We start from the raw sequence: 169,765 nt of genomic DNA on the forward strand, positions 1-169,765 counted from the left end.
GTGAATTATGAAAAAAAAATTACTTGCAGCCATAGTGCTACTCTCGGCATTTGGCTATGCGCAAAAAAAACCTAACATTGTTGTAATAATGGTAGACGACGTTGCGCCAAATTCCCTTAGTGCATATTCATTGGGTATGCAATATCCTACACCTAACATAGACCGGATTGCAAAAGAAGGAGCTCTGTTTACAGACCATTACTCTCAGCCCAGCTGTACCGCAGGCCGTGCCGCATTTATAACCGGACAGGTACCTGCCCGCACCGGGCTTACTACTGTAGGCCAGCCGGGTAACCCACTGGGACTAAAACCGGAAGACCCTACAATAGCCGAGCTATTGAAACCACTGGGGTACATGACTGCCCAGTATGGTAAAAACCACCTGGGCGACCGCAACGAACACTTGCCTACTGTGCATGGTTTTGATGAGTTTTACGGTAACCTGTACCACTTAAACGTATCTGAAGAGCCATATCAGCCGGATTACCCGAAAACAAAAGAATTTGCAGAAAAATACGGACCAAGGGGTGTTATAGAAGCGTATGCGTCTGATAAAGATGACCCTACGGTAGATCCTCGTTTTGGTAAAGTGGGCAAACAACGTATTAAAGATACCGGCCCGCTTACCATAGAACGTATGACTACATTTGACGACGATCTTGTAGCCCGTTCTAAAGATTTCATGGGCAGGGCAAAAAAAGCTGATAAGCCATTCTTCTTATGGTTTGCTTCAAGCCGTATGCACGTATATACCCACCTTAAAAAAGAGCATGAAAACCTTGCCGGCAATATAAGTTCAGATGTGGATAAATTTGGTAGTGGATTTATGGAACACGATATGCAGGTAGGCGAACTGCTTAAATACCTGGATGAGAGCGGACTTGCCGAAAATACTATTGTTATCTATACTACAGATAACGGCCCTGAACAAAGCACCTGGCCCGATGCCGGTACTACCATGTTCCGTGGCGAAAAAATGACTACCTGGGAAGGTGGCCTTCGTTCTCCATTCCTGGTAAGATGGCCGGGTAAAATTCCTGCCGGTACGTACCTTAACGGAATTTCATCTCACGAAGACGTACTGCCTACGCTAATGGCTGCAGTGGGTAACCCTAACATTACCGAAGAACTTAAAAAAGGCAAGAAAATAGGAAATATGACATACAAGGTTCATATTGATGGTTTTAACAACCTGGATTACTGGACAGGAAAATCTAAAGAATCTGCCCGTAACCACTTCTTTTATTACTACGAAACCAAGCTTACAGCCATAAGGGTGGGTCCATGGAAAATGCACTTTGCTACTAAAGAGCGTTATTTTGATGACATGGTTTCGCATACCATGCCAAAGCTATTCAACCTGAGAAAAGACCCTTTTGAGCATTATGACGACGTAACCGGTTTTGAACTTATGATGAAGAAATCGTGGGTTATGCAGCCTGCTATAGGTATCCTTACAGAGCACTTAAATACCTTTAAAGAGTTCCCTCCAAGGCAGGCCTCGGCATCACTGGATATTAATAATGCTATACAGCAAATATTAAGTGCTAACGCAAAACAGTAGCACAGCCTAATATTTATAGCGTTCATTTATAGTATTAAAAGTCCTGAAAGGCTGCCGGATTTTTTGTGCGGTAGCCTTTTAGGTTATTAACCCAAAGTCAGGCTTATGAAAAAAATTACTACAATACTTATCATTTTTATTAGTGGTGTTTTTAATCTTAGAGCCCAGGATGATGCTGCCGAGCTGGCTAAAAAGCTCTCTAATCCTATAGCGTCGTTAATAAGCGTCCCTTTTCAAAACAATACTGATTACGGTATAGGTCCGCACAACGGCACCCGTAATACCATGAACATACAACCGGTAGTTCCTATAAGCATTAGTGAAAACTGGAATCTTATAGGCAGGGTAATATTGCCGGTAATAACCCAGTACAACGTATATGGCGAAGGCAGTAAACAAAACGGCCTTAGCGATGCCGTGGTAAGCGGATTTTTTAGCCCCAAAGCGTCTAAAAATGGCCTTACATGGGGTGCAGGCCCGGTGCTGCTTATACCTACCGGTACTGAAGAATTGCTTACTACAAAAAAGTTTGGCGTAGGCCCCACTGCCGTAGTGCTGAAGCAAATGAACGGCTGGACAATGGGCGCGCTGGCAAACCAGATATGGAGTGTGGCCGGCAGTAGCGACAGGGCCGATGTAAGCCAAATGTTCCTGCAACCGTTTGTAACCTATAACTGGAAAAGCGGAGCCGGGCTTGGCGCTAATATGGAACTGACCCAAAACTGGCAAAGCAGCGATACTACAATTTGGCTAAACCCCACCGTAAGTGGCCTAACCAGCCTAGGTACCCAAAAGGTATCGTTAGCCATAGGCCCCAGGTTTAACCTTGCCGCGCCCGATGGCGCTAAGGCAGACTGGGGATGGAGGGCTGTGGTAATATTCCTGTTTCCTAAATAAAAGGTAAAGCACTAATAATGAAAAAAGCTGTATACATAATCGGTTTTTTGCTATCTTGTATGGGCGTGCATGCCCAGGGGGAAGCCAAAGAAAACCACCATAAAATAGGCGTGGCACTTACCCACGTTAACATTTCCAGCGGCATAGACGGTTCGGGTAACAAGTGGCTTACCCTGCCGGGATTTAGCTTAGACTATGATTACAGGATTTGTGAAAAGTGGAGCCTGGGATTGCATACTGACATTATCATTGAAAAATTTGCGGTAGAAGAAAACCTGAGCTCTGAAGGTAAAACCCTTGAAAGGAGTTACCCTATAGCGCCTGCCATAATGGGCAGCAGAAGGTTTGGCCACCATACCGTAATGTTTGGTGCCGGAGCCGAATTTGCAAAAGAGGAAAACCTTTTTTTAAACCGCATCGGCTACGAATACGGCATTGAAATAGGTGAAAAATGGGAAGTAGCAGCAGGACTGAATTATGATTTTCGCTGGAACGCCTATGACAGTTATATTTTAGGTATTGTTATAGGTCGCAGTTTTTAAAACCAATAAACGGGTACGTCCCGAAGCTAACTATGAAATACTTTTGCCTTGCACTATTACTATCGTTATCTGCCTGTAAAAAGAAGGAAGAAACAGTAACAGCTAATAAAAGCTGTTGCGAAAAAGTCAATAAGGCTGATGCCATCATTGCTGCGAATTGTGAAAATTCCAGCAGCAGGTCGGCACAGATTATGGCGGCTTCGGGCGCATTGGCAGATGCTAAAGGCGATAATAAGCTGATACTTATTCCTGCCGGAACGTACATGCAGGGATCTAACGGCGACAAGTGGGCACTGCCGCGCGAACTGCCGCAACATGAGGTAAGCGTAAACAGTTTTTATATGCAGGAGCACGAGGTAACCAATGCCGAGTTTGCAAAGTTTGTAAAGGAAACAGGCTACATTACTACCGCCGAAAAACCGGTAGACTGGGAACAGCTGAAAAAAGAATTGCCGCCGGGCACACCTAAGCCGAGCGACGAAATGCTGAAAGCCGGATCGATGGTATTTGTAGCACCACCCGCTGTAAAAGGCCTCGACGATTATTCGCAATGGTGGCAATGGGTAAAAGGAGCTGACTGGAAACATCCGCAAGGGCCTAAAAGTGATTTAAAAGGGCTGGAAAACCACCCGGTAGTGCATATTTCATATTACGATGCCTTGGCTTATGCCAAGTGGGCGGGTATGCGCCTGCCTACCGAAGCAGAGTGGGAGTGGGCAGCACGTGGCGGACTTAAAAATGCCACCTACCCCTGGGGCAACGAATATGTGGAAAAAGGAGCCGCGAAGTGTAATTACTGGACAGGTAACTTCCCTACAGAGAATACCAAGAAAGACGGCTACTACTATACTGCACCCGTAAAGAGCTATAAGGCTAACGGTTATGGCCTGTATGATATGGCCGGAAATGTATGGGAAATGTGCCTGGATAAAATGGATGTGGATTATTATAAAACGCTTGTAGCAAATGGCGTAAAAAACAATCCGCAGGGGCCTAAGAATTATAATTACCCACAAGACCCTTCTGCATCAAAAAGGGTAGTAAGGGGCGGCAGCTTTTTATGTAACGATAGTTACTGTAGCAGTTACAGGGTTTCGGCCAGGATGGCAAACTCTGAAGATACGGGCATGAACCATACAGGATTCAGGTTGGTTAAAAGCGTTAAATAACACATGAAAAAGATTGTTTGGATTATAGCCATGGTTGTTTTTTCTGTAGCTACTATGTATGGGCAAGATGACTTTTTTACAAACGTTACCGTGGGTAAAAACTTTAAGAAAGAACAATGGACCTACACCACATCGGGTATATGGAAACATATTTATGACGAGGTGGGGTGGAGCCGCATAGGTGTAAATGGCGGAGCCAACTATGCCTACAAAAACTGGACGCTGCTTACGGGGTTTACAGCCCAGTATACTTTTGATAAAGAGATTGTAAACAGTGTAGAATTACGCCCGTGGGTGGGGGTAAGGCTCAGGACAGACATTATAGAAGGACTAAATATAGAACAGGAAGTACACGTGGAATGGAGGAACTTCCTGTATCATGATGCGCCGGACGAAAACTACATACGTACCACTTTTGATGTAGGTGCAAATTATAACCTGAAGGAAATAAATCTTGATTCCTGGGCGGTACAAAGCGGTTATGTATGGTACTTTTTAAAAGACCCCGCCTTGGGCGAACGCTATGCAGATTCGCGCGAGTTTAGGTTTTTAGTAAGCAAAACCTTTACTGCGGGTAAGCTTACCGTAGGCTACAAGCGCGAGAAATTTAAAATACTACCCGACAGGCCACCCGCAAAAGCCCACACGCTGGATATTATGTATGTTTTTAATTAATTCAGGAGATTCTATTTAAAATTGCGTAAAAAATCTTCCTTGTAGGTAGGCGAAATTTCTATTTCGGTGTTGTCTTGAAGGGTTATGTAGCCTCCTTTGTTGTACAGCTTTACAAAGTTGAGGTTTACTATATGCGACTTGTGTACGCGTATAAACGGCAGGGGCAGCATTTCGTCAAAGTGCTTTAAAAAGCGGCATGCCATTTTTTTGGTGCCGTTTGTAAGGTACAGGTCGGTAAAGTTGCCATTGCCTTTAAGGCGCATTATTTCTTCCATTTTTACCACCTCAAAGCCCTCCATAGTGGGGAGTATCACTTGTTGTTTTTCGGGCTTAGGCTCACGGAAGTTTTCTACAATAACACGATTGCGGTTAAACAGTTCCTTATTCATTACCTGCTGGTGAACCTTGTTTACTGCTACTATTAAATCCTCTATACTTATGGGTTTTAGTAGGTAGTAAGCCGCACTCATGTTCAGCGCCTTTAATGAATATTCTGAGAATGCCGTAACAAAAATCGTTTGGAAATCGAGCCCGGCGCAGGCCTCCAGCACGTCAAACGCATTACCAAACGGCATTTCCACATCCAGGAATACCAGCTGTGGTTTCAGTTCGTGCAGTAGTGGCACGGCTTCACGGCTGTTTTGCGCTTCGCCCACCACCTCTACCTGCGGGCAGTATTTGGTAAGGTAGCTTTTCAGCACCTCGCGTGCTGCCGCTTCATCTTCTACTATTACGCTTCTTATCTTGGTTATATTCATTGCGGTTTGTGTATTAGGGGAATGGTTACGGTAACTACAGTACCGCTTTCGGGAGGCAGTTTTTCGTCTACGCTAAACGTCATGTTCATCTTGTACAGTTCGTTTAGTAACGTCATACGTTCGCCGGTATTGTTCATCCCGCGCGACTGGTGCGCCTTTTGGTTATGCGTTTTCAGTTCGTTGCTTTTGGTTATACCTATGCCGTTATCATCTATGGTTATGCGTACATTTTTTCCTTCCAATGAAAAAGCCAGTTTCAGTAACCCCTTGGTTTCGCGGTAACGCAGCCCATGCCAAATGGCGTTTTCCAGGTGCGGCTGCAATACCATGTTTGGCACCCATACGGCATCGGGGTCCAGTTTTTCATCTACATGGATTTCAAAGGCAAATTTATCTTTAAAACGCAGGTACTCCAACTCCAGGTATTTGGTAAGGTTCTCTGTTTCATTGGCCAGGGTAATAAAATCCTTATTGGAATTTTCCATCGTATTCCGCATCAGGTTAGAGTAGGAGGTAAGGTACTTATTGGCGGCCAACTCATTGTTTTGTGCTATAAACTGGTTTACGCTGTTAAGGCTGTTAAACAGGAAATGCGGGTTCATTTCCAGGCGCAACGATTGCAGCGCGATTTCCTTGTTCTTGGTTTTTATAGAGCGCAATGCCTTTACAATGAATCCTAAAAGGAACAGCAGTACTACTGTGGCAACCAGCAGGAAGTAACTAAACAGGTTTTTGCGGCTTATCAGCTCGTCCTTTAGTTTCTTTTCGTTTTCCAGGGTACGTATACGTTCTTCGGTAACCTTAAAGGTTTTGGCATCGGTAAGCGATTTATCCGAGAGGATAATACGGTCCAGGTTCTTCAGGAAGCCTTCATACAGTGCCAGGCTTGTGGTGTCGGCCCCGTTTGATTTGTAGTAATCGGCCAGTTTCAGCAGACTCTCTCGCGCGTCAAATGTTTTACCGTTTGCCTCTGCTAATCTATAGGCTTCTTTCAGCGTGCTTACTGCATTATCGGTATCGCCCGTTTCAAAGTAAATGCCCGCAAGGTATTGTTGCTGGGCTACCTGGGTATCTGTGTCGTTAACTGCTGCGGCTTTTGCTAATAGCCGCTTTACAATTTGCACCGCTTCATCATACCGCTTACCTGAAACATACAACTTGGCAATTTCGCCATAAATTTTAAACTCCCTGCCCGGCAGGTTTGCGGCATAAGGCAGTGCCCTGCGGTACTGTTCCAGCGCATTAGAACTATCGGCCTGTTTCAGGTTCAGTAGTGCCAGTTGTACATAGGCATCGGTAACCTCTCTTTTATTATTGCCTTTTTTAAGCAGCTGTATGTTGTGGTCCAGGTACCGCGCCTCGATGACTAAATTACCCCGGCTGCGCAGGCGATTATAGTCGTTGTTGTTTAGCGTTTTCAGGGCATTTCCGGTAGCACTCTCCGCCGCAGACTTATAACTCTGCAACGCTGGTCCCCACTGTTTTTGCCGTTCCTGTATTTTGGCTATGCTGCGCAATACCCGTGCGCGCCTGTCGGCATCTTTAGCACGAGTGTATATGTCAAGGGCTTTTAGCAGGTTTTTGCCTGCCTGGGGTAAATCGTCTTTATCGGCAAATTCCTGCGCCAACAGCTCGTAGTTGTGGGCTATTTTATAATCGTCGTTTTCTATCAGCGCTTTTTCCAGGTTACCGGCCGCTTTTTTTATTTCGGCGGGTGTTTCCTTTTTAGCCTCCTGTGCCTGTAACAGCGGGGCTGCCAGCAGTGCTGTAAGCAGTAAAAACAGTCGTAAAATAGGGCGATACATGCGGCTAAGGTTTGCTGTTAGTGTTAGTACTGTAAAGGTAATCCATTTTTACATGCTTTTCCTATTGCTTTTACCAAGTGAAAACCCCATTTCACCCTTTCTCCAAAAAACGGCGGTATAAGCGTGATACATTTGTACAAGAATTAACCGAAATAATAATTTTTAAAACTTATAATCATGAAAAAGCAATTTGTATTAGCCGCTGTAGTTCTTGCAACTGCATTTAGCTTTGTAAGCTGTGGAGACAAAAAACCAGAAACAACTGAGCCAGAAACAACTGAAGTTGCTGCAGATACTACTGCTGCTACTGTAGATACTACTGCTGCTCCTGCTGCTGACACTACAGCTGCTGCTGCTGACACTACAGCAACAAAACAATAAAAAGTATAGCACCAACCCAACCCTTAAAAACCTTCAGCATAACGCTGGAGGTTTTTTTGTTTTATGAAAATTTGGGTACAGCTACAAGGTTTTAAAAATTGATATGTAGTTTAATTCATTTAACCACCCCGCCCGCCGCGGCGGGCACCCCTCCGGTGGAGGGGAATGCTTACTCATATCTAAAAAAAACTGTGTAAGTCCGCCCAATCTGTCCCGATAGCTATCGGGATTAGTGTTCCCCAACCACCTCAATCCTTCCTGCATTTTCCACATTTCAGGTTAAAAAGGCCTCCTATACCGGATATTGGCACAATTTGAACAGATTCCGGAATGAATCGGTTGCAACGTTTCGGGTTTTAATCGGCTATTTTGCGAAAACGAAATAGACACTACAATCTGTTAAAACCAAATCCATGAAACTATTTGCAAAAGTAATACTGTGCCTGCTGGCGTTGCCTGCCCTGGTAATGTGCAGTGCTGACGATAAAAAAGGGCAGGTTACCACTACCAAGCTTAACCCTTATCTGGCCGACCCGACCATATTTGCCCAAAACGGCACTTATTATTTATACGGTACCAAAGGCGACCCGAACATACCGGGCGAAGGGTTTTTGGTATATACCTCTACGGATCTTGAAATCTGGAGCGGCCCTGCCGGACTCCATGACGGCTTTGCCTTTAAAAAAGGTGACGGTTATGGCGATACCGGCTTTTGGGCCCCGCAGATTTTTCAGCATAACAACAAGTTTTACATGGCGTATACCGCTAATGAGCATATAGCTATAGCCGAAAGCAACAGCCCGCTGGGGCCGTTTACCAATGTGGGCAACCCTATACCAAGCGACGGTAAGCAGATAGACCCGTTTGTGTTTTTTGATAACGGTAAAATTTATCTGTACCACGTGCGCCTGGATGATGGAAACCGCGTTTTTGTGGCAGAGCTGGAAGACGATTTCAGCGCTGTGAAACCCGGTACACTTACCGAATGTGTGCACGCTACAGAGCAGTGGGAGAATACCCAAAACGCATCGTGGGGTGTAACCGAAGGCCCTACCGTGTTTAAAAGCGGCAGCCTGTATTACCTGGTGTATTCGGCTAACGATTTCAGGAACCCGGATTATGCCGTGGGTTACGCTACTTCAAGTAACCCTACAGGCCCATGGGTAAAACAATCCGGCAGCCCCATCATTTCGAAGGCGCTGCTGGGGTATCCCGGAACCGGCCACGGTGATATCTTTTATGATGCTGCGGGTGCTATGCAGTATGTATTCCATACACATTTTTCTACTACAACCGTAGAACCCAGAAAAACGGCTATAGTACCGCTATCGTTAAATTCAGGTGTGCTAAGTTTAGCACCGGGTGCTACTATAACCTGGCCTGGGGTAGAATAGAATTAGTTTCCTGATTACTTCCTGGTTTTTTACCACCAGGTACACAAAGTTTTTTCACAAAGTCCACGAAGTTTTACATCCCTGTTTTGTGCCCTTCCGCCGCAGGCGGGTAATCCTTGCCTTGTGTCCTCCGTGAAAAAACTTTGTGGGCTTTGTCTGAAAAACTCTGTATAGAAAGCTATAATTTGTAGAATGCTGAATTGTAGTATTTAACTGTTTTGTAGAACTAAATGCTACCCATTAAAACTCCTCCGCAGCTTCAAAGGTTACGGTTTTTCCCGTTGCCGGATGCACAAACTCCAGGTAGGCAGCGTGCAGGTGCAGCCTTTCGGCGGCAGTGCCGTAGAGGTCATCGCCTACAATAGGTGCGTTGAGTCCCGTTTCGTGGGCGGCGTGCATGCGCAGCTGGTGTGTACGCCCGGTAAGCGGCCAAAAGTGTACTTTGGTAGTGCTTTCATTTTTCTGTACGGCTTTCCATTTGGTTACCGCTTTTTTGCCAAATTCATAGCATACCATCTGCCGTGGGCGGTCGTCTATATCGCCGCGCAAGGGCAGGTGTATTTCGCCTTCGTTCTCGGTAAGTACTTTGCTCAGCAGGGCGCTATAGCGTTTGGTTACGGTGCGTTTTAAAAACTGGCGTTGTATGTCTTTATGGGCATCCTTTGTTTTGGCAACCACCAATAGTCCCGAAGTAGCCATATCCAACCTGTGAATGATAAGCGGCTCGGTATCGCCCCAGGTATATTTCAGGCGGGTGTATACTGAGTCCTGTACCAGTATACCCGGTACCGACAGCAGTTCGGCGGGCTTGTTTACCACCACAAAATGCTCATCTTCGTATACAATTTCCAGTTGCTTGCCTTCGCCGGGATTCAGCGCAAAGGGGTTGTCCTCAGTTTCTATGCCCTCCAACATGTGCTCCAGTATGGGTTTGCACTTACCGGTACAGGCCGGGTAAAACTGCCCATGCTGGCGTATCTCCGATTTTGGAGGGGCGCCCCACCAAAACTCAGCCATTGCCAAAGGCTTGTACCCGTGCAGGAATGCGTATTGAAGCAGTTTTGGCGTAGCGCATTCTCCCGCAGCGGCAGGGGGCTTGCCAAACACCGTATTGCGGAAAATATCGTACAGGCTTTTCGTGGTGCCGTATTGGTTTAAAAATGAATACTGCTCAAATAACTGCTGCTGCAACGCATTCGATTTTTCCCTGCGTTCTTTTTTCAAAGCTTCCATTTCCTCCTCGTATGGGGCTATTTCAGCAGTTAGCGCATCCAGCTTTTGCTGCCAGTTGGCACACTGCACGTTAAACTGGTGCTTGTCGTGCAGGCTGTGTTTTATCATATAGGCCTCAAATTCGGCGTAAGCTTCTTCTGAGAGTACGGCCTTTTGTTCCTGTCGTTGTTTTTTACGGAGGTTTTTATTGTCTTTCAGGTCCTTTTTGGCAGCATTGATTTCGGTTTCAGCCTGAGTGGAAAGCGTTTCAAATTCGCGCTTTAGCCCGATATAAGTTTCACCCGAAGCAATTTCCTTTACCTTATCGTTAATGCTGTTTAATATGTACTGTTCCTTTAGAAAAAAACTGTCTTCCAGAAGCATATCAAATACGGGTGGCACAAAACGCTCGTGGTCGTTACTCCCGGCAAGTTTGCCTGAGAAAGCCGACAAATACCCGACATTCCCTTCCTTATCCTGTACTACCAGAACGCCAAACATTTTGCCGATAACCAAGCCTTCCTGCCCCTCAGTCAGCCCGAAGTTATGATCCAGGGCTGCCTGCTCCTGCAGGTAATGCTGCAGTGCTTCGGCGGCAATGCGGGTAAGCGGGTGCGGGTCGTAAAAAAACGGGAAAGTGAACCGCTGCGGCAGGGTGTTGCCAGCCATTACGGCATCGGTAAAGTAGGTAAGTTTGTTATCTGTTTGTGCCAAAGTATTGAAACTGTTTTCAGGATGCGAAAGTAAGCCATATTCTGCTGAGGTGGTATAGCACGAAGTATTTTAACGCATATTTTTCAGTTGAAAATGTAACTTTGTGGTATGGACGATGAAAAATTTATTTTTTGCCTGGAGGGTGTACCCGATGTAGAAAAGGATAGGGGAACCGAAGTGTTTAATGTGCTGCAACAGCTTGCCCGCGAGCAGGGTATAGACAGCATTTATAAAACATGCGATACTATTGAGGGACTGGAGGAAAGCCTGGGTGCACTGCTGTATGACGACCATAATTTTAAGAACTACGAAATCATTTACCTGGTAATGCCCGGCGAGGCTAACAATGTACGGCTGAACGGATACTACTACAGCTTTGAGGAAATAGCTGAACTGTTTGAAGGCAAGCTGAAGGGCAAGGTGCTTCATTTTTCTAATTCAAAACCGCTGGATTTAGATGAGGAGGAGGCGCAATACTTTTTAGATATTACCGGTGCCAAGGCGGTTTCGGGGTATGGTGAGGCATCGCTGTCCATATCCAGCAGCGGACTGGACAGGGCGTTCTTCAGCCTGTTTAGCGACTCAGATGATGTGGTGGATATAGTAGAAGAACTCCACGAAAAGCACTACGCGCTTTGCAAGCTGCTTGATTTTAGATTGTATTATTAGAATGTATATGTTCTATTTATAAAGCAAAAACTCCGGTGCAAGCCGGAGTTTTTCGTTTTATAAAAGGTCAAGGGTGCGTTCCAGGGCCATGCCGCGGCTTCCCTTTATCAAAATTGTATTGTTAGTGTATGCCTTGCCGTGCAGGTATTCTTTTAGGCTGTCAAAGGTTTCAAAGAAATGGAAGTGGGGCAGGTGTACGCTGTTTGCGTAAAAGTCTTTCCCTACAAAGTAGGTTTCTACATCCGTTTCGTCTTCCAGCAGGGCTATTACCTTGCGGTGCTCTTCGGGACTTTCTGTACCCAACTCAAACATATCGCCCAAAAAGGCTACTTTATGCGCGGCATCAAGCTGAATGAAGTTGGCTATAGCCGCTGCCATACTGCTTGGGTTAGCGTTATACGCATCCAGTATTATTTTATTGCCGTTTTTCTCGGTAATCTGCGAGCGGTTGTTAGCCGGTATATAACCCTCTATAGCCTGTTTTATTAGGTTATCGGGCACACGAAAATGATAGCCTATGGCTATCGCTGCCGTAATATTAGCGGCGTTGTATATGCCTATAAGGTGCGATTGTATGTGGAAATTGTTGTAGTAAAGGCTTACCATAGGGTTTGCCTCAATGGCATCTACGGTTACATCGCTGTTGTGTTTTCCTGCCGAAAAAGTGTAGCGGGGCAGGTCTTTGGTCTTGTCGGCTTGTATAGGGTCATCCAGGTTTACAAAGGCTGTTTTTGTGTGTGCCGAAAGGTAGGCATACAGTTCACTCTTGCCTTTTATAACGCCTTCTACACCACCAAAACCTTCAAGATGTGCTTTGCCAAAATTGGTTATGTAACCAAAGTTTGGTTCGGCTATGGTGCACAAAAACTCGATTTCCTTTTGGTGGTTAGCGCCCATTTCCACAATACCTATCTCAGTATCTTTTGTAAAAGACAATAAGGTTAACGGTACGCCTATATGGTTATTCAGGTTACCTATGGTAGCTGTGGTTTTATATTTGGCGCTTAGCACAGCATTGATAAGTTCTTTGGTAGTGGTTTTACCGTTGCTGCCCGTTAGCGCTATTACCGGAAGCCCTAAGGTGTGCCTGTGGTGGCGCGCCAGTTGTTGCAGGGCAGTAAGGCTGTCTTGTACTAAAAGTGTTTTTCCGGGGACCTGGTATTCAGGATTGTCTATCAGGGCATATTTTGCTCCGGCATTCAGTGCAGCCTGTGCAAAGGTATTGGCGTCGAAGTTATCGCCTTTAAGAGCTACAAAGAAACAGCCTTCAGATATTTTACGGGTATCGGTACATACGCCGGTGCTTTCCAGGTAATGGTTGTAGAGGGTGTTTATATCCATAGGGTATATAAAAAAAATAATGCCCTAAAATTAGGGCATTATTTTTGAACTTTATGTCTTACAGAATTAGTTTCTAGGAGTTTTTTTGCTAGATTTTGGTCCTACTTTAGACATTGCACAACGGAAACCGATGTAGTCTGTAGCCATATCCTGAGGATAGTACCTCCTTTGTGCAGGATCCAGCCAGTAAGCCCTGTCTCTCCAAGAACCACCTTTAAATACCCTTACGTCATCGTTTACAAGAGTAGTCCTTTGTTTACCATCTTCTTTTGGTTGTCCTACACCTGAAGAGTCAACACCATACTCGTTTTGAGGAGCGTTGTACATCTTTTTAGTAGCACCTTCGTCGGTTAGTTTACCGTCTTCTGCACCAAATGAGTAGTAATCACGGATTGATTGCTTATCACCATCCCTGAAGTTCCTGTTATCACCCCTTGTATAGTTTTGGCGTAGGTAAGCATCATTTTTAGTGATAGGCTCCTGAGCTATTTGTCCAGGAAGGTTACGGTATTGTATACGACCGTTAGATAGTGTATCGTACTGAATAGTTTCAGCAGTTACAAGCTCAGCACGTCCGTCTTCACCGATTTTGTTTTTCATATAAACGTTACCCCTGTAGTAGTTGAAGTCGTTTCCTTCATCGTCTACGATAGGACGGTATACGTCTGCTACCCATTCTGCAACGTTTCCGGCCATGTCATAAAGACCAAAGTCGTTTGGAGGGTATGATTTAACTTTGTTTGTAATGTCTGCGTTGTCATCACTCCAGTGAGCAATTCCTCCGTAGTCACCTTTACCTTGTTTAAAGTTGGCCAGCTGGTCACCTTTTTTAGTCCTTTTACCGTTACGGGTATACATACCTTTCCAAGGATATTTTTTGTTACCCCTGTACAGGTTGTACTCGCGGTTACCTACAAGAGCTATAGCAGCGTATTCCCACTCAGCTTCAGTTGGTAGCCTGTACTCCGGAAGGATAAGGCCCGATGTCCTTTGAGCATAAACGTTTTTAGCATCTTCTTTGCCGTTTAGTTTATTGCCTGGTCCTTTATATACAAGTTCCTCGTTGCCACCATACGTTTTGTTAGGGCTTTCAAGGTAAGACTCTGTGCTAAATGTGCTTTCAGCAGTTATGTCTGTAAGCTTAGCGTCTTTTTTAAGGTATTTTTCTTTTTCAAGAACGTTCTCGTTTACACGGTCTGTTCTCCATTTGCTGAATTCTACGGCTTGTACCCAGCTAACACCTACTACAGGATAGTCGCTGTAGCCAGGGTGCCTAAGGTAGTTGTTTACCATAGTTTCATTATATCCAAGTGAACTCCTCCACACAAGTGTGTCAGGTAGAGCACCTACATAAATGTTTTTGTAGTTTTCTTCTGTTGGAGGGAAAACCCTCTTAAGCCAGTCAAGGTATTCCATGTACATTACATTGGTTACCTCAGTTTCATCCATAAAGAAAGATTGTACGTGTTGCTGGGTTGGAGTGTTGTTCCAATCATGCATTACATCGTCTTGTACCCTTCCCATTGTAAAGGTACCTCCTTCAACTTCTACCAGCCCTGGTGCCGCTTCCTGCTTTTTGTACTTGTTGTTGTGCTGGAAACCACCTTTTTTGTCATTAATTTTCCAACCGGTAGCAGAACTTACGTTACCACCACCTGAGCTTTTTTTGCTACAGCTGGTAAAACCCACCGTTACCGCCACAGCGAGCAACATGTTTAAAGCCGTGATTTTGTTAACTTTCATCTTTCTGTAGGTAAATAAATTTCGTGGCGCAATATAATAATTAACCGTTAAACTGCAACACCGTTTTAAAATTTTTGCCAAAAATATAAAATAGTGTTAAGTGTTCATTTCATTAACGGTAGTTTTAGAGTAATATTGCAACGGTAATTGTCAAATATTTTTTTTTACCCGTAATATAACCCGTTTATTTACGTTTTCAAGATGATGAAAAACCCATTACCTTACATACTATTTTTCTGTTTTAGTGCTCTTTTTGCCCAGCAAACACAGCAAGTGTCATTAAATTGGCAGTCTGTGTCGCCTGTAAAGATTGGTAACTACACCTATAATATACCACATTTTGATGCTGCGTATATGAGTTTTTACACAACGGGCGAGATGGTGTATTCCGACGGTTTTGCTACAAGTGGGCCTGTAGACCCCGAATCGCTGCAAATATCTAATATAGTATATGAGAATATTACCAAGGCCGATCTTGGTGATATAAACCCGGCATTGCTGCCTTCCGGTCATAAAGCTACGCTCCAGGCACTAAATGGGCGTGGGGTATGGAAGGGTTTGTTAAAGTTGTATCCTATAGTAAAAGAGGGGAGTGGTTATAAGCGCATAAAGTCGTTTAGTTACAGCTATGCGCTGGCTTCAAGTACGGGCAGGCAGGTAAATACGGTTAATACCGTAACTGCTGTAAGTAACTCTGTGCTGAATACAGGTAGCTGGTACCGTTTTTATGTAACCAAATCGGGCGTGTACAAGCTTAGTAAGGCTTTTTTAAGCAGCCTGGGGTTTGATACTAATGTAGATCCACGCACTATAAAGATATACGGAAACGGCGGGCATATGCTGCCTATGCTAAACGGTACGTACTATCCTATGGATCTTACCGAGAATGCTGTGCGTTTTGTAGGGGAAGATGATGGTAAGTTTGACAACACTGATTATATACTGTTTTATGCAGAAGGTGTAACAGGGTGGAATGCCGAAAGCCTTACCAATAATAACCTTTATGCTGATAATTCTTATTATTATGTTACTGCGGGTTCGGGTACCGGTAAGCGTATACAGGCTAACGTACAGCCTACGGGTACTGCTGCATTGGCTGTAAGTTCGTTTGACGATTACCAGTTTCATGAGCTTGATAAAGTAAACATAGCGCACCTGGGGCGCAAATGGCATGGTGAAACCTTTGAACTGGAAAATGAGCAGGAGTTTGAGTTTGATATAACAGATATTGATGCTTCGTCGCCGGCTAAGGTAACGGTGAGTGCCGCTGCAAATGCTATTGTGGCCACTTCTATGTCTGTAGCTGTAAATGGTAGTGTGGTGGGTACTATGAACTATGTAGCAAATACAAGCAGTGACAGGGCCGCATATGACGGATATTACTCAGGTAGCATTACGCCTTCGGGCAGTACTATAAAGGTAAAGCTTACGTATAACAATAACGGAGTGCCATCGGCTAATGCGTGGCTTGATTATATTAATGTAGAGGCAAAACGCCTGTTAAAGGGTAGTGGCAGGCAGTACGGTTTCCGTTACAATGCTGCAGCTTCACAGTTGGGTATTATTCAGTACAACTTTACCAGTGCTTCGGGCATCAGTGAAGTTTGGGATGTTACTGATATATATAATGTGTCGTCTATTACTAACGACGCCGGGTCTGCGTTTTCTTTTAATGCAAGCGGGGGCGAAGTGCGTCAGTATGTAACCGTGGTGCCAAACGATTATTACACACCATTGCGCGAAAGCAAAACCCGTGTAACCAACCAGAATCTTAAAGGAACGATCCTTAAAAACAGCCAGGGGCAGTTTCAGGATGTGGAATATTTAATTATTACCCCGAAATTCCTGAACTCAAATGCTGAGGAGCTAGCTAACCTGCATCGTAACTATTCGGGTATGGTGGTTAAGGTGGTAAACCTTGAAGACATTTATGAGGAGTTTTCGTCGGGTAAGCAGGATGTGGGAGCTATTCGAAATTTTATAAAGTATGTATACAACAATGCCTCGTCTGCAGACAAGCGGGTAAAATATGTAAACCTTTTTGGTGAGGCTTCGTTTGATTATAAAAAGCGTATATCGGGTAATACTAATATAGTGCCTACGGTGCATGGTATTCATATGACGCAGTCGGGTGCTAATGCTTACCTTAATTACAGTACTACCGAAACCTTTGTTACCGATGATTTTTACGGCACCATGGATGATAACGAGGGGCCTATGGTAGTGGGTAATAGTTTTTATGATTATGGGCTGGATATAGCTACAGGGCGTATGCTGGTTACCACCGTGGCCGATGCTGCCGATATGGTTAAGAAAGTAAAGCAGTACCTGGATAAAACATCATACGGACGCTGGAGGAACGAGTATGTAATGCTTGCCGATGACAAGGATGCCAGTTATGATACCTTTGCCGATACTATAGAGGAGATAGCTACTACGATAAGCCAGTACAAAAACTTTATAAACATACGTAAAGTGTATTTAGATTCGTATGTGCAGCAGGCTACCTCGGGTGGGCAACGCTACCCTGAAGCGCGTGAGCAGCTTATCCGTTATATAAATACCGGGGCGCTGGTGGTAAATTACCTGGGGCATGGCGGTATACAGGGTATGGCAAGCGAAAGGGTTTTTTCTATTGCCGATGCTCAGGAACTTAAAAACGATTACAAGTTTTCGTTGTTTATAACTGCCACATGCGACCTTACCCGTTTTGATAACCCGTATGAGGAGTCGGCAGGGGAGTATATTTATAAGAATGTTACCGGTGGTGCTATTGCCATGATTACTACCACCAGGTCAATCTATATTTCGGCAGCAGTGGCGCTAAATGAAAACCTTTCGGCATATTTATATTCGTATAATGGCGGTGTTAATACCTATACGTATCCTACAATGGCCGAGGCATTGAGGCTTACCAAGTTTGATTCGGATAACTCGCAGTTTGTAACCTGTGTGTCGTTTATAGGCGACCCGGCGCTAAGCCTGGCTATACCGAAGCAAAAAGTTATACTTACCAAGATAAACGATGTTCCTTTAGCCCAGTCTACAGATGTGTTGCAGTCGCTTGCTTATGTTAAGCTTACGGGGCAGGTAACCAGTGAGTCGGGTGCTGTGGAAACCGGTTTTAACGGCGAAATAGAAGTTACCGTATTTGATAAAGATGTGCAGCGTACTACACTTGTAAACGACGGACAAGGATCACCTATACCATTTAGTACACTGGGCGAAACCATTTTTAGAGGTAATGCTACCGTGGTAAATGGTGAATTCTCGGTAGGGTTTGTAGTGCCGCGCGATATTAAGATTCCGGTGGGTAATGCCCGTGTAAGTTTTTATGCCGAAAAACTATCAGCGTTAGATGACCGTACCGGTTACAGTACTGATATAAAAGTAGGTGGAGTAAATAATAATGCTGTGGCCGATAATACACCGCCTACTGTAAAGCTGTACATGAACGACGAAAACTTTGTGTCGGGGGGTATTACTAACGATTCGCCTACGCTGCTGGCATACCTTGAAGATTTGCATGGCATTAATACCTCAAGCGGTATTGGGCATGATATAATAGGTATACTGGATGGCGATGAAACCACCCAGTATGTAATGAATGATTATTATGAGGCTGCGGCCGATGATTATACCCGTGGTACGGTACGCTACCCGTTGCGAAACCTTTCGGCGGGCTTGCATACCCTTACTTTTCAGGCGTGGGATGTGTATAACAACCTTGTTACTGCCGAAATACAGTTTGTAGTAGCCGGCAGCGATGAGCTTAAACTGGATAAGGTGCTTAATTATCCTAACCCGTTTGTGAGTTATACCGAGTTTTGGTTTAATCACAATCGTCCGTTAGAACCGCTGGATGTACAGGTGCAAATATTTACGGTAACCGGAAAAATAGTAAAAACAATAAACAGCCAGGTAACCACCGAAGGTTTTTTAAGTCGCGAAATTAAGTGGGACGGTCGCGATGATTATGGTGATAAGATAGGTAAGGGAGTGTATATTTATAAACTCACTGTTAAGTCTACATCAAGTAATAAAAAGGCAGAAAAGTATGAAAAGCTTGTATTGCTGTAAAAAATAGTATATTTGTTTCCCCTAATACAATAAAAATCCTAAATGAAAAAGATTGTTTTAGCAGCGCTTTGTTTTGTAGGCGCAGGAGTGCAAGTGGCGAAAGCCCAGACCAGTAATGCGGAAAACCGTGTGATAACCACGGGTGTGCCGTTTTTGCTTATAGCGGCTGATGCCCGTGCAGCGGGCCTTGCAGACCAGGGTGTAGCCACTTCATCTGACGTGTATTCGCAGCAGTGGAACCCTTCTAAATACGCCTTTGCTACCAGTCAGCATGGCCTTTCGCTTAGCTATACCCCGTATTTAACCAGTATTGCCAATGATATTTCACTGGGCCAGCTTACTTATTTTAATAAGTTTGACGAAAGGATGGCCTTTGCGGGTAGCCTTCGTTACTTCAGCCTTGGTGATATAGAGCTTAGGCAAACTGATAACCCTGATGAAACTGTTATTACACGTTCGCCAAGCGAGTTTGCGCTGGATTTGTCGTATTCACTTAAACTAAGTGAGCGTTTCTCAATGTCGGTAGCTGGTAGGTTTATAGATTCTAACCTTAAAGTAGCAGAAGCTGTAGCCGGTAGTAGTGCCGACTCTAAAGCGGCGCTTTCATACGCGTTTGACCTTTCGGGTTTTTACCAGAGTGAGGAAGAAGCCTATGATGATTTTGACGGCCGTTACAGGATTGGTTTCAACTTCCAGAACCTTGGTCCTAAAATCAGCTACGACAGCGATACTACGCTAAGCAGCAACTTCCTGCCGTCTAACCTAAGGCTTGGTGGTGGATTCGACTTTATATTTGACGAATACAATACCATAGGTGTTAGTGCCGAATTTACCAAGCTGCTTGTGCCTACTCCTCCTGCAATAGTAGATGCTGTAGATAGCAATGGCGATGGTGAGATAGATAATAGTGAGCAGCAGACTGCTGACGATGCTTATTCGCAAAAACTACAGGATTATAAAAACATCAACTGGGTAAACGGTATCTTTAAATCATTTGGCGATGCGCCGGGTGGTTTCAGCGAAGAGCTAAAAGAAGTTACCTACTCGGTTGCTACAGAGTATACCTACAATAAGGCGTTTAATATGCGTCTTGGTTATTTCCATGAAAGTCCGCAAAAAGGAGCCCGTAAGTTTTTCTCACTGGGTGCCGGATTTAAATATACAACACTAAAAATCGACTTTTCGTACCTGTTCTCAGCTTCTACCGTAAGGAACCCGCTGGAGAATACACTGCGTTTCTCGCTAAGCTTTGCCTTTGGCGACGAGTGGGACGAATATTAGGATATGGAGAAACTGCAGCTTACCACAACCTTTGCAGTATATAGCAGTACTGCCGAATTACCGCAGCACATAGCGGCTCTTATGGAGCAGGCTGTTGCCGTGCGAAAAAGGTCGTATGCGCCGTACTCAAAATTTCATGTGGGTGCAGCGCTGTTGCTTAGTAATGGTGAGGTAGTGCTGGGTAGTAACCAGGAAAATGCAGCCTACCCCAGTGGTCTGTGTGCCGAAAGGGTGGCTATTTTTCATGCCGGTGCCGTTTATCCTGATGCTGCTGTAGTGGCTATGGCTATATCTGCGGCGGCTGAAAGTAAGGTGGTTACGCAGCCTATACCTCCGTGTGGGGCGTGCAGGCAAAGTATAGCTGAGTACGAGCTGAAACAGGAAACCCCGATAGAAATATATTTTATGGGCGAGGAGGGTAAAGTGTACTGCAGCGAATCGTTAAAAAATTTACTGCCCCTTACTTTTGGGGGAGAATATTTATAATATTAGTAAAGGGATCGTTTTCGGTCCCTTTATTTTTTGCAGGTGTTTTAAAAAATAGTAAAATACTTGGTTTAAATTTTTTAGTTATAAAAGGGATGTGTTATTTTTGCCTTTCGCAAATCAGGTGTAAAACTGGTAATTTGCATTCTCTTTATAAAAAGGATTAATTAGTACCAAGAAGCAACATTAATTGAGCAATGAAAGAAATTACAAAAGAAGTGTACCTGAAATGGTATGAAGACATGCAGTTTTGGAGGAAATTCGAGGATAAACTGGCAGCTTTATACATTCAGCAAAAAGTAAGGGGTTTCCTTCACTTATATAACGGACAGGAGGCAGTACTTGCCGGAGCACTACACGCTATGGATCTGTCTAAAGACAAAATGATCACTGCTTACCGTAACCACGTTCAGCCTATAGGTATGGGTGTAGACCCTCGCCGTGTTATGGCAGAGCTTCTTGGTAAAGCTACCGGTACCTCTATGGGTCTTGGTGGTAGTATGCACATCTTTGCTAAAGAAAAAGGATTTTATGGCGGTCACGGTATCGTAGGTGGACAAATTCCACTGGGAGCCGGTCTTGCCTTTGCAGATAAATATTTTGAAACAGGCGGTGTTACCATGACTTATTTTGGTGATGGTGCTGCACGTCAGGGCTCACTACACGAAGCGTTTAACATGGCTATGCTATGGAAACTTCCGGTGGTATTCATCGTAGAAAACAATGGTTATGCCATGGGTACCTCTGTAGAGCGTACTGCTAACCACACAGATATCTGGAAACTGGGTCTTGGCTACGAAATGCCATGTGGTCCTGTAGACGGTATGAACCCGGTAAAAGTTGCCGAAGCTATGCACGAAGCTATAGAGCGCGCACGCCGTGGTGATGGCCCTACATTCCTTGAAATGAAAACGTACCGCTACCGTGGTCACTCTATGAGTGATGCGCAGCACTACCGTACTAAAGAAGAGGTAGAAGAGTACAAAAAGATAGACCCTATTACTCAGGTTCTTGATATAATTAAAGAAAACGGTTATGCTACTGATGCTGAAATTGAAGTAATCGACCAAAGGGTAAAAGACCTTGTGGAAGAGTGCGAAAAGTTTGCAGAAGAGTCTCCGTACCCGGATCTGAACATTATGTACGATGTAGTGTACGCACAAGAAAATTATCCGTTTTTACCACATAAACTATAATTAACACGATGGCAAAGATTATAACCATGCCGCGCCTTAGCGACACAATGACTGAAGGTACTGTGGCTACGTGGCTTAAAAAAGTGGGCGACACTGTAAAAGAAGGTGATATACTTGCAGAAATTGAAACCGATAAAGCCACTATGGAATTTGAGGCTTTTGATGCAGGTACTCTACTATATATAGGAATACAAGAGGGCGATACTGCTCCTGTAGACAGCGTTTTGGCAATCATTGGTAAAGAGGGCGAAGATTTTCAGGCGCTTCTTGGCGGTGGTGCTGCACCTGCTCCGGCTGCTGAGGCTCCTAAAGCTGAAGAACCAAAAGCTGCTGAAGCTGCCCCTGCGGCTGCTCCGGCTGCTGCTGAGCTTCCTAAAGATGTAAAAATTGTAACCATGCCACGCCTTAGCGATACCATGACCGAAGGTACTGTGGCTGCATGGCTTAAAAAAGTAGGCGATACCGTAAAAGAAGGCGATATCCTTGCTGAGATTGAAACAGACAAAGCTACTATGGAGTTTGAAAGTTTCAATGCAGGTACACTACTTTACATAGGTATACAGGAAGGCGAAAGCGCTCCGGTAGACAGCGTACTTGCTATTATAGGCCCTGCGGGAACTGATGTAAGCGCGTTTACAAGTGGTGCTCCTGCACCGGCTGCTGCTCCTGCAAAAGCTGAAGCTGCTGCTCCTGCCGCTAAAGAAGAAGTTAAAGAAGAGGCTGCTACAGAAACTGTAACTACTGCCGATGGTGGTAGGGTATTTGTTTCTCCGCTTGCCCGCAAAATAGCTAAAGATAAAGGTGTAGACCTTAGCAAAGTTAAAGGTACAGGCGAAAACGGCCGTATCGTTAAAAAAGACGTAGAAGGCTACACGCCTGCTGCTGCGGCTGCTCCGGCACCTGCTGCTGCGTCTCCTGCTAAGGCTGAAGCTGCTGCTAAACCGGTATACACTCCGGTAGGTGAAGTAGCTACTGAAGAAGTGAAAAACAACCAAATGCGTAAGGTTATTGCTAAGCGCCTTGGTGAGTCTAAATTCACTGCGCCTGAGTACAGCCTTACTATAGAGCTTGATATGGACAACGCCATTGCAAGCCGTAACGTAATTAACGCTGTGCCTGATACTAAGGTGTCGTTTAACGATATGGTGATTAAGGCAAGTGCTATGGCACTGCGTAAGCACCCGCAAATAAACACCCAGTGGAAAGAGGATGTTACCATTTACAATAAGCACATCAGCATAGGTGTTGCCGTAGCGGTAGAAGATGGCCTTGTAGTGCCGGTACTTAAGTTTACCGATATGATGAGCCTTTCTCAAATCGGTACCGGTGTTAAAGACCTTGCCGGTAAAGCACGTAACAAAAAACTTACTCCTGGCGAAATGGAAGGAAGTACGTTTACCGTGTCTAACCTTGGTATGTTTGGCATCCAGGAGTTTACGTCTATCATTAACCAGCCGAACTCAGCCATCCTTTCAGTAGGTGCTATTGTTCAGAAGCCGGTAGTGAAAAACGGACAAATTGTGGTAGGAAACACTATGACTGTAACCCTAACGTGCGACCACCGTACTATAGATGGTGCTACAGGTGCTCAGTTCCTGCAAACGCTTAAACAATACATTGAAAACCCTGTAACTATGCTTGCATAAGCTACAGCGTTTATATGATAAAGAGAACCCATCCGTTACGGATGGGTTTTTTTATATCACGTTAAGCGCTTGTCTTCTCTTTTGCCTTAGCTATCCAATTTAAACTATGCTTTATAGGGCCTTTTATACCTCTCATAGGGTCATTTGGGTTATCAAGTATTACTTTTGGGTTTTTATCTAATTGCTGTAATACAATTTCTGCTTTTACTAGTAGCTCTTTTGATGGAAATGGATTAACATCGTCCCTAACACATGAAATAAGCATTTTGTGTACTGCACTTGTAAGTGTCCATATTGTGTTAAGTCTGTATCCTCCCAGATTTTCGTCTCTGGAGAGTTCATCAAGTAATGAGATTAGGTCGGGTAATAATTTTACAGGTCTTTTTTCTCGGATTCCTACTGCTGCCGCATAGAGTTCTTCAGGAGTTGCTGTAGTTTTTAGGTGTTCTTGTAAAAATAAGTCGTCGTTAAGATTTTTTGATTGGGCTTTAATCTTATGTTTAACTTCGTTTAAACTCTCTAAAGAGGCATTGGCATCGAAATTATTAATGATGCTTTGAAACTGCTTTTTATTGTTTTCAATTTCCGATTCCAATTCAGTTATTCGTTCGTGACCTTGCTGTACTTGTTCCTTTAACTCTCTCAGCTCAATTTCAAACTCTCCAACTTTAAATTTTGAAATTCGATTAATCATATCCGGTTTGAACATAAAATATAAAATTACTAATAGTAGTACTACCTCCCATAATGATACATTTTCAATTATTTTTGTGAAGATTTCCATAGATTTTGATTGAAATTAGTTTTTGGTTAAAATAGTTGTATGCTCTTGTGTTACTAATGTAATTAAAATAAGTGAGTTATGATTCTCTTGAGGTTTTGATTGTGCTAAGTTTCACGGGAATAAAAACTATAATATCTTTACACTATGCTCGACCTCTTTAACCCCGAACCCGATAGCTCACAAAACCTCCTGCCGCACGATGGAGAGGTACACTACTACGGTCATGTAATGCCGTTAGCGCAGGCGAATTATTATCTGGAAAGGCTGCTTACAACTATCGAGTGGCGAAATGATGAAGCTATTATTTTTGGTAACCTGATTGTAACCAAACGTAAGGTGGCCTGGTATGCCGATAAGCCTTTTAGTTATACCTACAGCCGTACTACAAAATATGCACTGCCGTGGACTCCGGAACTTTTGGAACTGAAACAGCTTGCGGAGGAACGCACAGGTGAAACCTACAATTCCTGCCTGCTGAATTTGTACCACAGTGGCGAGGAAGGAATGGCCTGGCACAGCGACGCCGAAATAATGCTGAAGAAAAATGGTGCTATTGCGTCGTTTAGTTTCGGGGCAGAGCGTAACTTTGGGTTTAAACACAAGGAGAGTAAAGAGGTAGTATCGGTGTTTTTAGAGCATGGCAGCCTGTTGGTTATGAAAGGCACCACACAAACGCACTGGTTGCACCGCCTGCCCCCCACAAAAAAAGTTACCAGGCCACGGGTTAACCTTACCTTTAGGACTATTGTGGAGCAATAGGTATTATTTCTTATTTTAGCCAAACAAACACAACATTATGAAAAAACTTTTCCTGTCGGCGCTACTTGCCGTTTCGTGTATAAGCGTTTCGTGCGCACAGAAAAAACAAGCTAAAGAATATAAAGTAGAGGAGGCTTCGGTTTCGGCTACGCTAAAATATTTATCTTCTGATGAGTTGCAGGGGCGCCTTGCGGGTACCCGTGGGCTAGAACAGGCGGGTGATTACCTGGAAGACATCCTGAAAAAGAACGGCATTAAGCCTTATTTTAAAACCTATAAAGACACGCTTACCAACTTTAAAAATACCACCTACAACATTGTGGGCTACCTTGAAGGAACCGACCCTGAGCTGAAAAAGGAGTTTGTGGTGTTTAGCGCCCACTACGACCATATTGGGGTAGACGCGGAAGGCGAAAATGGCGATACCGTATACAACGGTGCTAACGACGATGCCAGCGGTACTACTACCGTAGCCGAGCTTGCAAAGTATTTTGGTAAAATGAAAAACAACAAACGCAGCATACTGTTCTGTTTTTTCTCTGCTGAGGAGGCCGGACTTATGGGGTCGAAGTCGCTTGCAGCTAAGCTTAAGGAGAAAAACTTTAACCTGTATGCCATGCTGAACTTTGAAATGGTAGGTGTGCCTATGAACCGCGATATACTGGCGTATATAACAGGCTGGCACAAGAGCAATATGGGTGATAAAATGAACGAATACGCAGGCAAGAAACTGATAGGCTACCTGGATGTGGAAATGAAATACCAGCTGTTCCGCCGTAGTGATAACTACAGTTTTTACAAGGAGTTTGATAAACCTGCCCAAACGGTTTGTACCTTTGACTTCGAAAACTTTGACTATTACCACAAAGTGCAGGACGATTTTGAACACATGGATATTGCTGCCATGACAAGCTTTATACAGCAAATGGTTCCGGTAACGTATAAAATGGTAAATGCTCCGGCGGGGGATATAGTAATGAAAAAAGAATAATGAGTAAAAATATCATCATAACGGGTACCAGTCGTGGCATTGGCTATGAACTGGCACTTCAGTTTGCCAATTCAGGCCATAACGTACTTGCCATTTCCCGAAAAACACCACAAACGCTTTTAGAGCATAGTAACATTACCTGCCTTTCGGTAGACCTTAGCGATGTTACCGTGCTGGAAAGCATAGGGCTGTTTATAGACCAAACCTGGAAAAAAGCTGATGTGCTTATACACAATGCTGGGGCGCTTATCCATAAGCCTTTTGGCGAAATTACTGCCGATGAGTTTGAATACATTTATAAAGTAAACGTATTTGGCGTAGCTGCGCTAAACAGGGTAGTACTGCCGTACATGCCTGCCGGTAGCCATGTGGTTACCATAAGCAGTATGGGTGGAGTGCAAGGCACTATGAAGTTTGCCGGGCTTGCGGCCTACAGCAGCAGTAAAGGTGCTGTTATTACGCTATCTGAGCTATTGGCAGAAGAATATAAAGACAAAGGCATTGCTTTTAACGTGCTTGCCCTGGGGGCGGTAAATACCGAAATGCTGCAAGAGGCATTCCCGGGATATGAGGCGCCGCTTTCGGCTGGGCAAATGGCCGATTATATTTTCAACTTTGCCCTTACGGGGAATACATACTTTAACGGTAAGGTACTGCAGGTATCGAGCACCACACCGTAAAACCTGATTTTTATAAGTGAAAGATATTTTGCTGAAATATGTACCCGAACATGCTGCCGAACCTGTGTTTGAGCTAATAAAGCACTATGGGGTACACCTTAAAATTGTAAACGAACGGGTAACCCGCCATGGCGATTATCACCGCGACCATTCGGGTTACCATCGTATTACGGTTAATGCCAGCCTTAATAAATACCGTTTCCTTATAACGCTGGTGCACGAAATAGCACACCTTGTGGCTTTTGAAACCTTTGGGCGAAACATAAAGCCGCATGGGGAGGAGTGGAAGCGTACCTTCCAGAAACTGATGGTGCCGTTTATTCGCCCGGAAGTTTTCCCGAACCATTTGTTGCCGCTTTTGGCACGCCACTTCAAAAATCCGAAAGCCAGCAGTGATACCGATGCCACACTTTCATTGGCACTAAAACAATACGACGAGAAGGATCCTTCTAAGACCTATATGTTTGAGGTTCCGTACGGTGCACTGTTCCGTATACATAACGGAAAGCTTTTCCGTAAGGGTGCGCTGCGCCTTAAGCGTTTTGAGTGCCTGGAGGTAAACACAGGGCGTACTTTTCTTTTTGCTCCCAATGCCGAGGTGCAGTTGGTTCAATCATAAAATAACCAGGAAAATCAGTAAAAAAAGTAGGGTAAAACTGTTTTAACATGTTGTGTTAAAATTATGTATGCATAGGTGATTATGTTTTTTTTAACATATATTTACCGATACCAATCTTTTTAGATAAACCTGCTATGAAACCAATTTTACGTTCCTTGGGGAAAATCCCATTTCTCCTGTTTTTTTTATTTATTTCGTTAAGTGCGTTTGCCAGTTTACCTGATTTTACGCTTACAGTAACTCCCACAGCACAAACCTGTTTGGGTAATGGTACACTTACATTCAGTACAACCGGTACTACGCCGGGTGCTACAATGACCTTTGCAGTATACTTACTGCCAAATACCACTACGCCACTTACTACTACCAGTGCCACTACGGTAAACAGCCTTTCGGCGGGTACGTACCAGGTGGTGGCTACACAATCGCTTGGCGGCGAAACCAGTACAGCTACGGTAAACGCTACTATAGCTAACAATGTGGTAAACCTGCTGTACACGCTTACTCCCGGCAACGTTACCTGTAATAACAACGGTACCATTACGGTAAACGTATTACAAGGCGTGGCGGTGTCGTATGAAATTATTGCAGGCCCTGTAACTAAGCCTTTACAAACTTCTAATGTGTTTACTGGGCTTCCGGCGGGCTTGTTTCAGGTGCGTGTTTACAATAATTGTGGCGAGGCTACGGTAGTTTCTGTAACATTAACTGAAAGCGAACCTACTTTTGGTATCTATCAAAACAGCGTTGACGGGGGTAACCTTCCCAGCTGTACTACCATTCGTACGTATAATACAATCAGTTATTCGGGTGTAACGTTCCCGCTTTCGGTGCAGTATACTGTATACCCGCCGGGTGGAGGAACACCTACAATTGTAAATACCACGGTTAATGAGGCTGATGTTGTAGGGCCACCTCCTAACATTACTGCCATAATACCATTTTATCATAACCAGACTTACAGCTACGATGTACAGGTTACTGATTCGTGCGGACACGTATATACTAAAGTCAACAATATTACATTTGCCAAAATTGAACTTGGTATAACCCCAGATTATCCGGGTTGTAACGGCGTAATGTTTACACTGGAACCCCACACCTTTGTAGGTCCGTGGACTGTAACGTTTATAGAGGCACCGGCAGGCTTTGACCCCGAAGCTTACAATAGCCAGCAGCCTACATTTACAAGCGACAGCGCAGATTTTGGTTCGGAACTGAATCCTGTGCCGTTGGGTACGTATACCGTACAGATTACCGATGCCTGCGGGCATACGACTACTACAACCGTAGAGCTTGAGGTGCCTGATGTAGAGCCGGTTTATAATGTAATTGCCGATTGTGGTTCTACTACCGGCAGTATAAACATTAACTTGGGTAATAAGAGCTTAGTACAGGCTGTAGTACTTACCGCCCCCGACGGTTTTCCGGGTACATTGCCGTTTGATGCTTCATTTGGTATAAATGATCAGGGCGACCTAGTGCTTACCGATGTACCTTTGGGAGATTATACTTTTTATCTGGTTGATGAATGTGGAAACGAATATGATGATTTTCCGGTAACGGTAGCTCCTTCCCAATCTGAAGAAGGTGTAATAACCGGCAACCGCCCCGGATGCGATGAAGGTATAGGATCTGTACGCGTACGCAGTACAGTTACCGAAACCCAGTTTACGCAGGCCATTATTACCGATGCCCCCGACACCTATACGGCTACACTGCCACAGGATGTGTCAAACAATATAAATATAGTACCTAATAACACACTGGGTAACTTTTTTATGAATGGCCTTCCTGAGGGTGATTATACTATACAGTTTACAGACCAGTGTAACTTTGTGCAAACACAAATCATTACCGTGGAAGGATACCATGTAGGGACTAATGATTTTACTGTAATACCGCACTGTGGCTCTTTTGATTTAGCCATGCTGCATGAAAGTAACGGTACTTATGTACAGTCGTTCTGGCTGCAAAAGTATGATGATGCCACCGGAACCTGGGGTCATCCGCTTACGGGTTCTCCTTATACAAGCGGATTGCCGAATACAGCAAACTCTGTACCCTTAAGTAATGCTACTACAAACCTTAATAACCCGTATACAGGGCATTTCAGGGTGTTAAAGATACATTATATATATAGTAATGGTGTTAGTGCTAACTTTTTATGCAGCAGTGTGCTGTATGAGTTTGACTTTGACGGAGGCCCGGAGATTACCGCTGCTTATAGCTTCCCTTGTTCGGGTGGACTAACTGAGGTAGCGCTTGAGGTTACCGGGGTACCACCGTTTACCTATGCCATAACCAGTAAAAACGGTGATAACACTTTTGTGGTAAACAATGGCAGCAACAATGTCTTTAGCGGACTGGAGCCTGCGCTGTATAATTTTCAGGTAACGGATGACTGCGGTAACGTACGTAACCGTGAGTTTACCATAACCGAAGAAGACCCAATACTGATTACCGCCAATGGTTTCTGCGAAGGCCAGCTGAGTACACTGAGCGTTCCGGAATATACGTTCCTGAGCTACCAATGGTACGAGCAAAGCAACCCTACTACCATACTGAGTACGTCGGGTACGCTTACCTTCCCTTCTTATAACTCGGCTACAGATGCCGGTACCTACGTGCTGAACATCCTTGCGGTTAACCCGGAATCGTGCCTTAACCAGCAGCTGAGCTATACCATAGAGCCAAATGCCCTGCCAAATGCAGGTAACGATGCTATGCAAAGCATTTGTAATCCATTTGCTGCCATAGAACTTACCCAATACCTGGGCACTACGTATGATGCAGGTGGTACCTGGACCGATGATGATGCTACAGGTGCACTAACGGGTTCGGTATTTAATACGCAAACTATAGGGGCTGGCACGTACCATTTTACCTATACGGTAAATGGTTTCTGTGGCCTTGTAGATACGGCAACAATAGCCATAGAACTAAAAGATACACCGCTAACTCCTGTGCTTACTGCCGTACCGGGAGTGTGTGTGGGCGCGAATGTACAATTTGGTGCCAATACCGTAGCGGGTGCTACCTATGCCTGGACAGGGCCAAACGGTTTTACGTCTGCGCTGCAAAACCCGCTGTTGACCGGTGTTACCGTAGCACAATCGGGAGATTACTCGGTTACCATATCGCTAAACGGCTGTACGTCGCCACCGGCTACCGTAACCCTTACGGTGAGCCCGCTACCGTATGCCGGTACCGATGGTGCACAAACACTGTGTAATACGGGTGATATTATAGACCTTTCGGAATTTTTAGGAACAGGTTACACCACCGGTGGAACCTGGACGGATGTAGACAATTCGGGTGCGCTTACTAATGCTGATTTTGCCACCTCAGGCGTAGCAGCAGGTGTGTACCACTTTAAATACGAAGTAACTAATTTTTGTGGTATTCCAGACGATGCCACGGTAACCATAACACTAAATGATGTGCCTAATGCACCTGTTATTGCTGCTGTAGCGCCATTATGCGAAGGCAGCGATGTGCAGCTTACCACTACAACTGTACCTAATGCTGTTTACACATGGACAGGGCCAAACGGCTTTACATCTGCCCAGCAAAATCCGCTGATTGCTGCAGCTACCACGGCGGCTTCGGGTACGTATTCGCTTACGGTTACCGTAAACGGCTGTGCTTCTCCTGTGGCAACTGTAAACGTTCAGGTAAGCCCATACCCGCAGTTTACCTTTAGCGGTGAGTCGGTGCTGTGCGACGGACAAACCATACAGCTGGATGTAGTACCGGGTAACTTTACCTCGGGTTCAGTAACCTATACATGGTATTATGAAGGTAGCTTGCTTAGCGGTGTTAATACCGAATCGATAGAAATTTCTGAAACGGGAACCTATACCGTAGAGGTGTCTAACGGTACCTGTACTTCGCCAAAAGACTTCACGGTTTCGCCAAATACCAATGCCTTTGAGGTGGTGCTTGATGCCGGCTGTGAAAACGAACGCTATATAATACAGGTGTTAAACATCGATGAAATTTCTGATGTGGCTTCAATAGAATGGACAGGGCCTAACGGCTTTACTGCAGTAGGGGAGTCGGCAGATATTACCGATGGTGCTACAGGAACGTATGTGGCTACCGTAACTACACTTAATGGTTGTAGCGCTTTTGCCGAGGTGGTGGTAGATAACACCCACTGCTTTATACCACGCGGTATTTCGCCGGGCGACTCTGAATACAATAACGAGTTTGACCTGAGCAACCTGGATGTTAGGCATATCGAAATATTTAACAGGTATGGCATGCAGGTGTACAAAAAAGACAATTATATAAACGAATGGCATGGCCAGTCGGATAAAGGTGACCTGCCTACAGGTACCTATTTCTATGTTATAACCCTATCTCAAGGTAAGCAGGTTACCGGGTGGGTGTACCTTTTAAGGAAAGTGTAATTCCTTATATCAATGTCTGCAAAAAGAAGCCTCAGGAAACTGAGGCTTTTTTGTTGGCTTTCGGTTCGGTAGGGACGTATGAAATGCGTCTCTCGGGGCGTCGGCTATAAACAAAAAAAGCCACCTGTAAAAGATGGCTTATGTTTATGATAATGGAGTATGTTATTTGTTTTCTTCCTCGTCGGCAAGCAGGCTTTCGCGTACTTTTTTAAACAGGTCGCTGGAGTATACAAACTCAACAATAGACTTGTTGCGGGTTTCCAGTATTTCGTCTTTGTTACCTTCCCACTCTTTTATACCGTTTTTAAGGAACACAATTTTCTCGCCTATTTGTAGCACCGAGTTCATGTCGTGGGTGTTTATTACCGTGGTAATATTATACTCGCGGGTAATTTCCTGTACCAGCTCATCAATTACAATACTGGTTTCAGGGTCAAGGCCCGAGTTTGGTTCGTCACAAAACAGGTACTTAGGATTGTTTACAATAGCGCGGGCTATGGCTACCCTTTTTTGCATACCACCCGATATTTCGTTCGGGAACTTTTTATTGGCATCTTTCAGGTTTACCCTGTCCAGTACTTCGTTTACGCGGCTTTTTATTTCACCGGCTCTTTTATTGGTAAACATTTGTAGCGGAAACGCCACATTTTGCTCTACCGTCATACTGTCAAACAAGGCACTGCCCTGAAATACCATACCTATTTCGGTACGCAGGTTGCGTTTTTCATCGGGTGTAAGTTCGCTGTAAATACGGCCGTCAAATGCTATGGTACCGCTGTCGGGCATGTGTATGCCCAGCAGGGTTTTCAGCATTACGGTTTTACCCGATCCGCTTCGGCCGATGATAAGATTAGTTTTTCCGGATTCGAAAGTGGTAGAAATACCCTTTAGTACTTCGGCATCACCAAACGATTTTCGTATGTCTTTAATTTCTATCATTGGCTTAATAGTAAAGTAGTAATAATGTAATTAATAAGGATGATAACCACACTGCACCACACAAATGATGTGGTACTTGCCTTACCTACCTCAAGCGCGCCGCCTTTCATATAAAAACCGTGGAACGATGGTATGGTGGCCAGCACAAAACCGAACACAGCTGTTTTAAAGAAAGCGTAAAACACATGAAATGGTATAAACTCGCGCTGTATACCCTGTAAAAACTCCTCACTGCCTATAAAGCCTCCGTACACCCCGGCAAGCCAGCCGCCCAGGATACCCAGGAACATAGATATAGAAATAACAAACGGGTACAAAAGGAATGCTATAATTTTAGGGAATACAAGGTAGTTTAGCGAGTTAACCCCCATAACCTCCAGGGCATCTATTTGTTCGGTAACACGCATGGTGCCTATACTCGATGTAATGTAAGAACCCGCACGCCCCGCCATAATAATAGATATGAATGTAGGGGAGAACTCTAAGATTACCGACTGCCTTGTGGCAAACGCGATAAGCGATTTAGGGATGAGTGGGTTAGTAAGGTTAAGCGCCGTTTGTATGGCTACAACTCCGCCTATAAAGAATGAGATAAACGCCACTATGCCCATAGAGCCAATGATTAGGTCGTCTATTTCTTTGTATATTAAGGGGCGCATTACCTGCCACTTGGTAGGTTTATTAAATACCTCCTTTAGCATAAGGAAGTAACGCCCTATTTGGTGTAAAGCTTTTATCATGTAATGTGTACAGAAAATATCGGCTAAAGTACCGATTTACATCCGTTTTTTAATTGAAGTTAATAGTTTTTTAATAAAAAAGCTGCTGAGCCGCTGAGATTCTGAGCCACTTAGCCACTTAGCTTCTTAGCCACAAAGCGATTTAAATCAGTGCCATCCAAGTTCAGTCTTTTCCTGAGAACTGCGACTGCTCACTGCTACTAAAAACTGTATACTACTTAAAAACCTTCTGCTTCATTTTCTTCCAGCGGTAGGCGCGTATAAACTTAGCCTGCTCCTGGGTTACCAGCATAGGTTTCTTCTCATTCTTTGCTTGTAAAAAACCTTTAATGTAGTCTACAAACAATAGCGGCTTGCCTTTTCGCATGGCCAGTTTGGCACCCGCAATAGCCGTGATGATGAACCCGTAGCCCAGGCTGTAAAACGCCTCACCCTGTTTGTAGCGCGCCGCCTTATTGTAGTTGGCTCCCGTAGGTTTCAGGTGTTTTACCTTCAGGCGTTCTATGGTAACTACCTTCCAGTTGTAAAACTTGGCAATAAGCTCATCGGCCGTGTCCCAACCCATAGCCGTACGCAATCCGCCCATTTGGGTAAACAATGCCTTGCGGTACGCCTTAAACGCTCCGCGAATGTGGTCTTTATCGGTAAGGTTTTCCAGTATCCACTCGCCATTTTTTTCTATGTAGGCAAAACCGCCTGCCATACCTACAGTGTCGTCGGCTTTAAAGGCGTTAAGCACGGTCTCAAAGTAATCGGCAGGAAGTATCAGGTCGGCATCCAGCTTTACAATAATGTCGTAGTCTTCGTCTACGGTGGCATACCCGGCATTAAACGCCTGTATTACCTTGCTGCCCGGCAGGTGTACTGCAGCCGAGTCTTTGTTTACCAATGATATCCATGGGTATTGCGCGGCATATTGGCTCACAATTTCGCCGGTACGGTCGGTACTGTTATCGTTTACTACCACCGCTTTTGCAGGGAGTACGGTTTGCGCAGCAAGCGAATCAAGCGTTACGCCCATAAAGGCTTCCTCGTTGTGCGCGGGTATTATTACGTAGTATTTCATTTTGAAATATAAAAGAAGTGCAAATATCCTTAATTTTGCCGTAACCGAAAAGCGAAACCTTGGATAAGAACGTATTTGTAATTATTGTTACCTACAACGGCGCCCGCTGGATAGACAAGCTTATACCGTCGTTGCTGGCATCGTCTTATCCGGTGCGCATTATAGCGGTGGATAACCAGAGTACCGATAATACCGTAGCCCTGTTACAACACTACCCCGAAGTAGATATTATAGAAACCGGCAGCAACCTGGGTTTTGGCAAAGCCAATAACATAGGCATACAAAAAGCACTGGAACTGGGTGCTGATTACCTGTTTCTGCTAAACCAGGATGCGTGGGTGTTTGCCGATACAGTGCGTAGCCTGGTTACCAATATGGAAGCCAATACGCAAGTGGGTTTATTAAGTCCGATGCATTTTCAGGCGAATGAAACAGACTACGACACCTCTTTTGCAACCTACTTAAGCCGAAAAACGGACGAGTTAAACGGCCTGCCGTTAGTGCCTTTTGTAAATGCCGCCGCCTGGATGCTAAGCAGGAAGTGTGTGGAGAAGGTGGGTTATTTCGAGCCGTTGTTCGGGCATTACGGGGAGGACAGGAACTATTGCGACCGCGTAGCTTTCCATAACTTTCAAATTGCCATTGATACCAATGCCAGGATAGTGCACGACCGCGTGATTAGCCGCAACTTTAATAAAGACATTACCCAGAGCCAATACAAAATCCTTTCGGCACTCATCAACCCAAAATATAGCCTTAGCAAAGCCTATATACAAGGGGCTAAGGAAACATTGGGTTTGCCCAAGTATTTTGCCAAATTTTACGGTTGGGGCAAAGCCCTTTCCATGCTGGGCAAACTGAGCAGCTACTACCTGAACTATGTGTTTAACCCTGCGCCTGTAAAGGCTGCCCGAAAACGCGCCCTGTAATGGAAAAGAAACGTGTAGCCCCCGTAAAACAGGTGGTTTTGTTTGCCATATTTAACTATCTGGGTACTGCAATAGGGGTAATCAGTACTTTGTTTATTTACCCAAAAGACAAGGAGCTCCTGGGAACCATACGATATATAGATAACCTTTCGCAGTTGCTGTGCCCTATTATGGTTTTAGGAGCCAGCCAGGCGCTTATAAAGTTTTATCCCGCGCTGGATGAACGCCACCAGAAACAGCTGTTTAATTACAGTATTGTTTCGGTGCTTATTACAGGCCTGGTCACTTTTTTAGGGTTAACGTTATATGCAAACCTGAGTGATAACCCGTATGTAAATTTGGCTTATTATGCTTTCCCTATAGCCATAGCATTAGCCTTTGTAGAACTCTTTAAAAAACAGCTTCAGGATTTGCAGCGCATAGCGGTGCCGTCGCTGTTTGAAAAAATAATACCTAAGGTGGTACTCCCGGCAGTGTTTCTATTCGTGCTGTACCAAGGGGTAAGTTATGACAACGCCATTTGGTTGTACATCTTCGGTTTTGTGTTTATAGCGTTGTTTACCGGAGTGTATCTTTTTAAATACTACAAACCCGGGCTTAATTACAGGTTTAAAACCTTGTTTGGCGAAATTTCGCGTAAGGATTATTTCCGTTATAGTTTGTATGCCCTGGCAGGTAGTTTAGGGTCGTTGTTAGCTTTTAGGATAGACGGACTGATTATACCCAACTATATTTCGATAGCCGCTAACGGTACATTTAGTATCGGTTCTATACTCGCTAGTACTCTTCAAATTCCGGCAGTGGGTATGTTTGCGCTTTATGCACCGATTATATCAACCTACCTGAAAGACCACAACCTGAAAGAGCTCGATGTTAAATACAAGGAAATTGCCCGCCTGTTGTTTTTTATAGGTGCGGTGCTTTATGGCTGTATTTTTCTGGGGATAGAAGATCTTTTCAGGCTTATGCCCGATTACAACAAACTGAAAGATTCAATCCCTATTGTAGAAATCCTTGGTTTTAGTGTGCTTATAAACATGGCTACAGGATTTAATAGCGAAATCATCACCTATAGTAAATACTATCGTTTTAACCTGATTGCGGTGGCCTTATTGATTGTACTAACAATATCTCTTAATATTCTGTTGCTCGAAGCTGGCTACGGAATCATAGGTGTGGCATGGGCATCGTTTATCAGTATGACTGTTTTCAATATCAGCAAGCTGGTGTTTATTTATAAAAAGTTTGGCTTGTTGCCTTTTGACGGTAAGTTCTTTAAAATGGGATTCATCTTCCTGCTGGCGGGCTTTGCACTGCACATACTGCCGCAGCTGGGTTCGCACCTGTTTACGCTGGTGTATAAAACCGGGGTGTATATAGGCATAACGGTATTCGCCGTGTACAAACTAAGGCTTGTGTACCAACTGAACGTGTGGGTGGAGCAGGCTTTGAAGAAGTTTGGTTTTGTGAAGTAGTGTAAATTCTTTGTTGAAGAAATTTGGGCAAATTATTTACCCACCCCGGCTTTCAGCCACCCCTCCGGAGGAGGGGAATGCCACTCGTACTTTAAATTCGTTATGATTATTCCCCTCCTCCGGAGGGGTGCCCGTAGGGCGGGGTGGTTAAAATCTACATTTTGTATATAAACGCGTTTATGTTCATGCCGGCACCTACGCTGGCAAAGATAACCACGTCGCCTTTGTTTAGTTCCTGGTTAGGGAGCTGTCCGTTTATCAGCAGGTCATACAGGGTGGGTATGGTAGCCACGCTGCTGTTGCCCAGTTTGTGTATGCTCATTGGCATTATACCTTCGGGTGGAGTTTGTTTGTACAGCTTATAAAAACGTTCTATAATGGCCTCGTCCATTTTTTCATTCGCCTGATGGATGAGTACCTTTTTTACCTCGCTTATGTCTATGCCGCTTTTCTCCAGGCATTCTTTCATGGCCTTAGGCACATTGCTCAGTGCAAACTCATATATCTTGCGCCCGTACATTTTTATGTAGCGTACATCGGGGTCGTGGGTTTTATTAAAGGAATTGCCAAAATATAAAAAGTACGCCTCATCATACGTAAACGACGCGCTGGCGTGTGCCAGTATGCCGCCTTCCTCTTCAGTGGCTTCTATAACGGTAGCACCGGCACCATCGCTGTATATCATACTGTCGCGGTCGTGCGGGTCTACTACCCGGCTCAGGGTTTCGGCACCTACCACCAGGCATCGCTTAGCCATACCCGATTTTATAAACGCCATGGCCTGCATAACGCCTTCTATCCAGCCGGGACAGCCAAACAGTATATCGTATGCCACGCAGTTAGGGTTTTTTATGCGCAGGCTGTGCTTTACGCGGCTGGCGATGCTGGGAACCAAATCCGTTTGTATAGCGCCGTGTTTTACGTTACCAAAATTGTGTGCCAGTATAATATAGTCCAGCGTTTCCGGGTCTATACCCGAGGCCTCTATTGCCTTTTGTGCGGCATAGTACGCCATATCGCTGGTAAGCAGGTTATCATCGGCATATCTGCGCTCCTCTATACCGGTTATCTGTTTAAATTTTTTCGTAACCACCTCGTTAGAGTAGGGAAGTGGTGCGCCCTGCTCGTCTAAAAACTGGTGGCTGGCAAAATCTATATTCGGTATAACCCGGTTAGGAATGTAGCTGCCGGAGCCTGTTATTCTAATGTTCATAGTCCTCTTTCTCGTTTGTTTATGTTATGCTAAAGTAGACATTAAATCTCTGTAAACCTGACTTAAAAAATATGCATGCATAACATTTGTGAAAACGCTAACAAACGTAGGTAAATTGTATAATTGAATGAATTTATGACACCGAAACGAGATTTTAATAACGAAAACGTTTGCTGTTTGTTTAGGTTTTGAAAACTTTTTAACAGGAAAAATTACAGGTTGTGTAGCTTTACCTGCATAACCGTAGCTATAGAAAGGGCACGTGTTTTGGCCAGCTCCGCAATTTCCCCGATAAACATTTCGTCTATCGTAGCGTTAAAGTGCTCCAGCCAGGTAGCAAAATGAGCAGCGGTAAGGTGTTCCAGCGCGTTTAGGTCCAGGTGAATTTGCATTACATTTTTGCGGTAACCGTTGCGTTGCAGCAGGCTTTGTTCCCAAAAATCAGTAAGCGACGGCATGTGTTCCTCCAGGTTTATTTTGGCCACATCGGTAAAAATATAGCCTATGGAAGGGTCGGCCAGGAGGCGGGTATAAAATGCCCACAGCAGTTGTTCCAGGTCGAGGCGGGATTGTATGTCGTGCATGGAGTTTTTTGTAAAGGTAACAATAAAACCGGTGTATGGCAGGTTGTTTTAAGCGTTGTAGATAAGGCGGAGGGTACTAATAAAAAAACCTACTTATGTGTATAAGTAGGTTTTTAAACATTTCAGTCGGGATGACTGGATTCGAACCAGCGACCCCTAGCACCCCATGCTAGTACGCTACCAGGCTGCGCTACATCCCGTTGTTTATGGTAAACACAAATATAGCATTTTGCCGGTTTAGCACAATAGTATGGGCTTATTCAGTATCTATACGGTAAATGTCTACAATACCGTGAGTTATTTTTTCGAAGTCGATATTAAGGTCGATAAGCTCCCCGGTACTAATGTCAAAAATCCATCCGTGGACGGTAATGCCACGCTCGGCGGCCGCTTTTTGTACCTCGGCGGTTTTAATCACGTTAATGCACTGTTCCTGTACGTTTAGCTCTACCAGGCGGTTGTAGCGTGCCGCTTCGTCTTCTATGCTGTTCAGTTCCTTGCGGTGCAGGCGGTACACATCCCTAATGTTGCGCAGCCATGGGTTTAGTATGCCCAGGTCGCTTTGTTGCATGGCAGCCTTTACACCACCACAGTTGTAGTGCCCGCATACTACCACGTGGTTTACCTTAAGGTGGCTTACGGCGTAGTTTATTACAGACATTACGTTCAGGTCGGTATTCGGAACCATGTTAGCTATGTTACGGTGTACAAAAGCCTGCCCCGGTGCTATACCCATAAGTTCTTCGGCAGTAACACGGCTGTCGCTGCACCCTATGTACAAAATTTCGGGCGACTGTCCCTGAGCCAGGTGTTCAAAGTACTGTTCGTCTACCTTCAGTTGTTTCTCTATCCACTCGCGGTTGTTTTCAAATACCTTTTTTATGTTCATGGAAAATAAATTTTATGCTTTGGTTCTCCAAAAGTAGCAAAAACAAATTTAAAATGAGATTGTAAGATTGTTGGACGTTTGGATTTCCGGGAATTCAGACTGTAAGATAATAGATGAGAGATAATAGAAACCGCCCTGAGAGGGGGGCTAAAGTTTATTTGGTATATCCATCATCTCATGAAGTATACGTATAATTTCCATTAATCCATCATGGCCTTCACGATAAAAAATAAGGTGCGATTTTACTTTGGTCACTTTATAGCCTGCTTTTATATGGTGCATATCCCGCCCGCTGTCGGGGTGATGCGAAATGTATTCAATTTCGGCAATCATGAGGCTATAGTATCGGTCTGCCTGTTCTTTAGACCATTTGTGGTTTGTGTACTGCCAAATGTTTTCCAAATCCAGAAATGCTTTCTCTGAAATCCGATACCGTTTCATGAATGTTTTTTATGGAGGCTTTCTAAATGGGCTTTTGGGTCAAAATTTTCTATAAACCCGCTATTTTCTCCTTCTTCAAGTTCGGCGCGAAGTTTTTTTATTTTGTCTTCTTCATTTTCAAGCAGCCGCAGTGCGGTACGTATCACCTCGCTGGCCGATTTATACCTGCCCGAAGCAATTTCACTACTAATAAAATTATCAAAGTGAGGGCCTAAAAGTATAGAGGTGTTCTTTGCCATAAAATTTCATTTTATCAAAAATACCAAAAAATGGTATTTGTTGGTGTTAAAATGCATTTATTGTCTCGGCTACTTTTTCTTCTTCACTACAAAAGAATAAAATTCTAAATCTTCCCTGAGGTGTATGCTGTTAAGATGTTCCCATTTTCCGGTGCTTCCTGATTTTCGGTATATTTTAAATTCATCCGACTGGCTATGCTTGGATATGGAGTCGCCTTTCATCGGTATATCGTCATTATTGCAATAAATAGAAAAATAATCCCCGTTTGGTGCAACTTTAATTTGCTTGCCGCCCCTGCTGCTTTGGTATGTGTCTAAAATTACGGCTTCTATTTTTCTTTCGTAAAGCGCTTTAAAATTATAGTACCAGTAAACATCAAACGAAAACCACAGTACAACTATCAGTACTATAACCGATATGATTTTGAGCTTTTTCATGGTTGATTTTGTTCTAATTTAAATTTTTGAAATCTCCCTCGGTTATATGCGGCTGAACTTTTTATACTTACAAGGTCTTTAAGACCTTGCAAGATTTGCATACGACTCACCTGCAAGGTTTTTTAATCTTGTGGATGTTGGTTAATATTCAATGTAAAAAGAGTATTCAGTCCTGCACCAGTCAATAATAGTTCCTTTAGGGGTAAGCACAAAGTGATAATTTACACCTTCTGTTTCGCTATTTTGTTGCTGTATCGTAACAAAGACCTTGTCAGTATCCCGGTTAAGTAAATAAGGGCTAGTAATAAATAGTTGAGGATAACGGTTTTTTGTATGAAGCTTTTTAATCCTGAACTGATGCTTGTTTATTGTAGCAACCTCTAAATCTAATTTTCCTGAATCGAAATTACTTTGTGCTGTTTCGTATGTAAGAAAGGGCTTAAATTGTGAATTACTGTCAATTCCGGTAATACAACCTGGATTTTCTAAAGATTTAAGGTGTATTTTGAAATCAAGCCGATATGGATAAAGGGAGATCTTCTTTTTAACAGGATAAGATTTCAGTATAGTATCCTGGTAAAAATTAAAAGCAAGCTGTTCGTAAAACGGATAGTTGCTTTCCTGCGCACTTACTGTTACAGTTGTAAATACAATAATAAGTATAAGGTTCAGTATAAAATATTTCATAAGCAGTTGGTCGGTTCTTTCCCTATAAATTTACGTTTTTCATTGGTACAATGCCATCCTTATTTCTACTAACAGTTTTTCTGCATTCTTTATATCAGGTTTTTCTGGGAGCGTTGAGGTTTTTGCCAGTTGCTCAATAGCTGCAAGATGGTCTTCAGTAAATTGCAGCAATGCATCATATTCCCATTCGCCAGCTTTAATGGCAAGAAGCTCCTCCCTGTTTGAAACACGTATGTCTAACGTGCCCTCACTTAAAATTTGCAATGCCGATTGTAATAAGCGCACTGTGTGCATCATGTTTTTGGAGTCGTACTGCTTGCCGTGTTCCATATTGGTGTTGTAGCGATTGTCGTTCCGTTTTTCTACCCAGTCCCAATATTCACGGTATTCTTTACAATAATTAGAATACCCATCTTTATTAAAATACATATAGGCACTTTCGGTTTCTCCGTTCGGAACAGACGACAACGACACCTCGTTTGAATCTTCGCTTTTTATAATGCCTTTATAACCTAATAAGCCATTGGTATCAATAAACAGGGCATACATATCCTTAGAGTGTGGCATGTTTACAAGTCCGCAGTTTTCCTGAGCCACTCCTTTTTCCTGTAGCCATTTTTTTAGCGGAATAGAATTATAACCTTTAAGGATATAACAAAAATCAAGGGGTGATTTCCGTTCTTTTGGTAGCGGATTTACAATCTTCTTTTTCAGACCGCGTGCTTTTTTTATCTGGGTTGCGGCATATCCGGCAAAGGTGTCCTTGCAAAGTTTCGACAAAAAATCGGTAAGCACAATACGCTCCATAACCGGGTGCTTATATAAAATACAATCGGTAGGGGAGGCAAGCAGTTCCAGTATGTTTGGGTTGTTTTTACTCAATAGTTCTATATAACGGCCTATTTCATAATACACCACATCATTGGTTTCATTGCTTATTTGCGGAATGTACTCCATGCCATAAAACAACTCTTTCGCCATATAAAATACCCCTTTAATGTCGGTGTCAGATGTGGGAGTGTCTAACCCAAACGACTTGCTGCCCGCTATGGCTTCAAACAATATGAGGTTGTTGTCTTTTAAATCCTGTATGGTCATCAGCGTTTTATTTCTTCCCTGAAAAAGGCTTCAAGTTCGGCGTTAATTTTCTTTCCTGCACCCAAGTTTTGGGCATGTTCCTGGTTATACAGCACGGTTTGTTGCAGGTACGTTGTTATTAGTTCCTCCCGTGGGTGCAGGTAGGTTTCATCCTGCGCAGCCTTGATTTCTAAAAGTTCGGCAATAGTTTCCTGTACATTTGCCGGAGCAAGCGGCAGCAGTTCGGCAAAAGCCACAGGAGGGATACTGTTGTTGTCTATAATCCATTTCCCGGCAAGGGCTGAACGCAGCGCATAGAAATAGCTTTTTAGTTTTACCTGTTCGGCTTCGCACACTTCCATAAAGTTTTTGGTGGTGCCCAGGTAATGGTGCAACGTAGCTATGGGCGAAAAGCAATCTTTAGCAAAAGCCTGCATTTGCGCCAGGAAAGCGTCGTTGCTATGATACGTAACCGGAGGGAACAGCCACTCTATAAGCGGGGCATTAGATTTTGAGAGTAGTTTTAAGGCTTTAGCCAAATCCCAGCCCGAGCCATCGAGGTCTTCTGCTGTCATAAATTCGATAACATCGGGTTTTTCCCAAAGCGTAAGGTATTCGTCTGCCGGTTTTTTATAAATAAAGCGGATGTCGTAATCGCTGTCAGGAGAGGCAAAGCCCCATGCACGGCTGCCTGATTCTACGGCGTGCAGTATGTTTATGTTGTGCTGTTTTTCTGTTTCAGCAAGTTTGATCAATATGGTTTGTTGCATGGTTTCTGTTATTTAGTTTTTGAAAAACTTAACATGAAAGAAAATTATAGTTTATTTGATAAAGGTGGATTTACAAATGAAACCCCTTTTAATAAATTTTGATTTTCAACTTGGGTTACAATTTTATTCCAATAATTGACTATATCTGTTTGAGAACAATCCTTAGAATTTACACCTTGTGTTTGTTGATGTTCAATGAAGTCAAGATTCAATATAGGTTGCCTAAATGTATATTTAAATGGGTTATCATGTGAATAGACTTTGCAAGGCACAAACGAATACATCTTATTATGCTGTTCTCGTTGATTGAAATTTACGCCACGATAAAAAGTATACTCTTTATTGTCAGTAATTACACAAGAATCTTCATCTTCACTATTATACTTTTTATTGCCTAAAATGGGGCGGACACCAACATTATAATATTTGTCACCTTCATTTTTAAACAACCCTTCCTCAAGATTATGCTTTCTGAAATTAACTTTATAATTAGAAACAACAAAAACTGTATCAAGACGAAATTTCTTATCGATTGATGAGCCAAAAAGAATTATTGAATTGCTTTCTAAATTTGTAAGTACCTTGTGGAAAGTTCTTTGTTTACAAATTATATATCTAAAATAATCTCCAAAAACGTAAGGATCCGTATTATGAACCATTGACGTTTGCGATAAATCTAAAAAGGGTTTATTCAATAATGTTGGAGGTACGTTATTTTCTTTGTTAATTAGAGTTATTTCAGATTGAGCTTCCCATTCTCCCCAAAATGTTAGTTTATTTATTTCTTCAGTCTGAACACCATCTTTGGTGTTATTAACATATTTACCTTCTGATAGGATAAATTTTCTCGTATGGTTTTCCCCATTGTTCCATCCTATAATTTTTGCTTCTTTGGATTCAGGTTTTGCTTCTTGAGCGGTGTGTAGAAATTGAATAATCTTTGGCATTTGGTTAAGTTTAATAATTACTTCTTTCCCTCCAAATTTACATTTTTAAAATCTATTCGCTACATTTGGGCGTAATATTACAATACGAAACTTCCCATAAAAATGCGTACACATTTTATCGCTATAGGGGGCGCTGCCATGCACAACCTGGCACTTGCCCTGCACCACAAAGGATACCACGTAACCGGCAGCGACGATGCCATTTTTGAACCCAGCCGCACCCGCCTGGAAAAAGCCGGCTTACTACCCGAAACACTGGGTTGGTTCCCGGAGCGCATTACGGCCGATATAGAAGCCATAATCCTGGGCATGCACGCCAAAGCTGATAACCCTGAGCTGCTTAAAGCGCAGGAGCTTGGCCTTAAAATATACAGTTACCCCGAGTTTTTATACGAACAAAGCAAGGACAAAACCCGTGTGGTTATAGGTGGAAGCCACGGTAAAACCACCATTACCAGCATGATACTGCACGTAATGCACTACCACAACATAGAGGTAGACTACATGGTAGGCGCGCAGCTGGAAGGTTTTGATACCATGGTACACCTTACGTCAGACAACGACTTTATTGTCCTGGAGGGCGACGAGTACCTTTCATCACCTATGGACCGCAGGCCGAAGTTCCACCTGTACCAGCCCAACATTGCCCTGATAAGCGGCATTGCATGGGACCACATAAATGTATTCCCTACGTTTGATAACTATGTAGAGCAATTCGAAATCTTCATACAAAAGATAACCAACGGCGGTATTTTGGTTTACAACGAAAACGACCCTGAGGTAAAACGTATTTCGGAAGCGTCGACCAACCCGATACGCCGTATTCCTTACAGCACGCCTGAGTACTCCGTAGAAAACGGTGTTACCCTACTTGCCACGCCCGAAGGGCCTATGCCTATAGAGGTTTTTGGCGCGCATAACCTGAACAACCTTGCCGGCGCCAAGTGGATTTGCCAGTGCATGGGCGTAGACGAAGCCGAATTCTACGAGGCCATAGCTACCTTTAAGGGTGCCAGCAAGCGCCTTGAAAAAATAGCCGAAAACGGCAAGAACGTTGCTTATAAAGATTTTGCGCATTCGCCAAGCAAGGTGGCTGCAACTACCAGGGCGGTTAAGGAGCAGTACCCTGACCGTACCCTTATAGCCTGCCTGGAGCTGCATACCTATAGCAGCCTTAACGCGGAGTTCCTTAAGGAATACCGTGGTGCGCTGGATGCTGCCGATGTAGCCGTGGTATTCTACAGTCCCGATGCGGTAAAAATCAAGCAGCTGGAGGAGGTTACGTATGAGCAGATAGCTACCGCCTTTAACCGCGAAGACCTGATTATTTATACTAATCCTGCTGCGTTTAAAGAGTACCTGTACGAACTTAAATACGATACTAATGGTGCTGCACTGCTGCTGATGAGCAGTGGTAACTACGGCGGACTGAACTTTGATGAGGTTAAAAACTTGATATAAGGTAAAAGAATAGTTTGAAGAAGTTATTTGCCCGCCTTTTCGGGAAAAAGGAAGAAAAGCCTGTAACCACTAATGCCGAATTTTGGGATTGGTTTGCAAAACACCATAAGGCTTTTCACAAGATTGTTTCGAAAGGCGAAAATGTGGAGGAAGCATTTTTTACCCAATTGGGTCCCAAGCTCGACGGGCTTAGGCCGGGCTATTGGTTTCTGTGCGGCATGTACAATGAAAAAACTGCCGACCTAGTTATTACCGCAGACAGTTTTGTAAAGAACATTGTTTTTGCCGAAGAGCTTATAGCTGCGGCTCCTGCTTTGCCGGGCTGGCGTTTTACGGCCCTGAAACCCGCGCACGATATTGCCGACTGTAATGTGAGTATGGGCGGCTACACGTTTAGCAGCGATACGCTAAAGTTTTATGCGGTGGAAGACCCGTACTTTCCCGATGAGATAAACATTGTTTTGGTGCACCGGGATTACACCCCGAAAAATGCCGACGACATCATTCGTGGGTCGTACATTTTCCTGGAGCATTACCTGGGCGAACTGAACAGCGTTACCAGCATAGACAGCCTGGATTTTGCAGCGCCTACTGAGGCTGCCTGCGAGCTTATAGACATGGAACGCCTTAAAAGCTATTTGGTTTGGCGCGAAAAGGAGTTTGTGGAGAAATACGAGGACGATACCTACCACCACAACTACGAAGACGGTATCTCGGTGCTGGAAGCAGAACTGGAAGACGGCAGTGCTGCTATAGCCACCATGAATACAAGATTGCTGAGTTGGGAGGGTAAGGTAACCTACCCCTGGATGCTGCGGGTAACAATAGCTTTTGACCCAAATGGCGAGATGCCCGATTTCCTGGCCAATTCGCGTTTAAACGACCTTGAAGACCGCCTGATAGCCAAGCTAAGCCCTAACGATGGTTACCTGTGGCTGGGGCACGAAACCAGCCGTGGCGAACGCGATATTTATTTTGCCTGCAAGGAGTTTCGGAAGGTTTCTAAAGTCCTGTGGGAAGAAGAGCACGCTTTTCAGTACGGCTATAATTTTGCCTACGATATATTTAAAGATAAATACTGGCGCAGCCTGCAGCATTTTATGCAGTAGTTTTTTTTCAGGTTTAAAGAATAATGTTTGAATTCCCTGTTATGCAAAATACTAATATACAGTATAAAATATCTTTGCTACCTTTGCCGTTCAACCAAATTTATTTTAAACCAACCATGATTAACGATTTTTCAGAGTATGAAAAAATGCCCAAAGACTTCAACAAACTTGGGCAGGATACTAAAACATTCAGCGAACTGAACAAGCTGAAATGGGTAGTGACAGAGAAAGTGCACGGCGCTAATTTCAGTTTTGTATATCAGGATAAAAAACTCACTTATGCTAAGCGTAAGGAATACCTGTCGTGGAATGATGACTTTTTCGGTTTCCAGGAAGTAGCCGGTCGCTTGGAAGATACCGTTTTACAGCTTTTTGAAAAGCTGTCTATGGACCGCCAGGCAGACAAATACATAATTTACGGCGAGCTTTTTGGTGGCAGTTACCCGCATCCTGATGTTGTGGCTGATGAAAATGTACAGGCCATACAAACGGGCGTATACTATGCACCGGGTATTAATTTCTGCGCATTCGACATTGCATTTGAAACCGACGGACATAAACACTACCTGGATTATGAAGACAGTGTGGCCTATTTTGAAACGTTAGGATTGTTCTATGCCCACGTCCTTTTTACAGGGAAGCTGAACGAAGCCCTTAACTTTACTACCCGTATCAATTCTACCCTACCCGAGCTTCTGGGCCTGCCTGCTCTGGGAGCTAATCTTATAGAAGGTGTGGTGATAAAGCCGTTGCGCCACAGCAATTTTTCTGCCGAAAGGCCTGTTGTTAAACTAAAAAACAGGGAATTTGACGAGGAGAAGAAATTCCATGAAGCCGAAAAATGGTCGTACATACCGGGCGTTTCCACGCAAACCGAACAGTTGGGCTTCCTGGTAGAAGGTATGCGCAATTATGTTACTGTTAACCGCCTGAATAGTGTGCTCTCTAAAATTGGAGCACTCGATACTGCTAATACCGTAAGAATGGCTGCCATACAGGAAGAGTATGTGCACGATGTACTACAGGATTTTAATATAGATAATACGGGTATCCTTGATGAACTTACCGACGGACAAAAGCAATGGATTATAAACCGCCTGTTACCGGAGATTACTGTACTGATGGAAAAGGGCAGGTAAGCATTGTATAATTCCGTAAATTTACAATTATGAACCATCCTGTTATACAAAAAGCCCGTGCGTTTGCCATGGCAAGCCACGGTACACAGCAGTACGGCAATTACCCTTACGAAATACATTTGGGAAATGTTGTAACTGCAATGCTGCATTTTGGCATCAAGCCCGATAATAACGGCCATGCGAGCCTGCTGGCAGCTGCCTGGCTTCATGACGTGCTGGAAGATACCCCCGTAACCTATGATGAACTGCAGGTTGCCTTTACTTCAGAAATAGCAGAAATGGTATTTGCTGTTACTGATGAGCCGGGTGCTAACCGAAAAGAGCGAAAGGCAAAAACCTATGTAAAGCTGGCTCAAAACCCTGATTCTGTTATTGTGAAACTTGCCGACCGCATAGCCAATGTAGAATTTTCTGTGGTACACGGTAATGCATCACTGCTGGAAATGTACCGTAAGGAACAACCGGGGTTTGAAGCTGCCATACAACCGGCACTAATAAGTGAGTTGCATCTGGAAATGCTGCACTACCTTAATGGTTTGCTGTAAGTTAAATTAGGTAGTTTTTCGGTTTTAATTTTTGATGTATATCAAAATAATGAGTGTTCTCTTTTGGTAAGGGGCGTAGCGCTAAGACAAATGAAGGCTGATATAAAGCCTGAAGAAATAATGAATTCTGTAATCATCAATTTTGCAACAATAATGGTTTTGCTTGAAAGAATTGTGTCTGAGTATACTTACAATAACGTAGTCATTGGGGTGTTCAGAGATTTAGAAGTAGCGAAAAAAAATAGGTTACTTTATATTGAAGAATGTAAGATTGAAGATCGTTGGGGTCAACAGGCATATAGAAAGGTAAATCTTATAGAAGACGTTACCATAAAGGAAGTTCCAAAAAAGGTTTTGAATGGCAACACAGATTTTTCTGAAAAAGCATATGTCGTAAATTTCTTTTTTGAGGGTTTTGGGCAAACAACAAGGATTACAAAAAAGATATTCCCAACACATGAGGCAGCCCAAAAATATATTAAAAAGAAAGAAAGCCAGGAGCCTGAAATAGGACCGAGTTGGTACACTGTTGAGGAGATGATTATTGACGATGCAGATGCTTATTTGCACAAACTAAAAAAGGGACTTAGCCATGATTAACTAATTTATGGTTTTAGCATATTAACCTGAAATTTTTGCTATAAACTAACAACCCCGGACGTTGTCCAGGGCTATTATACGCAACCCCTTCAGGGTCATCAGTGCGGTATGAGTGAAGCTTCAACCTGAAACCTTAAACTTTAAACAAATTAAAACTTTTCTACATACGGCCAGCCGTTCTTGTCCCATTTCAGTTCGGTAACTATCAGCTTGCTGGCGCCACCATCGTGAATTGAGTAGCCGTGTGCCACAAAGTATTCTTTACCATCTATTTTGTAAACCGAGTTATGCCCCAGGGCTGCGTACTTTACGCCGTCTCCTATGGCCATATCGGTTCCGTTACCATCCAGCATATTGTATCCGGCCTTATCTACGTACGGCCCGGTAACTGATTTAGAACGCCCCACCACCACATGGTAGTTGCTGTTTACCCCACGGCAACACATGTCAAAAGACGCAAACAGGTAGTAATACTCTCCATGCTTGTACACAAATGCACCCTCTATTTGGCTGTCTTCCAGTCCGTAATTGTAAGGTTTTTGGGTACTGGGCCTGCGGGCTATGCTGTGCCATTCCTCCGGATGTGCAAACCCCATCATATCATCGGTCATTTTCACGGCTTTAATCCCATCCCAAAACGACCCAAATACAAACCACGGCGTACCGGCATCGTCTACAATAACGTTCGGATCTATAGCCTGCCAGGTATCGCGCCCCATAACGCTTTGTACTATTTTGCCCTGGTCGGTCCATTTGTATTTAGGGCTTTTCTGGTCAAGGGTAGGGCTGGTAGCGTGGCCTATGGCAGCATCGGGCTTGCCGGGTGTGGCATTGCAAGCATAAAAAATATGGTACTGCCCTTTATAGAAAATAATATCGGGTGCCCATATATCGCCTTTAAAATTAGGCAATGCCTTTAATACCCATTCGGGCAGGGTGCCAAAAATGGGTTTGCCTTCTGTCCATGTTTTCAGGTCTTTAGAATACATGGTTGTAATGCCCTTACCGGTTCCAAAAACATAATAGGTGTCGCCTTCCTTAGCCATAACAGGGTCGTGCACGCCCGGGTTTTTGGGGTTAAACGACAGTACCGGAAGCTCAGGGGGTGGCAACTCCTGACTGTATGCATTTATGGTTATTAAAGCCAGGGAGCAGAGAATGAATTTTCGAAGCATAAGTTATAAATGTTTGTATTACACTTATGCAAGATAAGAAAAATTACAACGTTATAGTTGGGTGAGATTCCAAGTTTAAGGTTTAAAGTTTCAGGTTGGAGCTTCACTCAGACTTTTATACTTTTGTTAAGTATTAACATTTGAGTAAGAACCTGAAACCTGAAACTTTAAACCTGAAACAGAAAATACTAAATGTTGTACTGAACGCAGTTCTTCAGTAAACTGCCCTGAAAAAGGGAGTGGTTGTAGCCGCAACAGGGGTGTTCATGCTTGTTTTTGTAATGTTTTGAAAATAAACGGTTTACAAAAGAATGGGTGTGACAGCTGTATACCTATTGTTGGTACTATGTTAACGGTTTGTATACGCTTTGTAAAGCTGTTCCAAATTGCGCCCGAAAAAACTTTTCAACACTATTTTTTGTATCGGTAATGACCGTTTATGGTATAACTGAAAAGGCAGTCTTCCATCACCTGACCGTAGCCAATATTGTACACCATTTTGTACCTGCCTTCGTCGCCTTTTTTGTCTACCACAATGCCTATGTGCGGCCTGCCGTTTGCCAGTCTCCAGGTTACTATATCGCCGGGTTTGTAATCAGCTGGTTTAGTAGTTGTAGGCAGGCTTGTGCCTTTGCGAGAAAAGAACACTTCCAGGTTAGGCACCCGGCGGTGGTCTATATTGGTATCGGTAGCCTTTAGTCCCCACGTTTTCGGGTATTTAGCAAAGTTGGCAGCCATATCGGTATGCACTTCTTTTTGCAGGTCGATGCCCAGTTTTCGGTACGTGCGAATAACCACGTCAGTGCAAACGCCTTGATTTTTAGGGACATCGCCGTTTGGGTAGGCTATTTTTGTATAGTCAGCAATGTACTCCACATCGGGGTTAATAATGCTTATGGCGGCATCCGATAGTTTTGCGTAGAAATCCTTTTGTTTATCCGGTGTTTGGCTGCAGCTTATTAATAGCAGTAGAGTAATTAAATGCTTCATGGTGTGGTTTTTATAACTAACGCCGGGGTAGGAAGGATAGTATTTTAACAATGCTAAAAAAAATGTATCTTCGTAAAATAACCAACCCTGAGTTTCATGGAAGACAACCAATCATCCTTTTCTATAAAGTACTGGGCAGAAGACGATAAGCCCCGAGAAAAGCTGATGCTTAAAGGGCAGGCAGCACTTAGCGATGCCGAACTCATAGCCATACTTATAGGTTCGGGTAGCCGTAACGAAAGCGCGGTAGAACTGAGCAAGCGCATCTTAAAATCAGTAGGTAACAACCTGAATGCCATGGGAAAACTCACCATAAAACAGCTTATGCAGTTTAAGGGGATAGGGGAAGCAAAGGCCGTAACCATAGCCGCCGCCATGGAACTGGGTCGCCGCCGTCGCGACGAAGATGTGCGCGAACTGGATAAGGTAACCGGCAGTAAATCAGTGTTTAATATTATGCAGCCCATAATAGGGGAGCTGCCCCATGAGGAATTTTGGGTGCTGTACCTAAACAATTCTAACAAGGTGATTTACAAGACCCAGCTGAGCAAGGGAGGCCTTACCGGTACCGTAGTAGACGCACGCCTGGTTTACAAAACGGCACTGGAACACAATGCGGTAGCTATAATTTTAGTACACAATCACCCAAGCGGGGCGCTGCAGGCCAGTGTGCCCGATAAGCAGATAACGCGCCAGCTTCAAAGTGCGGGTGTAACTCTGGATATTAAAGTGTTAGACCATGTTATTGTTACAGAACACAGCTATTTAAGCTTTGCCGATGAGGGGATTCTTTAAAGTTAATTTGTTTATTTGTGGATTTGTTAATTTGATGCTTAAGGTTGTGTCCGGTATATTTGTACAAATTGACAGATTGACACATCCACACATCCACATCTAATTAAACAATTTCCTGTATTCCAGCGGGCTTATATCAGTTTTGCTTTTAAAAAGTTTACTGAACGATTGCGGATGCTCAAACCCCAGTTGATAAGCTATTTCGCTTACGGTTAGGGGAGTGGTGCTTAGTATTTCTTTGGCTTTTTCTATAAGTTTTCCGTGTATGTGCTGCTGGGCATTTTGGCCTGTGTGGGCACGCAGCATACTGCTCAGGTAACCGGCCGATACGTTTAGGTGGGCGGCAAGGTCTTTTACGGCGGGCAGCCCTGTGATTTCGTCTTTAGCAAAATAATCTTCCAGCCAGGCTTCCATGCGGGTAAGCAGTTCGTTATTAGCTTGTTTACGGGTAATGAACTGGCGGTTGTAAAAACGATCGGAATAGTTAAGCAGCAACTCTATGTGCGATAGTATCAGGTCGTGCGTAAAACGGTCTATGTTATTGTGGTACTCCTGGGCTATGTTCTCCATAATGCCCTCTACCAGGGTTTCTTCCTTTTTGCTCAGGTACAAGGCTTCGTTAATGGCATACGAAAAAAACTCGTAGTTTTTTATTTTTCGGGCCAGGGGAGTACCCATTAAAAAATCAGGGTGAAACAGCAGCATATACCCTTTAGGAATGCGGTATTCCACCTCTTCATAACACAGTTGTCCCGGTGCAATGAACGACATTACGCCTTCATCAAAATCATAGTAGTTTTGTCCGTAGCGTATTTTACCTTTTACATCTTTTTTAATGGCTATCATATAAAAATTCATGATAAGCCCTCTTTCAAAATTAGCAGGCGAATGCAGTACGTCTTCAAACCGTACAAAGCTCACTAACGGATGCTCTGGCTCTGGCAGGTTGTTACGGCGATGCAGTTCGCTTATGGTATCTACAATTATGGGGTTGCTAAACTTTTTCATGGTAAATAACGAAAGGGCTACGGTAAAGGTAGCCCTTTTTTATGGTTTGAAATTAAAGATTTACTAACGACATTCCCCAGTCGTCATAGCGGTTTCCGGTTTCGGTACCCAGCGGTATAATGCTTTCCAGTTTGTCCATTTCGTCTGAACTTAGCACAACGCTACCTGCTGCAAGGTTTTGTTCGGCATACTTCACGCGCTTGGTTCCGGGTATTGGCACAAAGCCTTTGTTTACCGCCCACGCTATGGCAAGCTGCGATGGCGTAATGCCTTTCTGCTCGGCAAGCTGGTTTATGGCGGCTAACAGGTCCATATTCTTATAAAACTGCTCACCCTGAAATTTAGGTATCCCCCTGCGGAAGTCATTTTCAGGAAAGTCATCCGGGCTTTTTATTTCACCCGAAATAAACCCTCTGCCCAGCGGCGAGTACGGTACAAAGCCTATACCCAGTTCTTTTAACGTTTCTAATATTCCCTGTTCTTCCACGTTGCGCTCAAATAAAGAGTATTCGCTTTGCAACGCCGTAATAGGGTGTACGGCATGCGCCCGGCGAATGGTTTCCGAAGCTACTTCGCTAAGGCCTATATAGCGCACTTTTCCTTCCTTAACCAGGTCTGCCATAGCACCTACGGTTTCCTCTATAGGTGTTTCGGGGTCAAGGCGGTGCATATAATACAGGTCTATATAATCCGTACCCAGGTTTTTAAGCGAGCGTTCAGCCGACTTCTTTACGTAGTCTTTTTTGCCGTTTATGCGCCACGTTAGCTGCTCGTTATCGTCTATTTCCCAGGCAAATTTGGTAGCAATAGTATACTGGTCGCGGTTGCCGGTTATGGCTTTAGAAATAAGGCGCTCGTTAAGGTGCGGTCCATACAGGTCTGCCGTATCCAGGAAGTTGCCGCCCAGTTCAAACGAACGGTGAATGGTAGCTATGGCTTCGGCATCGTTAGCGGTACCGTAGATTTCTCGGCCGCCCATGGTGGTCATGCCCATACATCCCAGTCCTACAGCAGGTACTACAAGTCCCTGGCTGCCTAAGTTTACTTTTTTAATGCTCATTTTTTTAGTTTTTATGATTGAACACTACAAAGTTCGTAAACGGAAGCTTTTTTGGCTGTAGCCAAAATGAATGTCGTTGTAGCCAAAACGAATACCTATGAAAAACGAAGCACATTTTGTTTAAAAAATCTAAAAATCAGGGCTGGTAAGTGATAAAGTTGTGCAAAAAAACCTCATATTGTATTAGCACTTTGTTAATCCACATGGTTTAATGGATCATAAGGCTTAATTTTACATAAAATTGCATTTAAGATGGACAATTACACCATGACATTCTATTGCAAGGACTGCCTTACAATACCAGCCGACCCCAGAATGCGAATGCGTGAGGTACAACGTCAGGTAATGGATAAAATGCAGGGGCGTAAGCTGGAACTTGTAGACTTTAACCTTACCGAAAACTACCATACTTACCCGGGCTACAGCAGCAGGGGTACGGCATACAAAACACTGATAGAAATTCGCCTTGATCTTAGCCGGGCCGACTTTAAGAGCCGCGATGCCATATACAACCGCTGCCTTAGCGCCTTGCTGCAAGACGAACTGTACCTGAGCGATTTTGCTGATGAAACGCTGCAAAACGGCGATCCTTATCATATCTTTATTTTTGATATGAAAAACCAGGCGGCAGCTTCTTAGAGCCTGCTGTTAAATTTTTGGTACACCTGCAACCTTAGCGGAATTTTAGCGTCTGTAATATGGCAGTGCTAAACCGATAATGTTGCAGGTGTTTCTGTACTGGTTACGGCCATAAAATTACTTTTATAATAATTACGCTTTGCGTATCTTGCATGCTTATTAAATAAGTACATGATTTCGACCCAAAATATACGCTTTTCCTACGGGAAGGGCACTAATTTTTCCTTTCCCGATATTGTGGCGCAGGCAGGCGAAACCCTGCTGATTACAGGCGGTTCGGGTAAGGGGAAAACCACACTGCTGCACCTGCTGGGTGGATTGCTGCGCCCGCAACAGGGGCAGGTAACCATAGGCGGCACTGATATAGAAACCCTTTCCGATAAAAAGCTCGACCATTTCCGGGGGCAGCATATAGGCATAGTATTGCAGCAGGCGTACTTTGTGGCGGCGCTTTCGGTGCTGGATAACGTAATACTGGCATCGTGGCTGGGCAACGGCAAAAAAGCTACCGATAAGGCCACGGAGTTGCTTACCCAACTTGGGTTGGCCGACCATTTGCACAAACTGCCGTCGCAGCTTAGTATAGGCCAGCAGCAGCGTGTGTCCATAGCCCGTGCATTGGTAAACAGCCCACAGCTGTTACTTGCCGATGAGCCTACCAGCAGCCTGGACGATGAAAATGCCTTTATAGTGGCCGATATGCTTTCGGGACTGGCTAAGCAGTATGGCACCGCACTGGTTATCGTTACGCACGACCAAAGGCTGAAAGACCGTTTTACTAACCAGATAGCACTGTAGCCATGATTACTAAAATAGCCTGGAAAAACATTTGGAATAAGCCACTAAATACTACCCTGAGCATTGTACTGCTTACAGCAAGCGTAGCCATTATTACCCTGCTGATATTATTGCAGGAACAGTTTGAAAAGAAATTTAACGATAATATAGACGGCATCGATATGGTGCTTGGAGCGCAGGGCAGCCCGTTGCAGCTCATTCTTTCGGCGGTATACCAGGTAGATTCTCCTACCGGGAATATCAACTATGATGAGGCCAAAATGTGGATGCACAACCCTATGGTGAAGGAAGCCATTCCGCTGGCTTTTGGCGATAATTACAAGGGCTACCGCATAGTGGGCACCACGCCACAATACCTTACGCATTATGGTGCCAAGCTTCAAAAGGGTGCTGTGTTTACTAAAGACTACCAGGTGGTAGTAGGGAGCGATATTGCCCAAAAAATGAACCTTGAAGTAGGCGACAAGTTTTTTGGCGCTCATGGCGATGCTGCCGAAGGCGAGGTGCACAAAGAGCATGCTTATATAGTTACCGGCATAGCTGCACCTACCGGAAAAGTGGTAGACAACCTTATACTGTGTACCATACCTACCGTATGGGGCATGCACGACGGCCATGCCCACCATGAAGGGGAGGCACACCACGATGATGCCGATGAAGACGACCATGAACACGAAGCCCATGAGCCTGTAGACTACATGCAGGAAGACCACCATGATGAAGATCATGAGGGTGAAGGCCACGAAATAACCGCGGCACTCATTAAGTTCCGTGGGCCTAAGGCGTTTGTAATATGGCCAAATATGGTAGCCATGAACACCAAGATGCAGGCCGCTGCACCGGGAGTAGAAATAAACAGGCTGTTTACCCTGTTCGGCATTGGGCTACAGGCACTGCAATACCTGGCTTACGGTATCATGCTTATTTCGGGTATCAGCATATTCATTGCGCTTTATAATACATTGAAGGAACGTAAATACGAATTTGCCCTGCTGCGCGTTAATGGTGCAAGCCGTATGCAACTGTTGCTGCTGGTGCTTATAGAAAGTTTGCTGCTGTGCATTACCGGTTACATCTTTGGCACTATTGTTGGGCGCATAGGATTAATGCTTATTTCGGGTTCCAGCGAGTCCGAATTTAAAATGGCATTTAACCCGTACCAGTTTGTATGGGATAAGGAAGGATATTTGCTGTTGCTTACTATCTTTGTAGGCATCCTGGCAGCCGTAATACCTGCGGTAAAAGCGTATGGATTGAATATTTCAAAAACACTTGCAAATGCGTAAAACACTCATTATAGCCCTTGCGGCACTATCGGGCGTGGTACTTACTTCGGTAGGCCTGCCTTCTTCAAACCCGGCACCGGTAAAAGTTTCGGTAAAGGGCGAATCTACTTTTGCTTATGCCGATACCCTGAGCTGGAAGCTTTTAGGGCAGATAAAATACCTGAAAAAACCGAGTAAAGATTATCCGGAAGGGGTAATGTACCCGGTAATAAACACTACACTAAAAGCCAAACAAGGCAAACAGGTGGTAATGACGGGCTTTGTAATTCCTATAGATAATAAAAGCTATGCCATAAGCAAGAACATGTTTAAGGCGTGTTTCTTTTGTGGGCAGGCAGGACCGGAAACCATTATGGGCATTAAGCTGAAAAACCCGGGACAGCGTTTTAAAACCGACGAATACCTTACCCTGAAAGGCACGTTCCGCTATAACGACAGCGATGTAGACGACTGGATTTACCACATTGAAAATGCCGAAGTGGTAAAATAATATGAAATTACACAACAAGAAAGCCATCTTTTTTGACCTCGACCATACCTTGTGGGATTTCGAGAAGAACTCGGCTTTAGCTTTTGAAAACATACTTGCCGAAAATAACGTAGCGGTAAACGTAGAACAATTCGTGGCACTGCACGTACCCATAAATGCCGGTTACTGGAAGTTGTACCGCGATGGGCTTATTACACAACAACAGTTGCGCTACGGCCGCCTGAAGGATGTATTTGACGCCCTGAACTACGAGGTGAGCGATGCGCTCATCGGAACGCTGTCAGAACAATATGTGGCAAACCTGCCGCTGAACAATCACCTGTACGACGGCGCCATAGAAATACTGGAATACCTGAAGCCACGCTACAGCCTGCATATTATTACTAACGGTTTTCATACCGTGCAGGAAGGCAAGCTGAAAAACAGTGGCCTAGAAGGGTATTTTGAAACGGTGACCAACAGTGAAAATGCCGGCTGCAAAAAGCCGCACCCTGCTATTTTTGAATACGCCCTTGCCGCTGCACGCGCCGAAAAGCACCACAGCGTAATGATAGGCGACTGTATAGAAGCCGATGTACAGGGCGCTATAGACTGTGGTATAGATGCCATTTTCTTTAACGAACACCGTGCCGAAGCTCCCGTTACAATTCCGCAGGTAAATCATCTTCTCGAACTTAAAAACCTCTTATAAATGAAAAAGATTGCGCTATATATCGCATTGCTTTTCAGTGGCATTACCTTTGCCCAAAGCGAAATAGTCAACAACTATAAATATGTTATCCTTCCTAAGAAATTCGAATTTTTTAAGGAAGAAAACAAGTACAACCTGAACCAGATTACCAAGCTGGCTTTTGAAAAATACGGCTTTACAGTGCTGTTTTCAGATGAGCAGATGCCTGCTGACATTGCCCTTAACCGTTGTCGTGCGTTGTATGGTGACCTTGAAAACAACAGCGGTATGCTTACCACTAAAGTGAGTGTGCTGGTAAAAGACTGTTTTGGTAAAGTTATTTTTAAGTCGGATGAAGGAAGCAGTAAACTAAAGGATTTTGATAAAGCCTACTTCCAGGCTACCCGTGAAGCTGCCCAAACACTGAGTAAGCTAAACTATAGCTATGTAGGCGACGCTGCTGCTGCGCAATATTTTGCAGGACATGGGCAGGCTGTTGCTGTACCTCAAACTCCTGCTGCACCTGCTGCGCCGGCAGCGGTACCACAACAGGTAGTAAACCAAAATACGTTGTTTGCACAACCTATTGCAAACGGGTACCAACTGGTAGACAGTACACCAAAAGTAGTGCTGAAAATGTACAAAACATCGCAGCCTGATTCGTACACCGCTGTAGGCGAAACTAAAAACGGTGTGGTGTTTAAAAAAGGTAACGAGTGGTTCTTTGAATACTACCAAAACGACAAGCTTGTAAGCGAAAAGCTAGATATAAAATTTTAAGCTACTAAGCCGCTGAGCTACTAAGCCACTGAGCCACTTAGCTTTTAAAAGATTAGAGAATTAAATCAAATAAAAAATGCTTCATCTAAAATTAAGATGAAGCATTTTCTTTATTAGTGATGTCCAAGCTAAGAAGCTCAGTAGCTCAGCGGCTCAGTAACTTTTTAATACCCATATTTCCCCTTCCAGCGTTTCCTCAGGGCTTCACGGTCGGCATTTTCGCGGCTGTTGGCACCGGGTTCGTAGAAAGCAGTACCGCTTATAGCATCGGGTAAAAACTCCTGGTCGGCAAAGTTGTTGTCGTAGTCGTGGGCATATTTGTACTCATCGCCATAGCCCAGTTCCTTCATCAGCTTGGTAGGGGCATTGCGCAGGTGCAGCGGCACGGGCAGGTCGCCGGTTTGTTTTACCACGCTCTGGGCGTTTCCTATAGCCATATACGTAGCATTACTCTTAGGTGAATTAGCCAGGTACACCGCGCACTGGCTTAGTATAATGCGCGATTCGGGGTAGCCTATGGCACTCACCGCCTGAAAGGTGTTGTTAGCCATAATCAGCGCAGTAGGGTTGGCGTTACCTATATCCTCACTGGCCAGTATAAGCATACGGCGGGCTATAAACTTCAGGTCTTCGCCGCCTTCAATCATGCGGGCCAGCCAATATACGGCACCATTAGGGTCGCTGCCGCGCATACTTTTTATAAAAGCGGAAATAATGTCATAGTGCTGCTCTCCGGTTTTGTCATACAAAACCGTATTTTTTTGCACCAGTTGCATTACACGCTCGTTAGTTATTTCTATAGTATCGCCTTCGCTGGCATTAATTACCAGTTCAAAAATATTCAGCAGCTTGCGGCCGTCGCCACCGCTAAGGCGCAGCAGGGCTTCGGTTTCCTTTAAGTCAATATTTTTAGCTTTCAGGTAGGTGTCTACTTCCATGGCGCGGTGCAGCAGGGCTTCCAGGTCTTCGCGCGTAAAAGGGTTCAGCACGTATACCTGGCAGCGCGAAAGTAATGCGGGAATCACCTCAAAGCTGGGGTTTTCGGTAGTGGCACCTATAAGCGTTACCCATCCGCGTTCTACCGCCGCCAGCAGCGAATCCTGTTGCGACTTGCTAAAACGGTGAATCTCGTCTATAAACAAAATAGGGTTTTTGGTAGTAAACATACCGCCGCTTTGTTTGGCTTTATCTATTACCTCACGCACGTCTTTAACGCCGCTGTTTATGGCACTCAGTACATAAAACGGGCGGTTGCTTTCCTGTGCCATTATCTGCGCCAGGGTGGTCTTGCCTGTGCCGGGAGGCCCCCATAGTATTAATGATGGTATTATGCCGCGGGCTATCTGCTGGGTAAGGGAGCCGTTTGGCCCCACCAGGTGCAGCTGGCTTATGTATTCTGATAAATGTTGCGGGCGTATGCGTTCTGCCAAGGGTGCTTCCATAGCGTAAAATTACTCATTTAGCGCCAAATTGTACCTTTTAAAAATGCTAAATACTATACCGGCTGTAGGGGCGTTTTGGTACTATATCAATCGCCATTTCATGAATAAGTTTTTACTCCTTGCCTTTTTGATTGCCGTTAATGCCTTCGCTCAACCTAAGTTGTTTCGTTTCATTGAAAAAGAAACCGGTAAGCCTGTAATGGACGCCGATGTGTATACCGATTCGATTTTTGTGGGAACCACTAATTATAATGGTAATGTAAAAATCGACCTTTCCGGTAATTACAGTACAGCAATTGTAAAACACATAGCTTTTGAAAAACGAGTTATCCCGAAGGATTCGCTGGCAGTGCAACAAGTATATTTTGTGAAGAAGCATGATTATATGCTGGATGAGGTATTTGTGGATTCCCGCACCGATAAAGATACCATGGTAGGACATAGCATAAATTTTTCGTGGGGCGACAGGGTGGCTACGTATATTCCGTGGGAAAAAGACGGGACAATAACTACTTTGCGGTTTGCCGTTAAAACCCTGGGTGGTGTTAAGGGGCTAAATTTCCTGCCGTTTAAAGCAAATCTTTATCAATACGATACAAAAACTAAATTGCCGGGTAAGCCTTTGCTAAAAGAAGATATAGTAGTGACTAATCCAAATGGGGATTATTGGGCAGAAATTGATATCTCTAAACTAAACATTGCAATGCCGCCCGAAGGTATTTTTGTAGCATTTGTTATACCCGAATGGGAGGAAGGAATATACAAGACCCAGTTTATACAGGCTAGATTTGGCACTATTTCAGCGGTGCCTGCATTACACAGGAGGCTTTCCTCTAAAGATCATTTTTCGTGTTTGTATATCCGGGGCGATAATCCCCGCTGGGAAGTAGTGCGGCATATATGTTATAAAATGGAGTTGCGTGTTGTAAAGGACTAACTGCCATTTTAACAGGAAAAAAAGTTTGGTTGCTTTTTTGAGTTATCCTAAGCCTATGAAACAGGATAACGACCCTTTCCGTTTTTCGCCCTCGGTGGTATTATGGCCTCTTGTTGCCGTGCTCTCCATTTGGATTTGCTACTGGGCCGAAACAAAATACCACCTATACCTTGGCCAGTACGGTATTATGCCCCGTACCTTAAGGGGATTGCGCGGTATTATATTCAGTCCGTTTTTGCACGGCAGCCTTCAACATATATACAACAACAGCATACCGCTTTTCTTGCTCATAGCGGCACTGCGGTATTTTTACAGGAGGTATGCCTTACGGGTTATAGTGTATGGCGTATTGGTTTCGGGTTTTGTAACCTGGCTGATAGGGCGGGGGTACAGCTACCACATAGGAGCCAGCGGGCTCATTTATGCGTTAGTGAGCTTTATGTTTTTTAAAGGGATACAAACGGGTTATTACCGCCTTGTGGCAGTATCGCTTACCATAGTGCTGCTGTATGGCGGTATGGTATGGTACGTTTTTCCGGGGGTAGATAATGATATAAGTTGGGAGGGTCACCTGGGCGGATTTTTGGCGGGGATGATTTTCTCGCGCCTGTACGAAACGCCCGAATACAAGCAGCAACAAATAGTATACGACTGGCAAAAACCGGGTTTCGACCCGAATGCCGACCGTTTTATGAAACGCTTTGATGAAAACGGCGTTTTCCATAACCCACCAAAACCGGAGGATATAGAGGTGATAGATGCCGAGATACTATCGCCACCGCCGACACCAGTGCAAATTGTATATGTGTATAAAGCAGGCAATGATGCGGTATAAATAAAAAACCACATAAATACATAAGAATCCGTACCGGGACTATGTGTTTATGTGGTTTAATTTATTTGAAACTGAGCAAAAGCCCAATCTGAAATTCTAATAATCTAACCTTCTAACGATCCAATTCTCTGCCTTACCGCTTCATACAGGAATGCCCCGCAGGCCACTGATACGTTTAGTGATGATATGGTGCCGTACATAGGCAGTTTGGCTTTGTCATCTACAATTTTCAGTACCGATGGGTTAATACCACGGTCTTCGCTGCCCATAATAATGGCTACGGGCTCGCTAAACGATACATCGTATATGGTGTTTTCTGTTTTCTCAGTAGCGGCTATGGTTTTAATGCCAGACCCCTGCAGGTGGAAAATAGCATCTTTTATATGCTCTACCTTACAAATAGGCACATTAAACACGGCACCTGCCGATGTTTTTACCGTATCGCCGTTTACAGGAGCCGATCCTTGCTTTTGCACAATAATACCATCTACACCCGTACATTCGGCAGTACGTATAATTGCACCAAAGTTTCGGGCATCACTCAGCTGGTCCAGTATAAGGAATAGGGGTGTTTTGCCGCTTTCCAGCACGGTTTCTACAAGGGTTTCCATATCGTGGAACTTTACCGGCGATATGCTGGCCACAGCACCCTGGTGGTTGTTATGGGTAAGGCGGTTCAGCTTTTCTACCGGAACATAGGTGAAATTAATACTGTTTTGTTTCAGTACTTTTAGCAGCTCGCGCATCAGGTCGCCCTGTGCGTCTTTCTGTATAAAAACCTTGTCTATTTCTTTTCCTGCATTTACGGCTTCAATGATAGCGCGTATGCCAAATATCTGGTATTCTTTTTCCATGTGGCAAAGGTATAAAAAAACCACCCCGAAAACAGGGTGGTTCTTAATTCACATAATCCTAAACTGCTAATATTCGTCTTCCTCGAATCCGGTACGTTTAGTTCCGGCAAAAATAAGTACAGTTTCAGGGTCGTAGTTAAATACTCCCTTAAAGTAAATACTGTCTACAACCACGCCGGTAGCCGAGTGCCCACCGTTTTTTATGATTTTACCTTCGGTAATGGTTACCGCCGATTCGTCTGCTGCGTTATAAGCATCTGTGGCACTAAACGTAAGGTTTTTAGTGTCTACATTAACCACAGACTCCAGCCACCAACCGGTAAAGCTGCTACCAGAGCGGTCGCTTATCCACATACCACCATTGTTGTCGTCATAGGTACGGTGCATGGCATGCTGTACATAAAGATCGCCGGTGGCTGCATCACTAATATCTATCCACCATTCGCCGTTCATGGCTTCGGTAGGGGTGCTGCCGTTTTCAGCATCGGCATACCCGTCGTCGTTACACGCTACTGCTAACATTCCTGTAAGCAGTACCAGTGCTATATATTTAATATTTGCTTGTATCTTTTTCATTTGTGTTACGCTTTACAGTTGAACCTGGTCTAAGTGGATCTGGAACGTGTAGGTTGTAGTGGTAGTCCATACAACAGTAAGGTCTATACTATTAGTAGCCGGATCTACAGTCATAGCAGTAATTTCAGACGGGGCGCCAAATCCACTGTTGTATTGGGTACCCGGGAAACTAAAGTTGTTAGTAGGTATATCATTTGCTACAATAACACCACCAGGAGTAATGTAACCTACGCCATAAGCACGGCCAAGGTCGTAATACCCGCCAAATGCATCCGATATTTCGTAAGTACCGTCAGAATTCTTCCATATCAGTACATATTCCATATCTGTGTATTGGGCTGTTAGGGCACCATTACGTGTTACAGTAGACCTGTAAAGGCCTTCAATGCTTGTTACAAGGTCGCCGGTGTTTCCTACATATATAGTACGTGTAGCTACACCGTCAAAGCCATCCTCGTTTGTAGCGGCATAGCTCGCTGTATAAAGGTCGGCTACAGATGTACCCAGGGTGCTGTTATATGTTTGTCCCCTAAAACGTCCTTCGTATGTGGTTGTTACAGGTACCTCTTCATCACCTATGGTAGCTACCGCTCCAGGGTCGTTAAAAGTGCCCCCTTCTTCAACCGACATAAAATCGTCACCGTTTACAGTAATAAGCGGATAATAAGTCACTTTACTGCCTATCGGGTCTTCAGGGCTGCAGGATGCAAGGGTTAATGCTAACCCTAATCCTAAAATGCTAAGTTTAAATATATTTTTCATATAGCTATTTTTTATTCAGGTTTTTGGTCCCACCATACGTTTTGCGTAAGCGCTGTATGCTGGGTAATATTAGGGTTGCGGTTTACTTCGTCTGCAGGGTAGTACAGTATGCTTGGTACATTTACACCAGTAAGTACTGAAATATCTGAAGGGATACGGTTTCCTATAGAATAATCCTGGGTACCGGCTTCTACCACTTCAGGGAATTTAGTACGTGTAGATTCTATAAAGGCTTCAATAGTATTTACATACGGTAGTGCAGCCCATTTCTGGATGATAACCTGCCTTACAGCAGTTTCTACATCAGATGAAGCTACATACTCATAAGCACCACCTGCTCCGGTAAAATCAGTAGCAGAAGCAGTACCGTCAAGGCCAAAGTATGTTTGGTAAGTAGCAAATGAAGCTGCTACACCTGCATCGTACTTTTCTTTAGCACCTGTACCGCCTGAATAGCGTATAAGAGCCTCTGCCTGAAGGAAATCGCTTTCTGCCAATGAAATTAAGAACACCGGTGTAGTGTCGCCTATATTAGGGCGGGCATAAGCCGTAGCTGTATTGTTATACGTATTACCTGTTCCTTGTGGTATTGATGCATAAGTACCGGTAAGGCTTGCACGGAATACTGCTTGTAAACGAGGGTCGCCATTTTCAGTGTAGAAATCATGAAGCGAGTTACTTGCTACGTGGTTAACGTCTCCAAGGCCATCGCCTGCATTAGACAGGTACGAACCGTAGAATGGGTTTGTTTTATTTGTAGATGATACAAAATTATCAAACTTAGCATCTGCTGTAATAAAGTTGCCTTCAGTCAATAGCGCATTTACAGCTGTAGCATTTGCCTGAGATGTATACGCCATACGCAGGTACATTTTCAGTTTTAGTGTATTGATAAACTGAATCCATGAATCAATATCAGCACTGTAAATGATGTCCTGAGCACCTACTTCAGCTTCGGTAGGGTTAGCTTCATAAGCAGCTACGGCAGCATCAAGTTTCTCAATCAGGTCTGCATATATATCTGCACCAGAATCTGCTACAGGTGTAATATTGCCCGAGTTACCTTGTAATGCTTCGCTATAAGGAACATCACCAAAAAGGTCTACCAGTAGCTGAAAGGTATATGCCCTAAGTGCCTCCGCAATTAGTGCAGAACCTGTATCGCCTGCTGCTTCAGACTGCGTGGTTACATATTGCAAATCGGTAAGAGTACCGGCATACAATTGTGTCCATAGCGCATTGGCATAGGTTATGTTTACGTTGTATGAGTCAATGTTTTCATACTGGCTGGCCGAAGGTGCCTGTGTGTGGTACTGGGCCAGGAAGCCGCCGTAGTTAGTAAGCTCGGCACCGGTTACAGAAACAAGTGTAGCTTCGGCAGAAGTAAGTGCAAGCCCTGCGTTTATTTCGCCCGGGTAGTTAGGGTCTGTATTGATGTCGAGTTTTTCGTCGCACGATACAAAAATGCCTAACAGCAATACTATAAATATTTTATTAAGATTTTTCATAGTCCTTTATAATTAGAAGTTAGCTTTCAGGCTAAAACCAAGGTTTCTGGTTGAAGGGTTAGCACTGAATTCACCAAACTGGCCCGATAGGTCGTTACCAAAAGTAGAAACCTCAGGGTCAATATATTGGTTGCTGGCAGGAGTCCAAAGGAACAGGTTGCGGCCTATTACAGAAATTGATAGGTTGTTTATAAACGTCCTTTCAAGTAGTTTTGAAGGTAATTTATAAGTTAATACCACCTCACGCAGTTTTATAAACGATTTGTCTATTACATTGTAGCGTGCCATAGCATCTGCCCTGTAGTAGTCGTCCATATATTCGCTGGTTACAGGAGTAGTGTTTGGTGAGTAACTTCCGTCATCATTAAGTACCACAGAGTTTGGTACAATAAACGGCTGGCGGTCGTTGTACATTGTAGTTATAGAGTTACCTGTAAACCTTGTAATGTCAGCTGTCCTTGAGTACATAAGGCCACCCTGGCGGATATCAAATGTAAAATCAAGAGATAAACCTTTGTAGCTAATGCTGTTAGTAATACCCATAGTATAGTCATACTGAGAATCACCATAAATTTCCTGTGTAGAAGAAGCAATAGGAATACCGTTAGCGTCTACTACTATGTTACCGCTTGGATCCCTTTCGGCTACAGAGCCTTTGTAGATACCTACCGGTTGTCCTTCTATAGCAAGGAATTGATAAGTGCTTAGACCACCAAGAGATACGTTTTCTATCCTTGAGTCAAGCTCTTCAAGTACGGTTTCACTTTTTGTGTAGTTTACACTGGTGCTCCAGCCAAAACCATCAGGGTTTTTAGCCCAGTTAAAGGTAATCAAGCCTTCAAAACCTTTGGTGCGTAGTGTACCCACGTTTGCCTGCTGGTTTGTATAACCTGTAGAAGGTGCAACTTCAAGTCCAAGAATCTGGTTCTTGTTTTTAGAGTCGTAGTACGTAGCATCAATGGTTACAAAACTGTCAAATAGCGAAAGCTCTGTACCTACCTCAATTTCCGAACGGATTTCCGGTTTCAGGTTAGGGTTTGGCATCCTGTTTCCTACAGTGTATGCGTTAACACCGTTTATAGGGTAGTTTAGTAGCCCGAAGCCTGTATCTACAGACATAGGTGAGTAAACACTGTTAGCAAGATACGGCCTTGTGTCATTACCTGCTGTACCGTAACCTACGCGTAGCTTACCGTAGTTAATAACACTTTCTATACCCGGGAATGTCCTGCTGAATACCCAGCTGGCATTGGTACCGGCGTAAAGTTGCGACCTGTTTGAAGCGGGTAGCGTAGAGTACCAGTCGTTACGGGCGTTAACTGTTAAGAATAGCTGGTCGTCATACGATGCAGTTGCTGTACCGTATACTGCATATATTTTCCTTTGGGTGTTGTAAGTAGATACCGCAGGTATTTCTGATGTATTCGTAAGAGAATAGAAACCAGGAAGATCCTGAGAAGTTACAGATGCTGAGTGAGTTGTAGTCCTTTCGTCGTTAGTATTAAAACCTACTGATGAAAGAAGGTTAAATTTCTCTGTAAGATCAAAGTTGAAGTTAGCAAGTAAATCGTGGTTTACCTGTTTGTAGTTGTAAAACTGCTCAGCATAGCTACCAGGGCCTTCGGTAGTAGTACCGTCGTTAGGACTACCCGGCAAAGCGTCTATTTTAGCAGTCCATAATCTTGAAACATCTGAAGAGCTGTCAAGACCTAAACGGTACGTAAACGAAAGCCATTTTGTAGCCTGGTAGTTAAACTCAGTGCTGCCAAAGAACCTTTCTTTCTTGTTCCTTCCTCCGTTTTCATTAAGTGTATAATACGGGTTGGTTATACCGTAAGGAGTATAGTAATTACTTACGTTATGGAACTCACCCATATAATCAGCAAATTCACTGATAGGAATATCATTAGGAATCTGCATTAGGTTGTTGTATACTGTAACACCTTGTCCTGTTGCTACTCCTTTGTTGCTGCTGTTTACATAGTTAAAGCTTCCGCTCATGCTGAAGTTGTTCACTTTTGTAGAGCCCGATAGCGTAAGGTTGTTCCTTTCGTAAGAGTCATTATCTGTAGGATAAATACCATCCTGCGCAGTGTTAGACATTGATAGGCGTACAGTACTGTCGCCATGTCCTCCAGATATTGAAAGCGAATTTATCTTAGAAGTACCTGTAGTAAAGAAGTTCTCAAGCTGGTCTTTCTGGAAAGAGTAAGGCTTAAGCAGCTGGCTGTTGTTTACCACGTGGCCCCAAACGCGAGGCTGGTTGTCAAAACGCGGACCCCAAGAACCATTCTCAATCAGGTAGTGGGTACCGTCCCATCCTTGTCCGAATTCCGACTGGTACTTTGGTGTCCTGTTGATTTGAGAGAATGAAGTTGTGGTGGTAAAATCTACAGATAGTTTACCTTGTTTTCCTTTTTTGGTGGTAATAATAATAGCGCCGTTAGCAGCCCTTGAACCGTACAGTACAGTAGCCGATGCACCTTTTAGTACAGTCATGCTTTCTATATCCTGCGGGTTAATGTCGTTTGCTCCGTTACCGAAGTCATACGCATTACTAAGGCTTGAAGAATAGTTAGCCGGGTTACCTACCGGTATACCGTCTATAATGTACAGTGGCTGGTTTGATGAATTTAGCGATTTAATACCCCTGATCATCACGCTTTGTGATGCACCCGGGTCTGTAGAAGAAGCAGATATTACAACCCCCGCTACTTTACCTTTAAGCGCATCCGAAATGTTTGATTGTTCACCTTTTACAATCTGGTCCGATTTTAAGGTGGTTGTGGCAGCACCTATCGATGCTTTTTCACGCTTAATACCTACTGCGGTAACCACCACGCCCTCAAGCTCGGTGGCCTGGCTGGCCATCTTTACATTGAGGGAAGCCGAAGTGGCCTTAACCTCACGGGTAGCCATACCCACGTACGTAAATACTAATGTTTGGTCCGGCGAAGCGGAAATTTGGTATTTTCCGTCAAAATCCGTCTGGGTACTTGTTGTTGTGCCTTTAATAGTCACATTTACCCCTGGGATTGGAAAACCCGTGTCGTCTGTAACAGTTCCGGAAACTGTTCTTTCCTGTGCAAATGAAATTTGCATCATTAACACGCAGAGCAGTGTCAATAAAACATGAAGTCTCGTTTTCATTTAGTGAATAAATTGAGTTAGTCAACTTCAAAGTAATAAAATAAAGTTAACGAGTACAAGTTTTTTATGATAATTTTTGGATTAAATGCGCTGACTTCGTAATTAAAATGCAAATAAAATGTTAAAAACTGGTTTTGAAGCTGATGTGGACTATTGAGTTTGAGAGTTTTATGTTTTGTGAGTTTACGCTGCCATTTGCATATACAATGTTAAATAATCCGTTATTTGTAAACAGCCCCATGCCAAATCCAAGGCCTAAAAGGCGGTTTTTTGTGTCGGTTGTCTGGTCTTGGTAGTATCCGTAATCTGTAATTGTATGCACGTATAGGTTTTGTGCGGCTACATAACGGTACTCTGCCATGAGTAATGAATACATATTGGCCTGCAGGGTATTTTCGTTAAATCCGCGTATTGAGTTTATCCCCCCAAAGCGCTGTAACTCATTTGTAATATAATTCCGGCTATTGAGATAATAATTTTGGGACTTCAGGTTTATAACATTGCTTTTACTGAGGTAAAAATTGTAAAAAGCGTTCAGCTCTGTAAAATACTGGCTGCTGTTTCCTGCTTCGCTGTTGCGTTTACCGGTGCCTGCATGGATGTACAGTGCACCCCGTTGTGTAAACATCAGGTCTTGCGGGTTGTATAGTGTAAGGTCGTAAGTACCGGTGTAAAATTTACTGTTATAATCGCTAAGTGTGGCACTGCTTGTTGATTGGGTGTTTGTAGACTGTGTTTGCTGGTAGCCCAGATATACCTTCGAGTTATAGTTAAAATAATATCCCAGGTTCAGTTCGCTTACCGTATTTTGAAATGTACTGTCCTGTTTAAAAATCTTCAGGCTTGCCTTGGCGCCTACCGGGCTTTTAAAAAGATAGGGTAGTTCCAGGCTGGTGTTAAAGGTGGTTTGTTTATCGCCATTGTTTTTCCAGTACAGGTTAAAACGCTCGCCCCTGTTAAGGGTGTTTATAAGGTTTAGGTCCAGGTAGCCGTTTAGTTTAAGTTTGCTTTCCTCGTCGTTACTAAAGCCTATAAATCCGTCAAAAGTATTCGGGCGGGCTTTTTCGGCATACACATATATATTAGTAGTGTCTTGTTTAAACAAAATTTCGGGGTAGCGGGGCAGGGTTACAAACCTCAGGCTGCTAAAATCATTGTATACCCTTTGCAGGTTGTTTTTGTTAAACACCTTTTTTTTGTATTGGCGCAGTATGTTGCGGCGCACCCCTTCCGGAAATTTTGGGTAGCCTTCTATAATTATATTGCCTACGGTGCGTCTTTTCTCTATGGCCAGGTTAAGGCTTGCGGTAAGTATGCTGCCTTTTTTAGTGTAGTCTGAAAGTTGCAGGTTGCTTAGCGGGTAGCCTTGCTGTTCCAGCAGGGTGAGGCTGCGCTGCATAAAAGCTTCGGTTTCGGCTGGGTTTATATATAAGGTGTCTTTATCTATATTAAGGAGTAGTTTTTCTTTAGCCGAAAGCCTGCCGGTATATATCTTAATATTTTGAATGCGGTTTCCTGTGCGGTATTGAAATACAAAAGTAGAATCGTTAGTTTTTATATAAGTGTCGATTTGGTTTTCAAAATATCCTATTTGATATAACTTTGCCGAAAGCCTGTTTGCTTCCTCATTTATACTTTTTGCATTTTGGTGTTTTTTCTGGTAGCCTATAGAGTCGAGTACTTTGGTTTCCTTGGGCGTGTGCCCTTCGGCTTTCAGGTACAGGTTTTGTGCTGCCGATTTCAGGCAAAAAAACAGTAGTATATATATAAGGAGTGATTTTTTCAACGCGCGGTTTTCTGTGCTGTAAAAATAACGCAAATATTTACGGAAAAATATACGGGTGTTATGCTATTGATAAGGCATTTGAAAATTAATAGATTAGGATTTGTTTTATTGATTATAATTTCTACCTTTGCATGCCCGAAAAAATCGGGTTTTTAAAGAATTAGAAATTTTTAGTATTAATTATGCCAACAATTCAACAATTAGTAAGAACTGGTAGAACCCAGATAACTAAGAAGAGTAAATCGGCTGCTTTGGATTCATGTCCACAACGCAGGGGCGTTTGTACACGTGTTTACACTACAACACCTAAGAAACCAAACTCGGCAATGCGTAAAGTTGCCAGGGTACGTTTAACAAATGGTAATGAAGTGAACGCTTACATCCCAGGTGAAGGACACAACCTACAAGAGCACTCGATAGTATTAGTTAGGGGCGGAAGGGTAAAAGACTTACCTGGTGTAAGGTATCACATTGTTCGTGGTGCTTTAGATACGGCTGGTGTTGCAGGAAGAACGCAACGCAGGTCTAAATACGGAGCGAAGCGTCCTAAGCCAGGACAAGCGCCAGCAGCTCCGGCAAAAGGTAAGAAAAAGTAATCATTAAAGCTTTTAAACAAAAGACATGAGAAAAAGACAGGCTAAAAAAAGACCACTTTTACCGGATCCTAAATTTAACGACCAGTTAGTAACACGTTTCGTTAACAACCTAATGTGGGACGGTAAGAAATCTACAGCTTTTAAAGTGTTCTATGATGCTATTGAAATTATAGAAAACAAAAAGCAAGATGCGGAAAAATCTGCCCTTGAAACTTGGAAAGATGCTCTAACTAACGTTATGCCTCACGTAGAAGTACGTAGCCGTAGGGTAGGTGGTGCTACATTCCAGATACCAATGCAGATCCGTCCGGACAGAAAAATATCTATGGCCATGAAATGGCTTATACTTTATGCAAGGAGGAGAAATGAGAAATCTATGGCTCAAAGGCTAGCTAATGAAGTTCTTGCTGCTGCAAGGGAAGAAGGTGCTGCTGTTAAAAAGAGAATGGATACTCACAAAATGGCTGAGGCTAACAAGGCGTTCTCTCACTTTAAATTTTAATAACAACACAGCATAAAGATCATTTAAAATGGCAAGAGACTTAAAATTCACGCGTAATATTGGTATCGCTGCTCACATCGACGCCGGTAAGACTACGACTACAGAACGTATTCTTTTCTATACTGGTAAATCTCACAAAATTGGTGAGGTTCACGATGGTGCTGCTACCATGGACTGGATGGCTCAGGAGCAGGAAAGGGGTATTACCATTACTTCTGCTGCTACAACTTGTACTTGGAACTTTCCTACAGAACAAGGTAAATCACTTCCTGAGACTCAAGGTTACCACTTTAACATCATTGATACCCCGGGTCACGTTGACTTTACCGTAGAGGTAAACCGTTCACTAAGGGTTCTTGATGGTCTTGTATTCCTTTTCAGTGCGGTAGACGGTGTAGAACCACAGTCTGAAACTAACTGGAGGCTTGCAGACAACTACAAAGTGCCTCGTATGGGCTTCGTTAATAAAATGGACCGTCAGGGTTCTAACTTCCTTGCTGTATGTCAGCAGGTGAAAGACATGCTTAAGTCTAACGCTGTGCCATTGGTTCTTCCAATCGGTGAGGAGCAAGACTTCAAAGGTGTGGTAGACCTTATCAGGAACCAGGCTATTGTATGGCATGACGAAACTCAGGGTGCTACTTTTGACATTGTGCCTATCCCGGATGATATGAAAGAGGAAGTACACCAGTACAGGTCTCAGCTTATCGAAGAGGTAGCTGCATATGATGAAAACCTTCTTGAGAAATTCATGGAGGATGAAGACTCTATCACTGAAGACGAAATCAACGAAGCACTAAGGAAAGCTACTATAGATATGGCTATCATTCCTATGCTTTGTGGTTCATCTTTCAAAAATAAAGGTGTACAGTTCATGCTTGATGCTGTATGTAAGTTCCTTCCTTCGCCTCTTGATAAAGAAGCTATCGATGGTACTAACCCAGATACTGGAGAGGCTATCTCTCGTAAGCCATCTGCTGCTGAGCCATTCTCGGCTCTTGCATTTAAAATTGCAACTGACCCTTATGTAGGTCGTCTTGCATTCTTCAGGGCTTACTCTGGTCGTCTTGATGCTGGTTCTTATGTGTACAACACACGTAGCGAAAGCAAAGAGCGTATCTCTCGTATCTACCAGATGCACGCTAACAAACAAAACCCAATCGAGTACATCGAGGCTGGTGATATTGGAGCTGCTGTAGGTTTTAAAGATATCAAAACAGGTGATACACTTTGTGATGAGAAGAACCCTATCATCCTTGAAAGTATGAACTTCCCTGATCCGGTAATCGGTATCGCTGTTGAGCCTAAAACTAAGGCCGACGTAGATAAAATGGGTATGGCTCTTGCAAAACTTGCAGAAGAAGACCCTACGTTTACTGTAAGGACAGACCATGCTTCAGGACAAACTATTATCTCTGGTATGGGTGAGCTTCACCTTGACATCCTTGTAGACCGTCTTAAGCGTGAGTTTAAGGTAGAGGTTAACCAGGGTGAGCCTCAGGTAGAGTACAAAGAAGCTATTACACGTGCTGCTAACCACAGGGAAACATACAAGAAACAATCAGGTGGTCGTGGTAAATTCGGTGATATCGTATTCCGTCTTGAGCCAGCTGACGAAGTTGACGGTAAAGTGCCAATGGGACTTCAGTTCGTTAACGAAGTTAAGGGTGGTAACATCCCAAGGGAATTTATCCCAGCTATCGAGAAAGGTTTCAAAGAAGCTATGAAGCAAGGTCCTCTTGCCGGTTATGAAATGGACAGTATGAAAGTTACACTTATCGACGGTTCATTCCACCCGGTTGACTCGGATGCCCTTTCTTTTGAACTTGCTGCTAAAATGGGTTACAAAGAGGCTGCTAAAGCTGCCGGTGCTGTTATCCTTGAGCCTATCATGAAACTTGAAGTACTTACTCCTGAAGAAAACATGGGTGATATCGTAGGTGACCTTAACCGTCGTCGCGGTCAAATCAACAACATGGATGACAGGGCAGGTTCTAAAGTAGTTAAAGCTAGCGTGCCACTTTCAGAAATGTTTGGTTACGTTACTACGCTAAGGACGCTTTCTTCTGGTCGTGCAACTTCTACAATGGAGTTCTCTCACTATGCAGAAACACCTTCAAACATCGCTGACGATGTAATCAAAAAAGCTAAAGGCAACGCTTAATTTTTAAGAAAATGAGTCAAAAGATCAGAATAAAATTAAAATCATACGATCACAGCCTTGTAGACAAGTCTGCTGAAAAGATCGTTAAAACTGTAAAAAGCACAGGTGCAGTTGTAACTGGCCCTATTCCGCTTCCTACAAACAAAAAGATTTTCACTGTACTACGTTCTCCGCACGTAAACAAAAAATCAAGGGAGCAGTTTGAAGTTAGCTCTTACAAGAGGCTTCTTGATATTTACAGTTCTTCTTCTAAAACTATCGATGCTCTAATGAAACTGGAGCTTCCTAGTGGTGTAGAAGTTGAAATCAAAGTGTGATAATTTCACCTTATATACAAAACCCGGTCTTATGGCCGGGTTTTTTTGTTTTGTGGTTTAAATAAGTGGTTGTGTTGTGTGTGCTGTCATCATAATTTTTTGTAATATAGCCTTCAGTGCATAAAACCAAAACCAATGTTGACTATAAAACCTGTTGTAATATCCCTTTTCCTGTTTCTTGTAAATGTCCCTGCCTTCAGTCAGATGTTTGTTACCGTTGATAAAGATACGTACGAACTTGTAGAGGATGTAAACTATGCACTCTATAATAATAAAAAGGAGGTGTATAAAGGAGTAACGTTATCGGATAAGCCAACCACGATAAAACCTGATGTGGTGTTTGATTCCATAGCGTTTTCCAGGGTGGATTATGAAACCCTCGGCAAGGCAAAAAAGGATATCGATTCTATAACGTTTTTAACCAAAAAGACTTTTTACCTTGATGAGCTTGTTATAGGTTCAGAAGATAAAAAAGAAATACTGCTGGGTGAAAGTAATCGTTTTGTAAAAAGACGTTCGGCGGCAATCAGCAAAGAGCTGATTCAGGGGCTTGTTTTCTTAAACGGTACATCTCAAAACTATGTTTTGGATAAGTTGGCCTTTTATGTAGAAAAGGTTAAGGTGCGTACTGCTTATAAAGTAAACTTTATACAGGTTGACGAAGTTGTGGAAAACGAAGCCTTTTATCGTGTTGAGCCGGGTGAGGTGATTTATGCTACCGATACGCTCTACCTGAACCCGAAGGACAAGAATAAGATAGAGGTGACATTACCAATAGATTTTAACCTGCCTGCAACAAAGAAAATGTTTGTATGGATTCAGCTTATTGGATATTATGATGAAAACGGTAACGAGGTTACGCCTGAAAAGGATGAAATGACAAGGTTGAAATTCCAGATGTCTAACCAAACTAATTACTATGCCAAGATGAGTGACGGTGGGAAAAAGAAAGTTAATGGCGAGCATCCGCTGACCGATTTTTTTATAAATATTAACAGGATGTATAATTACGATTATGCTCACCTGTTTTTTACCACGCCACATAAAAGTTTTCTTGTGGCGCCTGCTATAGTACTGTATGCGCACAAGCTGGAGCCAAAACCGGTAAGGGTAGAGGGCATGCAGAATTAGGTGTTTGTGGTGAGTGTATGGGCTTTGTTTATGCAAAGTGCTTAACTTTGTGGTTCCTGTTGTGAATCTGGTATGATTCTATTTTTATTGTTACAAAAAAGTTAGCGCCATTTTGCTGATAAAATGTCGTTTTTAAATGGCTGCGGCAACCCTTAATTGCTGTAAATGAAATATTTTTCATTTATTTTTTTGTAACTGTTTGATTTTCTCAATTTAATAATTACTTTTGCACCCCTGTTTGGAGTATTCTGTTACTTCAAATTGAAGGGTTTTAATAATTAATAATAATAATCTATGTCTGGGTTAATTGGTAAAAAAATCGGCATGACCAGTATTTTCGATGAAAACGGAAAAAACATTCCGTGCACAGTAATCGAAGCTGGACCATGCGTTGTTACCCAAGTCAGAACCAATGAGGTTGACGGGTATGAAGCTGTTCAACTTGGTTTCGATGACAAAACAGAAAAACACACTGTTAAATCGGAGGCTGGCCACTTTAAAAAAGCGGGTACAGTTGCGAAGAAAAAAGTCGTTGAGTTCCAAGGGTTTGAACAATCGTTTAATTTAGGTGACACTGTTACTGTAGATCTTTTCACTGAAGGTGAATTTGTAGATGTACAAGGTGTTTCTAAAGGTAAAGGTTTCCAGGGTGTTGTAAAACGCCACGGATTTGGTGGTGTTGGCCAGTCTACACACGGTCAGCATAACCGTCTTAGAGCGCCGGGTTCGGTAGGTGCATCATCTTATCCATCAAGGGTATTTAAAGGTATGCGCATGGCCGGAAGGACCGGAGGAGAAAATGTAACAGTACAAAACCTTAGAGTTTTAAAGGTTGTAGCCGACAAAAACCTTATTGTGGTTAAAGGTGCTATACCAGGACACAAAAACTCTTATGTAATCCTTCACAAGTAATGGAAGTAAAAGTTTTAGATATCAACGGAAAAGAAACTGGCAGGACGGTAACCCTTTCTGATTCAGTATTCGCAATTGAGCCAAACAAGCATGCAGTGTACCTGGATGTAAAACAATACCTGGCTAACCAAAGGCAAGGTACGCACAAAGCAAAAGAGCGTAACGAAGTAACTGGTAGTACACGCAAAATTAAAAAGCAAAAAGGTACCGGTACAGCTCGTGCTGGTAGCGTTAAGAACCCATTGTTTAAAGGTGGTGGTACCGTTTTTGGTCCTAGGCCAAGGAGCTACTCTTTTAAACTGAACAAAGGTCTTAAGCGTCTTGCAAGGAAATCGGCTCTTTCTATCAAAGCTCAGGAATCAAATTTAGTGGTAGTTGAAAACTTCGAATTCGAAGCGCCAAGCACTAAAAATTTCATTAACGTTTTGAAAGCTTTAGGGTTAGAGAGCAAAAAATCTTTGTTTGTGTTGGGAGATACAAATAATAATGTATATTTGTCCTCACGCAATTTAAAGGCTTCAAGTGTTGTAACTACCTCAGAATTAAGTACTTACACAATACTTAACGCAGGAAGTGTAGTTCTTTTTGAGGGTTCACTTGCAGGAATTGAAGAAACTTTAAGTAAATAATAGGGAATATGAGTATCATAATTAAGCCTATCATCACTGAAAAGATAACTAAAGACGGTGAAGTTTTTAACCGTTTTGGTTTCATTGTAAACAAAAAAGCTAACAAGATTGAAATTAAGAAAGCTGTAGAGGCTGCTTATAACGTATCTGTTACTGATGTAAACACAATGATTTACAGGGCTGATAGATCGGTTAAATACACTAAGAGTGGTTTAATCTCTGGTAAAACAAGTGCTTACAAAAAAGCAGTTGTACAGGTAAAAGAGGGTGAAACAATAGATTTTTACAACAATATCTAATAGAAAATGTCAGTTAGAAAATTAAAACCTATTACCCCGGGTCAGCGTTTTAGAGTTGTTAATAGCTTTGACACATTAACAACTGATAAGCCGGAGCGTTCATTACTAGCTCCGAAAAAAAACTCAGGCGGTAGAAATAGTCAAGGAAAAATGACCATGCGTTATACAGGCGGTGGTCACAAACAAAGGTATCGTGTTATTGATTTTAAACGTACTAAAGCTGGAGTTCCTGCTACGGTTAAAACAATAGAATACGACCCGAACCGTTCAGCGTTTATTTCCCTATTAACGTATGTGGACGGTGCTAAAACTTATGTAATTGCACAAAACGGACTTCAGGTAGGCCAAACCGTAGTTTCAGGAGAAAATGCTGCTCCGGAAATTGGTAACACTCTTCCTTTAAGTAAAATTCCTCTGGGAACTGTTATATCTTGCATCGAACTACGTCCGGGCCAGGGTGCTGTAATTGCACGTAGTGCAGGTACATTTGCTCAGCTTATGGCAAGGGATGGTAAATATGCTACTATAAAAATGCCGTCAGGTGAAACAAGGCTTATCCTTCTTACCTGCAGCGCTACAATAGGAGCTGTTTCTAACTCGGATCACCAGCTTATCGTTTCTGGTAAGGCAGGTAGAAGCCGTTGGTTAGGCCGTAGGCCAAGAACAAGACCGGTAGCTATGAACCCGGTAGATCACCCGATGGGTGGTGGTGAAGGACGCTCTTCAGGAGGTCACCCACGCTCAAGGAAAGGTCTTCCGTCTAAAGGTTACAGGACTCGTTCTAAAGTTAACCCGTCGAATAAGTATATCGTAGAACGTAGAAAGAAATAATAAGTAAGATATGGCACGTTCATTAAAGAAAGGACCTTTCGTACACTATAAACTAGAAAAGAAAGTTCAGGAAAACATTGCTGGTGGTAATAAAGGTGTGGTTAAGACTTGGTCTCGCGCTTCTATGATTACCCCGGATTTTGTTGGACAGACTATCGCAGTACACAACGGACGTCAATTCGTTCCGGTTTATGTAACAGAAAACATGGTAGGTCATAAATTAGGAGAATTTTCACCAACCCGCTCTTTCAGGGGCCACGCTGGTGCTAAAAATAAAGGTAAAAAATAAGAGCAATGGGAGTTCGTAAAAGAGAAACAGCTGAGGCTAGAAAAGAGGCTAATAAGTCAATTGCTTTTGCAAAACTTAACAACTGCCCTACTTCGCCAAGGAAAATGCGCATCGTTGCTGACCTGGTGAGGGGTAAAAAAGTTGAACTAGCCCTAAACATACTGAAATTCAATGCAAAAGACGCTTCTGGTAAAATAGAAAAGCTACTTCTTAGCGCCATTAACAACTGGCAGCAAAAGAACGCTGATGCTAATCTTGAAGAAGCCGGTCTTTTTGTAAAAGAAATCACGGTAGACGGTGGCGCTATGCTAAAAAGGCTAAGGCCTGCACCGCAGGGTCGTGCCCACAGGATAAGGAAACGCTCAAACCACGTAACTATTGTGCTTGGAGCTACTAACAATAATACACAAAGCAACTAATAAACATGGGACAAAAGACAAATCCAATAGGAAATCGCCTTGGTATCATCAGGGGTTGGGATTCTAACTGGTATGGTGGAAATGATTACGGCGACAAAATTGCCGAGGATCACAAAATCAGGAAATATATCCATGCCCGTTTATCTAAAGCTAGTGTAAGTAAAGTAATCATCGAGAGGACTCTTAAACTTGTAACCGTTACTATCACTACTGCTCGTCCGGGTATCATTATCGGTAAAGGCGGCCAGGAGGTAGACAAGCTAAAAGAAGAACTTAAGAAAATTACTGACAAAGAGGTTCAAATCAACATCTTTGAAATTAAAAGGCCTGAGCTGGATGCTTACCTTGTAGGTACCAGCATTGCTCGCCAGATTGAAAGCCGTATCTCTTACAGGAGGGCTATTAAAATGGCTATTGCTGCCGCTATGCGTATGAACGCAGAAGGTATAAAAGTAATGATCTCTGGTCGTCTTAACGGTGCTGAAATGGCACGTTCAGAAATGTTCAAAGAAGGTCGTATTCCTCTATCAACTTTCCGTGCCGATATTGACTATGCTCTTGCAGAAGCTCACACTGCCTACGGTAGGATGGGTATCAAGGTATGGATCATGAAAGGTGAAGTTTACGGTAAGAGAGATCTTTCTCCGTTAGCAGGTATGGACAAACAAAAGTCTAAATCTGCAGGATCTCAAGACAGACCTCAAGGCGGTAGGCCAAACAGGGATGGTAAACCAAACCAGCGCAAAAGAAAGTAATCCCTTAAACTAAAGAAAAATGTTACAGCCTAAAAGAACGAAATACCGTAAGGTACAGAAAGGTAAAATGAAGGGCGTGTCTCAAAGGGGTCACGAACTTTCAAATGGTATGTTTGGTATAAAATCTTTAGATTATTCTTTCATTACTTCTCGTCAAATCGAGGCTGCACGTATCGCTGCAACCCGTTTCATGAAAAGGGAAGGACAGTTGTGGATTAAAATATTCCCGGATAAACCTATCACTAAGAAGCCTCTAGAGGTACGTATGGGTAAAGGTAAGGGTGCCGTAGAATACTGGGCAGCCGTTGTAAAACCGGGACGTATTATGTTTGAAGTAGGAGGCGTGCCTCTATCTGTAGCTAAAGAGGCACTACGCCTTGCAGCTCAGAAACTACCGGTGAAAACTAAGTTTATCGTTGCCAGAGATTTCGAAGCATAATCCAATTTTATTATGAAACAATCAGAGATAAAGAATCTATCTGCAGCTGAGTTACAGAGTAAACTTGGTGAGCTTAAGAAAACATATGCCGACCTACAATCAGCTCACGCTATCTCTCCGATAGCAAACCCACTTGAACTTAGGTCTGTACGCAGGTCTATAGCAAGGGTGGCTACAGAGCTAACCAAAAAAGAGTTACAATAATTGTATCTGCTGAAAGATGGAAAACAGAAATTTAAGAAAAGAGCGTATAGGTGTAGTTACCAGTAACAAAATGGACAAATCAATCGTGGTTGCCCAGGTTACACGTGTTAAACACCCACTATATGGAAAGTTCGTACTAAAAACTAAGAAGTTTGTAGCACACGACGAAAAGAACGACTGTAACATAGGTGATACAGTAAAGATCATGGAAACACGACCTTTAAGTAAAACAAAATGTTGGAGGTTAGTTGAAATCATTGAAAGAGCGAAGTAATTATGGTACAACAGGAATCTAGACTAAAAGTAGCAGATAACACGGGAGCTAAAGAAGTTTTAACTATCCGTGTTCTAGGAGGAACGAAACGTCGTTATGCCTCTGTTGGAGATAAAATTGTAGTAGCCGTTAAGGACGCAACACCAAACGGAAACGTTAAAAAAGGTGCTGTATCTACTGCAGTAGTTGTTCGTACCAAAAAAGAAGTACGTCGTGCTGACGGTTCATACATCAGGTTTGATGACAACGCATGTGTGTTGTTAAACGCTGCTGGTGAAATGAGGGGTACACGTGTTTTTGGTCCTGTAGCAAGGGAACTTCGTGAAAAACAATTCATGAAAATTGTATCACTGGCACCTGAAGTGCTTTAATTGTTATTAAGATGACGAAGCTAAAAATAAAATCGGGAGACACTGTAACAGTAATTGCCGGCGACCACAAAGGTAGCGAAGGTAAAGTACTGCGTGTACTTCGTGAGAAAAACAAAGCGATCGTAGAAGGCGTTAACCTTGTGTCTAAGCACACTAAGCCAAGCGCTAAAAACCCTCAGGGTGGTATCGTAAAAAAAGAAGCTCCTATCCATATTTCTAACATTGCACTTGTAGATCCTAAAACTAAGGAAGCTACTAAAACAGGTGTTAGGACTGAAGGAGATAAGAAAGTGAGATTTTCAAAAAAATCTAATCAAGTACTATAGTCATGGCTTATATACCAAGATTAAAACAAGAGTATAAGGACCGTGTTGTTGCTGCTCTTAAAGAAGAATTCGGTTATAAGAACGTTATGCAGGTTCCTAAACTTGAAAAAATCGTTCTTAGCCGTGGTGTTGGCGCCGCTGTATCTGATAAAAAACTTATCGACTATGCAGTAGACGAGCTAACAAAAATCACCGGACAAAAAGCGGTTTCTACCATATCTAAGAAAGACGTTGCTACGTTTAAACTAAGAAAAGGTATGCCTATCGGTGCAAAAGTTACGCTACGTGGCGAAAGGATGTATGAATTCCTTGACAGGCTTATTACAGCTTCTCTGCCGCGAGTACGTGATTTTAACGGTATTAAGGCTACTGGTTTTGACGGTAGGGGTAACTATAACCTGGGTATAACTGAGCAAATCATTTTCCCTGAAATTGATATTGATAAAGTTAACAAAATATCAGGTTTAGATATTACCTTTGTAACTTCTGCGCAAACAGACAAAGAAGCAAAGTCACTATTAACAGAACTAGGTTTACCTTTTAAAAAGAATTAAGACATGGCTAAAGAATCAATGAAAGCCCGCGAGGTAAAAAGGGAGAAATTGGTAGAGAAGTATGCTGCAAAAAGGAAGGCTCTTATAGAAGCCGGAGATTATGAAGGCCTACAAAAACTACCTAAAAATGCTTCGCCTGTACGTCTGCACAACCGTTGCAAACTAACAGGAAGACCAAGGGGTTATATGCGCCAGTTCGGTATATCACGTGTTACATTCCGTGAAATGGCTAACAGCGGCCTAATACCGGGTGTTAAAAAGTCTAGCTGGTAATAAAAAAAAGAGTATAATTGGTACCAGGTTCGGCCCGACAGGGCCGAAAACCGTTACCGCAAATAAACAAATATGTATACAGATCCTATCGCTGACTTCCTTACAAGGGTAAGAAATGCTGTAAGGGCAAACCACAAAGTAGTGGAAATCCCTGCATCAAACCTTAAAAAGGAAATCACCAAGATTTTATTTGACCAAGGGTACATCCTTAGCTACAAATTCGATGACAGTAGTGTACAAGGTACCATTAAAATCGCTCTTAAGTACGACAAAGAGACTAAAGAGTCGGTAATTAAAGACATCCAAAGGATAAGTAAGCCAGGTCTACGTAAGTATTCGGGCGCTACTACACTTCCAAGGATTCTTAATGGACTTGGTATTGCTATTGTTTCTACTTCAAAAGGTCTTATGACTGATAAGCAAGCAAGGCAAAACAATGTAGGTGGTGAAGTAATTTGCTACGTTTACTAATCTAAAAGACTTTACACGATGTCAAGAATAGGTAAAAATCCAATCACAATACCAGCTGGTGTAACTGTAGAAGTTACAGAAAGCGTGGTTACCGTAAAAGGAAAAAAAGGCCAGCTTACTCAGGATTACTCAGATGTAACCATAAAAGTAGAAGGAGGTCAGGTAATAGTGGAAAGGTCTTCTGATCATAAAGTTCAAAGGTCTAAACACGGATTGTACAGGGCTCTTATAAACAACATGATTACAGGTGTAAACGAAGGCTTTACAAAAGAGCTTGAGCTTGTAGGTGTTGGTTACAGGGCTTCTAACCAGGGTCAAAAACTGGATATAGCTTTAGGTTTCTCTCACAACATTGTACTTGAGGTTGTACCTGAAGTAGTTGTAGAAACTGTTACAGAAAAAGGTAAAAACCCTATCATCAAACTTTCGTCGTTTGACAAACAACTTCTTGGGCAAGTAGCGGCTAAGATTCGTTCTTTCCGTAAGCCTGAGCCTTACAAAGGAAAAGGTGTTAAGTTTGTTGGTGAGGTTCTAAGGAGAAAAGCAGGTAAATCAGCTTAAAAATTAAAAGATCATGGCATTAAATAAATCTGAAAGAAGACAAAGGATTCAGTACAGGATCAGGAAGATTGTAAGCGGAACTGCATCTCAGCCACGTCTTTCTGTATTCAGGAGCAACAAAGAGATCTACGCACAGATCATTGACGATACAAACGGTGTAACTCTTGTTTCTGCATCTTCTCGTGAGAAAGGTGTTGAAAAAGGAACTAACATTGAAACTGCAGCTGCAGTAGGCAAACTTGTTGCTGAAAGGGCTCTACAGGCCGGTATATCAACTATCTCTTTTGATAGGGGTGGTTACCTGTACCACGGACGTGTTAAATCATTAGCTGAAGGCGCAAGGGAAGCCGGACTTAAATTCTAAGAGAAATTATGTATCATAATTATAAAAACGTAGAACTAGTAAAACCTAGCGGCCTTGAACTTAAAGACCGCCTGGTAGCTGTAAATCGTGTAACTAAAGTTACTAAAGGTGGTAGGGCATTCGGTTTCTCTGCTATCGTAGTAGTAGGAGACGAGCACGGTGTAGTAGGCCATGGCCTTGGTAAGTCTAAAGACGTATCTGAAGCCATTGCTAAAGCTGTAGAAGATGCTAAGAAAAGCCTAGTAAGGATTCCTCTTAGCGGACACAGCGTACCTCATGAGCAAAAAGGTAAATTTGGCGGTGCTCGCGTACTGCTTATGCCAGCTTCTCATGGTACCGGAGTTATTGCCGGTGGTGCTGTACGTGCCGTACTTGAATCAGTAGGTGTACACGACGTATTGTCTAAATCTCAGGGTTCATCTAACCCTCACAATGTTGTTAAAGCTACTTTTGATGCTCTACTACAAATGAGGAGTGCCGTTACTGTTGCAAAACAAAGGGGTATTTCTTTAGAAAAAGTATTCAAAGGTTAATTCAAGGGAAATCATGGGAAAAATAAAAGTAAAACAAATAAAGAGCAAGATCAACTGCCCTCAAACACAAAAACTTACGCTAGAGTCTCTAGGCCTTCGTAAGCTTGGGCAAGTTGTAGAGCACGATGCTACTCCTGCTATCCTTGGAATGGTAAACAAAGTTAAACATTTAGTTTCTGTAGAAGAAGCTAACTAATACTTGAACGACAATGAATTTAAGTAACTTACAACCGGCTGAGGGTTCAGTACATAATCAAAATAAAAGGGTAGGACGTGGTGAAGGTTCTGGCAAAGGCGGCACTGCTGCACGTGGCCACAAAGGTGCTAAATCACGCTCTGGTTACTCTAAAAAGATAGGTTTTGAAGGTGGACAGATGCCACTTCAAAGACGTGTTCCTAAGTACGGTTTTAATAACATCAACCGTAAGGAGTATGCAGGTGTAAACCTTGACACACTTCAAGCTCTTGTAGACAAAGGTGTTGTTACAGATGCTGTAGATTTTACAGTACTTGTAGAAAACCGCCTGGCTACTAAAAATGAAGAGGTAAAAATACTAGGAAGAGGAGAGCTGAAGGCAAAACTAAAAGTTAGTGCCCACAAATTTACTGCTGCCGCTAAAGCTGCTATTGAAGCTGCTGGTGGTGAAGCTGTAAGTTTATAACCCCAATTAAAGCCTTATGAAGAAATTTTTTGAAGCATTTAAAAATGTCTGGAAGATTGAAGAACTAAAGAACCGTATCTTAGTTACTTTGGGATTATTACTTGTATACCGTTTTGGTGCACACGTAACGCTTCCCGGTATTGATGCTGAAAGGCTTGGAAACTTAACTAAGCAGGCTGATAACGGTATCGGTTGGCTTATCGATGTATTCACAGGTGGTGCGTTTTCGCAAGCATCTGTGTTTGCATTGGGTATTATGCCATATATATCTGCATCTATCGTGGTGCAGCTTATGGGTATAGCTATACCATACCTGCAGAAACTGCAGAAAGAGGGGGAAAGCGGCAGGCGTACGCTTAACCAGATTACCCGTTGGCTAACGATACTAATTACGTTTGTACAAGGGCCTGGTTATATCTTCAACCTGCACCGTCAGCTTAACGATACTCCGGGTGCATTCCTAATTCCGTCAGATTCGACAGAGTTCATTGTATCTTCTATCGTACTTCTTGTAACCGGTACCATTTTTGCAATGTGGCTTGGTGAAAGGATTACTGATAAAGGTATAGGAAACGGTATATCGCTTCTTATCCTTGTAGGTATTATTGCAAGGCTGCCTCAGGCATTTGTACAGGAGTTCACCTCTGTGGTAACACAAAACAACGGTGGTCCTCTAAAACTGCTTCTTGAAGTTGTAGTTTGGCTTGGGGTAATTATAGCGTGTATTCTTATGGTTATGGCCGTAAGGAAAATACCGGTACAATATGCAAGGCGCACAGCATCGGGCGATTTTGAGCAGGATATGTTTGGCGGTAACCGCCAGTGGATTCCACTTAAATTAAACGCCAGTGGTGTTATGCCTATCATCTTTGCGCAGGCTATTATGTTCATTCCTGCTGCATTGGCAGGCCTTTCTCAGTCTGATACGGCTCAATCTTTTACAGCTAACTTTCAGAATGTGTTTGGTTTAGCCTATAATTGCGTATTTGCTTTATTAATTATAATTTTTACGTACTTTTACACCGCCATTACGGTGCCTACTAACAAGATGGCAGACGACCTTAAAAGGAGTGGAGGTTTTATACCTGGCGTAAGGCCTGGTGTAGAAACCGGAGACTACCTGGACAGGATTATGTCGCTTGTTACACTACCAGGAGCGTTGTTCCTTGCTTTACTTGCCGTGTTCCCGGCAGTAGTGCATAACTTCGGCGTTCAGCAACAATGGGCATTGTTCTACGGAGGTACTTCACTGCTTATTATGGTAGGGGTTGCAATCGATACCATACAGCAGATAAATACTTACCTGCTGAACAGGCACTATGATGGATTGATGAAGAGTGGTAAAAACAGAAAAGCTGTAGCTTAATAATTTTTATGGCAAAACAATCAGCAATAGAACAAGACGGATCAATTATTGAGGCATTATCAAATGCCATGTTTCGTGTTGAATTAGAAAACGGGCACGTGGTAATTGCTCATATTTCAGGCAAAATGCGTATGCACTACATTAAGTTGCTTCCGGGCGACAAAGTGAAACTGGAAATGAGCCCTTATGATTTGTCTAAAGCAAGAATTACTTATAGATACTAAAGCTAAATACTAAAATGAAAGTAAGAGCATCAGTTAAGAAAAGAAGTGCCGAGTGCATTATAGTGCGCAGGAAAGGCAGATTATACGTTATTAACAAAAAGAATCCTAGATTTAAACAAAGGCAAGGATAATTATGGCAAGAATTGCAGGGGTAGATGTACCTAAAAACAAACGAGGAGTTATTGCTTTAACATACATCTTTGGTATTGGAAAAAGCAGGGCACAAGAAATATTGAGCAAAGCTCAGGTAAGTGAAGATAAGAAAGTAAACGAGTGGAACGATGATGAAATCAGCGCCATCCGTGATGCAGTTTCTTACTTCAAGATAGAAGGTGAACTTCGTTCTGAAATACAGCTTAACATTAAGCGCCTTATGGATATTGGTTGCTACAGGGGAATCCGCCACAGGGCTGGTCTTCCACTACGTGGCCAACGTACCAAGAATAACTCAAGGACAAGAAAAGGTAAGAGGAAAACTGTTGCTAATAAGAAAAAAGCAACTAAATAATAAATAGTAGAATGGCTAAAGCGAATACCAAAAAACGTAAAGTTATAGTAGAATCTACAGGCGAAGCTCATATCAGCGCTACTTTCAATAACATCATCATCTCGCTTACAAACAAGAAAGGTGAAGTTATTTCGTGGTCATCTGCAGGTAAAATGGGTTTCCGTGGTTCTAAAAAGAACACACCATATGCTGCACAAATGGCTGCTGAAGATTGTGGTAAAGTAGCTCTTGAGGCTGGCCTTAAGAAAGTAAAAGTTTACGTTAAGGGTCCAGGTAACGGACGTGAGTCTGCTATCAGGTCTATTCACAACGGAGGCATTGAAGTTACTGAGATCATCGACGTAACTCCGCTACCACACAATGGTTGCCGCCCTCCGAAGAGAAGGAGAGTTTAATTTTATATTAGAGTATAACAAGAACAGGGCAAGGATTATCGTAGGATGGAACCTGAATTCATAATCCCCTGTTCGTTTTAATTTTTAGAAATGGCAAGATATACTGGTCCAAAAACTAAAATCGCCCGTAAATTTGGTGAGGCGATCTTCGGAGACGACAAAGCCTTCGAAAAAAGAAATTACCCTCCGGGACAACATGGTTTAGCCAAGAAAAGGGGTAAGAAATCTGAATATGCTGTTCAGCTAATGGAAAAGCAGAAAGCAAAATACACTTACGGTATCCTTGAGAAACAATTCCGTAACCTGTATGAGCAAGCTGCTGCTACTAAAGGCGTAACCGGTGAAGTACTACTTCAACTTTGCGAAGCAAGGTTAGATAACGTAGTATTCCGTATGGGTATTGCTCCATCTCGTCGTGCTGCACGTCAGATAGTAGGCCACAGGCATATTACAGTAAACGGTGAAGTGGTTAACATCCCTTCTTACCACCTAAAAGCCGGCGATAAAGTTGCTGTACGTGAGAAATCAAAATCACTTGAAACTATCACAAATTCTTTATCTAACTCTGCTCACGTATATGAGTGGATTACCTGGAACAACGATACTCAGGAAGGTACGTTTGTAAACGCTCCTGCCAGGATCCAGATACCGGAAAACATCAAAGAACAACTAATCGTTGAGTTGTATAACAAATAATAATTGACATTTTAGTCGACAATATGGCAATATTTAATTTTCAGAAGCCCGATAAAGTTATCATGATCGATTCAACCGATTTCCAAGGGAAATTTGAATTCCGCCCTTTGGAACCAGGTTATGGATTGACAGTTGGTAACGCACTTAGAAGAGTTTTGCTTTCTTCGTTAGAAGGTTATGCTATTTCATCTGTTCGTATCGAAGGTGTTGAGCATGAGTTTTCTACTATCCCCGGGGTTGTTGAAGATGTTACAGAAATTATCCTTAACCTGAAGCAGGTTCGCTTTAAGCGCCAGATAGAGGATGTAGATAACGAAAGTGTTTCTATATCTTTTACCGGTAAAGACCAGCTTACTGCAGGTGACTTCCAGAAATTTATCTCAGGCTTCCAGGTGCTTAACCCGGAGCTTGTGATCTGCAACATGGACAGCAGCATTAACATAAACATGGAACTTTCTATAGAAAAAGGCCGTGGTTATGTACCGGCTGAGGAGAACAAAAAGCAAAACGCTCCTATTGGTACTATATTTACAGATTCAATCTTTACTCCGGTAAAGAACGTAAAATATACAATAGAAAACTTCCGTGTAGAGCAGAAAACTGACTATGAAAAGCTGGTTTTCGAAATCATCACAGATGGTTCTATACACCCTAAGGATGCGCTTACAGAGGCAGCAAAAACGCTGATACACCACTTTATGCTGTTCTCTGACGAAAGGATAACACTTGAGGCCGATGAAATTGCTCAAACAGAATCTTATGATGAAGAATCACTTCACATGAGGCAGCTTCTTAAGACGAAGCTTGTAGACATGGATCTGTCTGTAAGGGCCTTGAATTGCTTAAAAGCGGCTGAAGTGGATACATTAGGAGACCTGGTATCTTTCAATAAAAATGACTTAATGAAGTTCCGTAACTTCGGTAAAAAGTCGCTTACAGAGCTTGATGAGCTTGTAGCTTCTAAGAACCTTCACTTCGGAATGGATCTAAGCAAATACAAATTAGATAAAGAATAACCTGTACAATCCGTAAGGAACAGGTTTAAATTTACAGACAATGAGACACGGTAAAAAAGTTAATCACCTAAGCAGGCAAGCTGGTCACAGGAAACTGATGCTGGCTAACATGGCTTGCTCACTTATAGAGCACAAGCGTATTAATACGACTGTTGCAAAAGCTAAGGCGCTTAAAGTTTATATTGAGCCTTTAGTAACTAAAGCTAAGGAAGATACTACCCACAACAGGCGTATTGTTTTCTCTTACCTACGTAATAAATATGCCGTTACTGAGCTTTTCCGCGAAGTAGCTGCTAAAGTAGGCGATCGTCCGGGTGGATATACCCGTATCATTAAGCTTGGTAACCGTCTTGGTGACAACGCTGATATGGCAATGATCGAGCTTGTAGACTTCAATGAACTGTACAACGTAACTAAGAAAGAGGCTAAAAAGACAACTCGTCGTAGCCGTACTTCTAAGAAAGCCGATGCTGCCCCTGCAGCCGCAGAAGCTCCTGCTGTTGATACTACAGAAAACACTGAAGCCGCAGAATAATCATGAACAACTGATTTTTCTATATAAAAAGGATAAACTTTATAGTTTGTCCTTTTTTTTTGGCAAGGCTTAACCGTTATAGGCTACGCTTAATGTAAAAGTAATACCATACTTTTATCATCACGAAAATTTATAGTAAATTTGCACGCAACACAACAACATATTACACTACTTAAATGAAATACAAAAGCAGGAATAAAGCGATCCTACTACTGGCAGACGGAACAATTTTTTATGGCAAATCTGTTGGCTTAGAAGGCACTGTATTTGGCGAGGTATGCTTTAATACCGGTATGACAGGCTATCAGGAAATTTTTACAGACCCATCGTACTATGGGCAAATAATGGTAGCTTCTAATGCTCACATAGGTAACTATGGTACTAATGAAGAAGAAGTAGAGGCAGACAGCATTATGATTTCGGGCCTTGTTTGTAAAAACTTTAGCTTTAACCACTCAAGGGTTAATTCTACTGAGAGTTTACAACAGTATTTTGAAAAACATAATCTTGTAGCCATCTCAGATGTAGACACCCGCGCGCTTGTAAGCTACATACGCGATAACGGTGCTCAGAATGCCGCAATTTGTACAGAGCAGGATGTAGATATAGAAGACCTTAAAAAGCGCCTTGCTGCTGTTCCTGATATGAAGGGGCTGGAGCTGAGTAGTAAAGTTTCTACTAAAGAGCCTTATTTTGTAGGTAACCCGGATGCTAAGTACAAAGTTTCGGCACTGGATCTTGGTATAAAGAAAAATATTCTTCGCAATCTTGTAAAAAGAGACTGCTACGTAAAAGTATATCCTTTTGACGCTACATATGCCGACCTGAAAGAGTTTAACCCCGATGGTTTCTTCCTTTCAAACGGTCCCGGCGACCCGGATCCGCTGTTTAGCGCCCAGGAAGTAGCACGTAATATACTTGCAGATAATAAGCCTGTATTTGGCATCTGTTTAGGGCACCAGGTTCTTGCGCTTGCAAATGGTATACCTACTTACAAGATGTTTAACGGTCACAGGGGCATTAATCACCCGGTTAAGAACCTTGTAACCGGTAAAGGCGAAATAACGTCGCAAAACCACGGATTTGCGGTAAACAGGGAGGCGCTGGAGCAGCACCCTGACTTTGAAATTACACACGTACACGTAAACGACGGCACTGTAGCCGGTATGCGTATGAAAAGTAAAAACTGTTTCTCGGTACAGTATCACCCTGAGGCTAGCCCGGGGCCACACGATGCCAGCTACCTGTTTGACCAGTTTATAGAAAACATAGAAAAAGGTAAACACAATAATTAAACTTTTAAAACAACCGAAAGCAATTATGAGTATTATTATCAAAGTACACGCCAGGCAAATACTGGATTCTCGTGGAAACCCAACGGTAGAAGTAGATGTAATTACAGAAAACGGTGTTCTTGGCAGGGCTGCAGTGCCTTCAGGAGCTTCAACCGGTGAGCACGAGGCCGTAGAGCTTCGCGACGGTGGTAAAGATTACATGGGCAAAGGCGTTCTTAAGGCTGTAGAAAATGTAAACACTACTATTGCTGCTGCTGTTGTAGGTATGTCTGTATTTGAGCAAAATGCTATAGATAAAACAATGATAGAGCTTGATGGTACAGCTAACAAGTCTAACCTGGGTGCTAACGCTATCCTTGGTGTGTCTCTTGCTGTAGCTAAAGCTGCTGCTAATGAGCTTGGCCTTCCACTTTACCGTTATGTAGGCGGTGTATCTGGTAATACGCTTCCTGTACCAATGATGAACATTGTAAACGGTGGTTCGCATTCAGATGCGCCTATCGCGTTCCAGGAGTTCATGATTTTCCCTGTAAAGGCAGAAAGCTTCACTCACGCTATGAAAATAGGTACTGAAGTATTCCACAACCTTAAAAAAGTACTTCACGACCGTGGTCTTAGCACTGCTGTAGGTGACGAAGGTGGTTTTGCACCAAACTTTGAAGGTGGTACAGAAGATGCCCTTGATACTATTAAACTTGCAGTAGAAAAAGCAGGTTACACATTTGGCGGCGATGTTAAAATCGCTCTTGACTGTGCTGCTTCTGAGTTCTATGTAGACGGTAAATACGACTACTCTAAATTTGAAGGCCCAACCGGAAAAATCCGTACTTCAGAAGAGCAGGCAGAATACCTTGCTGAGCTTGCTGCTAAATACCCTATCATCTCTATTGAAGATGGTATGTATGAAGATGACTGGGCTGGCTGGAAACTGCTTACTGAGAAAATTGGTGATAAAGTACAGCTTGTAGGCGACGATTTATTTGTTACTAACGTAGAGCGTCTTTCAAGGGGTATTGACCAAGGTATAGCTAACTCTATCCTTATTAAAGTAAACCAGATAGGTACACTTACTGAGACTATTGCTGCTGTAAACATGGCGCACAATGCCGGTTATACATCTGTAATGTCGCACCGTTCGGGTGAAACTGAAGACAACACTATTGCCGACCTTGCTGTAGCCCTTAACTGTGGCCAGATTAAGACCGGTTCTGCTTCACGTTCAGACCGTATGGCTAAGTACAACCAACTTCTTCGTATAGAAGAAGAACTTGGTGAAGTAGCTTACTTCCCTGGTGAAAAAGCTTTTAAAGTAAAAGCTTAATCATTAAGGTTCTATGATATTTAGCCCCGCCATTGGCGGGGCTTTTTTTGTGCACGGCATATAGGGTATTTTGTGTTTAAATTGTTCTAAAGGAAAACCACCGTACAATTATGAAACAAAAATTACTTTTAGCACTATTGCTTGTTACTGCAATTGCTTCTGCACAGATTGTGAATATCCCTGATGCTAATTTTAAAAATTTCCTGCTTGGGGCTACAGCTACTAACCAACGGGCAAGGGATATAAGTGGCAACAGTATGGTTGTAGATGCCAATGCCGACGGGGAAATCCAGGAGGCTGAAGCACAGCTGGTATACCGGCTGAATATAGCGAATAATATAGGGCTTAGTAACCTGGCAGGTATACAGTCATTTACTAACCTTACCGAATTTATCTGTAAAAGCAATAACAACCTTACAGCATTAAATGTGTCGGGTATGGTTAACCTGGCTAATATGAACCTGTATAACAATTCGCTTACCTCGCTTAACCTTAGCGGATGTACGGGGCTTACATTCCTTAATTGCGGAATGAATGAATTGACCGGCTTAGACCTTACAGGGCTTACAAGCCTGAATGAATTGCATTGCAGTAGTAATCTGCTTACGGAAATAGATTTGTCTCCTGTTAACCTGTCAGAAATTACTGCGGGAAATAATTTATTTACCACTCTTGATTTTTCTGCACAAACAGAATTAGAGTATTTTAATGTATTTGGGTGTACTTATTTAAGTTCAATATATTTAAAAAACAATCATATAGATTATTTTGATTTGGAGACTTTTGGTGCATGCACAAGCCTGAATTATATATGCCTTGATGAAGGGGAGTACGATTTGGCTTATAATGCTATAGTTGCAATGTCAGAATTCAGCACTGAGGTAAGTGTCGAAAACATTGAATTTTCAACCATCTGTTCAGTAAACGGTGAAGAAAACAATAACATAACCGGCACTGTGCATTTTGACTTTGAAAGTGATGGATGCGAGAGTACAGATCCTGCGTCGCCACTTGTAAAGGTTACATCGATACACGATGGTACCACATCGTCGATATGGACATCGCCGTCAGGTTATTATAATTTTGTTGCTGAAACGGGTGATTATGAACTGTCACTTGACTTGCTTGGGTTAGAATATTTTGCTGCAGATGCCACTGTAGCGCCAACCATAAGTTTCAGTGAATTAAACGGTACAGTGGTAAACCAGGATTTTTGTATAGTGCCTGTGGGGGTGCATAATGACCTTGAGGTAACTGTTGGGGCTTTTAGCGCTGTTGTTGCAGGTAATGACAGGAATTATTGGCTGATCTATAAAAATAACGGTAACCAAACCCTTAATGGTACTGTTTCGTTTACCTATGATGATGGTGCGCTTGATTATGTCACTGCAACAGTACCTTACACAAGTTTTGCTACGGGTTTGCTTGTGTGGGATTTTTCAGATTTACAGCCTTTTGAAACCCGTACTATAGTGCTAACCCTGCATGCTAATACGGCAACCAGTACTCCGCCGGTTTTGCTTGGCGATATTCTTGAGTTTTCGTTTACAGGAAGTATAAGCCAGGAAGATGAAACCCCGGAGAATAATCAGGTTGACTTCAGCCAGGAAGTAATGGCATCCTTAGACCCTAACAATATCGTTTGCCTTGAAGGCGATTCTGAACCGGTAACTAAAATAGGGGAGTACCTGCACTATACCATAAATTTTGAAAATATAGGTACTGCGGCTGCAAATTTTGTAATTGTTACCAGTGCTATAGATACAGCCAAATATGATGTAAGTTCAATAGAAATATTAGGCAGCACCCACAATGTGACACCTTCATTAGAAAACAACATCCTTGAGTTCAGGTTTAATGATATAGACCTGTCGCCACAGGGACAGGGTAGCGTTACCTACAAGATAAAATCGCTGGAAACCCTTACCGAAGGCGATTCGGTAATGAGCCAGGCCAGTATTGTATTTGACTATAACGAACCATTAGCTACTAACGAAGCGGTAACGGTATATGAAAATACCGCTGCAACTGATGAATTTGAGTTAAATGATATACAGATTTACCCTAACCCTACGAGAGATTTGGTTACCCTTGAGGCTTCATCAGGCATTACGGAAATATGCGTGTATGACATAACAGGTAGGCTGGTGCAAAAAGTGCGACCTACAAGCAGCAGTGCAGTTATAAACATAGCAGCGCAGCCTGCGGGCGTATACATAGTAAAAATTACTACTGATAATGGCAGCATAGCCCGAAGGCTTATTAAACAATGAGAATAATACTCCAGTAATGGGTACTTTTTCTATGCAAATTCTAATCCGTTTCTATCGAATTCTAAATAGTGTATATATTCTAAAATGTATGTAGTACTTTTGTTTTTAGAATAAGTCCTTGTTTATGAAGTTTTTGAAAATAGTTTTTTTTCTCCTGTTTTTTTCAGGCTTAAGCGCTTATGCTCAAAATGCTGCGCTGGATAAGCTTTTTGCGGAGTTAAAGCAGGTAAAAAACGATACAACAAGGGTTAGCTACCTTAACAACATTGCAGGCGAATATCTGGAAATTTCTATAGATAAGGGCCGGGAATATGCGCTAAAGGCTCATATGCTGGCCAAAAGATATAAAATGCCTGTACAGGAATCCCTGGCATTAATAAACCTTGGTAATGCAGCTGTAATGCAAAGTAGCTATCCGGAGGCACTTAAATATTTTAACGATTCCAGGATTATTTCAGAAAAACAATACAAGAACAAACCGGGTAAAGAAGTTACAGAAGCTTTAGGTATGGCTTACGGAAGCATTGGGCTTGTATGTAATGAGCAAAACGACTATCCTAAGGCGCTTGAGTTTTTCTTTAAGGCATTAAAGCTTTATAAGGCCTCGCAGCAAAACGATGTTCTGGCCAGAGTGTATAACGGTATAGGAGTGGTGTATGTATCACTTAAAGAATACGATAAGGCGCTTTTGTATTATCAGAAATCCCTTGAATATCTTAATAATGATGAAAAAACGCCAAGGGGAATGGCGTATACAAATATAGGTCTTGCCTATCTTCGTCTTGATAATATGGAGAAATCATATGAGTCATTTATGAAAGCAAAGGCGTTATTAAATGATAGTAATGACTTTAGGGCACTGGGAGAACTTTATAATGATTTTGGTAATTATTACAGGAAATTAGAGCAGTATGATAAAGCAGAGTTATATTATAAAGATGCTCTTAAGTGCTTCGGTAATGAGGGGTATTTATTCGGTTCTGTTGCTTCCTACGAATATTTAGGGAATCTTGCAGATAAAAAAGGTAAGATAGCTGAAGCATTGAATTGTTATCAGAAATCTGCTAAGGGAGCGGCTGAAATAGGGGCTTTGGCTCAGGTAGAAGTATCAGAAAAAGCTATAAGCGAATTATATGAAAAGCAGGGAGATGTTAAAAATGCTTTTGAGCATTATAAGAAATATGTTGCTGCACATGATAGCCTTGTAAACAGTAACAATCTTAAAGCGCTTGTGCGTGAGGAAATGAATTTTGAGTTTGAAAGGAAAGAAGCTGAAAGAAAACTCGAAATAGAAAAGAAGCAGGTACTGTATAAAGAGCAGGTAAAAAGGCATCGGATGCAAATAATTTTTACCGCATTGTTTGTTGTGTTTGTATTTGGTATCGGTTTCCTTATATACAACCGCAGACAAATTAAAAAAACACTTACATTACAGCGTGATTTGGCAGGATATGAGCAAAAAGCACTTCATTTACAGATGAATCCTCATTTTGTGTTTAATTGCCTTGGTGCTATATCGGGCTTTATTGTACAAAACGGAACCGATTCGGCTATAAAATACCTCAGTAAGTTTAGTAAGCTTATGCGCCTTACGCTGGAATACAGTAAAGAGTCGTTGATTCCTATTGATAAAGAAATAGAAAGCCTGCAAAATTACCTGGAACTGGAGCAGCTTCGTTTTAACCATGTTTTCGATTTTAAAATAGAAAAAGATCCGTCTATAGAAGATGATACTGCTATGCCACCCTTGTTAGTACAGCCTTTTGTGGAGAATGCCATAATGCATGGTATTGTCCCTAAAAAAGAAAAAGGACTTATTACAGTAAATTTTGCTGTGGTTAATGACAATTTGATTTGTACCATTACTGATGATGGTATAGGGATAGCTAAGAGCAAGAGCCTTAAGGAAAACTCGGTGTCTATTCATAAATCTATGGCGCTCGAAATTACCCGTAAACGACTGGAAGTCATAGAAGCGTATACTTCACGCAAAGCGTTTTTAACCATAGAATCCCTTAACCCCGGTAATGATAACGAGGGTACAAAAATTACTTTATCTTTACCTGTACAATATTTATCTGACAACAAATGATATCTGCACTGCTCATAGACGATGATAATAACCTTCGGAATGCCATGAAAGGGCTATTGGCTATGTATGCCCCGGAAATTTTTATTGCCGGAGAGGCAGACAGTGTAAAAAACGGTATTGCGGCTATAGACAAGTACAAACCCGATGTTATATTTATGGATATACAACTGGGCGATGGTACCGGTTTTGACATTTTAGAGCAGTATGCTTTAAAACACGGAAAACTGGTTAGTAATGTGGTTTTTATTACCGCGCACGAGCAGTATGCTGTAAAAGCCTTCAGGTTTAGTGCGCTTGATTATTTGCTGAAGCCGGTAGACCCGGATGAGTTGCAAAAAGTAGTAGGCAAGATTAAAGGAGCATTAGATGCTAACAGTAATTTCGCTCATATCGACCTGCTTTTAGAGAATATCAGAAAAAAGGTAGATAAGTTTAAACGCATTGCACTGAGCACGTCAGACGGTATACACCTTTTTGAAGTAGGCGATATTATAAGGCTCGAAAGCCAGGACAATTATACTAAGTTCTATATTAAGAACAGCAAGCCTGTGTTAATAGCCAAAACGCTTAAAGAATATGAAGACCTGCTTAGTGAGCAGGGGTTTGAGCGGATTCATCAAAGCCACCTCATTAACCTTGCGTATTTAAAATCGTATATAAAAAAGGATGGAGGCTATGCGGTGATGATAGACAACAGCCACTTACCCATAAGCCAAAGGAAAAAAGAACGTTTACAGGAACTGTTGAAGTCTTTATAACGAATTCTAAACAATATGCTGTAAATTCTCAGTTGCTCTATTAAAATTGCTAAAGATTTATATTTTTGTGGTGCTGCTAAAAAAATATATGAAAATGAAACGAATACTTGCTTTACTACTGTTTTTTTGTGCTGCATTTTTGCAGGCGCAAGTGCTCGATATATCGGATGCAAACTTTATGGCTGTGCTGCTTAGTGCAAACACAAGTAACGGTATTGCACTGGATAATGGCGGCGATGCTGTAGTAATAGATACCAATGGCGATAACCAGATACAACAAAGCGAAGCAGAAGAAATAAGGGAGCTGCACATAAGTAATGCCATGATAACCTCATTGGCCGGAATTGAGGGTTTTTCTAATCTTAGGGTTTTAGATTGTAGCTTTAATCAGCTTACTGTTTTTGATGCAACTGTTTTGACTGACCTGCGGGAATTGTATTGTTCTTATAATAGTATTACTGCTTTAACATTAGATGGGCTTCAGCACCTGCTTGTAGTGGATGCATCTTCTAATTACTTAACCTCAGTATCATGTACAGGGCTGGAATATCTTGAAGCTGTAGATTTTTCTGATAATAATATTACTTCACTGGACTTTTCTGAATGTCCGCAACTGTATGCATTTAATTGCGACTATAACCAAATTTCATATATAAATATAAAGAACGGTTCGGCTCAGTCGAATGTATATGGTGAAAATATCTGGAGTGGAAATCCACTGCAATATATATGTGTAGACGAAGATGAGGCAGCCATTGTAGAAGGATTACTTTCATTAAACGGATATACAGGCGTTACGGTAAACACCTATTGTTCTTTTACACCGGGTGGCGATTATAACACTATAGGCGGTACGGTACTTTTTGACCTCGCAGGTAACGGTTGTGATGTTTCAGATCCGCCACATTGCTATATAAAGTTAAAGCTTAACGATGGTACAAATGACAGCTTTACGTTTACGGATGAACTTGGCGAATATGATTTTTACACAGGTATTGGCAGCTATTCTGTAGAGCCCTATCCTGAGATTCCGTCGTACTATACCATAAGCCCTGCTCAGGGCGATGCTGTTTTTACAGACACAGCCAATAATGAGTTTGAACAGGATTTTTGTATTGCTGCAACTACAAGTGCTAACGATCTGGAAGTGGTAATGGTACCAGTAAATAAAGGTGTGCCGGGAGGCAATGTAAAATATAAGCTGGTGTATAAAAACAAAGGTAACACAACCCTAAACGGTGGTATAAGCTGCCAGTGGGATTATGATACTTTTAGCAGTTTTGTAGGTGTTTCTCCCACTCCCAGTTATGTGGCGCTGGATCTTTATGTTTGGAATTTTACAAACCTGAGGCCTTTTGAGACCAGGGAAATTAATATGGAACTAACTCTTAACGATGGTACGGCTCCGCAACCTATAACTACAGGCGATACAGTACCTTTTACAGCTCAGGTGGGCACGGGTTCGGGGAGTGATGTTTTACCGTCTGATAATACATTTGTGTTTAACCAAAAGGTGGAGGCCGCGCAGCAGGATAACTTTATAGAGTGCCTGGAGGGTGATACCCTGCCCCTTAGTGCTGCAGGCGAATATCTGCATTACGTGGTTAACTTTACCAATACCGGAACAGCTATAGCTAATAATGTGGTGATAACACAACAGTTTGATCCGCTTCTGTTTGATATAAGTACGCTTGAAATATTAAACAGTACCTATAGTTTAACTGCTCGTGTGGCAGGTAATAGTGCCGAGTTTATGATGAAGGATGCTAACGTGGTTGCTGGTGATGGAGGGCATGGTACAATCATTTTTAAAGTTAAAACGCGTACAGGTTTATTACAAAATACTGTAGTTGCAGGCCAGTCTAACATACTGTTTGATTTTAATGCGCCAATACAAACCAATACAGCTACAACTGCTTTTGCTACACTAAGTACTGGTGATTTTGAGAAAGATACTACTGTGGTAATGGTTCCTAATCCTGCAACTACGGTTACAAGGATTACAGCCCAAGGCAATATAAGGGAAGTAGTATTGTATGATGTTCAGGGCAGGCAGCTTGAAGTGCTTCTGGTTAACGATACTGAGGTGAGTATAGATCTTGCTTCGCGTGCTACCGGAATGTACTTTGTAAAAGTGTCTACTGAAAAAGGCGTAAGCGTACAAAAACTGATTAAACAATAACGATTAATAGGATAACAAAAAAAAGGTTCGGCATTGCCGAACCTTTTTGCTTTATAAAAGAAGATAAAAATTACCCTTTGTATTCTACTATTTTAGTTTCACCTTCAAGGCTTACTTTTAGTAATCCGTGTTTTGCAAGGCCTTTCATTGCAGCGTCCCATTTCTTACCGCTTAGGTTTGCTTGTGTTTTAAGCGCGTCCAGGGCAAGTTGTCCGGCAGCTTTAGCAAGCTCTGCAACCGCTTTTTCATCTTCAGTAAGCTCAGGGCCTTTCTTCTCCGGGCGCATTTGCGGGAAGAACAATACTTCCTGTATGCTTGGGTTATTGGTAAGGAACATGATAAGCCTGTCCATACCTATGCCAAGACCCGATGTAGGTGGCATACCATATTCCAGCGCACGCAGGAAGTCAAAATCAATAAACTGGGCTGCTTCTACGTCGCCACGCTCACTAAGCTTTAGCTGGGCTTCAAAACGCTCACGCTGGTCTATAGGGTCGTTTAGCTCGCTATAAGCGTTAGCTATCTCCTTGCCACATACCATAAGCTCAAAACGCTCGGTAAGCTCAGGGTTTTCGCGGTGTTTTTTACACAGCGGGCTCATCTCAATAGGGTAGTCGGTAATGAACGTAGGCTGAATAAAGTTGCCTTCGCATTTCTCCCCGAATATTTCATCAATAAGCTTGCCTTTACCCATAGTTTCGTCTACCGCAATGCCCATGCCTCGTGCTGCTTCAAACAGTTCGGCTTCGGTTTTGCCTGTAATGTCAAATCCTGTGAATTGCTTAATAGCATCGGTCATGGTTACACGGGCGTACGGTGCTTTAAAGTTTACCTTATGCTCGCCAAAGGTAGCCTCGGTAGTACCGTTAACTGCAAGGGCACAGTGCTCCAACAGGTTTTCGGTAAACTCCATCATCCAGTTGTAGTCTTTGTAGGCTACATATATTTCCATAGCCGTAAACTCAGGGTTGTGGGTACGGTCCATACCCTCGTTACGGAAGTTTTTACTAAACTCGTACACACCGTCAAAACCACCTACAATAAGGCGTTTCAGGTACAGCTCGTTTGCAATACGCATATACAGCGGAATATCAAGCGAGTTGTGGTGTGTAATAAACGGCCTTGCGCTGGCTCCACCCGGAATAGATTGCAGGATAGGGGTTTCTACTTCAAAATAACCTTTGTCGTTAAAGAAGTTACGCATGGCGTTAAACAGCTTGGTACGCTTTACAAATACCTCTTTCACCTGTGGATTTACCACAAGGTCTACATAGCGCTGGCGGTAACGTAGCTCAGGGTCTGTAAAACCGTCAAACGTATTACCATCGGCATCCGTTTTAGGTAGCGGAAGCGGACGAAGGGTTTTGCTTAACAGTTTAAAATCGGTTACCCAAACTGATTTTTCACCTACCTGTGTGGTAAACAGTTTACCTTCTACGCCAATAAAGTCGCCCAGGTCAATCAGTTTTTTAAACAGGTCGTTATATTTAGCTTTGTCCTCTCCGGGGCAAATTTCGTCGCGGTTTACGTAGATTTGTATACGGCCTTCGCTGTCCTGAAGCTCTGCAAACGAGGCTTTACCCTGTATACGCATGCTCATTACACGGCCGGCAAGTACCACCTGTTTACCTTCAGAAAAATCTTCCTTAACCTGTTTACTTGTAGTATCTACCGGAAAAAGGTTTGCGGGATAGGGTTCAATGCCGAGGTTTCTCAGCGTGTCCAGTTTTTCTCTGCGGATGATTTCCTGTTCTGAAAGCTGCATGATATATTAAAATTAAAAGTGTTTTTAAGCCTGCAAAGATAATGAATGTTAATGAATAAGCAATTTGAAATTAACGCCTATACGGTATGGTGATTTTGTGCCAATATGTTCGTAAATTTGTAGTGTAAAACATTAGGCTGTATACCATGAACAGGAAAATATTTGTGCAGGATTTAGGTGAAAAGGATTATAAGGATACGTGGGAATACCAGGAACAGCTTTTCCAGAAAACACTTGATATAAAAATAGCCAACCGCAGGGAAGGAACCGAAACTGAAACGCCAAACCATTTCCTGTTTGTAGAGCATCCGCATGTATATACGCTGGGTAAAAGCGGTGATTTTAGTAACCTGCTTATCAATGAAAAACAGCTTGAAGAACGTGGTGCCACGTATTACAAAGTAAACAGGGGAGGGGATATTACCTACCACGGCCCCGGACAAATTGTAGGCTACCCTATACTCGACCTGGAAAACTTTTTTACCGATATACACAAATACCTGCGCCTGATGGAAGAAACCATGATTATGGTTTTAGCAGACTACGGTATTACCGGCACTCGCAGTGAAGGCGAAACCGGTGTGTGGCTGGACGTAGGTACGCCATTTGCCCGAAAAATATGTGCTATGGGTGTACGTGCTTCGCGCTGGGTAACCATGCACGGCTTTGCACTGAATGTAAATGCTAACCTGGGTTATTTTGATAACATTATTCCGTGCGGTATACGCGGCAAGGCGGTAACCTCTATGCATGCTGAACTGAATCGTGAGGTAGATGAGGCTGAAGTACGCGGAAAAATCCTGAAATATTTTGCGCAGCTTTTTGAAGCTGAAATGATGTTATCTGCGAATGCTGTTTCGGCTGAATAGTTGTTACAGCCCAAAATCCATCTCTAATTGCGATGGTAATAGCTGAAACGACATGCGGTGGTATTTTGTAGGTCCGTATTTCCGTATGGCTTCCCTGTGCTCTTTTGTGGGATAACCCTTGTTCTTTTTCCAGTTATACATGGGGTATTCTTCATGAATACGTTCCATATATTCGTCGCGGTACGTTTTGGCTAAAACCGATGCTGCGGCTATACTCAGGTATTTACCGTCTCCTTTAATAATGCAGCTGTGCGGTATATCTTCTACAGGCTTAAAACGATTACCATCTACTATAATGTATTCCGGCCTTGGGGTAAGCGCGGTTATGCATTGCTGCATGGCACGTATAGAGGCGTTTAGTATGTTTATCTCGTCTATGATTACAGGTTCCAGGTGCACAACATGGTAGCAAATCGCTTTTTTTTCTATAATAGGACGCAACCGTTTCCTCGTTTTTTCCGTAAGTAGTTTAGAGTCGTTCAGCTCGTCCATTTCAAAATCGTCGGGCAATATTACAGCAGCAGCAGTTACCGGTCCGGCAAGGCAGCCGCGGCCCGCTTCGTCTGTTCCTGTTTCAATCTGATATTCAGAATGTTTAAGTAAAAGCATTATAACGTTTTTGTTTAGGAATTGTAACGGAGCAAATATAATTGCCCGAAAGTTAAAATTTAAATTATTGAACTTTAATTTGTTATAATTGCTATTTTTGCTAATGTTTTTGCCGTCTTAACATTTTTTTTAAAGATATTTGCGGCGCTAAGAGGTTTACTATTATTAATTATTTATTAAAACTATCATGAGAAAAAATACGCTGAGGGTTGTCCTGGTGTTTGGTTTTGCGTGTTTTGGTGCCGTTGCTTACGGTCAGCGCATAAATCCTGCCAGGCAGGCAATTAACGACTCTCTTGCTAAGGTACTCTATAATCGTTCTGCTTTAGAAAAAGAAAAAGCAATACAAATGGCAGCCGAAAAAGGCTGGCCGCTAAAAATTGAAAAAGACGGAAGTTTTTCTGAACTTATGAGGGTGTTGCCTTCAGGCGATCCTTTTTATTATAAGACTGCAAATGTGGGGTCGGCTATAACTTCAAGGGCTAACCTGCTTTATGCAAGTGCTAATATGGGTTTTGATCTTGATGGTACCCTTATGCTTGCCGGTGTATGGGATCAGGATATGGCTCGTTCCACACACGTTACTTTTGGAGGTAGGCTTACAGTTAAAGATTCTGGTGCTTCTGATTACTCTGAACATAATACACACGTAAGCGGTACCATGATAGGTTCGGGTTCTGGTAATTCTCAAGCCAGAGGACTTGCTTATGGCGCTTCGATATGGGATTATAACTGGACGAGTGATATTGCTGAAATGAGTACTTCGGGTGCTTACCTTTGTGTTTCAAATCACTCTTACGGAATTGATGCTTCACAGCTAAATGGTTCTGTGTATATCTTTGGTAGGTATGATGGCGATGCTCATGATGTAGATCAGGTTACGTTTAATAATCCTTACTATCAGCCGGTAGTTGCTGCCGGTAATGACAGAAACAGTGGTATTAATCCTGATAAAGGAGGAAATGACCTGTTGTCTGGTATGGGGGTTGGTAAAAATGCTATTACTGTAGCAGCGATATATCAGGTAGATGATTATACAGGTCCTTCTTCAGTACAAATTGCAGGTTTTTCTAACTATGGCCCTACAGATGATATGCGTATTAAGCCAGATATTGCTTCTAAGGGTGTAAACGTACTTTCGTCATTAAGTACCAGTAATACTGCATATGGTACCCTGAGTGGTACTTCTATGGCTTCTCCTGGTATATCGGGTGTTATTATCTTATTGCAACAGCTATACTCTAATCTGCATCCTTCTGATGATATTGATATTGTAAACCTAATGCGTTCGGCGTCTGTAAGAGGTTTGCTTGCGCATACAGCTGATGAAGCAGGGCCAAATGATGGTCCTGACCACATGACTGGCTGGGGTCTTGTAAATGCTTACAAGGCGGCACTTGTTATTCAAAATGAAGGATTGACAACAGAGAAGTTTGAAGAGAACTCTCTGGCAAACGGAGATCAGTATGTTTTTGATGTAACTTCTGATGGTGTTAATCCTCTTGAGGTAACCATATCATGGACAGACAGGCCTGCTACAGCTAACAACAGCAGTAGTAATGTAGATGCTCTTCTTAATAATGCTACCGAACTTTTGGTTAACGACCTTGATGTAAGGGTGGAGAATCTTGAAACAGGTGAGGTTTATTATCCATGGAAACTAACGGGTACACTTACTAATCCTACAGTTACTACCGGAGATAATAAGGTGGATAACATTGAGAAAATTCAAATACCTAATGCCGGCGTAGGTAATTATACTGTAACTGTGTCGCACAAAGCGTCATTGTATAATTCAATAGCGCAAGATTATACTCTTATTGTTACAGGTATCGGTGGTACCCAGGGTGTAAAGGATTTTATGCAGAACAATGTTGCAGTATGGCCAAACCCTGCTGATAATGTGGTAAATGTATCGCTTGCTACTGGTGAATTTGGTGCTAATGCGTCAATGGCTATTTTTGATATACAAGGCCGTGAAGTACTGCGTAAGGCTATTAGTTCAAATGCTGCATCTGCGGATGTAAGTCAATTAACTACCGGCGTGTATTTTGTGAAAATATTTAGCGGAGGTAGTGAGTTTGTTAAAAAAATTATTGTTAAATAATTAAGACAAACGCAACCTTTTAGGATAACCTACATCTTATATATGTAACATGAGACGTCAGCACATTGTTGCTGACGTTTTTTTTAAAAATATATAAATATGAAGGTTATTGATGTAATAATGTTATGGATTTATTGCTTACATTAAAAAAAAACGTGTTTTTAATCAAGGAATATGCAATGTTAAAACTTTGTTATATAAAAATAAATTTTTAGCTTTGCAGCTTAACTAACTCAAATTTAATTTAAATATGAAATCAAAGTTTACTTGGATTTTTACGCTTTTAATGGCGTTTTGCATTCAGTTAACCTTTGCCCAGGAAAAAACCATTACGGGTACGGTTACTGACTCCCAGGGATTAGGGTTGCCAGGTGCAACTGTAATGATTGAGGGTAAAGCGCCAGGTGTTCAGACAGATCTTGATGGTAAGTACTCTATTAGTGCTGCCCCTGGACAAAAGCTGGTTTTCTCTTTTGTGGGTTTTACTACACAGGTTATTGCTGTAGGTAATTCTTCTACAATTGATGTGCAGCTTCAGGAAGGGCGCGAACTTGAAAACGTGGTTGTAGATAGCTACAGAACCATGTCAAGGCCTAAGAATGCTACTGCAGCTGCTACTGTAACCTCTAAGACTATTGAAGGCCGTCCGAACGCTTCGTTTGTACAAACACTTCAGGGTCAGGTGCCGGGTCTTAACATTGCTTCGGGTTCGGGTCAGCCGGGTTCAAACAATACTACGGTAATCCTTAGGGGTGCTGGTTCTATCAACGGTAACGTAGAGCCGTTATACGTAATAGACGGTGTGCCTCAAACAGGAGATAACTTCAGGAGTATTAACCCTGCGGATATTGAAAGTGCTACAGTACTTAAAGATGCCGGTGCAACTGCTATCTATGGTAACAGGGGTGCTAATGGTGTTATTGTTGTTAAAACCAAAAGGGGTTCTTACGAGTCTAAAATGTCTGTAAAATATACAGGTATTACAGGTTTCTCTGAAATGCAAAAGAACCACTACAGTAATATGAACAGCCAGCAACTACTTACTCTTCAGAGGGAGTATGGTGCAGGTTCTGGTGCTGGTGCCGGTGTTTATAATAGCACAGGTGTTCCTATGACAGACGCGCAGATTGCTGCGGCCCCGAACTATAACTGGAAGGATTATTTCTACAGGACGGGTGTTTCTCAAAACCACACGCTTAATATTTCTGCTGGTTCTAAAAATCTTTCATCGTTTACTTCAATTGCATTCCTTGATCAGGAAGGTATCCTTAAAGGTTCAGATCTTAAAAGGTTTAACTTTAGGAGTAACCTTGATGGTAAAAGTAATGATGGTAAATTTACCTTCGCTACTACATTTACGGCTAACTACTCGGTTTCTAATACTTTAACCAGTCTTGGTACTGGTGGTATTAACCAGAACTTTGTAATTGGACCTGTTATGGCTGTGCCTTATTTTACTCCTGGTAATTATACAAGCGGATATGATCTTGCTTTTAATAATCCAATATCACTTGAATTAACTCCGCTTTACCTTATGGATAAGCTTAGGTATTTCAGGAACCAGTCAGACGAGGTTAAGGCTATTGGTCAAATGAAAGCTAATTATAAGATTACAGATGACTTATCTATCGGTACACAATTTGGTATCGACTATGTAAGTACTGTAGGTCTTACATGGCAGGATCCTGAGAGCTTTAACTCTTATTATTTTAGTTCAGAAGATCAAACCGGTGGTTTCCAGACTGAGTCATACGCAAGAAACGTTTCTATGACCAGTACTACAAACTTAACATATACTAAGCGTTTTGGAGATCACACTATTGATTTCAGTGCGTTTACAGAATATCTTAAAGCACATTACAAGGCTTTCTCTGCTACACAGAATGGTCTTGACCCTACATTCTCTTATCCTGGTACAGGTAATGGTTATATAGCTTTCCAGTCGGATAACGTATATTATGTTCCTGAAGTAGGTTCATCTAAATATGAAGCAGGTTTATTCTCTTACTTTGGTTCTGCTGACTATGACTACAAAGACAAGTTTGGTCTTTCGGCTACTATTAGGAGGGATGCTTCTTACAGGTTTAGTGGAGATAACAGGTGGGGTACTTTCTACTCTATAGCCGGTCGTTGGAACATTGATAAGGAAGCTTTCATGCAAAACACAGTGTTTAACAGCCTTAAACTTCGTGGTTCATACGGTACTGCCGGTAACCAGGACGTAACAGGTTCTGGTCTGTACATTACTCAGTCACTTACTAAGTTTAACTACGGTATTACATCTGGTTATAATAATGGACAGGCATATACACTTGCTGACCTTGCTCAGCCAAACCTACAGTGGGAAACTATTGCTCAGCTTGACTTCGGTTTAGATTTTGAATTGTTCCACAACAGGCTTCGTGGTGTATTTGACGTGTATGAAAAAAGGACTAAAGACCTTTATCAGTCTATTCCAATTTCTGCTGTTAACGGTACTACAAGTCTTTATGGTAACTTTGGTTCACTATACAACAGGGGTGTTGAGCTTCAGTTAGGCTATGATGTAGTAAGTACTAATGATTTTGTATTTACACTTAACTTTAACGGTTCTTACAACAAGAACAAAGTTCTTGATCTTGTACCTGATAGTGGTGTAATTTGGGATGGTGAATCACTGTCTGCTATCAGAGAAGGTGGTCTTATCAGCGAATATTATGTAATTAAGTATGCCGGTGTTAACCCAGCTAACGGTAACCTTCTATTCTACGATAAAGATGGTAACCTTACTGAAAACCCTACGCAGTCTGACCGTCAGTGGACTAACAAATCAGCGCTTCCTAAATATCAGGGTAGTTTCGGATTTGATGTTAAGTACAAAGGTTTCTTTGCAAACGCAATGTTTACCTATGTACAGGATATTTACAGGTTTGACTGGGACTGGTCTAACCTTATGGATCCTACTGACGTTAGCCTGTTTAACAAATCTACAGAACTTAACAATTATTGGACACCAAGTAACCGTGAAACTAATGTACCTGGACTTTATGCTACCAACAAATCTTGGGATAGCTATTCAGACAGGTTCCTTGTCGATGCTTCTTACGTAAGGCTTCGTTATATTAGTGTAGGTTATAACTTCAGTAAAGAACTTCTTGCTAAAACTCCGTTTAGTTCAATCAGGGCTTACGGTCAGGCAGAGAACCTTTACACTTGGACAAAATGGAGAGGATATGATGCGGAAAGTAACCGTGGTGCAGACCAATCACAATACCCTACTCCAAAAATGTTCTCTTTAGGCCTTGAGGTTCAATTCTAAAAAAAAATGACTATGAGAAAAAATAAATTTTTATTAACAGCTTTAGCTACTTTAGGGCTTTTGGCATCATCGTGTGAAGATGCTTATAATATTACCCAGCCGGGTGAAGTTAATGACCCGGATGTTGTTTATACAAGTATTGATAATCTTGAATATGGTCTTAACGGTGTGTATGCCGTATTTAGTACAGCTTCTGAAATAGAGTTTACCTCTATTTTTACAGATGAAACTTCTATAGGTATACAAAACGGTGGACAAGGGCTTATCAGTGGTTTGTATAACTTTAACCTAAACTCTGGTTCAGATGCGCCACAGGCTATTTGGCAAAGTAACTACCTGCTAATTAACTTCGCTAACCGTCTTATGGTAGCTGCGGAGAAATTCAAGACTGACAACCCGTATTACTGGGAGGTTAATCCAGATGATACTCAGGATGTTCTTGATGAAAAACTTGATGTTACCTCTCGTTATGATAACGTAATTGCTCAGCTTTATGGTCTTAGGGCATATGCTTACATGGATCTTGTAAGTTGGTTCTCTACAGATCCTGCAGATGACAGTGCACTTGGTGTAATGCTGCTTGATTTTGTGCCTGCAGATGATTACAGTACTTTCTTACCAAGGGTTACTAATGGCGAAATCTATGCGCTTATCGATTCTGATATTCAAAAAGCATTAGATATTTATTCTACTTCTGCAAGTCCTATACTTACCAGTACGTACTATGTTTCTGAAGATTTCCTTTATGCTCTGAAACTTCGTGAACTTGTATACCGTAAAAAATATCAGGATGCAGTTACGCTGTTTGCTTCTAATGAAATACCTATGGGTACATCGCCTTATCCGCTACAAAATACCTTAGATGGTTATATTAGTCAATTAGGAGATGTTACTGCTGAAGAGTCGATATTTAAAATTGCTTGCGTAACTGGTGATTTCCAGGTGGGTAGCTATTGGAATTCAAGTAGTAGTACTGTAGATGGTGCTCCTTTCTTTGAAATAAGCCGATCGCTTTATAATGCTTATGGAAGTTCAGATATAAGGATGCAGCCTGATGCGATAATAGATTCTAGTTCGTTAATAATGAGTGCTGCTCAGCTTGCTATTGCCTCAAACGGTACTTATAGGAACAATGATATACTTGTTGTAAATAAATATCCTGGTAATGAAGCTCAGGGAGATCGTCTTTTAAATGACCTTAAGGTGTTTACAATAGGCGAACTTGTACTACTTAGGGCAGAAGCTTTGGCTGGTATAGGTAACCTTAACGGTACTGCTACTACTTCGGCTGCTTACTGGGTAAGGAGGCTTCGTAACTACCGTACTGGTATTAACACTGCAGTAACTTTTGCGGATCAGACTGATGCTTTCTCTGTTATTCAGGATGAAAGAAGGAAAGAACTTGCTTTCATGGGTATGCGTTACCTTGATATTAAACGTCTTGGTCCTGTTACTGGTAAAGGTGTAGATCGTTACAGCCTTGATTGTGCACCTTACGGTTCTTGTACGCTTAGTGCTACAGACTACAGGTTTACAATGCCTATTCCTAACACTGAGATTATTGCTAACCCTAGTATTCAAGGTCAACAAAACCCTGGTTATTAATATAAAAAGCTTATTATTATGAAACGTTATATTATAAAGTCTTTTTTGTTTGTATTAGGGGTTGTTTCCCTTTCAAGCTGTGAGTCTTTCGAAAATGACACTCTTTCTACAAGCTATGCTTATGCAGGCTTTAACGATGAAATGGCTAACCTTCCGGTTTTTGAGTCAGGTTCAGAAAACACTGTTTTAGTAGAAGTAGGTGTTACTAATAAAGTTAACTACGACCGTACTTTCACCATTGAGTTAGATGAAACACTTACTACTGCTACTCCAGACCAGTATACTATAGATCCGGTTATGGTTATACCTGCCGGTGAGTATGTAGGTACTCTTAAAATTGTAGGTAACTACAGTGCTCTTCCTGAGGTAGACAAGCGTTTGCTTTCTATCAACCTTGTGTCAGTTCAGGATGCAGATTCATACAATGATGAAATGCAAAATGTAGCTGTGTATATTTTTAGAGGTTGTATCATTACCGCCGAAGGCGACTATTCAGCTGTAGCGTCAGGTGGTGGAGCTACCAGTTCATTTACTCCTACCTTAACACGTGCTTCAGATGTTGTGGGTATTAACTCATTTACAACACTTTCACTTTGGGGTGACCTTGTGGCTGAGCTTGCTGGTTCTACTTATGCTGGCCAGTATCAATACCCTGGGCTAATCACTATTAACTGTGATGGTTCTGTTGATGTTGAAGGTACTAATTCTTCTTTGGATACAGGTTCTGGCTCTGGTACTTATGATTTTGATTCTGGTGTTATAACTATTACTTTTGATAATAAGTTATTCACATCTTCATTTGATACTACAACAGTATTTACTCCTGCAGAGTAATCTTTGTTGATATTATAAAATTAAAGGCTGCCCATTGGGCAGCCTTTTTCATATTATATAAATAGCTTAATTTTATATTAAAAAAGTATCTTTGCCGTTATATTCTCCATATACCTGATATATGTTTAAAAAACAGCTTTGGCTTTTACTTTTACTGTTTCCGTTTGTTGTGTTTGCTCAGCAGGGTAAATCGCGGAAAACAAATATGAATATAAAACGCGATACTTCGGCAGATAAAAAAGCTCCCGGTGAAAAAGGCGAGCCTAATGCTGCTGATACTATAGCTACTGTAGATATGTACAAGATAATTTCGCTGGAACGCGATACTACTCTTGTAGATACTGCCTTAACCATAGATAAAGAATATACCACCAATTATCTTCGTAAAGATAACTTTGGTTTATTGCCATTGGCTAATGATGGTCAAACGTATAACACACTTGATTATGGCTTAACCAGGTTTGATCCTTTTCCGGGCTTCGGGTTTAAGGCAAAACATTATGCATATGCCAATGCTGAAGATATATCGTATTACAACGTGCCTACACCGTATACCGATCTTATGTACAGATCTACACAATCGCAGGGGCAAATACTCGATGCACTCTTTGCGGTAAATACATCGGATAAGCTGAACCTTTTTGTGGGGTATAAGGGGCTTCGTTCGATAGGTAAGTATATTAATTCTATTTCCAGTAATGGTATATTTAGGATAGGAGGAAGCTATAATACTGAGGGAAATCGTTATGTTTTAAAATTCCATTTTACAGGACAGGATTTTTCTAATGAGGAAAATGGAGGTATAGTAGAAACAGATATTTTTGAAGGCGGCGACCAAACATCATCTGAGCGCGAACGCCTGGAGGTGTATTTTGACGATGCAAGTACCATGCTAAAAGGTAAGCGTTATTTTATAGATCACGAGTTCCGTTTAAGTAAGAGCAATCCGAACAGTATAGTACTGCACCACCGTTTTAATTATGAAGATAAATTCTTCCAGTTTAAGCAAACCACATTAAGTGATAGGTATGGGGACGCTTATACTACGTCTATAAATAATAGAACCAAGTACAACCGTATGTATAATATGGTGGGCGCTGCTTACTCTAATAAGACTATTGGTGATATTGAGTTTTACGTTGAAGACTATACCTATAACTATTTTTATAACTCAATCATTCTTGAGAATGACTTTTCGGTAGCTGTACCAAACGCTATTAGCGATCGTATAGATACTTATGGCGCAAAGTATACTTACTACAAGAACAAGCTTAAAGTTACAGCCTTGGTTTCAAACAGTATTACAAATCAATCTTTGGCAAATATTGATGTACAGGCACTGTACAAATTTGATGACAAAAACCAGGTTTCGGCACGCTACCAGAACATGAATAAGCTGCCGGACTTAAATTATCAACTGTACCAAAGCGATTATAAAGAATACAATTGGAGTAATAGTTTTAATAACGAGAAAATAAACAGTTTTGAGTTTGAGGCCAAAACCAAATGGCTTGATGCTTCACTGCAATACTCTATACTAAAAGACCATTTGTATTTTGCCAATACCTTTGAAAGTGATGATACTGCCAACTATTTTGATACCCTATACGTTAAACCCGTGCAGTATGATAAAACCATCAACTATCTTTCGCTAAAAGCGCATAAGGATTTCAGGGTTTGGAAGTTGGGTTTAGACAATACTGTGCTGTATCAAAATGTGCAGCAAAGCAACAATGTGCTTAATGTACCGGCGTTTGTAACCTGTAATACGCTTTATTATACCGATAAGTGGTTTAAAAAAGCATTGCAAATACAAACAGGTGTTACGTTCCAGTATTTTACTAAGTATTATGCTAACGACTATAATCCTATCATTGGAGAGTTTTATTCTCAGGATAAGCGTAAAATAGGTAGTTTCCCGTTGTTTGATTTTTTCATTAACGCAAAAATCCAGGAATTTAGGGTTTTCCTTAGGGCAGAACATTTTAATTCCTCTTTTAGCAATCCTACATTCTATTCCGCGCCTAATTATCCTTATCGCGACTTTACAGTGCGCTTCGGCGTTATCTGGGATTTCTTCTCATAAGGCTGTAGTTGCAGTTATTTAACGAATTGCATTATCTTTGTGCTATATATAACCGATATGAAATACGCTGAAAATATATTACAAACCATAGGCAACACACCTTTGGTAAAATTAAATAAGCTTACTAAGGATATAGATGCCCTTGTGTTGGCCAAAGTAGAGACTTTTAATCCCGGTAATTCGGTAAAAGACCGTATGGCCGTTAAAATGATAGAAGATGCCGAAGCCGATGGGCGCCTAAAACCCGGCGGAACTATTATAGAAGGTACTTCGGGTAATACCGGTATGGGGCTTGCGCTGGGTGCTATAGTAAAAGGCTATAAACTTATTTGTGTAATATCAGACAAGCAGAGTAAGGAGAAGATGGACATACTGCGTGCAGTAGGCGCCCGTGTGGTGGTTTGTCCTACCGATGTAGAACCTACCGATCCCCGTTCGTATTATTCCGTTTCAAAACGCCTTGCCGAAGAAACACCTAACTCATGGTACGTTAACCAATACGATAACCTGAGCAATACCGCAGCACACTATGAACAAACCGGTCCTGAAATCTGGGAACAGACCGAAGGTAAGGTTACCCACTTTGTGGTAGGTGTAGGTACCGGAGGGACGATTTCGGGAGTGGCTAAATACTTAAAAGAACACAACCCGAATGTAAAAATCTGGGGAGTTGATACCTACGGCTCAGTGTTTAAGAAATATCATGAAACCGGTATTTTTGATGAAAACGAAATATACTCTTACGTTACCGAAGGTATTGGCGAAGACATCCTGCCTAAAAACGTAGATTTTTCGCTTATAGATGGCTTTACAAAAGTAACTGACAAGGATGCTGCAGTATATACGCGTAAGCTTGCGCTTGAAGAGGGAATTTTTGTGGGTAACTCTGCCGGCGCAGCTATTAAAGGCGTATTGCAGTTAAAAGAGCATTTTAAACCCGAAGATGTTGTTGTGGTACTGTTCCATGACAGTGGCAGCCGTTATGTGGGCAAAATGTTTAATGACGACTGGATGCGCGAACGCGGTTACCTTGATGATGAGATAACCAAGGCTGAAGACCTTATAAAAGACCATTCGGATAAGCCGCTTATAACTGTGCGCACAGAGGAGCTGGTAAGCCATGCTATAGACCGCCTGCGCAAATACAAAATATCGCAGATACCGGTGGTAGATGTAGATGGTTTTGTGGGCTCAGTAGACGAAACCGACCTGTTCCGTAGTTATATAGAAGACAAGGATATTGCAGATAAACCTATTAAGGATGTTATGGGCAAACCTTACCCAATAGTTAAATCGGGTACATCAGTAGATGAAATTTCTAAACTGTTCAACAAAGACAACCAGGCAGTTTTGGTAGAACTTGAAGAGGGCAGGTACCACATCATTACCAAGCACGACATCATTAGTTCAATAAAATAAATTATCTTTGAAAGAGCCTTCGGGCTCTTTTAATTTTTTCTGTATTTATGACATTTACAGCAATCGATTTTGAAACCGCTACAGGCTATGGGCACAGTGCCTGCGCTGTGGGTATTATTACGGTAGAGGATAGCGTTATTACCGAAGAATACCACACGCTTATACAACCGCCCGATAATGAATATTGGTCGCGTAATATAATGGTGCATGGCATAAAGCCATACGATACCCTAAATGTGCCCACGTTTGATGTGCTGTTTCCGGAGATACAGAAAAGGCTTTTCGGGCGTAAAATCGTTGCCCATAACGAAAGTTTCGACCGTAGCGTACTGTCTAAAACCATGGCGTATTACGGTTTGTATTACGATGAACTTGAAATAGCCGATCGATGGGAGTGTACCGTAAAAATTTACCGCGCCAAAGGTTACCCTAAGGCCAACCTTAAATACTGTGCCGACCGCAACGGTATAGCCCTTAACCACCACGAAGCCCTGAGCGATGCCCGTGCCTGCGCAAAGCTATACCTGCTGCACGACAACCAGGTGAAAATGAAGATTTAATTTTTTGTTGGATTATTGGAGCTTTAGATTTGTTAGATTTTTAGAAGCTAAACAGTTTTCTAATATTATAAAATCCAACAAATCTAACGTTCTAAGAAATCTAATAATCCAATTGTCCTGCAATCTATTCTCCCTTTTATTCGTTATCTTTGGAGTAAAGTTGTTTGTAATGAATTTCAGGAAAATAAGTTTCGTGCTGGTACTGCTGTTGTCATTTGGGGCTAAGGCCTCTATGATACTGGTGCCAATGGACGAAACCTCTCAAAAAAACCACCTTAAAGCCTACGGTATTACCTACTGGGTGCTTTCTAAAAACTATAAAGCCAACTGGCTGCTGAACTATCGCGGTGGGTCTTTCTTGCTGCCTGACGCATCTGAAATCCGTAAGGAGTGCCAGATACGCGGCGTGAGCTTTGAAGTGCTTAGCGACGGCCAAGCCAACAGTATACTTGATGAAATAAGCAGCCCGTCGCAAAATATGGAGAATGTGCTGCTGGAAAAAGCACCTAAAGTGGCAGTGTATACCCCCCCCGGTAAGCAACCGTGGGATGACGCTGTAACACTTGTGCTTACCTATGCCGAAATTCCGTTTACACCTATATATGATGAGGAAGTGCTTACTGATGGCTTGCTGCTGTATGACTGGCTGCACCTGCACCACGAAGATTTTACAGGGCAATACGGTAAGTTCTTTGGCGCGTACCGCAATGCACCGTGGTACATAGAACAGAAACAGGAAGCCGAAAAACTGGCGGCCAAGTTAGGTTACAGTAAGGTTTCGCAGGAGAAGCTGGCTGTCGCCAAGAAAATACGTGATTTTGTAATTGGCGGGGGCTTTATGTTTGCCATGTGTTCGGCTACAGATAGTTTTGATATTGCGCTTTCGGCTGAAGGTGTGGATATTTGCGAGCCAATGTTTGACGGCGACCCAAGTGAGGCTAATTACCAGTCGCGCATCGATTACAACAGTACTTTTGCGTTTAAGGATTTTGTGCTGGAACGTAATCCTGTGGTATATGAGTTTTCGGATATTGATACCACTACTAAACGTAATATTCTACCGGATAACGATTATTTCACCCTTATGGAGTATTCGGCCAAGTGGGATCCGATTCCAAGCATGCTGTGCCAAAACCATACCCAGTTAGTAAAGGGCTTTATGGGGCAAACCACAGCTTTTGCGGGCGACCTAGTAAAGTCTAATATTCTTGTTATGGGCGAATGCAAGCAGAATGGCGAGGCACGCTATATACACGGTACTAAGGGCAAAGGTATGTTTACCTTTTTTGGCGGACACGACCCTGAAGATTATCAGCACAGGGTAGGGGATGCCCCTACGGTGCTCGACCTGCACCCTAATTCACCGGGCTATAGGCTTATCCTTAACAATGTTTTGTTTCCTGCTGCCAAGAAGAAAAAGCTTAAAACATAAGATTTATTTATAGATATAGAAAAAGCCCGCTTAGGGCTTTTTTTTGTGTCTGTATTTTAGTAATTACTGAGATTTGCTGTGCTTTTAATGGATTAAAAACTTTGCGCTTAGCGTCTTTGCGTGATAACTTCTGCATCTAGAGAATAACTTTGTTGATAGTATTCTCCGTGAAAAACGTTGTGAAATATATAGTTGAATCATTTCTATTGGTCATAATTATTCTATATAACACACCCCTAACCCCTCTCAAGAGGGGAACACTCAGATGTGCTTACTCAGGCCTTTAAACATAGTAGTTTTTTATCAGCAGGAGTGAGGCTATTCCCCTCTTGAGAGGGGTTAGGGGTGTGTCTTTTAACTTATGATATTTTATAGATTGACTATCGTTACTCAGAATATAAAACAATAAAAAAGGCTGCAAAACTGCAGCCTTTATATCGAATAACCGAATGAAAATTACTTAGCGATGTTCACCGCCCTTGTTTCACGGATTACGGTAATTTTTACCTGACCCGGATACGTCATTTCAGTTTGTATTTTATGTGATATTTCAAACGAAAGGTTAGCCGCCATATCGTCGGTTACTTTTTCGCTTTCTACAATTACACGAAGCTCACGGCCTGCCTGTATCGCATAAGCGCTCTTTACACCCTGGAAACCGTAAGCGATATCCTCAAGGTCTTTAAGACGCTGTATGTACGAGTCAAGCACCTGCCTGCGTGCACCCGGCCTTGCTCCGCTAATAGCGTCACAAACCTGGATTATTGGAGACAGCATCGACTTCATTTCTATTTCGTCGTGGTGGGCACCAATGGCGTTGCACACCTCTTCTTTTTCACCGTATTTCTCAGCCCACTGCATACCCAGTAGTGCGTGCGGAAGGTCGCTTTCAGTATCTGGCACCTTACCTATATCGTGTAGTAGACCTGCACGTTTAGCAAGCTTCACGTTAAGGCCCAGTTCAGCAGCCATAATACCACAAAGCTTGGCTACCTCGCGGCTGTGCTGTAACAGGTTTTGTCCGTAAGACGAACGGTATTTCATACGGCCCACAATCTTGATAAGTTCCGGGTGAAGCCCGTGGATACCAAGGTCTATAACGGTACGTTTACCTACTTCTATAATTTCGTCCTCAATCTGCTTGGCGGTTTTGGCTACAACTTCTTCAATACGTGCAGGGTGAATACGTCCGTCTGTTACAAGCTTGTGTAATGAAAGACGGGCAATTTCCCTCCTTACAGGGTCAAAGCACGAAAGGATGATAGCTTCAGGGGTATCGTCTACAATGATTTCTACACCTGTAGCAGCTTCAAGCGCACGGATGTTACGACCTTCACGGCCAATGATACGTCCTTTAACGTCATCAGACTCTATGTTGAATACCGATACACAGTTTTCTACTGCTTCTTCAGTACCTACACGCTGAATGGTGTTAATAATGATTTTTTTAGCCTCCTGCTGTGCAGTAAGCTTAGCTTCTTCAATAGTGTCTTGTATGTGGCTCATAGCACTGCTCTTGGCTTCCGCTTTAAGGCTTTCTACAAGTTGGTTTTTAGCTTCATCAGCCGATAGGCCCGAAATTACTTCAAGCTGCTCTACCTGGCTTTTGTGCAGGCGGTCTATTTCTGCCTGTTTTTTATCAAGGTGTTCCAGGCGGTTGTTATAGTCGGCAACTTTGTGCTCCAGATCGTCAGTAAGCTTTTTGTTTTTAGCAAGCTCATTGCTCACCTGCGATTCTTTATCGCGGGTACGCTTTTCTGCTTCAGCTATCTTTTTGTCTTTACCCAGTATTACCTGTTCGTGCTCGGCTTTCAGTTCCAGGAACTTTTCTTTAGCCTGTAGCAACTTGTCTTTTTTAATAGTTTCCCCTTGGTTAGTAGCATCTTTTACAATGATAGATGCTTCTTTTTTTGCCTCTGCAAGAATACCGGTAGCGCTGTTCTTTTCAAAGTATTTAGCTATACCAAATCCTGCGCCCAGGCCTACAATCGCGATAATTATCAATAATAGAATCTCCATATGTTGGTTTTATGTATGTATATAAAAAAGCCTGCATCAGGATGAATTGTATAAACTCGAAAAGACAAGTTTTGAGCTAACCCGCTGTTCAGGGATCTGCGACAAAGGCAGCATGCCATAGAAGCGGCGATTCGCCCATTTTAAAGAATTGGCGTTGAGTTTATCAAATATTTACTAATGCAGGCAGTTTTGTTTGCTATGTAAAGAACGTGTCTTAAGCTATATTTTTAGAGGAGTTTTCCCAGTAGTTCATCCATAAGCTTCAGCCTTTCGGTGGCGTCGTCTATTTCCGCAGAACGGTCTATAACACGTTGTTCTGCCATTGCTGCAAACTGCAGCGCACACATGGCCAGTACATCTTGTTTATCCCTTACAGCATAGTTTTCCTCAAACTGTTTTATCATGGCATCGATTTTTTTAGAGGCGCTCCTAAGGCCTTCCTCCTGCGATGGGTCTACCGTAAGTGGGTATACCCTGTCTGCTATCGATATTTTTATCTTCAGTTTATCGTCCATGACGTTTATCAGTCTGAAAGTTGGGCTATGCAGTAATCAATCTCGCGGATCAATGAATTTATTTTGAGTTTTGTCTCTCTTTTACTCTCATCACTGCCCAGTAACGAATTGGCCATCCTTAACGACTCATTTTGCTGTTTCAGCTCAGAAATTTCGTCTTGTTGTTTGCCTATATACGCTGCTGCATCGGCTGCCGAACGCTGTAGTTCGCTATTAATAGCCTGTAGCTGCAACATTTTTTGTTGTAGCCTTTCGAGTTTATTTTCCAGTAATTCAACTATTTTGGATAATTCACTCATGCCGCAGATATTTCATTACATCTTTTACAAAGTTAATATTACTTTAATTACAAACAATAGGTTTGCGTAAAAAACCACTTTTTTTTCATTTCCCTGTGTTATTTTAGTGGCGGGTTAGTTGTAAGATTAACTAATTTTGAGTAAAATTTTCTCCCCGATTTTTTATTTTAGCCGTATGAGATTCTATATAGCCTTACTTTTTATTTTCAGTTTAAGCGTTTCTGCGCAAAATCCTTATCCGCAGGATTACTTTCATGCGCCTATGAATATACCCCTGCACACCTCGGGTACCTTTGGAGAGCTCCGGGCTAACCACTTTCATGCGGGGCTGGATTATCGTACCAACCAGAAAACAGGCTATCCGGTTTTTGCCTCGGCAGAGGGGTATGTTTCGCGTATCAAGGTTTCTTCATACGGTTACGGAACTGCAATTTATATAGACCACCCCAACGGCTACACTACTTTATACGGGCACTTGCTGAAATACGCACCCAAGATAGAGGAGTACGTTAGGAAAAAACAATACGAGAAAAAATCTTTTGAAATAGAACTGTTTCCTAAACAGGGCGAAATAACCGTTGCCCAGGGAGAAACCATTGCCTATTCGGGTAATACGGGTGGTTCGGGCGGGCCGCACCTGCATTTTGAAATACGTGACACCAAGACCGAAATGATTATCAACCCGCTGCTTTTCGGGCTTGATAAAAAAATGAAAGACACCAAGCCACCTGTTGTATACGGGGTATTGGTATATCCGCTTAGCGAAAATGCTGTAGCAGACGGTTCGCGTTCGCCGCTTTTGGTAAATATAAAACAACTTGCCGACGGTACTTATCTTGCCGATAAGATACATGCTAAAGGGAAAATAGGTTTTGCAGTAAATGCCACAGATAAGTCAACAGGCAGTACGCCCAATAATGGTATCTATAAAGCCGAATTGTTCTTTAACGGCAGTCCGCATTTCAGTTGCGAGTTTAACACCTTTGCGTTTAACGAATCGCGTTATGTAAATAATTATATCGACTACGAACGCTATTACAATACCGGGCAACGTTTCCAGAGGTTGTTTGTACAAACGCCTTACCCGCTTTCGTTACTGAAACATAATCAGAGTAACGGGCAGTTTGAGGTGGTGCAGGATTCTACCATGCAAAACTACCGTATTGTTATAAGTGATTATCATGGGAACAAAACTGTAGTAAACGGCAGTATACAGTATAGTGCAGATCCGGCTACAACCGGCGAGCCAAAACATATAACTCCTTATAAAGTAAAAGCAGGTAGCGACAATAATTATACTAAAGGTGGCGTTTCGGTATTTGTGCCGGCCAATGCCTTTTATGAAGATTTCTACCTGGACTTTGATGTTAAGGACTCTATATTGTACCTGCATCACCCCACAGTACCTGTACACAGCTATGTGCAGATATCGTATGATGTAAGCGGCATGAGTAAAGAAGAACTGGCTAAAACCTTTATAGCGGGTACGGCGGGTAAAAAACTGCATTACAACGAAAGTGTGATGGAAGACGGCCGCCTTACTGCTAAGGTAAAAACGCTGGGGCAGTTTAAGCTGATGAAGGATGTAACACCGCCACGTATATACGGTGCTACCTTTAAAGAAGGGGATAACCTGAGTAAGCGCGATACCCTGGGAGTAAAAATCAGTGACGACCTTTCGGGTATAGGTACTTATGATGCCTTTATAAATGGCAAGTGGGCACTTTTGCATTATGATTATAAAACACGCAACCTGACCTATTTTTTCAGTGATGCGATTACTGATGACGGCAAAAACGAATTAAAAATTGTAGTAACCGATAATGTAGGAAATTCTACTACCTTTGAAACGTATTTTTACAGAACACAAAACACAAACCCTGTTGAGAACAATAAATAAGCTCATAACGCTCACATTACTACTGCTTTCCTGTGCCGCTTTTGCACAAAAAAAACCTATAATTTACGGACTTGCCATTGATAGCGACCAGAATCCTTTACAGGGTGTTACAGTGTATTATGATGGCCCGGAGGGAAGAAAACAGACAGTAAGCGACCGTACCGGTTTCTATAAACTGGAGCTTCCGGTTAATACTAAGGTGGTGGTTTGGTTCAGCCATCCCAGCTATAAAGGTGAACTTTATGTAGAGACTGATGCCATGCCTGCGGGTTCCAGCTGGCAGTTTAATTTTACTACTGGTACACAATTAAAGGAGGTAGAGATTATAGTAGATGAAGATGGTCACCGAAAAAAAGAAGGAATTATACAGGTCAAGTATCAGGATATAGCCAATGTCCCTTCGCTTACCGGCGGGATTGAAAGTATAGTGAAACTTCAAATGGGGGTTGCAAGTAGTACCGAATTAAGTAGCCAGTATTCTGTACGCGGTGGTAACTACGATGAAAACCTTGTGTATGTAAACGATGTGGAAATATACCGTCCGTTCCTGGTTCGTTCGGGCCAGCAGGAGGGTTTGAGCTTTGCTAATACTTCTATGGTAGAAAGCCTGGAGTTTTCGGCAGGTGGTTTCCAGTCGCGTTTTGGTGATAAAATGTCGTCTGTGCTTAATATAAAGTACCGCGACCCAAAAGCATTTGGTGCGGCGCTCGAAGCCAGCTTCTTGGGCGCAAGCCTAATGTTAGAAAATGCTTCAAAAAACAAGAAATGGAGCTATATGGTAGGCGGGCGTTACCGAAACAATAGCCTTTTAGTAAACAGCCAGCAGACCGAAACCCGCTATAAACCCATCTTTGCCGACGTACAGGCTGTGGTAAACTATAGGTATAGCGAAAAGCTAACTTATGGCTTTATTGGTAATATTTCTCAAAACAATTACGATTACCAGCCGCTTTTCAGACAAACGAATTTTGGTACCATATCAGATCCTATAGCGTTGCAAATTGTTTACGACGGGCAGGAAAAAGACCGATACACTACCATGTTTGGTGCTTTTACAGCCGATTATGTGGTTAGCCCGAATTTTAAAATTAAAGGAATAGCATCGGCTTATCATACGCAGGAGCAGGAGCATTTTGATATACTGGCGCAGTATGCCCTGGGCGATGTAGATACTAATATAGGTAGCGAAACCTTTGGCGATATACAATTTGCCCGTGCGGTTGGCTCGCAGCTGAACCACGGCCGTAACGACCTTGATGCGCTTATAGCCAATGCCGAAGTAAAGGGCTACCACAGCATTAAGAATAATAATATAGAGTGGGGTGCTAAGTATACACGCGAAGACTTCCGCGACCGGCTGGTAGAGTGGGAGGTTATAGACTCGGCTGGGTTTTCTATACGCCCGCCGGTTATAGACTATGTGCCAAACGACCAGCCTTACAATCCGTATACAGGCGAACTGGTGCCGTACCAAAATGTACGTGCCACTAATTTTGTAGTGATAAACCGCCTTTCGGGCTACGGGCAGTGGACCAGGGATTTTGATATAGGCAATTCAGAACTGTTTGTAAATGCCGGTGTACGTGTGCATCAGTGGCAGGTAGACGGTGCCAGCGAACCGGGTAAAAGCCAGGTAGTGGTAAGTCCGCGTGCGCAGTTGTCGTTAAAGCCGGGTTTTAACCGTAATATGCTTTTCCGCCTTTCGGGTGGGCGCTACAGCCAGCCACCGTTTTACAGGGAACTGCGCGACTCTATGGGGGTAGTGCGGCCTAACGTAAAAGCGCAGAACTCCTACCATATAGTACTGGGTAATGATTACAGTTTTAAAATGAAGGGCAGGCCTTACAGGTTTATTACCGAGGCTTATTATAAAAGCATGGACAATATAAATACGTACACGCTGGAAAACGTACGTATACGTTACCGTGCCAATAACGATGCCGTGGCGTATGCTTACGGACTCGATGCCCGCCTTAACGGTGAGCTTGTGCCGGGTACGGAATCTTGGATTACCGTTGGCTACATGAAAACGGAGGAAAACTACCGGGGTAAAGGCTACATACCCCGCCCTACAGACCAAAGGCTGAAGTTTGCCGTACTGTTCCAGGATTATGTGCCAAACATACCTAATATACGTGTGTACCTTAATATGATGTACAATACCGGGCTGCCGGGTGGTTCGCCATCGTATGCCGATGTGTACAAGTACCAGTCAAGGCTTAACGATTACCGCAGGGTAGATGCCGGTTTCTCGTATGTGTTTGTAGATAATAAGATAAAGGCCAAACCGGGTAGCTTTGCTGCTAAAATGAAGGAGCTGGCTATAGGTCTTGAGATATTTAACCTGTTTAATAACCAGAATGCTATAACCAATACCTGGGTAAGGGATGTGTATACTAAGAGTTCGTATGCCATACCAAACTACCTTACCAGTCGTGTGTTCAGCCTTAAGCTGATAGCTAAAATATAGTTTTACGGCTTTTTTTAGTATTTTTGGGATATATCCTTATGTTTATGAAGAACGTTTCCGTTATAACTGCAGCCTTAGCTATACTGGCTTTGGCGGGGTGTAAAAATGACAACCCTAAACCCAAGGTAATATACAGGGACAAACCGGCTGCAGTCCAGCCAAAGAAAATAGATTCATCTCAGATTAAAGTGGCCGACCTTCCGGTGCTTATGGAGGGAACTAAGTACCTTATACACCCGGTGGGTGATTTGCGTATCTATGAAACCGATCGTGATGCCGGAGACAGCAGGGTGGCGGTGAGCTATGCCATATCAAATTACAGTAGGTATGAAATAACGGGTTATTTTGCCAATCTTAAATTTCAGCATGCCGATTCTACAGCACTGCGCCCACTTACCGATAAAAAGGTGCAGATACAAACGGTAACGTATCTTAATACGGTGGCAGAGCGTACCAGGAAGCAGATATTAGTGTATTCGCTTATGGATGGTGATACTAACCAGGATGGTAAAGTAGATAGTAATGATATTAAGGCTTTTTATATAAGTAATATAAACGGTACCGGTTTTAAAAAGCTGAGCGGGGAAACCCAGGAGCTGGTAGACTGGAATGTAATAGAAGCACAAAACAGGGTGTATTTCCGTACGCTGGAAGATATAAATAAAAATGGTGCCTTCGATAAGGATGATGCCATGCATTACCACTATGTAGATCTGCTTTCGGCAGGGTGGGAAGTTAAAGATTATGAGCCGGTACAATAACCGGCTTCTTTTATGAATAGGGGTGAAGGTGATTTTTTTTGTTTCCTACAACGTTATTGTTTTTAATTTGTAAGAAAAAACTTTATTTTAAGATAGTTTAGGAGGTGTTTTCTTACTATAAAATGATTAGGTAAGATAAATTTCACTAAAACGTCATAGTGATACAATAAATCAGTACGATTTATGTTATTTATATGCAATTTAAATTAAATCGAATAATTCATTAACAGATAATGGTTTTATTTTGCTAAAATTGGAATTTGCATAAGAAAAAGATAGCTCTTGAAGCAATGGAAACAGGGGTAATTGAGAATAAATTATTGTTAAGAATGGATAAAAAAAATTAATTTGTTTTTTTTTACCACCTAATCGTATAAATTTGCCAATCTTATGCAAAATAATATTTAACAAATAAGAACTATTATTAAAAAATCAGAAAACTAAATTTTTAAAAAAATGGCAAACGCATCTGTTCAAAAGGTTGAAACAAAAGGGAGTTCAAATGGGTCTAATATTTTCTCGGGACTGGCAATTTTTGCTTGTGTCGCTATAGGTGCCCTAATATGGTATTTTGTTATGGGTAACCCTTCTAACTTTGAAGGAGGAACTACAGAAGGTCACCCTAAAGGATTCCTTGGTACAGTTTACAAAGGTGGTCCTATCGTAGCGGTTCTTCTTGGACTTCTTCTTAACGCCCTTGTATTCTCTATTGAAAGGTTTATCGTAATTTCTAAAGCTGCTGGTAAAGGTAACGTACAGGCTTTCGTAGCTAAAGTACAGGCTCAGATCAAAGCTGGTAACATTACTGAAGCTATGGCTGAGTGTGATAAGCAACAAGGTACTGTGGCTAACGTAGTTAAAGCAGGTCTTCTTAAATATGAAGAAGTAAAACGTGAAGGTTTTGACAGCGAAAGGGCAGAAGCTGCTATTCAGCAGGAAATTGAAGAGGCTACTTCACTTGAAATGCCAATGCTTGAGAAAAACCTTGTAATCCTTTCTACTCTTGTATCTATCGGTACTCTAATGGGTCTTCTTGGTACAGTATCGGGTATGATTAAGGCGTTCTCTGCGATGGGTGCAGGTTCTACTCCAGACTCAGCTCAGCTTGCAGTAGGTATCTCTGAAGCACTTATTAACACTGCTACAGGTATCGGTACTTCTACTATATCGATCATTGCTTACAACATCTTTACAACTAAGATCGATAAACTTACTTACTCTATTGATGAGGCCGGTTTCACAATCACTCAAACCTACAGAAGGTTTAGGGCTCGTGCTAACAACGCATAATCATCTAAGAGTTAAAGTATTTCATTAAACCGGGCATTTTCATTACCTTTAGGGGTAGCCCGTAGCTAAAAACATAATTAATGTCTAAAGTAAAAATATCAAGAAAAAGCACCAGGATAGACATGACCGCGATGTGCGACGTGGCGTTCCTACTGCTGTCATTCTTCGTAATGACGGCTACGGCAAAACAGCCTGAGCCAAAAGCAGTAGATGCTCCTGCTTCTACTGTACAGGATAAGCTTCCTGAAGATGGTGTTGGTGTTATTACCGTAGGTGATGATGAAGTATACTTCACTATTCCGCGCGACTTAAGGGAGGCTACCTTTAAGCGTGTAGCGCAGGAAAAGGGTATGAAGATTACTGATAAGGAAGTTGAAGCCTTTGTACGTACGGATGGTTTTGGTATGCCGCTTAATAAAATTCAGGGCTGGCTTGCACTGCCTATGGCAGACAGGACTAAAGAAGGTGTACAGGAAGGTATTCCTTACAAGGATAGTCTTGACGACCAACTTAGCGTTTGGGTTAAGCAGGCTCGTGAAGCTAATAGGGAGGTGTATGGAGCCAAATATGATGCAGGAGAAATCGATGCAAAAGAGTTTGGACAAAAAGGTGATTTAGCTATTGCTATTAAAGCTGATGCTAAAGAGAGCTACCCAACCGTAAAACGTGTGATTGACATCCTGCAGAAACAAAAGAAGAACAAGTTCTTCCTTGTAACAGGATTACGTAACAAAGATTTTTAATTCCATTTAAAACATTTAAGAGAAATGGCTGAATTAAATACCGGCGGCGGCGGCGGCGACGGCAAGAAAGTAAGAAGTAAGAAAAGCAACCCTGGGGTTGACCTTACTGCGATGGTGGACCTTGCGTTCCTATTGATTACCTTCTTCATGCTTACCACTACGCTGTCTAAACCGCAGAGTATGCCACTTGTAATGCCTGATAAGGATAACGTAGAAAAGCCAAAACCTGAGGATATCATGAAAATCCCTGAGAAAAGGATGATGACCATTCTTATAGGTAAGGATAGCAGGATACTATGGTATATGGGTAAATTTGAAACCCCTATACTTCCTCCTACTGAGGCTAAGTTTGGTAAAAACGGTATCAGGAAAGATATTTTAAGTAATATTGCTGTGGCAAAAAAATACGCTAAGACCCCTGATGAAGGACTTATAGTAAACATTAAGGCGAGTGATGTGGCCAGCTATAAAAACCTGGTAGACATCCTTGATGAAATGGCAATAAACATGAAAGCAGGAATACAGCTATATGCCATAGGAGATATTACTCCTGCTGAAATAGACCTATTAACAAAATCAGGATTATTGTAATCCGGCCTAATAACTAAAAACAAAAATTATGTCTAAACTTAATATATTCGGCAACGGATGGATTGACATGGTGTTTGAGGGCCGTAACAAAAAGTACGGTGCTTATGCACTACGACAAGAAAATCCTAAGGTAACTACTATAGCACTTATTGCAGGTTCTATATTCTTTGCAACTGCTATTGCTGCCCCTATAATCATAAGCGAGATTAGGGAAGGTTTGGCTAGTAATGAAAAAGAAGAAGAAATTGTAAAAGAGGTAGAGGTTAAGGAGATTGTTGAGCCACCTGTAGAGGTGCTTCCTCCGCCACCACCTCCTATTGAGGTGTACCAGGCACCAAAATCTATTGTAGAAGAGGTGAAATTTAAGCCTCTTGAAGCTGCAAAAGAAGAAGAAGTGCCGGATGATCCACCGAAGCTTGATCAATTTAAAGAAGCTGACCCAAGTTCTCGTAACGCTGAGGCTAGCCCTACAGGAGACATCAACATCGGTAAGCCTTCGGGTGACCTTGATAGGGGTGTTGAAGTTCCGGAAGTAGATAACACAGTATATAACTCTGCGGGTCTAGCTGTTCAGCCGGAATTCCCAGGTGGTATACAGGCGTTCTACAACTATGTAAACAAGAACTTTAAAGTTCCTGAAGTAGACCAGGATATGACTGCAAGGATATACGTATCGTTTGTAGTAGAAAAAGATGGTACACTTACTGCGATTAAAGTACTTAGGGATCCGGGTTACGGCCTTGGTAAAGAAGCTGAGCGTGTGCTTAAGTCTCTTAAAACCAAATGGTCTCCGGGTATTCAGAATGGTAAGCCTGTAAGGGCGCAGTATAACCTGCCTATTACCATTAACATTAAATCGTAATTTAAAATACAGCGCGATGGCTTCATACAGGCAACGCCGCTATAACACTCAGAAATCGCCCATACAGCGATTTCTGTTTGTTTTAGGCGCACTCTCATTTATAATTTATATAGCCATGGGCTATCTTCTTATCTTTACCGACAGGATGTCTATGTGGCTTACCTATAACGGAAGGTTAGGATTAGGTATCATTGTGGTTATTTACGGTATTTTAAGGCTTGTTAGGGCCATACAGAAATACAAAGAAGACTATTCTGATATATGAAAAAGCTTTTTTAAACGTTTATCTCTAACAGTTCAAGAAATACCTAAAAAATGAAAAAGATTATTCTTTTTGGATCAATAGCATTAGCAGTATCGGCACTGGTATTTGTTTCGTGCAAACAAAACGAAGCTCAGCAGGAAACTGTAGCGGAAACCATGACTTCGGGTAACCTTAGCATACAGGTAGATAATACCATACAGCCTATTGTAGAAGACGTGGCTGCTGTGTTTCAGAGCAATTATCCTAAGGCAAAACTTACCCAGGTAAACCGTAATGAAGCAGATATTGTACGTGCGCTGCTAAATAATTCGGCCACTGTAGCAGTATTAACACGCAAGTTAACTCCGGGTGAAGAGGGTAACTTTAAGCAAAAAGGCATTAAAGCCCGCACTGTAGCTTTTGCTAAAGACGGTATTGCCTTTGTAGCTTCAAAGTCGCTGAAAGATACTATTCTAAACCTTCAGGACATTTATAAGGTGCTTAAAGGGGAAGATGTGCCATCGGTTAAGCAGCTAATTTTTGATAATGCCGCTTCCAGTACTACACGCTACCTTTTTGATAAGGCAGGTGTAACTAATGTTCCCGAAAAAAAGGTTTATACCCTTAAAAATACTGCTGAAGTCCTTACATTTGTAAAAAACAACCCCGGTAGTATTGGGGTGATAGGTGTAAACTGGCTCGTACAACCCTCAGACGAACTGGAGCCGCTTATTAGCCAGGTGCAGGTTTTGGCAGTAAATAATGTTAAAAACGGTGTGCCTGAAAAAAATTATTACAAACCCTCTCAAAGCAATATTGGCGCGGGTTTGTATCCGCTTACCCGTACACTTTACGTGTTAAATTACCAGGGGCGCGAAGGATTAGGCATGGGTTTTGCAAATTATATTACAAACCCTGACGGACAGCGTATCGTTTTAAAATCGGGTTTACTCCCGGAAAAGATACCGTTCCGCGAAATTGAAATTGTAAACAAATAACCTCTTTATAAAAAAGAAGAAACTAAAATGACTAATATGAAAGAATTCAAATTCCTCGGTTTGTCATTATTGCTTTTTGGTGTAGCCAATGCACAGGATGCTACAGAAGCCAAAAAAGCTATTGATGCCGAGCAATACCAGAAGGCTAAGACTAATCTTAAATCTCTTATAGCTTCAAATCCTGAAGAAGGTAAGAACTATTTCCTTTTGGGTGATGTGTATTTAATCCAGTCTGAGCAGGATTCAGCAGCTATTTTCTTTAACAAAGGTAAGGCTGTAAAAAATAACGGAGCTTATAATGAAATTGGCCTTGGCCAGATAGACCTTGATAATGGTAATACAGCAGGAGCCCAGACTAAGTTTGCTGCCGTAGAAAAAGATCTTAAGAAGAAAGATACTGAGCAGCTTGTGTATATAGGCCGTGCTTACATCTATTCTGAAAAACCGGATTACAAGAAAGCTATTGAAGTGCTAAACAGGGCTGCTGCAAAAGATCCTAAAAATGCACAGATTTTCCTTAACCTTGGTGAGGCTTACTACAGGGACAGGGACCAGAACAATGCTTACAAAAACTATCGTACTGCATCTGAACTTGACCCATCTCTACTTAGGGCGCAGCTTCAGCTGGGTGTAATTACTAAGAATACGGGTGCTGCTTTCCCTGAAGCTGTTAAGTTCTTTGAAGGTATTGTAGCTAAAAACCCTAACTATGGCCCGGTTTATCGTGAGCTTGCCGAAACTTACTACAAGTGGGGTAACACAGATTACAAAAAGAAAAAAGAATACAATACTAAGGCGCTTGAGTACTACAAAAAGTATATGGGCCTTACTGATTACTCGCTTAACTCTCGTATGAGGTATGCCGACTTCCTGCTTCTTACAGGCGATTACAAAGCGCTTGAAACCGAAGCTAAGGCTATGCAGCAAATGGATAACGTAAACAAACGTATTTACCGTTACCTTGCTTATGCAGCGTATGAAAACGGTAATTATGCCGAAAGTATTACAGCTATTAAGCAGTTCCTTACTAATGTAGAGCCTAAGCGTGTTATTGCAAGGGACTATATGTACTCTGGCCTTGCTAAACTTGCTGTAAGCATAGGTGCTGACGAAAGGGGTAAATCTGTAGTAAAAGACCAGGCTACTTTTGATGAGGCTATTGCCGATCTTAAAGCTGCTGCTGCAAAAGACCCTAACATTACTAACGAGTTTAGCGATGTGGGTAAAAAACTTTTCGACCAAAAACTATACAGCGCTGCTGCTGCTGTGTATGAAACGGCTGCTGCTACACCGGAAGATAAAAATGCCCTTATGGACAATTTCTTCCTGGCGTATTCTATATACTTTGATCACGTAAGTAAAACAGCTGATGCTAAAAAGCAAAATGCTGAAAACCTTAAAAAAGGTATTGCAGCCCTTGACAAAGTTATTGCTGCTTCAAGCGGTGCTCAGGATGCTTACCTGTACAAAGCAAGGCTAAACCAAAACCTGCAAACAAATGAGTCGTATGCAGAAATGGCTAAGTCGTATGACGAGTACATCAGGATAGTAACCGCTACTGCTGATGCCGCCAAGTACAACAAGTTCCTGCTTGAGGCTTACTCTAATGCCGGTGCATACTATGCTGTGGCTGACAAAGCTAAAGCCAAAGAGTATTTTACAAAAGCTCTTGCTATAGATCCTAACGATGCTTATGTAAAAGGTGAGCTTGCAAAATTGAAGTAATTTTATTTCAAATTATATGAGAAGGTCTTGGTTTCAGGGCCTTCTTTGTTTTTGGTACTTAGCGTTGTTTTATTGCATATCTTTGCAAACTATTTATAATACAATGCTGAAGAAAGATATACAGGTTGCGGTTGAAAAAGGGGAGATGCTGCCTCTTATGGAGGAATTTTATACCATACAGGGTGAAGGTTTCCATACCGGGACTGCCGCTTATTTTATAAGGGTAGGTGGTTGTGATGTGGGCTGCCACTGGTGTGATGTAAAAGAAAGCTGGAACGCCGATCTTCATCCACCCACTGCTGTACACGATATAGTGCAAAACGCGGCTAAATATGCTAAAACCATAGTTATAACGGGTGGCGAACCGCTTACATGGGATATGGGGCCTATAACCCAAGCGCTTAAAGCTGAAGGTATGCGCGTGCATATAGAAACTTCCGGTGCTTATACGCTTAGCGGAGAGTGGGACTGGATTTGTCTTTCACCTAAAAAGACAAAACTACCTACAGCCGAAGTTTATGACCACGCTCATGAGCTTAAAGTGATTATACATAATAAGCACGACTTTATTTTTGCCGAAGAGCAGGCTGCTAAGGTAAACGGTAATGCTATATTGTTTTTACAGCCTGAGTGGAGCAAAAAGGAAGAAATGACACCGCTTATTGTAGATTACGTTATGGAAAACCCTAAGTGGCGTGTATCGCTTCAAACGCATAAATACCTGAATATTCCGTAATTTTATACAAACTCTAAACAATCAAAAAAAGATGAAGAAAATTCTATTAGCCTTCGCATTTTTACTTGTAGCTAATTTTGCTGTGGCTCAGGATGCTGCATTTAAAGCTGACGTGAAAAAACTGTTGCAGCTTTCGGGTGCCAATAACCAAATGGAAATGGCCAGGAAGCAAGTAGCTTCAATGGTGCCTGCCGATAAAAAAGAGGCTTTTAATAAAGATTTTGATGAAGTACTTAAACCGGTTATAGAAAAACAGGAGAAATTTTATCTTACTGAGTTTACTCATGACGAGGTAAAACAAATCATTAAGTTCTATGAATCGCCAATAGGAAAGAAAATGGCCGAAAAAGCAATAAAGCTTGCCGAAAGTAGCATTGCCGACTCTCAGGAACTGGGTATGCAAATGCAAGAGATTTTAATGAAGTACATGCAGTAATTACTGCTGTCTATAAAAACACAAAAGACCCTTAAAAAGGGTCTTTTGTGTTTTTATAAGAGTGTTAGTTTCGCCAGGTAATCATAATGTTCGCCTTCCATTACCAGTTCGCATTGCAGCCCGTTGGCAAAGGCGGCATTTTGCAGTGTGTTGTAATCCACGTACAGCCAGTCAAAGGGTTGTTCCTGTTTTCCTTTATAGCGTACTGTAAAGGTGAGTTCTCCATAATATCCTCCGGCAGGAATCCAGTGGCCGCCGTCTTCATCTTCGTCAAACATATAAATTATGTCGGATGAATCCAGTAATATTTGCCCGTCTTTATTTAAAAGAGACTTCAGTTTTTTTAGGTAGAGGCTTAGGTTTGCCAGTTTTCCTGTAATCCCTATGCCATTCATCAGCATAATTATAGTATCAAAGTTACCTTCATTATAATCCAGGATATTACTGCAAACAGTATTTTTAATGCCTCTTAATGTGCATGCCTCTATTGCTTTTGGTGAAATATCCAGGGCTGTTACATCCAGTTGTTTTTCATCCTGAAGGTACAGGCTGTGGCTTCCGGCACCGCAACCCGCATCGAGTACGCGCCCTTTTGCTAATGATAAAGCCTTTTTTTCTATCCCCGGCATGTCTTTATGTTCTCGAAACAGGTAGGCTGTTTCCATAGTGTCTGCTTCGGTAATAGAGGTTTCGGTAATAATATCCTCCGGGCTGTTGCCGGTTTGGTAGTCCAGTATTGCCTGCCCAAAAAGGTCTTTCATAGTGCGCTAATTTGGGGCAAAGTTACCTAATTAATGAAAAATGTCCTTTGTATTCTTTACCATTTTGGCGTTTTACCACAAACCAGTAGTCTGTACTGGGTAGCGCGGCATTGTTATACATGCCGTCCCATCCCTGGCTGTGGGTGTCAAAACCGGTAATCAGTTTGCCGTAGCGGTCATAAATGAACACCATTAAATCAGGTTCGGCTACTGATGCAAAACGTATTCTCCATGTTTCATTAGAGCCGTCTCCGTTAGGGGTGAAAAACTTAGGGTACATAAGCAGGAAAACACTTTCCGCCGGAGCATAGCCACATCCATGGCTGTCGCGAACGTATACAAAGTATTTTCCGGGTGTTAAGCCTGTAAAATAGTTTTCGGTTTGCCAGTTAACACCGTCTACAGAGTATTCAACATCTTCTTCTGATGCTGATGAGTTTTCCAGATATACCACCACGGTGTTGTTGTGGTCTGTCCAGTCTGCGGTATCTATCTGGGCTATAACCGGGGCAGAAGTTGTGGTTACAATTACCTCGTCGGTACTTACACAGCCATTACTGTCTATGGCTGTTACACTATAAGTGCCGGCATGTTCCGGGTATATAGATGGCGTGGTTTCTCCTGTAGACCATAAATAGCTTACAAAACTGCCATCAACACTTATTTCATTTGGCTGACCTTCGCATCCTCTTAGAACATCGGGTAGCCCTAACGTGTGCGATATACGTACCAGTATAGTAAAACTACTGGTTTCATAGCATTGATTAGGGTTGCTGTTGTATTCGGCACGCGCATATACTATTGTGGTACCCGTGGTGTAGCTTTGTGGCAGCGGATTTATGTCCTGCACAGCATCATATAATGATGAGTGGTAAGTAACTGTAATAGCACTTGCGTCCTGGCTGCCCAGTATATATGGGGTTTGTGCAGAAAGGTCAAATGTTTCCATTCCGTCACCGTCAGTATCGCAGGTGCTAAGTGTAGGGGCTGTACCTGCCGTAACGAGTGATGGAAGGTTTGCTATGTTAAACGTAAATGTTTCGTCATGTAAACAAGGGTCGCTCACCTTTACTGTATATGTAGCCGGTGTAAGCCCTGTAAAAATGTTACTGTTGCCATTAGAAATATTTACGTCGGTATCGTCTATTTTAATTATTGAAAATTCAAACGGTTGTACTCCTTCTACATTAATTTGTACGTCTGCCATTGCTGTGTCGCAGGTTAGGTTTTGTGCGGCAAGTACATGCAGGTCTGTGTAAAAAGAGAAGTTGTAAATTTCATCCATACATTCCTTTTGTCCGCCTTCTTTAGTGCTGCTGAACGACCTGAAGGATTTTAGTACCCTGTAGTTCCCGGTAGGATATACAAGACTGTAATTTACAGCGTTGTTTTGTAGAGAGTAGGCAGTTGTGTTATTAGGTATGCCTGTTGTTTCATCGTATATTGCACTTCCGTCCGGATGCCCCCAAACTCCGGGGCTGTACTCGCGTTGCAGCCAGAATTTTAAAGACGCCGTTGTGGTGGTGGTGTGGGTAACTCCCAGGTCAAACGAACCGCAATGTGGTGTGTATACAAAGTCGTTTTGTGTAACCTCATTGCCTATCAAGTTTATGTTTTTAACTGTGTCGGGTGGGGCGCAGGGGCTGTTCATAACCACGGTATAGTTGCCCGGCAAGAGCCCGTCAAGATAAAGGTTTCCGGGTGCGTCTATTCCTGCCGATACATCGTGAGGCAGTGTGTGGGGGTAACCTGTGGGGGCGGCGGTTATAACAACAGAGCTAAGGCTTTGCGAAAGCATGAGGGTGCCCAGTCCGGGTTCGCAGTCCGGTCGTTGCAGCCAGCTAAGTGTTGTGCCTCCATATTCGGGTACATTTATTACTACTGGTGGGTATTCTACACCGCATTCATCTGTTACTATAAAGGTATACTGCCCGGGTGGAACGCCTTCCATAACAAAACCGTCTTGCCCGTTTACGTACTGCGATACATCCTGCGGTAGGGTGTTGTTATCTGTGTAAGCAGTAGGAGCGCCTGTCATTATAATTGTTTGGATAATTTTAGGAGGTGTGAAGACTTCTATTTTACCCAGATTCGTTTGGCAGTCGTTGTTTGAAGACTGTGAAATAGCAATAGGCTCCGGATCGGGTTCCAGCTCGCTTGAAAAGCTTTCGGTGTGCCCGCAGGCATCAGTAACCGTTATTTCATATACGCCCAGCGGAACACCGTTGTCACTATCGCCAAAGGAAAGTACCTGCTCTGTAAACGGGCCTGGATACGCTGAGTTTAGGGCAGCCGGATCAAATCCGGGAGGAGATTGTGTAAATGTAAGTGTATACGGTGCAACATATTTAGCTAACGAAGTAGTTATCGTTTTTTGGCACATAGCTACCGTAAATATAAATGTAGGGTCAAGCCTTTGGTTAACAAGGTTATTGGGTACATGATATTCTACCCCGCACGGGTCTGTAATTACCAGGTCATAATAGTATGGAGTATCATAATAAAAAGGGATAACCTGGTTTACAGGTATCGCATCAGGGTCGAGACTGTTAACGCTTGGCTGGGTGTAGATAATAGGCGCGCTGCCATCGGGTGGATATACTGTAAAAGTAGCTGAGATAGGAAACAGGAACCCTTTGTTCGGTTCGTGGCTTATTACGTTTTGCACTGTAATGTGATCGCAGTCGGGTAAAATGCCATCCGGGAAAGCGGCCGGGCTTACGTAAAGTGTGGTAGAATCCGAAAATAGTGTATATGCCACTACCGGTGCCGAACCACAGGCGTCGGTTACTTTTATATTATAAAATCCTGCCGGGACATTATTAAAAACATTGCTTGACTGTGCCGGAGCCGTTACCGGTCCTGAAATAATTTCGTAGCTAACCGGGTTTCCTTCGGTCACGGTTACGGTTAAAGTACCGTCTGGGCCACATACGGCATTGACTCCCATAATTTCAAATTGCAGCGGAGTAATATTGCTTAGTATTTCTACTTCGTCTTCGGTGTCGGTATAGGTTACGCCATTTACTACCTGTGTGGCTACTACTTTATAGAGGCCTGCCTGCTGGCCTTCCAGGTAAGCTTGCGTGCTGTTTGCAATTGGGGTAGTGGTATTAGGGAGTTTATATACGATATAATTAACAGGAGCCGATGTGTTGCCTCCTGTAATACTAAAACTAAGCATGCCGTTTCCTGCACAGGTTTCATTTGTAACGCTTACCTGCAGGTTAATGTTTTGTGCTTTGGCTAACAGCGGCAGGCACAGCAACGATATTAATAATAAGAGCATCTTTATGGGATGTAAGAAGCTCTTGGTCTTGATTGAGATAATCATGCTAAAATTAAGTTTTATGCTACTTAATTTCAAGTTTTTTTCCGGTTTCTAAGGTAGATAAAAATTTTTTAAGCCAAATGCTGAAAACTAAATATTTCTTAAATGTTACGGGTGTAACAATTTTAGGTTTATTTGATATTGTTTTGAATTCGTTGAGGGGGTAATAATTGGAATAAATGTTTGTAAATCATGAAAATAGTTGTACTTTTGCGCACCTTTTCGGGTATAATGGGTTTTTCGGAAAGGGTAAAAAATCTATTTTTATGTAAAACGCTTCTGCTTATTTGTTTATGCGTAAAAACCCGCAAGTAGCAGAATACAAATTTTTAGGATCAGACATGTCTGAACAAACAAAAACAAAAGAAGAGTTCCTACAGGAGTTTAACTGGCACAACTTTGAAGAAGGTATTGATGCTGTAGATGAGCAAAACCTAAGGGAATTCGAAAACCTTGTTGAAGAAACTTTTATTTCAACTGACAGTGACGAAGTAGTAGAAGGTACTGTAGTAAGGATCACTGACAGGGATGCAATCGTTGACATCAACGCAAAATCGGAAGGTGTTATTTCTCTTAACGAATTCCGTTACAACCCGGGTCTTAAAGTAGGCGATAAAGTAGAAGTACTTATCGACGTACGTGAAGACAAATCAGGCCAGCTTGTACTTTCTCACAAGAAAGCACGTACTATCAAGGCTTGGGATAGGGTTATCAACGCTAATGAAACTGGCGAAATCGTTAATGGTTTCGTTAAATGCAGAACTAAAGGTGGTATGATCGTAGACGTATTCGGCATCGAGGCATTCCTTCCTGGTTCGCAGATAGATGTAAAACCTATCAGGGATTACGACCAGTATGTAAACAAAACTATGGAGTTTAAAGTTGTGAAAATCAACCACGAATTTAAAAACGTTGTTGTATCGCACAAAGCTCTTATCGAAGCAGATATCGAAGTTCAGAAAAAAGAAATCATCGGTCAACTTGAAAAAGGCCAGGTACTTGAAGGTGTTGTTAAAAACATTACTTCATACGGTGTATTCATCGACCTTGGTGGTGTTGATGGTCTTATCCACATCACTGACCTTTCTTGGAGCCGTATTAACCACCCAAGTGAAGTTCTTGAGCTTGATCAAAAACTTAACGTGGTTATCCTTGACTTTGATGATGAGAAAACTCGTATCCAGCTTGGTCTTAAACAACTTCACCCACACCCATGGGATGCGCTTGACGCAAACCTTGCAGTAGGTGATAAAGTAAAAGGTAAAGTAGTAGTTATTGCTGACTACGGTGCATTTATTGAAGTTGCTGAAGGTGTAGAAGGTCTTATCCACGTAAGCGAAATGTCTTGGTCTACGCACCTGCGTTCTGCTCAGGACTTCGTAAAAGTAGGTGATGAAGTAGAAGCTGTAATCCTTACCCTTGACCGTGACGACCGTAAAATGTCTCTAGGCATTAAGCAACTTTCACAAGATCCATGGACTGACATTACTTCTAAATACCCTGTAGGTTCTCGCCACACAGGTATCGTTCGCAACTTTACTAACTTTGGTATCTTTGTAGAACTTGAAGAAGGTATTGATGGTCTTATCTACATCTCTGATCTTTCTTGGACTAAGAAAATCAAGCACCCAAGTGAGTTTGTAAACGTAGGTGATAAACTTGATGTTGTAGTTCTTGAACTTGACGTTGATGGACGTAAACTTTCTCTTGGTCACAAACAAACTCAGGCTAACCCTTGGGATAAGTATGAAGATTCTTTTGCAGTAGGTACAGTACACAATGGTACTATCGCTGAAATAGTAGACAAAGGTGCTACTGTAGAATTCGGTGATGATATCGTGGCGTTCATCCCTGCTCGTCACCTTGAAAAAGAAGACGGAAAGAAACTTAAGAAAGGTGAAGTAGCAGACTTCAAAGTAATTGAGTTCAATAAAGAATTCAAACGCGTTGTAGCTTCTCACACTGCTACCTTTAAAGAAGAGGAAGAAAGAAACGTAAGGAACTCTCAGGAGAGCAACAATAACGTAGCTTCTTCAAGCAACAACGTTGAGAAAACCACTCTTGGTGATATCGACGCGCTTTCTCAACTTAAAGAAAGAATGGAAAGAGGAGAAAACTAATCTCTGATTCCTTTTAATACAGGAACCTCCGCAGCAATGCGGAGGTTTTTTTGTTATATTTGGGTATGTTACAAAACCAATCCTACAACCGTACTTTAACTATATGGCTGGCTATTGCCGTAATAGCAGGTTTCTTTGGTATACGGGTATTGTATCAGTATCCGCCATCTACGGCTATTATTACTTTTTTCATCCTTAATTTTAATATCGACGTTGTTTTGCTGTTGCCTTTTGTGGCTTCGGTAGTATTGCTTGCCGCTGCCTTTTGGGGTAAACAGTGGCTAATGCTTATAGGTGTAGTGGGGATGCTTGCAGTTTTAATTACTTACCTGCAAATGTTCTCCGGCACTATACAATTTGTTGTGTTAACGATGTTGCCGTTTTTAATTGCTGTAGTGTTGCTTATGCTAAATGTGTTTTGCGGTTATCGCTTCGGTACCAGGGTAAAACAAAGCTTCTTATTAGCTTCAATATTAATAACAGCCTTGTTAATCCCGGAGGTTATGTTTGCGATAATCGATTTTAAACCAAAACAGATGCTTGAAATCAGGAGTTTTACCATTGCGCTTTTTGTAGGAGTATTCATTCTCAGTGTGTTCTCCTCCGTAAAGAGTGTTGCAGGTAAAGAGTGAGTAAAATCGAGTTAATGTTTAATTAACTTTAAAAAGGTATTTGGTTTTCTTTGTTAACATAGTCATAAACGCGTAATGATTTTTTGATAAGATAGAGGGGGTAGCTTTGCGGCAAATTAAAAACCAATGCGAAACAAACTACTACTGCTTATCTTTTCTCTCGTTTTGTTTTCCTGTACTGATGACAGGGATATAGCAGAGTTAGAAGCTCCTTCCGGCGACTATCAGCTGGTGCACTACTGGAATTTTAACGACACTTCTTCGCTTGATGTACCTACCTATACAGAAGGTGGTGCTGAATTTACCTATGCAGGTAGCTATTTTGACGATGTAGACCCAGGGTCTGATATTAATGCACGAAATAATGATGTTGCGGGTACAGGTCTTAGGCTACGCAACCCATCGGGTGATTTTGTAGTTAGCCTGCCTACAACCGGGTTTAAAGACGTGATTTTTACGTTTATTACCATGCGTACTTCAAACGGCCCTCAAAATCAGTCGGTTTCTTATACTCTTGACGGTACAAATTATGTTACTACAGGTTTGTCTAATACCGAGATAGGTGTTTCTGAGCAGTTTGTAGCACAGCAGTTTGATTTTACAGATGTGCCGGGTGCTGATAACAATGCAAACTTTAAAATAAAGATTTCCTTTAGTGTTAATGCCGATCTTGATTCAGGTAACTCGCGTTTCGATAATATTACTCTTGATGGTATAGCTACTACAGAGGGTGGAAACAACGGTGGTGGAAATACTGAAGCAGAGCTTTTCCATTACTGGAATTTTAACGATGAAACCACTGTGGCAACACTTGTGGCTCCTAATGTAGGTAATGGTGTTCTTACTTATGGAGGAAGCTATTATGATAGTACTACTGAATCTACTGATATGAATGCCCGTAACGGCGATGTGGCCGGTACTACACTAAGGCTGCGCAACCCATCGGGAGATTTTATTATGGCGCTTCCTACAACAGGACACAAGAATATTGTGCTTACTTATGCTACCATGCGTACCAGCAGCGGTTCGGCTACACAAACCATATCATATACTACAAACGGTACTGATTATGTAACTACGGGTATTACGTCGCAGTATGCTGTAGATGTGGCTTTCTCGCTTATTACTGTTGATTTTTCTGGAATTCCTGCTGTAAACAACAACCCTAACTTTAAGGTTAAGGTGTCTTTTGATGCTACAAGCAGCACGGCAACAAGTGGTAACAACCGTATAGATAATCTTACGGTAGAGGGTAATACATTATAAGGAGGCTGAAACATGAAAAAAGTAATATTATATACAGCAATCGCTTTTTCAGCATTGCAACTACAGGCTCAGAAGGTAGAAAAGCTGAAGCCGGTAAAAAAGGTGGATGTAAAAGTAGACGAACCCAGCGATATATGCCTTAATGCAGCGAAAGATGCTTACTGGATTGTAGGTGACGGCGGGGTGCTGTTTGAAGTTAATTTTGATGGTACGGTGCGTCGCCAGGCTGAATACCAGGGGCTGGATTGCGAAGGTGTATATGCTGATGATAAGTTTGTGTATGTGGCCGAAGAACTTTCGCGTAAGGTGAGGGTGTTTGATGCCAAAACACTAAAAATAGTACGTACTGTGCCGGTAGCTTATAACGGTGGGCGTAACCGTGCTTACGAGGGTATAGCCTATAATAAGGTTAACGATAAGTTTTTGTTGGTTACCGAGAAATCGCCGATTTACCTTTTCGAGCTGGATAAGGATTTTAGGGTGGTTAACGAGATAACGCTAACAGGAATTGCAAAGGATATATCGGCAGTAACATATTACAACAATAGCGTGTGGCTGCTTAGTGATGAGAGCATGATGGTGTTTAGGCTTAATCCTGCGGATTACAGTGTTACCGGAAAGTGGAAGCTGCCGGTGCTTAACCCGGAAGGGCTTGTGTTTGATGCTGAAGGGAACATGATAGTTCTTTCAGATGATATGCAAACCATTTACCAGTTTACTAACCCTGAAAAACAGCAGTAACCCATCATGAAAAAGATATATAGTACAGTTATAGTGTCGTTGCTGGTTGCTACAGCTGCACAGGCACAGCTTACCATAAGTAATGGTAATCACGTTATGGAAATTTCAGGTAGTGCTTCTACCTATTATAACCAGCGTATACTTAAAGAAGGTGAATACGATCATAGCAAAGACCGTTTTAAACTGCGCGATGCACAGCTGAGTATAGAAGGCCGCGTGAGTAATATATGGGAATATAAGCTTCAGGCCGACTTAGCAGATATGAGTGCCAATACCTCTTCAGGAGAAATAGATCCTGAAAACCCGGGACTAATGGATGCCAGTGTTACTTATAAAGGACTTGGTTTCCTGGATATAAAAGCAGGTTACGGCAAAGTGCCGTATTCGTTAAGCTCTATGGTGCCGTTTACATTTTCGCCATACTGGCAAAGGGCAGAGCTTACAAGAGGCTCGCTTTTCAGCCGTAGGGATGCCGGTGTTACGCTACATTCGTCACTGTGGAGGCAAAGGGTAAACCTTTATGCAGGGGTTTATTCAGGCCTTGGTGAAATGGCGCTTATAGGAGATAACGATGCCAGTGGTAATCCTGAATTTATAGGTCGTGCCGAATTTAGCTATCCTGCACGTTACCGTTACAGGCTTATAGACGACAGGCATTCGCCAATACCCATGTTTATGATAGGGGTAAACGGACGTTACATGAATAAAACGCTACCCGACGGCGAGGTGTTCCCTGCCAATACGCAAAGTGAGTATGGCATGAAGGTTATAGACGGTAAAAAATATGTATACGGTTTTGATGTGTCGTTTATGTACCAGGGGTTTTCTGCACAGTTTGAAATGCACCAGATAAAAGGAGAGCCTGCAAAAACAAACGACCCTTTGTTTATGGGCTATACCCCACAGCAAACACACGGTTATTTTTTGGCCGGTGGTTATATAGCTGAAGTAAATTATCATATAGCGCCGATTAATACAATAGTGTCGGCCCGTTATGAAGAGCTGGACCTGAACGACCTTGCAAAAGGAAACTCACAACGTTTTTCTCCGGCAGTTGCATATCAGATAAAAGGATTTGATGCAATGGTTAAGTTTCAGTACTTTAACATTCTTAAGGAGGAAACTACCTATGATGCCCTTAAATGGAAAGAACAATACCGTTTGGGTATACAGTTTAATTTTAATTAGAAACGAAACTAATTTTTAATACAAATGAAGAAAATGTTACTTTCTGCTGCGGCATTTTTAATGCTATGTGTAGCCAATGCACAGATAAGCAGCCTTCCTGCAACTCAGGATTTCACAGATGTTTTTGGTGGTGATGTAGGTACAAACGTTACCATATATCCAAATTATACTGCAAACGAGGTACAGGCAAGTACCCGTATATTCAGGGATGAAGTAGTATTTAACAGCGCTCCTGCTGCTATTGCTGCTATTCCTACCAGTTCATTTGACGGACAGTTATTAATTGACTTTAACTTAACGAACTATTCAAATGTGGTGTTTAGCTTTGTTGCAAAATCAATGCTAAATGGTACAGGTACAAGGCCGTCTGCTGTTACAGCAAGCGTTTCTATAGATAACGGTACTACATGGATAGGTGTTCAGCAATTAGGTTCTTTCCCTAACGAAGACCAGGCTGCTTTTACAAATGTTAGCTATTCGTTCCCTGCTGAGGCAAACAACCAGGCTGCTGTACAGCTTAAAATAGTTGTAGGTACAGGCGAAGGCGGAAGCGGTACAAGAGCAAAAGTTGTTATGGATGATTTCCAGTTTCAGGAATCGGCTGTGGCGCAGTTAGCTCTTGGCAGTACAGCATTAAGCTTTAGCCAAACTGTAGGTACAGCTTCACAATCGCAGGTGGTTACCCTTTCAGGTTCAAACCTAACCGAAGGTGCTACGCTTACTGTTGCAGCTCCATTCGAAATTTCGCTTTCGGCTACTACAGGTTATACAACAAGCCTTACAGTAGACCAGGTTTCGGGTGTTATTGCATCTACAAACATATATGTAAGGGTTAACGCTACACAGGCTGGTGATGTTACAGGTGAGCTTGTAGCTACCGGAAGCGGTATAGAAACATCTACGGCGCTTGCTGCTACTGTAGTGGAAACCGCTGCTACTAACCCGGAACCGTTTGACCTTTCTACAGGTAACTATACTTTTGCTGCATGGCCGGCAGAATCTGCGGCAGGTACTTTCCCTGCTAACATGAAGTTCTGGACACATGCTACTACAGACCCAACTGTTGACATTGCTTTTAACGAAGATTATACATGTCTATACAACCTTACATCGCGTTCACGCTTCAGCGGACAGGGAGATGCTGGTGTGTCTATGGTAAATACAGGAAACTCTCAGTATGTGGGTGTGTGTGATGGTACTGACCCTACCCAAGCCAGCGGCGATACTGTAGCAAACGGACGTGCAGGTGCTGTAGTACTGGGCCTTAATACTACCGGCAGACAAGATGTTTCTGTAGCATGGACCGGTACTACAATAGCTCAAAACAACAGGGTATACAGCCTTAGGATACAATACAGGATTGGTGCAGGTTCTGCTAACGCAAACTGGACTGATATAGCTAACGGTGATGATGAGTTTACTCAGTACGTTAGTGGTGAAACAGGTAATACAGCTACGTTTACGACAGCACTTCCTGCTGAGGTTAACAACCAGGCAGAAGTACAGGTACGTTGGGTATACAACTACATAGAAACAGGTGTTACTGGCAGCCGTGCCGAAATAGCGCTTGACGATGTAACCGTAACTTCAAATGTTAACCTGGGTACAGACGAGTTTTCAGCAAATACATTTGCTATGTATCCTAACCCGGCAAGCAATATGGTAAGCTTTACTAAGCCACTTGCTGTTACAGTTTACGATTTTACAGGAAAAGCAATATATACTTCAGATAAAGAAATTTCAACGCTGAACGTATCAGGATATTCAAGCGGTATTTACCTTGTAAAAACTACAAGCGGAGCCGTAAAGAAATTAATCGTAAAGTAGTGTTAGTTTCGTGTTTTTAATTTTTCCATCCGGAAAAATGATCCCGCCTAGTCTTGGCGGGATTTTTTTTGCTATACAATGTATCAATGTATCAATGTATCAATGTATCAATGTATCAATGTATCAATGTATCAATGTATCAATTGATATATTAAGCAATCAGTTAATTGCTACATTACCCCATTGTTGCATTAAATAATTTAACCGTTTCTATTGCTTCCTTTACATCGTGTACACGCAGTATTTTGGCACCTTTTATAAGGGAAATGGTGTTTAGTGCCGTAGTGCCATTCAGTGCTTCCTGTGGGGTAGTACCCAGCAGTTTATAAATCATCGACTTGCGAGAAATTCCGCTTAGCAATGGCAATCCTGTTATGGTACTGAAAAGTTCCAGCTTGCCCATAACTTCATAGTTTTGTTCCAATGTTTTGGCAAAACCAAAACCTGGGTCTATAATTATATCGTCTATACCATGTTGGCGAGCTATGGCAATACGTTCACTAAAGTATTTCAGCATTTCGCCTGTAATATCATCATACTGCGTAAGTTTTACCATGGTTTGCGGAGTGCCGCGCATGTGCATCATTATATAAGGCACTTTGTATTTGCCCACGGTAGGTATCATGGTATCGTCGAGCAGGCCTGCTGCAATGTCGTTTATTATGGCAGCGCCGCTTTCTATACAAGCCTCGGCAACCTTTGCTCTAAAGGTATCAATAGAAATAACCGTTTCAGGAAAATGCTTTAGTATCAGCTCCACAACCGGCGCCGCTCTTTGCAGTTCTTCATCTTCACTCACAAACTCGGCATTCGGCTTGCTGGAATATGCACCCAAATCGATAAACGTAGCGCCTTCTGTAAGAAGCTTTTCTGCCTGGTTAAGCAGGGTGGTTTCATCTTTATACTTACCCCCGTCAAAAAAAGAATCGGGTGTAACGTTTAATATCCCCATTACTTTTGGGGTACTTAGGTCGATGAGGTTTCCTTTACAGTTTATATACATAAGCGGTAGTTTGATGCCCCGCTTTGGGGTTGGGGCGTTTTTTACTACATTTGAAAAAATTTCAAAGCAAAGATACTACTAAATGAGCAATACATCCCTGCAGTACGATAAGGTGATAGCCGCCTGCCGCCAGCTTTATACTAATAAAATGAAAGACTACGGCCCGGCCTGGCGCATACTTCGCCTGCCGTCGCTTACCGACCAGATTTTTATAAAAGCCCAGCGCATACGCAGCCTTCAGGAAAATGAAGTGCGTATGGTAGATGAAGATGAAACAGGTGAGTTCATTGCTATAGTAAACTATTCTGTTATGGCTTTAATACAATTAGAGCTTGGTATTGCTACCCAACCCGATCTTACTGCTGAAGAAGCCACAAAGCTATACGATGAGAAAGTAACGCTGACAAAGAACCTGATGATGGCTAAAAACCACGACTATGGTGAAGCGTGGAGGGATATGCGTGTAAGCTCGCTTACCGACCTGATATTGCAGAAGATACTTCGCGTTAAGCAAATAGAAGACAACAAAGGCAAAACACTGGTAAGTGAAGGTATAGATGCTAACTACCAGGATATGCTGAACTACGCAGTGTTTGCGCTAATCCATCTTGGGTACGCACAATAACAAGTCATTAACAAAAGGCATTGGTTTAAGCCTTAATTTTGAGGAAAACTAATTAAAAAATGGTCAATTCCAATAAACAAAACATAGCATACATTATTAGGGGACTGGTAGCATTCCTGTTTCTTTTTTCGGCAGTAGCCAAAATGTACCCCTCGCCATACTTTGCTATCTCTACTTTCGAAATAAAACAACTGGTGCCGCTGGGCTTTTCTCAATCGCTTGCCGTATACTTTTCGCGTACGCTAATCGGTATAGAAATAGCACTGGGTTTACTGCTGTTACAGCCGCATTTCCTTAAAAGGTTTGTGGTGCCGTCTACCATAGCACTGCTTGTGGTATTTATAGCACACCTGCTTATAACCATAGCCGGTGGCGGAAATTCGGGCAACTGTGGTTGTTTTGGCTCACTAATAGAAATGACTCCGCTGGAGTCGGTATACAAAAACCTTGTTACGGTAGCCTTATTAGTGTGGTTGTACAGGTTATTACCATCAGGTACAGATAAAAGTAACTTTTCGGTGCTTACTACCGTGTTGTTTGCTTCAATCCTTGGCGTATTCATGGTAGCCCCAATGCCTAAGGTAAGCGCTACTCCTACATTTGAAGTAGGCGAACCGATACCTGAAGAAAGTGCTGCTTTCCCTGAAGATACACTTAGCGCAACAACGATTGATACCCTTGCAGCCCCTGTTGTAGATAATGCCCCTGTAAAAAAGGATGCTGCTGCAACGCCTGCTACACCGCAGGAAAAACCCGTGGAAGCCAAACCTGCCGGGCCTGCTCAGAAAAAATCGGTGTACTCGCAGTTCTTTGCCAATGCAGATAAGGGTAAGAAAATCATCGGACTGTTTGTACCGGGGTGTGAGCACTGCCGCGATGCTGCTAAAGAGATAACTGAATTAAAGAAGAAAAATAAGGACTTCCCTGAGCTTGAAATCATTTTTATGGATGAGGAAGCTGAAAAAATACCAGAGTTCTTTGACTACGCCGGAGCTAAGTACCCGTATAAGATTATGGATATACCTGCCTTCTGGAACCTGCTGGGTGGTACTAAAGATACCCCGGGAGTTATTTACCTGTGGAATGGCAATATTATTAAAGACTGGGAAGGTATAACGGGAAATAAGTTTACCGGTGCAGCCTTAATGAAAGAACTTAATAAAAAGTAATGATACAGAATAAAAGGATACAGCCGCTTATAGGTTCGCTTATCTTATATTTCATAGGCTTTTTCCTGTATAAAGGTTCAAACGGTAATCTGGTAATGGTTATTCCCGGTGCCTTGTTTATGCTTACAGGATTGATAATGAATGTTATCTTTATGATTAAAGTATTTAAAGACGTGTTTAACAGAAAGAATTGATACGCTATTTTTTACATAAAGCCGGCTATGCGCTCCTTACATTGTTTGGGGTGGTTACGGTTATATTCTTTTTGTTCAATGTGCTGCCGGGCGATCCTGCCCGTATGATGCTGGACCAAAATGAGAACAGCGAGCAGCTGGCACTCATTCGTAAAAAATACGGATTTGATAAACCGGTTACTACACAGTACCTGTATTACCTTAATGATCTTTCGCCACTGTCATTCCACAGTACCAATGCTGATGATTATACCTTTTTAGAAGAGGGGAAATACAGTGCTGTAAAACTGTTTACTGTAGGTAATACCACTACGGTGTTAAAAGCACCTTATTTGCGCGAAAGCTTCCAGAAAAGCGGCAAAAAAGTGAGTCAGGTTATAGGCGATACCCTGCCCAATACCGTGGTATTGGCGTGTTTTGCTATAGTAATAGCCATAGCCATAGGGGTAATGCTGGGTGTTGTTTCGGCATTGTATAAAGATACCTGGATAGACCGTACAATAGCCTTACTGAGTACACTGGGCATGAGCCTGCCGTCATTCTTTGCAGCGATATTGTTTGCCTGGGTATTCGGGTTTTTATTGCACGAACTCACTAACCTGAACATGACCGGTAGCCTATATGAGGTAGACGACTTTGGCAACGGCAGCCACATACAATGGAAGAACATTATACTACCAGCCATAGTACTGGGCATACGTCCGCTTGGGGTGGTAATACAACTTATGCGAAACTCATTGCTCGAAGTACTCAGTCAGGATTATATCCGTACGGCCCGTGCCAAGGGATTGAGTGAAATCCGCATTATACGTAAGCACGCCTTAAAGAATGCGCTGAATCCGGTGGTGACTGCCATATCAGGCTGGTTTGCAAGTATGCTTGCCGGTGCGGTGTTTGTAGAATATATTTTCGGGTGGAACGGCCTGGGCAAGGAAGTAGTAGAAGCACTAAATACGCTCGACCTACCTGTAATTATGGGGTCGGTTTTGGTAATCGCCGCTACCTTTGTGGTAATAAACATATTGGTAGACGTAATCTACGCGTGGCTCGACCCAAGGATACGATTGGAATAAGATTTGATATTGGGGTAACTGCCTGTAAGGCTTTACCTTTTAATTTTGTTTATATAAATTGTTTTTAAAATGAAAAGATTACTTTTACTGCCAATACTGTTTCTAATGATAGCATGCCAGGCACAGGATAAAACCGCTTTTAGTAAAGAAGCGCTTGAAGCAAAAATGACCGCTGTAGACGGTACACAGATAGCCTTTAAAGACATACTTGCCAAGTATAAAGGTAAGGTTGTAGTTATAGATGTTTGGGCATCATGGTGCCCGGATTGTAAAAAGGGTATGCCTAAGGTACACGACCTGCAAAAAATGTTTCCTAATGTGCAGTACCTGTTCCTGTCGTATGACCGTGTAGATGAAAAATGGAAAGCAGGTATAGAGTCGTTTAACACTAAGGGCGGCGACAACTACCACGTAGGTACCAGCATGAAAGAAGGCGCTTTTAGCGAAGACATTAAGCTTGACTGGATACCACGCTACATGGTAGTAGACAAAAAAGGTAAGATAGCGCTGTTCCGTGCTATTGAGGCCGACGATGAAAAACTTATCAGTACACTAAAATCAATACAATAATGAGAAAGAAGATCGTTGCAGGTAACTGGAAAATGAATAACGACATTAACCAGACTGTTGCCCTGCTTGATGAACTAATAGCTAAAAAACCTGAAACTACTACTGCTAAGCTTGTAGTGGCTCCAAGTTTTATCAACCTTACTACCGCTGTAGCTAAAACTAACGGTACAGGTATTATAGTAGCGGCACAAAACATGCACCAGGCAGAAAACGGCGCTTACACAGGTGAGGTTTCTGCAAGCATGCTTAAGAGCGCTCACGTAAATACTGTAATCCTTGGCCACTCAGAAAGGCGTGCTTACTTTGGTGAGACTAACGAAATCCTTGCCAAAAAAGTAGACACTGCTCTTGCGCATGGCTTTACAATTATATTCTGTTTTGGTGAAGAACTTGCCGACAGGCAAAGCGAAAACCACTTTGCAGTGGTAGAAAGCCAGCTTCGCGAAGGTATTTTCCACATTGCGCAGGAAAACTGGGCTAATGTAGTTCTTGCTTATGAGCCGGTTTGGGCTATTGGTACAGGCCTTACAGCGTCACCGGAGCAGGCGCAGGAAATGCACGCGTTTATCCGTAACCTTATTGCTGAGGCAGTTAGTCCTGCAATAGCTGAGGCTACTTCTATCCTTTATGGTGGTAGCGTGAAGCCGGATAATGCAGCTGAAATTTTCGGTAAGCCGGATGTAGACGGTGGCCTTATAGGTGGTGCATCACTTAAAGCAGATGATTTCCTTGGAATACTTAAAGGAATAGAATAAGGTTCAATACCTTGTAAATATAAAGGGCTGCTTCAAACGAAGCAGCCCTTATTTTTTTATGGAGAGGTGGTTAAAACTTATTCTCCACTTCCGCAGCCTGAAGCATCAGGTAGTGCAGGTCGGTATTTTTTACAAACGGTTTAAGCAATTCGCTTCCCGGCCCAAACATAGCCAGGTTTACGTAATCAGCGCTGTGGTCCATGCTTATCCAGCCCACGCTGGTGTATGCCTGCTGCATTTGAGAAAACGCTTTGTATGGTAGCTTTTTATAGTTATACAATCCACCTTCCTCTTTGTCAAGACCGGTGTAGTGGCTTAGTATGCTTTTGGCTTCATCATCAGTAATGGTGTGGTTGTTAGCGTACTTAACGAGCTCTTGTATTTTGGCTGTTGTCCAGTCGGGCTTTATTTCATTCAGTAGCCACTCATTGGTATTGGTAAACTTCTGTATGTTGTCAAAGTTGTCGTTGGCACTTTTGCCATAAATCACGCCCGGGTTTGCATTACCGTGGTCGGTAGTAATAATTACCAGGGTTTCTTTGTCTTTTTCGGCAAAGTCTATGGCTACCTTAACCGCTTCGTCAAAAGCTATCTGGTCGTAAAGCAATGCGCCTATGTCATTAGCATGCGCGCCCCAGTCTACCTTACCGCCCTCTATTTGCAGTACAAAACCGTTTTTATGGTTTTTCATGTGGTCTATTGCCTTCTGTGCCATTTCGGCCAGGGTAGGGGTAGTTTCGGTAAGTTCTTTACTGCTGCGTCGGTCTATACTGTAGGGTAGGCCGTTATCGGCAAAAACACCCAGTACAGGCTTGCCCGGCTGCGTAGCCAGCATTTCGTTTCGGGTACGGGCTACCTGCCAGCCTTTTGCTTTATACTCGGCATACATATCGCGCTTGTCCTTACGGTGTTCGGCGTTAAAGTAGTCGTTACCGCCGCCCATCATAATATCAAAACCAAGGCGCAGATAATCTTCGGCTATGTCTTCCATAGCGTTACGGCTGTCGTTGTTTACGCAGAAACCTGCCGGGGTAGCGTGGGTAATGGGCACTGTAGTAACACAGCCCGCCATTTTACCCGCTTTTTTAAATTTTTGCCATATAGGCATATACTTCTCACCGTTTGGCCCTACGTTCAGCACGCCGTTTTTTACGCGAACACCACCACCCCAAGACGATGAGCCCGCCGATGAGTCGGTAACGATAGAACTTGCCGAAGCCGTATCCATAAGGGCATTGGCTACACGGTTGTCTTTGTACAGCTGAATCCAGTTGCTGCCTTTACCGTTTTTGCGGTTCAGGTACAAATCGGACATATTTAGCGTACCGGTACTCATACCGTCTGCCACCATAAAGATGATGTTTTTAGCCTTCTTGTTTTTATTGTTGATGCCGCCGTCTAAAACGCGGGCAGTGCTCTCAAACGGGTTGATAAGGGTGGCTCCAAGTGTAAAGAGCGAACCGTTTCGGAAGAACCTTCTTCTGTCCATGGGATATTACTATTGGAATTTTGTCAAATGTAAGCACTATTGTGACAGGCAAGGTTATTTGAGGGTTAATTTAACAGGTAGCCTTTTCATGTTATTGTCTTTAGTTGGATTTTTGGGATAAAAACTATAGTTTTAAGTTATGATAAATACAGATAATTTAAAGGGCAGAATAAAGAAATATACTAATATCAATGATGATGTTATACGGCAAACGAAAGGTTTTGATGAACAAGGTCGTGAAACGGATGATTTATATTATAATAATGGTGTATTAAGCCAGCATACAACTAAGCACTATACCCTGAATGGGTATATTGAAATACAGAAAAATTATGATGAAAACGGCTTGTATACGGATAAAATTATAAGTTTTCATGATACCGATGGTGACCTGATTTTGACAGAATCCTATGATAATTTTGATCAACTTATTCATAGCTATGAAAACGGTGTTAAACAATTAGTTACTAATGATGCCGGACAAACGCTTGAAGTACTTATTGTGAGGGGTGATAAAACTTTTATGAACGACCGTTTTGAGTATGACTCTGAAGGTAAGCAAGTAAAAGCACAGCGATTTAATGAAGAAGGTACTTTACTGCTAACTATGATGAGTGATTATGAAGGCGATTTGGTAATAAGGAGGATTTATAATAAAGATGGTATTCTGTTTGAAATCAATAAAGGAGTGTTTACTCATGGTCGGCTTACCCGCGGAATCCGCGTTAGCAGAGGGGTACTATCATACCATTTTGTAGAATTTTTTTTTGATGAATGGAAAGATATTGATCCCATTGACTATGAGTTTTATGATTATAATGAAGATCGAAAGACTAATGTATTGACAAAAGACCAGCGCCAAAACTTTCCTGAAATATGCGCTTTGCTAGATATGTTACAATATGATGTTATTGGAAACAAAATTGATTTTATAGCGTCGATGGAAAATTTCATATTCCAGGTGGAATATGAGTATGATGTTGTTGGCCAACAGGTGTCGCAAAGTAAAGATGTGTATTGGCCTGAGTTTAGTACTGACCAATTAACCAATGAAAGCTATTGGAAAAAAATTTATAATACCGAAGGGCTATTAATAGAAGAAGAAGATTGTGTAACTGAGAAAGAATGGGATACTTGGAACCATTATTTTTATGAATATCTTTTTGATGAACAAGGCAGAATAGCTCAAAAGCGATGGAAAAACTTGTATTATGAAAAGTATGGAGTTGTAAACTACAGTTACCATGCCAGTGGAGGTTGTATGCAGCAAAGCATGGATAATAATGGTGAAGTTTACTTAGTTACTGTAATTGACCACTATGGCAACTGTATATATGAAAAAGAAATTTATACTGATGGCAGTGGCAGTAATAAAGAAGAGCTTGTTGTTGAATATTATGAATAAAAAATCCCCATACTTGCGTATGAGGATTTTTGTATCTGATAAGATGGAAATTACCTTCTTCTCTTTTCTTTGATCTTAGCTTTTTTACCAGTAAGTTCGCGGAAGTAGAATATACGTGCCCTTCTAACTTTACCACGTTGGTTAACTTCAATTTTCTGAAGTGCCGGCATGTTAAGTGGGAAGATACGTTCTACACCTACAGCACCCGACATTTTGCGGATAGTAAATGTTTGAGTAACACCTGCACCCCTCTTCTGGATAACTACACCCTTGAAGAACTGAGTCCTGGTTTTTTCACCTTCTTTAATTTCGTAGTACACAGTGATTGTGTCACCTGAGTTAAACTCAGGAAAATCTTTTTTTCCGATGAACTCGTCCTGAACGAATTTTAAAAGATCAGACATGATTTTTTAGTTTAAAATAGTTTAACCGGGGCAACGTATTCACGATTTTCGCCAGAGGTTGGCCCGAATGAGGGTGCAAATATAAATCTATTTTTTGAAATGCAAAACGAATTTTTAAAGTTTTAATTGTTTGATTGACTAGCTATTAACTTGCTTTTGTGTGCTTTGTAGTTTTTAAGGGCTATTTTATGTATTTGCTTGTTGTTGTAGAGTGAAAGACAAGAACTGAATATTGCTTTTCCATTTCCAATTTCGGTATTTGCATAAAGAGGCTTTATTTTGCGCGCTTCGGTTCTTCCTACCACATTTGCTATTGAATCATAACCTGTAAGGAAAAGTGGAGAATCAGCAAACGAAAAATCTCCGTGACTTTTTAGGACAGTTCTTGTTTGGTTTTCTGTTAACTCGCACATACATGAGTATACAACGATTTGTTTAAAATCAGTGGTCCACTTATTTTTAGACATATATGTTTTTACAGTTGCTTTTTCTGATTTACACGAAAATGTAACTATAGATAATAGCGCTAATAAAACAGTTACTCTTTTATAATCCATTTTAAACAATTTTTTCAAAAGCTTTCCTTGCGCTCCCCCTAAAATATACCTCCCCACAATAAGTATAACCCAACTTATCCAGTATTTTCAGCATGCCGGGATTGTCAAAGTTGGTGTCTACTTTCAGGCTCTTAATATTGTTCTGTAATGCATATCCTTCAATATAGCCCAACATTTTTTGTGCAAGCCCCACTCCTAAAAACTGCTCAGAGATAGCCACACGGTGGTATACCACAAAGTCGTCATCGGTAAGCCATTTCCCATCAATGTCATCATAAGCGGGCTCGTCGTTAATCAGCACGGCACAGTAGCCTGCCACAGTACCGTTAACAATAAGTACATAACCTATTTGTTTGTCTATATCTGCTTTTACCACATCGGGGTTGGGGTAGCCGTCTTGCCACTGCCTGCTGCCGTCGGCTTTGCGGCGGGCTATGGCACCCTGTAAAATTTCCCATATTGCAGGGGCATCATCAGTAGTTGCCAACCTAAAAGTGTATTCCATTGTTGCTTAAAGTTAGGTTGTACAAAAGTCCGTATTAAAATTGTCCTGGCAAAGGAGAAGGTCACACGTTTTCCATTTCGAGCGAAGAGAAACGAAGTCGAGAAATCTCTATATATGCGTCTGAGATTTCTCCACTTGCTTTTCCAGTTCGGGCAAAGCCCTCGTGTCGCTGCGCAGCGGTCGAAATGGGAGAAAACAAAAACGCCCCCGTTTCCGGAGGCGTTTGGTAGTATTAAGAATAATAATTATCCTTTATCGATAGAGCCCAGTACGCGCTGCATAAAATTATTTAGCGCTTCTTTTTTGCTCATACCGCCTTTTATCAGTTTGTTTACCTCAAGCGCGCCATACATGTTAGAGATGAGTTCACCTATTACATCAAGCTCCTCGTCTTTTAAAGAGGGCACTTCGGTAAGCGCTTCTAAAACTTCCACGGTTTCTATAATATAGTCCTGGTCGTTTTGTTCTATAAACTCGGTTAGGTGCTTAATTACTGGTAACTTCATTTACAAGATCGGTTAAGATTTCTACTTTGTTTGTTTGCACCTGGTTTACCAGCTGTCCGTCCTTAAAGGTGGCAAATGTAGGCAGGTTGTCTACCTTAGCCAGTTTGCGCGATTCAGGGAAGTTTTCGGCATCAGCAAGTACAAAGGTTATGTTTTCATGGTCACCGGCAAGTTTTTTAAACTTAGGCTTCATGATCCTGCAGTTACCGCACCATCCTGCCGAGTATTGTACTACAACTACCGGTTCGGCCGCTACAATTTCGGCAAGGTTATCTTTATCTAGTTCCTGTAACATGATGGTCGTTCTTTATGAGTTAAAAAAATTAGTTAGATGAAAGGTAAGAAGCAACACCGTCGCGGTCTGCTGTCATAGCTTCTTTGCCTTCTTCCCAGTTTGCAGGACAAACTTCACCTTTAGTTTGTACGTGAGTGTAAGCATCTACAAGGCGTAGGTACTCGCTTACGTTACGGCCCAGTGGCATATCGTTTACGCTTTCGTGGAATATTTTACCATCCTCGTCTACAAGGTAAGTAGCACGATACGTAACGTTGCTGCCTTTAAGGATAACAGTGTCGGTTTCGTCGTTGTACTCACCAGACTCTATATCAAGGATACCAAGAATGTTAGCAAGGTTCCTGTTTGTGTCGGCAAGGATAGGGTAGGTAACACCTTCTATACCACCGTTGTCTTTAGCTGTGTTTAACCATGCAAAGTGTACCTCGTTAGTATCGCATGAAGCACCTATTACTACAGTATTCCTTTTTTCAAACTCACCAAGAGCAGCCTGGAAAGCGTGAAGCTCAGTAGGGCATACGAAAGTGAAATCTTTAGGGTACCAGAAAAGAAGTACTTTTTTCTTTTCGCTTACAGCTTTTTCAAAAACGTTGATAGATAGGTAGTCGCCCATGTGGTCAATAGCGTCTACTGCAATGTTTGGGAATTTTTTTCCTACTAATGCCATAGTTGTTTATTTTAAAGTTTTAATATAATCGGCTTAAAATTTCTTTTGCAAAAGTACACGCAAAAGCACCTAATTTACTATGATAAGCATCATATTTCTTTATTTTCTGATAGAGAAAACCTATATAACTTAATTTACAAATTATGTTTCAAAATAGCAATACTGTGTCGTTTTTATATTAAGTTTTCTATATTTGTTTGTTATACCAATAATTTTCACACGAATGGCATTAAAAGACCTTTTCCGTACCAAACCTATCAGTAAAATTTTGCAACAGGGTGGAGACGGCGAACACACCGGACTACACAAGGTACTTACAGTAAAAGATCTTACTTTTTTTGGGGTAGCAGCTATTATAGGCGGTGGTACATTCAGTGCCATAGGCAATGCCTGTTTTTCAGGCGGGCCTGCTGTAATCCTTCTTTATATTATCTGTGCTATAGCCTGCGGGTTTACTGCTATGTGCTATGCCGAATTTGCCAGCCGTGTGCCGGTATCGGGTAGTGCGTATACCTATGCTTATGTTTCGTTTGGCGAACTCTTTGCCTGGGTTATTGGCTGGGCGCTGATTATGGAATATTCTATAGGTAATATCTATATTGCTTTTTCGTGGAGTGGTTATTTTACAAACCTGCTCGAAAGTTTCCATATTCATCTACCCGAATGGTTAACCATTAATTATACCGAAGCGCATCGTAATTTCCTTGAAAACAAACCGGGGGAAGGATTTAACGCATGGCAAAATGCCCCTATGCTGGGCAGCCTGAGAATAATATTCGACCTGCCTGCGGTAATGATTAACCTGCTTATAACTTACCTGGTATACCGAGGCACGCAAGAGTCTAAAAACCTGAGCAATATTATGGTATACATAAAGCTTATCATTATTGTTTTGGTAATTGCTGTAGGCTGTTTTTATATTGATATAGACAACTGGACACCTTTTATGCCAAATGGCTTTGGTGGCGTTATGGGCGGTGTGTCGGCAGTATTCTTCGCTTACATTGGTTTTGATGCCGTTTCTACACTGGCTGAGGAATCAAAGAACCCGCAGCGCGACCTGCCTAAGGGTATGATATACTCACTGGTTATCTGTACCGTGCTGTATATAATACTGGCGCTTGTGCTTACGGGTATGGTGCCTTACGATAAACTTGGTGTTACTGATCCGCTTGCCGAAATTTTTGCCCTTAAAGGCGTAAAATGGATGCTGTTCATCGTGTCTATTGCTGCCGTGGTAGCTATGACAAGTGTAATGCTGGTGTTCCAATTAGGACAGCCACGTATATGGATGACCATGAGCCGGGACGGCCTTATGCCAAAGAGATTCTCTAACATTCACCCTAAATTTAAAACACCGGGTTTTGCAACCATAGTTACCGGTTTTGTGGTGGGATTACCAATATTCTTTACCGATGAAACTTTCGTGCTCGATTTTACCAGTATAGGTACATTGTTTGCCTTTGTACTGGTGTGTGGAGGGGTATTACTGCTTAGCCCACACAGCGAGGCCGAGAGCGAGGAAAATAAGACCAAAGGTAAATTCCGCATACCATACATTAATGCGAAGTTTATTTTCCCGCTTATCGTTGTGGGAGGTATAGTTGTAACACAATATGCATTCCCTACTTTTTTTGCCGATACCTTTGATTTTTCAGGTGATGCCACTGCCAATGTAACCATGATAGTGTTTTTTGCGCTGTGTATAGTTATGGCGGTGCTTTCGTTCCTTAAAAATCTGTCGCTTATACCGGTGCTTGGCTTAATATCATGCTGCTATCTGCTTACAGGAATGTCTTTGGGTAACTGGGCTTGGTTTGGCCTGTGGCTGGTACTTGGACTTGTTTTCTATTTTGCTTACGGTAGAAGCCATAGTAAGTTGGCTAAGGCGGAATAAATGGAAAGTGATTTTTCAGTTGAATTACATATCTTCAGGTCGGTAGGGGTTAATATTACTAACATAGTTCCCGAAAAAGAAAGCGCAGCATATAGTGCTTGCCAATTTAGTACGGCAGACAATGCTGTAATGCTCTTTCGTAAAAGTAAAATAACACCTACCAAAAACGGACAATTTGTAACGCTTTGGAAACGGGAGGGTAATGGCCTAATAGCGCCTTTCGGTGAAGAGGATAATATAAGAACTATTATCATTAGAGTGGAAAACAATGCACAAAGCGGATATTTTATTTTTCCTGCTTCGGTGCTCTGTAATCAAAAGATATTTACTGCAAACGGAAAAGAAGGTAAGCGCGCTTTCAGGGTTTATCCACCCTGGGACAAGCCCGAAAGCAAACAGGCTGCTGCTACCCAAAAATGGCAACTACAGTATTTTGTAGAGATTAAAGAAGGTAGCCTCTGTGATGTAAAAAAAGCGGTCGGGTTATTTTATGACTAGACTATTACAGTAAAACCTTAGAAAGATTTTTTGTTGTGTTTTGGATTTAAATATTTGATTAACTTTATGTTACAAAAATTAATCAATATTTATGAAAACTCCTCAAACGTATTCCACCGCACAAAATATCTTCAGGATAGTACTGGGTTGCCTGCTGCTCTTTACGGGTACCGGGCATTTAACCTTTGTTCGTGAAACCTTTAGCGCTCAGGTGCCTTCGTGGGTACCGCTTGATGCCGACCTTGTAGTAATACTATCGGGTGTGGTAGAGCTATTGCTTGGGCTTTCACTATTGGCGCTTACAAAATACAGGGTAGCGGTAGGCTGGGTAGTGGCTGCATTTTTTGTAGCAATTTTTCCCGGCAACTATGCCCAGTATGCAAACCATGTAGATGCATTCGGCCTTAATACCGACGGTTTAAGGCTTACACGCCTGTTTCTGCACCCATTGTTAGTACTGTGGCCTTTGTGGAGCTGTGGCTCGCTTGCGGCAGCTTTTAAAAAGTAATTAATATAAAAACTGTCCGGCAAACAGTTTATGCTGTTTACAGGACAGTTTTGTAATGTGGTTATGTGCCCGCGAGGGAAAGGGTTCAATTACTGAAAAATAGAAAGTATTTCCTTTTTCGCTTTGCCCAACTTCTGCTCCAGGCGTCCCCACATTTCATCATCTTTACCTTCTTCATACGTTAAGTCGTCGTCGGTAAGTTCGGCGTACTTTTGTTTAAGCTTTCCTTTTAGCTCGTCCCAGTGTCCTTTTATTTCTGTTGAATTTGGCATAACAATTTTTGTTTTTAGGTTATTTCAGTATTGTAAAATTACAAGTCATAACCTTAAAAGACTGCCAAGGGTTTTATAAAGTGATGCTAAAATCTATTTTTTAAAACTTACAGTATTTTAATGGTTTAAATACTTTGAAAAAATAGGTAAAACACTGTTTGTTGTTTTGGGTTATTGTTGTTAATTGGTTGCTGTTTAGTTGTTTGTGTTCTTTTGATGAACTGATTGTAACGTTTAACTCTTTTAATCATTCTAAGTTATGAGTTATCAATTACTGAAAGAAGATGTATTGTTTTATCAACGTCTGTTAAAATCAGCAGGGCTATACAAATACGGGCTCGATGGCGACTGGGGACCAAAAACTTCTAATGCCGATGCCGATTTTATAGCAAAGTATGAGAGTTTGAAGGCGCAATATGGCGGTTTTGACCCCAGAAGTGAACAAAATATTATTACGCTACACCCCAAAGCCCAGGAGGAAGCAAGGAAGTTTTTAAAACTGGCTCAGGGCGGTGCTTTTCAGGTAAGGATAATATCGGGTACCCGGACTTATGCAGAGCAAAATGCCCTTTACAGACAGGGTAGGTATGGTAATTCCGGCCCCGTAGTTACTAACGCTAAAGGCGGACAAAGTAACCACAATTTTGGTATTGCTTGGGATATAGGGCTGTTTGATTCACATGGCTACAACACAGTAAATGCTAATTACATAGCAATAGCTAATAAAGTTATGCCACAGTTGTCAACTCTTGAATGGGGTGGCGACTGGAAGTCTATTAAAGATAATCCGCATTATCAGTTAAAGGCAGTAAGCAACTCAGTTGCCATAATCAGGCAAAAGTTTGAGAATGGTCAAGCCTATGTGTAAAGTTTATTCTGCTCCCCCCTTAATAAAAAAGCCCTTTTATCATTTATAAAAGGGCTTTTTGAATATTTTCTACTTACTCAGCCTGTGTAGTGTATATGTCATTGCTGTAAGCAGGAAGAAAGCCACAACCTGGTGGGTAAGCCCCAGCCATAACGGCACCCTGAACAGTAGTGTAAGTACTCCCAGTGTAAACTGCAGGAATACTATTGCTACAAGTGTATTAAGTCCGTTTTTTTGCTGGTTGTCCAAACTGAATTTCTTCCCCTTGAAGTATAGTGCTACTATTAAGCCAACTACTATGTAGGCCATAGTACGGTGTACAAACTGTACGCCGCTCTGCCCTTCGGTAAGGTTTTGCAGTAGGGTAGGCTTTTCTATAAACACACTGTCGTGTATTAGTTGACCGTCGCTCATCAGTGGCCAGGTATTGTGTACCAGCCCGGCATTAAGCCCGGCAACAAAGCCTCCGTATATAATTTGTAACAGCAATATTACAAGTGCAACACGAGCCAGTTTACGCATTGGCAGTAAGGCAGTTTTCCTTTTAGGGTAGATTAAATCCAGTGCTACCCATAGTGTGTAGGCAAAGGTAAGGAACGCAAACGTAAGGTGTAGCGACAGCCTGAAGTGGCTTACATCCGGGTCGTTTACAAGGCCGCTTTTTACCATAAACCAACCGAAGAATCCTTGTAATGCTCCCATGCCTAACAGCACAAAAGATTTGTTTAAGGTAGCTTTGTCAATGCGTTTCTTGATAAGGAAATAGACAAATGGTATTATAAATACCATACCTATTATTCGTCCTATAAAACGGTGGAACCACTCCCAGAAGTAAATGAACTTATAATCATCCAGGGTAAAGTTGTTGTGGATGTTTATCTTTTGGTACTCCGGAAATTTCTTGTATTCATCAAATGCCTGTTGCCATTTTTCGTCCGTTAGCGGAGGAAAGGTATCAGTTACAAGATGCCAGTCGGTCATGCTAAGGCCGCTGTTTGTAAGGCGGGTTATACCGCCAACTACCACCATTATAAATACCAGGAAACAACCTGATAGTAACCAAATGATGACTCCTTTATCGCGTTTCATAAATGTTTAAGAATTTGCTGTTTTAAGTCCAAGCTTTAAAGCCCTTTCCATCATAAAAGTATAGGCAGCTTCATACTCATTAGGTATCTCACCTTCCAGTATGGCTTCCTTAATGGCTTCTTTCAGTACTCCGATTTCCCGTGAAGGTTTCAGGTTAAAAATCTCCATGATTTCCTCGCCGGTAATAGGCGGCTGAAAGTTTCGCACGTGGTCGCGCTCTTCTACTTCAACAATCTTCTGACGTACAATTTTAAAATTGTTGTGGTATTTTTTAAACTTATTCGGGTTCTTGGTAGTAATGTCTGCCTCACAAAGCGTCATTAGGCTGTCTATGTCCTCACCGGCATCAAATACCAGGCGGCGCACTGCGCTATCGGTAACAATATCCTGTGCCAATACTATAGGGCGCGAACTCAGCATTACCATTTTTGCCACAAACTTCATTTTGTGGTTCAGCGGCATGTGCAGGCGCTCAAACAATTTTTTAACCATTTTGCCACCCACAAACTCGTGTCCGTGGAATGTCCAGCCCTGTTTTTTTACAAAACGCTTGGTAGGCGCTTTGCCTATATCGTGCAGTAGAGCAGCCCAGCGTAGCCATACATCTTCGGTATTGCGGCTTATGTTGTCTACAACCTCCAGGGTATGGTAAAAATTATCTTTGTGTGTTTGTCCTTCTACTTCCTCTACGCCTTTTAGTGCGGTAAGTTCCGGTAGTATAATATCCAACAGCCCGGTATCGTACAGCAGCTTAAAGCCGATAGACGGTACAGGTGCCGAAAGTATCTTGTTTAGTTCGTCGGTAATACGTTCGCCGGTAATGATTTTTATACGTTCCTTGTTACGCTCAATAGCCTTAAGCGATTCTTCCTCAATGGTAAAATTAAGTTGGGTAGCAAAGCGTATGGCACGCATCATACGTAGCGGGTCGTCGCTATAGGTAATATCCGGATCCAGCGGTGTACGAATGATTTTGTTGGCAAGGTCTTCCACACCGTTAAACGGGTCTACCAATGTACCAAAATCATCTTCAGATAGTGAAAGTGCCAGTGCATTTATGGTAAAGTCCCTGCGGTTTTGGTCGTCTTCCAGTGTGCCGGTTTCCACAATAGGGTTACGGCTGTCGGTACGGTAACTTTCCTTACGGGCGCCCACAAATTCTACGTCTACGTCATCGTATTTTAGCATGGCAGTACCGTAGGTTTTAAAAACCTGAACTTTAGGCTTGCCTTTTATCAGGCCCGAAACGGCTTGCGCCAATTCAATACCGCTGCCTACCGCTACTATATCTATGTCTTTTTTAAGACCGCGTTGCAGCAGAAAATCGCGCACAAATCCGCCTATTACATAGCTTTTTACATTAAGCGATGCTGCGGCCTGCGCGGTAATTTCAAATATCTTATTATTAAGGGCTTCTTTGTATGAAGTTTTGTTTTCCATTTAAGGGCGTATCACTTTAACCGTCATATCGTTGCCCAGTTTTATGATAGCCGAAGGCTTGGTGGCAACTTTTTCGTGGTGCAAATTTACGATATAGTCTACGCCGTCCAAAATATGATGGTCAATTTCTTTAAACTGTGTAGGTGTAGGTATACCGCTTATGTTTGCTGAGGTAGAAACCAGCGGCTTTTTCATCCGCTCCATAAGTTTGTAGCAAAAAGGTTCTTTTACCAGGCGTACCCCAAGGGTGTTGTCTGGCGCTATAATGTTTTGTGCCACATTTTTCGGATTATCTAAAACTAACGTTGTAGGTTTATCGCTCATGTCCAGGATTTGCCATGCGGTTTCGGGTATGTCTTTAAATACACTCCACATCATGCGGTCGCCGTTTACCAGGACTATCATGCTTTTAGATTCTTCTCGTTGCTTAAGGGCGTATATTTTTTTTATGGCTTCAGGATTAGTGGCATCGCAGCCTATGCCCCAAACAGTATCAGTAGGGTAGAGGATAATGCCGCCGGCCTTAATGGCTTCGTAAGCATTATGTACTTCCTGATTGATGAGGTCTTGCTCATTCATGTTCATCTTGTCTAATGGATGCATGGCATTACTGTTTAAAACGCAAAAATACTGCTTTTTAAAATGAGAATACCGTAAATCTAAGATGAGTTTTTAGATGTTATTGAAAGCTGTTCACTGCTTCTGCAATGATTGTTAATTCATCATCAGTTAAAACCGGGCTTATAGGGAGGCTAAGCACTTCTGTGTGTATTTTTTCCGTGATAGGTAAGCACAGGTGGTTGTATTCTTTGTAAGCTTCCTGTTTATGCGGAGGAATAGGGTAGTGTACCAGTGTTTGTATACCTTTTTCGGTAAGGTATTGTTGTAGCCTAGTACGGTCTGTAGTGCGAATTACATACAAATGCCATACGTGTTCATTTCCCTTTTCCGGAATTTGAGGTAACGTTATGGCGTCATTTTTTATATTGTTATTGTAAAAAACTGCAATTTCCTGGCGGCGCTGGTTTTCAGCATCCAGATGCTTTAATTTTTCATCCAGAATAGCAGCTTGCATTTCATCTAACCGAGAATTAAGCCCCCTGTATTTGTTTACATATTTTTCGGTAGTGCCGTAGTTTGCTATAGCACGGATTACTGATGCTAATTCATCGTTATTAGTGCTTACAGCCCCACCATCGCCAAGAGCCCCAAGGTTTTTACCCGGATAAAAGCTGAAACCTGCAGCATCGCCCAGATTACCCGATTTTATGCCGTTCCAGGTAGCGCCTATGGCCTGTGCATTGTCTTCAATAATTTTCAGGTTGTGTTTTTCAGCCAAAGCTTTTAGTTCATTACTGTATGCTATACGTCCGTACAGGTGTACCGGCATAATGGCTTTGGTCTTTGGTGTAACGGCCTTTTCAATATTCTCAACCGAAATATTAAACGTGTTTATGTCCGGTTCAGCAAAAACAGGTATAAGGCCACAATCAGTAATGGCCAGTAGTGTTGCTATAAATGTATTACCCGGAACTATAATTTCGTCTCCCTGCTGCATAAATCCGAGTTCTGTATAGCCTCGAAGTATCAGCCTGAGGGCATCCAGTCCGTTGGCTACACCTATAACGTGTTTTACCCCCAGATAATTGGCAAGGTTTTGTTCAAAATTTCTTGTTTCCTCTCCTAAAAGATACCACCCGCTACGAAATGTTTTCAGCAGGCGCGCTTCAATAGCTTCCTGGTGGAGCAGGTTTATTTTTTGAAGATCAAGAAATTTTATCATTCAGTGTATTTTTTTGGTAATAATTAATCAATAGGGATGCACCTCTTATAAAACTATTGTGTGAACTTATCTTCGCGGCATAGCGGCTTTGCGAGATTTTTTTGACCACAAGGTTCACCAAGTCTTTCACAAGGTACACAAAACATATAATTATACTCAATATAGACACAAAGGCTTTCCTGTGGAAAGCTAAACAAGTCCACAAAGGGACTTGTGTCTACAGTATAGCTTATAAAGAGGGAACCTCAAAATTTTCTATTTTATCTATAATAGGCAACCAAAATTTGTCAACGTTCTTATTAAAAAATCGGTGACATCCAAAGGGGAGCTTTTTATCATTTAACTTATATGCTATTTCCGGTTTTCTGTCCATTGCAAAATCTACAGCTTCCATATAACCGGGTATTTTCATGTCTGTGTATTGTGGTGCTGCCATAGAAAAGTACACATCTTCAATATGATAGTTCCTTTCATCGCGGTGCTGTAGTGCGTATTCTATTTTGTCTTTCTGGGCAGTAACAATACGCATCATGGTTTCAGTTTTCCTTAATGAGAAGCCAACATTGCCTACTTTAAAAAAGTGATCGGTATTTTTTTTCTTTTTCTTTACCAGGTTTTTTATGGTTAGTTCCAGCTTCTTGAAGAAATTTTGTTTAGATGCTATCCAGGGCGCACCTATATAGTCATAACCTTTATTGCACCAATATTCCAGCTTGTCTTCAAATACATATACATCAGTTTGGCATATAAGTATATACTCATAATTGGCAAAGCTGCTATATAACTCTTCAGACAGCATTAGCCTGTTATAACCTTCAAGCCCTTTAAAATAATTAGGGTCAAATGTTTTTATTTCATGCTTTACAGTGTCTAAGAGGCTTTGCAGCGGCGATAGGTCAAGCCCTTCAGGGCATATTATGGCAAAAGGGTGACTTCCTAGTATGTTTAATGATCTTTTCAGCGATAACATTTCGTAATTGCTGAGTGCTGTTTTATATAGAGGTATGGTTACAATAGCTTTTTCCATAGGTGCTGATTAATTGGTTATAAAGGTACGCAAGAAGTTTATATATCTTATTTGTGTAATTACCCTTCCTTCAATTCGTTGATTTTTTGAAAGGATTGACGTCGTCATAATTGGGTGTAACGATTTCCGAAAAAAAAGTACACTTTAGCCGTTTACTTGGCTTTATATACACCCAGTGCTTTTTTAATAGTTTTATTGAGTAATATCCAGTTTACATAAAAGCCATTTTTAAAGCTTGTAAACCACCATTTGTTATACGGTAAAATGTTGTCTGATATAAAATTGCTTATCTCAGGAGAAACAATAAAGTCCTTACTAACGTCTTGCCATAAAATATTTCCGTAACCGTCAAATTCGTTTACCTTATTCTTTTCATGGATTATAGACATCCACAACCGGGTATGCGTAAGCTGTTTTATACGCGTTTCTTTTTTCCAGTGGTTATGGTCGTTTTTCCACACCGTTTTAGGATCCTCGTTTTTTTCTATCAGGCTTATAAACGGGTTAAAAACATGCTCTTTTTTGCCCAGCATAACAACCGGCTTTATTTGTAGCGAATACCCTTTTACCACATCTATGGCCATATAGTCCTGCTTGTCAAACTGTTTTTGTACCTCGTCTATAAACGTGTTACGTATGCAGTCGTCATTGTCTATGCGAGATGTTATAATATAAGGTTGACCCACAGTTTCTTCTGTAACCAGTTTTTTTATTTCAGGATAAAATGCAGGCATACCCTCTATAAAAAAGGCTCTTACATTAGGTTTCCCGTTTAAAAGTTTTCCTATTTTTTCCCTGTAATTTTCGGGGGTTGTAACATCAAAATATATTAACCAGTTAAAATTTTTATTGGTTTGCGCCAGTACCGATGGCAAACAGAAATTCTCAAACAGCCACAAACGGTGATCAAGCCATTCATCAGTAAGAAGGCTTTCGTTGTTTTTTGTTACATCCCATTTAGGATTTTTGAGATTAAATCGGGTAATTAAATAGTGGCTAAACATTATATACTGGTTATATCAACGGGTAAAAATAAAGCAATTATTTTACCTGTAAAATGCAAAATGGTTACTTTTGCAAAAAATAAGTTGAATGAATTATGTCATCCATACTGATTTTGCAACTCATTCACCGCGTATACAGGAGATAGTTGCAAAATTCAATACTGAAGGAACAATGTTTGCCGATGGGACAAGAAATAAGATAAAGACTTTTTCGATGGACGATACAACGGTAAATGTAAAATCATTCAAAGTCCCTAACTTTTTCAATAAAATAGTTTACCGTTTTTTTAGGGAGGGTAAAGCACAGCGCTCTTATGAAAATGCTAATGCACTATTAAATATGGGGATAGGTACGCCTAAGCCTATTGCCTTTTTTGAGAACCGTACCGCATTATCATTGCTGGATAGCTATTATATGAGCGAGCAGATGCTGCCCGATCTTACTTACAGGCAACTGATAGAAATACCTGATTATCCTGAACACGATATTATCCTTAGACAGTTTACACAGTTTACTTATCTGTTGCACCAAAAAGGTATCGAATTTAAAGACCATACTCCCGGAAATACCCTGATAAAAAAAACCGGAGCACAACGGTATGAGTTTTTCCTGGTAGACCTTAACAGGATGGCATTTCACTCTAAACCCTTGTCTTTAAAAAAAGGTATTATAAATATGTCCAGGCTTACCCCGGAGAACCATCTTGTGGAGGTTATGAGCGATGAATACGCGAAGCTTTGCGGTGCATCTTATGATGAGGTATTAAGCCTTATGACGAAATACACCCAGTATTTTGCTAACCGTTTCCACCGTAAGCGTGCCATAAAGCGTGCGTTAGGCCTCAGGAAAAAGTAATATATTTGCAAACACAAAGCTATGAAGTTTTTTTAGCAGCCACGCTGCTAAACGGCTAATTAGCTAAGAAGCTAAAAAAATGAAAATATCTGTTATTGTAAGTACCTATAATGCCGAGAAATGGCTGGAGAACGTGCTGATAGGGTACTCTAATCAAACATACAAAGACTTTGAACTTATTGTTGCAGACGATGGTTCGCGCGATACTACCCGTGAACTTATAGAACGTTATGCGGCTAACTATCCTGTGCCTGTACGTCACCTTTGGCATGAAGACAAAGGGTATCGCCGTCAGGAAATACTTAATGTGGCTATAGTAGAGGCTGCAAATGAGTATATTATTATGACGGATGGCGATTGTATTCCGCGCCCCGACTTTGTAGAAGTACATGCCCGTGAAGCCGAAAAAGGGCGTTTCCTTTCGGGCGGGTATTGTAAACTTACCATGAAAACCAGTGAAGCTATCACTAAAGAAGATATACTTAACGGTAACTGTTTTAAGATAAATTGGTTAAAAAGTATCGATAAGCTTGGATTTAGCCAGGCATTAAAACTTGGTGTCGGGCCTTTTGCAGCTTCGGTATTAGATGCTGTAACTCCTACAACACCATCATTTAATAACTGTAACTCCAGTGGTTACAAGGAAGACATGATAGCCATTAACGGATACGATGAGCGTATGAAGTATGGTGGGCCGGATCGTGAGTTTGGCGAAAGGCTGGAAAACTTCGGCGTTAAAGGAAAACAGATACGCCACAAGGCTATATGCCTGCACCTTGATCATAGCAGGGGGTATAAAACACCTGAATCATTAGCTGCAAACCTTGCCATCCGTAAAGAGGTAAGGGATAAAAAAATAAAATGGACGCCTTACGGTATTGTTAAGGAAGCGGGTGTAACTGTTGAGTAACAATATTGGTTTCCAGAAAACTATGCAGCTTGTCTTCAAAAAGGGCAAGCTGTAATTTTTTATACAACTCTATAGATTGCTCCTTAAATTCTTTCGGGTGTTTTTCGCCATAAATTTCCGGAAAGTAATCCTGAAGGTGTACAGCATTGTGTTTATGCGTATCGGTAAGCATATTCCACGATCCCTTATTAATCCACGGAGAAAAAATAGTAAATGTAGGTACGCCAAGTGCTTTGCCCATATTTACTGCCCCGCCTTCATTGCCTACCAGCCCGTTGCATTGAGATAATACGGCAATCATTTGCCTCAGGTCATCTATATAAAAATCAAAAACAACCTTTTGCTTTGTTTCCGGTTTGCAAAGATTGTAAATTTCCTGTGCTTTGTCGGCTTGCTTTGGCAAATAGTTAAACAGCAGTTGTGCACCTGTGTTATCAGCTACAAAATCAGCAATTTTAGACATTTCGGCAACAGGCAGGCTTTTTATATCATCGCTTCCCATTATGCTTAGCATTATAACCGGCTTGTTTATATCCAGTTTTGCTGCCATCAATTGTCTTGCGTATTCTATTTCTTTTTGTTCCAGGTATATTTTAGGAAAATTAACTGGGGTAGCTGTACCCGTAAGGGCTTCGGCAAGCTGTAGCCTGTGTACTAACGCAGAATTTTCTATACGCCAGTCTGGTGTTATGGTTTTGTCGTAGAAAAATGATGTGTACCATTTTTTAAAGCCAATACATGTAGCCGCGCCCGATATAAGTACTATAATACCGCTTTCCCATTTGCTGTATGCATCTAGTATAGCAGTATATCTTTTCCTGCGGATACTTAATGCAAATTTTATAAGTGCAAGCCTGCTTTTACGTTGCTCGCTTGTAAAAGTTATAAGGTGGTCTATATAGGGATTGTTTTGTACTACAGGCCTTGTGAAATCATAAGCCATATAGTCTACTTGCGCATCAGGGTATTCTTCCTTAAGAGCTTTGCAAATAATACTGCTGGCCAGTACGTCGCCAATCATCTTTTGCTGTATAACCAGTATCTTTTTAGAACTTTTGTTAAGCTCTCTTAGGTATACATAACGCATGTATACGTGGTAGCCAAGTATTTTGGCTACTTCATATCCACGTTTACCGTTTATAAAGCCAAGTTTTAGTACATAATATTTAAAAAAACGGTATGCTGGTCTTACGGTAAAGTGTAATATATTGGTGCGTACACCTTCCTGATGAAATTCTTTAGCCTTAAGGCGTGAATATTGCAGTCGTTTTTGAAGAAAATCGTCGGCATCCCTAAAAGAGTAGTGCTGTATAGCGTTTTTTAGTACACGGCTTTTACCTTTAATAGATAATTGCTCGTGTACAAGCTTGTCGCTGTAACGGCACTTTGATTTTCTAAAAATACGTGCCGTGCGGTCTTCGTTAAAGCTGTTGTTTACTAAGGGTTTTCCCTGATAATAAAAAACACGCTTTACCCAAAATGCAGATTCTTCCGGAGCTTTATAAAAAAGGCTTTTTATTTCTTCAACACCTTTTTCGGTAATGCGTTCATCAGCATCAAAAAATAATACCCAGTCATTTTCCGCCAAATCTATAGTATAGTTACGCTGCGACGAGAAATCATCAAAAACACGTTGATACAACCGCACATGCGGGTACTCTTTTTTGATGATTTCCGTTGTAGCATCGGTACTAAAGGAGTCTACCACAACAATTTCGTCTGCAAAAGACATGTTGTCCAGATATTCACGTATGTTGTGCTCCTCGTTATATACTATGGCAAGGGCAGATATTTTTATGGGTTCGCCTTTCATTCGCAATTATTAAACCGCTACATCATATTCCCTCAGGGCGTTGTTAAGCGAAGTTTTAAGGTCTGTTGATTCTTTACGTTTACCTATAATAAGTGCACATGGAACCTGGTATTCTCCTGCCGCAAATTTTTTAGTATAACTTCCTGGTATTACTACACTGCGTGCAGGTACTATACCTTTCATTTCTACAGGTTCATCACCCGTTACATCTATAATTTTTGTAGAGGCTGTAAGGCATACATTAGCACCTAATACCGCTTCTTTTTCTACTCGTACTCCTTCAACAACTATACAGCGAGAACCTATAAAGGCTCCATCTTCTATAATAACCGGTGCGGCTTGTAGCGGTTCCAGCACGCCGCCTATACCTACACCACCACTTAGGTGTACGTGTTTGCCTATTTGCGCACAGCTCCCCACGGTTGCCCATGTATCTACCATAGTGCCTTCATCTACATAAGCGCCTATGTTAACATAGCTTGGCATAAGAATAACACCCGAAGATATATAAGCACCATGTCTGGCTACAGCATTTGGAACTACGCGAATACCTTTTTCTGCATAATTGCGTTTAAGCGGCATTTTATCGTGGTATTCAAATATTCCTGCTTCCAGGGTTTCCATCTTCTGTATAGGGAAATACATTACAACAGCTTTCTTTACCCATTCGTTTACCTGCCATCCGTTTTCTACGGGCTGGGCCACGCGAAGTTTTCCGGCGTCTAAAAGTTCTATAACTTCCCTTATGGCGTTTGTTGTTTCTTCATTTTGAAGCAGGCTGCGGTCATCCCATGCCTTTTCAATAATGTTTTGTAAGTTGTTCATAGTAGTGCATTGCATTTCGGCAAAGATAGTAATCTGATTACATTTTAAGCTGCTTTGCGGTAAATATACTATTTGTTAAGGTTAAGTTTAAGTGAGGTTTGTTGGTTTTTATGTCTTATCTGTTTGTTGTTCAGTGGTTTTGTTTGGTTTTAGAATCTGTTTCATTCAATTTTTGTCTTTAGTGCTATAAATACATATATATAATAGGACTACTCAAACTAGAAGGAAAGGGCTCAAATATGTTTTTGCTCATCATGTATTCCCTTTATTTCTCGGTGTCATTATATATATAATAGAGTAGAATATGCTGTGCGTTGTGTGTTTTACTTTTACTTCCCCTGCTGTTTTTAAAAAACTTTTGTATTCAAATCATTATATATCAACCACTTACCTTTTTGTGTTAAATGATCTTCAAAAAAGATTTAAAAAATGGTTGTAGAAGTAAAAAATGGGTGTACTTTTGCACCCGCAACAGAGAAGTTAGCAATGTTCTTAGAAATATTGATGAGTGATTTTTGAGGTTTAGAGCTTCTTATTATATAAGGAGTA

At 42.1% G+C, this 169,765-nt stretch carries 167 protein-coding genes, 1 tRNA gene and 1 other RNA gene; 113 read left to right on the plus strand and 56 right to left on the minus strand.

All coding sequences use genetic code 11. From position 1 onward, the window contains the following. Nucleotides 1–7 precede the first annotated feature (7 nt). The 5 genes from ACLI1A_RS14985 to ACLI1A_RS15005 all read left to right on the plus strand — a co-directional run bounded on the left by ACLI1A_RS14985 (nt 8) and on the right by ACLI1A_RS15005 (nt 4,847). A complete protein-coding gene (locus ACLI1A_RS14985) occupies nt 8–1,564 on the plus strand; it encodes an arylsulfatase (protein WP_411409492.1) in 1,557 nt (518 codons plus the stop codon). Nucleotides 1,565–1,669: 105 nt separating this feature from the next. Further along, on the plus strand, nt 1,670–2,461 hold the full coding sequence (locus ACLI1A_RS14990) for a hypothetical protein (RefSeq protein ID WP_411409493.1): 792 nt from the start codon (nt 1,670–1,672) through the stop codon (nt 2,459–2,461). 17 nt (nt 2,462–2,478) lie between these two features. Next, nucleotides 2,479–3,003, plus strand: coding sequence for a hypothetical protein (locus ACLI1A_RS14995; protein ID WP_411409494.1), 525 nt, complete (start codon nt 2,479–2,481; stop codon nt 3,001–3,003). Between the two features lie 32 nt (nt 3,004–3,035). After that, on the plus strand, nt 3,036–4,172 hold the full coding sequence (locus ACLI1A_RS15000; RefSeq protein ID WP_411409495.1) for a formylglycine-generating enzyme family protein: 1,137 nt from the start codon (nt 3,036–3,038) through the stop codon (nt 4,170–4,172). A 3-nt stretch (nt 4,173–4,175) separates the two neighbouring features. Further along, complete coding sequence (locus ACLI1A_RS15005) at nt 4,176–4,847, plus strand: hypothetical protein (RefSeq protein ID WP_411409496.1); 672 nt, start codon at nt 4,176–4,178, stop codon at nt 4,845–4,847. Nucleotides 4,848–4,858: 11 nt separating this feature from the next. On the opposite strand, the gene ACLI1A_RS15010 is transcribed toward ACLI1A_RS15005, so the two are convergent. Together ACLI1A_RS15010 and ACLI1A_RS15015 are read right to left on the minus strand one after the other, a co-directional pair. After that, nucleotides 4,859–5,605 carry a LytR/AlgR family response regulator transcription factor gene (locus ACLI1A_RS15010; RefSeq protein WP_411409497.1) on the minus strand — a complete coding sequence of 249 codons (747 nt, stop codon included), beginning with the start codon at nt 5,603–5,605 and terminating at the stop codon, nt 4,859–4,861. Further along, nucleotides 5,602–7,410: a histidine kinase gene (locus ACLI1A_RS15015; RefSeq protein ID WP_411409498.1), complete on the minus strand. Its 1,809-nt coding sequence runs from the start codon at nt 7,408–7,410 to the stop codon at nt 5,602–5,604. The genes ACLI1A_RS15010 and ACLI1A_RS15015 overlap by 4 nt, the downstream gene beginning before the upstream one ends. 177 nt (nt 7,411–7,587) lie before the next feature. On the opposite strand from ACLI1A_RS15015, the gene ACLI1A_RS15020 reads away from it, so the two are divergent. Both ACLI1A_RS15020 and ACLI1A_RS15025 read left to right on the plus strand, forming a co-directional pair. After that, nucleotides 7,588–7,791 (plus strand): hypothetical protein, encoded by a 204-nt coding sequence (locus tag ACLI1A_RS15020; protein ID WP_411409499.1) that lies wholly within the window; start codon nt 7,588–7,590, stop codon nt 7,789–7,791. A 413-nt stretch (nt 7,792–8,204) separates the two neighbouring features. Then, nucleotides 8,205–9,185 (plus strand): glycoside hydrolase family 43 protein, encoded by a 981-nt coding sequence (locus ACLI1A_RS15025; protein ID WP_411409500.1) that lies wholly within the window; start codon nt 8,205–8,207, stop codon nt 9,183–9,185. 240 nt (nt 9,186–9,425) lie between these two features. On the opposite strand, the gene ACLI1A_RS15030 is transcribed toward ACLI1A_RS15025, so the two are convergent. Next, a complete protein-coding gene (locus tag ACLI1A_RS15030) occupies nt 9,426–11,111 on the minus strand; it encodes a pseudouridine synthase (protein WP_411409501.1) in 1,686 nt (561 codons plus the stop codon). Between the two features lie 108 nt (nt 11,112–11,219). Between ACLI1A_RS15030 and ACLI1A_RS15035 the strand changes: the two genes are divergently transcribed. Continuing rightward, the gene (locus ACLI1A_RS15035; RefSeq protein ID WP_411409502.1) at nt 11,220–11,780 is read left to right on the plus strand and encodes a DUF6642 family protein; all 561 of its coding nucleotides are present in this window, start codon (nt 11,220–11,222) and stop codon (nt 11,778–11,780) included. Between the two features lie 57 nt (nt 11,781–11,837). Here ACLI1A_RS15035 and ACLI1A_RS15040 read toward each other — a convergent pair whose 3' ends face one another. Then, on the minus strand, nt 11,838–13,121 hold the full coding sequence (locus tag ACLI1A_RS15040; protein WP_411409503.1) for a UDP-N-acetylmuramoyl-tripeptide--D-alanyl-D-alanine ligase: 1,284 nt from the start codon (nt 13,119–13,121) through the stop codon (nt 11,838–11,840). 66 nt (nt 13,122–13,187) lie between these two features. After that, nucleotides 13,188–14,864 carry a gliding motility lipoprotein GldJ gene (gene gldJ / locus ACLI1A_RS15045; RefSeq protein ID WP_411409504.1) on the minus strand — a complete coding sequence of 559 codons (1,677 nt, stop codon included), beginning with the start codon at nt 14,862–14,864 and terminating at the stop codon, nt 13,188–13,190. A 273-nt stretch (nt 14,865–15,137) separates the two neighbouring features. On the opposite strand from gldJ, the gene porU reads away from it, so the two are divergent. From porU to ACLI1A_RS15070, 5 genes are all read left to right on the plus strand, one after another. Continuing rightward, nucleotides 15,138–18,944 carry a type IX secretion system sortase PorU gene (porU, locus tag ACLI1A_RS15050; RefSeq protein ID WP_411409505.1) on the plus strand — a complete coding sequence of 1,269 codons (3,807 nt, stop codon included), beginning with the start codon at nt 15,138–15,140 and terminating at the stop codon, nt 18,942–18,944. A 42-nt stretch (nt 18,945–18,986) separates the two neighbouring features. Continuing rightward, a complete protein-coding gene (gene porV / locus ACLI1A_RS15055) occupies nt 18,987–20,225 on the plus strand; it encodes a type IX secretion system outer membrane channel protein PorV (RefSeq protein WP_411409506.1) in 1,239 nt (412 codons plus the stop codon). A 3-nt stretch (nt 20,226–20,228) separates the two neighbouring features. Next, nucleotides 20,229–20,711, plus strand: a complete 483-nt coding sequence (cdd, locus tag ACLI1A_RS15060; RefSeq protein ID WP_411409507.1) for a cytidine deaminase — start codon at nt 20,229–20,231, stop codon at nt 20,709–20,711. 197 nt (nt 20,712–20,908) lie between these two features. Beyond that, a complete protein-coding gene (gene pdhA, locus ACLI1A_RS15065; protein WP_411409508.1) occupies nt 20,909–21,907 on the plus strand; it encodes a pyruvate dehydrogenase (acetyl-transferring) E1 component subunit alpha in 999 nt (332 codons plus the stop codon). A gap of 8 nt (nt 21,908–21,915) precedes the next feature. Beyond that, on the plus strand, nt 21,916–23,553 hold the full coding sequence (locus tag ACLI1A_RS15070) for a 2-oxo acid dehydrogenase subunit E2 (protein WP_411409509.1): 1,638 nt from the start codon (nt 21,916–21,918) through the stop codon (nt 23,551–23,553). Between the two features lie 61 nt (nt 23,554–23,614). Here ACLI1A_RS15070 and ACLI1A_RS15075 read toward each other — a convergent pair whose 3' ends face one another. Then, entirely contained in the window at nt 23,615–24,337 is a 723-nt protein-coding gene (locus ACLI1A_RS15075; RefSeq protein WP_411409510.1) for a hypothetical protein, read from the minus strand. A 144-nt stretch (nt 24,338–24,481) separates the two neighbouring features. On the opposite strand from ACLI1A_RS15075, the gene ACLI1A_RS15080 reads away from it, so the two are divergent. The 5 genes from ACLI1A_RS15080 to ACLI1A_RS15100 all read left to right on the plus strand — a co-directional run bounded on the left by ACLI1A_RS15080 (nt 24,482) and on the right by ACLI1A_RS15100 (nt 31,804). Continuing rightward, nucleotides 24,482–25,096, plus strand: coding sequence for an alpha-ketoglutarate-dependent dioxygenase AlkB family protein (locus ACLI1A_RS15080; RefSeq protein ID WP_411409511.1), 615 nt, complete (start codon nt 24,482–24,484; stop codon nt 25,094–25,096). A 37-nt stretch (nt 25,097–25,133) separates the two neighbouring features. Continuing rightward, nucleotides 25,134–26,087 (plus strand): M28 family metallopeptidase, encoded by a 954-nt coding sequence (locus ACLI1A_RS15085; protein ID WP_411409512.1) that lies wholly within the window; start codon nt 25,134–25,136, stop codon nt 26,085–26,087. After that, the gene (locus tag ACLI1A_RS15090) at nt 26,087–26,767 is read left to right on the plus strand and encodes an SDR family NAD(P)-dependent oxidoreductase (RefSeq protein ID WP_411409513.1); all 681 of its coding nucleotides are present in this window, start codon (nt 26,087–26,089) and stop codon (nt 26,765–26,767) included. Before ACLI1A_RS15085 ends, ACLI1A_RS15090 begins: the two co-directional genes overlap by 1 nt. A gap of 16 nt (nt 26,768–26,783) precedes the next feature. Further along, nucleotides 26,784–27,386: a SprT-like domain-containing protein gene (locus ACLI1A_RS15095; RefSeq protein ID WP_411409514.1), complete on the plus strand. Its 603-nt coding sequence runs from the start codon at nt 26,784–26,786 to the stop codon at nt 27,384–27,386. A gap of 134 nt (nt 27,387–27,520) precedes the next feature. Beyond that, nucleotides 27,521–31,804 carry a gliding motility-associated C-terminal domain-containing protein gene (locus ACLI1A_RS15100; RefSeq protein WP_411409515.1) on the plus strand — a complete coding sequence of 1,428 codons (4,284 nt, stop codon included), beginning with the start codon at nt 27,521–27,523 and terminating at the stop codon, nt 31,802–31,804. 162 nt (nt 31,805–31,966) lie between these two features. Here the strand turns inward: ACLI1A_RS15100 and ACLI1A_RS15105 are convergent, their stop codons facing one another. From ACLI1A_RS15105 to ACLI1A_RS15115, 3 genes are all read right to left on the minus strand, one after another. Further along, nucleotides 31,967–32,743, minus strand: a complete 777-nt coding sequence (locus tag ACLI1A_RS15105; RefSeq protein ID WP_411409516.1) for an ABC transporter ATP-binding protein — start codon at nt 32,741–32,743, stop codon at nt 31,967–31,969. Then, nucleotides 32,740–33,483, minus strand: a complete 744-nt coding sequence (locus ACLI1A_RS15110) for an MlaE family ABC transporter permease (protein WP_411409517.1) — start codon at nt 33,481–33,483, stop codon at nt 32,740–32,742. The genes ACLI1A_RS15105 and ACLI1A_RS15110 overlap by 4 nt, the downstream gene beginning before the upstream one ends. 214 nt (nt 33,484–33,697) lie before the next feature. Next, a complete protein-coding gene (locus tag ACLI1A_RS15115; protein WP_411409518.1) occupies nt 33,698–34,549 on the minus strand; it encodes a glycosyltransferase family 2 protein in 852 nt (283 codons plus the stop codon). Between the two features lie 59 nt (nt 34,550–34,608). Between ACLI1A_RS15115 and ACLI1A_RS15120 the strand changes: the two genes are divergently transcribed. Together ACLI1A_RS15120 and ACLI1A_RS15125 are read left to right on the plus strand one after the other, a co-directional pair. Next, a complete protein-coding gene (locus ACLI1A_RS15120; RefSeq protein ID WP_411409519.1) occupies nt 34,609–35,478 on the plus strand; it encodes a glycosyltransferase family 2 protein in 870 nt (289 codons plus the stop codon). Continuing rightward, complete coding sequence (locus tag ACLI1A_RS15125) at nt 35,478–36,953, plus strand: lipopolysaccharide biosynthesis protein (protein WP_411409520.1); 1,476 nt, start codon at nt 35,478–35,480, stop codon at nt 36,951–36,953. Before ACLI1A_RS15120 ends, ACLI1A_RS15125 begins: the two co-directional genes overlap by 1 nt. A gap of 154 nt (nt 36,954–37,107) precedes the next feature. On the opposite strand, the gene ACLI1A_RS15130 is transcribed toward ACLI1A_RS15125, so the two are convergent. From ACLI1A_RS15130 to ACLI1A_RS15180, 11 genes are all read right to left on the minus strand, one after another. Continuing rightward, nucleotides 37,108–38,166 carry a 3-oxoacyl-ACP synthase III family protein gene (locus tag ACLI1A_RS15130; RefSeq protein WP_411409521.1) on the minus strand — a complete coding sequence of 353 codons (1,059 nt, stop codon included), beginning with the start codon at nt 38,164–38,166 and terminating at the stop codon, nt 37,108–37,110. A 212-nt stretch (nt 38,167–38,378) separates the two neighbouring features. Then, on the minus strand, nt 38,379–38,750 hold the full coding sequence (locus tag ACLI1A_RS15135; RefSeq protein WP_411409522.1) for a group III truncated hemoglobin: 372 nt from the start codon (nt 38,748–38,750) through the stop codon (nt 38,379–38,381). A gap of 126 nt (nt 38,751–38,876) precedes the next feature. Next, a tRNA-Pro gene (locus tag ACLI1A_RS15140) sits at nt 38,877–38,950 on the minus strand. A gap of 56 nt (nt 38,951–39,006) precedes the next feature. After that, nucleotides 39,007–39,639: a carbonic anhydrase gene (locus ACLI1A_RS15145; RefSeq protein WP_411409523.1), complete on the minus strand. Its 633-nt coding sequence runs from the start codon at nt 39,637–39,639 to the stop codon at nt 39,007–39,009. 147 nt (nt 39,640–39,786) lie between these two features. Next, a complete protein-coding gene (locus ACLI1A_RS15150) occupies nt 39,787–40,080 on the minus strand; it encodes a type II toxin-antitoxin system RelE/ParE family toxin (protein ID WP_411409524.1) in 294 nt (97 codons plus the stop codon). After that, nucleotides 40,077–40,319, minus strand: coding sequence for a type II toxin-antitoxin system ParD family antitoxin (locus ACLI1A_RS15155; RefSeq protein ID WP_411409525.1), 243 nt, complete (start codon nt 40,317–40,319; stop codon nt 40,077–40,079). Before ACLI1A_RS15155 ends, ACLI1A_RS15150 begins: the two co-directional genes overlap by 4 nt. 69 nt (nt 40,320–40,388) lie before the next feature. Then, nucleotides 40,389–40,757, minus strand: coding sequence for a hypothetical protein (locus ACLI1A_RS15160; protein ID WP_411409526.1), 369 nt, complete (start codon nt 40,755–40,757; stop codon nt 40,389–40,391). A 141-nt stretch (nt 40,758–40,898) separates the two neighbouring features. Continuing rightward, nucleotides 40,899–41,444 carry a hypothetical protein gene (locus ACLI1A_RS15165; RefSeq protein ID WP_411409527.1) on the minus strand — a complete coding sequence of 182 codons (546 nt, stop codon included), beginning with the start codon at nt 41,442–41,444 and terminating at the stop codon, nt 40,899–40,901. Between the two features lie 39 nt (nt 41,445–41,483). Next, nucleotides 41,484–42,542, minus strand: coding sequence for a DNA polymerase beta superfamily protein (locus ACLI1A_RS15170; RefSeq protein WP_411409528.1), 1,059 nt, complete (start codon nt 42,540–42,542; stop codon nt 41,484–41,486). Next, a complete protein-coding gene (locus ACLI1A_RS15175) occupies nt 42,542–43,291 on the minus strand; it encodes a DNA polymerase beta superfamily protein (RefSeq protein WP_411409529.1) in 750 nt (249 codons plus the stop codon). The genes ACLI1A_RS15170 and ACLI1A_RS15175 overlap by 1 nt, the downstream gene beginning before the upstream one ends. A 44-nt stretch (nt 43,292–43,335) precedes the next feature. Continuing rightward, nucleotides 43,336–44,238: a hypothetical protein gene (locus tag ACLI1A_RS15180; protein ID WP_411409530.1), complete on the minus strand. Its 903-nt coding sequence runs from the start codon at nt 44,236–44,238 to the stop codon at nt 43,336–43,338. A 102-nt stretch (nt 44,239–44,340) separates the two neighbouring features. On the opposite strand from ACLI1A_RS15180, the gene ACLI1A_RS15185 reads away from it, so the two are divergent. The 5 genes from ACLI1A_RS15185 to ACLI1A_RS15205 all read left to right on the plus strand — a co-directional run bounded on the left by ACLI1A_RS15185 (nt 44,341) and on the right by ACLI1A_RS15205 (nt 49,092). Further along, entirely contained in the window at nt 44,341–45,699 is a 1,359-nt protein-coding gene (locus ACLI1A_RS15185) for a UDP-N-acetylmuramate--L-alanine ligase (RefSeq protein WP_411409531.1), read from the plus strand. A gap of 14 nt (nt 45,700–45,713) precedes the next feature. After that, nucleotides 45,714–46,808 (plus strand): DUF695 domain-containing protein, encoded by a 1,095-nt coding sequence (locus tag ACLI1A_RS15190; RefSeq protein WP_411409532.1) that lies wholly within the window; start codon nt 45,714–45,716, stop codon nt 46,806–46,808. Between the two features lie 116 nt (nt 46,809–46,924). Then, nucleotides 46,925–47,947: an RNA ligase family protein gene (locus ACLI1A_RS15195; protein ID WP_411409533.1), complete on the plus strand. Its 1,023-nt coding sequence runs from the start codon at nt 46,925–46,927 to the stop codon at nt 47,945–47,947. Between the two features lie 29 nt (nt 47,948–47,976). Next, complete coding sequence (locus ACLI1A_RS15200; RefSeq protein ID WP_411409534.1) at nt 47,977–48,492, plus strand: HD domain-containing protein; 516 nt, start codon at nt 47,977–47,979, stop codon at nt 48,490–48,492. Nucleotides 48,493–48,582: 90 nt separating this feature from the next. Continuing rightward, nucleotides 48,583–49,092, plus strand: coding sequence for a hypothetical protein (locus ACLI1A_RS15205; protein WP_411409535.1), 510 nt, complete (start codon nt 48,583–48,585; stop codon nt 49,090–49,092). Nucleotides 49,093–49,241: 149 nt separating this feature from the next. Here the strand turns inward: ACLI1A_RS15205 and ACLI1A_RS15210 are convergent, their stop codons facing one another. Both ACLI1A_RS15210 and ACLI1A_RS15215 read right to left on the minus strand, forming a co-directional pair. Continuing rightward, the gene (locus tag ACLI1A_RS15210; protein WP_411409536.1) at nt 49,242–50,267 is read right to left on the minus strand and encodes a family 43 glycosylhydrolase; all 1,026 of its coding nucleotides are present in this window, start codon (nt 50,265–50,267) and stop codon (nt 49,242–49,244) included. Between the two features lie 411 nt (nt 50,268–50,678). After that, nucleotides 50,679–51,257: a DUF1287 domain-containing protein gene (locus tag ACLI1A_RS15215; protein ID WP_411409537.1), complete on the minus strand. Its 579-nt coding sequence runs from the start codon at nt 51,255–51,257 to the stop codon at nt 50,679–50,681. 96 nt (nt 51,258–51,353) lie between these two features. Here ACLI1A_RS15215 and radC point away from each other — a divergent pair, with 96 nt between their 5' ends. Next, nucleotides 51,354–52,052, plus strand: coding sequence for a RadC family protein (gene radC / locus ACLI1A_RS15220; RefSeq protein WP_411409538.1), 699 nt, complete (start codon nt 51,354–51,356; stop codon nt 52,050–52,052). 99 nt (nt 52,053–52,151) lie between these two features. Here radC and ACLI1A_RS15225 read toward each other — a convergent pair whose 3' ends face one another. Both ACLI1A_RS15225 and ACLI1A_RS15230 read right to left on the minus strand, forming a co-directional pair. After that, nucleotides 52,152–53,060, minus strand: a complete 909-nt coding sequence (locus ACLI1A_RS15225; RefSeq protein WP_411409539.1) for a helix-turn-helix domain-containing protein — start codon at nt 53,058–53,060, stop codon at nt 52,152–52,154. Between the two features lie 52 nt (nt 53,061–53,112). Then, complete coding sequence (locus ACLI1A_RS15230; protein WP_411409540.1) at nt 53,113–54,120, minus strand: aldo/keto reductase; 1,008 nt, start codon at nt 54,118–54,120, stop codon at nt 53,113–53,115. Nucleotides 54,121–54,372: 252 nt separating this feature from the next. On the opposite strand from ACLI1A_RS15230, the gene ACLI1A_RS15235 reads away from it, so the two are divergent. The 6 genes from ACLI1A_RS15235 to ACLI1A_RS15260 all read left to right on the plus strand — a co-directional run bounded on the left by ACLI1A_RS15235 (nt 54,373) and on the right by ACLI1A_RS15260 (nt 58,783). Then, nucleotides 54,373–54,759 (plus strand): hypothetical protein, encoded by a 387-nt coding sequence (locus ACLI1A_RS15235; RefSeq protein ID WP_411409541.1) that lies wholly within the window; start codon nt 54,373–54,375, stop codon nt 54,757–54,759. Between the two features lie 171 nt (nt 54,760–54,930). After that, a complete protein-coding gene (locus ACLI1A_RS15240) occupies nt 54,931–55,557 on the plus strand; it encodes an ABC transporter ATP-binding protein (protein ID WP_411409542.1) in 627 nt (208 codons plus the stop codon). Nucleotides 55,558–55,559: 2 nt separating this feature from the next. Further along, nucleotides 55,560–56,843 (plus strand): ABC transporter permease, encoded by a 1,284-nt coding sequence (locus ACLI1A_RS15245; protein ID WP_411409543.1) that lies wholly within the window; start codon nt 55,560–55,562, stop codon nt 56,841–56,843. Next, nucleotides 56,836–57,333, plus strand: coding sequence for a hypothetical protein (locus ACLI1A_RS15250; RefSeq protein WP_411409544.1), 498 nt, complete (start codon nt 56,836–56,838; stop codon nt 57,331–57,333). Before ACLI1A_RS15245 ends, ACLI1A_RS15250 begins: the two co-directional genes overlap by 8 nt. Before the next feature lies 1 nt (nt 57,334). Continuing rightward, complete coding sequence (locus ACLI1A_RS15255) at nt 57,335–58,024, plus strand: YjjG family noncanonical pyrimidine nucleotidase (protein ID WP_411409545.1); 690 nt, start codon at nt 57,335–57,337, stop codon at nt 58,022–58,024. Next, the gene (locus ACLI1A_RS15260) at nt 58,025–58,783 is read left to right on the plus strand and encodes a hypothetical protein (protein WP_411409546.1); all 759 of its coding nucleotides are present in this window, start codon (nt 58,025–58,027) and stop codon (nt 58,781–58,783) included. 164 nt (nt 58,784–58,947) lie between these two features. On the opposite strand, the gene ACLI1A_RS15265 is transcribed toward ACLI1A_RS15260, so the two are convergent. Next, nucleotides 58,948–60,225, minus strand: a complete 1,278-nt coding sequence (locus tag ACLI1A_RS15265; protein ID WP_411409547.1) for a replication-associated recombination protein A — start codon at nt 60,223–60,225, stop codon at nt 58,948–58,950. A gap of 100 nt (nt 60,226–60,325) precedes the next feature. Between ACLI1A_RS15265 and ACLI1A_RS15270 the strand changes: the two genes are divergently transcribed. After that, complete coding sequence (locus tag ACLI1A_RS15270; protein WP_411409548.1) at nt 60,326–61,162, plus strand: hypothetical protein; 837 nt, start codon at nt 60,326–60,328, stop codon at nt 61,160–61,162. A 55-nt stretch (nt 61,163–61,217) separates the two neighbouring features. Then, nucleotides 61,218–61,997: a rhomboid family intramembrane serine protease gene (locus ACLI1A_RS15275; RefSeq protein ID WP_411409549.1), complete on the plus strand. Its 780-nt coding sequence runs from the start codon at nt 61,218–61,220 to the stop codon at nt 61,995–61,997. Between the two features lie 104 nt (nt 61,998–62,101). Here ACLI1A_RS15275 and rlmB read toward each other — a convergent pair whose 3' ends face one another. From rlmB to ACLI1A_RS15305, 6 genes are all read right to left on the minus strand, one after another. Beyond that, nucleotides 62,102–62,851 (minus strand): 23S rRNA (guanosine(2251)-2'-O)-methyltransferase RlmB, encoded by a 750-nt coding sequence (rlmB, locus tag ACLI1A_RS15280; RefSeq protein ID WP_411409550.1) that lies wholly within the window; start codon nt 62,849–62,851, stop codon nt 62,102–62,104. Between the two features lie 66 nt (nt 62,852–62,917). Beyond that, nucleotides 62,918–63,427 carry a lipid-binding protein gene (locus ACLI1A_RS15285; protein WP_411409551.1) on the minus strand — a complete coding sequence of 170 codons (510 nt, stop codon included), beginning with the start codon at nt 63,425–63,427 and terminating at the stop codon, nt 62,918–62,920. A 12-nt stretch (nt 63,428–63,439) separates the two neighbouring features. Continuing rightward, the gene (locus tag ACLI1A_RS15290; protein ID WP_411409552.1) at nt 63,440–64,189 is read right to left on the minus strand and encodes a BT_2262 family domain-containing protein; all 750 of its coding nucleotides are present in this window, start codon (nt 64,187–64,189) and stop codon (nt 63,440–63,442) included. 11 nt (nt 64,190–64,200) lie between these two features. Next, the gene (locus ACLI1A_RS15295; RefSeq protein ID WP_411409553.1) at nt 64,201–65,697 is read right to left on the minus strand and encodes a SusD/RagB family nutrient-binding outer membrane lipoprotein; all 1,497 of its coding nucleotides are present in this window, start codon (nt 65,695–65,697) and stop codon (nt 64,201–64,203) included. Nucleotides 65,698–65,709: 12 nt separating this feature from the next. Next, entirely contained in the window at nt 65,710–68,802 is a 3,093-nt protein-coding gene (locus ACLI1A_RS15300) for a SusC/RagA family TonB-linked outer membrane protein (protein ID WP_411409554.1), read from the minus strand. A gap of 166 nt (nt 68,803–68,968) precedes the next feature. Further along, complete coding sequence (locus tag ACLI1A_RS15305; protein WP_411409555.1) at nt 68,969–70,633, minus strand: hypothetical protein; 1,665 nt, start codon at nt 70,631–70,633, stop codon at nt 68,969–68,971. Between the two features lie 182 nt (nt 70,634–70,815). Between ACLI1A_RS15305 and rpsL the strand changes: the two genes are divergently transcribed. From rpsL to ACLI1A_RS15500, 39 genes are all read left to right on the plus strand, one after another. After that, entirely contained in the window at nt 70,816–71,229 is a 414-nt protein-coding gene (gene rpsL / locus ACLI1A_RS15310) for a 30S ribosomal protein S12 (RefSeq protein WP_411409556.1), read from the plus strand. A gap of 25 nt (nt 71,230–71,254) precedes the next feature. Beyond that, on the plus strand, nt 71,255–71,731 hold the full coding sequence (rpsG, locus tag ACLI1A_RS15315; RefSeq protein WP_411409557.1) for a 30S ribosomal protein S7: 477 nt from the start codon (nt 71,255–71,257) through the stop codon (nt 71,729–71,731). A gap of 28 nt (nt 71,732–71,759) precedes the next feature. Continuing rightward, nucleotides 71,760–73,895 (plus strand): elongation factor G, encoded by a 2,136-nt coding sequence (gene fusA / locus ACLI1A_RS15320; RefSeq protein WP_411409558.1) that lies wholly within the window; start codon nt 71,760–71,762, stop codon nt 73,893–73,895. Between the two features lie 11 nt (nt 73,896–73,906). Next, nucleotides 73,907–74,212 (plus strand): 30S ribosomal protein S10, encoded by a 306-nt coding sequence (gene rpsJ, locus ACLI1A_RS15325; protein WP_114676975.1) that lies wholly within the window; start codon nt 73,907–73,909, stop codon nt 74,210–74,212. Nucleotides 74,213–74,347: 135 nt separating this feature from the next. Continuing rightward, complete coding sequence (locus ACLI1A_RS15330) at nt 74,348–75,343, plus strand: hypothetical protein (RefSeq protein WP_411409559.1); 996 nt, start codon at nt 74,348–74,350, stop codon at nt 75,341–75,343. A 294-nt stretch (nt 75,344–75,637) separates the two neighbouring features. Continuing rightward, nucleotides 75,638–76,255: a 50S ribosomal protein L3 gene (gene rplC, locus ACLI1A_RS15335; RefSeq protein ID WP_411409560.1), complete on the plus strand. Its 618-nt coding sequence runs from the start codon at nt 75,638–75,640 to the stop codon at nt 76,253–76,255. Next, a complete protein-coding gene (gene rplD, locus ACLI1A_RS15340) occupies nt 76,255–76,884 on the plus strand; it encodes a 50S ribosomal protein L4 (RefSeq protein ID WP_411409561.1) in 630 nt (209 codons plus the stop codon). The genes rplC and rplD overlap by 1 nt, the downstream gene beginning before the upstream one ends. 8 nt (nt 76,885–76,892) lie before the next feature. Beyond that, on the plus strand, nt 76,893–77,183 hold the full coding sequence (gene rplW / locus ACLI1A_RS15345) for a 50S ribosomal protein L23 (protein ID WP_411409562.1): 291 nt from the start codon (nt 76,893–76,895) through the stop codon (nt 77,181–77,183). Nucleotides 77,184–77,189: 6 nt separating this feature from the next. Continuing rightward, the gene (rplB, locus tag ACLI1A_RS15350; RefSeq protein WP_411409563.1) at nt 77,190–78,014 is read left to right on the plus strand and encodes a 50S ribosomal protein L2; all 825 of its coding nucleotides are present in this window, start codon (nt 77,190–77,192) and stop codon (nt 78,012–78,014) included. Between the two features lie 10 nt (nt 78,015–78,024). Further along, complete coding sequence (gene rpsS / locus ACLI1A_RS15355) at nt 78,025–78,303, plus strand: 30S ribosomal protein S19 (RefSeq protein WP_073583326.1); 279 nt, start codon at nt 78,025–78,027, stop codon at nt 78,301–78,303. 5 nt (nt 78,304–78,308) lie between these two features. Beyond that, entirely contained in the window at nt 78,309–78,722 is a 414-nt protein-coding gene (gene rplV / locus ACLI1A_RS15360; RefSeq protein WP_411409564.1) for a 50S ribosomal protein L22, read from the plus strand. Nucleotides 78,723–78,727: 5 nt separating this feature from the next. Then, complete coding sequence (gene rpsC / locus ACLI1A_RS15365; RefSeq protein WP_411409565.1) at nt 78,728–79,477, plus strand: 30S ribosomal protein S3; 750 nt, start codon at nt 78,728–78,730, stop codon at nt 79,475–79,477. A 19-nt stretch (nt 79,478–79,496) separates the two neighbouring features. After that, a complete protein-coding gene (rplP, locus tag ACLI1A_RS15370; RefSeq protein ID WP_072781252.1) occupies nt 79,497–79,916 on the plus strand; it encodes a 50S ribosomal protein L16 in 420 nt (139 codons plus the stop codon). 12 nt (nt 79,917–79,928) lie between these two features. Continuing rightward, nucleotides 79,929–80,120 (plus strand): 50S ribosomal protein L29, encoded by a 192-nt coding sequence (rpmC, locus tag ACLI1A_RS15375; protein ID WP_411409566.1) that lies wholly within the window; start codon nt 79,929–79,931, stop codon nt 80,118–80,120. Between the two features lie 16 nt (nt 80,121–80,136). Next, complete coding sequence (gene rpsQ / locus ACLI1A_RS15380) at nt 80,137–80,394, plus strand: 30S ribosomal protein S17 (protein ID WP_411409567.1); 258 nt, start codon at nt 80,137–80,139, stop codon at nt 80,392–80,394. Between the two features lie 2 nt (nt 80,395–80,396). Then, a complete protein-coding gene (gene rplN / locus ACLI1A_RS15385) occupies nt 80,397–80,765 on the plus strand; it encodes a 50S ribosomal protein L14 (protein ID WP_116787132.1) in 369 nt (122 codons plus the stop codon). Between the two features lie 11 nt (nt 80,766–80,776). Continuing rightward, nucleotides 80,777–81,091 carry a 50S ribosomal protein L24 gene (gene rplX, locus ACLI1A_RS15390; protein WP_411409568.1) on the plus strand — a complete coding sequence of 105 codons (315 nt, stop codon included), beginning with the start codon at nt 80,777–80,779 and terminating at the stop codon, nt 81,089–81,091. A 2-nt stretch (nt 81,092–81,093) separates the two neighbouring features. Next, nucleotides 81,094–81,645, plus strand: coding sequence for a 50S ribosomal protein L5 (gene rplE / locus ACLI1A_RS15395; RefSeq protein ID WP_411409569.1), 552 nt, complete (start codon nt 81,094–81,096; stop codon nt 81,643–81,645). Between the two features lie 3 nt (nt 81,646–81,648). Next, nucleotides 81,649–81,918 (plus strand): 30S ribosomal protein S14, encoded by a 270-nt coding sequence (gene rpsN / locus ACLI1A_RS15400; protein WP_322625147.1) that lies wholly within the window; start codon nt 81,649–81,651, stop codon nt 81,916–81,918. A 72-nt stretch (nt 81,919–81,990) separates the two neighbouring features. Beyond that, nucleotides 81,991–82,389 carry a 30S ribosomal protein S8 gene (rpsH, locus tag ACLI1A_RS15405; RefSeq protein WP_411409570.1) on the plus strand — a complete coding sequence of 133 codons (399 nt, stop codon included), beginning with the start codon at nt 81,991–81,993 and terminating at the stop codon, nt 82,387–82,389. An 18-nt stretch (nt 82,390–82,407) separates the two neighbouring features. Then, nucleotides 82,408–82,950: a 50S ribosomal protein L6 gene (gene rplF / locus ACLI1A_RS15410; RefSeq protein ID WP_411409571.1), complete on the plus strand. Its 543-nt coding sequence runs from the start codon at nt 82,408–82,410 to the stop codon at nt 82,948–82,950. A 13-nt stretch (nt 82,951–82,963) separates the two neighbouring features. Next, nucleotides 82,964–83,314, plus strand: coding sequence for a 50S ribosomal protein L18 (gene rplR, locus ACLI1A_RS15415; RefSeq protein WP_411409572.1), 351 nt, complete (start codon nt 82,964–82,966; stop codon nt 83,312–83,314). Nucleotides 83,315–83,322: 8 nt separating this feature from the next. Beyond that, nucleotides 83,323–83,847, plus strand: coding sequence for a 30S ribosomal protein S5 (gene rpsE / locus ACLI1A_RS15420; RefSeq protein ID WP_411409573.1), 525 nt, complete (start codon nt 83,323–83,325; stop codon nt 83,845–83,847). 13 nt (nt 83,848–83,860) lie between these two features. After that, on the plus strand, nt 83,861–84,043 hold the full coding sequence (gene rpmD, locus ACLI1A_RS15425) for a 50S ribosomal protein L30 (RefSeq protein WP_411409574.1): 183 nt from the start codon (nt 83,861–83,863) through the stop codon (nt 84,041–84,043). Between the two features lie 13 nt (nt 84,044–84,056). After that, a complete protein-coding gene (rplO, locus tag ACLI1A_RS15430) occupies nt 84,057–84,509 on the plus strand; it encodes a 50S ribosomal protein L15 (RefSeq protein WP_411409575.1) in 453 nt (150 codons plus the stop codon). 16 nt (nt 84,510–84,525) lie between these two features. Beyond that, on the plus strand, nt 84,526–85,875 hold the full coding sequence (secY, locus tag ACLI1A_RS15435; RefSeq protein ID WP_411409576.1) for a preprotein translocase subunit SecY: 1,350 nt from the start codon (nt 84,526–84,528) through the stop codon (nt 85,873–85,875). Nucleotides 85,876–85,883: 8 nt separating this feature from the next. Next, nucleotides 85,884–86,099 (plus strand): translation initiation factor IF-1, encoded by a 216-nt coding sequence (gene infA, locus ACLI1A_RS15440; protein ID WP_026714631.1) that lies wholly within the window; start codon nt 85,884–85,886, stop codon nt 86,097–86,099. 14 nt (nt 86,100–86,113) lie between these two features. Then, the gene (ykgO, locus tag ACLI1A_RS15445) at nt 86,114–86,230 is read left to right on the plus strand and encodes a type B 50S ribosomal protein L36 (RefSeq protein ID WP_002987490.1); all 117 of its coding nucleotides are present in this window, start codon (nt 86,114–86,116) and stop codon (nt 86,228–86,230) included. 2 nt (nt 86,231–86,232) lie between these two features. Beyond that, the gene (rpsM, locus tag ACLI1A_RS15450) at nt 86,233–86,607 is read left to right on the plus strand and encodes a 30S ribosomal protein S13 (protein ID WP_411409577.1); all 375 of its coding nucleotides are present in this window, start codon (nt 86,233–86,235) and stop codon (nt 86,605–86,607) included. Between the two features lie 11 nt (nt 86,608–86,618). Beyond that, nucleotides 86,619–87,002 (plus strand): 30S ribosomal protein S11, encoded by a 384-nt coding sequence (gene rpsK, locus ACLI1A_RS15455; protein WP_411409578.1) that lies wholly within the window; start codon nt 86,619–86,621, stop codon nt 87,000–87,002. 90 nt (nt 87,003–87,092) lie between these two features. Next, the gene (gene rpsD, locus ACLI1A_RS15460; RefSeq protein ID WP_411409579.1) at nt 87,093–87,698 is read left to right on the plus strand and encodes a 30S ribosomal protein S4; all 606 of its coding nucleotides are present in this window, start codon (nt 87,093–87,095) and stop codon (nt 87,696–87,698) included. A gap of 23 nt (nt 87,699–87,721) precedes the next feature. Continuing rightward, on the plus strand, nt 87,722–88,714 hold the full coding sequence (locus tag ACLI1A_RS15465) for a DNA-directed RNA polymerase subunit alpha (protein WP_411409580.1): 993 nt from the start codon (nt 87,722–87,724) through the stop codon (nt 88,712–88,714). A gap of 40 nt (nt 88,715–88,754) precedes the next feature. Beyond that, complete coding sequence (rplQ, locus tag ACLI1A_RS15470; protein ID WP_411409581.1) at nt 88,755–89,249, plus strand: 50S ribosomal protein L17; 495 nt, start codon at nt 88,755–88,757, stop codon at nt 89,247–89,249. Between the two features lie 176 nt (nt 89,250–89,425). Beyond that, nucleotides 89,426–90,544, plus strand: a complete 1,119-nt coding sequence (carA, locus tag ACLI1A_RS15475; RefSeq protein WP_411409582.1) for a glutamine-hydrolyzing carbamoyl-phosphate synthase small subunit — start codon at nt 89,426–89,428, stop codon at nt 90,542–90,544. 25 nt (nt 90,545–90,569) lie between these two features. Continuing rightward, nucleotides 90,570–91,865 (plus strand): phosphopyruvate hydratase, encoded by a 1,296-nt coding sequence (eno, locus tag ACLI1A_RS15480; RefSeq protein ID WP_411409583.1) that lies wholly within the window; start codon nt 90,570–90,572, stop codon nt 91,863–91,865. Between the two features lie 110 nt (nt 91,866–91,975). Further along, a complete protein-coding gene (locus ACLI1A_RS15485; protein WP_411409584.1) occupies nt 91,976–94,138 on the plus strand; it encodes a T9SS type A sorting domain-containing protein in 2,163 nt (720 codons plus the stop codon). Between the two features lie 124 nt (nt 94,139–94,262). Beyond that, nucleotides 94,263–96,230 carry a tetratricopeptide repeat protein gene (locus ACLI1A_RS15490; protein ID WP_411409585.1) on the plus strand — a complete coding sequence of 656 codons (1,968 nt, stop codon included), beginning with the start codon at nt 94,263–94,265 and terminating at the stop codon, nt 96,228–96,230. After that, a complete protein-coding gene (locus ACLI1A_RS15495; RefSeq protein WP_411409586.1) occupies nt 96,227–96,988 on the plus strand; it encodes a LytR/AlgR family response regulator transcription factor in 762 nt (253 codons plus the stop codon). Before ACLI1A_RS15490 ends, ACLI1A_RS15495 begins: the two co-directional genes overlap by 4 nt. A gap of 94 nt (nt 96,989–97,082) precedes the next feature. Beyond that, nucleotides 97,083–99,170, plus strand: coding sequence for a T9SS type A sorting domain-containing protein (locus tag ACLI1A_RS15500; protein ID WP_411409587.1), 2,088 nt, complete (start codon nt 97,083–97,085; stop codon nt 99,168–99,170). A gap of 70 nt (nt 99,171–99,240) precedes the next feature. Here ACLI1A_RS15500 and lysS read toward each other — a convergent pair whose 3' ends face one another. After that, on the minus strand, nt 99,241–100,935 hold the full coding sequence (gene lysS / locus ACLI1A_RS15505) for a lysine--tRNA ligase (RefSeq protein ID WP_411409588.1): 1,695 nt from the start codon (nt 100,933–100,935) through the stop codon (nt 99,241–99,243). A 146-nt stretch (nt 100,936–101,081) separates the two neighbouring features. Between lysS and lipB the strand changes: the two genes are divergently transcribed. After that, nucleotides 101,082–101,804 (plus strand): lipoyl(octanoyl) transferase LipB, encoded by a 723-nt coding sequence (lipB, locus tag ACLI1A_RS15510; protein ID WP_411409589.1) that lies wholly within the window; start codon nt 101,082–101,084, stop codon nt 101,802–101,804. Between the two features lie 3 nt (nt 101,805–101,807). Here lipB and ACLI1A_RS15515 read toward each other — a convergent pair whose 3' ends face one another. After that, a complete protein-coding gene (locus ACLI1A_RS15515; protein ID WP_411409590.1) occupies nt 101,808–102,413 on the minus strand; it encodes a ribonuclease HII in 606 nt (201 codons plus the stop codon). A 187-nt stretch (nt 102,414–102,600) separates the two neighbouring features. Here ACLI1A_RS15515 and ACLI1A_RS15520 point away from each other — a divergent pair, with 187 nt between their 5' ends. From ACLI1A_RS15520 to ACLI1A_RS15555, 8 genes are all read left to right on the plus strand, one after another. After that, the gene (locus ACLI1A_RS15520) at nt 102,601–104,520 is read left to right on the plus strand and encodes a S8 family serine peptidase (RefSeq protein WP_411409591.1); all 1,920 of its coding nucleotides are present in this window, start codon (nt 102,601–102,603) and stop codon (nt 104,518–104,520) included. A 250-nt stretch (nt 104,521–104,770) separates the two neighbouring features. After that, the gene (locus ACLI1A_RS15525; RefSeq protein WP_411409592.1) at nt 104,771–107,818 is read left to right on the plus strand and encodes a SusC/RagA family TonB-linked outer membrane protein; all 3,048 of its coding nucleotides are present in this window, start codon (nt 104,771–104,773) and stop codon (nt 107,816–107,818) included. A 12-nt stretch (nt 107,819–107,830) separates the two neighbouring features. Continuing rightward, nucleotides 107,831–109,423 carry a RagB/SusD family nutrient uptake outer membrane protein gene (locus ACLI1A_RS15530; RefSeq protein WP_411409593.1) on the plus strand — a complete coding sequence of 531 codons (1,593 nt, stop codon included), beginning with the start codon at nt 107,831–107,833 and terminating at the stop codon, nt 109,421–109,423. Between the two features lie 18 nt (nt 109,424–109,441). Continuing rightward, nucleotides 109,442–110,257, plus strand: a complete 816-nt coding sequence (locus tag ACLI1A_RS15535; protein ID WP_411409594.1) for a hypothetical protein — start codon at nt 109,442–109,444, stop codon at nt 110,255–110,257. 205 nt (nt 110,258–110,462) lie between these two features. After that, complete coding sequence (locus tag ACLI1A_RS15540) at nt 110,463–112,343, plus strand: putative porin (RefSeq protein ID WP_411409595.1); 1,881 nt, start codon at nt 110,463–110,465, stop codon at nt 112,341–112,343. A 57-nt stretch (nt 112,344–112,400) separates the two neighbouring features. Further along, nucleotides 112,401–113,762: a pyridoxal-phosphate dependent enzyme gene (locus ACLI1A_RS15545; RefSeq protein WP_411409596.1), complete on the plus strand. Its 1,362-nt coding sequence runs from the start codon at nt 112,401–112,403 to the stop codon at nt 113,760–113,762. Between the two features lie 47 nt (nt 113,763–113,809). Continuing rightward, nucleotides 113,810–114,322, plus strand: coding sequence for a 3'-5' exonuclease (locus tag ACLI1A_RS15550; protein WP_411409597.1), 513 nt, complete (start codon nt 113,810–113,812; stop codon nt 114,320–114,322). A 169-nt stretch (nt 114,323–114,491) separates the two neighbouring features. Next, nucleotides 114,492–115,754: an asparagine synthetase B gene (locus tag ACLI1A_RS15555; RefSeq protein WP_411409598.1), complete on the plus strand. Its 1,263-nt coding sequence runs from the start codon at nt 114,492–114,494 to the stop codon at nt 115,752–115,754. A gap of 456 nt (nt 115,755–116,210) precedes the next feature. Here the strand turns inward: ACLI1A_RS15555 and rny are convergent, their stop codons facing one another. The 4 genes from rny to ACLI1A_RS15575 form a co-directional block, all read right to left on the minus strand. Beyond that, complete coding sequence (gene rny, locus ACLI1A_RS15560) at nt 116,211–117,773, minus strand: ribonuclease Y (RefSeq protein WP_411409599.1); 1,563 nt, start codon at nt 117,771–117,773, stop codon at nt 116,211–116,213. 52 nt (nt 117,774–117,825) lie between these two features. Next, nucleotides 117,826–117,933: non-coding RNA, 6S RNA (ssrS, locus tag ACLI1A_RS15565), on the minus strand. A gap of 67 nt (nt 117,934–118,000) precedes the next feature. Then, nucleotides 118,001–118,288: a cell division protein ZapA gene (locus ACLI1A_RS15570; protein WP_411409600.1), complete on the minus strand. Its 288-nt coding sequence runs from the start codon at nt 118,286–118,288 to the stop codon at nt 118,001–118,003. An 8-nt stretch (nt 118,289–118,296) separates the two neighbouring features. Next, nucleotides 118,297–118,587, minus strand: coding sequence for a hypothetical protein (locus ACLI1A_RS15575; protein WP_411409601.1), 291 nt, complete (start codon nt 118,585–118,587; stop codon nt 118,297–118,299). A 175-nt stretch (nt 118,588–118,762) separates the two neighbouring features. On the opposite strand from ACLI1A_RS15575, the gene ACLI1A_RS15580 reads away from it, so the two are divergent. The 12 genes from ACLI1A_RS15580 (at nt 118,763) to ACLI1A_RS15635 (ending at nt 131,343) form a co-directional block, all read left to right on the plus strand. Continuing rightward, a complete protein-coding gene (locus ACLI1A_RS15580; protein WP_411409602.1) occupies nt 118,763–120,487 on the plus strand; it encodes a M23 family metallopeptidase in 1,725 nt (574 codons plus the stop codon). Then, the gene (locus ACLI1A_RS15585; protein ID WP_411409603.1) at nt 120,471–122,957 is read left to right on the plus strand and encodes a TonB-dependent receptor plug domain-containing protein; all 2,487 of its coding nucleotides are present in this window, start codon (nt 120,471–120,473) and stop codon (nt 122,955–122,957) included. Before ACLI1A_RS15580 ends, ACLI1A_RS15585 begins: the two co-directional genes overlap by 17 nt. Before the next feature lie 44 nt (nt 122,958–123,001). Further along, nucleotides 123,002–123,718: a hypothetical protein gene (locus ACLI1A_RS15590; protein ID WP_411409604.1), complete on the plus strand. Its 717-nt coding sequence runs from the start codon at nt 123,002–123,004 to the stop codon at nt 123,716–123,718. 456 nt (nt 123,719–124,174) lie between these two features. Then, entirely contained in the window at nt 124,175–125,008 is an 834-nt protein-coding gene (locus tag ACLI1A_RS15595) for a MotA/TolQ/ExbB proton channel family protein (protein WP_411409605.1), read from the plus strand. 80 nt (nt 125,009–125,088) lie between these two features. Further along, complete coding sequence (locus tag ACLI1A_RS15600; RefSeq protein ID WP_411409606.1) at nt 125,089–125,751, plus strand: ExbD/TolR family protein; 663 nt, start codon at nt 125,089–125,091, stop codon at nt 125,749–125,751. Between the two features lie 24 nt (nt 125,752–125,775). Next, nucleotides 125,776–126,342, plus strand: a complete 567-nt coding sequence (locus ACLI1A_RS15605) for an ExbD/TolR family protein (RefSeq protein ID WP_411409607.1) — start codon at nt 125,776–125,778, stop codon at nt 126,340–126,342. 28 nt (nt 126,343–126,370) lie between these two features. Continuing rightward, the gene (locus tag ACLI1A_RS15610) at nt 126,371–127,204 is read left to right on the plus strand and encodes an energy transducer TonB (protein WP_411409608.1); all 834 of its coding nucleotides are present in this window, start codon (nt 126,371–126,373) and stop codon (nt 127,202–127,204) included. A gap of 16 nt (nt 127,205–127,220) precedes the next feature. Next, a complete protein-coding gene (locus ACLI1A_RS15615; RefSeq protein WP_411409609.1) occupies nt 127,221–127,469 on the plus strand; it encodes a hypothetical protein in 249 nt (82 codons plus the stop codon). A gap of 50 nt (nt 127,470–127,519) precedes the next feature. Next, complete coding sequence (locus ACLI1A_RS15620; protein ID WP_411409610.1) at nt 127,520–128,446, plus strand: PstS family phosphate ABC transporter substrate-binding protein; 927 nt, start codon at nt 127,520–127,522, stop codon at nt 128,444–128,446. Nucleotides 128,447–128,482: 36 nt separating this feature from the next. Next, nucleotides 128,483–130,171: a tetratricopeptide repeat protein gene (locus ACLI1A_RS15625; RefSeq protein ID WP_411409611.1), complete on the plus strand. Its 1,689-nt coding sequence runs from the start codon at nt 128,483–128,485 to the stop codon at nt 130,169–130,171. A 103-nt stretch (nt 130,172–130,274) separates the two neighbouring features. After that, on the plus strand, nt 130,275–130,907 hold the full coding sequence (locus ACLI1A_RS15630; RefSeq protein WP_411409612.1) for a 7-carboxy-7-deazaguanine synthase QueE: 633 nt from the start codon (nt 130,275–130,277) through the stop codon (nt 130,905–130,907). Nucleotides 130,908–130,938: 31 nt separating this feature from the next. Further along, on the plus strand, nt 130,939–131,343 hold the full coding sequence (locus tag ACLI1A_RS15635) for a DUF2059 domain-containing protein (RefSeq protein WP_411409613.1): 405 nt from the start codon (nt 130,939–130,941) through the stop codon (nt 131,341–131,343). A 53-nt stretch (nt 131,344–131,396) separates the two neighbouring features. Here ACLI1A_RS15635 and ACLI1A_RS15640 read toward each other — a convergent pair whose 3' ends face one another. Continuing rightward, on the minus strand, nt 131,397–132,104 hold the full coding sequence (locus ACLI1A_RS15640; protein WP_411409614.1) for a class I SAM-dependent methyltransferase: 708 nt from the start codon (nt 132,102–132,104) through the stop codon (nt 131,397–131,399). Nucleotides 132,105–132,126: 22 nt separating this feature from the next. Beyond that, the gene (locus tag ACLI1A_RS15645; RefSeq protein ID WP_411409615.1) at nt 132,127–135,438 is read right to left on the minus strand and encodes a T9SS type B sorting domain-containing protein; all 3,312 of its coding nucleotides are present in this window, start codon (nt 135,436–135,438) and stop codon (nt 132,127–132,129) included. A gap of 338 nt (nt 135,439–135,776) precedes the next feature. Here ACLI1A_RS15645 and rpsA point away from each other — a divergent pair, with 338 nt between their 5' ends. From rpsA to ACLI1A_RS15675, 6 genes are all read left to right on the plus strand, one after another. Beyond that, the gene (gene rpsA / locus ACLI1A_RS15650) at nt 135,777–137,555 is read left to right on the plus strand and encodes a 30S ribosomal protein S1 (RefSeq protein WP_411409616.1); all 1,779 of its coding nucleotides are present in this window, start codon (nt 135,777–135,779) and stop codon (nt 137,553–137,555) included. Nucleotides 137,556–137,620: 65 nt separating this feature from the next. Then, the gene (locus ACLI1A_RS15655) at nt 137,621–138,187 is read left to right on the plus strand and encodes a hypothetical protein (RefSeq protein ID WP_411409617.1); all 567 of its coding nucleotides are present in this window, start codon (nt 137,621–137,623) and stop codon (nt 138,185–138,187) included. Between the two features lie 126 nt (nt 138,188–138,313). Beyond that, nucleotides 138,314–139,453: a hypothetical protein gene (locus ACLI1A_RS15660; RefSeq protein WP_411409618.1), complete on the plus strand. Its 1,140-nt coding sequence runs from the start codon at nt 138,314–138,316 to the stop codon at nt 139,451–139,453. Nucleotides 139,454–139,465: 12 nt separating this feature from the next. Then, nucleotides 139,466–140,194: an SdiA-regulated domain-containing protein gene (locus ACLI1A_RS15665; protein ID WP_411409619.1), complete on the plus strand. Its 729-nt coding sequence runs from the start codon at nt 139,466–139,468 to the stop codon at nt 140,192–140,194. A gap of 6 nt (nt 140,195–140,200) precedes the next feature. Further along, nucleotides 140,201–141,382: a porin gene (locus ACLI1A_RS15670; RefSeq protein ID WP_411409620.1), complete on the plus strand. Its 1,182-nt coding sequence runs from the start codon at nt 140,201–140,203 to the stop codon at nt 141,380–141,382. Nucleotides 141,383–141,406: 24 nt separating this feature from the next. Further along, complete coding sequence (locus tag ACLI1A_RS15675) at nt 141,407–143,209, plus strand: T9SS type A sorting domain-containing protein (protein ID WP_411409621.1); 1,803 nt, start codon at nt 141,407–141,409, stop codon at nt 143,207–143,209. 175 nt (nt 143,210–143,384) lie between these two features. Here the strand turns inward: ACLI1A_RS15675 and folP are convergent, their stop codons facing one another. Beyond that, complete coding sequence (folP, locus tag ACLI1A_RS15680; protein WP_411409622.1) at nt 143,385–144,212, minus strand: dihydropteroate synthase; 828 nt, start codon at nt 144,210–144,212, stop codon at nt 143,385–143,387. An 82-nt stretch (nt 144,213–144,294) separates the two neighbouring features. On the opposite strand from folP, the gene ACLI1A_RS15685 reads away from it, so the two are divergent. The 6 genes from ACLI1A_RS15685 to tpiA all read left to right on the plus strand — a co-directional run bounded on the left by ACLI1A_RS15685 (nt 144,295) and on the right by tpiA (nt 148,598). Beyond that, a complete protein-coding gene (locus ACLI1A_RS15685; RefSeq protein ID WP_411409623.1) occupies nt 144,295–144,837 on the plus strand; it encodes a DUF1599 domain-containing protein in 543 nt (180 codons plus the stop codon). A gap of 59 nt (nt 144,838–144,896) precedes the next feature. Next, the gene (locus tag ACLI1A_RS15690; protein ID WP_411409624.1) at nt 144,897–146,006 is read left to right on the plus strand and encodes a MauE/DoxX family redox-associated membrane protein; all 1,110 of its coding nucleotides are present in this window, start codon (nt 144,897–144,899) and stop codon (nt 146,004–146,006) included. After that, nucleotides 146,006–146,200, plus strand: coding sequence for a hypothetical protein (locus ACLI1A_RS15695; protein ID WP_411409625.1), 195 nt, complete (start codon nt 146,006–146,008; stop codon nt 146,198–146,200). Before ACLI1A_RS15690 ends, ACLI1A_RS15695 begins: the two co-directional genes overlap by 1 nt. Beyond that, on the plus strand, nt 146,197–147,273 hold the full coding sequence (locus ACLI1A_RS15700) for an ABC transporter permease (RefSeq protein ID WP_411409626.1): 1,077 nt from the start codon (nt 146,197–146,199) through the stop codon (nt 147,271–147,273). The genes ACLI1A_RS15695 and ACLI1A_RS15700 overlap by 4 nt, the downstream gene beginning before the upstream one ends. Nucleotides 147,274–147,342: 69 nt before the next feature. Next, complete coding sequence (locus ACLI1A_RS15705; RefSeq protein WP_411409627.1) at nt 147,343–147,843, plus strand: TlpA family protein disulfide reductase; 501 nt, start codon at nt 147,343–147,345, stop codon at nt 147,841–147,843. Continuing rightward, on the plus strand, nt 147,843–148,598 hold the full coding sequence (gene tpiA / locus ACLI1A_RS15710) for a triose-phosphate isomerase (RefSeq protein ID WP_411409628.1): 756 nt from the start codon (nt 147,843–147,845) through the stop codon (nt 148,596–148,598). Before ACLI1A_RS15705 ends, tpiA begins: the two co-directional genes overlap by 1 nt. Nucleotides 148,599–148,668: 70 nt before the next feature. On the opposite strand, the gene ACLI1A_RS15715 is transcribed toward tpiA, so the two are convergent. Further along, nucleotides 148,669–150,087, minus strand: a complete 1,419-nt coding sequence (locus ACLI1A_RS15715; protein ID WP_411409629.1) for an alkaline phosphatase — start codon at nt 150,085–150,087, stop codon at nt 148,669–148,671. 139 nt (nt 150,088–150,226) lie between these two features. Here ACLI1A_RS15715 and ACLI1A_RS15720 point away from each other — a divergent pair, with 139 nt between their 5' ends. Then, nucleotides 150,227–151,492, plus strand: coding sequence for a hypothetical protein (locus ACLI1A_RS15720; protein WP_411409630.1), 1,266 nt, complete (start codon nt 150,227–150,229; stop codon nt 151,490–151,492). 50 nt (nt 151,493–151,542) lie between these two features. Here the strand turns inward: ACLI1A_RS15720 and rplS are convergent, their stop codons facing one another. From rplS to ACLI1A_RS15750, 6 genes are all read right to left on the minus strand, one after another. Next, nucleotides 151,543–151,896 carry a 50S ribosomal protein L19 gene (rplS, locus tag ACLI1A_RS15725; protein WP_411409631.1) on the minus strand — a complete coding sequence of 118 codons (354 nt, stop codon included), beginning with the start codon at nt 151,894–151,896 and terminating at the stop codon, nt 151,543–151,545. 122 nt (nt 151,897–152,018) lie between these two features. Continuing rightward, a complete protein-coding gene (locus tag ACLI1A_RS15730) occupies nt 152,019–152,453 on the minus strand; it encodes a hypothetical protein (protein WP_411409632.1) in 435 nt (144 codons plus the stop codon). Nucleotide 152,454: 1 nt separating this feature from the next. Further along, complete coding sequence (locus ACLI1A_RS15735) at nt 152,455–152,958, minus strand: N-acetyltransferase family protein (protein WP_411409633.1); 504 nt, start codon at nt 152,956–152,958, stop codon at nt 152,455–152,457. Between the two features lie 245 nt (nt 152,959–153,203). Then, nucleotides 153,204–153,464: a DUF6952 family protein gene (locus ACLI1A_RS15740; protein WP_411409634.1), complete on the minus strand. Its 261-nt coding sequence runs from the start codon at nt 153,462–153,464 to the stop codon at nt 153,204–153,206. Further along, nucleotides 153,445–153,759, minus strand: a complete 315-nt coding sequence (locus tag ACLI1A_RS15745) for a thioredoxin family protein (protein ID WP_411409635.1) — start codon at nt 153,757–153,759, stop codon at nt 153,445–153,447. Before ACLI1A_RS15745 ends, ACLI1A_RS15740 begins: the two co-directional genes overlap by 20 nt. Before the next feature lie 28 nt (nt 153,760–153,787). Further along, entirely contained in the window at nt 153,788–154,426 is a 639-nt protein-coding gene (locus ACLI1A_RS15750; protein ID WP_411409636.1) for a peroxiredoxin, read from the minus strand. A 223-nt stretch (nt 154,427–154,649) separates the two neighbouring features. Here ACLI1A_RS15750 and ACLI1A_RS15755 point away from each other — a divergent pair, with 223 nt between their 5' ends. The 3 genes from ACLI1A_RS15755 to ACLI1A_RS15765 all read left to right on the plus strand — a co-directional run bounded on the left by ACLI1A_RS15755 (nt 154,650) and on the right by ACLI1A_RS15765 (nt 157,329). Next, nucleotides 154,650–156,323: an amino acid permease gene (locus ACLI1A_RS15755; protein ID WP_411409637.1), complete on the plus strand. Its 1,674-nt coding sequence runs from the start codon at nt 154,650–154,652 to the stop codon at nt 156,321–156,323. Beyond that, nucleotides 156,324–156,821, plus strand: a complete 498-nt coding sequence (locus ACLI1A_RS15760) for a MepB family protein (RefSeq protein ID WP_411409638.1) — start codon at nt 156,324–156,326, stop codon at nt 156,819–156,821. It abuts the gene before it with no gap. A gap of 91 nt (nt 156,822–156,912) precedes the next feature. After that, a complete protein-coding gene (locus ACLI1A_RS15765) occupies nt 156,913–157,329 on the plus strand; it encodes a hypothetical protein (protein ID WP_411409639.1) in 417 nt (138 codons plus the stop codon). Nucleotides 157,330–157,418: 89 nt separating this feature from the next. Here ACLI1A_RS15765 and ACLI1A_RS15770 read toward each other — a convergent pair whose 3' ends face one another. Beyond that, nucleotides 157,419–157,601 (minus strand): CsbD family protein, encoded by a 183-nt coding sequence (locus ACLI1A_RS15770; protein ID WP_411409640.1) that lies wholly within the window; start codon nt 157,599–157,601, stop codon nt 157,419–157,421. Nucleotides 157,602–157,860: 259 nt separating this feature from the next. Here ACLI1A_RS15770 and ACLI1A_RS15775 point away from each other — a divergent pair, with 259 nt between their 5' ends. Then, nucleotides 157,861–158,469: a M15 family metallopeptidase gene (locus tag ACLI1A_RS15775; protein ID WP_411409641.1), complete on the plus strand. Its 609-nt coding sequence runs from the start codon at nt 157,861–157,863 to the stop codon at nt 158,467–158,469. A 69-nt stretch (nt 158,470–158,538) separates the two neighbouring features. Here the strand turns inward: ACLI1A_RS15775 and ACLI1A_RS15780 are convergent, their stop codons facing one another. The 6 genes from ACLI1A_RS15780 to ACLI1A_RS15805 all read right to left on the minus strand — a co-directional run bounded on the left by ACLI1A_RS15780 (nt 158,539) and on the right by ACLI1A_RS15805 (nt 164,812). After that, nucleotides 158,539–159,558, minus strand: a complete 1,020-nt coding sequence (locus tag ACLI1A_RS15780; protein WP_411409642.1) for a COX15/CtaA family protein — start codon at nt 159,556–159,558, stop codon at nt 158,539–158,541. A 6-nt stretch (nt 159,559–159,564) separates the two neighbouring features. Beyond that, a complete protein-coding gene (locus tag ACLI1A_RS15785) occupies nt 159,565–160,998 on the minus strand; it encodes a CCA tRNA nucleotidyltransferase (protein WP_411409643.1) in 1,434 nt (477 codons plus the stop codon). Further along, nucleotides 160,999–161,601, minus strand: coding sequence for an L-threonylcarbamoyladenylate synthase (locus ACLI1A_RS15790; RefSeq protein WP_411409644.1), 603 nt, complete (start codon nt 161,599–161,601; stop codon nt 160,999–161,001). It lies immediately after the preceding gene. A gap of 76 nt (nt 161,602–161,677) precedes the next feature. Continuing rightward, complete coding sequence (locus ACLI1A_RS15795; RefSeq protein ID WP_411409645.1) at nt 161,678–162,781, minus strand: DegT/DnrJ/EryC1/StrS family aminotransferase; 1,104 nt, start codon at nt 162,779–162,781, stop codon at nt 161,678–161,680. Between the two features lie 229 nt (nt 162,782–163,010). Then, nucleotides 163,011–163,808, minus strand: a complete 798-nt coding sequence (locus ACLI1A_RS15800) for a DUF5672 family protein (RefSeq protein ID WP_411409646.1) — start codon at nt 163,806–163,808, stop codon at nt 163,011–163,013. Nucleotides 163,809–163,960: 152 nt separating this feature from the next. Beyond that, the gene (locus tag ACLI1A_RS15805; RefSeq protein ID WP_411409647.1) at nt 163,961–164,812 is read right to left on the minus strand and encodes a glycosyltransferase; all 852 of its coding nucleotides are present in this window, start codon (nt 164,810–164,812) and stop codon (nt 163,961–163,963) included. 88 nt (nt 164,813–164,900) lie between these two features. Between ACLI1A_RS15805 and ACLI1A_RS15810 the strand changes: the two genes are divergently transcribed. Together ACLI1A_RS15810 and ACLI1A_RS15815 are read left to right on the plus strand one after the other, a co-directional pair. Then, complete coding sequence (locus tag ACLI1A_RS15810) at nt 164,901–165,668, plus strand: Kdo domain containing protein (RefSeq protein ID WP_411409648.1); 768 nt, start codon at nt 164,901–164,903, stop codon at nt 165,666–165,668. A 79-nt stretch (nt 165,669–165,747) separates the two neighbouring features. Next, on the plus strand, nt 165,748–166,578 hold the full coding sequence (locus ACLI1A_RS15815; RefSeq protein ID WP_411409649.1) for a glycosyltransferase family 2 protein: 831 nt from the start codon (nt 165,748–165,750) through the stop codon (nt 166,576–166,578). Here the strand turns inward: ACLI1A_RS15815 and ACLI1A_RS15820 are convergent. Both ACLI1A_RS15820 and ACLI1A_RS15825 read right to left on the minus strand, forming a co-directional pair. Beyond that, nucleotides 166,550–168,391 carry a glycosyltransferase gene (locus ACLI1A_RS15820; protein ID WP_411409650.1) on the minus strand — a complete coding sequence of 614 codons (1,842 nt, stop codon included), beginning with the start codon at nt 168,389–168,391 and terminating at the stop codon, nt 166,550–166,552. The genes ACLI1A_RS15815 and ACLI1A_RS15820 overlap by 29 nt on opposite strands. A gap of 9 nt (nt 168,392–168,400) precedes the next feature. Next, the gene (locus ACLI1A_RS15825; protein WP_411409651.1) at nt 168,401–169,216 is read right to left on the minus strand and encodes a 2,3,4,5-tetrahydropyridine-2,6-dicarboxylate N-succinyltransferase; all 816 of its coding nucleotides are present in this window, start codon (nt 169,214–169,216) and stop codon (nt 168,401–168,403) included. Between the last annotated feature and the right edge of the window lie 549 nt (nt 169,217–169,765).

It is taken from the genome of Flavobacterium sp. RHBU_3 (genome assembly GCF_046613565.1).
Taxonomy (GTDB): Bacteria; Bacteroidota; Bacteroidia; order Flavobacteriales; family Flavobacteriaceae; genus Flavobacterium.

Excerpts from the sequence above, each read along its gene's own strand:
- rpsQ (WP_411409567.1), top strand. The coding sequence starts at position 80,137 with ATGGAAAACAGAAATTTAAGAAAAGAGCGTATAGGTGTAGTTACCAGT.
- ACLI1A_RS15570 (WP_411409600.1), bottom strand. The coding sequence starts at position 118,288 with ATGGACGATAAACTGAAGATAAAAATATCGATAGCAGACAGGGTATAC.
- ACLI1A_RS15665 (WP_411409619.1), top strand. The coding sequence starts at position 139,466 with ATGAAAAAAGTAATATTATATACAGCAATCGCTTTTTCAGCATTGCAA.
- ACLI1A_RS15760 (WP_411409638.1), top strand. The coding sequence starts at position 156,324 with ATGGAAAGTGATTTTTCAGTTGAATTACATATCTTCAGGTCGGTAGGG.
- fusA (WP_411409558.1), top strand. The coding sequence starts at position 71,760 with ATGGCAAGAGACTTAAAATTCACGCGTAATATTGGTATCGCTGCTCAC.
- ACLI1A_RS15015 (WP_411409498.1), bottom strand. The coding sequence starts at position 7,410 with ATGTATCGCCCTATTTTACGACTGTTTTTACTGCTTACAGCACTGCTG.
- ACLI1A_RS15285 (WP_411409551.1), bottom strand. The coding sequence starts at position 63,427 with ATGAAAAAGATACAAGCAAATATTAAATATATAGCACTGGTACTGCTT.
- ACLI1A_RS15775 (WP_411409641.1), top strand. The coding sequence starts at position 157,861 with ATGAGTTATCAATTACTGAAAGAAGATGTATTGTTTTATCAACGTCTG.
- ACLI1A_RS15695 (WP_411409625.1), top strand. The coding sequence starts at position 146,006 with ATGATACAGAATAAAAGGATACAGCCGCTTATAGGTTCGCTTATCTTA.
- ACLI1A_RS15135 (WP_411409522.1), bottom strand. The coding sequence starts at position 38,750 with ATGCACGACATACAATCCCGCCTCGACCTGGAACAACTGCTGTGGGCA.
- ACLI1A_RS15090 (WP_411409513.1), top strand. The coding sequence starts at position 26,087 with ATGAGTAAAAATATCATCATAACGGGTACCAGTCGTGGCATTGGCTAT.
- ACLI1A_RS15270 (WP_411409548.1), top strand. The coding sequence starts at position 60,326 with ATGAATAAGTTTTTACTCCTTGCCTTTTTGATTGCCGTTAATGCCTTC.
- ACLI1A_RS15165 (WP_411409527.1), bottom strand. The coding sequence starts at position 41,444 with ATGAAATATTTTATACTGAACCTTATACTTATTATTGTATTTACAACT.
- ACLI1A_RS15330 (WP_411409559.1), top strand. The coding sequence starts at position 74,348 with ATGTTGACTATAAAACCTGTTGTAATATCCCTTTTCCTGTTTCTTGTA.
- ACLI1A_RS15300 (WP_411409554.1), bottom strand. The coding sequence starts at position 68,802 with ATGATGCAAATTTCATTTGCACAGGAAAGAACAGTTTCCGGAACTGTT.
- ACLI1A_RS15590 (WP_411409604.1), top strand. The coding sequence starts at position 123,002 with ATGAAGAACGTTTCCGTTATAACTGCAGCCTTAGCTATACTGGCTTTG.
- ACLI1A_RS15610 (WP_411409608.1), top strand. The coding sequence starts at position 126,371 with ATGTCTAAACTTAATATATTCGGCAACGGATGGATTGACATGGTGTTT.
- rplC (WP_411409560.1), top strand. The coding sequence starts at position 75,638 with ATGTCTGGGTTAATTGGTAAAAAAATCGGCATGACCAGTATTTTCGAT.
- ACLI1A_RS15750 (WP_411409636.1), bottom strand. The coding sequence starts at position 154,426 with ATGGCATTAGTAGGAAAAAAATTCCCAAACATTGCAGTAGACGCTATT.
- ACLI1A_RS15630 (WP_411409612.1), top strand. The coding sequence starts at position 130,275 with ATGCTGAAGAAAGATATACAGGTTGCGGTTGAAAAAGGGGAGATGCTG.
- ACLI1A_RS15655 (WP_411409617.1), top strand. The coding sequence starts at position 137,621 with ATGTTACAAAACCAATCCTACAACCGTACTTTAACTATATGGCTGGCT.
- ACLI1A_RS15170 (WP_411409528.1), bottom strand. The coding sequence starts at position 42,542 with ATGACCATACAGGATTTAAAAGACAACAACCTCATATTGTTTGAAGCC.
- ACLI1A_RS15205 (WP_411409535.1), top strand. The coding sequence starts at position 48,583 with ATGAAGGCTGATATAAAGCCTGAAGAAATAATGAATTCTGTAATCATC.
- ACLI1A_RS15685 (WP_411409623.1), top strand. The coding sequence starts at position 144,295 with ATGAGCAATACATCCCTGCAGTACGATAAGGTGATAGCCGCCTGCCGC.
- ACLI1A_RS15275 (WP_411409549.1), top strand. The coding sequence starts at position 61,218 with ATGAAACAGGATAACGACCCTTTCCGTTTTTCGCCCTCGGTGGTATTA.
- ACLI1A_RS15640 (WP_411409614.1), bottom strand. The coding sequence starts at position 132,104 with ATGAAAGACCTTTTTGGGCAGGCAATACTGGACTACCAAACCGGCAAC.
- ACLI1A_RS15115 (WP_411409518.1), bottom strand. The coding sequence starts at position 34,549 with ATGAAATACTACGTAATAATACCCGCGCACAACGAGGAAGCCTTTATG.
- ACLI1A_RS15245 (WP_411409543.1), top strand. The coding sequence starts at position 55,560 with ATGATTACTAAAATAGCCTGGAAAAACATTTGGAATAAGCCACTAAAT.
- ACLI1A_RS15600 (WP_411409606.1), top strand. The coding sequence starts at position 125,089 with ATGTCTAAAGTAAAAATATCAAGAAAAAGCACCAGGATAGACATGACC.
- ACLI1A_RS15550 (WP_411409597.1), top strand. The coding sequence starts at position 113,810 with ATGACATTTACAGCAATCGATTTTGAAACCGCTACAGGCTATGGGCAC.
- gldJ (WP_411409504.1), bottom strand. The coding sequence starts at position 14,864 with ATGAAAGTTAACAAAATCACGGCTTTAAACATGTTGCTCGCTGTGGCG.
- ACLI1A_RS15005 (WP_411409496.1), top strand. The coding sequence starts at position 4,176 with ATGAAAAAGATTGTTTGGATTATAGCCATGGTTGTTTTTTCTGTAGCT.
- ACLI1A_RS15155 (WP_411409525.1), bottom strand. The coding sequence starts at position 40,319 with ATGGCAAAGAACACCTCTATACTTTTAGGCCCTCACTTTGATAATTTT.
- ACLI1A_RS15780 (WP_411409642.1), bottom strand. The coding sequence starts at position 159,558 with ATGAAACGCGATAAAGGAGTCATCATTTGGTTACTATCAGGTTGTTTC.
- ACLI1A_RS15250 (WP_411409544.1), top strand. The coding sequence starts at position 56,836 with ATGCGTAAAACACTCATTATAGCCCTTGCGGCACTATCGGGCGTGGTA.
- ACLI1A_RS15145 (WP_411409523.1), bottom strand. The coding sequence starts at position 39,639 with ATGAACATAAAAAAGGTATTTGAAAACAACCGCGAGTGGATAGAGAAA.
- ACLI1A_RS15080 (WP_411409511.1), top strand. The coding sequence starts at position 24,482 with ATGCTCGACCTCTTTAACCCCGAACCCGATAGCTCACAAAACCTCCTG.
- ACLI1A_RS15180 (WP_411409530.1), bottom strand. The coding sequence starts at position 44,238 with ATGCCAAAGATTATTCAATTTCTACACACCGCTCAAGAAGCAAAACCT.
- ACLI1A_RS15160 (WP_411409526.1), bottom strand. The coding sequence starts at position 40,757 with ATGAAAAAGCTCAAAATCATATCGGTTATAGTACTGATAGTTGTACTG.
- rpsA (WP_411409616.1), top strand. The coding sequence starts at position 135,777 with ATGTCTGAACAAACAAAAACAAAAGAAGAGTTCCTACAGGAGTTTAAC.
- ACLI1A_RS15495 (WP_411409586.1), top strand. The coding sequence starts at position 96,227 with ATGATATCTGCACTGCTCATAGACGATGATAATAACCTTCGGAATGCC.
- ACLI1A_RS15290 (WP_411409552.1), bottom strand. The coding sequence starts at position 64,189 with ATGAAAAATATATTTAAACTTAGCATTTTAGGATTAGGGTTAGCATTA.
- ACLI1A_RS15025 (WP_411409500.1), top strand. The coding sequence starts at position 8,205 with ATGAAACTATTTGCAAAAGTAATACTGTGCCTGCTGGCGTTGCCTGCC.
- ACLI1A_RS15535 (WP_411409594.1), top strand. The coding sequence starts at position 109,442 with ATGAAACGTTATATTATAAAGTCTTTTTTGTTTGTATTAGGGGTTGTT.
- ACLI1A_RS15265 (WP_411409547.1), bottom strand. The coding sequence starts at position 60,225 with ATGGAAGCACCCTTGGCAGAACGCATACGCCCGCAACATTTATCAGAA.
- rpsM (WP_411409577.1), top strand. The coding sequence starts at position 86,233 with ATGGCAAGAATTGCAGGGGTAGATGTACCTAAAAACAAACGAGGAGTT.
- ACLI1A_RS15810 (WP_411409648.1), top strand. The coding sequence starts at position 164,901 with ATGAATTATGTCATCCATACTGATTTTGCAACTCATTCACCGCGTATA.
- rplB (WP_411409563.1), top strand. The coding sequence starts at position 77,190 with ATGTCAGTTAGAAAATTAAAACCTATTACCCCGGGTCAGCGTTTTAGA.
- radC (WP_411409538.1), top strand. The coding sequence starts at position 51,354 with ATGGAAGACAACCAATCATCCTTTTCTATAAAGTACTGGGCAGAAGAC.
- ACLI1A_RS15020 (WP_411409499.1), top strand. The coding sequence starts at position 7,588 with ATGAAAAAGCAATTTGTATTAGCCGCTGTAGTTCTTGCAACTGCATTT.
- eno (WP_411409583.1), top strand. The coding sequence starts at position 90,570 with ATGAGTATTATTATCAAAGTACACGCCAGGCAAATACTGGATTCTCGT.
- ACLI1A_RS15715 (WP_411409629.1), bottom strand. The coding sequence starts at position 150,087 with ATGGACAGAAGAAGGTTCTTCCGAAACGGTTCGCTCTTTACACTTGGA.
- ACLI1A_RS15735 (WP_411409633.1), bottom strand. The coding sequence starts at position 152,958 with ATGGAATACACTTTTAGGTTGGCAACTACTGATGATGCCCCTGCAATA.
- carA (WP_411409582.1), top strand. The coding sequence starts at position 89,426 with ATGAAATACAAAAGCAGGAATAAAGCGATCCTACTACTGGCAGACGGA.
- ACLI1A_RS15525 (WP_411409592.1), top strand. The coding sequence starts at position 104,771 with ATGAAATCAAAGTTTACTTGGATTTTTACGCTTTTAATGGCGTTTTGC.
- ACLI1A_RS14990 (WP_411409493.1), top strand. The coding sequence starts at position 1,670 with ATGAAAAAAATTACTACAATACTTATCATTTTTATTAGTGGTGTTTTT.
- ACLI1A_RS15800 (WP_411409646.1), bottom strand. The coding sequence starts at position 163,808 with ATGGAAAAAGCTATTGTAACCATACCTCTATATAAAACAGCACTCAGC.
- secY (WP_411409576.1), top strand. The coding sequence starts at position 84,526 with ATGAAGAAATTTTTTGAAGCATTTAAAAATGTCTGGAAGATTGAAGAA.
- rpsH (WP_411409570.1), top strand. The coding sequence starts at position 81,991 with ATGTATACAGATCCTATCGCTGACTTCCTTACAAGGGTAAGAAATGCT.
- rplS (WP_411409631.1), bottom strand. The coding sequence starts at position 151,896 with ATGTCTGATCTTTTAAAATTCGTTCAGGACGAGTTCATCGGAAAAAAA.
- rplD (WP_411409561.1), top strand. The coding sequence starts at position 76,255 with ATGGAAGTAAAAGTTTTAGATATCAACGGAAAAGAAACTGGCAGGACG.
- rplO (WP_411409575.1), top strand. The coding sequence starts at position 84,057 with ATGAATTTAAGTAACTTACAACCGGCTGAGGGTTCAGTACATAATCAA.
- rlmB (WP_411409550.1), bottom strand. The coding sequence starts at position 62,851 with ATGGAAAAAGAATACCAGATATTTGGCATACGCGCTATCATTGAAGCC.
- rplW (WP_411409562.1), top strand. The coding sequence starts at position 76,893 with ATGAGTATCATAATTAAGCCTATCATCACTGAAAAGATAACTAAAGAC.
- lipB (WP_411409589.1), top strand. The coding sequence starts at position 101,082 with ATGAACAGGAAAATATTTGTGCAGGATTTAGGTGAAAAGGATTATAAG.
- ACLI1A_RS15815 (WP_411409649.1), top strand. The coding sequence starts at position 165,748 with ATGAAAATATCTGTTATTGTAAGTACCTATAATGCCGAGAAATGGCTG.
- ACLI1A_RS15465 (WP_411409580.1), top strand. The coding sequence starts at position 87,722 with ATGGCAATATTTAATTTTCAGAAGCCCGATAAAGTTATCATGATCGAT.
- ACLI1A_RS15295 (WP_411409553.1), bottom strand. The coding sequence starts at position 65,697 with ATGAAAAATCTTAATAAAATATTTATAGTATTGCTGTTAGGCATTTTT.
- rpsD (WP_411409579.1), top strand. The coding sequence starts at position 87,093 with ATGGCAAGATATACTGGTCCAAAAACTAAAATCGCCCGTAAATTTGGT.
- ACLI1A_RS15185 (WP_411409531.1), top strand. The coding sequence starts at position 44,341 with ATGCGTACACATTTTATCGCTATAGGGGGCGCTGCCATGCACAACCTG.
- ACLI1A_RS15520 (WP_411409591.1), top strand. The coding sequence starts at position 102,601 with ATGAGAAAAAATACGCTGAGGGTTGTCCTGGTGTTTGGTTTTGCGTGT.
- rplN (WP_116787132.1), top strand. The coding sequence starts at position 80,397 with ATGGTACAACAGGAATCTAGACTAAAAGTAGCAGATAACACGGGAGCT.
- rpsK (WP_411409578.1), top strand. The coding sequence starts at position 86,619 with ATGGCTAAAGCGAATACCAAAAAACGTAAAGTTATAGTAGAATCTACA.
- ACLI1A_RS15785 (WP_411409643.1), bottom strand. The coding sequence starts at position 160,998 with ATGGAAAACAAAACTTCATACAAAGAAGCCCTTAATAATAAGATATTT.
- ACLI1A_RS15255 (WP_411409545.1), top strand. The coding sequence starts at position 57,335 with ATGAAATTACACAACAAGAAAGCCATCTTTTTTGACCTCGACCATACC.
- ACLI1A_RS15620 (WP_411409610.1), top strand. The coding sequence starts at position 127,520 with ATGAAAAAGATTATTCTTTTTGGATCAATAGCATTAGCAGTATCGGCA.
- ACLI1A_RS15215 (WP_411409537.1), bottom strand. The coding sequence starts at position 51,257 with ATGAAGCATTTAATTACTCTACTGCTATTAATAAGCTGCAGCCAAACA.
- infA (WP_026714631.1), top strand. The coding sequence starts at position 85,884 with ATGGCAAAACAATCAGCAATAGAACAAGACGGATCAATTATTGAGGCA.
- ACLI1A_RS15490 (WP_411409585.1), top strand. The coding sequence starts at position 94,263 with ATGAAGTTTTTGAAAATAGTTTTTTTTCTCCTGTTTTTTTCAGGCTTA.
- ACLI1A_RS15085 (WP_411409512.1), top strand. The coding sequence starts at position 25,134 with ATGAAAAAACTTTTCCTGTCGGCGCTACTTGCCGTTTCGTGTATAAGC.
- ACLI1A_RS15790 (WP_411409644.1), bottom strand. The coding sequence starts at position 161,601 with ATGCATCCATTAGACAAGATGAACATGAATGAGCAAGACCTCATCAAT.
- ACLI1A_RS15720 (WP_411409630.1), top strand. The coding sequence starts at position 150,227 with ATGATAAATACAGATAATTTAAAGGGCAGAATAAAGAAATATACTAAT.
- rpmD (WP_411409574.1), top strand. The coding sequence starts at position 83,861 with ATGGGAAAAATAAAAGTAAAACAAATAAAGAGCAAGATCAACTGCCCT.
- ACLI1A_RS15530 (WP_411409593.1), top strand. The coding sequence starts at position 107,831 with ATGAGAAAAAATAAATTTTTATTAACAGCTTTAGCTACTTTAGGGCTT.
- rplQ (WP_411409581.1), top strand. The coding sequence starts at position 88,755 with ATGAGACACGGTAAAAAAGTTAATCACCTAAGCAGGCAAGCTGGTCAC.
- ACLI1A_RS15240 (WP_411409542.1), top strand. The coding sequence starts at position 54,931 with ATGATTTCGACCCAAAATATACGCTTTTCCTACGGGAAGGGCACTAAT.
- rpmC (WP_411409566.1), top strand. The coding sequence starts at position 79,929 with ATGAAACAATCAGAGATAAAGAATCTATCTGCAGCTGAGTTACAGAGT.
- cdd (WP_411409507.1), top strand. The coding sequence starts at position 20,229 with ATGGAGAAACTGCAGCTTACCACAACCTTTGCAGTATATAGCAGTACT.
- ACLI1A_RS15555 (WP_411409598.1), top strand. The coding sequence starts at position 114,492 with ATGAATTTCAGGAAAATAAGTTTCGTGCTGGTACTGCTGTTGTCATTT.
- rplR (WP_411409572.1), top strand. The coding sequence starts at position 82,964 with ATGGCATTAAATAAATCTGAAAGAAGACAAAGGATTCAGTACAGGATC.
- ACLI1A_RS15670 (WP_411409620.1), top strand. The coding sequence starts at position 140,201 with ATGAAAAAGATATATAGTACAGTTATAGTGTCGTTGCTGGTTGCTACA.
- rpsJ (WP_114676975.1), top strand. The coding sequence starts at position 73,907 with ATGAGTCAAAAGATCAGAATAAAATTAAAATCATACGATCACAGCCTT.
- ACLI1A_RS15730 (WP_411409632.1), bottom strand. The coding sequence starts at position 152,453 with ATGGATTATAAAAGAGTAACTGTTTTATTAGCGCTATTATCTATAGTT.
- ACLI1A_RS15540 (WP_411409595.1), top strand. The coding sequence starts at position 110,463 with ATGAATATAAAACGCGATACTTCGGCAGATAAAAAAGCTCCCGGTGAA.
- ACLI1A_RS15195 (WP_411409533.1), top strand. The coding sequence starts at position 46,925 with ATGATTAACGATTTTTCAGAGTATGAAAAAATGCCCAAAGACTTCAAC.
- ACLI1A_RS15635 (WP_411409613.1), top strand. The coding sequence starts at position 130,939 with ATGAAGAAAATTCTATTAGCCTTCGCATTTTTACTTGTAGCTAATTTT.
- ACLI1A_RS15605 (WP_411409607.1), top strand. The coding sequence starts at position 125,776 with ATGGCTGAATTAAATACCGGCGGCGGCGGCGGCGACGGCAAGAAAGTA.
- rpsC (WP_411409565.1), top strand. The coding sequence starts at position 78,728 with ATGGGACAAAAGACAAATCCAATAGGAAATCGCCTTGGTATCATCAGG.
- ACLI1A_RS15175 (WP_411409529.1), bottom strand. The coding sequence starts at position 43,291 with ATGCAACAAACCATATTGATCAAACTTGCTGAAACAGAAAAACAGCAC.
- folP (WP_411409622.1), bottom strand. The coding sequence starts at position 144,212 with ATGTATATAAACTGTAAAGGAAACCTCATCGACCTAAGTACCCCAAAA.
- ACLI1A_RS15595 (WP_411409605.1), top strand. The coding sequence starts at position 124,175 with ATGGCAAACGCATCTGTTCAAAAGGTTGAAACAAAAGGGAGTTCAAAT.
- ACLI1A_RS15660 (WP_411409618.1), top strand. The coding sequence starts at position 138,314 with ATGCGAAACAAACTACTACTGCTTATCTTTTCTCTCGTTTTGTTTTCC.
- ACLI1A_RS15500 (WP_411409587.1), top strand. The coding sequence starts at position 97,083 with ATGAAACGAATACTTGCTTTACTACTGTTTTTTTGTGCTGCATTTTTG.
- rny (WP_411409599.1), bottom strand. The coding sequence starts at position 117,773 with ATGGAGATTCTATTATTGATAATTATCGCGATTGTAGGCCTGGGCGCA.
- ACLI1A_RS15485 (WP_411409584.1), top strand. The coding sequence starts at position 91,976 with ATGAAACAAAAATTACTTTTAGCACTATTGCTTGTTACTGCAATTGCT.
- ACLI1A_RS15010 (WP_411409497.1), bottom strand. The coding sequence starts at position 5,605 with ATGAATATAACCAAGATAAGAAGCGTAATAGTAGAAGATGAAGCGGCA.
- ACLI1A_RS15225 (WP_411409539.1), bottom strand. The coding sequence starts at position 53,060 with ATGAAAAAGTTTAGCAACCCCATAATTGTAGATACCATAAGCGAACTG.
- ACLI1A_RS15575 (WP_411409601.1), bottom strand. The coding sequence starts at position 118,587 with ATGAGTGAATTATCCAAAATAGTTGAATTACTGGAAAATAAACTCGAA.
- ACLI1A_RS15235 (WP_411409541.1), top strand. The coding sequence starts at position 54,373 with ATGGACAATTACACCATGACATTCTATTGCAAGGACTGCCTTACAATA.
- ACLI1A_RS15705 (WP_411409627.1), top strand. The coding sequence starts at position 147,343 with ATGAAAAGATTACTTTTACTGCCAATACTGTTTCTAATGATAGCATGC.
- ACLI1A_RS15690 (WP_411409624.1), top strand. The coding sequence starts at position 144,897 with ATGGTCAATTCCAATAAACAAAACATAGCATACATTATTAGGGGACTG.
- rpsN (WP_322625147.1), top strand. The coding sequence starts at position 81,649 with ATGGCTAAAGAATCAATGAAAGCCCGCGAGGTAAAAAGGGAGAAATTG.
- lysS (WP_411409588.1), bottom strand. The coding sequence starts at position 100,935 with ATGCAGCTTTCAGAACAGGAAATCATCCGCAGAGAAAAACTGGACACG.
- rplF (WP_411409571.1), top strand. The coding sequence starts at position 82,408 with ATGTCAAGAATAGGTAAAAATCCAATCACAATACCAGCTGGTGTAACT.
- ACLI1A_RS15755 (WP_411409637.1), top strand. The coding sequence starts at position 154,650 with ATGGCATTAAAAGACCTTTTCCGTACCAAACCTATCAGTAAAATTTTG.
- ACLI1A_RS15820 (WP_411409650.1), bottom strand. The coding sequence starts at position 168,391 with ATGAAAGGCGAACCCATAAAAATATCTGCCCTTGCCATAGTATATAAC.
- ACLI1A_RS15825 (WP_411409651.1), bottom strand. The coding sequence starts at position 169,216 with ATGAACAACTTACAAAACATTATTGAAAAGGCATGGGATGACCGCAGC.
- ACLI1A_RS15040 (WP_411409503.1), bottom strand. The coding sequence starts at position 13,121 with ATGGATATAAACACCCTCTACAACCATTACCTGGAAAGCACCGGCGTA.
- ACLI1A_RS14995 (WP_411409494.1), top strand. The coding sequence starts at position 2,479 with ATGAAAAAAGCTGTATACATAATCGGTTTTTTGCTATCTTGTATGGGC.
- porV (WP_411409506.1), top strand. The coding sequence starts at position 18,987 with ATGAAAAAGATTGTTTTAGCAGCGCTTTGTTTTGTAGGCGCAGGAGTG.
- ACLI1A_RS15110 (WP_411409517.1), bottom strand. The coding sequence starts at position 33,483 with ATGATAAAAGCTTTACACCAAATAGGGCGTTACTTCCTTATGCTAAAG.
- ACLI1A_RS15770 (WP_411409640.1), bottom strand. The coding sequence starts at position 157,601 with ATGCCAAATTCAACAGAAATAAAAGGACACTGGGACGAGCTAAAAGGA.
- ACLI1A_RS15805 (WP_411409647.1), bottom strand. The coding sequence starts at position 164,812 with ATGTTTAGCCACTATTTAATTACCCGATTTAATCTCAAAAATCCTAAA.
- rplP (WP_072781252.1), top strand. The coding sequence starts at position 79,497 with ATGTTACAGCCTAAAAGAACGAAATACCGTAAGGTACAGAAAGGTAAA.
- rplV (WP_411409564.1), top strand. The coding sequence starts at position 78,309 with ATGGGAGTTCGTAAAAGAGAAACAGCTGAGGCTAGAAAAGAGGCTAAT.
- ACLI1A_RS15150 (WP_411409524.1), bottom strand. The coding sequence starts at position 40,080 with ATGAAACGGTATCGGATTTCAGAGAAAGCATTTCTGGATTTGGAAAAC.
- rplE (WP_411409569.1), top strand. The coding sequence starts at position 81,094 with ATGGCTTATATACCAAGATTAAAACAAGAGTATAAGGACCGTGTTGTT.
- ACLI1A_RS15100 (WP_411409515.1), top strand. The coding sequence starts at position 27,521 with ATGAAACCAATTTTACGTTCCTTGGGGAAAATCCCATTTCTCCTGTTT.
- rpsG (WP_411409557.1), top strand. The coding sequence starts at position 71,255 with ATGAGAAAAAGACAGGCTAAAAAAAGACCACTTTTACCGGATCCTAAA.
- ACLI1A_RS15200 (WP_411409534.1), top strand. The coding sequence starts at position 47,977 with ATGAACCATCCTGTTATACAAAAAGCCCGTGCGTTTGCCATGGCAAGC.
- ACLI1A_RS15230 (WP_411409540.1), bottom strand. The coding sequence starts at position 54,120 with ATGAGCATTAAAAAAGTAAACTTAGGCAGCCAGGGACTTGTAGTACCT.
- ACLI1A_RS15515 (WP_411409590.1), bottom strand. The coding sequence starts at position 102,413 with ATGCTTTTACTTAAACATTCTGAATATCAGATTGAAACAGGAACAGAC.
- ACLI1A_RS14985 (WP_411409492.1), top strand. The coding sequence starts at position 8 with ATGAAAAAAAAATTACTTGCAGCCATAGTGCTACTCTCGGCATTTGGC.
- rplX (WP_411409568.1), top strand. The coding sequence starts at position 80,777 with ATGACGAAGCTAAAAATAAAATCGGGAGACACTGTAACAGTAATTGCC.
- ACLI1A_RS15210 (WP_411409536.1), bottom strand. The coding sequence starts at position 50,267 with ATGCTTCGAAAATTCATTCTCTGCTCCCTGGCTTTAATAACCATAAAT.
- ACLI1A_RS15765 (WP_411409639.1), top strand. The coding sequence starts at position 156,913 with ATGAAAACTCCTCAAACGTATTCCACCGCACAAAATATCTTCAGGATA.
- ACLI1A_RS15580 (WP_411409602.1), top strand. The coding sequence starts at position 118,763 with ATGAGATTCTATATAGCCTTACTTTTTATTTTCAGTTTAAGCGTTTCT.
- rpsS (WP_073583326.1), top strand. The coding sequence starts at position 78,025 with ATGGCACGTTCATTAAAGAAAGGACCTTTCGTACACTATAAACTAGAA.
- ACLI1A_RS15675 (WP_411409621.1), top strand. The coding sequence starts at position 141,407 with ATGAAGAAAATGTTACTTTCTGCTGCGGCATTTTTAATGCTATGTGTA.
- ACLI1A_RS15625 (WP_411409611.1), top strand. The coding sequence starts at position 128,483 with ATGAAAGAATTCAAATTCCTCGGTTTGTCATTATTGCTTTTTGGTGTA.
- ACLI1A_RS15075 (WP_411409510.1), bottom strand. The coding sequence starts at position 24,337 with ATGGAAATCTTCACAAAAATAATTGAAAATGTATCATTATGGGAGGTA.
- ACLI1A_RS15130 (WP_411409521.1), bottom strand. The coding sequence starts at position 38,166 with ATGAACATTAGAATAACAGGCTCCGGCAGCTACATTCCTAACCGGGTT.
- ACLI1A_RS15795 (WP_411409645.1), bottom strand. The coding sequence starts at position 162,781 with ATGATAAAATTTCTTGATCTTCAAAAAATAAACCTGCTCCACCAGGAA.
- ACLI1A_RS15260 (WP_411409546.1), top strand. The coding sequence starts at position 58,025 with ATGAAAAAGATTGCGCTATATATCGCATTGCTTTTCAGTGGCATTACC.
- rpsE (WP_411409573.1), top strand. The coding sequence starts at position 83,323 with ATGTATCATAATTATAAAAACGTAGAACTAGTAAAACCTAGCGGCCTT.
- ACLI1A_RS15035 (WP_411409502.1), top strand. The coding sequence starts at position 11,220 with ATGGACGATGAAAAATTTATTTTTTGCCTGGAGGGTGTACCCGATGTA.
- ACLI1A_RS15545 (WP_411409596.1), top strand. The coding sequence starts at position 112,401 with ATGAAATACGCTGAAAATATATTACAAACCATAGGCAACACACCTTTG.
- rpsL (WP_411409556.1), top strand. The coding sequence starts at position 70,816 with ATGCCAACAATTCAACAATTAGTAAGAACTGGTAGAACCCAGATAACT.
- ACLI1A_RS15745 (WP_411409635.1), bottom strand. The coding sequence starts at position 153,759 with ATGTTACAGGAACTAGATAAAGATAACCTTGCCGAAATTGTAGCGGCC.
- ACLI1A_RS15615 (WP_411409609.1), top strand. The coding sequence starts at position 127,221 with ATGGCTTCATACAGGCAACGCCGCTATAACACTCAGAAATCGCCCATA.
- pdhA (WP_411409508.1), top strand. The coding sequence starts at position 20,909 with ATGAAAGAAATTACAAAAGAAGTGTACCTGAAATGGTATGAAGACATG.
- ACLI1A_RS15070 (WP_411409509.1), top strand. The coding sequence starts at position 21,916 with ATGGCAAAGATTATAACCATGCCGCGCCTTAGCGACACAATGACTGAA.
- ACLI1A_RS15000 (WP_411409495.1), top strand. The coding sequence starts at position 3,036 with ATGAAATACTTTTGCCTTGCACTATTACTATCGTTATCTGCCTGTAAA.
- ACLI1A_RS15645 (WP_411409615.1), bottom strand. The coding sequence starts at position 135,438 with ATGATTATCTCAATCAAGACCAAGAGCTTCTTACATCCCATAAAGATG.
- ACLI1A_RS15125 (WP_411409520.1), top strand. The coding sequence starts at position 35,478 with ATGGAAAAGAAACGTGTAGCCCCCGTAAAACAGGTGGTTTTGTTTGCC.
- ykgO (WP_002987490.1), top strand. The coding sequence starts at position 86,114 with ATGAAAGTAAGAGCATCAGTTAAGAAAAGAAGTGCCGAGTGCATTATA.
- ACLI1A_RS15740 (WP_411409634.1), bottom strand. The coding sequence starts at position 153,464 with ATGAAGTTACCAGTAATTAAGCACCTAACCGAGTTTATAGAACAAAAC.
- tpiA (WP_411409628.1), top strand. The coding sequence starts at position 147,843 with ATGAGAAAGAAGATCGTTGCAGGTAACTGGAAAATGAATAACGACATT.
- ACLI1A_RS15105 (WP_411409516.1), bottom strand. The coding sequence starts at position 32,743 with ATGATAGAAATTAAAGACATACGAAAATCGTTTGGTGATGCCGAAGTA.